Annotated in this window: 180 protein-coding genes and 2 pseudogenes (1 of these 182 cut by a window edge); 85 read left to right on the top strand and 97 right to left on the bottom strand. The window is 70.4% G+C overall.

All coding sequences use genetic code 11. From position 1 onward, the window contains the following. On the bottom strand, positions 1–656 hold the 5' portion of the coding sequence (gene tsaD / locus VMR06_RS02925; protein WP_325372809.1) for a tRNA (adenosine(37)-N6)-threonylcarbamoyltransferase complex transferase subunit TsaD. 412 nt of this gene lie to the left of the window's left edge; only the first 656 of its 1,068 coding nucleotides appear in the window; it begins with the start codon at positions 654–656; its stop codon lies off the left edge, out of view. A 58-nt stretch (positions 657–714) separates the two neighbouring features. Between tsaD and rpsU the strand changes: the two genes are divergently transcribed. From rpsU to VMR06_RS02910, 3 genes are all read left to right on the top strand, one after another. Next, entirely contained in the window at positions 715–930 is a 216-nt protein-coding gene (gene rpsU / locus VMR06_RS02920) for a 30S ribosomal protein S21 (protein ID WP_325372807.1), read from the top strand. A 174-nt stretch (positions 931–1,104) separates the two neighbouring features. Then, positions 1,105–1,551: a GatB/YqeY domain-containing protein gene (locus VMR06_RS02915; RefSeq protein WP_325372804.1), complete on the top strand. Its 447-nt coding sequence runs from the start codon at positions 1,105–1,107 to the stop codon at positions 1,549–1,551. A 74-nt stretch (positions 1,552–1,625) separates the two neighbouring features. Next, a complete protein-coding gene (locus tag VMR06_RS02910) occupies positions 1,626–2,990 on the top strand; it encodes a glutamate--cysteine ligase (protein WP_325372802.1) in 1,365 nt (454 codons plus the stop codon). Between the two features lie 67 nt (positions 2,991–3,057). On the opposite strand, the gene VMR06_RS02905 is transcribed toward VMR06_RS02910, so the two are convergent. Together VMR06_RS02905 and dcp are read right to left on the bottom strand one after the other, a co-directional pair. Continuing rightward, positions 3,058–3,465: a hypothetical protein gene (locus VMR06_RS02905; protein WP_325372800.1), complete on the bottom strand. Its 408-nt coding sequence runs from the start codon at positions 3,463–3,465 to the stop codon at positions 3,058–3,060. A 71-nt stretch (positions 3,466–3,536) separates the two neighbouring features. Next, a complete protein-coding gene (gene dcp / locus VMR06_RS02900) occupies positions 3,537–5,696 on the bottom strand; it encodes a peptidyl-dipeptidase Dcp (protein ID WP_325372798.1) in 2,160 nt (719 codons plus the stop codon). A gap of 276 nt (positions 5,697–5,972) precedes the next feature. On the opposite strand from dcp, the gene ppc reads away from it, so the two are divergent. The 3 genes from ppc (at position 5,973) to VMR06_RS02885 (ending at position 10,149) form a co-directional block, all read left to right on the top strand. Beyond that, on the top strand, positions 5,973–8,711 hold the full coding sequence (gene ppc, locus VMR06_RS02895) for a phosphoenolpyruvate carboxylase (RefSeq protein ID WP_325372796.1): 2,739 nt from the start codon (positions 5,973–5,975) through the stop codon (positions 8,709–8,711). A 171-nt stretch (positions 8,712–8,882) separates the two neighbouring features. After that, on the top strand, positions 8,883–9,245 hold the full coding sequence (locus VMR06_RS02890) for a low molecular weight protein tyrosine phosphatase family protein (RefSeq protein ID WP_325372794.1): 363 nt from the start codon (positions 8,883–8,885) through the stop codon (positions 9,243–9,245). A gap of 514 nt (positions 9,246–9,759) precedes the next feature. After that, positions 9,760–10,149 (top strand): DoxX family protein, encoded by a 390-nt coding sequence (locus VMR06_RS02885; RefSeq protein WP_325372792.1) that lies wholly within the window; start codon positions 9,760–9,762, stop codon positions 10,147–10,149. Between the two features lie 148 nt (positions 10,150–10,297). Here the strand turns inward: VMR06_RS02885 and VMR06_RS02880 are convergent, their stop codons facing one another. Then, entirely contained in the window at positions 10,298–13,591 is a 3,294-nt protein-coding gene (locus VMR06_RS02880; protein WP_325372790.1) for an amidohydrolase family protein, read from the bottom strand. A gap of 118 nt (positions 13,592–13,709) precedes the next feature. Between VMR06_RS02880 and VMR06_RS02875 the strand changes: the two genes are divergently transcribed. Then, positions 13,710–16,136, top strand: coding sequence for a winged helix-turn-helix domain-containing protein (locus VMR06_RS02875; RefSeq protein WP_325372788.1), 2,427 nt, complete (start codon positions 13,710–13,712; stop codon positions 16,134–16,136). 252 nt (positions 16,137–16,388) lie between these two features. Continuing rightward, positions 16,389–17,540: a hypothetical protein gene (locus VMR06_RS02870; RefSeq protein ID WP_325372786.1), complete on the top strand. Its 1,152-nt coding sequence runs from the start codon at positions 16,389–16,391 to the stop codon at positions 17,538–17,540. A gap of 100 nt (positions 17,541–17,640) precedes the next feature. On the opposite strand, the gene VMR06_RS02865 is transcribed toward VMR06_RS02870, so the two are convergent. From VMR06_RS02865 to VMR06_RS02850, 4 genes are all read right to left on the bottom strand, one after another. After that, positions 17,641–19,023, bottom strand: coding sequence for a leucyl aminopeptidase family protein (locus tag VMR06_RS02865; RefSeq protein WP_325372784.1), 1,383 nt, complete (start codon positions 19,021–19,023; stop codon positions 17,641–17,643). Between the two features lie 283 nt (positions 19,024–19,306). After that, a complete protein-coding gene (locus tag VMR06_RS02860) occupies positions 19,307–20,056 on the bottom strand; it encodes an HAD-IA family hydrolase (RefSeq protein WP_325372782.1) in 750 nt (249 codons plus the stop codon). A 46-nt stretch (positions 20,057–20,102) separates the two neighbouring features. After that, positions 20,103–21,272 carry a substrate-binding domain-containing protein gene (locus tag VMR06_RS02855; protein ID WP_325372780.1) on the bottom strand — a complete coding sequence of 390 codons (1,170 nt, stop codon included), beginning with the start codon at positions 21,270–21,272 and terminating at the stop codon, positions 20,103–20,105. Positions 21,273–21,405: 133 nt separating this feature from the next. Continuing rightward, positions 21,406–22,824 (bottom strand): DegQ family serine endoprotease, encoded by a 1,419-nt coding sequence (locus VMR06_RS02850; RefSeq protein ID WP_325372778.1) that lies wholly within the window; start codon positions 22,822–22,824, stop codon positions 21,406–21,408. Between the two features lie 546 nt (positions 22,825–23,370). Between VMR06_RS02850 and VMR06_RS02845 the strand changes: the two genes are divergently transcribed. The 5 genes from VMR06_RS02845 (at position 23,371) to VMR06_RS02825 (ending at position 29,966) form a co-directional block, all read left to right on the top strand. Beyond that, a complete protein-coding gene (locus tag VMR06_RS02845; RefSeq protein ID WP_325372776.1) occupies positions 23,371–26,640 on the top strand; it encodes an LAGLIDADG family homing endonuclease in 3,270 nt (1,089 codons plus the stop codon). Positions 26,641–26,683: 43 nt separating this feature from the next. Then, positions 26,684–27,409, top strand: a complete 726-nt coding sequence (locus VMR06_RS02840) for a hypothetical protein (RefSeq protein ID WP_325372774.1) — start codon at positions 26,684–26,686, stop codon at positions 27,407–27,409. 142 nt (positions 27,410–27,551) lie between these two features. After that, on the top strand, positions 27,552–28,343 hold the full coding sequence (locus VMR06_RS02835) for an NrdJb (RefSeq protein ID WP_325372772.1): 792 nt from the start codon (positions 27,552–27,554) through the stop codon (positions 28,341–28,343). Between the two features lie 3 nt (positions 28,344–28,346). Next, a complete protein-coding gene (locus VMR06_RS02830) occupies positions 28,347–29,399 on the top strand; it encodes a hypothetical protein (protein ID WP_325372770.1) in 1,053 nt (350 codons plus the stop codon). Positions 29,400–29,426: 27 nt separating this feature from the next. Then, positions 29,427–29,966: a hypothetical protein gene (locus tag VMR06_RS02825; protein ID WP_325372768.1), complete on the top strand. Its 540-nt coding sequence runs from the start codon at positions 29,427–29,429 to the stop codon at positions 29,964–29,966. A 153-nt stretch (positions 29,967–30,119) separates the two neighbouring features. Here the strand turns inward: VMR06_RS02825 and VMR06_RS02820 are convergent. Beyond that, positions 30,120–30,254: pseudogene (locus VMR06_RS02820) on the bottom strand (IS4 family transposase); the annotation flags it as partial. A 396-nt stretch (positions 30,255–30,650) separates the two neighbouring features. Here VMR06_RS02820 and VMR06_RS02815 point away from each other — a divergent pair. Both VMR06_RS02815 and VMR06_RS02810 read left to right on the top strand, forming a co-directional pair. Beyond that, the gene (locus tag VMR06_RS02815) at positions 30,651–32,171 is read left to right on the top strand and encodes a zinc-dependent metalloprotease family protein (protein WP_325372766.1); all 1,521 of its coding nucleotides are present in this window, start codon (positions 30,651–30,653) and stop codon (positions 32,169–32,171) included. Further along, positions 32,168–32,839, top strand: coding sequence for a hypothetical protein (locus VMR06_RS02810; protein ID WP_325372764.1), 672 nt, complete (start codon positions 32,168–32,170; stop codon positions 32,837–32,839). The genes VMR06_RS02815 and VMR06_RS02810 overlap by 4 nt, the downstream gene beginning before the upstream one ends. 1,064 nt (positions 32,840–33,903) lie before the next feature. Here the strand turns inward: VMR06_RS02810 and VMR06_RS02805 are convergent. The 4 genes from VMR06_RS02805 to VMR06_RS02790 form a co-directional block, all read right to left on the bottom strand. After that, entirely contained in the window at positions 33,904–34,296 is a 393-nt protein-coding gene (locus VMR06_RS02805) for a hypothetical protein (RefSeq protein WP_325372762.1), read from the bottom strand. A gap of 105 nt (positions 34,297–34,401) precedes the next feature. Then, positions 34,402–35,772 (bottom strand): hypothetical protein, encoded by a 1,371-nt coding sequence (locus VMR06_RS02800; protein ID WP_325372760.1) that lies wholly within the window; start codon positions 35,770–35,772, stop codon positions 34,402–34,404. A gap of 277 nt (positions 35,773–36,049) precedes the next feature. Continuing rightward, positions 36,050–36,529: a DUF805 domain-containing protein gene (locus VMR06_RS02795; RefSeq protein ID WP_325372759.1), complete on the bottom strand. Its 480-nt coding sequence runs from the start codon at positions 36,527–36,529 to the stop codon at positions 36,050–36,052. 252 nt (positions 36,530–36,781) lie between these two features. Next, positions 36,782–37,255, bottom strand: coding sequence for a hypothetical protein (locus tag VMR06_RS02790; RefSeq protein ID WP_325372757.1), 474 nt, complete (start codon positions 37,253–37,255; stop codon positions 36,782–36,784). A 573-nt stretch (positions 37,256–37,828) separates the two neighbouring features. Between VMR06_RS02790 and VMR06_RS02785 the strand changes: the two genes are divergently transcribed. From VMR06_RS02785 to VMR06_RS02735, 11 genes are all read left to right on the top strand, one after another. Next, positions 37,829–43,426 carry a DUF3320 domain-containing protein gene (locus tag VMR06_RS02785; protein ID WP_325372755.1) on the top strand — a complete coding sequence of 1,866 codons (5,598 nt, stop codon included), beginning with the start codon at positions 37,829–37,831 and terminating at the stop codon, positions 43,424–43,426. A 125-nt stretch (positions 43,427–43,551) separates the two neighbouring features. Continuing rightward, positions 43,552–44,067, top strand: a complete 516-nt coding sequence (locus VMR06_RS02780) for a hypothetical protein (protein WP_325372753.1) — start codon at positions 43,552–43,554, stop codon at positions 44,065–44,067. Between the two features lie 342 nt (positions 44,068–44,409). Continuing rightward, entirely contained in the window at positions 44,410–45,225 is an 816-nt protein-coding gene (locus tag VMR06_RS02775) for a MipA/OmpV family protein (RefSeq protein ID WP_325372751.1), read from the top strand. 13 nt (positions 45,226–45,238) lie between these two features. Further along, positions 45,239–45,964: a response regulator transcription factor gene (locus VMR06_RS02770; protein WP_325372749.1), complete on the top strand. Its 726-nt coding sequence runs from the start codon at positions 45,239–45,241 to the stop codon at positions 45,962–45,964. Further along, positions 45,951–47,312, top strand: a complete 1,362-nt coding sequence (locus VMR06_RS02765; RefSeq protein WP_325372747.1) for a sensor histidine kinase — start codon at positions 45,951–45,953, stop codon at positions 47,310–47,312. Before VMR06_RS02770 ends, VMR06_RS02765 begins: the two co-directional genes overlap by 14 nt. Before the next feature lie 217 nt (positions 47,313–47,529). Continuing rightward, entirely contained in the window at positions 47,530–48,780 is a 1,251-nt protein-coding gene (locus VMR06_RS02760; protein ID WP_325372745.1) for an efflux RND transporter periplasmic adaptor subunit, read from the top strand. Then, the gene (locus VMR06_RS02755; RefSeq protein WP_325372743.1) at positions 48,777–51,884 is read left to right on the top strand and encodes an efflux RND transporter permease subunit; all 3,108 of its coding nucleotides are present in this window, start codon (positions 48,777–48,779) and stop codon (positions 51,882–51,884) included. Before VMR06_RS02760 ends, VMR06_RS02755 begins: the two co-directional genes overlap by 4 nt. Further along, complete coding sequence (locus tag VMR06_RS02750; protein WP_325372741.1) at positions 51,885–52,193, top strand: hypothetical protein; 309 nt, start codon at positions 51,885–51,887, stop codon at positions 52,191–52,193. Between the two features lie 8 nt (positions 52,194–52,201). Further along, positions 52,202–52,882, top strand: coding sequence for a response regulator transcription factor (locus VMR06_RS02745; RefSeq protein WP_325372885.1), 681 nt, complete (start codon positions 52,202–52,204; stop codon positions 52,880–52,882). Continuing rightward, positions 52,875–54,212, top strand: coding sequence for a HAMP domain-containing sensor histidine kinase (locus VMR06_RS02740; protein WP_325372738.1), 1,338 nt, complete (start codon positions 52,875–52,877; stop codon positions 54,210–54,212). The genes VMR06_RS02745 and VMR06_RS02740 overlap by 8 nt, the downstream gene beginning before the upstream one ends. Before the next feature lie 395 nt (positions 54,213–54,607). After that, positions 54,608–55,408: a MipA/OmpV family protein gene (locus VMR06_RS02735; RefSeq protein ID WP_325372736.1), complete on the top strand. Its 801-nt coding sequence runs from the start codon at positions 54,608–54,610 to the stop codon at positions 55,406–55,408. Between the two features lie 226 nt (positions 55,409–55,634). Here VMR06_RS02735 and VMR06_RS02730 read toward each other — a convergent pair whose 3' ends face one another. The 7 genes from VMR06_RS02730 to VMR06_RS02700 form a co-directional block, all read right to left on the bottom strand. Next, on the bottom strand, positions 55,635–56,960 hold the full coding sequence (locus tag VMR06_RS02730; protein ID WP_325372734.1) for a hypothetical protein: 1,326 nt from the start codon (positions 56,958–56,960) through the stop codon (positions 55,635–55,637). A 298-nt stretch (positions 56,961–57,258) separates the two neighbouring features. Next, a complete protein-coding gene (locus tag VMR06_RS02725) occupies positions 57,259–58,437 on the bottom strand; it encodes an acyltransferase family protein (RefSeq protein WP_325372732.1) in 1,179 nt (392 codons plus the stop codon). Positions 58,438–58,444: 7 nt separating this feature from the next. After that, positions 58,445–59,134, bottom strand: a complete 690-nt coding sequence (locus VMR06_RS02720; protein WP_325372730.1) for a hypothetical protein — start codon at positions 59,132–59,134, stop codon at positions 58,445–58,447. Beyond that, positions 59,131–60,018 carry an ABC transporter ATP-binding protein gene (locus VMR06_RS02715; protein WP_325372728.1) on the bottom strand — a complete coding sequence of 296 codons (888 nt, stop codon included), beginning with the start codon at positions 60,016–60,018 and terminating at the stop codon, positions 59,131–59,133. The genes VMR06_RS02720 and VMR06_RS02715 overlap by 4 nt, the downstream gene beginning before the upstream one ends. Before the next feature lie 30 nt (positions 60,019–60,048). Continuing rightward, positions 60,049–60,438: a GntR family transcriptional regulator gene (locus VMR06_RS02710; RefSeq protein ID WP_325372726.1), complete on the bottom strand. Its 390-nt coding sequence runs from the start codon at positions 60,436–60,438 to the stop codon at positions 60,049–60,051. 361 nt (positions 60,439–60,799) lie between these two features. Continuing rightward, on the bottom strand, positions 60,800–61,267 hold the full coding sequence (locus tag VMR06_RS02705) for a hypothetical protein (protein ID WP_325372724.1): 468 nt from the start codon (positions 61,265–61,267) through the stop codon (positions 60,800–60,802). Positions 61,268–61,449: 182 nt separating this feature from the next. Next, entirely contained in the window at positions 61,450–62,346 is an 897-nt protein-coding gene (locus VMR06_RS02700) for a LysR family transcriptional regulator (RefSeq protein ID WP_325372722.1), read from the bottom strand. A 106-nt stretch (positions 62,347–62,452) separates the two neighbouring features. On the opposite strand from VMR06_RS02700, the gene VMR06_RS02695 reads away from it, so the two are divergent. Next, positions 62,453–63,196, top strand: a complete 744-nt coding sequence (locus VMR06_RS02695; protein ID WP_325372720.1) for an SDR family oxidoreductase — start codon at positions 62,453–62,455, stop codon at positions 63,194–63,196. Positions 63,197–63,365: 169 nt separating this feature from the next. Here the strand turns inward: VMR06_RS02695 and VMR06_RS02690 are convergent, their stop codons facing one another. The 6 genes from VMR06_RS02690 to VMR06_RS02665 form a co-directional block, all read right to left on the bottom strand. After that, positions 63,366–65,717, bottom strand: a complete 2,352-nt coding sequence (locus tag VMR06_RS02690; protein ID WP_325372718.1) for a DUF3141 domain-containing protein — start codon at positions 65,715–65,717, stop codon at positions 63,366–63,368. A gap of 215 nt (positions 65,718–65,932) precedes the next feature. Further along, entirely contained in the window at positions 65,933–66,406 is a 474-nt protein-coding gene (locus VMR06_RS02685; protein WP_325372716.1) for a hypothetical protein, read from the bottom strand. Positions 66,407–66,442: 36 nt separating this feature from the next. After that, positions 66,443–67,576, bottom strand: a complete 1,134-nt coding sequence (locus tag VMR06_RS02680; protein WP_325372714.1) for an ABC transporter permease — start codon at positions 67,574–67,576, stop codon at positions 66,443–66,445. A 1-nt stretch (position 67,577) separates the two neighbouring features. Continuing rightward, positions 67,578–70,313, bottom strand: coding sequence for a ribosome-associated ATPase/putative transporter RbbA (gene rbbA, locus VMR06_RS02675; RefSeq protein ID WP_325372712.1), 2,736 nt, complete (start codon positions 70,311–70,313; stop codon positions 67,578–67,580). Positions 70,314–70,319: 6 nt separating this feature from the next. Next, complete coding sequence (locus VMR06_RS02670; RefSeq protein WP_325372710.1) at positions 70,320–71,417, bottom strand: HlyD family secretion protein; 1,098 nt, start codon at positions 71,415–71,417, stop codon at positions 70,320–70,322. A 16-nt stretch (positions 71,418–71,433) separates the two neighbouring features. After that, on the bottom strand, positions 71,434–72,915 hold the full coding sequence (locus tag VMR06_RS02665) for an efflux transporter outer membrane subunit (RefSeq protein WP_325372708.1): 1,482 nt from the start codon (positions 72,913–72,915) through the stop codon (positions 71,434–71,436). 268 nt (positions 72,916–73,183) lie between these two features. Between VMR06_RS02665 and VMR06_RS02660 the strand changes: the two genes are divergently transcribed. The 5 genes from VMR06_RS02660 to VMR06_RS02640 all read left to right on the top strand — a co-directional run bounded on the left by VMR06_RS02660 (position 73,184) and on the right by VMR06_RS02640 (position 83,596). Further along, positions 73,184–74,797, top strand: coding sequence for an ABC-F family ATP-binding cassette domain-containing protein (locus VMR06_RS02660; RefSeq protein ID WP_325372706.1), 1,614 nt, complete (start codon positions 73,184–73,186; stop codon positions 74,795–74,797). A gap of 199 nt (positions 74,798–74,996) precedes the next feature. Then, entirely contained in the window at positions 74,997–75,557 is a 561-nt protein-coding gene (locus VMR06_RS02655) for an ECF-type sigma factor (protein ID WP_325372704.1), read from the top strand. A 28-nt stretch (positions 75,558–75,585) separates the two neighbouring features. Then, the gene (locus VMR06_RS02650; protein ID WP_325372702.1) at positions 75,586–78,351 is read left to right on the top strand and encodes a serine/threonine-protein kinase; all 2,766 of its coding nucleotides are present in this window, start codon (positions 75,586–75,588) and stop codon (positions 78,349–78,351) included. A gap of 238 nt (positions 78,352–78,589) precedes the next feature. Then, entirely contained in the window at positions 78,590–80,929 is a 2,340-nt protein-coding gene (locus tag VMR06_RS02645; RefSeq protein WP_325372700.1) for a hypothetical protein, read from the top strand. A 273-nt stretch (positions 80,930–81,202) separates the two neighbouring features. Further along, positions 81,203–83,596: a hypothetical protein gene (locus VMR06_RS02640; protein WP_325372698.1), complete on the top strand. Its 2,394-nt coding sequence runs from the start codon at positions 81,203–81,205 to the stop codon at positions 83,594–83,596. Between the two features lie 249 nt (positions 83,597–83,845). Here the strand turns inward: VMR06_RS02640 and VMR06_RS02635 are convergent, their stop codons facing one another. Then, positions 83,846–85,180, bottom strand: coding sequence for a sorbosone dehydrogenase family protein (locus VMR06_RS02635; protein ID WP_325372696.1), 1,335 nt, complete (start codon positions 85,178–85,180; stop codon positions 83,846–83,848). A gap of 285 nt (positions 85,181–85,465) precedes the next feature. Between VMR06_RS02635 and VMR06_RS02630 the strand changes: the two genes are divergently transcribed. The 11 genes from VMR06_RS02630 to VMR06_RS02580 all read left to right on the top strand — a co-directional run bounded on the left by VMR06_RS02630 (position 85,466) and on the right by VMR06_RS02580 (position 102,887). Then, positions 85,466–87,490: a hypothetical protein gene (locus VMR06_RS02630; protein ID WP_325372694.1), complete on the top strand. Its 2,025-nt coding sequence runs from the start codon at positions 85,466–85,468 to the stop codon at positions 87,488–87,490. 118 nt (positions 87,491–87,608) lie between these two features. Next, the gene (locus VMR06_RS02625) at positions 87,609–90,101 is read left to right on the top strand and encodes a winged helix-turn-helix domain-containing protein (RefSeq protein ID WP_325372692.1); all 2,493 of its coding nucleotides are present in this window, start codon (positions 87,609–87,611) and stop codon (positions 90,099–90,101) included. Between the two features lie 190 nt (positions 90,102–90,291). After that, entirely contained in the window at positions 90,292–92,607 is a 2,316-nt protein-coding gene (locus VMR06_RS02620) for a hypothetical protein (protein WP_325372690.1), read from the top strand. 122 nt (positions 92,608–92,729) lie between these two features. Then, positions 92,730–96,389 (top strand): S8 family serine peptidase, encoded by a 3,660-nt coding sequence (locus tag VMR06_RS02615; protein ID WP_325372688.1) that lies wholly within the window; start codon positions 92,730–92,732, stop codon positions 96,387–96,389. Positions 96,390–96,519: 130 nt separating this feature from the next. Further along, on the top strand, positions 96,520–97,161 hold the full coding sequence (locus tag VMR06_RS02610; protein WP_325372686.1) for a thermostable hemolysin: 642 nt from the start codon (positions 96,520–96,522) through the stop codon (positions 97,159–97,161). Beyond that, positions 97,158–98,633 (top strand): AMP-binding protein, encoded by a 1,476-nt coding sequence (locus tag VMR06_RS02605; protein WP_414648046.1) that lies wholly within the window; start codon positions 97,158–97,160, stop codon positions 98,631–98,633. Before VMR06_RS02610 ends, VMR06_RS02605 begins: the two co-directional genes overlap by 4 nt. Further along, positions 98,630–99,301 (top strand): iron-containing redox enzyme family protein, encoded by a 672-nt coding sequence (locus VMR06_RS02600; protein ID WP_325372684.1) that lies wholly within the window; start codon positions 98,630–98,632, stop codon positions 99,299–99,301. Before VMR06_RS02605 ends, VMR06_RS02600 begins: the two co-directional genes overlap by 4 nt. Beyond that, positions 99,298–100,080 (top strand): SDR family oxidoreductase, encoded by a 783-nt coding sequence (locus VMR06_RS02595; protein WP_325372683.1) that lies wholly within the window; start codon positions 99,298–99,300, stop codon positions 100,078–100,080. The genes VMR06_RS02600 and VMR06_RS02595 overlap by 4 nt, the downstream gene beginning before the upstream one ends. 21 nt (positions 100,081–100,101) lie before the next feature. Beyond that, positions 100,102–100,794, top strand: a complete 693-nt coding sequence (locus tag VMR06_RS02590; RefSeq protein ID WP_325372681.1) for a hypothetical protein — start codon at positions 100,102–100,104, stop codon at positions 100,792–100,794. Positions 100,795–100,815: 21 nt separating this feature from the next. Next, entirely contained in the window at positions 100,816–101,505 is a 690-nt protein-coding gene (locus VMR06_RS02585; protein ID WP_325372679.1) for a response regulator transcription factor, read from the top strand. Positions 101,506–101,522: 17 nt separating this feature from the next. Then, the gene (locus VMR06_RS02580) at positions 101,523–102,887 is read left to right on the top strand and encodes a sensor histidine kinase (RefSeq protein ID WP_325372881.1); all 1,365 of its coding nucleotides are present in this window, start codon (positions 101,523–101,525) and stop codon (positions 102,885–102,887) included. A gap of 34 nt (positions 102,888–102,921) precedes the next feature. Here the strand turns inward: VMR06_RS02580 and VMR06_RS02575 are convergent, their stop codons facing one another. From VMR06_RS02575 to VMR06_RS02505, 15 genes are all read right to left on the bottom strand, one after another. After that, positions 102,922–103,443 (bottom strand): lipocalin family protein, encoded by a 522-nt coding sequence (locus VMR06_RS02575; protein WP_414648053.1) that lies wholly within the window; start codon positions 103,441–103,443, stop codon positions 102,922–102,924. A gap of 22 nt (positions 103,444–103,465) precedes the next feature. Further along, the gene (locus VMR06_RS02570; RefSeq protein WP_325372677.1) at positions 103,466–104,548 is read right to left on the bottom strand and encodes a cyclopropane-fatty-acyl-phospholipid synthase family protein; all 1,083 of its coding nucleotides are present in this window, start codon (positions 104,546–104,548) and stop codon (positions 103,466–103,468) included. Beyond that, positions 104,545–105,342, bottom strand: coding sequence for a DUF1295 domain-containing protein (locus VMR06_RS02565; protein WP_325372675.1), 798 nt, complete (start codon positions 105,340–105,342; stop codon positions 104,545–104,547). Before VMR06_RS02565 ends, VMR06_RS02570 begins: the two co-directional genes overlap by 4 nt. Next, on the bottom strand, positions 105,339–105,878 hold the full coding sequence (locus VMR06_RS02560) for a DUF2878 family protein (RefSeq protein ID WP_325372673.1): 540 nt from the start codon (positions 105,876–105,878) through the stop codon (positions 105,339–105,341). Before VMR06_RS02560 ends, VMR06_RS02565 begins: the two co-directional genes overlap by 4 nt. Further along, a complete protein-coding gene (locus VMR06_RS02555; protein WP_325372671.1) occupies positions 105,875–107,137 on the bottom strand; it encodes a cyclopropane-fatty-acyl-phospholipid synthase family protein in 1,263 nt (420 codons plus the stop codon). Before VMR06_RS02555 ends, VMR06_RS02560 begins: the two co-directional genes overlap by 4 nt. Then, positions 107,134–107,994 (bottom strand): DUF1365 domain-containing protein, encoded by an 861-nt coding sequence (locus VMR06_RS02550; RefSeq protein ID WP_414648052.1) that lies wholly within the window; start codon positions 107,992–107,994, stop codon positions 107,134–107,136. Before VMR06_RS02550 ends, VMR06_RS02555 begins: the two co-directional genes overlap by 4 nt. Next, complete coding sequence (locus VMR06_RS02545) at positions 107,910–109,166, bottom strand: NAD(P)/FAD-dependent oxidoreductase (RefSeq protein ID WP_325372667.1); 1,257 nt, start codon at positions 109,164–109,166, stop codon at positions 107,910–107,912. Before VMR06_RS02545 ends, VMR06_RS02550 begins: the two co-directional genes overlap by 85 nt. After that, positions 109,163–110,110, bottom strand: a complete 948-nt coding sequence (locus VMR06_RS02540; RefSeq protein WP_325372665.1) for an acyl-CoA desaturase — start codon at positions 110,108–110,110, stop codon at positions 109,163–109,165. Before VMR06_RS02540 ends, VMR06_RS02545 begins: the two co-directional genes overlap by 4 nt. Positions 110,111–110,367: 257 nt before the next feature. Beyond that, positions 110,368–111,135 (bottom strand): hypothetical protein, encoded by a 768-nt coding sequence (locus VMR06_RS02535; RefSeq protein WP_325372663.1) that lies wholly within the window; start codon positions 111,133–111,135, stop codon positions 110,368–110,370. 292 nt (positions 111,136–111,427) lie between these two features. Next, positions 111,428–111,868 (bottom strand): GNAT family N-acetyltransferase, encoded by a 441-nt coding sequence (locus tag VMR06_RS02530; RefSeq protein WP_325372661.1) that lies wholly within the window; start codon positions 111,866–111,868, stop codon positions 111,428–111,430. Between the two features lie 324 nt (positions 111,869–112,192). Beyond that, positions 112,193–113,452, bottom strand: a complete 1,260-nt coding sequence (locus VMR06_RS02525) for a hypothetical protein (RefSeq protein WP_325372659.1) — start codon at positions 113,450–113,452, stop codon at positions 112,193–112,195. Between the two features lie 374 nt (positions 113,453–113,826). Further along, positions 113,827–114,402 carry a hypothetical protein gene (locus VMR06_RS02520; protein WP_325372657.1) on the bottom strand — a complete coding sequence of 192 codons (576 nt, stop codon included), beginning with the start codon at positions 114,400–114,402 and terminating at the stop codon, positions 113,827–113,829. Between the two features lie 397 nt (positions 114,403–114,799). Next, on the bottom strand, positions 114,800–118,441 hold the full coding sequence (locus VMR06_RS02515; protein ID WP_325372655.1) for a hypothetical protein: 3,642 nt from the start codon (positions 118,439–118,441) through the stop codon (positions 114,800–114,802). Between the two features lie 59 nt (positions 118,442–118,500). Beyond that, positions 118,501–118,968 (bottom strand): hypothetical protein, encoded by a 468-nt coding sequence (locus VMR06_RS02510; protein ID WP_325372653.1) that lies wholly within the window; start codon positions 118,966–118,968, stop codon positions 118,501–118,503. 166 nt (positions 118,969–119,134) lie between these two features. Then, positions 119,135–120,952 (bottom strand): hypothetical protein, encoded by a 1,818-nt coding sequence (locus VMR06_RS02505; protein WP_325372651.1) that lies wholly within the window; start codon positions 120,950–120,952, stop codon positions 119,135–119,137. 341 nt (positions 120,953–121,293) lie between these two features. Between VMR06_RS02505 and VMR06_RS02500 the strand changes: the two genes are divergently transcribed. Together VMR06_RS02500 and VMR06_RS02495 are read left to right on the top strand one after the other, a co-directional pair. Beyond that, the gene (locus VMR06_RS02500; RefSeq protein ID WP_325372649.1) at positions 121,294–121,890 is read left to right on the top strand and encodes a hypothetical protein; all 597 of its coding nucleotides are present in this window, start codon (positions 121,294–121,296) and stop codon (positions 121,888–121,890) included. A 28-nt stretch (positions 121,891–121,918) separates the two neighbouring features. After that, positions 121,919–122,209, top strand: coding sequence for a DUF6916 family protein (locus VMR06_RS02495; protein WP_325372647.1), 291 nt, complete (start codon positions 121,919–121,921; stop codon positions 122,207–122,209). Here VMR06_RS02495 and VMR06_RS02490 read toward each other — a convergent pair. From VMR06_RS02490 to VMR06_RS02475, 4 genes are read right to left on the bottom strand one after another with little or no spacing between them, the layout of a single operon-like run. Further along, the gene (locus VMR06_RS02490; protein ID WP_325372645.1) at positions 122,202–122,747 is read right to left on the bottom strand and encodes a GNAT family N-acetyltransferase; all 546 of its coding nucleotides are present in this window, start codon (positions 122,745–122,747) and stop codon (positions 122,202–122,204) included. The two genes, VMR06_RS02495 and VMR06_RS02490, sit on opposite strands and share 8 nt — an antisense overlap. A gap of 13 nt (positions 122,748–122,760) precedes the next feature. Further along, a complete protein-coding gene (locus VMR06_RS02485) occupies positions 122,761–123,297 on the bottom strand; it encodes a phage tail protein (protein WP_325372643.1) in 537 nt (178 codons plus the stop codon). Between the two features lie 49 nt (positions 123,298–123,346). Beyond that, on the bottom strand, positions 123,347–123,877 hold the full coding sequence (locus VMR06_RS02480) for a phage tail protein (protein WP_325372641.1): 531 nt from the start codon (positions 123,875–123,877) through the stop codon (positions 123,347–123,349). A gap of 49 nt (positions 123,878–123,926) precedes the next feature. After that, complete coding sequence (locus VMR06_RS02475; RefSeq protein WP_325372639.1) at positions 123,927–124,475, bottom strand: phage tail protein; 549 nt, start codon at positions 124,473–124,475, stop codon at positions 123,927–123,929. A 290-nt stretch (positions 124,476–124,765) separates the two neighbouring features. Here VMR06_RS02475 and VMR06_RS02470 point away from each other — a divergent pair, with 290 nt between their 5' ends. Further along, entirely contained in the window at positions 124,766–130,102 is a 5,337-nt protein-coding gene (locus VMR06_RS02470) for an IPTL-CTERM sorting domain-containing protein (RefSeq protein WP_325372637.1), read from the top strand. Between the two features lie 46 nt (positions 130,103–130,148). Here the strand turns inward: VMR06_RS02470 and VMR06_RS02465 are convergent, their stop codons facing one another. Together VMR06_RS02465 and VMR06_RS02460 are read right to left on the bottom strand one after the other, a co-directional pair. Further along, positions 130,149–131,360, bottom strand: a complete 1,212-nt coding sequence (locus tag VMR06_RS02465; protein ID WP_325372635.1) for an ankyrin repeat domain-containing protein — start codon at positions 131,358–131,360, stop codon at positions 130,149–130,151. A gap of 47 nt (positions 131,361–131,407) precedes the next feature. Further along, on the bottom strand, positions 131,408–131,650 hold the full coding sequence (locus VMR06_RS02460; protein ID WP_325372633.1) for a hypothetical protein: 243 nt from the start codon (positions 131,648–131,650) through the stop codon (positions 131,408–131,410). Between the two features lie 367 nt (positions 131,651–132,017). On the opposite strand from VMR06_RS02460, the gene VMR06_RS02455 reads away from it, so the two are divergent. Continuing rightward, complete coding sequence (locus VMR06_RS02455) at positions 132,018–132,470, top strand: hypothetical protein (protein ID WP_325372631.1); 453 nt, start codon at positions 132,018–132,020, stop codon at positions 132,468–132,470. A 361-nt stretch (positions 132,471–132,831) separates the two neighbouring features. Here VMR06_RS02455 and VMR06_RS02450 read toward each other — a convergent pair whose 3' ends face one another. The 13 genes from VMR06_RS02450 to ompR all read right to left on the bottom strand — a co-directional run bounded on the left by VMR06_RS02450 (position 132,832) and on the right by ompR (position 148,559). Continuing rightward, positions 132,832–133,617: a LytTR family DNA-binding domain-containing protein gene (locus VMR06_RS02450; protein WP_325372629.1), complete on the bottom strand. Its 786-nt coding sequence runs from the start codon at positions 133,615–133,617 to the stop codon at positions 132,832–132,834. After that, positions 133,614–134,696 (bottom strand): sensor histidine kinase, encoded by a 1,083-nt coding sequence (locus VMR06_RS02445; RefSeq protein ID WP_325372627.1) that lies wholly within the window; start codon positions 134,694–134,696, stop codon positions 133,614–133,616. The genes VMR06_RS02450 and VMR06_RS02445 overlap by 4 nt, the downstream gene beginning before the upstream one ends. Positions 134,697–134,899: 203 nt before the next feature. Further along, positions 134,900–135,328 carry a VOC family protein gene (locus tag VMR06_RS02440; RefSeq protein WP_325372625.1) on the bottom strand — a complete coding sequence of 143 codons (429 nt, stop codon included), beginning with the start codon at positions 135,326–135,328 and terminating at the stop codon, positions 134,900–134,902. 239 nt (positions 135,329–135,567) lie between these two features. Then, positions 135,568–137,229: a hypothetical protein gene (locus tag VMR06_RS02435; protein ID WP_325372623.1), complete on the bottom strand. Its 1,662-nt coding sequence runs from the start codon at positions 137,227–137,229 to the stop codon at positions 135,568–135,570. 109 nt (positions 137,230–137,338) lie between these two features. Next, positions 137,339–139,642, bottom strand: coding sequence for a winged helix-turn-helix domain-containing protein (locus VMR06_RS02430; protein WP_325372621.1), 2,304 nt, complete (start codon positions 139,640–139,642; stop codon positions 137,339–137,341). A gap of 103 nt (positions 139,643–139,745) precedes the next feature. Then, positions 139,746–140,216, bottom strand: a complete 471-nt coding sequence (locus tag VMR06_RS02425; protein WP_325372619.1) for a hypothetical protein — start codon at positions 140,214–140,216, stop codon at positions 139,746–139,748. Positions 140,217–140,385: 169 nt separating this feature from the next. After that, positions 140,386–141,654, bottom strand: a complete 1,269-nt coding sequence (locus VMR06_RS02420; RefSeq protein WP_325372617.1) for a HAMP domain-containing sensor histidine kinase — start codon at positions 141,652–141,654, stop codon at positions 140,386–140,388. Then, the gene (locus VMR06_RS02415; RefSeq protein ID WP_325372615.1) at positions 141,651–142,337 is read right to left on the bottom strand and encodes a response regulator transcription factor; all 687 of its coding nucleotides are present in this window, start codon (positions 142,335–142,337) and stop codon (positions 141,651–141,653) included. The genes VMR06_RS02420 and VMR06_RS02415 overlap by 4 nt, the downstream gene beginning before the upstream one ends. Positions 142,338–142,340: 3 nt before the next feature. Next, positions 142,341–143,450: a type 1 glutamine amidotransferase domain-containing protein gene (locus tag VMR06_RS02410; RefSeq protein WP_325372613.1), complete on the bottom strand. Its 1,110-nt coding sequence runs from the start codon at positions 143,448–143,450 to the stop codon at positions 142,341–142,343. A gap of 86 nt (positions 143,451–143,536) precedes the next feature. Then, entirely contained in the window at positions 143,537–145,615 is a 2,079-nt protein-coding gene (locus VMR06_RS02405; RefSeq protein ID WP_325372611.1) for a TonB-dependent copper receptor, read from the bottom strand. A 123-nt stretch (positions 145,616–145,738) separates the two neighbouring features. After that, positions 145,739–146,581 (bottom strand): alpha/beta hydrolase, encoded by an 843-nt coding sequence (locus VMR06_RS02400; RefSeq protein ID WP_325372609.1) that lies wholly within the window; start codon positions 146,579–146,581, stop codon positions 145,739–145,741. Next, positions 146,578–147,843 carry an ATP-binding protein gene (locus VMR06_RS02395; RefSeq protein ID WP_325372607.1) on the bottom strand — a complete coding sequence of 422 codons (1,266 nt, stop codon included), beginning with the start codon at positions 147,841–147,843 and terminating at the stop codon, positions 146,578–146,580. Before VMR06_RS02395 ends, VMR06_RS02400 begins: the two co-directional genes overlap by 4 nt. Beyond that, positions 147,840–148,559, bottom strand: coding sequence for a two-component system response regulator OmpR (gene ompR, locus VMR06_RS02390; RefSeq protein ID WP_325372605.1), 720 nt, complete (start codon positions 148,557–148,559; stop codon positions 147,840–147,842). Before ompR ends, VMR06_RS02395 begins: the two co-directional genes overlap by 4 nt. 195 nt (positions 148,560–148,754) lie before the next feature. On the opposite strand from ompR, the gene VMR06_RS02385 reads away from it, so the two are divergent. After that, positions 148,755–149,270, top strand: a complete 516-nt coding sequence (locus VMR06_RS02385) for a hypothetical protein (protein ID WP_325372603.1) — start codon at positions 148,755–148,757, stop codon at positions 149,268–149,270. Between the two features lie 50 nt (positions 149,271–149,320). Then, on the top strand, positions 149,321–149,617 hold the full coding sequence (locus VMR06_RS02380; protein WP_325372601.1) for a hypothetical protein: 297 nt from the start codon (positions 149,321–149,323) through the stop codon (positions 149,615–149,617). Positions 149,618–149,677: 60 nt separating this feature from the next. On the opposite strand, the gene VMR06_RS02375 is transcribed toward VMR06_RS02380, so the two are convergent. Further along, positions 149,678–149,827 (bottom strand): hypothetical protein, encoded by a 150-nt coding sequence (locus VMR06_RS02375; RefSeq protein ID WP_325372599.1) that lies wholly within the window; start codon positions 149,825–149,827, stop codon positions 149,678–149,680. Between VMR06_RS02375 and VMR06_RS02370 the strand changes: the two genes are divergently transcribed. Beyond that, positions 149,811–150,053, top strand: a complete 243-nt coding sequence (locus tag VMR06_RS02370) for a LysR substrate-binding domain-containing protein (protein WP_325372597.1) — start codon at positions 149,811–149,813, stop codon at positions 150,051–150,053. The two genes, VMR06_RS02375 and VMR06_RS02370, sit on opposite strands and share 17 nt — an antisense overlap. 28 nt (positions 150,054–150,081) lie before the next feature. On the opposite strand, the gene VMR06_RS02365 is transcribed toward VMR06_RS02370, so the two are convergent. After that, on the bottom strand, positions 150,082–151,401 hold the full coding sequence (locus VMR06_RS02365) for a M20/M25/M40 family metallo-hydrolase (protein ID WP_325372595.1): 1,320 nt from the start codon (positions 151,399–151,401) through the stop codon (positions 150,082–150,084). Positions 151,402–151,669: 268 nt separating this feature from the next. Here VMR06_RS02365 and VMR06_RS02360 point away from each other — a divergent pair, with 268 nt between their 5' ends. Continuing rightward, positions 151,670–152,032 (top strand): hypothetical protein, encoded by a 363-nt coding sequence (locus tag VMR06_RS02360; RefSeq protein WP_325372593.1) that lies wholly within the window; start codon positions 151,670–151,672, stop codon positions 152,030–152,032. A gap of 115 nt (positions 152,033–152,147) precedes the next feature. Here the strand turns inward: VMR06_RS02360 and VMR06_RS02355 are convergent, their stop codons facing one another. From VMR06_RS02355 to VMR06_RS02345, 3 genes are all read right to left on the bottom strand, one after another. Then, positions 152,148–152,753, bottom strand: a complete 606-nt coding sequence (locus VMR06_RS02355; protein WP_325372591.1) for a hypothetical protein — start codon at positions 152,751–152,753, stop codon at positions 152,148–152,150. Between the two features lie 302 nt (positions 152,754–153,055). Then, entirely contained in the window at positions 153,056–153,616 is a 561-nt protein-coding gene (locus VMR06_RS02350; protein ID WP_325372589.1) for an isochorismatase family cysteine hydrolase, read from the bottom strand. Positions 153,617–153,657: 41 nt separating this feature from the next. Then, complete coding sequence (locus tag VMR06_RS02345; protein WP_325372587.1) at positions 153,658–154,317, bottom strand: DUF6766 family protein; 660 nt, start codon at positions 154,315–154,317, stop codon at positions 153,658–153,660. Between the two features lie 387 nt (positions 154,318–154,704). On the opposite strand from VMR06_RS02345, the gene VMR06_RS02340 reads away from it, so the two are divergent. The 3 genes from VMR06_RS02340 (at position 154,705) to VMR06_RS02330 (ending at position 155,864) form a co-directional block, all read left to right on the top strand. After that, positions 154,705–154,896 (top strand): hypothetical protein, encoded by a 192-nt coding sequence (locus VMR06_RS02340; RefSeq protein WP_325372585.1) that lies wholly within the window; start codon positions 154,705–154,707, stop codon positions 154,894–154,896. Continuing rightward, the gene (locus VMR06_RS02335) at positions 154,893–155,372 is read left to right on the top strand and encodes a hypothetical protein (RefSeq protein ID WP_325372583.1); all 480 of its coding nucleotides are present in this window, start codon (positions 154,893–154,895) and stop codon (positions 155,370–155,372) included. Before VMR06_RS02340 ends, VMR06_RS02335 begins: the two co-directional genes overlap by 4 nt. Before the next feature lie 84 nt (positions 155,373–155,456). Further along, positions 155,457–155,864 carry a CBS domain-containing protein gene (locus VMR06_RS02330; protein ID WP_325372581.1) on the top strand — a complete coding sequence of 136 codons (408 nt, stop codon included), beginning with the start codon at positions 155,457–155,459 and terminating at the stop codon, positions 155,862–155,864. 202 nt (positions 155,865–156,066) lie between these two features. Here VMR06_RS02330 and VMR06_RS02325 read toward each other — a convergent pair whose 3' ends face one another. From VMR06_RS02325 to VMR06_RS02300, 6 genes are all read right to left on the bottom strand, one after another. Beyond that, a complete protein-coding gene (locus VMR06_RS02325; protein ID WP_325372579.1) occupies positions 156,067–157,725 on the bottom strand; it encodes an ABC1 kinase family protein in 1,659 nt (552 codons plus the stop codon). Between the two features lie 147 nt (positions 157,726–157,872). Further along, positions 157,873–158,520: a UdgX family uracil-DNA binding protein gene (locus VMR06_RS02320; RefSeq protein ID WP_325372577.1), complete on the bottom strand. Its 648-nt coding sequence runs from the start codon at positions 158,518–158,520 to the stop codon at positions 157,873–157,875. An 87-nt stretch (positions 158,521–158,607) separates the two neighbouring features. Continuing rightward, positions 158,608–159,363 carry an arsenical resistance protein ArsH gene (arsH, locus tag VMR06_RS02315; RefSeq protein WP_325372575.1) on the bottom strand — a complete coding sequence of 252 codons (756 nt, stop codon included), beginning with the start codon at positions 159,361–159,363 and terminating at the stop codon, positions 158,608–158,610. Beyond that, positions 159,360–160,436: an ACR3 family arsenite efflux transporter gene (arsB, locus tag VMR06_RS02310; RefSeq protein ID WP_325372573.1), complete on the bottom strand. Its 1,077-nt coding sequence runs from the start codon at positions 160,434–160,436 to the stop codon at positions 159,360–159,362. The genes arsH and arsB overlap by 4 nt, the downstream gene beginning before the upstream one ends. Before the next feature lie 7 nt (positions 160,437–160,443). Then, positions 160,444–160,929: an arsenate reductase ArsC gene (locus tag VMR06_RS02305; RefSeq protein WP_325372571.1), complete on the bottom strand. Its 486-nt coding sequence runs from the start codon at positions 160,927–160,929 to the stop codon at positions 160,444–160,446. 4 nt (positions 160,930–160,933) lie between these two features. Then, positions 160,934–161,257 carry a metalloregulator ArsR/SmtB family transcription factor gene (locus VMR06_RS02300; protein ID WP_325372569.1) on the bottom strand — a complete coding sequence of 108 codons (324 nt, stop codon included), beginning with the start codon at positions 161,255–161,257 and terminating at the stop codon, positions 160,934–160,936. A 109-nt stretch (positions 161,258–161,366) separates the two neighbouring features. On the opposite strand from VMR06_RS02300, the gene lexA reads away from it, so the two are divergent. From lexA to VMR06_RS02275, 5 genes are read left to right on the top strand one after another with little or no spacing between them, the layout of a single operon-like run. After that, on the top strand, positions 161,367–161,975 hold the full coding sequence (gene lexA, locus VMR06_RS02295; RefSeq protein WP_325372567.1) for a transcriptional repressor LexA: 609 nt from the start codon (positions 161,367–161,369) through the stop codon (positions 161,973–161,975). A gap of 1 nt (position 161,976) precedes the next feature. Then, positions 161,977–162,603, top strand: a complete 627-nt coding sequence (gene imuA, locus VMR06_RS02290) for a translesion DNA synthesis-associated protein ImuA (protein WP_325372565.1) — start codon at positions 161,977–161,979, stop codon at positions 162,601–162,603. A gap of 9 nt (positions 162,604–162,612) precedes the next feature. Further along, entirely contained in the window at positions 162,613–164,031 is a 1,419-nt protein-coding gene (locus VMR06_RS02285; RefSeq protein ID WP_325372563.1) for a DNA polymerase Y family protein, read from the top strand. Further along, positions 164,028–167,279, top strand: a complete 3,252-nt coding sequence (locus tag VMR06_RS02280) for an error-prone DNA polymerase (protein ID WP_325372561.1) — start codon at positions 164,028–164,030, stop codon at positions 167,277–167,279. Before VMR06_RS02285 ends, VMR06_RS02280 begins: the two co-directional genes overlap by 4 nt. A 46-nt stretch (positions 167,280–167,325) precedes the next feature. Continuing rightward, positions 167,326–167,937, top strand: coding sequence for an alpha-ketoglutarate-dependent dioxygenase AlkB (locus tag VMR06_RS02275; protein ID WP_325372877.1), 612 nt, complete (start codon positions 167,326–167,328; stop codon positions 167,935–167,937). A 204-nt stretch (positions 167,938–168,141) separates the two neighbouring features. Here VMR06_RS02275 and VMR06_RS02270 read toward each other — a convergent pair whose 3' ends face one another. From VMR06_RS02270 to VMR06_RS02245, 6 genes are all read right to left on the bottom strand, one after another. Continuing rightward, positions 168,142–168,666, bottom strand: a complete 525-nt coding sequence (locus VMR06_RS02270; protein WP_325372559.1) for a hypothetical protein — start codon at positions 168,664–168,666, stop codon at positions 168,142–168,144. 32 nt (positions 168,667–168,698) lie between these two features. Next, entirely contained in the window at positions 168,699–169,076 is a 378-nt protein-coding gene (locus VMR06_RS02265) for a BON domain-containing protein (protein WP_325372557.1), read from the bottom strand. Positions 169,077–169,385: 309 nt separating this feature from the next. Next, positions 169,386–171,911 carry a DNA ligase D gene (ligD, locus tag VMR06_RS02260; protein ID WP_325372555.1) on the bottom strand — a complete coding sequence of 842 codons (2,526 nt, stop codon included), beginning with the start codon at positions 171,909–171,911 and terminating at the stop codon, positions 169,386–169,388. A gap of 5 nt (positions 171,912–171,916) precedes the next feature. Next, positions 171,917–172,159, bottom strand: coding sequence for a DUF2188 domain-containing protein (locus tag VMR06_RS02255; RefSeq protein ID WP_325372553.1), 243 nt, complete (start codon positions 172,157–172,159; stop codon positions 171,917–171,919). A gap of 284 nt (positions 172,160–172,443) precedes the next feature. Further along, the gene (locus VMR06_RS02250; RefSeq protein ID WP_325372551.1) at positions 172,444–173,016 is read right to left on the bottom strand and encodes a hypothetical protein; all 573 of its coding nucleotides are present in this window, start codon (positions 173,014–173,016) and stop codon (positions 172,444–172,446) included. Continuing rightward, positions 173,003–173,512 carry a sigma-70 family RNA polymerase sigma factor gene (locus tag VMR06_RS02245; protein ID WP_325372549.1) on the bottom strand — a complete coding sequence of 170 codons (510 nt, stop codon included), beginning with the start codon at positions 173,510–173,512 and terminating at the stop codon, positions 173,003–173,005. Before VMR06_RS02245 ends, VMR06_RS02250 begins: the two co-directional genes overlap by 14 nt. Positions 173,513–173,600: 88 nt before the next feature. On the opposite strand from VMR06_RS02245, the gene VMR06_RS02240 reads away from it, so the two are divergent. From VMR06_RS02240 to VMR06_RS02230, 3 genes are all read left to right on the top strand, one after another. Beyond that, on the top strand, positions 173,601–175,652 hold the full coding sequence (locus tag VMR06_RS02240) for an amidohydrolase family protein (RefSeq protein ID WP_325372547.1): 2,052 nt from the start codon (positions 173,601–173,603) through the stop codon (positions 175,650–175,652). A 64-nt stretch (positions 175,653–175,716) separates the two neighbouring features. Continuing rightward, the gene (locus VMR06_RS02235; RefSeq protein WP_325372545.1) at positions 175,717–176,892 is read left to right on the top strand and encodes a dipeptidase; all 1,176 of its coding nucleotides are present in this window, start codon (positions 175,717–175,719) and stop codon (positions 176,890–176,892) included. Next, positions 176,889–177,140 carry a hypothetical protein gene (locus VMR06_RS02230; protein WP_325372543.1) on the top strand — a complete coding sequence of 84 codons (252 nt, stop codon included), beginning with the start codon at positions 176,889–176,891 and terminating at the stop codon, positions 177,138–177,140. Before VMR06_RS02235 ends, VMR06_RS02230 begins: the two co-directional genes overlap by 4 nt. 152 nt (positions 177,141–177,292) lie before the next feature. On the opposite strand, the gene VMR06_RS02225 is transcribed toward VMR06_RS02230, so the two are convergent. From VMR06_RS02225 to VMR06_RS02215, 3 genes are all read right to left on the bottom strand, one after another. Beyond that, positions 177,293–177,676, bottom strand: a complete 384-nt coding sequence (locus VMR06_RS02225) for a VOC family protein (protein WP_325372541.1) — start codon at positions 177,674–177,676, stop codon at positions 177,293–177,295. A gap of 58 nt (positions 177,677–177,734) precedes the next feature. Beyond that, positions 177,735–178,085, bottom strand: coding sequence for a DUF2200 domain-containing protein (locus VMR06_RS02220; protein WP_325372539.1), 351 nt, complete (start codon positions 178,083–178,085; stop codon positions 177,735–177,737). A gap of 227 nt (positions 178,086–178,312) precedes the next feature. After that, complete coding sequence (locus VMR06_RS02215) at positions 178,313–179,056, bottom strand: SDR family oxidoreductase (RefSeq protein WP_325372537.1); 744 nt, start codon at positions 179,054–179,056, stop codon at positions 178,313–178,315. 96 nt (positions 179,057–179,152) lie between these two features. On the opposite strand from VMR06_RS02215, the gene VMR06_RS02210 reads away from it, so the two are divergent. Next, positions 179,153–180,058, top strand: a complete 906-nt coding sequence (locus VMR06_RS02210) for an AraC family transcriptional regulator (RefSeq protein ID WP_325372535.1) — start codon at positions 179,153–179,155, stop codon at positions 180,056–180,058. Positions 180,059–180,252: 194 nt separating this feature from the next. Beyond that, on the top strand, positions 180,253–180,657 hold the full coding sequence (locus VMR06_RS02205; protein WP_325372533.1) for a hypothetical protein: 405 nt from the start codon (positions 180,253–180,255) through the stop codon (positions 180,655–180,657). Positions 180,658–180,815: 158 nt separating this feature from the next. On the opposite strand, the gene VMR06_RS02200 is transcribed toward VMR06_RS02205, so the two are convergent. From VMR06_RS02200 to VMR06_RS02190, 3 genes are all read right to left on the bottom strand, one after another. Continuing rightward, positions 180,816–182,378 (bottom strand): choice-of-anchor Q domain-containing protein, encoded by a 1,563-nt coding sequence (locus tag VMR06_RS02200; RefSeq protein ID WP_325372531.1) that lies wholly within the window; start codon positions 182,376–182,378, stop codon positions 180,816–180,818. Between the two features lie 143 nt (positions 182,379–182,521). Then, positions 182,522–185,317, bottom strand: a complete 2,796-nt coding sequence (locus VMR06_RS02195) for a choice-of-anchor J domain-containing protein (RefSeq protein WP_325372529.1) — start codon at positions 185,315–185,317, stop codon at positions 182,522–182,524. 158 nt (positions 185,318–185,475) lie between these two features. Beyond that, positions 185,476–187,866, bottom strand: coding sequence for a winged helix-turn-helix domain-containing protein (locus tag VMR06_RS02190; RefSeq protein ID WP_325372527.1), 2,391 nt, complete (start codon positions 187,864–187,866; stop codon positions 185,476–185,478). Between the two features lie 290 nt (positions 187,867–188,156). Here VMR06_RS02190 and VMR06_RS02185 point away from each other — a divergent pair, with 290 nt between their 5' ends. The 3 genes from VMR06_RS02185 (at position 188,157) to VMR06_RS02175 (ending at position 193,148) form a co-directional block, all read left to right on the top strand. Next, on the top strand, positions 188,157–190,877 hold the full coding sequence (locus VMR06_RS02185) for a bifunctional diguanylate cyclase/phosphodiesterase (RefSeq protein ID WP_325372525.1): 2,721 nt from the start codon (positions 188,157–188,159) through the stop codon (positions 190,875–190,877). 70 nt (positions 190,878–190,947) lie between these two features. Further along, positions 190,948–191,160, top strand: coding sequence for a hypothetical protein (locus VMR06_RS02180; protein ID WP_325372523.1), 213 nt, complete (start codon positions 190,948–190,950; stop codon positions 191,158–191,160). A 731-nt stretch (positions 191,161–191,891) separates the two neighbouring features. Next, complete coding sequence (locus VMR06_RS02175) at positions 191,892–193,148, top strand: hypothetical protein (RefSeq protein WP_325372521.1); 1,257 nt, start codon at positions 191,892–191,894, stop codon at positions 193,146–193,148. A 162-nt stretch (positions 193,149–193,310) separates the two neighbouring features. On the opposite strand, the gene VMR06_RS02170 is transcribed toward VMR06_RS02175, so the two are convergent. Continuing rightward, positions 193,311–196,157: a serine/threonine-protein kinase gene (locus VMR06_RS02170; protein WP_325372519.1), complete on the bottom strand. Its 2,847-nt coding sequence runs from the start codon at positions 196,155–196,157 to the stop codon at positions 193,311–193,313. Between the two features lie 23 nt (positions 196,158–196,180). Beyond that, on the bottom strand, positions 196,181–196,744 hold the full coding sequence (locus VMR06_RS02165; protein WP_325372517.1) for an ECF-type sigma factor: 564 nt from the start codon (positions 196,742–196,744) through the stop codon (positions 196,181–196,183). A 639-nt stretch (positions 196,745–197,383) separates the two neighbouring features. Here VMR06_RS02165 and VMR06_RS02160 point away from each other — a divergent pair. The 6 genes and pseudogenes from VMR06_RS02160 to VMR06_RS02135 all read left to right on the top strand — a co-directional run. Next, positions 197,384–198,727, top strand: a complete 1,344-nt coding sequence (locus VMR06_RS02160; protein WP_325372516.1) for a HAMP domain-containing sensor histidine kinase — start codon at positions 197,384–197,386, stop codon at positions 198,725–198,727. Continuing rightward, positions 198,724–199,404, top strand: a complete 681-nt coding sequence (locus VMR06_RS02155) for a response regulator transcription factor (protein ID WP_325372515.1) — start codon at positions 198,724–198,726, stop codon at positions 199,402–199,404. Before VMR06_RS02160 ends, VMR06_RS02155 begins: the two co-directional genes overlap by 4 nt. Before the next feature lie 479 nt (positions 199,405–199,883). Beyond that, positions 199,884–200,810 carry a hypothetical protein gene (locus VMR06_RS02150; RefSeq protein ID WP_325372513.1) on the top strand — a complete coding sequence of 309 codons (927 nt, stop codon included), beginning with the start codon at positions 199,884–199,886 and terminating at the stop codon, positions 200,808–200,810. A 154-nt stretch (positions 200,811–200,964) separates the two neighbouring features. Then, the gene (locus VMR06_RS02145) at positions 200,965–201,087 is read left to right on the top strand and encodes a hypothetical protein (protein ID WP_325372511.1); all 123 of its coding nucleotides are present in this window, start codon (positions 200,965–200,967) and stop codon (positions 201,085–201,087) included. Next, positions 201,084–202,043: an alpha/beta hydrolase gene (locus VMR06_RS02140; protein WP_325372509.1), complete on the top strand. Its 960-nt coding sequence runs from the start codon at positions 201,084–201,086 to the stop codon at positions 202,041–202,043. Before VMR06_RS02145 ends, VMR06_RS02140 begins: the two co-directional genes overlap by 4 nt. 180 nt (positions 202,044–202,223) lie before the next feature. After that, a pseudogene (locus VMR06_RS02135) lies at positions 202,224–202,463 on the top strand (FAD-dependent oxidoreductase); the annotation flags it as partial. Between the two features lie 79 nt (positions 202,464–202,542). Here the strand turns inward: VMR06_RS02135 and VMR06_RS02130 are convergent. From VMR06_RS02130 to VMR06_RS02120, 3 genes are all read right to left on the bottom strand, one after another. Next, complete coding sequence (locus tag VMR06_RS02130; RefSeq protein WP_325372507.1) at positions 202,543–202,944, bottom strand: EF-hand domain-containing protein; 402 nt, start codon at positions 202,942–202,944, stop codon at positions 202,543–202,545. 19 nt (positions 202,945–202,963) lie between these two features. After that, complete coding sequence (locus tag VMR06_RS02125) at positions 202,964–203,308, bottom strand: glycine zipper 2TM domain-containing protein (protein ID WP_325372505.1); 345 nt, start codon at positions 203,306–203,308, stop codon at positions 202,964–202,966. Between the two features lie 406 nt (positions 203,309–203,714). Continuing rightward, positions 203,715–204,104, bottom strand: a complete 390-nt coding sequence (locus VMR06_RS02120) for a hypothetical protein (protein WP_325372503.1) — start codon at positions 204,102–204,104, stop codon at positions 203,715–203,717. 125 nt (positions 204,105–204,229) lie between these two features. Between VMR06_RS02120 and dusA the strand changes: the two genes are divergently transcribed. Further along, positions 204,230–205,216 (top strand): tRNA dihydrouridine(20/20a) synthase DusA, encoded by a 987-nt coding sequence (gene dusA / locus VMR06_RS02115; protein WP_325372501.1) that lies wholly within the window; start codon positions 204,230–204,232, stop codon positions 205,214–205,216. Between the two features lie 46 nt (positions 205,217–205,262). Here dusA and VMR06_RS02110 read toward each other — a convergent pair whose 3' ends face one another. Next, on the bottom strand, positions 205,263–205,895 hold the full coding sequence (locus VMR06_RS02110; RefSeq protein ID WP_325372499.1) for a phospholipid methyltransferase: 633 nt from the start codon (positions 205,893–205,895) through the stop codon (positions 205,263–205,265). Positions 205,896–206,326: 431 nt separating this feature from the next. Here VMR06_RS02110 and VMR06_RS02105 point away from each other — a divergent pair, with 431 nt between their 5' ends. The 3 genes from VMR06_RS02105 (at position 206,327) to VMR06_RS02095 (ending at position 208,517) form a co-directional block, all read left to right on the top strand. Next, positions 206,327–207,004, top strand: coding sequence for a hypothetical protein (locus VMR06_RS02105; protein WP_325372497.1), 678 nt, complete (start codon positions 206,327–206,329; stop codon positions 207,002–207,004). 92 nt (positions 207,005–207,096) lie between these two features. After that, the gene (locus tag VMR06_RS02100) at positions 207,097–208,164 is read left to right on the top strand and encodes a hypothetical protein (protein WP_325372495.1); all 1,068 of its coding nucleotides are present in this window, start codon (positions 207,097–207,099) and stop codon (positions 208,162–208,164) included. Further along, positions 208,161–208,517 carry a hypothetical protein gene (locus VMR06_RS02095; protein ID WP_325372493.1) on the top strand — a complete coding sequence of 119 codons (357 nt, stop codon included), beginning with the start codon at positions 208,161–208,163 and terminating at the stop codon, positions 208,515–208,517. The genes VMR06_RS02100 and VMR06_RS02095 overlap by 4 nt, the downstream gene beginning before the upstream one ends. A 24-nt stretch (positions 208,518–208,541) precedes the next feature. Here VMR06_RS02095 and VMR06_RS02090 read toward each other — a convergent pair whose 3' ends face one another. Together VMR06_RS02090 and VMR06_RS02085 are read right to left on the bottom strand one after the other, a co-directional pair. Then, positions 208,542–209,789, bottom strand: coding sequence for a hypothetical protein (locus tag VMR06_RS02090; protein ID WP_325372491.1), 1,248 nt, complete (start codon positions 209,787–209,789; stop codon positions 208,542–208,544). 125 nt (positions 209,790–209,914) lie between these two features. Next, the gene (locus VMR06_RS02085; RefSeq protein WP_325372489.1) at positions 209,915–210,394 is read right to left on the bottom strand and encodes an SET domain-containing protein; all 480 of its coding nucleotides are present in this window, start codon (positions 210,392–210,394) and stop codon (positions 209,915–209,917) included. A gap of 262 nt (positions 210,395–210,656) precedes the next feature. On the opposite strand from VMR06_RS02085, the gene VMR06_RS02080 reads away from it, so the two are divergent. The 4 genes from VMR06_RS02080 (at position 210,657) to VMR06_RS02065 (ending at position 220,197) form a co-directional block, all read left to right on the top strand. Then, positions 210,657–213,464, top strand: coding sequence for a hypothetical protein (locus VMR06_RS02080; RefSeq protein ID WP_325372487.1), 2,808 nt, complete (start codon positions 210,657–210,659; stop codon positions 213,462–213,464). A gap of 60 nt (positions 213,465–213,524) precedes the next feature. After that, positions 213,525–216,503, top strand: coding sequence for a PQQ-binding-like beta-propeller repeat protein (locus VMR06_RS02075; RefSeq protein ID WP_325372485.1), 2,979 nt, complete (start codon positions 213,525–213,527; stop codon positions 216,501–216,503). Between the two features lie 392 nt (positions 216,504–216,895). Continuing rightward, entirely contained in the window at positions 216,896–217,159 is a 264-nt protein-coding gene (locus tag VMR06_RS02070) for a hypothetical protein (protein ID WP_325372483.1), read from the top strand. Between the two features lie 122 nt (positions 217,160–217,281). Next, positions 217,282–220,197 carry a PQQ-binding-like beta-propeller repeat protein gene (locus tag VMR06_RS02065; RefSeq protein WP_325372481.1) on the top strand — a complete coding sequence of 972 codons (2,916 nt, stop codon included), beginning with the start codon at positions 217,282–217,284 and terminating at the stop codon, positions 220,195–220,197. A 63-nt stretch (positions 220,198–220,260) separates the two neighbouring features. On the opposite strand, the gene rodA is transcribed toward VMR06_RS02065, so the two are convergent. The 5 genes from rodA to VMR06_RS02040 form a co-directional block, all read right to left on the bottom strand. Further along, a complete protein-coding gene (gene rodA, locus VMR06_RS02060) occupies positions 220,261–221,370 on the bottom strand; it encodes a rod shape-determining protein RodA (RefSeq protein WP_325372479.1) in 1,110 nt (369 codons plus the stop codon). Beyond that, positions 221,367–223,250 carry a penicillin-binding protein 2 gene (mrdA, locus tag VMR06_RS02055; RefSeq protein WP_325372477.1) on the bottom strand — a complete coding sequence of 628 codons (1,884 nt, stop codon included), beginning with the start codon at positions 223,248–223,250 and terminating at the stop codon, positions 221,367–221,369. Before mrdA ends, rodA begins: the two co-directional genes overlap by 4 nt. Beyond that, a complete protein-coding gene (gene mreD, locus VMR06_RS02050) occupies positions 223,247–223,738 on the bottom strand; it encodes a rod shape-determining protein MreD (protein ID WP_325372475.1) in 492 nt (163 codons plus the stop codon). The genes mrdA and mreD overlap by 4 nt, the downstream gene beginning before the upstream one ends. Then, the gene (gene mreC, locus VMR06_RS02045; protein WP_325372473.1) at positions 223,735–224,676 is read right to left on the bottom strand and encodes a rod shape-determining protein MreC; all 942 of its coding nucleotides are present in this window, start codon (positions 224,674–224,676) and stop codon (positions 223,735–223,737) included. The genes mreD and mreC overlap by 4 nt, the downstream gene beginning before the upstream one ends. A 104-nt stretch (positions 224,677–224,780) precedes the next feature. Beyond that, complete coding sequence (locus VMR06_RS02040; protein WP_325372471.1) at positions 224,781–225,827, bottom strand: rod shape-determining protein; 1,047 nt, start codon at positions 225,825–225,827, stop codon at positions 224,781–224,783. 191 nt (positions 225,828–226,018) lie between these two features. Here VMR06_RS02040 and gatC point away from each other — a divergent pair, with 191 nt between their 5' ends. From gatC to VMR06_RS02020, 4 genes are all read left to right on the top strand, one after another. Further along, positions 226,019–226,306, top strand: coding sequence for an Asp-tRNA(Asn)/Glu-tRNA(Gln) amidotransferase subunit GatC (gene gatC / locus VMR06_RS02035; protein WP_325372468.1), 288 nt, complete (start codon positions 226,019–226,021; stop codon positions 226,304–226,306). Beyond that, positions 226,303–227,733: an Asp-tRNA(Asn)/Glu-tRNA(Gln) amidotransferase subunit GatA gene (gene gatA / locus VMR06_RS02030; RefSeq protein ID WP_325372466.1), complete on the top strand. Its 1,431-nt coding sequence runs from the start codon at positions 226,303–226,305 to the stop codon at positions 227,731–227,733. The genes gatC and gatA overlap by 4 nt, the downstream gene beginning before the upstream one ends. After that, entirely contained in the window at positions 227,730–229,193 is a 1,464-nt protein-coding gene (gene gatB / locus VMR06_RS02025) for an Asp-tRNA(Asn)/Glu-tRNA(Gln) amidotransferase subunit GatB (RefSeq protein WP_325372464.1), read from the top strand. The genes gatA and gatB overlap by 4 nt, the downstream gene beginning before the upstream one ends. A gap of 152 nt (positions 229,194–229,345) precedes the next feature. After that, positions 229,346–230,281 carry a carbohydrate kinase family protein gene (locus tag VMR06_RS02020; RefSeq protein ID WP_325372462.1) on the top strand — a complete coding sequence of 312 codons (936 nt, stop codon included), beginning with the start codon at positions 229,346–229,348 and terminating at the stop codon, positions 230,279–230,281. The last annotated feature ends 405 nt before the right edge of the window (positions 230,282–230,686 follow it).

Below are 230,686 nucleotides of genomic sequence, written 5' to 3'. Positions count from 1 at the left end.
TCGGTCATCGGCCGCGCGAAGCGGAACCGCCCGGGCATGCCGGTCTCGGCGAGCCGCGCGAGTGCCGGGCCGCCCGGATACGGCAGGCCGATCAGCTTGGCGGTCTTGTCGAAGGCCTCGCCGGCCGCGTCGTCGAGCGTGTCGCCGAGCAGCCGGTAGCGGCCGATCCCGGTCACCTCGACCAGCATCGAATGGCCGCCCGACACCAGCAGCGCAACGTACGGCGGCTCGGGCGGGTCGGCCTCGAGCATCGGTGCCAGCAGATGGCCTTCCATGTGGTGCACGCCGATCGCCGGCCGCTCCAGCGCCCAGGCCAGCGCGCGCGCGGCGGCGGCGCCGACCAGCAGCGCGCCGGCCAGGCCGGGACCGGCGGTATAGGCGACGCCGGCCAGGTCGTCCAGGCGCAGGCCCGCGTCGGCCAGGGTCTGGCGGACCAGCGGCAGCAGCTTGCGGACATGGTCGCGCGAGGCCAGCTCCGGCACCACGCCGCCGTAGTCGGCGTGCAGGCGGATCTGGCTGTACAGCCGGTGCGCGAGCAGGCCGCGCGCGCGGTCGTAGACGGCCACGCCGGTCTCGTCGCAGGAGGTCTCGATGCCGAGGACCGGGCCGGTCACGACGGCCGGCTCGCCGGGCTTTGCAATGGTCTGGTCGGTCACGGTAGAATGCGCGGCTCGCCCGCAGCCCGGGCAGATCAGTTTACAGCGGAGTTCGTCGATGCCCAGCGTCAAAGTTCGTGAGAACGAGCCATTTGAGTTCGCCCTGCGCCGATTCAAGCGCACCTGTGAGAAGGCCGGCATCCTGGCCGAAGTGCGCAAGCGCGAGTTCTACGAAAAGCCGACCCAGGAGCGCAAGCGCAAGCGCGCTGCCGCGGTCAAGCGTCACCTGCGTCGTGTCTCGCGCGACGTGACCAAGCGCCGGCGCCTGTACTGATCGCCTGCGGCGGCCGCCCAGCGCCCGCCGCGCGAATCCGGGCTGTCGATCGGCCGACGTTGCCAGGCAACGTCGGCCGTTTGCGTTTGTGACGATACGGCCGCGCCGTTCGCGGCCGCCATGATCCATCGCGGCGCGGACCGTGCCCGTGCCGCTTCGAGGAGTACCGGACCGATGTCCCTCAAAGACCAGATCACCACCGACATGAAGACGGCGATGAAGGCCGGCGACAAGGATCGCCTCGCCGTCATCCGCCTGATCCAGGCCGCGATCAAGCAGCGCGAGGTCGACGAGCGCATCGTCCTCGACGACGCGCAGGTGCTGTCGGTCCTCGAGAAGATGCTCAAGCAGCGCCGCGACTCGATCACGCAGTTCGAGGCGGCCGCCCGCACCGATCTGGCCGACAAGGAGAAGGCCGAGGTCGCGGTGATCCAGGGCTATCTGCCGGCCGCGCTCGACGCCGCCGAGCTCGACGCGATCGTCGCCGCGGCGATCGCCGAATCGGGCGCCACCGGTGCGCGCGACATGGGCAAGGTGGTCGCCCTGGTCAAGCCGCGCGTGGCCGGCCGCGCCGACATGGGCCAGGTCTCGGGCCTGATCAAGGCGCGGCTCGGCGGCTGAGTGCCGGTGCCGCCGGTCCCACTTGCGGGTCGGCGCCGCATCCCCATGTGGACGGCTGTCTTCGAGGAAATCCCATGTCCGGACCCAGCACCGTCAAGGACGAACCGATCCGCAGCCGCGACCAGCTGGTCGAGTACATCGCGTCCGGCGGCAAGCCCGAGACGGACTGGCGCATCGGCACCGAGCACGAGAAGTTCGGTTTCCGGCTCGACGATCTGCGTCCGCCGGCCTGGGACGGCGAGCGCGGCATCGGCGCCCTGCTCGAAGGGCTGACCCGCTTCGGCTGGGATCGCGTCGAGGAAGACGGCAAGCTGATCGCGCTGCTGCGCGACGGCGCGTCGGTCACGCTCGAGCCGGCCGGCCAGCTGGAACTGTCCGGCGCACCGCTGGCCTCGATCCACGAGACCTGCAGCGAGGTCACCGGCCATTTGCGCGAGGTCAAGACGGTCGCCGACGGCTTGGACCTCGGCTTTCTCGGCATGGGCTTCCAGCCGAAATGGTCGCGCGCGGACATGCCGTGGATGCCCAAGGGCCGCTACGCGATCATGCGTCGCTACATGCCGAAGGTCGGCTCGCTCGGCCTGGACATGATGACGCGGACCTGCACCGTGCAGGTCAATCTCGACTTCGCCGACGAGGCGGACATGGTCAAGAAGTTCCGCGTCTCGCTGGCGCTGCAGCCGGTGGCCACGGCGCTGTTCGCCGACTCGCCGTTCACCGAAGGCAAGCCGAATGGCTACCTCAGCTATCGCTCGCACATCTGGACCGATACCGATCCGGACCGCACCGGCATGCTCGACTTCGTGTTCGAGGACGGCTTCGGCTACGAGCGCTACGTGGACTACCTGCTCGACGTGCCGATGTATTTCAGCTATCGCGACGGCCGCTACATTGACCTCGCCGGCCGTTCGTTCCGGCGCTTCATGGACGGCCGGCTCGACGAGCTGCCGGGCGCGACGCCGACGCTCAAGGATTTCGCCGACCATCTGACCACGGCGTTCCCGGAAGTGCGGCTCAAGAAATACCTGGAGATGCGCGGCGCCGACGGCGGCCCCTGGGGCCGGCTCTGCGCGTTGCCGGCGTTCTGGGTCGGCCTGCTCTACGACGGCGAGGCGCTCGATGCGGCCTGGGATCTGGTCAAGGATTTCAGCATCGCCGAGCGGCACGCGCTGCGCGACGGCGTGCCGAAGCAGGCACTGAAGCTGTCGTTCCGCGGCGGCAGCGTGCGCGATCTGGCCGCCGAGGCACTCAGGATCGCCGCCGGCGGCCTGGCCCGGCGTGCGCGCCGCAACGGCCAAGGCGCCGACGAGTCGATCTTCCTCGAGCCGCTGATCGAGATCGTCGAGGCCAACCAGACCTCGGCCGAGCGCAAGCTCGAGCTGTTCCACGGCCGCTGGAACGGCAGCGTCGATCCGGTGTTCACCGAGTTCGCGTACTGAGGCGCGCCACCCCGGCGCGTGCCGGCTCGCGCAGCAGCCGGCGGCGGAAGGCCGCCCGGCCCGCCGCTCAGGGCGTGCGCGGCGGCGTCAGCCGGAATGCACCGATGCGTCCGTCGGCGCCGCAGACCACGTCGGCGGTCACGGTCGACTTCTCGAACATCAGCGGGATGAACACTTCGCTGCGTCCGTTGACGCGACCGCCGTGCGGGCGGCCGGCGGTGCGCAAGGCGCCCTGCCGCGCGGCCGTGTCCTCCCACATCGCCTGCAGACGTGCCGCCGGCAGCTCGACCGCGAGGGCCGGCGCGAACAGGGCCTGCGCAGCGGCGTAGTCGCCGCGGCCGAGCGCGTCGAGCAGATCGTGGCTGGCCTGCTCGCAGCGTGCGATCGCCGACGGCGCGGCCTCTGCCGCCGAAGCGAGACAGCCGGCAGCCAACGTGAAGGCGAGCGCGGCGTATCGGATCGGATGCAAGCTCATCGGTGCGCCCTCGGGATGGTGACGCCGCGCGAAGACGGACGGCGCGTGCGGCGCCGTCCGTCGCCGCCGCCTTACTTCAGGCCGCGATGCTCGAGCAGCGGCTCGACGCTCGGATCCTTGCCGCGGAACTCGCGGTACAGCGTTGCCAGCTCGACCGTATTGCCGCGCGAGAGGATCTTGTCGCGGAAGGTCTGGCCGTTCTGGCGCGTCAGGCCGCCGTTCTCGCGGAACCACTGGAACGCGTCGTGATCGAGCACCTCGGCCCAGAAGTAGGCGTAGTAGCCGGCCGAGTAGCCGCCGCCCCAGATGTGCGCGAAGTACGGGCTGCGGTAGCGCGGCGGCACCTCCGGCAGGTTGACCTTGTAGCGCGCCAGCGCCTCGGCCTCGAAGCTTTTGGCGTCCTGCTTGCCGGCGTCGGCCGGCAGGCTGTGCCAGGCCTGGTCGAGCAGGGCCGCGGCCAGATACTCGGTCGTCGCGTAGCCCTGGTTGAACGTGCGCGCCTTGCGGATCTTCTGCACCAGGTCTTCCGGCATCGGCTCGCCGGTCTGGTAGTGCTTGGCGTAGTTCGCGAACACGGCCGGATCGCTGGCCCAGTGCTCGTTGAACTGCGACGGGAACTCGACGAAGTCGCGCGAGACGCTGGTGCCGGCCAGCGACGGGTACTTGGTCTTCGAGAAGATGCCGTGCAGCGCATGGCCGAACTCGTGGAACGTCGTGGTGACCTCGTCGAACGACAGCAGGGCCGGCTGGCCCGGCGCCGGCTTGGTGTAGTTGCAGACGTTGTAGATGACCGGAATGGCGCCGGTCAGCCCGTTCTGCTCGACGAAGTTGCCCATCCAGGCGCCGCCGCGCTTGGCGTCGCGCTTGAAGTAGTCCGCATAGAACAGCGCCAGCTGCGTGCCGTCGGCGTCGAACACGTCGAACACGCGCACGTCCGGGTGGTAGACCGGGATGTCCTTGCGCTCCTTGAACGTGATGCCGTAGAGCTGGTTGGCCGCGAAGAACACGCCGTCGCGCAGCACGCGGTCGAGCTCGAAGTACGGCTTGATCGCCGTCTCGTCGAGGTCGAACTCGGCCTTGCGCACCTGCTCGGCATAGAAGTCCCAGTCCCAGGCGGCCAGCTTGAAGCCGCCCTTCTGCGCGTCGATCAGCTGCTGCATCTTGGCCGCCTCGCCGCGCGCCTTGGCGGTCGCCGCCGGCACCGTGTCGGTCAGCAGCTTGATCGCGGCTTCGGGGGTCTTGGCCATCTGGTCGGCCAGGCTGTAGGCGGCGTAGTTCGGGAAGCCGAGCAGCTTGGCGCGCTGCGCACGCAGCTCGGCCTGGCGCTCGATCGTCGACAGCGTGTCGTTGGCGTCGCCGTGCTCGGCGCGCTCCATCGAGGCGCGCAAGAGCTGCTCGCGCAGGCCGCGGTCCTTCAGCGAGACCAGGGCCGGCTGCTGCGTCGTGTTCTGCAGCGGGATCACCCACTTGCCTTCCTGGCCGCGCGCCTTGGCCGCTTCGGCGGCGGCGGCCAGATCGGTGTCGGCGTAGCCGTCCAGGCGCGCGCGGTCGTCCACGACCACCGCCGCGGCATTGGTCGCCGCCAGCAGCTTGTTCGTGAACGCGGTCGACAGCGTCGACTCTTCCTTGTTGATCTCGCGCAGCGTCGCCTTGTCGGCGTCGCTGAGCAGGGCGCCGGCGCGGATGAAGCGGTTGTGGTACTCCTCGACCAGGCGCTTCTGCTCGGCATCCAGGCCGGCGCTCTCGCGCGCGTCGTAGACCGCCTTGAAGCGCGCGAACAGCTTGGGATTGAGATAGATCTCGTCGGCGTGCGCGGCCAGCTTCGGCGACAGCGCCTCGTCGGCCTTCTGCAGCGTCTCGTTGGTATTGGCCGAGGTCAGCGACGAGAAGATCGTCCCCGCGCGCGTCAGCAGCGCGCCGCTGCGCTCGAACGCCTCGACCGTGTTGGCGAAGGTCGGCGGCTCGGCGCTGTCGGCGATCGCCTGCACCTCGGCCAGGTGCTGCTTCATGCCTTCCTCGATCGCCGGCTGGTAGTCGGTGTCCTTGATCTTGTCGAACGGCGGCGCCTGGAACGGCAGCGTGCTGGCGGTCAGCAGCGGATTGGCGGTCTCGGTAGCGGTCACGGGCGCGGCGGCCTCCGGAGCGGGCGTGGGCGGAGCTTCGGCCTTCTGGCCGGAGCATCCGGCGAGTACGAGGGCGATGGCGGCGGCAAGCACGGTCGATCGATGCATCGGCGGGGTTCCTCGGCGAAAAACGGGTGGGGCCGCGACGGCGGCGCACAACCTTGCGAGGATACCAGCGCATAGCGGGCCGCCATGTGCCATTGGCACCAGAGCGGCCATCAGCCGCAGCAGCCGGATGCGCCGTGCCCGGCTGCCGGGGTGCCGCGCCGGCCGCGCGAGGCGTTCGTCACAAGACCGGATCGGATCGGGCGTCGGCGCTGCCCGGCTCCGAGGCACAGCGCTCGCGGCCTAGGATGTCGCAATGCAACACGGTAGGCTTGGGCGATGAATGCCGATACCCGCCCCGCCGCAGACAGCCTGCGCTCGATCGACCTGCCCGAAACCGACCAGCCGCTGCGCGAGGACGTCAACCGCGTCGGCTCGCTGGTCGGCGAGATCATCGCCGAGCAGGAGGGCGAGGCGTTCTTCGAGGAGGTCGAGCGCATCCGCATCGCCGCGATCGCGCGCCGCGAGGCCGGCGACGCCGCGGCCGCGCTCGAGCGCGAGCTGGCCGGTGCCGACGTCGCGCACGCGACCGCGCTGGTCCGCGCGTTCTCGACCTATTTCCAAGCCGTCAACGTCGCCGAGCGCGTGCACCGCATCCGCCGCCGCCGCGCCTACGAGATGGCCGATGCCGAGCCGCAGCCGGGCGGCCTGCGCCATGCGCTGCGCGGCCTGGCCGGCGCCGGCGTGACGCCGGGCGAACTGGCGGCCTGCCTGTCGCGGCTGCGCATCGAGCCGGTGCTGACCGCGCACCCGACCGAAGCGGTGCGCCGCGCGCTGCTCGAGAAGGAGCGCGAGCTGGTCCGCGCGCTGATCGCCGACATCGACGGCAACCGCACGCCGGTCGAGCGCCGTGCCGATCTGGAACGCATGCGCCTGTCGCTGACGGCCGCCTGGCAGACCGCCGAGCTCGCACTCGAGAAGCCGACCGTCGCCGACGAACTCGAGCACGTCGGCTTCTACCTGACCGACGTGCTGTATCGCGTCGTGCCGGTGTTCTACGAGGTATTCGCCGATGCCCTGGCCGAGTTCGGGCCCGATGCGGCCGATACGGTGCTGCCGGCCGTGCTCGGCTTCGGCACCTGGGTCGGCGGCGACATGGACGGCAATCCGAACGTCGGCGCCGAGACGATCGCGGCGACGCTGTCGAGTCAGCGCGCGCAGGTGCTGGCGCTGTACCGGCGCGACGTGCTCGCGCTGTCGAGCCTGCTCAGCCAGTCGCTGTCGCGCGTGCCGTGTTCGGCCGACGTGCTCGCGCGCATCGACGTCTACCGCGCATTGCTGCCGGAGGCGGCCGCGCGCCTGAAATCGCGCCAGCAGGACATGCCGTACCGGCAGCTGCTGCAGCTGGTCGCCGAGCGCCTCGCCGAGACCGAACGCGGCCGCGAGGGCGGCTATCCGGACGCGGCGACGTTCGCCGCCGACATCGGCCTGGTCGCCGACAGCCTGCGCCTGCATCGCGGCGAGCACGCCGGCGGTTTCGCGGTGCGGCGCCTGCTGCGCCGCGCGCAGACCTTCGGCTTCCATCTGGCCACGCTGGACCTGCGTCAGGATTCGGCAGTGCACGAGGCCGCGCTGGCGGCCCTGCTCGGCGATGCCGACTGGGCCGCGCGCCCGGTCGGCGAGCGCGTCGAGCGGCTCGGCGCCGTGCTCGACGATCCGGCCGCGATCGCCGCCAGCAGCGACGACACCGCGCGGCGCACGCTGGCGGTGTTGCGCACCGTTGCCGAGCTGCGCCCGCGCTACGGCGCGCGCGCGTTCGGTCCGTACATCGTCAGCATGAGCCGCAGCGCCGCCGACGCGCTGGCCGTGCTCGCGCTGGCGCGGATCGCCGGCTGCGTCGACGAGGCCGGCGAGGTGCCGCTCGACGTCGCGCCGCTGTTCGAGACCGTGGCCGACCTCGACGCGGCCGAAGCGGTCGTGCGCGCGCTGTTCGCCGATCCGCGCTATCGCCGCCATCTGGCCGCGCGCGGCGACCGCCAGATCGTCATGCTCGGCTATTCGGACAGCGCCAAGGACGCCGGCCTGGTCGCCTCGCGCTGGGCGCTGCAGCAGACCCAGATCGCGCTGACGCGCCTGGCGCGCGAGGCCGGCATCGGCATCGTGTTCTTCCACGGCCGCGGCGGCTCGGCCAGCCGCGGCGGCGGCAAGACCGAGCGCGCGGTGATCGCCTCGCCGCGCGGTTCGGTCGGCGGCCACCTGCGCCTGACCGAACAGGGCGAGGTGATCCACCGCAAGTACGGCATCCGCGCGCTGGCGCTGCGCAATCTCGAGCAGATGACCGGCGCCGTGCTGCGCGCGACGCTGCGGCCGCGTCCGCCCGAGTCGCGCGAGCCGGCCTGGCGCACGATGGCCACGCTGATCGCCGCCGAGGCGCGCCGCGCCTATCGCGAGCTGGTCCACGACGATGCGCAGTTCGCGGACTATTTCCGCGCGGCCACGCCGATCGACGTGATCGAGCGCCTGCGCATCGGTTCGCGTCCGTCGCGGCGCGGCGGTGCCGGCGGCATCGACCGCCTGCGCGCGATTCCGTGGGTGTTCGCCTGGTCGCAGAACCGCGCCGGCCTGACCGGCTGGTATGGCGTCGGCAGCGGTCTCGCGCACGGCATCGCCACGTTCGGCCGCGAGCCGCTGGCCGAGATGATGCGCGACTGGCCGTTCTTCGCGCAGCTCGTCGACGACGTCGAGATGGTGCTGGCCAAGTCCGATCTGGCGATCTTCGAGCGCTACTCGCGGCTGGCCGGCGATCTGCACGCGCCGTTCTTCGCGCGGATCGGCGCCGAATTCGAGCGCACGCGCACGGCGATCCTCGACCTCAAGGGCGAGGCCGAACTGCTCGCCGGCGATCTGCGCCTGCGCCAGTCGATCCGGCTGCGCAATCCCTACGTCGATCCGATCAGCCTGCTGCAGGTGGACCTGCTCGCGCGCTGGCGCGCGGCCGGCCGCGAGGACGAGGATCTGCTGCACGGCCTGATCGCGACCGTCAACGGCATCTCGGCGGGCATCCAGAATACCGGTTGAGGGGTGCTTCGCGTCCGGTACGCCGATCGATGCCCGTGGGCAGCGTCGCGCGGGGGCGCTTGCCGTCGCACGAGGCGTTCGGCGTCCGGCGATCGCCGGCTCGAGGTCGACGTGCCGCACCAAAGGTTGACTCCTCGCCGAGTCTTCGCACGTGCCTGGGGAGGAAGTGTCATGACGCAACACGTCCTGTTCATCTGCACGCAGAACCGGCTGCGCAGCCCGACCGCCGAGCAGGTATTCGCGGACTGGCCCGGCATCGAGACCGCATCGGCCGGTCTCGGCAACGACGCGGACGTGCCGGTCTCGGCCGAGCTGCTGGCCTGGTCGGACCTCGTCTTCGTGATGGAGCGGGTCCACCGCGACCGGCTGTCGAAGCGATTCGGCGCACATCTGAAAGGCAAGCGCGTGCTGTGCCTGGGCATTCCCGACGACTATGGCTTCATGGATCCCGCCCTGATCGCCTTGCTGCGCCGGAAGGTTTCACCGTTTCTCCCGCGCACGGGCATCCGCAGCCGTGCAGACGAGAACCGCTGAAGCTCCGCGCGCGGCGTCCTTTGCGGACGCCAGCGTCGTCCGGGCCATGCGGCCGCTCGACCTGCCGGCGCGTCGGGGCGTCATCGTGTCGGCGTATTGCCGCGACGAGCCCGCTCGCCCCGATCTGAAGCATCGTCGCTGGCGTCCGGATGCTCGAGGATAGCCCCGATGCGATCGAGGCCAACGCCGCCGATTCGATCGCGCGGACTTCGCGCAGGGTCATTCCGTCGGCCAGTGGCTTCTTCACCCGGTCGGACCGGCTATGAAACCACGGCAGGGCCGGTCGCGCAGGCACCTCGCCCGTTGCCGCTGCGGACCGTCGTGCAGTTTGCGCGGCGCGCGCGAAGGTGCATGATCGCGGCGCGTCGAGCGCGCGGGGGAGATCGGGGGCGTCGTGACGGTGGGGACGTCGCGACGGCTGGCGGGTCCGCCGTGTGCGCTGCGGCGGCGCGGCCGGCGATGCGTCGCGCGCCGCCGCGATCGATCCTGTTCTCTCACCCGTCCGGAGCGTCTCATGAACCAGGCTGATTCGTTGGGCAAGCTGGTACTGCGTGTGGTGTTGGGTGTGCTCGTGCTGCTGCACGGCATCAGCAAGCTGAGCGGCGGCATCGGCTTCGTCGCGCAGATGGTGCAGGCGGCCGGCCTGCCGGCGTTCTTCGCGTACGGCGTCTACGTCGGCGAGATCGTCGCGCCGCTGCTGCTGATCTTCGGCTTCTACGCGCGCGTCGGCGCGGTGATCGTCGCGATCAACATGCTGGTCGCGATCGCGCTGGTGCATACCGCGGAGTTGTTCAAGCTCGGCTCGACCGGCGGCTGGGCGCTGGAGCTGCAGGGCATGTTCCTGTTCGCCGCGGTCGCGGTCGCGCTGATCGGCCCGGGGCGCTTCGCGATCAACGCGAAGTAGGAGACGGCCGGCCGGGTCATCGTCGCCGCGCCGGCGGCACGGCGCCGATGACCGTTGATCGGCGATCGAGGCGGCTCCTGGCTCGCCTCGATCGATCCCGCCGGCCGCCGCGCGGCCCGGCGCGGCGGCCTCGTGAGGCGTCGCTGCCTCAGTGCGAGTGCGGCACGCCGGACTTCGGGCAGTGGCACGGCGCGGTCGGGCCGTACTCGATGCCGAAGGTGCGGCCTTCGCGGTGGCGCTGCCAGTAGAACGTCGGCGCCGGCCGGTTCTTGCCGCCGACCTCGGCCATGTCGGCCTCGACGTCGAAGATGCGGCCGTTGACGGCGACGTAGCGCGTGTCGATCGTCGCGCGGATGTCCTCCAGCGGATTGGTGTTGAGCACGACGAAATCGGCGCGCTTGCCGGTCTCGATCGAGCCGATCTGCCCGGACAGGCCGATCAGGTCGGCGCCGTCGATCGTCGCCGCGCGCAGCGCCTGGAAGTTGCTGAAGCCGCCCTGCGTCAGCGACCAGGTTTCCCAGTTCGCCGACAGGCCCTGCAACTGGCCGTGGCCGCCGACCGTGATCTTGATGCCGGCGTCGCGCAGCGACTTGGCGGCCTTGGCGACCTCGACGTGGTAGTAGTCCCAGTCCGGCGCGGTCTCGCGGCGGATCGAGCGCGCGTCGAGCGTCTCGCGCGGGAAGAAGCGGTTGAGCTTCTTGTCCTCCCAGACGTTGTCGCGCGCGTACCACCAGTACTCGCCGCTGAGGCCGCCGTAGCTGACGACCAGGGTCGGCGTGTTGCGCACGTCGGTCTCCTTCCACAGATTGATCACGTCGGCGTACAGCGGCGCGACCGGCAGGTTGTGCTCGATGCTGGTCACGCCGTCGAGGACCATCGTCATGTTGTGGTTGAACGTCGAGCCGCCTTCCTCGACGACCAGCATGCCGAGCTCGCGCGCGGCCTGGTTGATCTGCTGGCGCTGGTCGCGGCGCGGCTGGTTGTAGCTCTTGACGCTGAAGGCGCCGTTGGCCTTCATGCGGCGCAGATGCGCACGTGCGTCGTCGAGCGAGTTGACGACCGCCTTGAAGTCGCCGTCGGCGCCGTAGAGGATCGTGCCGGTCGAGTAGATGCGCGGGCCGACCAGCAGGCCGGCCTTGACCAGCTCGGCCTGCGAGAACACGGTCTCGGTCGTCGCCGACGGATCGTGCGTGGTCGTGATGCCGAACGCCAGGTTGGTGTAGTACGCCCAGTTCTGCTGCGGCACCACGCCGCTGGTGAAGTGGTTCACGTGCGCATGCACGTCGACGTAGCCCGGCACGATCGTCTTGCCGGCTGCGTCGATCACGCGCGCATCGGCCGGCACCGACACGCGATCAGCCGGGCCGACCGCGCGGATCGTGTCGCCGTCGACCAGCAGCGTGCCGTTCTCGATGACCTCCTCGGTCTTCTCGGCATCGCGCATCGTCACGATGCGCGCGCCGGTGAACGCGACCAGGCCGCTCGGCGTATCGACCGGCGCGCTGATGCCGAGGTCGACGCCGGCGTCGCTGCCGGGCTTGGGCAGCTCCTTCGGCGCGCCGGGCACGAACGCGAACGCGTCCTTGAGCGCGCGCGAGTGGTAGCTGCGGCCGACCATCCAGTGCAGCGAGCTCGAATCGGCCGACCAGTGCAGGTACGAGCCGACGTCCTTGCTGACCGCGGTGACCGGAATCGCCTTGGTGTCCTTGGACAGCTCGATGCTGGTGCCGGTCTGCGGCAGCGGCGCGACGTAGGCGTTGAACAGCTCGGTGAACGCGACCCAGCGCCCGTCCGGACTGACGCTGACGAAGTCGACGTACTTGAGGTCGAACAGGTCGCGCGGCTCGCTGCCGTCGATGCCGATGCTCGAGAGCTTCTTCTTGAGGCCGCCGCCGGTCAGGTACAGCACGCGCGTGCCGTCGGCCGAGAACTGCGGGTCGCCGCCGCTCTTGGCGATGCGGCGCGCCTCGCCGCCGGCCGCCGGCATCACGTAGATGCCGCCTTCGCCGGAGTTGAGATTGCCGGTCAGCGAAGAGCCGGCGGTCTTGGCATAGACCACGCGCGTACCGTTCGGCGAATACTTCGGCGCGTAGTAGAAGCCCGGCGCCGCGGTCAGCCGGCGGGTCTGGCCGCTGGCGAGGTCGCGTTCGAGGATCGCGCCCTGGTCGGCGTCGTTCCAGGTCGTGTACAGCAGCTTGCGGCCGTCGGCGCTGAAGCTCGGCTGGTACTCGAACACGTTCGCGTCGGCGCCCAGGCGCTGCGGACGGCCGTTCGGCACTGCGCGCGTCCACAGATGGCCGAGCGCATGGAACACCACGCTGCGTCCGTCCGGACTGGTGGCGACGTCGCGGATCATCTTCGGCTCGAACGTGCCGGTCTCCAGCGTCTGCTCGAAGCGCAGCGGCGCGGCCAGGCGCTGCTCGACCTCGGCGCGGAACGCGATCGGCGCCGGCGTGCCGCTGGCCGCGTCGACGCGCCAGAGCTTGCCCTTGGCCCAGATCACCAATTGCTTGGAATCGGGCGTCCAGGCGTAGTTGGCGTACGGTCCGAAGATCGCCCAGGCTTCCTGCAGATCGTGCGAGAGGCCGTCCCAGAGCGGGCGCGCCTCGCCGCTGGCCAGATCCTGCACGTAGAGCACGCTCTTCTCGCGCACGCGCTTGACGAAGGCCAGCGTCTTGCCGTCCGGCGAGGGCTGCGGACGCACCGCGCCGCCGGCGCTGTCGACGATCGTTTCGATCTCGCCGGTCCGGCGGTCCAGCCGCTTGATCGCGTAGATCGTGTCGTGCGGATTCTTGTTGTACTGGAAGAACGGGCCCTGGCTGACGTCCTCGGAGAAGTACACGTAGCGGCCGTCGCGGCTGACCGCCGGCTCGCCGAGATCCTGCTGGTCGTTCTTCTGCTTGGTCAGCTGCAGGCCGGCGCCGCCGGTCTTGTGGTACATCCACAGCTCGCCGGCACCGAGCGAGCGCTGGCCGGTGAAGTGCTTGCGGCCGATCAGATAGTCGCCGTCGGGCGTCCAGGCCGGATTGTTGAGCAGGCGGAAGTCCTCCTTGGTGACCTGCACCGGCGTGCCGCCGCCGACCGGGATGCGCCACAGATTGTTGCCGCCGCCGCGGTCGGAGGTATAGGCCAGCTCGCGGCCGTCCGGCGAGAAGCGCGGCTGCACGTCCCAGGCCTGGCCCTGGGTCAGGCGGCGCGCGCTGCCGCCTTCGATCGGCAGCAGGTACAGATCGCCGAGCAGGCTGAAGGCGATCGTCTTGCCGTCCGGGCTGACGTCCAGATCCAGCCAGGTGCCTTCCTCGACCGCGAAGCGCACGGTCTTGACCGGGCCGTGCGCTGCGTCGACGTCCCATTTGGCGTCGTCCTTCTTCTTGTCCGCGGCGAAGGCGAGGGTCGAGATGGCGAGGGACAGGGCGATCGTCAGCGGTCGGCGCAGCGGCATGGCGAGGTCTCGGGCGTCGGAGGAAACCGGCGATGCTACGGCATCGGCGCGGTGCGGACCCAGGACGAAAGTCCCGGCCGACCTCGCATGCGGCCGGGCCACGCGTTAAGTTAAGACGATGCGATCGATCGAATACCGCTTCGGCGACTTCCGTCTGCTGCCGGCCTCGCGCGAACTGTGGCGCGGCGCGCAACCGCTCGTCGCGCCGCGCCGCGTGTTCGACTGCCTGGCCTATCTGATCGAGCACCGCGATCGCGCGGTCGGTCGCGACGAGCTGGTCGCGGCGGTATGGGGGCGCGTCGACGTCTCCGACGTGCAGCTCGGCCAGATCGTCGTGCGCGCGCGCCGCGCGGTCGACGACGACGGCGTCGCGCAGCAGCGGATCCGCACGATCCAGGGTTTCGGCTACCGCTGGGTCGCCGAGACCGAGGTCGGCGAGGTCAGCCGCCTCGAGCCGCCCGCGCCGGCACCGGCGCCTTCACCGGCGCCTTCACCCGCGCCGGCCGCCGACGCGGCCGATCCGGCCGTCGCCGCCGATCCGCCGGCGTCCGCGGCAGCCGATGCGGCCGCGCTGCCCGCCACCGTGCCGACGCGCCGGCTGCTCGCCGCGCTCGCGGTCGCGCTGCTGCTGGTGGCCGTCGCCGTCGGGTGGCTGCGCCGCGATACGGCGCCGGCTGCGCTCGATCCGGCCGATGCGGCGACCGCGCTGGTGCTGCCGCTCGAGGCCAGCGCCCGTTCCAGCGAGGGCTGGGTCCGCCTCGGCGGCATGGATCTGATCGCCGACCGGCTGCGCAGCGGCGGCCTCTCGGTACCGACCAGCGAGAGCGTGCTGGCCGTGCTGCAGACCGTCGGCGAAGACCGCGAGGCGCAGACGCAGGCGCTGCAGCGCGCGTTCGGCGTGCGCTGGATCGTGCGCGGCACGGCCAGCCACGGCGACGGCGGCTGGCGTTTCGTGCTGAGTGCCGAAGCCGCCGACGGCGCGGTCGTCTCGGCCGAGGTCCAGCGCGAGGATGCCGTCGCCGCCGCGCGCGCGGCCGCCGACACGCTGCTCGCCGCGCTCGGTCGCGCCGCCCCCGGCGATGCCGCCGGCGACGGCAGCGCGCAGCAAGCCTGGCGCCGCGCGCGCGCCGCCCTGCTCGCGAACCAGAACGCGGCCGCCCGCGAGATCCTCAGCCAGTCGCCGGCACTGGCGCGCACGCCGCTCGAACGCGCCTACCGGCTGGCCCAGGTCGATCATCGCGATGGCCGCTACGACCGCGCCGAGGCCGGTCTCGACGCCGTGCTCGCCGAACTCGGCCCCGGCGGCGATGCGCTGCTGCGTACGCGCGTGCTGATCGCGCGCGGCGCGGCGCGGGCGCGGCGCGGCGATTTCGCCGCGGCCCTGACCGACTACGACGCGGCCCTGGCTGCGGCCCCGGCCGAAGGCGCCGCGCTCGAGCGCGGCCAGGCGCTGTCCGGCCGCGGCAGTTCGCTGGTGCCGGCGCACCGCTATGCCGAGGCGCTGGCCGCGATGGGCGAGGCGCGTGCGCACCTGGCCGCCGCCGGCGACCGCTTCGGCACCGCGCGTGTCGATGCCAACCTCGGCATGCTCGAGCTCTACCGCGGCCGCCCCGGCGCCGCGCTCGAATACCTCGACACCGCCGCCGGGCAGCTGCACGCGCTCGGCGCGCTGCACGAATGGCAGATCACCGTGACCGGCCTGGTCCAGGCGCGCCTGGCATTGCTGCAGCATGCCGAGGCGCAGGCCGCCGCCGATCGCGGCTGGGCCGTGCGCGAGCGCATGACCGAGCCCGATCAGATCGTCGACATCACGCTCAACCGCGCCCAGGTGCTGCTCGCGGCCGGCGACCTGCGCGGCGCCGAGCGGCTGCTCGCCGATCCGCTGATCGACCGCGCGGTCAATCCGGTGCTGGCCACGCGCGCGCTGGCGCTGCAGGCCGATCTCGCGCTGCAGGCCGGCCGCTGGGAATCGGCCGCGCGCCTGTCCGAGCGCGCGCTGGCGACCTGGCCGTCGAGCGGCGCCGACGGCGAGCGCGACTTCGTCGCGCTGATCGCGCAGCGCGCCCTGCTGGCCGCCGGCGAGCGCGAGCGCGCCGCGGCCGTGTTCGACCGCACGGCGGCGCCATCGGCCGCCGTCGAGCCACTGCCGGGCCGGGTGCCCGAACGACTGGCGCGCGCCGAGTGGCGCCAGGCGCTCGGCGACACCGCCGCCGGCGAGGACTTCCATGCCGCGCTGCAGCTGGCCGAGCGCGGCGGCGTGCCGGCCGATCTGGCCCTGGTCGCGTCCAGCTACGTGCCGTACCTGCTCGAGCACGGCGATCTGGCCGGCGCGCGCGCGGTCGCCGGCCGCGTCGCGCCGTGGGCCGCACGCGATTTCGACTGCGCCCTGGTCCAGCTGCGGCTGTTCCACGCGCTCGGCCAGGGCGAGGCCTGGGCCGCCGCGCTGCGCCAGACGCTCGATCTGGCCGGCCAGCGTGCGGTCCCCGACGACCTGCGCGCGGCACCGCCGCCGGTCGCCGGCAGCGGCGCCGCGCCGATCGGCTGAGGGCGCGGACCGACGCCGCTGCCGCCTCATGAGGTTTCCGGGGAAACCTCATGAGGCGCCCGACGCTCGATAAGGTGTCGGCGGGCGATTGACGCCCCGACCCGACGCAGCGGTGCGCACCGGGTGCCTGGAGCATGTCTGTTTCGCGATTGGAGCATCGATGGAATGCAGCCGCGGCAGCGCGGCCGCGAGACTGATTGCGTGCCGGCCGACGCGGCCCGCGCCTTCCTCATCCATCAGGAGCCCTCGCCGATGAAGCCGTCCGTCCACCCGCATGCCCGTCGTTTCCTGCTCGCTCTGGTGCTGGCCGGCCTGCCGGTGCCGGCATTGGCGGCGCGGCTCGAGGAGCTGCCGCTGCCGGCCGGCGGCGGCACCGCCGGCGTGTCGAACATCGCCGCCGACGCCACCGTGGTCGGCACGCTGTGGCCGGTCGGCGAGGTGCTGCGCTGGCGGCCCGGCCAGGCGCCGGAGAATCTCGGCGGCGACACCTACACGCTCGAGAACGTGATCCCGCTGATCTCGGCCGACGGCGCGACGATCGTCGCCTCGCACTACTTCTGGACGCCGGGTTCGGACGTGCCCGAGGCCGCGCCGGCGGTCTGGGACGGCAGCCAGTGGCAGCGCGTGCCCGGCATCGTGCTCGGCGACACCACGCCGTTCGGCATCGCCGACGACGGCAGCGCGCTGGCCGGCGCGGCCTATCCGGCCGAGCCGCCGCCGCCCGGCGGCTTCGTCTCGCTGCTGCCGTGGACCTGGACCGCCGGGACCGGCCAGGTCGTGCTGGATCTGCCGACCGGGCAGGAGGCCGGCCAGGCCTGGGCGGTCTCGTCCGGCGCGACGCGCGCGGCCGGCTTCACGACCAGCGCGAGCGGCGCCACGCGCCACGGCGTGCGCTGGGAAGGCAGCGCCGCGCATCCGATCCTCGACGGCCAGGGCAGCGCGGTCGGCCAGGCGATCGCCTGCAACAGCGACTGTTCGGTGATCGTCGGTGCCGGCGTCGAGGGCTCGGGCGGTTCGCCGCAGGCCTGGCGCTGGACCGCGGCGGCCGGCGTGAGCTATCTCGGCACGGTTGCCGGCGCGCTGCCCGAGGCGACCTACTACGCGTTCGACACCAATGAAGCCGGCACGATGATCGTCGGCTCGTACTACACGATCGATCCGCTGCTCGGCCCGTCCAACCGCGGCTTCGTCTGGACTGCGGCCGGCGGCATCGTCGACCTCGTCGATTTCCTGGCCGCGCGCGGCATCGACTACGGCGAAGGCTTCGGCGACCTCGTCGTCAACGCGATGACGCGCGATGGCGGCAAGCTGCTGATCAACGGCATGGACGGCGATTTCCAGCGCCGCCGCGCGGTCGTGCATCTGGACGGCGAGGCGATCTTCGCCGACGGCTTCGAGCACTGAGCGCGCCGATCGGCTCGATGAAAGACGCGGCGGCGGTTGCGAGCCGATCGCAACCGTCCGGGTGCGGCCGGACGCGAAGGCGACCGGTGCCGCCGAGCGCTCAGCCCGCGTAGCGCCGGCGCAGGAACTCGAAGTACGCGCGCAGGCCCTGCGCCTCGCCGCCGCGCGGCCGGCCGGGCTTGTCGCCGTCGTTCCACGAATAGACGTCCAGATGACACCACGGCAGCGATTCGGGCACGAAGCGCTCCAGATACAGCGCCGCGGTGATCGCGCCGGCATGGCGCGACGGTCCGGCATTGGCGAGGTCGGCGACGTGCGAGTCGAGCATCGTCAGGTACGGCCGCCACAGTGGCAGCCGCCACAGCGGATCGTGCGTGGCCTGCGCGGCCTCGAGCAGAGCGGTGGCCAGCTCGTCGCGGTTCGCGAACAGCACCGGCAGGTCCGGTCCGAGCGCGATGCGCGCCGCGCCGGTCAGCGTCGCGAAGTCGAGCACCAGGTCCGGCTTGGACTCGGCGGCGAGCGCGAGCGCGTCGCAGAGCACCAGGCGGCCCTCGGCGTCGGTATTGTCGATCTCGACGCTGAGGCCTGCGCGCGTCGTGATGACCTCGCCGGGACGGAACGCATCGCCCGAGACCGCGTTCTCGACCGCCGGCACCAGCAGCGTCAGCCGCACCGGCAGCGCGTGCTCGAGCACCAGGCCGGCCAGCGCGATCGCATGCGCGGCGCCGCCCATGTCCTTCTTCATCCAGCGCATGCCGTCGGCGGGCTTCAGATCCAGACCGCCGGTGTCGAAGCACACGCCCTTGCCGACCAGCACCAGATGCGGCGCGTCGACCGGGCCGTGCTCGAGCATCGCCAGGCGCGGTTCGCGCCCCGGTGCGGCGGCGCGGCCGACCGCGTGGATCGTCGGGAAGCGGCCGCTCAGCAGATCCTCGCCGACCCATTCGCGATAGGTGGCGCCGTGGCGCTCGGCCAGCGCGCGCACCGCGCCGGCCAGATCGGCCGGGCCCATGTCCTGCGTCGGCGTGTTGATCAGGTCGCGCGCCTGCGTGATCGCCGCGACGAACGGCGCGACGCGCGTCTGCACGGCCGCATCGACGACCAGCCGCGCCGGTGCGCGCGAGGCCTTGCGATAGCGCGTGTAGCGGTACGCGCCGAGCGCCCAGCCGAGCGCGATCTGATCGGCGTCGAGCGCGAGGCCGCGCGGATCGAGCGCGTAGTCGCCGGCCGGCAGCCGCTGCGGCAGCGAGGCCAGCGCGTACGGACCTTCGCTCGGCCGGCAGCCGGCGAGCACGGCGCGCACGCTGCCGTCGCCGTCGGGCAGCGCGAGCAGCTGGCCGCTCTGGCCGGTGAAGCCCTGGGTCTGGCACCAGCGCGACGCGGCGTCGCCGAGTCCGGTCAGCACGGCCGGCAAGGTCGCGGCCTCGACGGCGATCAGCGCGATCGGCTGCGGAGCATCGGCGGGAGAGATCCAGGCGGTCATCGGTACGGCCTCGTCGAACGGTGGTCGGGCAGGGAATGGACAGGATGTCGGAACCGGGCGCCGCTGTCTGCTGCGGCGAGGGCGCGAGCGCCGGCCGGCGCCGCGCCGCAGTCGCGCGCGATGGCGCCGCGCGCACCGCGGATCGCAGGTCGATCCACCGATGCGATCGCCGCGGTGTTCCGATCGCGCCGCGCGAAGATGGCCGGCCCGGCTGCGCGGCGGATCGGCCGCGCCGGCGATCGATACGGCTGCGCGATACGCGATCGCAGTGGCGTGCGGCCTGTCACCCGCCTGCAGGTGGGGGCGTATGCGCCTCGATCCAGGCGGCCAGCGCGGCCAGATCGGGGAAGTGCAGCACCGGCGCATCGGCGTCGTGCCAGGCCAGGCCGGCGCGGTTGATCCATACCGCCGGCATGCCGACCGCGCGCGCGCCGGCGACGTCGAGCGCCGGGTCGTCGCCGACGTGCAGCACCTGGTGCGGCGCCAGGCCCAGACGCTCGCAGGCGTGCAGGAAGATCTGCGGATCGGGCTTGGCGACGCCGACCTCGCGCGCGCTGATCGAGAACCGGAAATGCCGGTCCAGGCCGATCCGCGCCAGGTCCGCGTTGCCGTTGGACAGGCTGACCAGCGGCAGCCGGCCGGCCAGGCGCGCCAGCGCCGGCTCGGCGTCGGCGTAGCAGTCCACGCAGTTGCGCTCGTGCTGATAGATCGCGTAGGCGGCCTCGACCCAGCCCTCGTCGAGGCCGAACGGCGCGAATGCGCGGCGCAGCGTCAGCTTGCGCTGCATCGTGTAGTCGTGCGCGTACTCGGGGTGCTCGCGGTTGATCGTCTCGCGCAGGGCGCGCATCGCCTCGACCGGCCAGGCGGCTGCGACCTCGGGACAGTGTGCGTGCAGCCAGGCGTCGACGCGCTGCTCGACGCGCGCCATCACCGGCGCGATCGGCCACAGCGTGTCGTCCAGATCGAGCGTGATCGCGCGGATCGCCGCCGCGTCGATCCGCTCGGTGGGCGGCGTGGAGGCGCGGCCCGGCACGGTGCCGGACCTCGTGTCGCGGAACGTCGGCCCGGCGCGCGTCACGTCACTTGCCGCCGGCTTTCTCCTTGGCCTTCTTCGCGGCGGCCTCTTCGGCGCGCACGCGCGCTTCCTGCGTCGATTCGGCGCCCGGCGCGCTGGCCAGCTTCGAGGCCAGCGTCGCCTGCGGCGCGCCGGCCGGCGTCGTCGACACCGCCGTCGTCGCGGCGGTCGCGGTCGCGGCTGCCGGCGCCTCGAGCGCGGCCTCGCGCTTGAGCTCGTCGTCGATCGCGGCCAGCCGCTCGGGTTCGCGCTCGGCGAGGCCGGCCGCGTCCGCGTACGGCAGCAGCTGGTGGCGGCGCATCGCGGCCTTGGCCTCGGGCGTGGCGAGGAAGGCGACGAACGGATCGACCAGCTCGCGCTTGGGATCGTCGAAGCGGGTGACGAGGTAGAGCGTCATGTACAGCGGATAGGTGCCGTTGGCGATCGAGTCGGTCGATGCCGGGATGCCGGCCACCGACAGCATCTTGAGGTCCTTGCGCGCATAGACGCCCGACAGCGAGGTCAGGCCCAGGCCGTTCGGGTCCAGCGTGACGCCCTCTTCGAGCACGGTCACGTTGAGGTACTGGCGCGGCGCGTAGATGCGCTGCTCGCCCTTGCGGTACAGCAGGTAGCGCAGGCTGTACTCGACGCCGTCCATCGGCGCGGCGACCGAGTAGACGTTGATCGGCGCATCGCGGCCGCCGACGTCCTTCCAGTTCTGGATGCGGCCCAGATAAATCTGGCGCAGCTGGCGCAGCGTCAGGTTGTTGACCGGGTTGCTCGGATGCGTGATCGGGACGATCGCGTCGAAGGCTTGCGGGATGAAGTTGAGATTGGCTTCCTGCTCGCGGCCGTCGTGCTTGACGCGTGCGCTGCCGGCCAGGTCCGCCGCGCCGGAGGACACCGCGTCCAGCCCCGAGATCGTGCTGAACGGCTGCATGTTGATGCGGACTTGGTGCTGCTTCTCGTACAGCGCCGCGATGTCGGCGACCAGGCCGCGGCCGGTCGCATGGTCGCCGCGCCAGATCAGCGTCGCCTTCGGCGGCGGCCCCTTCTTGGTCGATGCCTTGGCGGCCGGCTTCGGCGCCGCCGGCTTCGCAGCGGCGGGCTTGGCGGTGGCGGGCGCAGGATCGGCTGCGTTGACGGCGCCGGCCAGACACAGCAGCGCGGCGATCAGAACGTGGCGTACAGGCATCGGAGGTGAAAAGTCCATTAAAAACGCGCGCACCTTACCACGCACGCCGTCGCGTCGCCCGGACCGCCGACCTGAACGCCCCCAGCGCCGCGCAAGGGGCTGCGGCGCCGCGGACGGCGGCGCCGCAGCGGGCTCATTCGACCAGCAGGAAGAACGCGTTCTGGCCGCGCACCACGGTCAGCAGCAGCTGGCGCGTGCGCCGCTGCAGCACCTGCTCGAGGTCGTCGACGCCGCCGATGTCGCGCTGGTTGACCGCGGCGATCAGGTCGCCGCTGCGCAGGCCGTTCGCATAGGCGCGGCTGCCCTCGGCCACGCGCGTCACCGCGACGCCGCCGAGCGCCTGGCGCTGGCTGTCGGCCTGGTCGGCGATCTGCGCGCCGGCCAGGCGCGGATCGAGGCTGTCGCCGCTGACGCTGCGCACGGTCGGCGCCTCCAGCGTGGTGGTCAGCGTCTGCGGCTTGCCGTCGCGCAGGATGCCGAGCGTGATCTTCGAGCCGGTCGGCGTCAGGCCCTCGAGGTTGTGCAGTTCCTGCGCACCACGCACCGGCTTGCCGTCGAGCGAGAGGATCGTATCGCCGGCGGCCAAGCCGGCGCGGCTGGCCGGCGAGCCCGAGCGCACGCGCGCGACCACCGCGCCGCGCGCATCGCCGAGGTTCAGCAGACGGGCCAGCTCCGGCGTGATGTCCTGCGCCTCCACGCCGAGCGCGCCGCGCTTGACGGTGCCGAACTCGACCAGCTGGCGCATCACCTGCGCGACCAGATCCGAAGGAATCGCGAAGCCGATGCCGACGTTGCCGCCCGACGGCGAGAAGATCATCGAGTTGATGCCGACCAGGTTGCCGCGCAGATCGACCAGCGGACCGCCGGAGTTGCCGGGATTGATCGAGGCATCGGTCTGGATGAAGTTCTGGTAGCCGCGGCCGCCGAGGCCGGTGCGGCCGAGCGCCGAGACGATGCCCGAGGTCACGGTCTGGCCGAGGCCGAACGGATTGCCGACCGCGACCACGAAATCGCCGACGCGCAATTCGGCGCTGTTGGCGAGCGGCAGCGCGGACAGGCGCTCGGCCGGGATCTTCAGCACCGCCAGGTCGGTGTCCGGATCGGTGCCGATCAGCGTGCCGGTCAGCGTGCGGCCGTCGGCCAGCGTCACCGAGACGTCGTCGGCGCCTTCGACGACGTGGTTGTTGGTCAGCACGTAGCCTTTGGCGGCGTCGACGATGACGCCCGAGCCCAGCGACTGCTGCACGCGCTCGCGCGGCATGTCCGGCAGGCCGAAGAAGTGCTCGAAGAACGGATCGCGGCGCACGCGCACGCGGGTCTTGGTGTTGATGTTGACGACCGCCGGCGTCACCCGCTCGAGCATCGGCGCCAGCGATGGCAGCGGCTGGCCGTCCAGCGAGGCCGGCAGCGCCGCGCCGGCCGGCGCGATCAGATGATCCGACAGCTGGCGCGCGACCGGCGCGGCGTTCTCGTGCAGGGCGCTGCCGGCGACGAAGCCGGCCAGCGCGATCGCCGTCGCGGCGACGGCCAGGGTCAGTCTCTTGGGTTGCATCGGGCCTCCGGGTGCCTCGGTGTATGGGGCGGACGGAACATGGGGCTGAGGACAGTAGCGGCCGCCGGCGCGGGCAGTCCATAACGATCCGGTCCGCGGCCGGCGGGCGCGCATGGGACCGTCGCGCTTGCAGAGGGTTCCGGCCGGCCCCGCGCGGTTCAGCCGCCGTATCGCGGCGGCGCGCGCGCAGCGACGCCGCGCGCCTGCTTTTGCAGGGTTCCGCGCGTTTCGCGCAGGCCGCGCGGACGTCACCACACGTCACCGAAAACCGCTTTACTTCGGACCTCGGTGGGCGTACGGTGAGCCGACGTGTCGGGCACAAGATGTTGTGGTCTTGTGTGGGGCGACTACCAGGATTTGGGTGAACAAGCCGGGGCGCCGCGCGCGTGCCGGTGACCCGGACCGGTTGTCCCGTCCCGTTACCGCACAGCTCGGCGAGGCCCCGCGGCGCAGCTGCGTCGCGCCATTCCGGTCCCGTCACGGAAGCGCGTCATGAAGAACAAAAATCGGCCGCCAGAGGCCCGCAATCGGGAGACCGAAAACACGATGAACACGGTACGTCTGGAACAGCTCGCGCGCGGCGCGATCGAGATCCCGCTGCAGCCGGCCTCCTGGGACATCTGGGACAAGAAGTACCGATTGAAGTCCAAGCAGGGCGAGCCGGTCGACGAGACGATCGACCACACCTGGCAGCGCATCGCGCGCGCCCTGTCCGAGGTCGAGGAGCCGGCGCTGCGCGGCCACTGGTACGAGCGTTTCCTGTGGGCGTTGCGCCGCGGCGCGATTCCGGCCGGACGCATCACGTCCAACGCCGGCGCGCTCGAGCACAAGCCCAAGACCTCGACGATCAACTGCACGGTCTCCGGCACGATCCAGGACTCGATGGACGACATCCTCGAGAAGGTCCACGAGGCCGGCCTGACGCTGAAGGCCGGCTGCGGCATCGGCTACGAGTTCTCGACGCTGCGCCCGCGCGGCGCATACGTCTCCGGCGCCGGCGCCTACACCTCCGGGCCGCTGTCGTTCATGGACATCTACGACAAGATGTGTTTCACGGTGTCCTCCGCCGGCGGCCGCCGCGGCGCGCAGATGGGCACGTTCGACGTCAGCCATCCGGACGTCAGGGAATTCATCCGCGCCAAGCGCGAGGACGGCCGCCTGCGCCAGTTCAACCTGTCGCTGCTGATCACCGATGGCTTCATGGAGGCGGTCGAGTCCGACGCCGACTGGCCGCTGGTATTCCCGGTGCACGTCAAGGAGCAGGGCGAGGTCGACCTGACCGACGCGGAGAAGATGGTCTGGCGCGACTGGCCCACGCACAAGCACTACGTCGTCCGCGAGGACGGCCTGGTCGCGTGCAAGATCTACGGCCACATCCGCGCGCGGCACCTGTGGGACATGATCATGGTGTCCACCTACGACTTCGCCGAGCCCGGGTTCATCCTGATCGACCGCGTCAACGAGATGAACAACAACTGGTGGTGCGAGCAGATCCGCGCGACCAACCCGTGCGTGACCGCCGATACGCGGCTGGCCACGCAGTACGGCATGGTGCCGATCGGCGAGCTTCATGCCAGCGGCGCCACGCTCCAAGCCAGCGTCGACACCCGCACGCTGCCGGTCGGCGGCAAGGGTGTGGTGACACGGCCGGCCAAGCCGGCATTCATGACCGCGCAGCGCGCGCCGGTCTACCGCGTGCGTACCGAGGACGGCTATGAGATCAAGGCCACCGAGTGGCACGATTTCTACACCGAGCGCGGCAAGATCAAGCTGCGCGAGCTCGCAGTCGGCGACGCCCTGCTGGTGCAATCCGGCAAGGGACAGTTCGGCAGCGAGGGCAGCGAGGATCTGGGTCTGCTGCTCGGCCTCATTACCGGCGACGGTCATTTCACGAACCGCGGAGACGGCAAGGAAGCCGCCATCGTCACGCTGTGGGGCGAGGACCGCGCGCTGGCCGATCGCGTCGCCGACTACGTCAACACGCTGATCGCCGGGGCGTCGTTGCACGGCCACCGCGACTATCGCGTGGCGCCGGTTGCGGTGCCCGAGCGCAATCAGGTCTTCATCCGCTCGGTGATGTTGGCGCGCCTGCTCGAACATTATGGATTCACGCGGCACACCAAGCTCAAAGTGCCCGAAGTGATCTGGCGTGGCAGCGAGGCCTGCGTGCGCGGCTATCTGCGTGCGTTGTTCCAGACCGACGGTACCGTCAACGTGTCCTCGCGCAGTCAGAGCTGTTCGGTGCGTCTGGCCTCGAGTCAGCGCGGTCTGTTGCAGGACGTACAGACCCTGCTCGCGAACTTCGGCGTGTTCTGCCGCATCCGCCTGCGCCGCGCCGCTCGCGACAAGACCTTGCCGGACGGCAAGGGCGGTGCGCGCGACTATCGCTGCGGAGCCGACTACGAACTGATTGTCGATGGCGAATCGCGTGAGCGCTTCATGCGCGAGATCGGCTTTCTACTGCCGGCCAAGAACGACAAGTACTGCGCCTGGGCCGATGGCAAGCTGCTGCGCAAGACGCAGCGCTTCAGCTCGCGCATCGAGTCGATCGAGTACATCGGCGAAGAGGCCGTCTTCGATACCACGCAGCCGGACCATAATTCGGTTATTTTCAATGGGTTGGTCACTGGGCAGTGCGGCGAGCAGCCATTGCCGCCGTACGGCTCCTGCCTGCTCGGCTCGGTCAACCTGACCACGTTCGTGCGCGACCCGTTCGGGCCCAAGGCGCGGTTCGACTGGGACGAGTACCGCGAGGTCGTGCGCGTGTTCACGCGCATGCTCGACAACGTGGTCGAGATCAACGGGCTGCCGCTGCAGCAGCAGCGCGACGAGATCATCGGCAAGCGCCGTCACGGCATGGGCTTCCTCGGCCTGGGCTCCACGCTGACGATGCTCAAGCACCGCTATGGGTCCAAGGAGGCCTGCGCGTTCACCGAGGACGTCTCGCGCGAGATGGCGCTGGCCGGCTGGGAGATCGCGCTGGAGCTGGCCAAGGAGAAGGGCCCGGCGCCGATCCTGGCGCAGACCTTCACGGTCACCGCCGAGATGCTGCGCAAGCGCCCGGAGATGGCCGCCGACGGCTGGAAGGCCGGCGATGCGATCACCGGCGCCGTACTGCATGCGCGCTACAGCCGCTACATGCAGCGCGTGGCCGAGGTGGCGCCGGACCTGGTCGCCGAGCTGGCCGAGGTCGGCGCGCGCTTCACGCACCACTCCTCGATCGCGCCGACCGGCACGATCTCGCTGTCGCTGGCCAACAACGCCTCCAACGGCATCGAGCCGAGCTTCGCGCACCACTACAGCCGCAACGTGATCCGCGAGGGCCGCAAGACCAAGGAGAAGGTCTCGGTCTACAGCTATGAACTCCTGGCCTATCGCGAGCTGATCAACGGCCAGGCGATGCCGTTCTCCGATAAACCTGAAGAGAAGCTCCCCGACTACTTCGTCGCCGCCGACGACATCACCCCGAAGGAACACGTCGACATCCAGGCCGCCGCGCAGAAATGGGTCGATTCGTCGATCTCCAAGACCGCCAACGTGCCGACCGACTACCCCTACGAGGACTTCAAGGACATCTACCGCTACGCCCACCGGCAGGGCTTGAAGGGCTGCACGACCTTCAGGTTCAATCCGGCGGCCTTCCAAGGCGTGCTGGTGAAGGAGCATGATCTAGCCGCCACCACCTACCGTTTCGAACTCGAGGACGGCTCCGTGGTGGAGGTGAGGGGCAATGAGGAGATCGAATACGACGGCGAGAAGCACACTGCCGCCAACCTGTTCGATGCCCTGAAAGAAGGCTACTACGGCAAGTTCTGATCGACGTTCGTCAACCACACACCAAAGGTCGGAGGGGTTTCAGATGCACAGCGAAGGCAACGAGTCCGGCAGTCCGCTGGAGAATTTCAAGGAGGGCCTGGCCGAGGCCGGCGGTGCCGTCGTCGACGGCGCCAGCGCACTGGCCAGTTCCGTCGCCACCGCGGCGACCGACGTGAAGGACGCCGCCAAGAGCGTCGCGCAGAAGGCCGTCGGCACCGTCGTCAAGGCGCGCAAGCAGGCCGCCCGCAAGGTCCGCGCCGTGGTCGCCAAGACCAAGAAGGCCGTGACCGGCGAGAAGAAGGCTGCCAGCGCCGCCGCCGGCAAGGCCAAGGCCAGCGTCAAGAAGGCCGCCAAGTCCGTCGCCAAGAAGGCCGCGGCGGAGAAGACCGCCGTCAAGAAGGCGGTCAAGAAGGTCGCGAAGAAGGCTGCAGCGAAGAAGGCCGCCGTCAAGAAGGCCACGGCCAAGAAGGCTGCCGTCAAGAAGGCAGTCAAGAAGGTCACGGCCAAGAAGGCGGCCGTCAAGAAGGCACCCGTGAAGAAGGGCGCCGCCAAGAAGGCGGTCAAGAAGGTCGCCCGCAGCGCCGCCAAGAAGGCGCCGGTCAAGAAGGCCGCCAAGAAGGCGGTGAAGAAGGCCGCGCCGCGCAGGGCCGCGGTCAAGAAGGCACCCGCCAAGAAAGCCCCGGCCAAGAAGGCGCCGATGAAGAAGGCGCCGGCCAAGAAAGCCCCGACGAAGAAAGCCGCCAAGAAGGCGGCCGCCCGCCGGCGTTGACGGACCCGTTCCGCGCCGGCGGCCTGAAGGCCCGCCGGCCGCGGACCGGCCGTGACAAAGACCCGCCCGCGCATGCCGCGCGCGGCGGCGTATTGCCCGCATACCGCATCAGACACACCGCGTCAGTAGAAGGAGCGCAGCGATGACCATCAAGATCGACAAGAAGATCAAGGGCTATGCCGTGGTCAAGCCCGACGAGGCACCCGCCGCCGCTCCCGCTGCCGCACCGGTCGCCGCCGAGGCCGAGCCCGCCGGCGCCGAAGTCATCCAGATGCACGAGAAGGTCGAGCGCCCCGACACGCTGATCGGCGCCACCTACAAGATCAAGTCGCCGCTGTTCGAGCACGCCCTGTACGTGACGATCAACGACATCGTGCTCAACCAGGGCACGCCGCACGAGCTGCGCCGTCCGTTCGAGATCTTCATCAACTCCAAGAACATGGACCACTTCCAGTGGATCGTCGCGCTGACGCGCATCATGTCGGCCGTGTTCCGCAAGGGCGGCGACGTGACGTTCCTGGTGGAGGAATTGAAGGCCGTGTTCGACCCGCGCGGCGGCTACTTCAAGACCGGCGGCATCTACATGCCGAGCATCGTCGCCGAGCTCGGCGCCGTCATCGAGCAGCACATGAAGATGATCGGCCTGCTGCACGATCCCGAACTCGACGCCGGCCAGCGTGCGCTGATCGCCGAAAAGCGCGCCGAGTACGAAGCCCGCTCAAAAAAAAAGCCTGACGTAGAAGCCGCGGCCGCTGCGCCCGCTTCCGGCTCCAAGTCCAAGAGCGAATCCCCCTCTGCCGCCACGGGCGGCGAAGCCGAGTCCGGCGCGTTTCCGCCCGGTGCTACCCTTTGCCACAAGTGCAATGTGAACGCGACCATCGTGATGGATGGGTGTGCGACGTGTTTGAATTGTGGGTATTCAAAGTGTGGGTGAGATATGGGAAGGCAGTTCGAGCTTCGCAATCAACATACTGTATTCATTCTGGGGGCGGGCTTCTCGCGATTGCGTGGATTGCCACTTATAAGCGATTTTGCTCTCCGGATGAGAGATGCCGCCATATGGTGCGAAAGAAATGGTCGTGAGATTGAGGCTCGTTCCATATTTGAAGTTCTAAGGTTTCGTTTGGAGGCTGCCTCTGCGGCTTACAGAATATCGTTAGATCTGGAGAATATAGAAGAGTTATTCAGTCTGGCGTCGGCGGGAAGTCCCGATATAACAAGTGACGTTCGTATCGCTATAGCTGCGACATTGAATTATTGTGAGTCTGCTGAGGCGCATCCTCAGGTTCGATTTGACTACAAATCAAATCGCGAGCTGCAAGTACTTTGTCCTCAAGGCGGAGATTCGGTTGATACGGATATATATCCTGTTCTCCTCCGAAAGCTTCTGGGGTCAAGAGGAGAGGAGCAGGCTTCTTTTGTGAGTTTTAACTATGACCTTGTTTTAGAGGGCGCATTTAAAGCTCTGGGTCTACAATGGAACTATTTTATAAATGATGAAGGAAAAGTTGGCGGCTATCCTTTGCTGAAGCTTCACGGAAGTATGAATTGGGGGGCGGGCGATGGCCTGGTTGAGCAATATGAGTCATATGAAGATCTTAGGAATAGTGGGCAAGAGTTGAGTATCGTTCCTCCTACTTGGAATAAGGTTCTTTCTCCGACACTTGTTAATGTCTGGAGGAAGGCGAATCAGATTATTTCAACCGCCACAAACATCGTGGTGATTGGATTTTCAATGCCCTCGACAGATTTGCATTTTAAGTATCTGCTTGCTTCGGGGACGAGAAATAATGTTTCTTTAAGGAAGATTGTATTTGTGGATCCTAGTGATGCCCTTTCTGCTCGGGCTGGCTTAATATTTAATACTCGCGAAATCGCTAACAATAAAGTTTTGTTCTTAAAGAAAAGAATTGAAGATGCCTTCTTCTTGGGGCCGCATGAGGGTTCTCAGAAATATACTCTCCGGAGAGACGTCGACATCCTTTATTGATTTTGACGTGGCGATTAGGGCGGTAATATGAAAATTAGTGAGGCATCGGAGGTCGGGTTATCATCTCTTGCGTTCGGCCTGGCTAAATTCCTGGCTCAGGAATCGTCTGATGGACGAGAGGCTCACGCACCCGCGGAGGTCATATTTAGTTCTTTCGAGGATTTAACGCGTGACGAGATAAAGGGCGCTCTCTATGAACTTAAAATTTTGCATTTGGTGGATATTGTAGAGCTCACTGGAAAAAAATTTCCGAGTATTCGAGTAAAAGAGAGACTATTTTTCTTCTTCGATTATCTCATTTATGGAAATGATCCTGAGGAAGATGCAATCGCCTTGGCTCGTCTTTGTCTCGAAAAGAGTGGAACAGTGCCGGTGGCGGCCTTGCATAAAGATATTCAATGGGATTTGCGTAGATTTAATCCGGCTCTCTCTGCCCTGATTGCCCGCCTTCCGGTAAAGAGGGTGAGTAGAGAGCATAGTCAAGATTATTCGGCAAGATATTTTCTTATTCTCGATGAGGATCGGGCAATGTTAAGGCGCCTCGTGGCCGTGGGAGGTGGCTCATAACATCGGACATGTTTAAGATTGCGGCAGAACGAGGTCAGAAGTAACGGGGTCAGGTTCTCAGGTTTCCCCACGTTTTCATACCGTCAGCGCCATCTGATCGGTGACTTCTGGCGGGAAAGTAACGGGGTCAGGTTCTTAGGTTTCCCCACGTTTTCATACCGTCAGCGCCATCTGATCGGTGACTTCTGGTGGCAGTGACCGTATGCGGTCCAGCCATCTGGATACGGGCTCAAGGGGCCATCGTCGGACGAGCGCTTCGCGTCCGACGCGTATGGTCGAATAGAGCTTGGATTCAATAATGGGGTCAGATTGACCTCCAGTAGCATCCTGCACCCAGGTGACAGAACTCTCGTGTGGCCGCGTTGGTTGCGAAGAGAAAAGAGCTGGGTCTACCGGCCCTATTGTCTTCATCGAATCCAGCGCTTCTTCGCTCCAAGTTGAACTGCCGCGGCATCGCCTCGATGCCGACGAGCTCGCCGTTGATAAAGAAGAAGGTCGTGCTCCGGTTCGGGCTCGGCCTTGGCGCCTGCGCGCGAGCAGGTGACGTTCTGCAGCATGATCTTCGTACACGGCTGGCCTTTGCCCACGATCTGTGGTGCACGCGAAGTGTGGGTGTAGACGAAGTACTCATGTGATAACTTCCCGACGGGGCTCCAGGGGAGCCGACAGCAAGGGAAGCTCACCATGAAAATGCGTCTCAGCACGATGCTGTGGATAGCTGCTGCCTGTATCGCGGCGCCCGCTTTCGCCGGAAGCCAGCCAGTTCCGCTCTTCAGCGACATCAAGTGGAACTCAGCACCACTCTCGCCCCCCATACCGGATGCACTGGAGATCTATTACTCCACTATAGACATCCCGGCCCTGGCCGCGATGCCCGAGCAAGTCAGAGTTCAGATCCCTCGGCCTCATGGTGGCGCGGTTGATGTTGTCGTCAACCTGGAGGCTATCGATCGGCGTGATGGATTCGTGCAACGCGATGGTTGGGGTTGTCATCAGGGCGATCCCATCGGATGTGAGCTGATACCTATCCCGAATCTGCCTGCGGACCAGTTCTCTTACAGGTGGTCTGGTCGAGGAGACGGGTACGAACTACGAATCAACGTCCATCGCGGCCATGTCGTCGGCATCGTTGCTGGCGCGGCCGGACGCTTCGCTCTTTCTCGGGAAGTCGTCAAGGAGCTGCGGATGGAGTACTTCCGACTCGATGATCCCGTTGGAACATCGGCAGCGGCTGAGTCCAGCACGAGAGTCGGCGATGTGGCGGACAGGTCAGCCCCTGTCATGAGTGCGACCGAGGCGAACGCAGCCACGCTGATGAGGATTTCTCCTCGGCCGCTCTCTCCTATGGGGCCCTCATCTACGCCGCGAATGATCGACATGGTGGTGTTGTTCACCGAGCAGGGGCGTATAGCCGCGGGTGGAAATCCAGTCGCCTGCAGCGATACGGGGGGCATCATCGGCTTAATTCAGAATGGCATCGGCGATATCAATGATGCCTTCAGGAACAGCGCTATCGATGCGCGAGTAGGCGTGGTGACCGTCTCAAAGCTCGCTGGCTGGGAGCCGGTTCCCTATGCTGGAAGTTGGGATTATCGCGAAGCCATCCAGAGCCGAGACCAGATACAAGGGAGTCCGTCCATTAAGGCCTACCGAAATGCGGTGGGCGCTGATGTCGTTGCAATCATTCCTGCTTCGCAGGCTACTTTCGGCCCCTGTGGTGTCGCGTACGTTCAGCGAACGGAGTGCGCCAGTCAAGGGATATCGACCTCACCCTGTACAGGGTCTAATTTCTCCGAGTATGCCTATTACATAAGTACCGCGGAATGTTCATCGAGCGCGGATGTGTTCACTCATGAGCTTGGTCATGTTCTCGGTGCGGAACACAATCGAGGTGCCGGTGCGGCAGCAGATCACGAGGCATCCTTCCCGTACGCGTTCGGCTACAACGATCCGCCTTGGTTCCAGACTGTTATGGCTCAGAATTTCAACCCCGGCTCGCCGCGGCGGCTTCTTCAGTTCTCAAATCCAAGTGTCTTCGAGGGTGGTCGGCCTACAGGAGCCTCCACGATGAATAATGCGCTTGCGATCAGTAACCTCGCTCCTGGAATTGAAGGACTCCGTGTTCGCCCAGGAGTGATTTTCTCTAGCGGCTTCGATAGCTTCAGCGCGTGTCCGTCAGTCACTTACGTTGCGGGTGCCCCGTGAGTTGGATGCGCCATGCGACTGCGGAAATCCTCGCGGCCTGTCTTGTTCTATTGCCCGCGACGGCTTTGTCGGGAGAAACGGGGTCTTCTCAGATCGATGTGTCGATTTCGGTTTCCGTAACGCCCTCATCTTTCCAGCCGGGAGAGCGCGGGACGGTTACGCTGACCTTAGAAAATGCCGGTCCCGATGCCGCAGGTGTAGCTCAGGCTGGTGATCCCCTTGCCAATTTCGTGATTGGCCCCGGATTCAGGCTACCTACCACATGGGATTGGGGGCCGTTTGACATCCTGTGGAGCACGGTCAGCGGTTGTGTTGCTACCTATGACGTCATCGGTCCCGGCCCGCCGCCGGACTTTTTCTTTGCGTTGGTCTTCCAGTTCTACTTTGAAGTGATTCCTCCGGGAGAGTCACGAGTCTGTACGTTCGACATCCAGTTTTTGCCCGAGCCGTTCGAGACTTTCGAGACGCGGTGGACCTATGTGGTCCGCGGGACGCAACAGGACACCAATCCAGCGAACAACGAGATCTTCTACACGATCGTGGCTGGTTCGCCTTCCGTTCCACCAGAGCCGGTTCCCGTGCTTTCGCTGTGGACATTAATGGGCCTGGTGCTCGGCATGTTCGCGCTGGCATGTGCGTATCGGCGGCGGCACGCGACTGAACGCTGATCGAGCCTGCGGCGTTCGCGATCTGCAAGGTTCCCTTGCGGCGTGCTTGGCCTGGAGTTCACGCCACGCGCCGCGGCATTTCCCGGGCATCGTCGCTGCAACTGCCAGCAAATAACGGGGGTCATAACCGGTTCAGGTTAACTTCCCAGGGCGACTCGCCCCTTTCTTGGTCGAAATCGGGGTTTCCAGTAACGGGGTCAGATTGACTTACCGTCTCTCTCTGCCTTCGCGCTTCCTTGGAAGCCTCGGGGACCGTAGACACTTCCGGCTTATGTTGGCGATCCGATAACGGCAAAGCGCGGCTTCACATCCTTGGCCAAAACGAGGTCAGGCTCGCTTTCTGCTCGCCCGTAACTGCCTCCTCACTCAACCCGGATGAGCTTTGGCGTGCCGCGTGGTTTCGATAACGAGCGCCGCTCGACTTGTATGGTGTGTCTGGTCCACCGGTGGCATGGATATTGTCGCCGCCGCTTTTTCGCCTGGCCCCCGTCACACGCCGTTTCCCGTGGCCGTTGACGTCGCGCTCGCGCGCAATCGCAGTTTTCCGCATCGCCTCGCTTGAGGTGACAGGCCGATCGCGCTGAACGCGTCAAGGACCTGCTCGTCTCGATCTTCCGGCAGAACGATCCCTCGATGTCGAAGGGCGAGAGTCTCAGCGCCGCTGACATCCTGAGCCGTGGCCGCAGTGAGCTCGACGCGACGACCACGAGGCCCGGACCGATCGCGTGTTGCAGCATCAGCAGCCATTCGGCAAGGCGGCCGAACGGCGCGGTGCTCGGGGTGAGCCTCGGCAACGTCGTCGTCTGGACGCTGCTGCTCGGCGCGTTTCCGTGGCGCCGACGCGCCGATCTGCACAAGCGGTTGAGTGCCCGGACACCGTTCGCTGTCCGCGGCGACCTCGGCGCGCAGCGTCCCCATCGTGGCTGTTCCAGCCGGGGATCGCGCAACGGCGTCGATGTCGAAACGTCCTCCGGCAACGCGCGGCCGCTTCGTCACGCGGCGAGGACACTCATGGCGTCGCTTCCCGAAAGCGATCCGTCACCGCAGGACGCGCGCATCCCCGCTCACAGATCGTTCTCCATTCCCTGCAAGGCCGGCGCGAGGATCGCCACCAGCGGCGGCTGCGCCATCAGTCGCTGTCGCGCGTCGGCGATGGCAGGCATGACTTCGCGCTGGACCGCGAGCATGGCCTCGTCGATCCGCTTCTCGGTGGCGGCATCGGGCCGGCGCACGGCGCGCGCGCGCCTGGCACAGTCGCGCATCTTCGCGCGCACCGCCTCGATCCGCGGCACGGCGGCCTTCGCGCTGGCTTCGTCGGTGACGCTGGTCAGGATCTCCGACATCTCCCGCAGGTTGGCGGTCATGTCCGCGAACACGCTCTCGGCGCTGTCGCCGCCTCTGCCGTAACCGCCGGCAAGGGGAACGGTCAGCGCCAGCACCAGCATCAGCATCAGCATCATTGTTTTCATGGCAGGCACCTCGAAGGGAGGGAGCGGAAAGCGTCCGGCGCGAACGGCACAGGTCGCGGAACCCGGATCGTTCCGCGATGGCGCACCCTTCCGTCAGTCGAAGCCGTCGGCGAACAATGCGTCCGATTGCAGGCGCAGCACGCCGACGTGGTAGCGCGACGTGCCGTTGTTGTAGAGCGTGCCGGCGACGACCGGCCGTTCGCCCGACAGCACCATCGCGCTCGGCGTGTCGTAGGTGTCGCCGTCCGCATTCATCGGGTAGCGCGCGACGCCGTTGCCGTCGAAGGCCGGATCGAGCGCACCGTCGAACGTGAGGCGTGCGAGGTAGAAATCGGCGACGCCGGAGCCGTTCGGATCGACCCATCCCGCCGCGACGAGGCGGCGGTCGCCACGCATCGCCAGTGTCGTGATGCGCGCGCCCTCCTCGCGCGACAGATCGCGAAATCCCGCATCGGCGAAGCTCGTCGCGATCGAGCCGTCGCCGGCGAGCGCGAGGATGCCGGTGCTGCGCGGCGACGTGCGGTTGATCGCCACGAAGATGCGGCGCTGGAGGAACACTCCCGCGACCGGGCGCACGGCCGTCACGACCGCGTCCGCACTCCAGTCGCCGGCCATCCCGGTATCGGCGCGGACGACGCCGGCATCGCCGAAGCCGGCGTCCGCCACGCCGTCCGTGCCGAGTCGCGCGATCATCGGCCGATCCGGCGCGCCGCTGCCGAGCGCGCGGCCGGCCAGTACGATGTGGCCGATATCGTCGATGGCGACCGCCGTCGCGATGAGCGGCTCGTCGCCGTGCAGACGGGTCCATCCTGCGTCGCCGAACGCGGCGTCGACGTCGCCGTTCGGCAGGATGCGCGTGACGAGCGCATCGGCGCCCGTGTCGGTGACGATCGCACCCGCCAATACGATGCGGCCGTCGCGCTGCAGGGCGGCTGCGGAGACCCGCACGTCGGCGCCGGCCCAGCGGTCGATGTCGATGCGCCGCACACCGCCATCGCCGAACGCCGTATCCGGCGAGCCGTCGGCGCGCACGGCCAGCAGCAGCGGCTGCACGCCCATCGTGCCGGGGACCCGCAGCGCCGCGACGACCCGCGTGCGGCCATCGGGCAGGGCGAACACGCCGGCGGCGCTCTCGCCGATCTGCGAGGCCGGGTCGAGGTCGAACAGCGCGACGCCGCCGTCGCCGAAGGCGGCATCGGGCGTGCCGTCGGCGCGGAAGCGCACGAGGCTGACGGCATCTCGCTGCGGCGACGGATAGCTGACCCAGCCGGCGACGACGACGCTGCCGTCCGTGCCGGCCGCGACGGCGTTCGTTTCGGCCTGCAGGTAGGAAAGCGGCCAGGAATGGATGGCCCTGCCGTTGCCGCCGAAGCTCGAGTCCGGATCGCCGTCGCCGGCGAGTGCCGGCGCGGACAACAGGACGGTGCACAGCAGCGTGCAGCGAAGCGTATGGACGGCTGACATTGCGTATCTCCGAAGCATCTGCCGTCATCCACGGCAGGACGCGGCGTCGGGGGCCAGCGCTTCGGTGCGCGGCGTCGGGTCCCGACGACGATGAACTCCGCAGGAGGCGCAGGTCGATGTCGCGTGTACGCGGAAGTCAGCTCGGTCCCGCGCGTCCGTGGCGAGGCGCAGGTTCCGTCGGGCGATGCGTTTCCCGGGCGCGCGGGCCGACGCCGGCGTGCTCGCGCAGGCCCCGCTGCGGGTGCGGAACGCCCGCAGCGGGGGCCGCGAACGACCCTCAGGCGGTGCCGACCCGGCGCACTGCAGGCACGGCCGGGGCTGCGCCGAAGCGGTTCGTGCCCGGCGTTCCGGCGATGAAGCCGTTGAATACCAGCGCGACCACGCCGCCGATCACGGGTACCAGGCCGATCAGGATCCACCACGCCGACTTGTCGACGTCGTGCCAGCGCTTGGCCTGGATCGCGAGGGCCGGCCACAGGAACAACAGACAGACGATCGCCATCGCGATGCTCATGCCGCCGTCAGCGGCCGCCGGATCCTGCGCGTTCAGCACGCTCATGACACTGGCGCCTCCGACGAGTGCGAGCAACAGCAGCGAGGCAACCACCATGCCCCAGTACGGGCCGCGTCCGACGCGCCCCTTGAACGAGAACAAAAGAGTCTTCCAGTCCATGTCGATTCCCCTCATGCAGGTGTCAAGGCGCAGCGACGATGCCGCGCCGCAGATACCACGGCCGCGGGCAGCCTCCGGGGCCACCGGGAAAACACCGATGCGGTTCGATCCGAACGGACGCCCTCGCCGGGCGTCGCGCGGGTGGGCCGTTGAAGCCGTAGGCGAACCGCCGTGTCGGCCGGGTCGGTCTCGACGTCGAGGCCGACGCGGCCGGCTGTTGCGGATCTCGCACGAAAGCCATCTGCCGCATTCGCCGTAACGGGGTCAGGTTGACTTACTGTCTCACTCAGCTTTCGCGCTTGCTTGGAAGCCTCGGGGACCGTAGACACTTCCGGCTTATGTTGGCGCTCCGATAACGGCAAACCGCGGCTTCACATCCTTGAGGCACTCGATCACTTCGGCTTCCTTCGAGCCCTCGTTCTCGAGGATGCACGTGCGAACCTTCTGTGCGGCTGGATCGAGGCGGCCGGCCAGTTCCGGGTTCTCGTGGAAGTCACTGTTGACGAATTTGCTCAACGAGGCACGCAGCATCGCCTTCAAGCGGTCCGAACTGATCTCGCTGTAGGACTGGCCGACTATGATCGTGAGCGTGTCCGCCTGCTGTACCTGCGTCCCGAAGACCTCCTGCGCCGGGCGCTGCTTCCCTCCCGCGCCCACGAACGATGAGGTGACGCGTGCCAGTTCCTCGACGGCGTTGTCCGCGTATGTAGGCAGGATCGCCGTGGCACCGACGACACCGACGACGATGGATGCCGCCACGCCGGCGAGAAAGCCAACGATGAGGGCGCCATAGTGGCTACGAGAGATCATGTGTTCTCCTTATCGGACGTAGCTGCTCGGCGAAAATCATTGGTCGTTCCGGTCCAGCCGGATGTATGTCAGGCCGGAATCCACTCGACATAGCATTCCCACAATACCCGCTTCGGGGAAGAGCGCGTTCAGGTAGACCTTCAAGGGCGTCCGTCCCCCTTTAATCGGCATCACCTCGCCGTGGCTCGGATGCTTACGCCAAGCACCTCGCGCTTCTCCTTCTGGTCAGACGCCACTGCGAAGGTGCGCGTCGAACGACACGAGCACTTAACGCAGCAGTGAGCGACGGTGGAAGGCGCGATGCTTGGTGCCGCCAAAGGGGGGAAGCCACGCCGAACTGGCTTGTATGGTGCGCCGCATCGGATGGACCTGCAGGGTAGCGGCCCGATTGCGAAGTCTCAGGGGCCGCTCCCAGCCCTCAAGCTGAGCGAGTCATCGGCGCCAACTCGGCGCGTATGCGGCAATGGAAGGCGGCATCCAATGGGTGCACTATAGAGCCCGCCAAGGGGGCGAGATTCAGGGAAGTGTCGGCAGAGGCCACACTCAGCCTCCTTTGTTCAAGGGGATTGGATGATGGCTCATGATGTGGCGGAAGCGTCGACCTCTGAACCGGAGGTTTCCGCACTGCGTGGTGCGGGTAGTCTGATAGAGCGGATCAACCGCGCGCGACTCGAGCTGCTGGATCTGTCGACCCGCAATCGTCTTTTGAGCACGCCCCGAGGTGGTCGGGCTCGCACGGTCGAGGTCGTCAACGAGCTCGCCGCGGCGATGTATCGGATCCTTGTGGTCGAAGGAAAGCGCTTCACGTTCGAGCCTGGACGGCATGGTCCGACGGACCCCCAGGCGGATCTCGAGATGCCCCTGGGAGAAGAGGGCGACGATGTTCCGGCAGAGCCAGTCGAAGATGAAGCGCTGATCGAACAGCCCGACCTCGAGCTCGATGAGGACGGCCGCGTCGTCCGCCACTGGGACCAGCAGCTCTCGACACGTCTGACTTCTGCAGGCCTGCAGAAGCGATTGCTTGATCTCCACATCGACGTCCGAACACTGCAGGAAGAGCAGGGCGTCAATGTCCTCTATCTAGCAGTCGGTTACCTGAAGTGGCAGGCGACCCTGACGCCGAAGGTGGATCGCTACGCGCCCTTGATCCTGATCCCGGTCACGCTGGATCGCAGCAATGCCGGTGAAAAGTTCCACCTGAAATGGTCAGGCGACGATATCGAGGCGAATCTGTCGTTGCAGCTTTTTCTGCATCGCGAGCACCACCTCAAGCTGCCCGATATCGCCGATTTCGAGAGCCTGGATGTCGATGCCTATCTCGCATCCATCGGCACGATGGTGGAAGGCAAGCGTGGCTGGGAGGTTCTGCCGAACGATGCCGTGCTTGGGCTGTTCTCGTTCGCCAAGTTCATGATGTATCGGGATCTCGATCCCTCGCTCTGGGGTGAAATGGGCGGGATGGAGAGTATCCCGACCTTGCGAGGCGTGGTCTCGGACGGGTTCCCGGGGGCGTCGCTCTCGGACGAGAACGCGAACATCGACGTGCTCATTCCGCCCGAGCAGATGATCCATGTCGTCGATTGCGACAGCTCGCAATCCCTCGTGGTCCACGATGTGCGTAAGGGCAACAGCCTCGTGGTGCAAGGACCGCCCGGGACTGGCAAGTCCCAGACCATCGCCAACATCATTTCGGCGGCGGTTGCCGATGGCAAGAAGGTCCTCTTCGTCGCCGAGAAGATGGCGGCGCTGGAGGTCGTCAAGCGGCGTCTTGACCATGTGGACATCGGTGTCGCTTGCCTCGAGCTGCACAGCAGCAAGGCCAACAAGAGAGCCGTTCTGGAAGAGCTCAAACGGACTTGGCAGTTGGGCGCGCCGAGTGGTGGCGACGGCACGTCCATAAACGAGCAGCTCAGGGAGCGACGGGACGCGCTGAACCAGCATGCGAGCCGGCTTCATCAGAATTTACGCCCGGCTGACCTGACGCCCTATCAGGTCTTGGGGCATCTCGTGCGTCTTCGTCGGCTTGGGTTCAGTACGCAACGCGTGCCTTTGGAAGGCGCGATAGCGTGGGCGCCATACGACAAGAGCGCACGAGACGAACTCATCCATGATCTGGTCGTTCGCATCGATACGATGGGCATTCCGGATCGGCACAGTTGGGCTGGCGTCGGCATCGACGGCTTGCTTCCCAATGACCGGGACCGCCTGGTCGGCGAGGTGTCCACCCTGAGGGGTGAACTCGAAGCGTGGCTCAGTGCAGTGCGCGCGCATCAGGAAGCATTGCGGCTGTCCATGCCGACGGTGTTCTCCGATGTGCGGGCGGCGGAACAGAGAGCTCAGATCCTGCTGGATGCACCGGCGATCGGTCGGGAGGCGCTTCTCGCAATCCAGTGGCAGCAGCCGTCAGAGATGCAACACCTCGCGACGGTCCTCGCGACTGCGCAACGAAAATTGGCAAAGGCGGCAGTCAGTGCCGATCCGCGTGCGCTGCACGTCGACTGGCATGCCGCAGCTGACGCCTTTCGAAGTCTGCCGCCCGAGTTCGTATTGGGGCGAGAGGTTCAATCGCTGGTCGCGGCGTCGGTGGCGCTCAAACAATCATGGCAGGATCTCGCGCGCCTGACGCATCTGATGTCCGAGACGTCGCCTCTGACGTTGGACTCGGCACTCAAGCTGGTCCTCATCGCGGAGCGGGCCACCACCATACCGGAGATCGACCGGGATGCCTTGGTGGCGCACGTGTGGGACCGAGGAGTAGATGCAATCCAGGAGATCGTGGCGACCGTCGAGCGGTTCCAGAAGGCTCGAGCGAGCCTCAGCCACACGTTCCGCGAGACAGCATGGGCCAAGGACCTCGAGGAGGCCCGGCTTCATCTGGCGACTCGAGGAGGGAGTTGGCTGCGAGTGCTCAGCGCGGATTGGCGGCGCTCGAATCGCGAGGTGCGTGCCCAGCTCGTCTCACCGAAGCTGCCGGCTGATCAAATGCTGGCGGCACTGGATTCTTTGCTGGACGCGCAACTGGACAAGAAACAGATCGATGCGCAAAGCACTCAGGCATTGGACGCTTTCGGGAGCAGTTGGCAGGGCGAGCGTTCCGACGCGTTGTTCTTGCGGCGCGTGGTCGCCTGGATGCGCACGCTGAGACCACTGGGCAGCGGTGTCCGGGAACGTCTGGCCAACATCAATGACCGTGTGCTGGCGGCAGCGGTCGCAAAGCGACTGAAGCCGGTGCTGATGGACCTTCAGCAGACGCTCAAGCCAACTTACGAGGCCATGATCGCTCACGGCTCAGACCGGTGGGGCGAGGAGACGATTCTCGGACGCATGTCACTGCAGCTGCTCGGAGAGCGGCTCGCGCCGTGGCAGAGCGCGTTTGACTTCAGTCGCTTGCTGACAGGGGGGGCCAACCTCCCGGTCGGCGACGCACTCGAGGCAATCGGGCGTCTGCGAACAGCACAGGAAGCCGTCGCCGCTCTCGACGAGACGCCGGGAGCCGAAGCTTTCGGACTGCTCTGGAAAGGGCTGGATACCGATCCAAGCGCGCTTCAAGCGGCAATTGCCTGGATGGCCAGCCACGCAGATCTTCGGGAACTTGCCGCGCATACCGAGGACCCGGGCGCGTTGCTGGTTCGGAGTCGGCAGCTCATTGCCGCCTCCGAGGACCTCTCTTCAAGAATCCAGGGACTATTCGACTTTCTTCAGTTCCAAGGAGCTTCCGCCATCGGCGGCGTCACGGAAGGCTCGGTTGTCGGAGATGTCGCGACTCATCTTTCGAGGTGGGAGGCCGATCCTGAGGCTCTGCCGCAATGGGTCGCCTACGTTGCCGTCGCAAAGAAGGCGCGGCAAAGGGGACTTTCTGCGTTCGTCGACGCGATGGCTTCGGGCGAGCTCGGTGTGCAAGCGGCGAAAGGTACCTTCGAGCTGGCCTATTACGAAACGGTTTTTGAGGAGATGGTCCGGCGTGAGCCTGCCCTGGCCGCCTTCGACGGTCAGCAGCAATCGCAGCTCATTGAAAGTTTCGTGCGACTGGATCGCGAGCGCCAGATGCTGGCACGGATCGAGGCCATCAGGACGCATCACGGGCGGATTCCGAGGCGCGGCGGCGCCGCCGGACCTACCGCCGTCCTGATGGGCGAGATGGAAAAGAAGCGCGCGCACATGCCGATCCGGCAACTCATGCAGCGCTGCGCGCCGGCGATTCAGGCGCTCAAGCCGGTCTTCATGATGAGTCCGTTGTCGGTCGCCCAGTTCTTGCCGCCGAGTTCCCTAAGCTTCGACATGTTGGTGGTCGACGAGGCCAGCCAGGTCCAGCCGGTCGATGCGCTGGGGGCAATCGCGCGCGCGAAGCAACTCGTGGTCGTCGGAGACGAGCGCCAGCTGCCGCCCACGCGATTCTTCGCCAAGATGCTCGGCGACGCAGCTGAGAGCGATGAGGATGGCGCTCAGGCGGCCGACGTGGAGAGCATTCTGGGTTTGTGTCGCGCCAGAGGCTTGCCCGAACGCATGTTGAGGTGGCATTACCGCAGTCGCCACCAATCCTTGATAGCGGTTTCCAACAGCCAGTTTTACGAGAACAAGTTGTTCATCGTTCCAAGCCCGTATACGAGCGAAGCGGGCGTTGGGCTTCGTTTCAATCATCTGCCGGCTGCCGTCTATGACCGCGGCAACACGCGGACCAATCCGCTGGAGGCCAAGGCAGTCGCTCGGGCGGTGATTGCACACGCACGCGCTACACCGCATATGTCGCTGGGCGTGGCGACCTTCTCCACTCAGCAACGACGGGCGATCTGGGACGAGCTCGAGCTGCTCAGGCGCCAGCATCCCGAGACGGAGGGCTTTTTCGGAGAACACTCGACTGAACCCTTCTTCGTCAAAAGCCTGGAGAACATCCAAGGTGACGAACGCGATGTGATCTACATTTCCGTGGGCTACGGAAGGGACAGCCAGAGCAACATCACGATGAATTTCGGTCCGGTGAGCCGGGAAGGGGGAGAGCGTCGGTTGAACGTGCTCATCAGCCGCGCGAAATCTCGATGCGAGGTGTTCTCATCCATCACCGATGAGGACATCGATCTGGAACGCGCAAGAGGAAAGGGCACTGCGGCGTTGAAGCTCTTCCTGAGATATGCCCGCACGGGTCAGTTGAATGCGGGGCCCGATCAGTACGGAGTGCGCACGAGCATCTTCGAAGAAGAAGTTGCAGTTGCCCTTCGAGAGCGGGGATACGACCTGCACACGCACGTTGGCATTGCGGGCTTCTTCGTCGATATCGCGGTCGCAGATATCGCACGTCCGGGCCGCTACGTACTCGGCATCGAGTGCGACGGCGAGAGTTATCGCGACGCCAAGAGTGCGAGAGACCGCGACCGATTGAGGGACAGTGCGCTACGCGACAAAGGATGGAACGTCTATCGGCTCTGGAGCTCGGATTGGTTCCAGAGACCCCAAGCCGAACTGGCGAAGCTGATATCCGCCATCGAGGCCGCGAAGGCCGAGCCGGATCCCTTCGCGAGCGAGGCTGTCGCGCAGGGTCGTGCGGTGCCGATCGAGTTCTCGGCTGTAGATAGGGGCGAGTTCGTCGAAGTGGGGCTGGTTCGGACCGAGTCGGCGAGGCCCGGAGTGTCTTACACGGAAGCCAGCTTTGCCGTGCCCTCGCGCCAGACCGAGCTGCATCTGGTGCCTGCTGAGAAGCTCGCAACGATCGTGCAGCAGGTCGTCGAGACGGAAGGGCCGATCCATCGCGCCGAGATCGTCACGCGGATCCGCACGCTTTGGGGTCTTCAGAGAGCGGGCGCTCGAATTCAAGCGGCCGTCGAGGATGGCATTGATCGGGCGATCCTCCGGGGGTGGGTACAGGCGGTCGACGTCGACTTCGTGTCGGTGTCGAATCGAAGGCCGCAAGTGCGGGATAGGAGCAATGTCGCTTCGGCCACGCTCCGGCGGCCCGACTATTTGCCTCCGTCCGAGATCGATGCGGGACTTCTGGCGATCGTCGAAGAGAATCTGGGCGCTTCCACCGATGAATTGGTGGGATATGTGTCCCGGCAGCTAGGTTACAGAACCACGAGCGCCCAACTTCGTCGCGCCATCGCAGATCGATGCGAGTTGCTGTTAACGCGAGGACAGCTCGTCGAGAGGGATGGAGTCCTCGGGCTGCCGATAGCTACCTAAGCACGTCCTTGGGATGAGACGCATGTGTTCCAACGATGAAGGCAATGGATTTGGTCAGCGGACGACAAGCGAGCTTTGACGATTGGTAGGGTGCTTTTTTACAACTCAAGACAAGGCGGCGTCTGATGGAAAGATTGGAAGAGAGTCTTGTGGAGTTCAGAAGGATGGTGAGAGGAAACAGCGCCTGGGCGGCTCATTGGCGCTCTGCGCATTTCGACTGCTCTCGTGACTACTTGCGCCTTGAGCGCCTGCTCGCCATTCCGTCGATCGTGCTGGCGACATGCATTCTCGGCTTCGCGTTCTACGCGGTCGATCGGCAGGGTGCGCCGCTCTGGACGCAGTACGCGCTCGCTGGGCTCACCGTCATGCAGGGCGTGCTCGCCGCCGTTTTGGCCTACCTGCGTCCGAGTGCGATGGCCGAGCACTACCGCTCATCGGCAGTCAACTTCGCATCCGTCTCGCGACGTTGGGGAGAGATCGAGTTGCGGCTGATGTTGCAAGAGCGCCCTTCCAGCGACGAACTCGCCGACATACTCCGGTCGTCGGATCAGGCGGCTCGGGAGGCCTTGCCGGTGACACGCCGAGTGCTGAAATCGAAAGGAGAGGCTCCTCCCTATGCGTCGTTCGGTCATTGGACCTGACGCGCAGAGAAGAACCAGGCTAAATATCAGCGCGGCATGGAGGAATGCCGCTCGTCAGTGGCGCTCCGATAGCGGAACGGAGTCAGCTTAACTTCCTTCGAATGAGACAGCGCCGATCCTTAGGTTGTGGTCCCGGACGGTCGCCACGGATCGCCGATCCGGCGCAGGTGTCTGCTTTCCAGCTCTCTCGCGGCCTCCGAGCATGACCGAGTCCCGAAGTACCGATACGAGTCGGCGCGGCGCGCAGCACACACGCGGAAGCCGCATCGGCGCCGGCTTTCCGTAAGGACCCGGTAAGAAGGTCTCGCCGACACTGCGCGTCCTTTCCCGCGAGTGCCTCCCATGCTGAAGTCCTGTTTCTCCGCAGCCGTCCTGCTGGCCTCGCCGTTCGCGTCGGCGCAGAGCGGCGGCGTGACCGAAGAGCCGATCGTCGAGCGCGTTGCCGACGAAGCGCCGCACCGCTGGACCGTCGGACTGGCGCTGTCGATCAGCGACAGCGCCTACGCCGGCGAGGACACCCGCCTGCGTCCGTTCCCGCTGATCACCTTCGAGGGCGAGCGCTTCTTCTGGCGCGGCCTCGGCGGCGGCTTCCATCTGTTCGAGCGCGGCGGCTTCACGCTCGACGCCGTGGCGTCCGGACGTTTCGACGGCTTCGACATCGACGACCTCGGCCGCCGCGAGCTGGCCGCCAACGGCGTGGACGCGCGCCTGCTCGAGGACCGCGACGACGGTCTGGACGTCGGCATCGCGGCAACCTGGTCGGGCCGTGCCGGCGAGTTCAAGCTGCGCGCGCTGGCCGATGCGACCGATACCAGCGGCGGCTACGAGATCGCCGCGGACTACGGCTATCCGGTGCATCTGGGCCGCGCGACCGTGGTGCCCGCCGTCGGCCTGCGCTGGATGTCGAAGGATCTGGCGAACTACTACTATGGCACCCTGGACGAGGAAGTCGCGCGCGGCGTGGCGCGCTACCGGCCCGGGTCCGTGCTGGTGCCGCAGGTCGGCGTCGGCTTCCTGCGTCCGCTCGGAGCGAAATGGAGCCTGTTCGGTTCGATCGACTACAAGTTCCTGCCCGACGAGCTGACCGACAGTCCACTGCTGGATCCGGACGCGAGCGGCAGCGCCGGTTTCAGGATCGGCTTCAGCCGTAGTTTCTGACCCGATGCATCGAGTGGGCCTCGTCCTCATGCCGGAAGACATCCGCAAGCTGACGCACCGGATCGCCCTGGTCGAAGACCATGCGCGTCTGTCGGCGCTGGTCAAGCGCGGCCTGGCCGGTGCCGGCATCGCGGTGGACGTGTTCGCGTCGCTCGAATCGGCCTGGGCCGGCGTCGCGCAGCCGGTCTACGCGGTCGCGGTGATCGATCGCGGCCTGCCGGACGGCGACGGTCTGGAACTGGTCCGGCGCATGCGCGCGGCGCGCATGCGCACGCCCTGTCTGATGCTGACGGCGCGCGACGCGCTGCGCGACCGTGTCGACGGTCTCGACGCGGGTGCGGACGACTACCTGTCCAAGCCGTTCGCGCTCGAGGAGCTGGCCGCACGCGTGCGCGCCCTGATGCGCCGTCCGCTGGACCTGCGCGACGCCGCGCTGATCCATCGCGGCCTGCAGGTGCTGCCGGAAGCCGGCTGCATGCGCTGCGGCGAGCGCGAGGCGGCGCTGGCGCCGGCCGAGCTGCAGATCATGATCTGCCTGGTGCGCGCGGCCGGCCAGCCGGTCCGCAGGCGCACGCTCGAATCGGCGGCCTGGGGCGTGGACGAGATCGTCACGCCGAATGCGCTGGACGTCGCCGTGCACCGACTGCGCCGCAAGCTCGCCACGCTGCGCGCGGAGGTGTCGCTGGTCAACATCCGCAACCACGGCTTCGCGCTGCGCGACACCGATGCTGCCGCGTAGCCTGACCAGCCGGCTGATGCTGGCCTCGCTGGCGGCCGTGCTGGCGGCGGCCCTGGGCGCCGTGGCGATCCTGCTGCTGCTGTGGCCCGGCTCGCCCGAAGCGGTGCTGCGTGCCGAGCTGCTCGAGGAGGTCGAGCAGATCGAGGACGGCCTGCGGACCGGGCCGGACGGCGGTCTCCTGGTCGGGCTCGACTACGAGAACCTCAGCATCTACGACGCGATGCCCAAGGACGCGGCGTATCAGGTGCGCGACGCGGCCGGCACGGTGGTCGCGCACAGCATCGACGGGCCGGCGCAGGATCTGCTCGACCGGATGGACGCCGCCGAGGGCGAGGCATCGCTGCCCAACGGCGCCGAGACGCTGCGCCTGCGGCTGATCGAGCGCGGAATCGTGCACGAGGGACGGCGCTACGCGGTGCGCGTCGCGCGCAGCGAGCGGCTGGTCGTGACGCTGCGGCACTACGCCGGCAAGCTCTACCTGCGTGCCGGCCTGGTGACGGTCGCGCTCGCGCTGGTGATGTTCACGCTGGTGGTCTATCTGACGATCTGCCGCATGTTGCGGCCGTTGCGCGAGGCGTCCGAGGTCGCCCGGCGGCTGGAGCCGCGCAAGCTGTCGATGCGATTGTCCACGGCCGGGCTGCCGGCCGAGATCGTGCCGCTGATCGACGCGCTCAATGCGGCGCTGGCGCGCCTGGAAGCCGGCTTTCGCGTGCAGCAGCAGTTTCTCGCGTCGGCCGCGCACGAGCTGAAGACGCCGCTGGCACTGCTGCAGGCCGAGATCGAGCTCGGCGGTGCGGCCGATACGCCGACGCTGCTGCGCGACACCGCCCAGATGGGCCGCATCGTGCATCAGCTGCTGCACCTGGCCGAGGCCAGCGAGGGACACAACTATCGCTTCGAGACGCTCGACCTGCGCGTCGAGATGGAGGAGGCGATCGACTACCTGCAGCGGCTGGCGGAGCCGAACGACGTCGGCCTGCAGCTGGAGGTCGACGCCGATCGGGCCGTCTGCGTGGAGGCCGACCGCGGCGCGCTGTTCGTGCTGGCCAAGAACCTGCTCGAGAACGCGATCCATCATTCCCCGCGCGGCGCCGCGATCCGCGTGCGCGTCGGCGCGGAAGGCTTCAGCGTCGAGGACGCGGGCCGCGGCGTCGCCGCGCCGGACGTGCCGTTCCTGTTCGAGCGCTTCTGGCGCGCGCGGACCGAGGACAGCGGCGGAGCGGGCCTGGGCCTGGCGATCTGCCGGGAGATCTGCCAGGCGCATCGCTGGCGGATCGACTATGCGGGCACGTCGGCCGCAGGCGGCGCGCGTTTCGCGGTGCTTACGCGGCCGGAGCCGGCGGCGTGAGTCACCCGGCTTTCCAGCACGCCCCGGCGCCGGCTTCGATCCGATATCGGGTTCGTCGGCGCTCGCTGTCGGCTGCGCGTGTCGCGTATCGGCGTCCGCCCGACATTTCCGCGACGTCGGCGCCTCACGATCGGCGCTGCCCGGAGGCCGTCGGGCCGGTCTGCCCCCGGCGGGCGGCGGGTCTTCCCATCTGCGATCTGCGAGGACTCGTCGCGACATGAAGCATGGTCTGTTCGCCCTGGCCGCTGCCGGGCTCGTGGTCCTGGCGCTCGCGCCGTTCGGGCCGGGACCGGCGGGCGATGCCGCCGCCGATGCGGATGCCGCACCGGCCGCCGTGCTGTCGGTCGCACTGATCCGGGCGCAGCAATCGGCGCTGCCGCTGCGCGTGCCGGCGACCGGTCATGTCGCGGCCTGGCAGGAGGCCAGCATCGGTGCGCAGGCGGACGGTCTGCGCCTGACCGAGGTACGCGTCAACGTGGGCGACACGGTCCGGCGCGGCCAGGTGCTGGCCCTGCTCGACGCCGCGACGGTGCAGGCCGAGCTCGCGGAGGCGCGCGCCGCGGTCGCGCAGGCGGTGGCCGAGGCCGATGAGGCGCAGGCCAATCACGAACGCGCCAAGAAGCTCGGCGCGCTCGGCGCGATGTCCGCGCAGCAGGTGGGCCAGTATGCGGTCGGCGCGACCACGGCGCGGGCACGCCGGGACGCGGTGCGGGCGGCCGAGCAGCGCCAGCGCCTGCGGCTGGCGCATACGCGCGTGCTCGCGCCTGACGATGGCATCATCACCGCGCGCATGGCGACGGTGGGCGCGGTGGCCGCCGCCGGCCAGGAGCTGTTCCGGCTGATCCAGGACGGCCGCCTCGAATGGCGCGCGGTGGTGTCGGCGGCGGATCTGGACACGCTCGAGCCGGGTCAGGTGGCGACGATCGAGCGCCCCGGTCACGAGCCGGTCCGCGGCCAGCTGCGCATGCTGGCGCCGCAGATCGACATGCGCACGCATACCGGCCTGGTCTACGTCGACCTGCCATCCGCCAGCACGCTGCGCGCAGGCCTGTTCGTCGGCGGCAGCATCGAGATCGGCAGCCGGGCGGCGCTGACGCTGCCGCAGAGCGCGGTGCTGCTGCGCGACGGCTTTCATTACGTGCTGCGCGTCGATGCGGCCTCGCGCGTGGCCGCGCAGCGTGTCGAGGTCGGCCGCATCGCCGGCGATCGCATCGAGATCAGCGCGGGGCTGAGCGCGTCCGAGGCGGTCGTCGCCGCGGGCGTGGGCTTTCTCGGCGAGGGCGATCGCGTGCGCGTGGTCGACGCCGGCGCGGACAGCGTGGGCGCGGGTACGGCGGCCGCAGGCGCCCCGGCTGCGGACGCGGTCGGTGGGCACGGGTCCTCCGGGCCGCGCGTGACCGGATCGCACGCCGCCGCGCCGCGCCTGCGCGCTCCGCCGATGCCGGCACCGAGCCGGGGTGGCGCGTGAACCTCAACGTCTCGGCCTGGTCGATCCGCAATCCGGTCGCGATCACGCTGCTGTTCGCGCTGCTGACGCTGGCCGGCGCGGCCGGCTTCCGCGCGATGAGCGTGCAGGACTTTCCGGACATCGATTTCCCGGTCGTCACGGTCACCGCGGTGCTGCCGGGTGCCTCGCCGGCGCAGCTCGAGCACGATGTCGCGCGCAGGATCGAGGACGCGCTGGCGAACCTGCAGGGCCTCAAGCGCCTGACCGGCGTGCTCGGCGACGGCGGTGCGCGCATCACCGCCGAGTTCCGCGTCGGCAAGCCGGTGGCCGAGGCGATGGACGAGGTGCGCGACGCGCTCGCGCGCATCCGCGCGCAGCTGCCGACGGATCTGCGGGATCCGGTGATCGAGCGCATGACGCTGGCCGATACGCCGGTGGCCACGCTGACCGTGTCCTCGGCGCGGCGCGACGAGCAGGCGCTGTCGTGGTTCGTCGACGGCGTGCTGGCGCGGCGTCTGCTGGCGGTGCCGGGCGTGGGCGCGGTGTCGCGCGTCGGCGGCGTCGACCGGCAGATCCGCGTCGAGCTCGATCCGCAGCGTCTGCTGGCGCTCGGCAGCACCGCAGCGGACGTCTCGCGCCAGCTGCGTGCGCTCCAGCAGGAGGCCGCCGGCGGCCGCGTCGAGATCGGCGGTGCCGAACAGGCGGTGCGCACGATCGCGACGGTGGGCGATGCGCGCGCGATCGCGCAGCTGCAGCTGTCGCTGAGCGACGGCCGCCGCGTGCGTCTGGACGAGGTGGCGAGCGTCACCGACACCACCGCCGAGCCGCGCACGGCGGCACGGATCGACGGCCGGCCGGTCGTCGCGTTCGACGTGCTGCGCGCGCGCGGCGCCGGCGAGCTGGCCGTGGCCGACGCCGTGCGTGCCGCCGTCGCCGAGCTGGCCGCGGCGCATCCGGACCTGCGCTTCGCCGAGGCGGTCGACCACGTCGCGCCGATCGCCGAGAACTACCAGGGCTCGATGTGGCTGCTGGTCGAGGGCGCCGTGCTGACGGTGCTGGTGGTGCTGTGCTTCCTGCGCGACTGGCGCGCGACGTCGATCGCCGCGGTGGCACTGCCGCTGTCGGCGATTCCCACGTTCGCGGTGATGCACCTGCTCGGCTTCACGCTCAACACGGTCTCGCTGCTGTCGCTGTCGCTGGTGGTCGGCGTGCTGGTCGACGATGCGATCGTCGAGATCGAGAACATCGAGCGGCATCTGCTGGCCGGCAAGCCGCCGCTGCGCGCCGCGGCCGAGGCGGCCGACGAGATCGGCCTGGCGGTGATCGCGACCACGTTCACGCTGATCGCGGTCTTCGTGCCGACCTCGCTGATGGGCGGCGTGGTCGGCCAGTACTTCGTGCAGTTCGGCTGGACCGCGGCGATCGCGGTGTTCTTCTCGCTGATCGTCGCGCGCCTGCTGACGCCGATGCTGGCGGCGTACCTGCTGAAGGCGCCCGGCGCGGATGCAGCGCGCCGGCGCGCAGCCGAGCCGCGCTGGCTGCGCCACTACCTGACCGCCGTGCGCGTGGGCCTGCGCCACCGTGCGGCCACGCTCGCGGCGGCCGCGCTGCTGGTCGCGCTGGGCCTGGCGATCGCCGCGCGGCTGCCGGGCGAGTTCATGCCGCCCGACGACGGTCCCCATACCCAGGTCACGGTGACGCTGCCGCCGGGCAGCCGGCTGCCCGACACGCTGGACGCGGCGGAACGGGCGCGCGTGCTGGTCGCGCGGCATCCGCAGGTGCGCTCGGTCTACACCGCGGTCGGCGCCGCCGGTGGTGGCGGCGATGCGGACGAGACCGCGTCCGCGGCCGGCGTGACCACGGCCGTGCTGACCGTGAACCTGGTGCCGCGCCGGTCGCGGGCCGGCATCACGCGGCAGGCGATCGAGAACGACCTGCGCGCGGCCCTGCAGGCGCTGCCGGGCGTCCGGATCGGCGTCGGCAGCGATGCGGATGGCTACCAGCTGGTACTGGCGGCCGAGGACGGCGCCTTGCTGGCGCGCCATGCGAGCCGCGTCGAGCGCGAGCTGCGCGGCATGCCCGGCATCGGCGCGGTCACGTCCTCGGCGAGCCTGGTGCGGCCGGAGCTGATCGTGCGGCCGGATTTCGCGCGGGCAGCCGAGCTCGGCGTCACGTCCGAGGTGATCGCCGAGACGCTGCGCATCGCGACTGCGGGCGACTACGACGAGGATCTGGCGCGGCTGAACCTCGACGAGCGGCAGGTGCCGGTGCTGGTGCGGCTGGCCGATCGCGGCCGCGACGATCTGGACACGCTGCGCCGGCTGCCGGTGCCGGGCGCCTACGGACCGGTGCCGCTGGAGAGCGTCGCGGACGTGAGCATCGGCAGCGGGCCGGCCGAGCTCACGCGCCACGACCGCAGACGCAGCGTCACGCTGAGGGTGGAGCTCGGCAGCCGGCCGCTCGGCGACGTCGAGCGCGCCGCGGCCGCGCTGCCGAGCCTGCGCCAGCTGCCGGGCGGTATCGTGCAGACCACGGCCGGCGACGCCGAGACGATGGGCGAGCTGGTCGCCGGCTTCGTGCTGGCGATGCTGGCCGGCGTGTGCTGCGTCTATGCGGTGCTGGTGCTGCTGCTGAAGGACTTCGCACAGCCGCTGACCGTGCTGGCAGCGCTGGTGCTGGCGATTCCGGGCGCGTGCCTGGCCCTGTGGCTGAGCGGCGCCAGCCTGTCGCTGCCGTCGATGATCGGCCTGATCATGCTGATGGGCATCACCACCAAGAACGCGATCCTGCTGGTCGACTACGTCGTCATCGCGCGCCGCGAACTCCGCCTCGACCGCCGCCGCGCGATTCTCGACGCCTGCCGCAAGCGCGCGCGGCCGATCGTCATGACGACGATCGCGATGGGCGCCGGCATGCTGCCGGTCGCGCTCGGCTTCGGTGCCGATCCGAGCTTCCGCGCGCCGATGGCGATCGCCGTGATCGGCGGACTGGTCGGGTCCACGCTGCTGTGTCTGCTGGTGATCCCGGTCGTCTACAGCCTGCTCGACGATGCGGTGCGCGGTCTGCGCGCGCTGCTGCGGCCGCGTGGCGACGCGCGGCCTGCGCGCCGCATGGCCGAGGCGTAGATGCGCATGCGCGAGCCACGCTCCGGAGTCGAGGCGCAGCTGTCGCCTGACGATGCGGCCGACTGCCACGGCATCGCGATCGGCCGCGCCGCGGACGGCCGCCGCGGCGCGGCCGCCGCCTGGCGGCAGCCGGCGTGTCCGCCGCCGGCACACGACCTCGGCGTCGCCTTCGCATGCGCGAGGACCATGCTAGAGTGGCTCGCGCGCGAAGCGGGCGTGGTGTCCGCGGTCGCCGCGCGCAATGCGTCCGGCAGGCCGGCGGCGCCCGCCGCCGATCCGGTCCAGCCCCCAGCGGCGGACCCGTCATGAGCAGCCAGCTGTCGATCCTGATCATCGAGGACAACGCGCAGCTCGCGGCCAATCTCTACGACTATCTGGAAGCCTGCGGCCATAGCCTGGACGCGGCGCCGGACGGCGTCTCCGGCCTGCACCTGGCCTCGACCCGCGACTACGACGCGATCGTGCTCGACTGGAACCTGCCGCGTCTGGACGGCCTCGGCGTGCTGCGCCGGCTGCGCGGCGACGCGAAGAAGAAGGTGCCGGTGATCATGCTGACCGCACGCGACCAGCTCGCCGACAAGATCGAGGGCTTCGAATCGGGCCTGGACGACTACCTGGTCAAGCCGGTCGCGCTGCCGGAGATCGAAGTACGGCTGCGCGCGCTGGTCGCGCGCCTCAGACGGGCCGCGGTGCCGGAAGACGTATTGCGCGTGGGCGATCTGCGCTTCCATCTCGGCACGCTGGAAGTGCATCGCGGCAGCCGGCGCATCGCGCTCAGCCGCACCGGCCGCCGCCTGCTGGAACTGCTGATGCGCGAGAGTCCGCAGGTCGTCACGCGGGCACGTCTGGAGCGCGCGGCCTGGGGCGATGCCGTGCCGGAGACCGACCTGCTGCGCTCGCATATGCACGTGCTGCGCCGAGCGATCCAGCTCGATGCCGAGGCGCCGCTGCTGCATACGGTAACGGGCTCGGGCTACCGGCTCTGCGACCATGGCTAGGCGCCGCGCCGCACCGCGCAGGCCGCGCGGTGTCCACAGCTGGATCAGCGCCGCGATGGTCGTGTTCGGGCTGACGATGCTGGCCGCACTGGCGATGCAGAGCTTCAGCAGCCAGCGCCTGATCGAACATCGCTTCTGGGCCGATCTGCTGGCCGCGGTGTCGGCCGATCATGCCGCACGCGTCGCGGCGGGGCACGGGGCGTCGCTGCCGCACGGCGGTATCGTCCGGTCCTGGTACTGGACCGACCGCGGCACGCTGCCGGAGCCGGCCTATCTGGCCGACCTGCCGGCCGGCTACTACTCGACCGAGAGCGGCTTCTTCGGCGCGTTCCAGTCGATCGAAGACGACAGGCCGGTCAGCTTCCATGCGCGGGTACTCGACCTGCCGCACGGCCGGCTGATCACGACGGTCGACATCGAGGCGCTCGAGGACCAGCAGAACCGCGACAGCCTGCTCAGCGTCGGCTGGGCGGTGATCTTCGCGGTACTGATCGCCGCGGTGATCGCGTGGCTGCACGCGAACCTGGTACAGCCGGTGCGGGATCTGGCCGAACGCATGCAGGCGATCGACCCGAGCGATACCGCGGCGCGATTGCCGATGACCTACGCGCGCGAAGAGATCCAGATGATCGCGCAGGCCAGCAATACGCACCTGGAACGTGTCGCGCAGTTCGTCGCGCGCGAGCGCAGCCTGCTCGACCAGGCCAGCCACGAGTTCCGCACGCCGATCGCGGTGATCGCCGGAGCGGCCGACGTGCTCGGGAAGATGCCGCTGCCCGAGGCTGCGCGGCCGGTGCTCGGCCGCATCGAGCATGCGGTGGCGGACCTGTCCGAAACGATGGTCGCCCTGCTGTACCTGGCGCGCGAGCCCGATCCGGAGTCCGAGCCGGCCGACGTCACGGCCCTGCACGAGCTGCTGCCGCGTCTGGCGCGCGACCACGAGCATCTGCTGCGCGACACGTCCGCGCAGCTGAGAGTCGGCGCGCTGGCGCCGACCTTCATCGCCGTACCCGAGGCGATCGTGCGCATCGCGGTCAGCAACCTGCTGCGCAACGCGATCGAGAGCACCGATGCCGGCTATGTCGAGATCGCGCTCGGCGAGGGCACGATCACCGTCACCGATTCGGGCAGCGGCTTCGATCCGGTCGAGGCGGCACGGCGCTATCGCGACAGCCTGCGCCACGCGGCGCCGGTCCGCGGGCAGGGCCTCGGGCTGTTCCTGATCGGCCGCATCTGCGACCGCTTCGGCTGGCGGCTGGCGATCGAATCCGCCGGGCCGGCCGGCACGCGGGCGCGGCTGGACGTCGGTTCCAGCGTGATCGTGCCGTAGCGACGTCGCGCGATACGCGAGCGGCCGTGCCGCCGCCGCGTGATCGACCGGGCGCGCGACATGACGGCGAAGAGGCGCGTCGCATCGCGCACGCGGCGGACGACGCGCGTGTCCGGCGTGTGCGATCGGCCGTGCCCGCCGGTGCGCCGCGCGCCACCTGCGGCCCGCGTCCGGCCGCGCCGGTGCGCGCATCCGACGCGGGGCGGACGCATCCGGCGATCGGCTTCTTGCGTATGTCGGGCGATGCGGGCCGATGCGAAACATCGCGGCGCCGGCGCAGGTACGACATTTCGGCGACGTCGCCGCGCCATCCTGACCGCGACGTGCCACGCCGTGGCGCTGCGGCGCGCAGGCGGGCACGCGATCGCTCCCCACTCGATGAGGTCAGGCATTCCATGAAGAACAGACTGTGGCCCGTACTGCTGTCCGGCTTGTCGCTGCAAGCCGCTGCCCAGCCGGGCGCCGCCGACGACGGGCCGCCGGAGGGCTATCCGCCGCGCTGGAGCATCGGCCTGGCCGCGATGGTGTCCGACAGCCCCTATGCAGGCGAAGGCACGCGCGTGGTACCGATTCCGCTGATCGCCTACGAAGGCGAGCGCTTTTACTTCCGCGGCATCACCGGCGGCTGGCGGCTGTTCTCGGGCGAGTCGTTCGAGCTGGCCGCGATCGGCAAGTTCCGCTTCGACGGTTTCAGCGCCGACGATCTGGGCCGGCGCGAACTGGCCGACAACGGCGTCGACCATCGGTCGCTGGAGGACCGCGACTTCGGGTTCGATCTCGGCTTCGGCATGAAGTGGAGCGGCCGCGCCGGCGAGCTCGAAGTGGAGCTGCTGGCCGACGCGACCGATACCAGCGGCGGCCAGGAAGTCTCGGTCCAGTACGGCTATCCGTTCGCGATCGGCCAGGGCATGCTGACGCCGACGGTCGGCGCCAGCTGGCAGTCCAAGGATATGGCCAATTACTACTTCGGCACGCTCGACAAGGAGATCGCGCGCGGCGTCGTCGACTACCAGCCCGGCTCGGTGACGATCGGCCACGCCGGCCTCAACTACTTCCGGCCGATCGGATCGAAGTGGTCGCTGCTCGCGTCGGCCAAGTACAGCAGCCTGCCCGACGAGATCAGGGACAGTCCGCTGGTCGATCGCGATGCCAGCGGCAGCGCATCGGTGTTCTTCGGCTTGTCGCGCGGGTTCTGATTGAGCCTTCGCGCTGCGATTGGATCGGGTGGCATCGATCGAGGTGGGCCGATCCGCCGTGGCGCGCAGTGCGATCGGCCGCTCGAGTGCCGCGGGAGAGCGCTGATATCACATCGATGTCGCGGACCGATTCCGGCGGGCGTTCGTCACGCGTTCCGCCGACGGACGTCGCTTCGCGCCGCCGGTCGGTCGGGAAGACGGCATTGCGCCGTCTTCCCGTTTCGCGTCAGGGCCGCACCGCATCCTCGAACCCGTCGTCGAAGATCGCATCGATTACCGGCACGAACACGATCGAGGTCGGGTAGCAGTTGCCGCAGCCCGGGTCGTACGGGCCGCCGAAACGCGTCACGAACGGGCCGAGGTCGAGCTGCACGGTATTGCTGCCGACGTCGAGCCGTACGTTGTGGAACGCGTTCGAGCGCACCGGTACGCCCGGATTGGCATCGGTCGGATTGGTCGTGCCGGGGTTGGCGACGGTGGTCCGCACCGGACCGCCCGGGCACCAGTTGCGCGGGTTGCTCGGATTGGCGCCGTTGGTGCCGCTGCTGATGTTGCCGTTGAGCGGATTGATCGCGGTGCCGATGAACGAATTGCAGTTGGTCTGCGTGCTGAAGGCATCGCCGACCGGGGCACCGTTGGCCGACAGCACATTGCCGGTGCTGAATCCGTACTCGGAATTGCCGCCGTGCGTGGTCACGATCAGATGCAGCGTGCCGTCGACCGCCGTGCGGCCGTCGCCCGGATCGGGTACGTCGATCGTGCCGGCGATCGTCAGGCTGGCGCCGCCGGCCGGGCCGGTCGGTGCCGCGAGCGCGGCGTTGAGCGCGGGTCCCGGCGCCGGCGGTCCCGGTGGCTCGGTCGAGAGGAAATCGAGCGAAAAGCTGAAACCGGTCCGCGCGAAGATCGCCTGTGCCTGCTCGGTGGTCAGGCCCGGCGGATACGGCGCGCTCGGCAGGTTCGGCGTCTGCACGCCGCCGCTGCTCCAGCACGGGTTGTAGGTGCCCGATCCGTTCGGGTAAGTGGGATACGAGCCGCCGGCGAAACCGACCCAGATGTCGCGCGTCGGATCGGCCAGGTGCGGCGCGAACGCGCTGACGTCCATCAGCGGCGACACGTACGGCGCCGGATTGCTTTCGCGGTTGTACGTGCTGAAGGTGGTCATGAAGCGCGCGATCTCGATCGCGTTCGGGAAGTCGGCCTGGGTCGGCACGGCGCCCGGCTCCTTGGCGATGTAGACGATCTTCTCGATGCGGTCGAACGCATCGCAACCGGCGAACTTGGTCACCTTGGCCGACAGGTCGGCGCCGAACTGCGCCTGCTGCGCCGGGCTCAGCTTGGTCAGCGTGTACCAGGACTCGTTTCCGCGCAGCAGCACGATACCCGGCGGCGGCGTGTACAGCGGCGGCAGATCGTCGGAGTAGATGCTGAACTGCGGCGCCTGGGTCAGGACGTTGGTCGTCGTGACGGTCTGGGCGGTGGCCACAGCCGAAAACGCCACCCCGACCAGGACAATAAGACCGGTGCAGCCACGCAGCAGGATCTTCGGTTTCACGGGTTCGTTCCTCGTAGCCGTCCCGGGGGTGGGATGTCGCTTCGCATCATCGACAATGGAGGCACGTTGTCCAGTCCCGCATGCGTTGCGACCCCACCAAACGGTCCGGACAGGTGCCGACCTGAGAGGGCGAACCGGCCGGGCGCATGCCGTCTCGCTACGGCTCCGTTGTCGGCTGGCGAGTCGAATCGTCAGCCTTTATCGAGACAGCTTCGCGGCCGCAATGAGCCGATGCGCCCTGGACGAGAACCGTTCGACGTGCAGGTCGCTCGGCCGCAACATCCGGCCCCCAGTGGGTTCAATTGCCAGGCAGGGCGTCGGAACGCGTCCGTCCAGCGGCCTGTCGCGGCCGCGCGCCGTTCAACCACCGCCCGATCCACGTATGCCGCACCAGCCACTGATAGCTGGCCAGCGAGATCGCCAGCGTCAGGCCGGTCGACAGCACGAACTTCACGCCCCACGGCAGCGCGACGTCGAGCAGCGGGTACTGCACTGCGAACAGCACCGGCAGATGCACCAGATAGACCCAGTACGCCGCATCGGCGAGCCAGCGCATCAGCGGGTTGGCGGTGTCGAGCCAGCGACGGCCGGCGATCAGGCAGCCCAGCGTCAGCCAGAAGCCGGCGAAGGCCTGCAGCGCCGCGTCGAGCCAGCGCGTCGCCGGTTCCGGCGGCACCGCGCGCGGCGCGCCGAGCACCCACGGCAGCGCCGCGTACAGCGCCAGCGCCGCGACGACCAGCAGCGGCGCCGCGCGGCGCAGGCGGTCGAGCAGGGCCGGCTGCAGCCACAACGCGTAGCCGAGCGCGAAGTACGCGCCGAAGAACGCGATCGCCCATAGCTGCGGCAGCAGCGATTCGGGCGCCGGCCACGGGGAGCTCGTCGCCGCGAGCGCCGGCACCAGCACGATCGGCGCGACTGCGGCGACCGGCCAGGACGGGCGCCACGCGCGCAGCGCGGCCTGCAGGCGCGGCGACGGTTCCAGCGTCGACACCGCCCAGACCAGCAGCGTGAACAGCATCAGATAGGCCAGAAACCACAGATGCGCCAGCGTCGGCATCAGCGGCAGGCCGTCGTGCGTGCGCGCGTAGTCGGCCAGCAGGCCCAGCAGCGGGGAAGGTTGGCGCACATGCGCGGCCGCGGCGACCGTCAGCGCATGCAGGCTCAGCAGCACCGGCGGCAGCAGCACGATCAGCGGCAGCAGCACGCGCAGGGCGCGCGTGCGGAACAGGCCGGCCAGTCCGCGGCGCTCGACCAGCAGCGCCGTGAAGAAGCCGGCGACGACGAAGAACAGCGGCATGCGGAACAGGTGCAGCGCCCAGGCGGCGACGTCGATCGCGGCCGAGCCGCCGGCATCGGCGGTCGGCCAGAGGCCGTGCAGCAGCGGGCTGTAGGCGAGTGCGGCGTGGAAGACCACGCCGGCCAGCATCGCCAGCGCGCGCAGGTGGTCCATGTAGTGGACGCGCGGTGCGGCGCTCACGGCCGTGTCAAAGGAACGAGCGCTTGCGCGCGTGCAGCACGCTGGTCACGACGATCGCGACCGCAATCGTCGCCAGTTCAGCGGCCAGTATCGCGAGCGCCGTCGGCGTCCAGACCACCTGCTCGCCGCGCACGTGCTCGACGATGCCTTCGAGCCGGCCGACCACGAACATGAAGGGACCGATCAGCGTCATCAGGCCGAGCATCACGAACGCGTTCCAGCCTTCCGACTCGCAGGCGATCGCGAAGCACAGCGACAAGCAGAACGTGGTCAGCACGAACACCACGCTCAGCACGATCCAGACGACCAGCCCGTCCGCGATCGGCGTGGTCAGGATCAGCGTGATCATGCCGCCGCCGACCAGCAGCAGCGGCACCAGGAAGATCGCCAGATTGGCCAGCAGCTTGCCCCAGTACACGTCCATCGGCGAGACCGGCAGGCTCATGATGAACGGCACGGTCTGCTGCTTGCGTTCGATGAACAGCGAGGTCTGGATCGTGACGGACCCGACCACGACCAGCAGCACGATCAGCAGCATCGCGCCGGCTCCGGCCACCCACCACGGTCCGCCGCTGCCGATCAGGCCGAGTGCCAGCACGATGCCGGCCAGGAAGCCGGCCAGCGCCTTCTGGTAGACCTGCCAGTCCTTGACGATCAGGCGGCCGACCATGCGGACATCGCTTGCGAAGAGATTCATCGGGTCGCTCCTTGCCGTACCGCGGTGACGAAGATGTCCTCGAGCGTCATCGGCTCGATCGACTGGATCTGCAGCCCGGCGGCGCGCAGGCGCTCCGGAAACGCCTCGTCGTAGGCATCGGTCTTGAGCTCGATCAGCGGCGCGCTCTCGCGCACCGAGGCGATGCCGGGCAGTGCCGCGAGTGCCGTGCCGGCCATGCCGCGACACAGGATGCGCCGCCAGCGATCGAGGAAGGTGTCCTTGTCGGACGAGGCGACGATCGCGCCGCGGTGCAGGAACGTGATGGCGTCGGCCAGCTGCTCGACGTCGGCGGTGTTGTGCGAGGAGAACAGCACCGAGCGTTCCTCGTCGCGCAGTACCTCGGCCAGCGCGTCGAGCACTTCGCCGCGCGCGACCGGATCCAGGCCGGTGGTCGGCTCGTCGAGCAGCAGCAGGCGCGGATGCCGCGCGAAGATCAGCAGCAGCAGCGCCTTGACGCGCTGGCCGTGCGAATAGCCGCCGAGCTTCTGCTGCGCGCGCAGGTCGAAGCGCGTCAGCAGATGCTGCGCGTAGGCCTCGTCCCAGTCCGGATAGATCCGCGCGACGAAGTCCATGTGCCAGCGCAGCGTCTGGCCGCGGTACAGGCGCATGTCGTCCGAGGCGTAGCCGATGTGCCGCTTGACCGACACCTGCGCCTCCGGCAGCCGCTGGCCGAGCACCTCGACGGTGCCGCCGTCGGCGCGGATCAGGCCGATCAGCATCCGCAGCAGCGTCGACTTGCCGGCACCGTTGACGCCGATCAGGCCCATGATCTGGCCGGTCGGTACGACCAGGTCGACGTCGCGCAGCGCGAAATCGCGGTAGTGCTTGTGCACGCCTTGAAGCGCGATCGCGGGAGAGAGCATGTCCATGGGCTTGTCGGATCCGCTGGGGGGTCAGGTGTCTTCGGTGGATTCGGAGAGCGCGGCGGTAACGAAGCGCAGCACCTCGTCCGGTTCCAGTCGCAAGGTCTGTGCGGTGGCGGCCAGCGCGGTCAGCTGCGCATGGAACTCGTTCATCAGCACCGCGCGCGAGGCGTCGGCCCGGTCGGCGACGAACGAGCCCTTGCCCTGCTGCGTGACGATCACGCCGGCGCGCTCGAGCTCCAGGTACGCGCGCTTGATCGTGATCACGCTGACGCGGCTGCGCGCAGCCAGCTCGCGGATCGACGGCAGCGGATGGCCGGGCGGCCACTCGCCGGCCATGACCTTGGCGAGGACCTGCTCGACGATCTGCGCATACATCGGCGTCGGCGACTGGTTCGAAAGGACGAGTGCGTCAGTCATGCATCGGCGGTGGCCTCACTGTGTATAGTGAGTATACACAGATAGAAACACCTCGCAAGCGATCTCGCACGGCGTCATTGGTGGCCGATGCGAGCGCTGTCGCCGAAGTCCGCGCGCAAGGACTGACGCTCGTGCGTACTCGCGCGGGCGCTGCCGGTGTTTCGATGCGGGATGCGGATCGACGGTCGCGATGCCGGCCGTCGCGGCGGCCGATCGACGTGTCCGCCGCGGCGCAGGCGCGGCACGCGATGATCGCCGTCGGCGTTGCGCGATCACGGCGAAGCCGTGCCGGGGTCGATCGGTCGCGCGATGCGCGATTACCAGCGTGCAGCCGCGCGACGCGGCCGCGGCGAGTTGCCGCTTAGTGCGCGTCGGGCGGTGCGGGTGTGGCGGGTGCGGCCGGGCCGTGCTTGTCGAGCCGGTGGTTCTCGTACATCTCGATCGCCGCCTTGAGCAGGCCGACGTAGCCGATGCCGAGCATCAGCAGGCCGAACGCGACCTCCTGCACGATGCCGGCCGGCGCGGCGAGAAAGCCGTACAGGCCGGCGACCAGCATCACCGCGGCGCTCGCGGCCAGCACGATCAGCGCGCGCCGGCCCTTGCGCGGGTCCTGCCAGATTCGTTTCGAGAATTCGTTCTGCGTGCGCGTGGTGTCCTGCAGCGTCGAGAAGCTGATCGCGACGCCGGCGAAGATCAGCGCCTTGTTGAAGCTCTGCCAGAACCCCTGGAACCCGTCGAAGTACGGCTGCACGACGTAGAACAGCGACACCAGCAGCAGCGGGTACTGCAGATAGCTCACGGCGTGGAACGCGCGGGTGATCGGGCTCATGGCGGGCGACTCGTGTGGCGGACTTGCGTGCGCGCTGGCGCGGACCGGCGGAACGACTGCGCCGTTGCGGCGCATCCGGCGGGCGCGCACCATCGCACGCCGTGCGCGAGCGCGGCAAGCCGGCGCGCGTGGCGCGTCGCGGATGTCGACGATCGTGGGCGACGCCGCTCGCCGCTTCGGAATCAGTCGGTGGCCGTCCGGAACGCCTCGGCGGCCCAGTCGATGAATGCGCGCAGCCTCGGCGAGACCAGGCGCGCGTGCGGGTGGACGATCGAGACCGGGCTCGGCAGCGGCGGCCAGGCTTCGAGCAGCGGCACCAGCCGGCCGGACGCAAAGTAGCCGTCGAGCCGGTAGCGCGGTGCCTGGATGATGCCGAGACCGGCGCAGGCGGCGCCGATGTAGGCATCGGCACCGGCGACGCGCACGCGCGTGGGCAGCGTCAGATGGCGCACGCGGCCCGCGCACTGGAACTCCAGCGGCAGCAGGCCGCCGGTCGCCGAGGAATGGAAGCCGACCATGCGGTGCGCGTCACTCAGCGCATCGACGTCGGCGGGCACGCCGTGACGCGCGCAGTAGTCCGGCGCGGCGGCGGTGGCCTCGGCCAGCACGGTCAGGCGTCGGGCGACCAGGTCGCTGGCGCGTAGTTCGCCGACACGTATCGCGCAGTCGATGCCTTCGCGCACCAGGTCGACGTAGCGGTCGCCCTCGGCGACGTCGAGTTCGATCTCCGGATAGCGCTCGAGGAACGCCGGCAGGCGCGGAAACAGCAGGCGGCGCGCCAGCGTGCCGTGCACGGCGATACGCAGCGTGCCGCGCGGCTGCGTCGTGCGGAACGCGTTCTCGGCATCGTCGATGTCGACGATCAGGCGCAGGCAACGGCCGTAGTAGACCTCGCCATCCAGCGTCGGCACGACCTGCCGTGTGGTCCGTTGCAGGAGACGGACGCCGAGGCGCGCTTCGAGTGCCTTGATCGCATCGGTGACGGTCGCGCGCGGCAGGCCGAGATCCTCGGCGGCACGCGTGAAACTGCGCCGCTCGACGATCCGCACGAACAGGCGCATCGCGTCGTACCGGTCCATTGTCCGGGTATCCGAATGATGATCGCGGATTCTGCCAGATTATTCGGCCGAGCCCAGGTCGTACCTTACCCGTCACCGCCGATCCGGCCGTTACAGGAACATCCCGATGAACACTTCCGTCCCCACCTCTGTCGCCCTCGTCACCGGTGCCTCGCGCGGCATCGGCGCCGCGATCGCCGAGCGGCTCGCCGGCGGCGGCCACGCCGTCGTCGTCAACTACGCCGGCGCGCGCGCCGAGGCCGAGACGCTGGTCGCGCGCATCGTCGCCGCCGGCGGCCAGGCGCTCGCGCTGCAGGCCGATGTCGCCGATCCGCTCGCGATGCAGCGCCTGTTCGACGCGGCCGAAGCGCGTTTCGGCGGCGTCGACGTGCTCGTCAACAATGCCGGCGTGCTCGACCTCGCGCCGCTGGCCGCGGTCGAGGACGCCGCGTTCGACCGTCTCGTCGCGGTCAACCTCAAGGGCAGCTTCAACGGCATGCGCGAGGCCGCGCGCCGGCTGCGCAGCGGCGGCCGCATCGTCAACTTCTCCTCGAGCGTGATCGGTCTGCGTCTGGAGACCTACGGCGTCTACGCGGCGACCAAGGCCGCGGTCGAGGCACTGACCGCCGTGCTGTCGAAGGAACTGCGCGGCCGGGCGATCACCGTCAACGCGGTCGCGCCGGGGCCGACCGCGACCGATCTGTTCCTCGACGGCAAGTCGCCGGAACGGATCGAACAAATGGCGCGGCTCAATCCGCTCGAGCGCCTCGGCACGCCGGCCGACATCGCCGCGGTCGTCGCGTTCCTGGCCGGTCCGGACGGCGCCTGGATCAACGGTCAGGTGATCCGCGCCAACGGCGGCATGGTCTGAGCGCGATCCGCGACGCCGCCGGGCGCCGGCGTTGCGTCGAGCCGCTGCCGCCTCCGGCGGCCGACGGCGCATGCGCCTGCCGCGGCCCCGGCGCGGTCGCACGCGCAGCGGTTTCGATGCGGGCTGCCGCAGCGCCGCCGAACGGCCACCTGCACCTGCGTCGAGGCGTTCAGCCCGCTCCGGGCCGGCGCGGCGTGCGACGGCGCACCGGCTTCGGCGCGGCCGGCGGCGTCCGCGGGCCCGCCGCGGCGGGCGAGCCCGTCCGCCGTTTCTTCCGCGGCACTTTCGTTTTTGCGCGGTCTGTCGTTGCTGCCGCAGGGGCCGGCGTCCTGGCGCGGGCCGGACGCGTCGCGGTGAACAGCGGCAGCACCCGCCCGAGCCGGCGCCGTTCCTCGGCCGAAAGCGGGCCGGCGCTTTCGGCCAGTTCGCCGATGCGCTGCGCGGCTGCTTCGCGCGAGGTGGGCGGCGAGGCGGCGAGCAGGGCCGGGATCGCCGCGACGGCGGCGTCGGCGTCGAGCCGCATCAGCAGGGCCTGGGTGCGCACGGTCTGCCGCAGGCTGGCGCGATCGGTGGCGTCCAGGTGCTCGCTGACCAGGCGCGCGGCATGGTGGTACAGGCATTCGTCGACACGGCCGCGCGGCCCGAGGACGTACAGCATCGCGCGCACACCCGCCTCGACCGGGCCGCCGCTGGCGATCCGGACGCGCGCCTGGCCGAGCGCGTCGGCCAGCCAGCGGCGATGCTCGGGGCTGTCGCCCGGATGCGGCCGCACCGGTTCGGAGCGGCCGGTCGCGAAACCGGCCAGCGCCTGCATCAGCGGCGACCCGTAGATCGTGTCGAACGCGATCGCCTGCCACTGGTCGCGGCCGTCGCGGTAGCGGTCCAGTGCGGTTTCGATCGAGTGCGACAGCGCTTCCTGCAGCTGCAGCAGCGGATGGTCGGCCGCGATCGGCAGACGATGCGTGCGGACCCCTTCAGCCAGCGCCGCGATCAGGCTCGCCGCCGGATGCGTGTCGGACCACGCCTCGTAGCCGATGCGCAGCGGATGCAGCGACTGCAGCCAGCGCGCGCCGGTCGGCGTGACCATCGCACGCACCCAGGGCTGGAACAGGTTGCGATACAGCGCAAGACCGATCCGCGAGACGTTCGCGGCGGCCGCGAAACGGCGTTCGTCGGCCGGATCGGGACGCACGATGCCGCGTACCTCGTCCACGCCGCTGCGCCGGACCGTCATCCGATAGGCGTCGCCGGCCGGATCGCCGGGCGGCGCGTCTTCGGGCCGATCCTCGATCTCGGCGCGATAGACGCCGGCCGGCAGCATGTCGATCAGCTCGATGTTGCTGGCGAACTCGCGGTGCTCCTTCCGGCCGACGCTGGCCGACACGAAGATGCCCAGATGGCCGATGCTGTCGTGGGTCGAGAACACGATCGTCTGGTCGTGCCCGGCGACGTCCTCGTCGTTGCGGTACAGGTCGGTGATCCAGCCCAGCGCCTGGGCCGGCGGCGTGATGTTGTCGCCGTATGAGCAGAACACCACGATCGGCGAACGCACGTTGCGCAGGTCGATGCGCACGCCCTCGCGCGTGACCAGCTCGGCGGTGGCCAGCCTGTTGCCGATGAACAGGTCGTCGACGATGGTCTGCATCTCCACGTCCTCGAGGAAGACGTAGCCGCCCCAGTACTTCTCGAACGCCAGATAGCGCGGGCCTTCGCTGTCGACGTTCGCGTAGAGGTGGTACTGCTTGGACCACAGCGTATTGGCCGGGTCCAGGTTTTCGAAGTTCTGCACCAGCCAGGCGCCGTCGAATCGGCCCGCGCCGAGGTCGCCGGTCAGCGCGGTCAGCCAGCTGCCGCCGACCAGGCCGCCGCCGTAGCGCATCGGGTTGTCACCGGCCCAGTACGACAGCGGCGCGCCGGCCAGGATGATCGGGCCGAACAATTCCGGCCACACGGCCGCGGTCATCAGCACCTGCCAGCCGGCCTGGCAGTTGCCGATCACCGCCGGCTTGCCGCAGCTGCGCGGATGGCGTTCGGCGACGCGGCGCACGAAGGCGGCCTCGGCGTGCATGACGTCCTCGACGGTCTGCCCCGGTACCGGATCGGGCAGGAAGCCGACGAAGTAGCACGGATGCCCGGCCGCGAGCGCCGCGCCGATCTCGCTGTCCGGCTTGAAGCCGCCGATGCCCGGGCCGTGGCCGGCGCGCGGATCGACCACGACGAACGGCCGCTTGTCCGGATCCTCGGCCGCGTGCACCGGCGGCACGATGCGCAGCAGCGCGTAGTTGACCGGACGCGGCAGGTCGAGGCCGGACATCACCGGCTCAGCCGGAAAGTTCAGCACGTTCGGTGCCTTCTCGCGCAGGTGGGCGCGATACTGGTTGCCGCGCCGGCGGCGCACGTCGGCGTACAGCACGCAGCGCTGCCAGGCGTCGAGCGCGTAGGCGGCGGCTGCGCCGGCGGCCTGCAGCGGATCGGCCGGCCAGGCCGGAGCCGCCAGCGGGGCGGGATCGGGTACGCTCATGGCGATCGTTCCTGTGTGCTCTCGTTGCGCTCGTGCGTCAGTGCAGGTGCCGGCCGCCGTTGATCGCAACCTTGGCGCCGGTCACGGCCGCCGCGTCCGGTTCGCGCACGTGCGTCCCCGGGAGCCTGCGGCCGGCGTCGTGGAATGCCCGCGCGATCGCCCGGCCGGGTCCGCCCCTGCCGCCGCTGACAGGGCGGTACGCAGCGGCTGCGCGCTCATCGTCTGCGCTCCGGCGCCGCCGCGGCCTCGGCTGGGTCGGCGCTGCCGGGCCAGGCCCGCCACGCGGCGAACAGATCGCGCCAGGCCTGGTGGTCGAACGGATCGGGCGTCAGGCCGTCGCCGAGTGCCGCGGCGGTGTCCTGCCGCCAGGTCGTGAAGGCTTCGTGCAGGCCGCGCGCGAACGCGGTCTGCGCGCGCAGGGCCGTTTCGGCGATCGCCTGGCCGTCGCCGGCATGGCGGGCGATCTCGCGTCGGACCGTGCCGAGCGGCAGCGCCATCAGCGCCGGCCAGTCCGGCGCGGCGGCCAGCGCGCGGCGCGCGGCTTCGTTCGCGGCGGCGCCTTGCCCGGCCAGCTGCTTGCGAAGATCCAGCCAGAGCCGGCCGTTCTCCTCGATCAGCGCGAGGCATCGCGCCTGCAGATGGGTGGTGGCCCGGTACAGGGCCTGCATGTGTTCGGTCGGATCGCTCATGGGCATCACCTTCGGGGTTCGTGCTGCGGGGGCGGATCAGGCCATCTGCGCGATGGTCCTGCGGAAGCGGGCCAGCGACAGCGCGAACAGCACGCTGCCGATCACGGCCAGCCAGAGGAACGGCTTCCAGACCACCTCGATGCCGGCGCCGCGGTAGAGGATCGCCTGGCCGATCTCGACGAAGTGCGTGGTCGGCGCCGCCAGCATCACGGTCTGCACCAGCTCGGGCATGCTCTCGCGCGGCGTGGTGCCGCCGGAGAGCATCTGCAGCGGCATGATCGTCAGCATCATCAGCATGCCGAACTGCGGCATGTTGCGCGCCAGCGTCGCGATGAAGATGCCCATCGAGGTGGTCGCGAACAGGCTGAGCGCCGCGCCGGTGAAGAACAGCGCGAGCGAACCCTCGACCGGCACTCCGAGCAGGCCGCGCACGACCAGGTTCAGCGACAGCGCGGCGGCGACCAGCACGACCAGTCCCATCGACCAGACCTTCGACAGCATGATCTGGGTCGGCGTGACCGGCATGACCAGCAGGTGCTCGATCGTGCCGTGCTCGCGCTCGCGGATCAGCGCGGCGCCGGTCAGCACGATCGACAGCATCGTGATGTGGTTGATGATCTGCATCAGGCTGCCGAACCAGGCCTCCTGCAGCGCCGGGTTGAAGCGCGCGCGCAGCACCAGCTCGACCGGCAGCGCGGCGCTGCCGCGGTGGCGCTGGACGAATTCCTCGACCTCGGCGGCGACGATCTGCTGCACCGCGCCGCTGCCGACGAAGGCCTGGCTCATGCGGGTGGCGTCGACGTTGAGCTGGATCTGCGGCGCGCGGCCGGCCAGCACGTCGCGCTGCAGACCCTGCGGCAGATGCAGCGCGAACGTGAAGCGCCCCTGATCCATGCCGGCGTCGAGCGCGTCGGGCCGGACCTGCTGCGGCGTCGTGAACTGCGGCGGGTAGAACGCCGAGACGATGCGCTGCGAGAGCGGGGAATCGTCCTCGTCGACGATCGCGATCGGCGCGTGGTGCAGCGTCTCGGGCAGGGCGGTGGCGGCCGTGTAGACCGCGCCGGTGAACACGTAGAGGATCAGCACCAGCATCATCGGGTCGCGCCACAGGCTCCACAGCTCCTTGACGCCGAGGCGATAGATGTTGGCGAGGTGGCGCGATCGGTTCACCTCAGCGCTCCTGTTTCTTCAGCAGCGCGATCGCGGCGCCGAGGATCAGCGGCACCGCCAGCGCCAGCGGCGCGAACACGGCGGCCAGATCGCCCAAGCCCAGCGCCTTGCTGAAGACGCCGCGGCTGATCGTGATCATGTGCGTGGCCGGATAGGCCTCGCCGATCAGGCGGCCGGCGCCTTCGAGCGAGGACACCGGATCGATCAGGCCGGAGAACTGCGTGGCCGGGATCAGCGTGCCGATCATCGCGAAGAACATCGCGGCGATCTGGCTGTGCGTGATCGAGGACGCCAGCAGGCCCATGCCGGTCGAGCAGAACGCGAAGATCAGCGCGGCCAGCGCCAGCGTCGGATAGCTGCCGCTGACCGGCACGCCGAACACGGTCACCGCGAGCAGGCTCATCAGCGCGAAGTTGACCATCGCCAGGCCGACGTAGGGCAGCTGCTTGCCGAGCATGAACTCGGTGCGCGTGACCGGCGTGACGTAGAAGTTGGTGATCGAGCCGGTCTCCTTCTCGCGCACCACCGCCAGCGCGGTCAGCATCGCCGGCAGCAGCAACAGCAGCAGCGGGATCACCGCCGGCACCATCGCCGGCAGGCTGCGCACGTCGGGGTTGTAGCGGAAGCGCGTCTGCACGTCGGCGCCGGTGCCGACGCGCAGGCCGCGTTCGGCGGCCTGCGTCGCCAGCCAGGCCAGATGCATGCCCTGCACGTAGCCCTGCACGGTCTCGGCACGCTGCGGCATCGCGCCGTCCACCCAGGCGCCGATCTGGGCGCCGTGACCGCGCAGCGCGTCGCGTGCGAAGCCCGGCGGAATCTCGATCGCCAATGCCAGCTCGCCGCTGCGCATGCGCCGGTCCAGCGCCTCGTAGCCGTCCAGCGGCGGCCGCTCCAGGAAGTAGCGCGAGCCGGAGAGCTGCAGCGCGTAGTCGCGGCTCAGCGTGGTCTGGTCGCGGTCGAGCACGGCGTAGCGCAGATCCTCCACGTCCATGCTGATGCCGAAGCCGATCACGAACATCAGCAGGATCGAGCCGCCGAGCGCCAGCGTCGCGCGGATCGGATCGCGCTGCAGCTCGAGCGTCTCGCGCCACAGGTAGCTCAGCATGCGGCGCGGGCTGAACAGCGGGCTTCGCAAGGATGCGCCGGACGTCGCCGCGGCCGGCGGCGACTCGATTCCGGCCGGCGCGTCCGGCACGCCGCCGCCGGCATCGAGCAGGTAGCCGATGAAGGCCTCCTCCAGCGTTGCCGCGCCGCGCCGGGCGACCAGGGCCGCCGGCGTATCGCTGTCGAGCACGCGGCCGGCATGCATCATCGACATGCGGTCGCAGCGCTCGGCCTCGTTCATGAAATGGGTCGAGATGAAGATCGTCACGCGGTCGCGCCGCGACAGCTCGATCAGCAGCCGCCAGAACGCATCGCGCGCGACCGGATCGACGCCGGAGGTCGGCTCGTCGAGGATCAGCAGGTCCGGCGCGTGCACCATCGCCACCGCCAGCGACAGGCGCTGGCGCAGACCCAGCGGCATGCTCGCCGGCAGGCGCTGCATCGCCTCGCTCAGGCCGAAACGATCGGCCATCGCCTGCACGCGCGCGGGAATGTCCGCTTCGGGCACGTCGAACAGGCGCGCATGCAGCACCAGGTTCTGGCGCACGGTCAGCTCGCCGTAGAGCGAGAAGCCCTGCGACATGTAGCCGACGCGGCGGCGCGTGTCGATGTCGGCGGCGGTCACCGCATGGCCGAACAGCCAGGCCTCGCCGCTGCTGGCCGGCAGCAGGCCGGTCAGCATCTTCATCGTGGTGGTCTTGCCGCAGCCGTTGGAGCCGAGGAAGCCGAAGATCTCGCCGCGGCGGATGCGGAACGTCACCCGGTCCACCGCGACGAAGTCGCCGAAGCGCATCGTCAGGTCCTTCGCCTCGATCGCCACGTCGTCGGCCGCGGCATCCAGCGGCGGGATCGTCACCGGTGCGTGGCCGCGCCTGCGCGCCTCGGGCAGCAGCGCGATGAACGCGCTTTCCAGCGAGCCGGTGCCGGTGCGCGCCAGCAGCGCCGCGGGCGTGCCGGTCGCCAGTATCGCGCCGGCGTCCATCGCGACCAGCCAGTCGAAGCGCTGCGCCTCGTCCATGTAGGCAGTCGCGACGAGCACGCTCATCTGCGGGTGGTCGGCGCGGATCCGCGCGATCAGATCCCAGAACTGCGCGCGTGCCAGCGGGTCGACGCCGGTGGTCGGCTCGTCGAGGATCAGCAGGTCCGGGTCGTGGATCAGCGCGCAGCACAGGCCGAGCTTCTGCTTCATGCCGCCGGAGAGCTTGCCGGCCGGCCGCGACAGGAACGCGTGCAGGCCGGTCGCTCGGGTCAGGCTGTCGATGCGCCGGCGGCGCTCGCCGGCGTCGTGGCCGAACAGGCGCGCGAAGAACTGCAGGTTTTCCTCGACCGACAGCGTCGGGTAGAGATTGCGGCCCAGGCCCTGCGGCATGTAGGCGATGCGCGGGCAGACCACGCGGCGGTGACTGCGGCGCGCGATGTCGCCGCCGAGCACCTCGACCGAGCCTTCCTGGATCCGCCGCGCACCCGAAGCGAGCGCGAGCAGGCTCGACTTGCCGACTCCGTCCGGTCCGATCAGGCCGACCATGCGGCCGGCCGGCAGGTCCAGGTCGATGCCGGCCAGCGCCTCGGTGCGGCCGTAGCGCAGGCGCACGCCGCGCAGCCGGACCACCGCCGGTTCGGGCGTGGGAGACATCGCCGCTCAGTCCGCCGCCGGCGCCAGCAGGCGCGGATCCACGGCCAGGGCCGCCGGCCAGGGGACCTGCGGGTCGATCCTCAGCCAGGCCACGCCCGGCACGCCGGTCTTGACCTGGTCGATGTAGCGTTCGAGCAGGGCCGGCGCGATCTGCGCGCGCACGCGGAACATCAGCTTCTGCCGCTCGCTGGCCGTCTCGACGGTCTTCGGCGTGAACTGGGCCTGGCTGGCGACGAACGAGACCGTCGCCGGGATCACCACGTCGGGTGCGGTGTCGAGCACGATGCGCGCCTCGCTGCCGAGCGCGATGCGTCCGGCCGCGGCTTCCGGCACGAAGAAGGTCATGTAGACGTCGGTGAGGTCGAGCAGGCCGAGCACGCGCCCGCCGCTGCCGAGCACCTCGCCGGGCTGAGCGACGCGCACCTGCACGCGCCCCGCGCGCGGCGCCTTGAGCACGCTGTCGTCGAGGTCGGCCTCGATGCGCGCGACGGTGGCGCCGGCCGCGTCGACGCTGGCGTGCGCGCCGACGACCTGCGCCTTCGCCGCGGCGACCGCGGCCTCGGCGGCGGCGACCTGGGCGCGGGTGGCGGCCAGCACCGCCTCGGCGCCGTGCACGCGGGCGCGGTCGTCATCCAGTTCCTGCGTCGAGGCCGCGCCTTCGGCCGCCAGCGTCTGCGAGCGCGCCAGGCGCCGCCGCGCGGCGTCGAGCTCGGCCCCGCGTTGCGCGACCTGCGCCTTGGCGGCGGCCACTTCGGCCTCGCGCAGCGTCACCTGCGCCTCGGCGGCGACCGCGGCGTGCATCGCCTGGCGGCGGCCGGCCTCGGCTTCGGCGCGCTGCGCGTCGAGCGTGTCGATCTGCATCGTCGCGACCGGCTGGCCGGCGGCGACGAAGTCGCCTTCGCGGACCTCGATCGTCTCGATGCGGCCGGGCAGCTTGGTCGCCACGTCGATCTCGGTGGCCTCCACGCGCCCGTTGCCGCTGACGAAGCCGGCGCCGGGGCCGTCGTCGCCGATCCGCTGCCAGGCCCAGATCGCCAGCACGGCGACCGCGGCGAGGAAGGCCACCGGCAGCAGCCGGTTCTTGAGGGAGGAGAGCATCGCCATCGCAGGGGGTGTCCGGTTACCGGGTGGATGCCGAAGCGGCTGCCTGGGAGCCGCCGCCGAGGGCCGAGTACAGCGCGATCTGGCTCGACTGCAGCGCGCCGAGCGCCTGCACCAGCTGCTGCTCGGCGGTGAGCAGGTCGCGCTCGGCGTCGAGCACTTCCAGATAGGCCGCCGAGCCGTTCTCGTAGCGCAGCCGCGCCAGCCGCGCGCGTTCGCGCGCGGCGGCCAGCGCCTCGCGCAGCGCGTCGCGCTGTTCGGCCAGCCAGTGCCGCGCGGCGAGCGCGTCGGCGACTTCGCGGAATGCGGCCTGGATGCTCTGCTCGTACTCGGCCACCGCGCCGTCGCGGCGCAGCCGGGCCAGGTCGAGATGGGCACGGCGGCGACCGCCGTCGAAGATCGGCAGCGACAGCGTCGGCACGAACGTCCAGGCGCGGCTGCCCGACTCGAACAGACCGTCGAGCTCGGCGCTGGCGCTGCCCCAGCTTCCGGTCAGCGCGATGCGCGGGAAGAACGCCGCGCGCGCCGCGCCGATGTCCGCTTCGGCGGCGCGCAGGCGATGTTCGGCCGCGACGATGTCCGGGCGCGCGGTCAGCAGCGCGGACGGCAGGCCGGGTGCGAGCTCGGCCAGCGCCGGGGTCTGGTCGAACGGTGCCGCGGCCGGCAGCACGCCGGATGGCGCGCCGACCAGCTGCTCGAGCGCATGCCGGCGGCCGGCGCGTGTCTGCTCCAGTTGCGCCAGCAGCACCTGGGCCTGGCTCAGCAGGGCCTGGACCTGGGTCAGTTCGAGCCGCGAGGCCGATCCGACCGCCTCGCGGCGGCTGAAGATGCGAAGGGCCTCCTGGCGTGTCGCCAGCGTGCGCCGGGCCAGGGCGACGCGCTCGTCGGACTCGCGCAGGCCGACGTAGCCCGCGGCCACTTGCGTGATCAGCGCGAGCTCGGCCGCGCGGCGGCCGGCCTCGCCGGACAGCCACTGTTGCAGCGCCGCCTCGTTGAGGCTGCGCACGCGGCCCCATAGGTCCAGCTCCCAGCTGCTGAGGCCGACTTCGGCGCGATATTCGCCGCCGACCGCCGAGACGCCGCTCAGGTTGAGGTCGCCCGGGACGCGCGCCCGCGCGGCCTGGGCGCCGAGCCCGAGCCCTGGCAACGCGTCGGCGCGCTGGATGCGGAACGCCGCACGGGCCTGGTCGGCCCGCAGCACGGCCAGCCGCAGGTCGCGGTTGTGCGCCAGCGCGGTGTCGATCAGCTGGCGCAGGACCGGATCGGTGAAGTAGTCGCGCCAGGCGAGCGCCGCCGCCGGCTGGCCGTCATCGGCCGGCGCCGTCTGCGTCCACGACGCGGGCACCGGCGCGGCCGGCAGGGGCTCGTGCGGGGCCAGCGAGGCACATCCGCCGAGCACGACGCCGAGCCCGGCGACCAGCGCGGCGAGCCGGCGGCCGTGGCGCGCAGCGGTGCCGCGCGGCGCGGCGGCAGCCGGATCGGCGGTAGCCTGGACGGACATCGGCATGATGGAGGCCTGGGGGCGAGACACCCAGCTTCGCGGCGATGCGGCAATGCGACCTTGATCCAGGTCACTCTACGGCCGATCGGCGCGGCGGCCGTGCCTGGATGGCGGGTACGGATGTCGCGCGGCGGGCGGCTATACTGGCCGCCCTTCCTCCGCACCCACAGGTCGTGCCATGCGCCAGTGATGCCGCCGTCGATCCGACGGCCCGTCCGTTTCCGTCCTGCCGGACGGATCGTGTCCAGGCATCGCGTGGAGTGTGTGCATGACGACTGCGTCCCTGACGCTGCAAGGCGTCTCGTTTTCGCTGCCCGACGGCAGGCCCCTGTTCCCGGCGCTCGACGTCCGCTTCGACCGGCGCCCGACCGGCCTGTTCGGACGCAACGGCGTCGGCAAGAGCGTGCTGGCGCGCATACTGGCCGGCCGGCTGAAGCCGACGGCCGGGCGCTGCCTGCGTCACGGCCGCGTGCACTACGTGCCGCAGCAGGTGCTGCCGGCGCCGGACGCGACGATCGCCGAGGTCGCCGGTATCGCGCCGGTGCTGGCGGCGCTGGCGCGGATCGAGGCCGGCGGCGTCGATCCGGCGGATTTCGCCGCCGTCGGCGACCGCTGGGACGTCCGCGAGCGCCTGGCCGCGGCGCTCGATGCGCATGACCTCGGCCATCTGCAGGCCGGGCAGCCTGCCGCCGCTGCCAGCGGCGGCGAACTGACGCGCGTGGCGCTGATCGGCGCCTGGCTCGCCGAGGCCGACATGCTGATCCTCGACGAGCCGAGCAACCACCTCGATCGCGTGCAGCGCGGCGCGTTGCGCGATGCCCTGCAGGCCTGGAGCGGCGGCCTGATCGTGGTCAGTCACGATCGCGAGCTGCTCGAGTCGATGCAGCGCATCGTCGAGCTGTCGCCGGCGGGCCTGCGCGATTACGGCGGCGGCTACGCGTTCTATGCGCAGGCGCGCGGCGAGGAGCGCACGCAGGCGCGCGAGGCACTGGCGCGCAGCAGGCATGCGCGGCGCCGCGGCGAGGCCGAGGTGCGTGCGCAGCGCGAGGCGCTGGCGCGGCGCCAAGCGCGCGGTGCGCGCGAGGGCCGCACGGCCAACCAGGCGCCGATCCTGCTCGGCCGGCGCCGGCAGCAGAGCGAGGCCAGTGCCGGCCAGGCATTGCGCCGGCAGGCCGAGCGCGTCGATACGCTGCGCGAGGCGGTCGCCGTGGCGGCGAGCCGGGTCGACGACGACGCGCCGCTCGCGCTGTTCGCGCCGCTGCCGGCGTCGGCCGCGCAGCGGCGCGTCGCCGTGCTCGACGGCGTCGTGGCGCCTTACGGCGCGGCCGGCCGGCATCGGCTCGATCTGGCCGTGAGCGGGCGTCAGCGCATCGCCGTGACCGGTCCCAACGGCAGCGGCAAGTCGACTCTGCTCAAGCTGGTCGCAGGACTTGCCGAACCGCGCGAAGGCCGCTGCACCGTGCACGTGCCGGCAGCCTACCTCGGCCAGCGCCTCGACGGGCTCGATCCGGAGGCGACGCCGCTGATGCATCTGCAGCGCGGGCATCCGGCCGCGGCGCAGACCCAGGCGCGGACCTGGCTGGCGCTGCTCGGCCTCGATGCGGCGGCCGTCGACGTGCCGAGCCGGCTGCTCAGCGGCGGCGAACGCCTGAAGACCGCCCTGGCCGGCGCGCTCTATCGCAGCGAGCCGGCCGAGCTGCTGCTGCTCGACGAGCCGACCAACCATCTGGACCTGGCTGCGCTGGAAGCGCTCGAGCGGATGCTGGCGCAGTATCCGGGCGCGCTGATGGTCGTCTCGCACGATGAGACCTTTCTCGACCGGCTCGCGCTCGATACGCGCATCGAACCGCGCGCCGACGGATGGCGGGTGACGCCGTGGTGAGGCGCGAGCTCGCGCCGCGTCCTCGCCTGCGCCATTCGTGCAGGACGGCCGATGCGCACGCGCGACGCTCGCGCCCGGCCATCCGCGCCGGCCGGCCGGCGCGGCGGCTGCGGTGTCCGGCGCCGGGCCGAAAGCACGGTGTGATCGCGTGCTCGCCGGCTCCGAAGCCGGCAGGAGTAGAATCGAACGGGATTCGACTATGAACGACGCCAACGCACCGCTCGATCAGCCGCTCGCGGACCCGGCGGCTTCGGCCCTGGGGGCCGACGTGCTGTTCGTGCGCGTCTACGATCGCCTCAAGGCGATGGCCGGACGCGCGCTCGGCCGCGAGCCGGCCACGCTCGACGCGACCGCGCTGGTGCACGAGCTCTATCTGCGCCTGAGCGCGAGCGACCGGCTGCTGTTCGAACACCCGGCGCAGTTCCTGACCTATGCCGCGCGCGCGATGCGCCACCTGCTGCAGAACCGGGCGCGCGACCGCCTGCGGCAGCGCGCCGGCGGCGACTGGGTGCGCGTGACGCTGACCGCGTCGGACCACCGATTCGCGCTCGAGAGCGCCGAGCAGGCCCTGTCGATGGACGCCGCGCTCGACCGCCTCGCCGCGGCCGATCCGCGTGCGGCGCAGGTGGTGGAGCTGCTCTACTTCGCCGGGGTGACGCTGGAGCAGGCGTCCGAGGCGCTCGGCTGCAGCCGCAGCACGATCGACCGCGACTGGCGTTTCGCGCGCGCGTTCCTGAAGGCCGAGCTGGACTCGCGATGACGCCGCTTGCCGCCGGCGCGGCAGCGCCATGACGTCCGGGCCGGCGCCGTCGCTGCGCATGCTGTTCGACGCGGCGGCCGCGCTCGATCCGGCGGCGCGTGCGCGCTATCTGCGCGAGCGCTGTCCGGACGAGGCCACGCGTGCCCGGCTCGAGCGGCTGTTCGCGGCCGATGCCAGCCCGGGCGATCCCTGGTCCGATCGGCCGGCCGCCACGCTGGCCGAGGCGATCGGCGTGGTCGATCGCGAAGAGACGCCCTGGGCGGCCGGCCGTCCGATCGGACCGTACCAGCTGCTCGAGACGCTCGGCGAGGGCGGCTCGTCCACGGTGTTCCGTGCGGTGCGCGATCTGGACGGTGCGCGCCAGCAGGTCGCGCTGAAGCTGCTGCGCAGCGGCGTCTATTCGGCCGATGCGCGGCGCCTGTTCAGGCGCGAGCGGCAGGCGCTGGCCGCGCTGTCGCATCCGAACGTCGCGCATCTGATCGACGGCGGCGTCACCGATGAGGGCATACCGTACCTGGTGATGGAGTACGTGGACGGCGTGCCGATCACGCGCCACGCCGACGCGCACCAGCTCGATCTGCGCGCGCGGCTGCGTCTGATGATCGTCGTCTGCCGTGCCGTGGCGGCGGCCCATCGCGCCCTGATCGTGCATCGCGACCTGAAGCCTTCGAACATCCTGGTGACGGCCGACGGCACCGTGAAGCTGGTCGACTTCGGCATCGCCAAGCTGCTCGACGACTCGCCGGCGCACGAGCACGCGACGCGCACCGGCCATTCGCCGCTGACACCCGGCTACGCGGCTCCGGAGCAGTTCAGCGGCGGCGCGATCTCGACCGCCACCGACGTCTACGCGCTCGGCGTGCTGCTGTACGAGCTGATGCTCGGCGAACGCCCGGCACGGCCGCCGCGGCGCCCGTCGGCGCGCGCGGCCGAACACACCGGCCCGGGACGGTTGCCGCCGCATGCGTTCGCCGGCGACCTCGACAACATCGTCATGAAGTCGCTCGAGGAAGAGCCGGCCCGGCGCTACGCGTCGGCCGCCGACCTGGCCGACGACATCGAACGCCATCTGGACGCACGGCCGGTGCTCGCGCATCCGCCGTCGCGCCGTTACCGCATGCGCAAGTTCGTCATGCGCCATCGCGCATCGGTGGCCGCCGTGCTGGCGCTGTCGATCACCGTGCTGGCGGCGCTCGCGGCCGCGCTGTGGCAGGGTCACGCGGCGCGCCAGCAGGCGCAGCGCGCCAATACCGTGCGCGACTTCCTGATCGACGTGTTCGACAGCGCGCGCGCGAGCCTGCCGCGCGACCAGCGGCCGACGCCCGAAGCGCTGGTCGCGCGTGCGCAGCGCCAGCTGACCGCGCTGCCGGACGTCGCGCCCGAGACGCGCGTCGATCTGCTGACGTCGATGGCCGAGGTCTGGCTGTCGCTGTCGGCATTCGCGCAGGCCGATACGGCGCTGTCCGAGGCCGAGGCCACGGCGCGTGCGATCGGACGCGACGCGCTGGTCGGCGAGGTCACGATCGTGCGTGCCGACGGCTGGCAGCGGGCCGGCGAGAACGCGCAGGCCATCGGTGCGATCGAACCGGTGCTGCCGGCGCTCAGGCAAGCCGATGCGCCGGCGCTGCTGCGCGCGCTGAACGTGCTGGCGGCCGCGCAGCTGGCGGTGGGCACCACCGACGCCGCGCTGAGCCTGCAGCGCGAGGCGCTGGCGGTGGCGACGCGGCGTCACGGCCGCGACAGCCCGCCGGCGCTGGCTGCCGCGCTGAACCTCGGCGGCACGCTCGCTTTGAGCCAGCGCTATCCGGAAGCGGTCGCACAGCTGACCCCGGCACTGGCGGCCTGGCGCAGGACGCAGGGGCCGGAGGACGATCGCTACGTGCGCGGCCTGAGCAGCCTGACGGTCGCCGCCGACGCGCTCGGCGACCTCGACGATGCCGAGCAGCGCTATCGTGAGCTGCTCGCGCTCAAGCGCCGCATCTACCCGCCCGAGCACGACGCGATCGCCGGCGCGCTGCGCGATCTGGCCTCGGTGCTGGCGCGCGGCTCCGACCCGGCGGAGGCCGAAGCGCTGCTGCGGGAGGCGTTGCGGATGCAGCAGGCCGTATTCGGCGGCCCTCACCGCGAGCTGGCGATCACGCACGACACGTTGGGCGCGCTGCTGACCGGCCGGCAGCGCTACGAGGAAGGCGAACGCGAATACCGTGCCGCGCTGGAGATCTGCGCGCAGATGGCGCTGCGCGACGAAGTGTGCTCGCGCGCGCGCAACAACCTCGGCCAGGCCTACTACCGGCAGGAGCGCCTGGCCGAAGCCGAACAGGCGATGACGCAGGCACTGGCCGAACGGCGCGAACTGCTCGGCGAGGATCATCCGACGGTCGCCTATTCGCTGGCGACGCTGGCCAATGTCGCGTCCAAGGCCAAGGACTATGGCCGCGCGGTGGCGCTCGCCGAGCAGGCCCTGGCACAGCTGGAAAGGACCGGCTACGGGCGTTCGCGCGAGGCGGTCATGGTGCGCGGGACGCTGGTCCAGGCGCTGCGGCTCGTCGGCCGCTTCGACGAGGCGCTCGCACTGTCCGAGCGCGCGCTGGCCGAGTGGCGTGAACTGGCGCCGGATGCCAAGACCTGGCAGGTCGTGATACTGGTCGAGAAGGCGCAGATCGAGCGTGCGCTCGCGCGCGAGGACGCGGTGCGCAGCACGCTGGCGACGATCGGCGCGCTGGCGGTGCCGGACGGCTCGCTGTCGCCGCGTACCCGCGCACTGATCGCGCAGCTCGGCCAGCCGCCGCGCTGACGCGGCGGCGCGCGGCGCTGCGGCGCAGCCTGCCGCTCCGCGCAGGGCTGCGAGGCGGTTCCACCACCGGGACCGCCATGCCGCTCGGATCGACTCGCTCGGCAGCATGGGCCGCAGCCGGTGCGGCGGGCATGACGGCGCTCGGCCCAAAGCCGATGCCGCGCGCCTGGCGGCGCATGACGCAACCGGTCCGGTTTCGGTGTTACCCGGTGCATCCCTCCCTGCAGCAGGTGTACCGATGTCCGTCCAGGCTTCCTCTGCGCGTGCCCGCGCGTCTCTGTCCGCCAGCGCCGGCCGGCGCGCCGCAGTTCTGTATCTGTCTTTGGCCGGCCTGGGTGCGTGCGCCCTGGCGGCCGGCCATGCCGAGGCCGCGGTGCTGACGGTCGGCTCGGGGGGCAGCTGCAGCCATGCCAACGTGCAGGCAGCGGTCAATGCCGCGCAGGCCAGTCCCGGGCCCGACACGATCCAGATCTCGCGCAGCCAGGCCTGGACGGCGCAGCAGATCAGCATCAACACCGACCAGGACCTCGAGCTGCTCGGCGGCTTCTCCAGCTGCGGCGCACCGTCCGATGCCGTCAAGACCGTGCTCAGCGGCGCCGGCGGCGATGCGCGGCCGGTGCTGACGGTGCGCGGCAACGGTATCGTGCGCCTGCGCAACCTCACCCTCACCGAAGGCGACCAAGGCGGCGACGACAACGGTGGCGGCCTGTTCTACGAAGGCGGTGGCATCCTCGACATCGCCAGCACCAGCATCAGCAACAATGTCGCCCATGACGGCGGTGGCCTCTATGCCGTGGGCACCAGCATCCTCGCCGAAGTGGTCCTCGGCGCCGACGTCGTCATCAGTGGCAATACCGCGCGCAACAGCGGCGGCGGCATGGTCTCCAAGAGCCTGGAGACGAGCATCGTCGGCCCCCGAACGGCGCTGACGTTCAACAAGGCCCTCGGACAGGCCGGCGGCGGCTATGGCGGCGGACTCGTCGTCGTCAGCGACCAGTTCAAATCGAACACCTATCTGAGTTCGAATGGCATCGGCGGCATCGGCGTGATCTACGGCAACGAGGCGGTCCACGGAGGTGGTCTCGCCGTGCTGGCCGGCCAGGACTCCGAGCAGGAAGCGCGCGCACTGGTCTACAGCACGGACACCGCGCAGCCGGTCCGCATCAACAACAACCAGGCCAGCGCCCGCGGCGGCGGCATCTATGTCCAGTCCGACGCCGACGCGGGCCCCGATAGTGCCGACGCGTACGCGATCCTCTGGCGCGCCGCGTTGAACGACAACCGCGCGCCGGATGGCGCCGCCGCGTACGTCGATCAGGACAGCTCCCTCGGCAGCTTCAGGCGCGGCATTTTCCAGATCAGCGGGCTGGAGCAGGCGGCGGCATGCCCGGTCGGCGCGCCCTGCAACGAGATGATCGGCAACTCGACGGGCAATGCCACCGGCGCGATCCTGCGCAATCGCGGCATCGTTGTGATGCACCGCGTGGACATCCGGGAGAACGAAGGCGGGCGGCTGCTCTATAGCACCGACTATCCCTTTGCCACGATCAGGAACAGCCTGATGGCGGACAACGCCGCCGCGGAGGAACTGCTGCGCTCCGCCGACGAGGGCGAGCAATCGAGCTACCTGACGATGAGCCACGTCACCATCGCCGGCAATGCGATCGGCGCGCCGCACGCGGTGTTCGTCAACCACATCTTCAATTTCGACCGCAGCCTCGTCGCGCAGCCCGGCAAGATCACGCTGGCGGACAGCCCGGGTCCGCGCAACATCGAGTACGTGCTGACCAATGACATCGACAACATGAGTGGTGCGTTCGTCCTCGGCGATCCGCGCTTCATCAATCCGCCGGCCGGCGACTACCATCTGCGAGCAGGTTCCTACGCGGTCGATTTCGCGCCGTCCGCCGGCGGCGTCGATCTCGACGGCATCGCCCACACCACCGACATGCCGATCGGCGGCATTCTCGATCGCACCGCCGACGTCGGCGCCTACGAGCGGCCGCAGCTGCAGCCGCTGGTGCTCAACGCCGATTTCAACGTCGATCTGACATTCTGGGAGCCGAGCGGCGCGTCCAACTGGGACGGTACGCAGAATGCCGCCGGTCCGGCGGGCTCGGGTTCGGTGCAGTCGACCATCGGCATCGATGACTTCGTCGTCGCCGCGCGTGCGCAATGCGTGCACCTGCCGGGTCCGGGCACCTATTTCCTCAACGGCTGGGGCCGCGTCACCGCGGGATCGCCGTTCAGCAACACGGTGCGGCTGCGCTGGGAGCTGCGCAGCAACGGCGGTGCGCTGACCTGCCGCGATGGTGCGCCGATCCTGCAGGGCGTGCACATGCTGGCGCAGGGGCCGACCTGGCGGCAACCGCCGGGCCCGGCCGTGATCGAGTTGTCCGAGGTGGACTGGACCCGCAACGCCTCGCTGACGGTCTTTCTCGAAGTCGTCAACGGCAACCCGATCAAAGGTCTCGGCGAAGGCGAGGTGCCCAATGGCGGACCGACCGGATGGTTCGACGGGGTTACGCTCGGTCTGGACGGCGATGACCGCATCTTCGCCGACGACTTCGAGAACTGATGAATCGATCGTGCGCGGAAGTCAGTGCGTGTGCGCGGGGAATCGACGCTCGCGTGGCGCGGGCGCCGGCCGCTGGCGTGCCTCACCTCGCACATGCCGCGCGGGCCTCACGCGGTGCGCAGCCACGCCCGATGGCCGGACGGCCGACATCGACGCGGCTGCGCCGGATCAGGGTCCGTCCCGTCGCGTCGCCGCCGAGGCGTCCCGCCGCATGACGCAACCGGTCCGGTTTCGGTGTTACCCGGTGCACCTCTTACCGTCGAAGGTGCGTCCATGTCCGTTTCCCTGTTCTCTGCGCGCACCCGCGCCTCCGCTGCCGGCCGCCACCGGCATGCCGCCGCCAGCCGCTGGCCGCTGCTGTCCGGCGCGTGCGGCCTGCTGGCGGTGTGGCTGGCCGGGCCCGCCGCGGCGGCCGTGCTGACCGTCGGCGCGGCGGGCAGCGGTTGCACGCATACCAGCGTGCAGGCGGCGGTCGACGCCGCCGAGGCGACGCCGGGATCGGACACGATCCGCATCTCGCGCAGCCAGCCCTGGACCGCGCAGCAGATCGGCATCGACTCGCCGCAGGACATCGAGCTGATCGGCGGCTTCGCGACCTGCGGCGCGACCGCGCCCGACGGCGTCAAGACGATCCTCGATGGTACCGGCGGCGACCGGCGGCCGGTGCTGACGATCCGCGGCAACGGTGTTTTCCGGCTGCGCAATCTGACGATCACCGGCGGCGACCAGGACGGCGACGACAATGGCGGCGGCATCTACTACGAAGGCGGCGGCATCCTCGACATCGCCGACAGCGCGATCAGCAACAACGTCGCCTACGACGGCGGCGGCATCTATGCGGTCGGCACCAGCATCCTGGCCGAGCTGGTGCTCGGCGCGAACGTCACGGTCGGCTACAACACCGCGCGCAAGAGCGGCGGCGGCGTCGTCGCCAAGAGCATCGAGATGTCGCTGCTCGGGCCCGCCAGCAGCCTGATGTTCAACGTCGCCCAGGGCAATGATGGCGGCGGCAACGGCGGCGGGCTCGTCGTGGTCAGCGAGCAATTCCCGTCGTACGCCTACATCAGCTCCAACGGCATCGGCGGCATCGGCGCGATCTACGGCAACACCGCGGTCAACGGCGGCGGCATCGCCGTGCTCGGCGGCATCGAATCGGCCAGCCTGGCCGAGGTGCGGATCTTCAGCACCGAGAGCGCCAATCCGGTCCGCATCAACGCCAACACGGCCACCGCGCGCGGCGGCGGAATCTACCTCAAGCCCGACGCGGACATCACCAGCGGCGACGCGCTCGTCTATGCCCGGCTGTGGCACACGGCGATCGCCGACAATACCGCGCCCGACGGCGCGGCGGTCTTCCTCGACTACGATTCGCAGCCGGCTCCCGGCAACCCCGATGAGGGGACCAACTTCTACTTCAACACGCGCGGGGAGTCCTGGAATCCGGTCGATCCGCCGCCTTCCGCCGCCGCCTGCGCACTCGGCACGCCGTGCGGCTCCATCACCGGCAACCATACCGGCAATCCCACCGGTGCGGTGATCCGCATGCGCGGTGGCGTCCTCACCGCATCGCGTGTGGCGATCCACGACAACGAGGGCGGCCGCCTGTTCCATGTGACCGACGAGCGGGCCTTCGTACGCCTGGCGAACAGCCTGCTGGCGGACAACGTGGTCGCCGAGGAACTGGTACGGCTCAATGCCGAGGACAGCCAATCCCATCTGGCGATGAGTCACGTCACGATCGCCGGCAATGCCATCGGCGCGGCGAGCGTGCTGGTGGTCGAGGACGAGTTCTATTTCGACCGCAGTCTCGTCGCTCAGCCGGGCAAGCGGACGCTGGCCGCCGGCGGCGGCGCGCGCAGCATCGAATACGTGCTGACCAACGACAACGTCAACATGCCCGGTGCCTTTGCGCTGAGCGCGCCGCGTTTCGTCGACCCGGACCACGGGGATTACCACCTGCGTGCCGGCTCGATGGCGGTGGACTTCGCTCCGACGGCCGGCGGCGTCGATCTGGAAGGACGCTCGCACGACATCGACATGCCGATCGGCGGCACGCTGAATCGCACCGCCGACGCCGGGGCCTACGAGCGGCCGGCCGTGCAGCCGCTGGTGCTCAACGGCGACTTCGACGCGAACCTCGAGCTCTGGGACGCGACCGGCGTGTCGAGCTGGGACGGCACGCAGAACGCGTCCGGACCGGCGGGCTCGGGTTCGGTGCAGTCGGCCGTCGGCGGCGACGACTTCGTCGTCGCCGCGCGTGCGCAGTGCATCCATCTGCCCGGACCGGGCAACTACTACCTCAACGGCTGGGGTCGCGTGACCGCGGGCTCGCCGTTCGCAAACACGGTGCGCCTGCGCTGGGAACTGCGCCACAACGACGCGCCGGCGTCCTGCCGCCAGGGTGCGCCGAACGCGCAGGGCCTGCATACGCTGGCGCAGGGCGCGACCTGGCGGCGGCCGACCGCACCGGCGGCGATCGTGGTGCCCGCCGCCAACTGGTCGCGCGACACCTCGCTGACGGTCTACCTCGAGGTCGTCAACGGCAACCCGATCAAGGGCCTGAGCGAAGGCGAGGTGCCCAGTGGCGGACCGACCGGCTGGTTCGACGGGATCACGCTCGGTCTCGACGGTGAGGACCGGATCTTCGCCGACGACTTCGAGAACTGAGGGAGGGGCGTCGAGTCCGCAAAGCCCCTGCGGATTCGACGCCGGCAAGGGGCGCCGGGCAACGTCGCGGCAGAGCACCGGAGCACTCGACAGGTGCGGTGCCGTGCCGGGGCATCCGGTCCGGTGTCCGGGCCGGCGGCGACGTACGGGAGAGACGTACGGAGAAGAGCGCCGCCGGCCCTGCGACGACGGGCGAACCTCCGATCGTCTCGCGGTGCACGCTCGCCTGCCGCGCGCAGGCGATGCGGCTCAGCGCGCGGCGGCGACGCGCCAGATCGCGTTGCCGACGTCGTCGGCGATCAGCAGCGCGCCGCGTGCGTCGATCGCGACCCCGACCGGCCGGCCGCGCGCCTGCTCGTCGGCATCGAGAAAGCCGGTCAGCAGATCGCGCGGCGCGCCGGCCGGCCGGCCGGATTCGAACGGCACGTAGATCACCTTGTAGCCGCTCTTCGGACGGCGGTTCCAGGAGCCGTGCTGGGCGACGACCAGGCCGTGGCGCCAGGCCTCCGGCAAAGCGGCCGCGCGCTGCATGAAGGCGATGCCGAGCGAGGCGGTGTGCGGACCGAGCGCGTAGTCCGGCGCGATCGCGCGCGCGACCAGGTCCGGCCGCGGCGGCTGCACGCGCACGTCGACGTGATCGCCGTAGTAGCTGTACGGCCAGCCGTAGAAGGCGCCGTCGCGCACCGAGGTCACGTAGTCGGGCACCAGGTCCGAGCCGATCTCGTCGCGCTCGTTGACCGCGGTCCACAGCGCGCCGGTGACCGGTTCCCAGTCCAGTCCGTTCGGGTTGCGCAGGCCGGTCGCGAACGGACGCATGCGGCCGCTGGCGCGGTCGAGCTCCCAGATCATCGCGCGGCCTTCCTCCAGCGCCATGCCGTTCTCGCCGACGTTGCTGTTGGAGCCGACCGTCACGTACAGCCTCGTGCCGTCGGCGCTGGCGATCAGGTTCTTGGTCCAGTGGTGGTTGAGGCCGGCCGGCAGGTCGGCGACCTTCTGCGCCGGCGCATCCAGGCGCGTCTGCCCGTCGCGATAGGGGAAGCGCACGACCGCGTCGGCATTGGCGACGTAGAAATCCGCGCCGACCAGGGCCATGCCGAACGGCGAGTGCAGATCTTCGGCGAAGGCCGTGCGCAGCTCGGCGACGCCGTCGCCGTCGGCGTCGCGCAGCAGCGTGATGCGGTCGGCGCTCGGTACGCCGGCGCCGGCGCGCCGCATGACCTTGCCGGCGATCCAGCCCTTGAGGCCGCCCGAGGGCGCATCGGCCGGGCGCGGCGGTGCGTTCGATTCGGCGACCAGCACGTCGCCGTTCGGCAGCACGTACAGCCAGCGCGGGTGATCGAGTCCGCGCGCGTACGCGCCGACGGACAGCCCCTGCGCCGGCAGCGGTGCGGCATCGGCCGGCCAGCCGACCGCCGGGGCGATCTCGAGCGTCGGCAGCCAGGTGCGGCGCGGCTCGGGCAGGGCCGGCGCCGGGCCGGTGCCGTCGGCGACGCTCAGCGTCGCGCGTTCGGCGTAGCGCAGCCGGCAGCCGAGCACAGCGAAGGCGACCAGTACGAACAGGGTGATCCAGGCGGCGCGGCGCATGTCGATCTCCTTCGCGGTGGCGCCGCCGGCGACGGCGCCGCCCGATTGCAGCCGAGCGCGGCGATGCGTTCAATCCCCGTGCCGATCGCCGTTCGGCTCGCGTTCGGATGCGACGAAGCGCGACCGCCGCGCTCGCGCAGCGCTGCCGGCGCGGCGCGGTATCGCAGGTCCAGGGCGTTTGCTATAACGCGACACGATCCCGCCCGCTCGGCCGCGCCGCCGCCGCGGCGCGCCGACCGATGCGAACCGCCGCCGCCGTCCACCGGTCTCGACAAGGAGTCTTCGATGAGTCGCACCGCGGATCCCGATCGTTCCGACACGCCGCCGGCGGGTGCCGCTGCGACCGCCGCGGATGCACCGTTCGCGCGCGAATGCGATCTGGTCATGAAGGGCGGCATCACCAGCGGCGTGGTCTATCCATTGGCGATCGCCGAGATCGCGCGTGCGTTCCGGCTGCGTTCGATCGGCGGCACCAGCGCCGGCGCGATCGCGGCGGCGGCCGCGGCCGCGGCGGAACTGGGCCGGCAGCGCCATCGCGCCGGCGAGCTCGCCGAGGATCCGGACGGCTTCGGTCTGCTGCGCGAGCTGCCGGGCTTTCTCGGCGCTTCGGCCCCGAGCGGTGCCGGCACGCGCCTGCTCGCGTTCTTCAAGCCGGCGCGCCGGCTGCGCGCGGCGTTCGAGGTATTCGTCGACACGCTCGCGGTCAAGGGCGGCGGCGCGCGCCTGCGCCGCGCGCTGTTCGCGCTGGTCCGGCGCAACCCGGGCACCGCGCTGGCCGGCGCGCTGATCGGCCTGCTGCCGCTGCTCGCGCTGGCGTTCGTGCCGCTGCGCTGGAGCCTGTTGCCGCTGGTCGCGTGGGTGGTCGCGATCGCCTGCGTGCTGGCGCTGCTCGGCGTCGTCGCGCGCATGACGCTGCGCCTGTTCCGCGAGCTGCCGGCACGCGGCTACGGCGTGTGCTCAGGCATGCCCGAGCCCGGCGATGCGCATGCCGAGGAGGCGCTGACGGTCTGGATGAGCGACTACTTCGACCGGCTCGCCGGCCAGGCCGCGCTTGCCGGCCCGGCCCGGCCGCTGACGTTCGGCGACCTGCGCGCGCACGGCATCGAGCTGCGCGTGATGACGACCTGCCTGACGCTGGGCCGGCCGTTCCAGCTGCCGTTCGGCGACGACATCCACGTGCGCGAGAACGGCCGCTTCCTGTTCCGGCGCGAGGATTTCGCGCAGTTGTTTCCGCCGCGCATCGTCGACTGGATGGTCGCGCACGCCCCGGCCGAGGTCGGCGGCGTGTTTCGCGAGGCCACGCTGGACGGCCATCTCGGCCTGCCGGCGCCGGACGATCTGCCGGTGGTCGTCGCGGTGCGCATGAGCCTGAGCTTTCCGCTGCTGCTCTCGGCGGTGCCGCTGTACTCGGTCGACTTCACGCGGCCCGGCGCCGCGGCCGGCGTGCTGCGCCGGCCCGAGCGCTGCTGGTTCACCGACGGCGGCGTCGGCTCGAACTTCCCGATCCACTTCTTCGACGCGCCGTTGTCGACGCGGCCGACCTTCGGCCTGGATCTCGGCCAGGCCGAGCCCGGCGGCGGCGACCGCCCCGACCAGCGCGTGCGCTTTCCGGCCGACAACGCCGCCGCGCACGTCTCGCCGTGGCGGCGCTGGGACGAGTCGCGCGGTGTCGGTTCGGTGCTCGGCTTTCTCGGCACGCTGTTCGGCGTCGCCAAGGACTGGAACCACGAGACGCTGTCGAACCTGCCGGGCTTCCGCGACCGCATCGGCCTGATCCGCCTGTCCGAGCGCGAGGGCGGACTCAATCTGACGATGGACGCGCCGCTGATCGCCGCGCTGACCGCCTACGGCCGCTACGCCGGCCAGCAGTTCGTGGTGCGCTTCGGCGATCCGGCGTGCTGGCCCGCGGACGCGGCCGCCTCGCCGATGAACTGGGAGAACCACCAGCTGATCCGGCTGCGCCTGCTGCTGGCCTCGATGTCCGAGATGCTCGGCCGGCTCGAGACCTCGGCCGCCGCGGTCGACGGCACGGCGTCGGACTATGCGCGCTTCTTCACCGAGGCGGCCGGCCCGGACAGCTATCGGCTGCGCGGACTGGGACGGCTCGACGACGATCCGGTCGACGGGCTGCCGGCGACGCAGGCCGGTCTCGCGCACTGGATGCTCGGCCAGCTGCGCGCGATCGCGCGGCGTATCGCCGCGACGATCGCGGCGCGCCCGGCCGCACGCGCGGGCGCACCGTCGCCGGTCGATCCGCAGACGCGCGCACCGCGCCCGCCGCCCGAGCTCAAGCCGCGCCCGCGCATCTGATACGCCCGGACGTCGGCATCGGCGAACGCCGTTCGGCACGCACCGGCCGCGACCGTGCGCCGCTGCGAGCGCTGGTCGCGCCGGCGCGCGCCGACAGTCGGCTTGCTACTCTGTCGGCATGAGTCGAGTCTGCTACCGCTTCGGCGCGTTCCATCTGAATCCGCACGCGCGCGAACTGTTGCGGTCCGGCGAACGCGTCGCGCTGCCGACCAGCCACATCGACTGCCTGAGCTATCTGATCCAGCACCGCGACCGGCCGGTCGGCCGCGATGAGCTGACCGCGGCGGTCTGGGGCCGCGTCGACGTCAGCGACGTCTCGCTGAATCACGCGATCATGCGCCTGCGCCGCCAGCTCGGCCTGTCCGGCGGCGAGCAGGAAGGCATCCGCACGGTCTGGGGCGTCGGCTATCGCTGGGTCATGGAGACCGTCGTCGAGGCCGAGGAACCGGTACCGGCGACGACCGCGCCCGCGGCCGCACCGGCACTGGCGCCGGTACCGCCCGCCGCGGCCGCGGACACCGGCGACGACGTCGCGCCGCAGGCGGCCGGGACCGCGGACCCGGTCGCGCCCGTCGTCGAGCGCGCGGCTGCGCCGGCCGAGGCCGGCGAGGCGCCGCAGCCCCCGTCGCGCCATCGCGCGGCCTGGGCGCTGGTGGCCCTGGCCGGGCTGCTGCTGGCCGGCTGGGCTCTCAGCCTGTATCGCGCCACACCGCCGGCGGCCGCCGATGCGCAGGCGACCGCGCAGACACCGGCCACCGCTGTAGCGGCGCCGACCGCGGCGCTGGTGCTGCCGGTGCAGGTCGAGGCACCGGACGGCTGGGCCTGGCTGCGCCTGGGTGCGATGGATCTGGTCGCCACGCAGCTGCGCCGCAGCGGTCTGGCGGTGACGCCGAGCGAAACCGTCGTCAATCTGCTGAACGCCCAGCACGACGTGCCGGACGGGGATGGCTGGGTGCGCGAGCGCATGGCCGCGCCGCAGGCCTGGATCGTGCGGCCGCGCATCGCGCTGGCCGGCGCGCGCTGGCACGTGAGCTTGCAGGCCGGCGACGGCCGCCGCGCGCTCTACGCCGACGCAGCCGGCGAGGACCCGCTGCAGGCGGTGCGCAGCGCCGCCGACCGCCTGCTGGTCAAGCTCGGCCGGGTGCCGCCGTCGACGACCGAGACCAGTCTGCCGCGGGTCGCCGACGAGCTCGTGCAGCGCGTCGGCGCGGCGGTGCTGGCCGGCCAGCTCGACGTGGCGCGCGAGCTGATCGAGGCGGCGCCGCCGCAGGTGCGCGAGACGCCGCAGATCGCCTTCGCACAGGTCAGCATCGATTTCTTCTCCGGCAGCTACGAGGCAGGCATCCACGCCGCGCAGGCGCTGCTCGAGCGGCTGCCGGCGGACCGGGCGCCGCTGCTGCGCGCACGCACGCTGCATGCGCTGGGCTCGAGCTATTTCCGCCAGGACCGCCTCGACGAGGCCGATGCCGCCTTCGCCGAGGCGATCCGGCTGGCCGAGCCGCTCGACGATCGCAACGTCCTGGCCGGCGCCTACACCGGGCGCGGCGCGGTGGCCGGGCGGGCGCGCCGGCTCGGGGATGCGGTGCGGCTGTTCGGCATCGCGCGCACGCTGCACGAGCAGGGCAACGACGCATTCGGCGTCGCGCGCGTGGACCTCAACCTCGGCGTCGTCGCGATGGACCGTGCCCAGCCGGCGATCGCGCTGCCGATCCTGCAGGGCGCCGCGGCGCAGCTGGAGATGCTGGCGGTGCCCGAGGCGTGGATGTTCGCGCTGCGTTCGATCGTCGACGCCCAGCTGATGCTGCTGCAGCACCCCGATGCGTTGGCGACCTCGGAACGCTTCTGGCCGGCCGAATCGCATGCGCGCAATGCCCGCGAGCGCTGGTGGCTGGCACTGTCGCGCGCGGTCGCGCTGGCCGCCAACGGACGCCTGACCGACGCCGAAGCCGTGGCCGCGCAGATTCGCGATCTGAGCAGCCCCGAACAGGACGCGATGGTGCGGACCGAGGCCGATTCGCTGCTGGCCTCGATCGCCCTGCTGCGCGGCAATGCCGAAGCGGCCGTGCAGCAGGCCGAGGTGGCGCTCGAGGCCGAGCCGGAGAACGCGAACCGCCTGACGATGGTGACCACGCGGCTGACCCGGATCCGCGCTTTGCACCGGCTCGGCCAGGTCGCCCGCGCCGCCGAGGACGTGCGCCATCTGCAGGCGCAGGCGCTGGACGCGCCGGACGACTGGCGCGTGCTGTTCATCCGTCTGGCCGAGGCCGAGCAGGCCGCCGTCGAAGGCCGCCGCGACGAGGCGCTGGACGCCTACGCGACCGCGATGTCGCTGGCCGAGGCCACCGGCGTGCCGGAGAACCTGGTCGTGGTCGGCGAGTCCTACGTGCCGGCCCTGCTCGCGGCCGGGCTGCGCGACCAGGCGGGAGCGATCGCCGGGCGTCTCGCGCCGTGGGCCGGGCAGGACCTGCGCGCGGCCCTGATCCAGGTCGGGGTGCATCGCGCGCTCGGCGATCGCGTCAGCGCCGACCGCGCGCTGCGGCAGGCGCGCGCGCTGGCCGGCGAGCGCGCGCTGCCCCCCGAACAGGCGTCGCTGCCGGACCTAAAGCCCTGATTATCCGGACGACACATCAAGGATTCACATCTGACACAGGATTGACACAGACATCGCCGCAGCGCTTTGGCGATCTTCGGACCGTGGCGACGTCGACGTTGCCCGGGGCCGGCGCCGGACTGCGCCGGATCGACTCGATCCAAGCGGCAGACGTACCGAGCTGCGGACGCCGTGCTGATCCGGAGACGCAATGAACCGATCCACCCTCCTGCCGGCGCTCTCGACGCTGGCGCTGGCCCTGGCCGCCGCCTCGTCGGCCCAGCCACTTCCCTACGGCAGCTACAACCAGGCCGGCCGGGTTCTGGACTTCGGCGAGTCCGCCCAGGTCGCCCAGGACGCGGGCCGCGGCAGCTGCAGCGGCGATCTGTGCCTGACCGTCACGCTGGCGCTGGCCGATGCCGGCAATCCGGCGCTGTGCGGCACCGCGACCAGCCTCGACGTCACTGTCGGCGACGAGGTCAACATCTGCTATACGCTGACCAACCACTCCTCGGCCACGCTCAACTACCACACGCTGGTCGACGGCGACGTCGGCACGCTGCTGACCAACTACCAGCACGCAGTGGCGCCCCACGCCAGCTTCCAGTACAACCGCGTGATCGTCGCCAGCACCAGCGAGACCGCCACCACCGGCGATTTCCGCTCGACCTGGACCGCGGCCGAGCAGGTGCCGACGTACGCGCCGAACACCACCAACCCCGAGCCGTTCGTCGACATCAGCGCCACCGGTACCGCGCTGGACATCGGCGACGGCGAGTCGCTGGCGGCGACGGCCCCGTTCCCGCTCGAGTTCTACGGCGATACCTATACCGACCTGTGCGTCGGCAACAACGGCGGCCTGATGCTCGGCGTCGGCAGCTGCCTGATTCCCTATGTGAACTACGAGCTGCCGACCGCGCAGCTGACCGGCCCGAGCCTGCTGCCGCACTGGGACGCGTTCTGGCCGTCGGGAATGGTCTATTACGGCAGCGTGGGTGCGGCGCCCAACCGGCGTTTCGTCGTGTCCTGGCACGACAAGACCAACCGGGCCGGCCTGCCGACCGGCCAGCACGGCGCGACGTTCCAGGTGATCTTCAACGAATCCAGTCCGACCCTCACCTACGTGTATCGAACCGCCACGTTCGGCGGTAGCGGCGCGGCCAACGACAACGGCAGCTCGGCGACCGTCGGCATGCAGCGGGATCCGGTCACCGCTTCGCAGTTTTCGTTCGATACCCCGAGCCTGAGCGACGGGCTGGCGATCACCTGGACGTTCGTCGCCGGCGCCACGTTCCAGGCCGTCGCCGACGCGACCGTGGCCGTGGGCGCACCGGTGATCGGCGTGTCGCCTGCGGCCGGTCTGACGCCCACGATCCTCAGCGGCACCAGCGGGACCGATACGCTGCAGATCGCCAACACGGGCAATCGAACGCTGCTGTGGAGCTGGTCGCCGCCTGCTGCGCGCAGCCATTTCCCGGCCCAGCCGCGCCACGCGGTCGAGGCCTTCGTTCGCTCCCCGGCGGGCCAGGCGCAGACCGCACCGGATCGGCGCGGGCGCCGGGCCGCGCTGCCCGACGGCGTCGACAGCGTGCCGGCCCGGGGGCTGCTCAGCGGCAGCGTCATCGACTACGTCAGCTTCGACGTGCTGCAGCCCTACACCTACGATCTGATCCGGTCGAACCAGGTCTGGGCGTGGGCGGCCGACTTCGCCTACGGCCACTTCGACACGCAGTTCGGCGTCACCGGCTTCGACGGCAGTCCGCGGCTGTTCGCGATCGACACGGCGAGCGGCGAGGCCCGCCTGATCGCGCCGGTGGACATTCCGCCGACGCGTTTCGCCTACGGCGGCGCCTGGGATCCGGTCACCGGGACGTTCTTCGTCGCGGCCAACAACTACGGCGACATCTCCACGACGCTCTACACCGTGGACCTGACCAACGGCAACACCGTGGAGATCGGCACGATCGCGGGACGTCTGCTCGGCGACATCGCGGTCGACGTCAACGGCCTGATGTACGGCATGGACGTGCAGAACGACATGCTGGTCGCGGTCGACAAGACCACGGCGGAAGCCCAGGTGATCGGTCCGACCGGACTGAACCTGTGGTACACCCAGGGCCTGGACTTCGACGACCGCACGGGCACCTTGTACCTGACCGCGGCCGGTGACAACGGCTACTTCGTCTACGCCATCGATCCGCAGACCGGCCAGCCCGCGCTGGTCAGTCCGTCGTTCGGCGAGATCGGCGGCTTCTCGATCGCGGCGGAAGCCCCGATCTGCACCGCGCCGGAAGAGGCGCCCTGGCTGAGCTATGCCGAGCCGGACGGAACGGTCGATCCCGCGATGGCGGTCACGACCGGTATCGGCATCGACGCCACCTCGCTCGCACCCGGCGTGTACAGCGCGACGCTATGCCTGTACAGCAACGATCCGGAGCCGAGCCGCAGTCGCGTGACGCTGCCGCTGACGCTCACCGTCAGCGCGGACGACGTCGTGTTCCGCGACGGCTTTGACGGCGCGCCCTGAGCGAGCCCGACCGACCGGTGCCGGCGGTCCGCCTCGCGCGGCCGCCGGCGCCGGATACCGACGATTCGACCGCCCGCCGTCGTGCCGATCCGACGGCTCCGCTTCCTGAGAGGACGATCCTCATGCTCAAGCCATTCCGACGTGCGCTTCCGCTGGCGCTGCTGGCCGCTTTCGGTACGCCCGTCACGGCATCCTCGTTCAAGTTCCTGCTGTCCGACCAGGATGCGGCCGGCGTGTCCGGCCTCGTGAAGCTGTACGACTATGGCAGCTTCGCCCTGTATGCCTCGTCCGCGCCGGTGCTCGAGCTGGCCGGCGGCCGCCGGCAGGCCGACCCGGGTTTCGACCGGCTCGGCTTCAGCGCGCAGCCGTTCGACACCCAGCGCGAGGCCCTGGCGCCGCCGGCGCCGTTCGCGCTCGACGCGCCCGCCGGCGCCGGTCTGCAGGTGGTGCAGTTCGTCGGGCCGGTGCGCGAGGAATGGCTGGACGACTTGCGGGCGCAGGGCATCGTGCCGGTGCATTACGTGGCCAGCCATGGCTACGTGGTCTGGGTCGACGCGGCCGCCCGCACGCGTCTGGACGCCCTGCGCGGCGCGCAGCCGTGGCTGCAGTACGCCGCACCGCTGTACGGCTTTCTGAAGGTGGACCCGCTGCTGCAGCGGCGTCTCGATCGCGGCGAGGCCGCGGCCGACGGCGAAGTCGACGTGATCGTGCAGATCTACCGCCACGGCGGCGATGCGGCCACGCGCGACTTCGTCGAGCGGCTCGCCCGCCTCGCGCCGGCGCAGCAGGGTCCGCTCGGTCCCGGGACGTTCGCGCCGCTCTGGGAGCCGGTGCTGGCGTTCGACAACCTCGCGCTGCGCGTGCGCGTGGCCGACCTGCCGGCGATCGCCGAGCGCCCCGACGTGGTCTTCGTCGGCGAGCAGCTGACGATGCAGCCGATGGACGAGAAGCAGAACCTGATCCTGACCGGCGACCTGTTCCCCGGTCCCGCCTCGACGCGCTACCTGGACCGCCTGCGCGCCTGGGGCTTCAGCGAGAACCCGCTGGACTATCCGGTCGTCGACGTCACCGACAGCCCACTGCACGAAGGCGGCAGCGGCGCCACGGCGGTCGCCACCGCCGACCGCAAGCTCTACGCCGGCGGCGACACCGCCAATGCGTCGCGCGTGGTCTATTTCACCAACTGCTCGTCGGCCTCCGCGCCCGGCGACGTCGGCGGCCACGGGTCGCTCAACGCCGGCATCGTCGCCGGCTTCGACGCGCGCAGCGGCGCGCCGTTCCAGGATGCCGACGGATGGCTGCGCGGCCAGGGCGTCAACCCGTTCGGACGCGTCGGCTCCACGGCGATCTTCGTGCCGGGCTTCGACACCAGCGCCTGCGGCAACGGGCCGGCCGGCCTGATCCGCGCCAACTGGCGTGCCGGTGCGCGCATCAGCAACAACTCCTGGGGCAGCAATCCGCCGCCGGCCACCTACGAGGCCGTCCAGCAGGCCTACGACGCCGGCGTGCGTGATGCCGACGCCACCCAGGCCGGCAACCAGGACATGATCTACGTGATGGCCGCCGGCAATCTCGGCGCCGGCGGCGCGTACACGGTCAGTTCGCCGGCCGCGGCCAAGAACGTCATCGCGGTCGGCGCATCGGAGAACGTGCGGCCGTCCTGGACCGACGGCTGTCAGATCGCGGCGGGCGCTGCCGACGACCCGAACGACGTCGCGCCGTTCTCGAGCCGCGGCCCGACCCGCGACGGCCGTGCCAAGCCGGAGGCGATCGCGCCGGGCACGCACGTGCAGGCCGGCGCTTCGGTGTATTCGGGCTACGCCGGCAACGGCATCTGCGATGCCTACTATCCGGCCGGGCAGACCGAGTTCGCGGCGTCTTCCGGTACCAGCCACTCGGCACCCGCGGTCGCCGGCATCGCCTCGCTGGCCTACTGGTGGATGCAGCACGGCGGCGCCGGCAGCGCGGCCGGCAGCGTCGACCGCGTCGACGATCCGGACCATGCGCCGAGCGCAGCCGCGATGAAGGCCTGGCTGATCGCGCATCCGGCCTACCTGACCGGTCTGGATGCCAACGACACCTTGCCGAGCCCGACCCAGGGCTACGGCATGCCGGACATGGGGCAGATGTTCGACACGGTGACCAAGGTGGTCGTCGACCAGACCGAGGTGCTGACCGCGAGCGGGCAGAGCGCGACCTACCGCTGGGCCGTGCTCGATCCGGCCCGGCCGTTGCGCATCGCCCTGGCCTACACCGACGCGCCGGGTCTGCTCGGCACCAGTCCGCAGGTCAACGATCTCGACCTCGTGGTCAGCTCCGGCGCGCGCAGCTGGCTCGGCAACGTCTTCGACGGCGGCTGGAGTCAGCACGGCGGAACGGCCGATGCGGTCAACAACTACGAAGCGGTGTTCCTGCCGCCGGGCAGCGCCGAGGACGTGCAGATCACGGTGACCGCGCGCAACATCGCGGGCGACGCGCTGAATACCGGCGGCCTCGGGCAGGATTTCGCGCTGGTCTGCTACAACTGCGTGCGCGCGCCCGGCTTCACGCTGGAGCCGGCCGCGCCGGTTGCCCATGCCTGTGCCGGGCGCACCGTGCCGACGCCGATCCGCATCGGCCAGATCGCCGGCTTCGCCGATCCGGTGACGCTGGCCGCGACCAGCTCGCTATCCGGTGCGGCGTTCGCGTTCGATCCGAACCCGGCCGTGCCCGGCACCGAGAGCATGCTGCAGATCACCGCACCGGCCGGCGCGCCCGCCGGCATGCAGGCGCTGACGGTGACCGGTCAGACCGGTGCCACGACGAAGACGCTCGAGCTCCCGCTCGGCGTGTACGCCGGCCTGCCGGCCGCCGCGGCGATGCCGCTGCCGGCCGACGGCAGCAGCAGCGTGGACATCATGCCGACCTTCAGCTGGACCGGCTCCGCCGATGCCTACGGCTACCGCGTGCAGATCGCGACCGACGCCGCCTTCACGCACCTCGTCGCGCAGATCGAGACGGCCGACACGCAGTGGACGCTCGGCCCGGCCGAGGCGCTCGATTCGAACCGCCGGTACTGGTGGCGCGTCGCGGCCGTCAACGCCTGCGGCACCAGCACGCCGCTGGCGCCGGCCGACACGCTGTTCCGCGACGGGTTCGAGGCCGCGGCGGCACTCCCCGATGCGCAGGCCTTCGTCACGGCCGCCGTGCCGTCGGATTGCCCGCTCGAGCAGACGCCGGTGCGCGTATACGCTGACGACCTGGAGACCGGTGCGCCCGGCTGGACGCATGGCGCGATCGCCGGCAGCGACGGCTGGCAGCTCGGTTCCGCCGCGCTGAACGGCCTGCGCGCCTGGCAGGCCTCCGCGCCGGCTGCCGGTGCCGCCAACGACCAGTGGCTGGCGACCGGACCGATCGCGTTGCCGTCCGATCTGACGCGACCGAGCCTGCGGTTCTGGCACCGCCAGTCGCTGAAGGCATCGGTCAGCGGCGCCAACTGCCAGGACGCCGGCATCGTCGAGATCACGGCCGACGGCGGTCAGACCTGGACCCAGCTGACGGCCGGACTGGAAGCCACGCCCTACGACGGACCGGTCAGCGGCGCTTTCCAGAACCCGCTGGCCGGCCGCCAGGCCTGGTGCGGCGATCCGCGCGGCTACGTGCGCACGGTCGCCGCGCTGGACGGCTACGCCGGGCGCACGGTGCAGCTGCGCTTCCGCCTCGGCCACGACCGCTTCGATCATCGCCCCGGCATCAACTGGGCGATCGACGATCTGACCGTGCAGGCCTGCCCGGCACCTTGAGCCGCAGGCAGCGGCGTATCCGCCCGAGCGGGTGCGCCGCTGCATCGCAACACCGCGCTAACCCCGCGCTCACGATCGACTAACGAGCGTCTCATCGTGTCTTAATCGGCCGCGCCGAGCATGCGCGGCCATGACGACACCGACGACCTGCCTGACCACCGGCGCCGCGCGCCTGGTCGGGCCCGATTCGCCCGAGCGCGCCGAGACCGAAGCCTTCATCGCCGCGGTCTACCGCGCGCGCTACGGCGCCGAGCTCACGCATTTCCTGCCGCAACTGCTCGCCTATCGCGACGTGGCTGGGCGTCTGACCGCGGCGGTCGGCTGGCGCGGCGGCGCGCACGGCCGGCTGTTCGTCGAGAACTATCTCGACGGCCATGTCGAGGACGCGCTGGCCGATGCGCTCGGCCGGCCGGTCCTGCGCGGCAGCCTGGTCGAGGTCGGCAATTTCGCGGCGGTCGGTGCCGGCGACGCGCGAGCGGTCATCGTCGACGTCACGCATCTGCTGCATGCGGCCGGTCTGCGCTGGGTGCTGTTCACGGCGACGCGCCAGCTGCGCAACGCGTTCGAGCGGCTCGGTCTGGTGCCGACGCCGCTGGCGCCGGCGCGGCCCGATCGTCTCACCGACGGCGGCGCGCACTGGGGCAGCTACTACCAGACGCAGCCGCAGCTGATGTTCGGCGACATCGCGGCCGGTCATGCGTGCCTGACGAGGCGCACGCGCGCGGTGCAGGCATGCTGTGCCGCGCAGATCGCGTCGGCGGGATCACCGTGAGCCGGCGCCTGCCCGAGTTCGCCGATCTGATCGGCCGTCTCGACGAGCCGCGTCCGCGCGTGTTCGCGACCGATGCCGTGTTCCGCGGCGACGTATTCGCCGCGCGCGTGGCGACACTGGCCGACGCGCTGGCGGCCAGCGGCGCCGCGCGCATCGCCAGCCGCCTCGACAACGGAGCGGACTGGCTCGCGCTCGATCTGGCCATCCGCCGGCTCGGCGCGGTGCACGTGCCGCTGCCGACGTTCTTCAGCGACGGCCAGATCGCGCATGCGCTGGCCGGCAGCGGGGCCGACCTGCTGGTGCTGGCGGCCGCGGCCGCGCCGCAGGCGTCGATCGCGCTCGGCGCGAATCTGGCCGGCGTCGTGCTGGCCCCGCCGCAGCCGGTCCAATTGCCGGCCGGCACCGCGTGCATCACCTACACCTCCGGCACGACCGGCACGCCCAAGGGCGTGTGCCTCGACGCGGCCGCCCTGTTGACCGTGGCGGCCTCGCTGGCCGAGGCGGCGCGGCCGCTGGCGCCGCGCCGCCACCTGTGTCTGCTGCCGTTGTCGACGCTGCTCGAGAACGTGGCCGGCCTCTACGCCGCGCTGATCGCCGGCGCCGAGATCGCGGTGCCGTCGCTGGCCGAGATCGGCTATTCCGGCGCGGCCGGTCTGGACGTGTCGAAGCTGCTGGCCTGCCTGCTGCGCTACCAGCCGCACAGTGCGATCGTGCTGCCGCAGCTGCTCGCGGCGCTGGTCGGCGCGCTCGAACGCGGTGCGCCGCTGCCGGAGTCGCTGCGCTTCCTCGCGGTCGGCGGCGCGCGTGTCGCACCGGCGCTGCTGGCGCGTGCGGCCGCGCTCGGCCTGCCGGTCTACGAGGGCTACGGCCTCAGCGAATGCGGCTCGGTGGTCTGTCTGAACCGGCCCGGCGCGATACGGCCGGGCAGCGTCGGCCGGCCGCTGCCGCATGCGCGCGTCGAGGTCGTCGACGGCGAGCTGATCGTCGAGGGCGTGCGCTGCCTGGGCTATCTCGGCGCCGACGGACCGCCGCCCGGACCGATCGCGACCGGCGATCTGGGCCACGTCGACGCCGACGGCTACGTGTTCGTCACCGGCCGCCGTTCGCAGGTGTTCATCACCGCGTTCGGCCGCAACGTCTCGCCCGAATGGGTCGAGAGCGAACTGCTCGCGCATCCGGCGTTCGTGCAGGCCGCGGTGTTCGGGGAGGCGCGGCCGTTCAACGTGGCGGTGGTGGTCTCGCAGGCCGACGATGCCGCATTGGAGCGCGCCCGCGTCGCGGTCAATCGCGGCCTGCCCGACTACGCGCGAATCGGCGCGCTGGTGCGAGCCGAGCGTCCGTTCGGTCTCGTCGACGGCCTGCTGACCGCGAACGGCCGGCCGCGCCGCGCCGCGATCGCCGCGCGCTACGCCGAGGCGATCGCTGCCTGCTACGCGAACGCACCCGAGTTTTCCGAAGGAGCTTACGAATGAGCTTTCATGACGATCTGCTGGCAGCGACCGCGCGCGAGCGCGCGGCGCTGATCGCCACGCCGCTGATCCAGGCCGCGCTGGCGGGCCGCATCGAGCGGTCCGACTATCTCGCATTCCTGACCCAGGCCTACCACCACGTACGTCACACGGTGCCGTTGCTGATGGCCTGCGGCGCGCGGCTGCCGGCGCGTCTGGAGTGGCTGCGCGAGGCGATCGGCGAGTACATCCGCGAAGAGACCGGCCACCAGGAATGGGTGCTCGACGACATCGCCGCGGCCGGCGGCGATCGCGCCGCCGCGGCCCATTCGGCGCCGTCGGCGGCGACCGAGCTGATGGTCGCCTACGCCTACGACACGATCGCGCGCGGCAATCCGGTCGGCTTCTTCGGCATGGTGCTGGTACTCGAAGGCACCAGCGTCGCGCTGGCCACGCGCGCGGCGCAGTCGATCGAGCAGGCACTGCAGCTGCCGCGCAATGCGTTCAGCTATCTGCTCTCGCACGGCGATCTGGACGTGGAGCACACCGGCTTCTTCGAGGGCCTGATGAACCGTCTCGACGATCCATCCGATCGCGCCGCGGTGGTGCACGCGGCGCGGCGTTTCTATCACCTGTACGGCGAGATCTTCCGCACGCTGCGCGATGCACCCGAATGGGCGGAGGCGGCATGAATCTCGACGGCGCCGGCGTCGTGCTGACCGGCGCGACGGGCGGCATCGGCCAGGCGTTGACCGATGCGCTGGTCGCGGCCGGCGCGCGCGTCCATGCCGTCGGCCGCGATGCGACGCGGCTCGGCGTGCTGGTCGCGCGGCACGGCGCGGCGGTGCTGCCGATCGCCGCCGACCTGTCCGACGAGGGCGGCCGCGCGCGCGTGGTTGAGGCCGCTGCACGGCTGCGCCCGTCGGTGCTCGTGCTCGCGCATGCGCAGGGCGCGTTCGGCCTGTTCGAGGAGCAGAGCGCCGAGCGCGTGCGTGCGCTGCTGGAGACCAATCTGGTCGCCTCGGCGCTGCTGGTGCATGCGCTGCTGCCGCTGCTGCGCGCGCAGCCGCAGGCGGCGGTGGCCGCGATCGGCTCGACGTTCGGCAGCCTGGCCTATCCGGGATTCGCGGCCTACAGCGCCAGCAAGTTCGGCCTGCGCGGCCTGATCGAAGGACTTGCGCGCGAGCACGCCGACACCGCGCTGCGCTTTCAGTACCTGTCGCCGCGCGCGACGCGCACCGCGTTCAACCCGCCCGCGGTCGAGGCACTCAACCGCGCGCTCAAGGTCGCCGAGGACGAGCCGGCCGCGGTCGCCGCGCAGATCGTCGCGGCGATCCGCAGCGGCCGTCCGCGACTGCAGCTGGGCTGGCCCGAGAAGCTGTTCGCGCGGCTCAACGGCGCCTGGCCCGGTCTGATCGACCGCAATCTCAAATCGCGTCTGCCGCTGGTGCGGCAGCACGCGCGTTCCTGACGTCTTCCCGAGGAGCTGGACATGACTGCCATCGTTCGTCATTCGCATACCCGGATCGCCGGCCGCCTGCTCGCTTCGCTGTGGCTGCTGCCGCTGCTGGGCGGCGGATTCGCCGCGGCGTCCGACACCGCCCTGGCGCCGGACGTCTCGGCGGTGCGCGATCGCTGGGCCGAGGTCGCCTACGAGGTGCCCAAGGCTGACCGGCAGGCTGCCTACGAAGCGCTGGTCAAGCAGGCCGCCGCCGCGCGCGAGGCGCATCCGGGCGACGTGCCGGCGCTGATCTGGGAAGGCATCGTGCTGTCGAGCTACGCCGGCGAGCGTGGCGGCATCGGCGCGCTCGGCCTGGTCAAGCAGGCGCGCAAGGACTTCGAGGAGGCGCTGGCCGCGCAGCCGGACGCGCTGAACGGCGCGGCCTATACGAGCCTGGGCGCGCTGTACTACCAGGTGCCGGGCTGGCCGATCGGCTTCGGCAACGACGAGACCGCGCGCAAGCTGCTGAACCAGGGACTGGCGGTCAATCCGGACGGCATCGATTCGAACTACTTCTACGGCGATTTCCTGCGCGATCAGCATGATTACGTCGGCGCCGCCGCAGCGCTCGAGAAGGCACTGGCCGCGCCGCCGCGGCCGGGCCGCGAGTTGGCCGACCGCGGCCGCCGCGAGCAGGCGACGGCGGCACTGGCCGAGGTGCGCTCGCATCTTGCCAGCCGTTGAGCGGCGGCCGACACTGGGCGCATGCGCATCCTGCTTGTCGAGGACGACGAATCACTGGGGGAGGGCATCCGTACCGCGCTGCGGCGCGCGGCCTATTCGGTCGACTGGCTGCGTGACGGCGCATCCGCGCTGGCCGCGATCGGCGCCGGCGATCTGGATCTGGTCGTGCTCGATCTGGGCCTGCCGCGCCTGGACGGCGTGGAGCTGATCCGCCAGGCCCGGCGTAGCGGCGCGAGCGTGCCGATCCTGGTGCTGAGCGCGCGCGAGCGGCCGAGCGAGCGCACGCTCGGCCTCGACGCCGGCGCCGACGACTACCTCGGCAAGCCATTCGACACGCACGAGCTGCTCGCGCGGATCCGCGCGCTGTTGCGCCGCGCCGGCGGCCGCGCCGCGCCGCTGCTCGCGCTCGGCGCGCTCGAGCTCGATCCGGCCACGCTCGAGGTGCGCTGGCGCGGCCGGCCGGTGGATCTGTCGCGGCGCGAGTTCGCGCTGCTGCGCGTTCTGCTCGAGCAGCGCGGCCGCCCGATCGGCCGCGAGTCGTTGCAGCAGCGCCTGTACGGCTGGGACGAGGACGTCGCCAGCAATGCGGTGGACGTGCACGTGCACGCGCTGCGCAAGAAGCTCGATCCGGCGCTGATCCGCACCCTGCGCGGGATCGGCTACGCGCTCGACGAGCCGACCGCGCGCGGCGAGGCGCAGGGGCAGCCGTGAGGTCGATCCGCCGCGTACTGCTGGTCGCGCTGATCGGCGTGACCACGCTGGTGATGCTGGTCGCTGCAGCGTTCAGCTATCGCGCCGGGCTGCAGGAGGCCGGCGAGCTGTTCGACGCCAAGCTCGCGCATTCGGCGCGCGTGCTGGCGAGCCTGGTCGACGAGCCGCTGGCCGATCTGGCCGAGCATCCGGGCGCGCCGCTGGTCATCGACGTCTGGCACGGCGAGGCGCACGGTGTCGGCACGGCGCTGGCGTTCCCGACCGGGCACGCCTACGAGACCAAGCTCGCGTTCCAGGTCCGCGACGGCGCCGGCCGCCTGTTGCTGCGCTCGGAGAGCGGCCCGGCCGATCCGCTCGGCCCCCTGGTGCCCGGCTATGCCGACGTCGATCTCGGCGGCGAGCGCTGGCGCGTGTTCACGCTGCACAGGCCGGCCGGGCGCTGGTACCAGGCCGGCGAACAGGCCGGCATCCGCGCCGAGCTGGCCGAGGACGTCGCGTTCGGCACGCTGCTGCCGCTGCTGATCGCGCTGCCGCTGCTGGCGCTGACGGTGTGGCTGGCGGTCGGCTGGGCCGGGCGCAGTCTGGAGCGCGTCTCGGCGGCGGTCGCCGAACGTGCGCCGGAGCATCTGGCGCCGATCCGGCTCGAGCGCGTGCCGCGCGAGATCGAAGGCATCGTGCGTGCGGTCAACGGTCTGCTCGCGCGGCTCGAGGCTGCGCTGGCGCGCGAGCGGCGCTTCACCGCCGATGCCGCGCACGAGCTGCGCACGCCGCTGGCGGCGCTGAAGGTGCATGCCTACAACCTGCGCCAGGCGCCGGTCGCGGCCGAACGCGAGGACGCGCAGGCGCATCTGGACGCGAGTATCCGCCGCATGGAGCGGCTGGTCGCGCAGTTGCTGGCGCTGTCGCGGCTCGAGAGCGGCGCGTCGCCGGCGCGCGTCGCGGTCGATCTGGCGTCACTGGTGGAACGCCATCGCGCCGACGCGGTCGCACTCGGCGCCGCGCGCGCGCTGCGCATCGCATTCGAGGTGAAAGGACCGGCCGTCGTCGCCGGCGACGAGCGCAGCCTCGACGCCCTGGTCGGCAATCTGATCGACAACGCCTTGCGCTACGCACCGGCCGGCGGCGCGGTGGCGGTCGCGCTCGCCGCGGCCGACGGCGAGGCGCGGCTGGTCGTCGAGGATGCCGGTCCCGGCATTCCGGAGGTGGCGCGCCAGCGCGTGTTCGAGCGCTTCCACCGCGAGCTCGGCAGCGGCGTGGAAGGCAGCGGGCTGGGCCTGGCGATCGTCGCGCAGGCGCTCGCCCTGCACGGCGGACGCATCACGCTCGACGATTCACCGGCGCTCGGCGGCCTGCGCGCGACGGTCAGGCTGCCGCTCGGCTGAGGCGGCGCCGCTCCGGTCGGCGCCGCCGCATCGCCTAGCGCGGTGCCGACTGCGGCACGCGGCGCAGCTGCGAGGTGTCGTAGCCGAGCGCGGCGATCCGCGCGACCTGCTCGGCGTAGTCGGCCTCGGAGATCGACGGCGTGCGCGCCATCAGCCAGACGTAGTCGCGCTTGCTGCGGCCGACGATGGTCTGCCGGTAGTCCGGGTCGAGATAGGCGATCACGTACTCGGCCTTGATCGGCCAGACGAACTGCATGCCCCAGACCGCATTGCCGGTATCGGGCCGCACCGTGCCGACCGGATGCATCGTCTTGAGCGGCGCGTCGAAGCTGCCCTTGCGATACGTGAAGGTCGTGCGGATGCGCCCGTCGGGCGCCAGCGCGTAGGACTCGATCGCGTCGTAGGCCTCGCGTTCGGGGTAGGAGGGAATATGCGCGATCACGTACCAGTCGCCCATGAAGCGCGGCAGGTCGACCGCGGGCACCGCCGGCAGCGGCGGGTGATGCGCACAGCCGGTCGCCAGGGCGACCAGGCCGGCCAGCAGCGACATGCGCAGAGTCATCGGATTCTCCTTGGGGTCAGCGCGCGTGGCGCACGAAACGGTAGTGGGCGACCATCCACTCGCGGCCGCCGGCGTAGCCGAACAGCTCCGCGCAGGCCATCCAGAACATGCGCCAGCGCTGGTGCCACAGCGGCGCGGCGGCTGCGCCGTAGGCCTCGGTCAGCACCGCGAGCACCTCGTCGCGGCGGCGGTCCTGGTTGGCCAGCCAGTGCTCGGCGGTGCGCCGGTAGTGGTCGCCGTCGATCAGCCAGCGCGTCTCCAGCGTCAGGTCGCGCTGGAAGCAGGCCAGCGTGTCGGCGGCCGGCATCAGGCCGCCGGTGAAGAAGTGCCGGCCCATCCAGTCGTCCTCGCCGTCGGTCTCGAACGGGTAGAGCAGGGTGCGGTGCACGAACACGTGCACGAACAGGCGCCCGTCGGGCACCAGCCAGTGCGAGATCCGCTGCAGCAGCTGGTCGTAGTTGCGCAGGTGCTCGAACATCTCGACCGAGACGCAGCGGTCGAACGTCGCCTGCGCCAGCTCCAGCGCGTCGATGTCGCAGGTGATCACGCGCACGTGGTCGAAGCCGCGTTCGCGGCAGGCGGCCTCGATGTGGCGGCGCTGCGCGTGCGAGTTCGACACCGCCGTGATGCGCGCGTTCGGGTAGCGCTCGGCCATCCACAGCGTCAGCGAGCCCCAGCCGCAGCCGAGCTCGAGGATGCGCTGGCCGTCGCCCAGCTGCGCGCGCTCGGCGGTCAGCGCCAGCATCGCCTCCTCGGCCTGGTCCAGCGTCTCGCCGCCGGCCGGGTAGTAGCACGCGCTGTACTTGAGGCGGCGGCCCAGGCACAGCCGGAAGAACGCCGGCGGCAGCTCGTAATGCTGGCGGTTGGCTGCATCGGTATGCACGGCCAGCGGCCCCTGCGCGAGCGCATCGAGGCGCGCGGCGGCGCGCGCCGATTCGGCCTCGGGTCCGCCGGCGCGCTCGGCCGCCAGACGTGCCGCGCAGAGGCGGCGGATGCCCAGGCGCAGCACGGCATCGGGGATCAGGCCGCGTTCGGCCAGGCCGATCAGGCCCGCCTCGACCTGCGGCACGCGTAGGTGGCTTTCGGCGATCGCATTCATCGGCGCACGTCCTCGTCGTCGGGATGGGGAAACCAGGGAAAGAACATCGGCGTCGTGCGCTGGTAGCGGCGGTAGTCCTCGCCGCGTGTGCGCAGCGCCTGCTGCTCGGTATACGGAACGCCGCTCAGGTAGCGCAGGAAGCCGTACATCAGCAGCGGGCCGCTCCATGCCAGCCAGGCCAGCGGCGAGCCGACCGCGAGCGCGACGTACGCGAACCAGTGCAGCCACTCGAAGAAATAGTTCGGATGGCGCGAGTAGCGCCACAGCCCGCTGCGGCAGGTGCGGCCGCGATGGGCCGGGTCGGCGCGCCAGCGCGCGAGCTGGCGGTCGGCGACGGTCTCCCCGGCGATTGCGATCAGCGCGATCGCGACCGCGGCGGCCAGCCATGGCCAGGCCGTTGCCTGCGGGCTGCGCGCCGCCGCCGCGAACGGCAGCGCGAACAGCACGACCAGCAGCGCCTGGGCCTGGAAGAACGCGAAGAACTTGCCCTGATGGCCGTTCCAGTGCGTGCGAAGATGGCGATAGCGGCCGTCCTCGGACTCGTGGCGCACGCGCCGCCACAGGTGCAGCGCCAGCCGCAGGCCCCACAGGCCGCCGATCAGCGCGAGCAGGCCGCGCGCGGCGGGCGCGCCGTCGCCGAGCGCAGCGGCGATGACCGCGGCGAGGCCGACGCCGGCGGCCCAGATCACGTCGACGATGCCGGCATTGGCGCGACGGCGCTGCCACAGCCAGCCGAACGTCATCGCGACCGCGGCCGGCAGCCAGACCGCGACCAGGGTGATCCAGAGGCTCATCGCGCGGTCTCCGTTTCGACGGCGTGCGGCGCCGATCGCACCAGCATCGCCAGCAGCGCCAGGGCGGCGGCCCAGCCGAGCGCCAGCGCCGCCAGCGCCGGCCCCGGCGCGACGAACGCGACCGCGTCGAAGCCGCGCGCGGCGCCCAGATACGCCAGCGGTCCGCCGATCGCGCCGAACAAGGCGGCCGGCAGCGGCTTGCTCAGCCAGGCCGGCAGCAGGACCGGCAGCGTCGTCGCGAACGCGGCCCACAGCGCGAGGATCCAGGCCGGCGCGAACGCCGCTGTCGGCCAGGCCGCCGCGTAGCGCAGCCAGCCGCTCGCGGCCAGACCGCCGTCGAGCAGCACGCCGGCAAGGACCGCCACGGCCGCGAGCAGCGCCTCGTGCATCGGGCGGGCCGCCGCGATCAGCATCGCCGCGACGAACGCCGCAGCGGCCGCGATGCCGGGCCAGGCCAGGCCGCGGCCGGCGCCGGCGACCGCGCACAGCCACACCGCCTGGTAGCCGATCGCGACGGCGAGGACCGGCCGCTTCACGGCGCGACCCGCGCTGCGTCGCCGCCGTCGGCGCCGGGGCGCCCCAGCAGCAGATGTGCCACGCCGATCGAGCGCTCGCGGAAGCCGCCCTCGCAGTAGGCCAGGTAGAACTCCCAGAGCCGGATGAAGCGCTCGTCGTAGCCGAGCGCGCGCACCCCGGTCAGCCGCGTCATGAAGCGCGTGCGCCAGGCCTGCAGCGTGCGCGCATAGGACAGGCCGAAGTCCTGCAGCGCGAGCACCTGCAGATCGCTGGCGCGCGTCTTGGCCGACAGCATCGCGCTGATCGACGGAATGAAGCTGCCCGGAAAGACGAAGCGCTTGATGAAGTCCACGCTGCGCAGCGCCTGCTCGTAGCGGTGGTCCTCGATCGTGATCGCCTGCAGCAGTGCGCGCCCGCCGGGCACCAGCAGGCGCTGCAGCGTCGCGAAGTAGGTATCGAGATGGCGCGCGCCGATCGCCTCGATCATCTCGATCGAGACCAGCTTGTCGTACTGGCCGGTCAGGTCGCGGTAGTCCTCGGCGAGCACGGTCACGCGGTCCTCGAGCCCGGCCGCGGCGACGCGGCGGCGCACCTCGTCGAACTGCGCGCGCGAGATCGTCGTCGTCGTGACGTGGCAGCCGTAGCGGCGCGCCGCGTGCAGCGCGAAGCCGCCCCAGCCGCTGCCGATCTCGATCACGCGGTCGCCGGGCCCGAGCGCGAGCGTCTGGCCGATCAGGTCCAGCTTGCGCCACGAGGCCAGCTCGAGATCCTCGGCCTCGTGCGTGAACAGCGCCGAGGAGTACATCAGGTCCTGCGACAGGAACAGCGCGAAGAAGTCGTTGCCGAGGTCGTAGTGGGCGGCGATGTTGCGGCGGCTGCCGGCGCGCGTATTGGGCCGCAGCGCGTGCCAGGCGCGCAGCGCCCAGCCGCCGACGCGGGCCGCGCCGCCTTCGAGGCCGTCGAGCAGTGCGCGGTTGCGCACCAGCAGCCGCACCAGGCCGACCAGGTCGTCGCACTGCCAGAGCCCGTCGATGTAGGCCTCGCCGGCGCCGACGCTGCCGTTCGCGGCCAGGGCGCGATAGAAGCGCAGATCCTTCACGCGCACCGTGACGTCGAGCCCGCCGGGCGTGCCGAATACCTGCCGCCCGCACGGGTCGTGCACGCTCAGGCGGCCGCCGGTCAGCGGGGCCAGATGCTCGAACAGGCGCCGGCGCAGCCAGCGGTCGAAGCCGAGCGGCGCGGCGGAGGCCGGTGGCAGGGCGGAGGCGGGTGCGTTCATGGCGAGGCTCCGGCGGATCGGTTGGGGTGGTCGTGGACGGGTACGCGCTTGAGCCACAGACGCAGCGCCTGCCAGTGGATCGCGCCGATCACGCGCGCGGTCATCGCCGGATGGCGCCACAGCACGCGCGCCAGCGCGGCGCCGTCGAGCGGACGGCGCGCCAGCGTCAAAGTCGCGTCGAACGTGCGGGCCGTGCCGTCGAGCACGTCCATCTGCACGCGCAGGTCCTCGCCCGGCGGCGTCAGGCGCCAGCGGTAGCGCAGATCGAGCGGCAGGAACGGCGAGACGTGGAAGGTCTTGTCGAACGCCCATTCGAGCGCGCGGCCGCGCCGCGTCGCCGCGTCGACCGGCAGCACGTAGGCGTGGCGCTCGCGCCACGGCGTATTGGTGATCTCGGCCAGCACCGCCTGCAGCGTCGTGCCGTCGGCGGCGTAGCAGTAGTAGAAGCTGACCGGATTGAACACGTAGCCGAAGGTGCGCAGATGTGCGAGCAGGCGCACCGGTCCGTCCGGCCGCGTGCCGGTCGCCGCGGCGACGCGCTCGCGCGCGACCTCGGCCAGCGGACGCTCGGGCGGCGCCAGATAGTCGCTGCGGCGGAACTCGGCCGGCGCGCGGCCGCGCGCCGACCACAGCCAGCGCCCGGCGAACACGCGGTCGATCTCGTCCAGATCCAGGCACAGCTGCGCCAGCCGGTAGCGGAACGCATGCGGCCGCGGCGCGTGACGGCGATGGCGCACCCAGCCTTCGTAGACGGCACTGTTCAACGGCGCGTTCATGCCGGCACCGCCTGCGGATCGAGCGCCTGCACGACCGCGCGCGCGCTGCGGATGCCGTCTTCGTGGAAGCCGTAGCCCCAGTACGCGCCGGCGAACCAGCTGCGGCGCCGGCCCTGGATCTCGTGGCGGCGCGCCTGCGCGGCCAGCGTCGCGTGATCGTGCAGCGGATGGGCATAGCGCATGCGCGCGATCACCCGGCCGGGATCGATCGCGGCAGTGCGGTTGAGCGTGACGATCAGCGGCTCGGGCGCGTCCAGGCCCTGCAGCAGGTTCATGCAGTAGCTGACCGTGCACGGCGCATCCGGATCGCGCGGGACATGCGCGTTCCAGGCGGCCCAGGCCGCGCGCCGCCGCGGCAGCAGGCGCGCGTCGGTGTGCAGCACGGCATCGTTGTCCTGGTAGCGCAGCGCGCCGAGGATCGCGCGCTCGGTGTCGTCGGCGTCGTCGAGCACGGCCAGCGCCTGGTCGGCGTGACAGGCCAGCACGACCTGGTCGTAGCGCAGCGTATCGGCACGCGAGCGCAGCGTGACGCCGTCGTGCTCGCGCGTGACCGACTCGACCGGGCAGGCGATCCGCTCGCGCACGCGCCAGCGCCGGCGCAGCGCCTCGACGTAGCGCGCCGAGCCGCCGTCGACGACGCGCCACGGCGCGCGCGCGCCGAGGTCGAGCATCTGGTGGTTGGCCAGAAACGCGACCAGATGGCGCGCCGGGAAATCGAGCACGGCGCGCGGCGGCGAGGACCACAGCGCCGAGGCCATCGGAATCAGGTGCTCGTCGCGGAACGCCTCGCCGTAGCGGCCCTCGGCCAGGTACTCGCCGAGCGTCGGTCCGGGACCGGCCGTGTCGAGCAGCGCCGGCGCCTGCCGGTAGAAGCGCACCAAGTCCGCGACCATGCCGAGAAACCGCGGCGAGACCAGGTTGCGGCGCTGGCAGAACAGGCGGTTCAGCGAGGTGGCGTTGTATTCGACGCCGCTGCGCTCGCTGTGCACCGAGAAGCTCATCGTGGTCGGCCGCGTCGCGACGCCGAGCTCGTCGAACAGCGCGCTCAGCAGCGGATAGTGCAGCGGGTTGAACACGATGAAACCGCTGTCGACCGCGTACAGCCGGTCGCCCAGCGTCACCGCATGGGTATGGGTGTGGCCGCCGAAGCGGCGCTCGGCCTCGTACAGCGTGACCTCGTGGCGGCGCGACAGCCACCACGCGGCGGCAAGGCCGGCGATGCCCGATCCGACGACCGCGATGCGCTGGCTCATCGTCTGCTCCGCGCCAGCACCCAGTCCGGCACCGGCTTGAGGTCGCGGATCAGGCCGAGCAATGCGAGCAGGCGCAGCCCGTACCAGGTCGCGTCGATCTCCCACCAGCGAAAGCCCTGGCGCGCGCTGCCCGGGAAGAAGTGATGGTTGTTGTGCCAGCCCTCGCCGAACGTCAGCAGCGCCAGCCACAGGTTGTTGCGGCTGTCGTCGGCGGTGTCGTAGCGGCGCCGCCCGTAGCGATGCGCGAGCGAGTTGATCGTGACCGTGACGTGGAACAGCGCGACGGTCGAGACGAAGAAGCCCCAGACCAGCAGTTGGCCGCCGCTGACGCCGAGCGACGGCGCGTAGCGCTCGAGCAGCGCGCCGGCGACCCACAGCGCGACCGCCAGCGCGATCGGCACCGCGGTGTCGTAGCGGTCGAGCCAGCGCAGCTCCGGATAGCCGGCCAGATCGGGCACCCGGGCCAGATCGGTGCGGAAGCGCTGGCGCGTCAGGAACCAGCCGACATGGCTCCACCAGAAGCCCTCGCGCGGCGAATGCGGATCGGCCGCCGTGTCGGCATGGCGATGGTGGTTGCGATGGTGCGCGGCCCACCACAGCGGGCCGCGCTGCACGCTCGAGGCGCCGATCAGCGCGAACGCGAATTGCACCGCGCGCGAGGTGCGGAACGTGCGGTGCGAGAAGTAGCGGTGATAGAAGCCGGTGATCGCGAACAGCCGGATCGCATACAGCGCCGCCGCGACGATCAGCGCGGTCGGCGACACGCCGACCCAGAACACGCCGAGGCAGGCCAGATGCAGGCCGACGAACGGCAGCGCGCGCAGCCAGTCGATGCGGCGGCCGTCGCCGGGTTCGTCCGGCGCCTCGGCGGCGGTATCGAACCAGCGCCGCAGCGCGGTGGCGGCGCGCGCAGGCACGGGCGGTGCGTCGGACGGGGGCGGCATCGGGGTCTCCGGTGGGCAGTGCATCGAGCTCTACGGAGGCCGGCACGCCGCGGATGCAGACGCGCCGAGAATGCGGTCGACGGCTGCCGCTGCCGCGCGGCCGGGGATCGGCCGGCGTTCGCGACGCCGCGGTCCGGAACCGTCGCGACGCGGCACGGTGTCGAAGCGGCATCGGGCGCGCGGGATCCGGATGAGCCGCAGCCGCGATCGGTCGGCGGCGCGGTCGGCCGGCGATCAGCCGGCGGCCGCCGTGATGTTCACAGCGCGCAGCGCCCGTCCAGGCGCACTTGCTGCGCGGCGGCCAGTGCGGCGGGGGAGACCGGCGCCGGCGGCGCCGCGTCGAAGACGATCCGCACCGGCCGGTGACGGCCGCGGCCGTCGCGGATCGTGCCGGTGCCGCTGAACGTCAGCAGCCGCCGGCTGGCCGCGTCGTAGACGAGGTCGACCGCCGGCACCGCGAAGCCGAACCAGGTGTCGAGCGTCATGCGCAGCCGCCGCGTCCGCGCGTCGTCCGCGGCGCGGTCGTGGTCGACGATGCGCACCGGCACGAACGCCAGCCGGCTCGGCAGCAGGAACGACAGGCGCGTGCCGGCCGCCAGCGCATCCCAGCGCGTGCGCACCGCCGCGTCGAAGCCGGCGTCGACGACCGCGTCGTCCGGGATGCGCAGCCGCGCCTGCCGTTCCGCCGCGTCGGCCCGGTCGCGCACGTAGACCTCGCGGCCGGCCGCGCCGCTGCGTACGCCTTCGCGGTAGCCGTCGCGTCCGTCCTCGAACGCGAAGTCCGGCGCCTCGGCCGAGGGGCCGGCCGCGACGGTCTTGCGCGCGAACGGTGTGCCGTCGGGGCAGCGGTACAGCACCAGTCGGCCGCCGCCGGGCAGGTGCCAGTGCTCCTCGCGATAGAGCAGCCGGCCGTCCTCGCGCGCCAGGGCCCGGGCGATCTCCCGCGACGGACCGGCCGCGGCCGCCGCGGCCGTGCCCCAGGCGATCGCGGCGGCAACGACGAGCAGCGGACGCAGCATCGACATCGGATCTCTCCCGGGCGCGGCCATGCCGGCCTTGGCGCCGATACGCAGACCGGCGCGATCGGGATGCAGGCGCGATGCACGGTGCGCGACCGGCGGACACGCGTCGCGCGCGATCGGTGGCCTGCGGCCGTGGCGGCGCGCTCGGAAAGCGCAGGGGCTTGGATCCGCGGCGAGACATGCGGACCCGCGCCGGCAGCGCAGGGAACGGCCGCCGGTCGATCCGGTACGCAGGCCGGACGCGGCCGGGTCCGGCTGCCGCTGCCGTCGCGGCCGGCGTCGAGCCGGCGGAGGCTCAGACCGCCACGGTGAAGTGATAGCCGACCACGATCAGGCCCTGGCGCTGGTAGAAGCGGTGCGCCGCCTCGCGCTGCAGCGCCGAGTCCAGATGCAGCTCGGCACAGCCTTGCCGGTGCGCGTGCTCGCGCAGCCAGGCCATCAGCCGCGCGCCATGGCCTTCCGCGCGGCGCGCCGGCTGCGTGACCAGGTCGTCCACGTAGAGCTGGCGCCCGCTGTAGAGCATCGTGACCAGCCGGAAGCCGGCCACCGCGACCACCGCATCGTCATCGCGCAGCGCCGCCAGCCGGTAACCCTCGGCCATCTGCCGGCGGATCCGTGCGACGAAGTGCTGCCGGCTCAGATGCGGCCGCAGATGCACCATCGTGTCGTAGCAGGCGGCGATCGCCGCGTCGTCGTCGGCGAGGCGGATGGCCGAGCCGGTCGTGCGTGTCAGCATGGGACTCGCCTGCGCAGGGAAGGGCGACTTCTCTTACGCAAGCCGCCGGCGCTCCCTATCACCTGCGAGCAGCCGGCGGGGCCATGGCGACCGCGCCGGCGCTCGCGTCCGCTGCCGATTCGGTGCCACGCCTCGAAGATGGGGGCTGAAGCTGCGAGACCCGCGCCGCCGGTGTTGCGTCGAGCCAGCGGGCGTGACGAAGGCTGCGGCGGCGGGGGCATGCGGCCGGAGCGCCGCCACGGCAGGCCCGGCTGCCGGCTCGACGCGCGTGCGGACCGCCGCCCGGGCGGACGGCGGTCGCGCAGGCCGCAGTGCGATCGAGGCTCAGTCCGCCTCGAAACCGTCGGCGAACAGCGTATCGGGCGTGACCGTGAACGTGACCGGCACTTCGGCGCGCAGACCCTGGCTCGCATCGTTGCTGTAGACGCAGATCTGCGTCGTGTAGGTGCCCGGTTCGAGCGCGCTCGCGTCCAGCGTCACCGCGACGCTCGACTCGGCGCCCGGCGCCGTGCTGCCGCTGATCTCGGCGGTCGCCAGCCACGGCACCGTCGAGGGCGCCGCGCACGGGCCGACCGTCGCGATCGCCGCGGCGAACTGCTCGGCCGGCCCCGGAATCAGCGTCTGCTGCGTCGCCGCGCCGGTCGACGGATCGATCGTGTAGATGCGGCCCTGCACGTTCGGACCGCCGGTGCTGACGAACGCGTACCAGTACAGCGTGTCGTTGCGCTTGTCGAAGTCGATGCTCTGGATGTACATCGGCGTCTCGGCCACGCCGAGCGCGCCGATCGTCTGCGAGACGCCGGAGGTCTTGTCGATCGCGTAGAGGCTGCGCGTGAAGAAGTTGACGCCGTAGAGGCGGCCGGCCGAGTCGACGGTGAGATCGAGCAGGCTGGTCTGGCCCTTGGCGTCCTCCGCGCCGACGATCTGGCCGATGCGCGTCTGCGCGCCGGTCGACGGGTCCAGCGAGTAGAGCGTGCAGATGCCCTCGGCGCAGGCCACGCCGAACAGCGTGCTGGTGGTCGCGTCCCAGGTGATGCCGGCCCACTGGCCTTCGGTCAGCGGGAACGTCGTGACCGTCGTGTTCTGGCCGGTCGCGGTGTCCATCGCGATCAGCGCATAGGTCGGCACCTGCCAGTGCGACTCGAGCATGTAGTGATGCGCGAAATCGTCGCCGATGAACGTGCCGCTGACCCAGGTGCCGCTCGGCGCCGGGCCGATCGTGGTCAGGTTCTCCGGATGCAGCGCGTCCTCGAAGATGTAGGTCGTCGCCGCGCCGGTGTTGTGCAGCGCATAGGTCGGGACCGTCGTGCCGGCCGGCAGCGCCGGGTTCGGCAGCGGCAGGTGCGGGCTGCTGCCGGACGGGAAGTGCGACTGTGCCGGCGCCTGGCGCAGATCCCAGCTCAGCGTGCCGCTGCCGCCGTTGCCGAGCACCAGCGCGGCGCTCGCCTGCGTGCCGGCCTGCGCGGTGACGGTCAGGCCGGCCGGCGTCACCAGGGTGGCGGCGGCCCCCGTCGGCGCTTCGGCGACCACGTTCGTTGCGCCCGCCATGGCGACCAGTGAAACACCGACGATGACTGCTCTCATTGCCCCTTGCTCCGGAATCGTAAGGTGATCGTGGCCGGGCGCGTGGTCGAAGCATCGACGGCGGCGGCGCGGCGGACGGCCAGCCCGCGGCTGGCGATCGACTATTGTCGAGCGTCTACCACAACGCCTGTCCGGTGCATGGCCCTTTCGTGGCCGATGCCGACAAGTGACTGATCGGACGGGGTTTGACGGTCGAAATCGCGCGTTCGATCACACCCGGGGCGGGGGCGGACGGTCGTCGTGGAGGCCGGCGCGGCATCGCGCGGCGCCGCAGGTAGGTCCGCAAGCCGGCCTGCGCGGCACGCCGTGGCCGGCTCGATGCGTGCCGGAAAGCCGAGGACCTCAGCGGCGGGACGGTCGCCGATCCGTACCGTTCAGCGCGAGGCACCGGTCGGCGCGGGCTGGGCCGCCGCCCGGCGGAACAGAGCCGCCGAGACCAGCCACAGCACCGCGAACACGGCGGTCAGCACGAAGACGCTGGCGCCGTCGGCGACCAGCCCGACGATGCTGCCGGCCGCCTGCGCGACCGCGGCCGCCAGCATCGCGCGTGCCATGCCGGCCGGCCGCAGCCGCGCCAGCGCCGCGCCGATCACCGCCACGGCGACCACGCCGAAGTAGATCCGGTTGATCGGCTCGGCCGGCTCGCCGACGATGCCGACCGCCAGGTTGGCCCAGACGGTCAGGAACGCCGTCCCCACCGCGACGCCGAACGCGATCACGTAGACGTGCGAGCGCGCGGTCCGCACCGCCAGCTCGTAGGCGCCACCGACCAGGGCCAGCAGCACGCCCATGACCAGGAAATCGAACGGCGACCAGTCGACCTCGCGCGTGAACCGCATCGCGATCAGCGGCGCCAGCAACAGCAGCGCCGCGCCGCCCCAGACCACCCAGCGCAGCGTGCGCCAGACCGGATCGTTCGCGATCGTCGTGTTCGGAGTACGAATGCCCATGAGTCATCTCCCTCGTTAGGTGGGCGCACGATGGAAGCCCGGAGCAACCGGAGCCGGGCGCCATTCTCGCGCTGATCGGGCGTGGTGTGGCGGCGAGAAGGCCGTGGCTACGCCGGTCGGCTGGATGGAGATGGCTGATTGTTCGGGGCCGATGTGCAAGGATTTAGGGGCTGGTGGCAACGGCCTGGCAAAGGAATAAGCGCTCGTTCCCTTCGCCCCCTCATCCATACTGGGCACGGGTTCAGCGAACCGGCACGGCGTGCGAGGTGGTAGGCAAGCAATTCTTATCTCTATCGGCGAAGCGTGCCAGCGCGCCTTCCTATGCGCTGCTATGCGCTTGGCCGGCCTACGCTGGCTGCACAGGGTCCGGCCTGCTGAAGTTGATGCTGGCGCCCCGCTATTGGGCACTACCTGGGTAGAGCTCGGCCAGTTGCTGCCGAATGGTCAGCGCAGCCTCGTAGCGCATCTGCGCGCCCGGCAGGTCCCCCTGCGCCGACTCTACATCGCCGAGCTTGTCGAAGCTGATGCTGAGGTCTCGCTGCCACCGAGTATTGGCCGGGTCGAGCTCGGTCAGTCGCTGCGCGATGACCAGCCCCGCTTCGTAGCGCACCTGCGCCCCCGGCAAGTCACCCCGCGCCGACTGCACATCGCCGAGCTTGTTGAAGCTGATGCTGAGGTCTCGCTGCCACTGGGTATTGCCTGGGTCGAGCTCGGCCAATCGCTGCCGAATAGTAAGCGCAGCCTCGTAGCGCACCTGCGCGCCCGGCAGGTCACCCTGCGCCGACTGTACATCGCCGAGCTTGTTGAAGCTGATGCTGAGGTCTCGTTGCCACCGAGTATTGGCCGGGTCGAGCTCGGCCAGTCGCTGCGCGATGACCAGCCCCGCTTCGGAGCGCACCTGCGCGGCCGGCAGGTCGCCCTGAGCCGACTGCGCGTCGCCGAGTTTGTTGAAGCTGATGCCGAGGTCTCTCTGCCACTGGGTATTGGCCGGGTCGAGCTCGGCGAGTCGCTGCGCGATGACCAGCCCCGCTTCGTAGCGCACCTGCGCCCCCGGCAGGTCGCCCCGCGCCGCCTGCACATCGCCGAGCTTGTCGAAGCTGATGCTGAGGTCTCGTTGCCACTGAGTATTGGCCGGGTCGAGCTCGGCCAGTCGCTGCGCGATGACCAGCCCCGCTTCGTAGCGCACCTGCGCGCCCGGCAGGTCACCCTGCGCCGACTGCACATCGCCGAGCTTGATGAAGCTGATGTTGAGGTCTCGCTGCCACTGGGTATTGCCTGGGTCGAGCTCGGCGAGTCGCTGCGCGATGACCAGCCCCGCTTCGTAGCGCACCTGCGCCCCCGTCAGGTCACCCAGCGCCGACTGCACATCACCGAGCTTGTCGAAGCTGATGCTGAGGTCTCGTTGCCACAGAGTATTGGCCGGGTCGAGCTCGGCCAGTCGCTGCGCGATGACCAGCCCCGCTTCGTAGCGCACCTGCGCCCCCGGCAAGTCACCCCGCGCCGACTGCACATCGCCGAGCTTGTTGAAGCTGATACTGAGATCTCGCTGCCACTCGGTATGGCCTGGGCCGAGCTCGGCGAGTCGCTGTGCGATGCCCAGCCCCGCTTCGTAGCGCGCCTGCGCCCCCGGCAGGTCACCCTGCGCCGACTGCACATCGCCGAGCTTGATGAAGCTGATGCTGAGGTCTCGCTGCCACTCGGTATGGCCTGGGTCGAGCTCGGCCAGTCGTTGCGAGATAGCCAATCCTAGGTCGTAGCGTGTCTGCGCGCCCGGCAGATCACCCTGCAGAACCAACAGATCACCCCACCTGTTGTGCAGCACCCCGTTTTCGCGCAGGAGAGGGAGATGTTCTGCCTGGGCGGCAAATGGATGCTCCACCCAGGCTTCGACCGCATGGAGAGATTGGCGCACGAGGTCGGAGCGTCCACGTGCCATGAATTCAGCTTGCCAGTCATAGAGCAGCGTGTTGGCTATGGAGTGCCAGCCTGCCTCCTGTGTCAGCGGCCCCGCACGCAGTAAAGCTGCGACATGGTCGAGACTGCGGAGAAGCCGCGCGCGGGCTTCCGACTCGTTTGCGCGGACACAGTCGGTCGCAATGGATGCGTGCAAGCCCTCAGCGAGGGCCAGCGCCAGCGCATCCGCATCAGTGGCGTGATCCCGTGCATAGCGATAGGCAAGGACGTGAGCAAACTGCCAGTGGTCAGGCAGCGCAATTTCAAAACGCATCAGCCCGCCTGCGGTCAGCGCGCGAAGACTCCTACGGGCGCGGCTGTGGCGTTCGCCACCGTTGATTGCGATTTCGAGCAGGCCAATGGGTATCGGCGCATGAGCGAGAAGTCCCGCACCGATCAGGATGTTCTTGGCGTCGGCATCAAAGCCTCGGATGGAGCGGTCATAGAGCCAGCGCAAGGTGCGCGTGCTGTTGACGGGGTCGGTCAGTGGCGGCAGGACCGCCGCGCTCCAGTCCCTCAGCAGAGTATCTGGATGCTCGTCGTCTCGTGCCAGAAGGTTGCCGGCCCAGGTCAGCGCCAGCGGATGACCTGCCAGAAGAACCAGCAAGTCTCGTTTGGCTCCGACTGTCAGCCGGTCGCCACTCAGCGCGCCCAGCAGTGCAGCCGCATCTGCCGGCTCCAGCGCGTCTCGCAGATGAATCGACTCGGCGGGAGCCGCCCGGCCGGGTGGGCGGGTCAGCAAGAGCCGGACGCTTTCAATGGGAATTACCGATAGAAGGTCCGTAAGATCCGCACGTCCGTCATTGCCGTCGGCCTCTTCGCATCCCTCAAAAATCAGCAGGAGTCGCTTTCCGCTGCAGGCGCGCTCCGCGCGGATTCGAGGCGGCTCATGTTCGAGGAAGTCCGCACCGGTGAGCCGATTCGCGAGCATCGACCAGATCGCGTCGGCGTTGGCGCGACTCGCGTAGAGATCGAGATAGACGGTACCGTCGGGATAGAGGCTTTCGAGCTCTGCGCTTCCGATCGCGTACAGCACCTCGGCGGCGAGTGCTGTCTTGCCGAGGCCGCCGGGCCCGACGATCGTCGTGTTGCGCCTGCCGCGCACTCGGCTGATCAGCTTTTCACGCTCCGCTTGCCGTCCGAAGTAGTGTTCGGCGCGTGGGGGCAACTCGCGTGGGACGCGCGGCGTCAGGGACGGGGTGTCGGACGGGGTTTTGACTTGAACCACGATTGTGTGGGATGGCGATGACTGTGAAGCGACTGGCGTAGGCTTCGGTCGCGATGACGATTGGGTGTTGGAGATCAATCTTCGCAACGCTGCGCAAACCTGCGCGTCGCGCTCGCGCGGCTTGGCGAGCGTCAGATGATCTTCGTCGAGACCGACCGGATTGCGTCCCACACTCGGATGCGCAGAGCTGGGATCGACGATCGTGATCGTTCCTCCTGCGACGCCACGCAACTCGTAGTACGTCGCCGTCTCGATCCTCAGGCGCGGCGCATTGTTGCGGTACCAGTCGAAAAGGTCTCTCAGATAGGGATCGTGCTTGCGCAGGGCTTCTATCGTCACGGTGGCGCCGAACACCGTTCGAAACCGGTCTGCGATCGAGGCCAGCGCTGCGCCGGTATGCGGTGTGCCGAGAAACAGCACGGCGCTGGTGGCCTGGGCGATCATTTGATGGCCGCTCTCTTGGTCGGCACCGACCGAGTATCGCAGGAGCTGCTTGGTCAGCAGACCGCCGAGGCTGTGACCTACCAGAATCAGCGGACGTTGCCCCAGGCCCTTCTGGATCATCAGATCGACGACCTGGCGTGCGCGATCAGGCAGCGACATCGCATAGCCCGCATCGCGCGACGTGAGTCCGAACCAGCCGAAGATTCGCGGCCACTTCGAGGGGGCTGCAGCATAACCTAAGGACCAGACGCCGACGTTTGGAGTGTCTGCGCCTAGCCAATGCGGCCAGGACGTCGATTCGTCGCCGCCGTGTCGCCAGGTTCCGAATGCATCACCGCCGAGCCCGTGGATGAACACGACGTCCATCTCGCGATTCGGATTGTCGCAGCCCCTGATCCTGTGCAGCTGGCTCATGCCACCCTCCCCCTGGGTGTCCGATTATTGGGCAGGTGCGGACGACTGCCTAGACTCCGCTACGGGACGCCGCAAGCCACCTCCACGGTTCCCAGGTGCAGCTGGAACACGCCGTTGACTTGTTCCAGTTCGTCCAGGTCGACATCGGCCGAATAGGTCCTGCAGCCTTCGCAAGTCAGCTCGACTCGAGCCAGGCCTGCGGGCGGAGGGGCTGTCCAGAGCGTGCCTTGCACCTCTCGCTCCGAGCAGAAGAAGCGTTCCGATCTGAAGCGGAAGGTGCCTCCTCCGGGCAGTTGCCATGCCTCGATCGGGGACGACAGCCCTGTCGTGGGATCGACCGTGTAGAGCCGAATCCGAAAGCCGTCGGGCGGCGATGGGTGTCGTGTGCAGGCGACGAAGCCATCGACGTCGATAGGGCGGAATTCAAGTGACTGGATGGACTCCCGGACGTCATCGAGAGCCGCGCTGGCCGAGGTCATGCAGGAAAGCGAGAGGGCTGCCCAGAATGCGAGGTGACGCCGCTTCATTCGTTGCTCCAGATCCTCTGACAGGGCTGCCGTATCGAGTCCACGGGGTGCTCAGGTCGAGCATCGACGGTTTGGCTAGCGCCGGCTTCTCGGCTCCAATTGGCGCTAGTCCGCGCAGTGACATCGTGCCTTGCCGGTGGGCCTCGGCGGGTAAGAGGGAGCGTGCTTAGGCCGAGTAGAGAAGCATCACGACGAGCGCGAGGAAGATCAGGAGTCCGGCCCATCCCGTATAAACGAAAGCAGCTATGCCGAGCGCCATCAGAACCAGGATGATGGCCACCCAAATGAACGGCGTGACGTTGGAAAGAAAGCTGAGCGCGCGATGCTGGGATTTCTCGGAACGGAAAGCCGCGAAGCCGGCTTCCTCTCCGGTCGCCAGGTACGCGGAGATCGCGTCGAGCTTGGCTTGCGTGCTGATGTCCACACCGGTGGAATGGGCGCCCGACGCGAACTTGAGATCGTCCACGCGCGACGGTCCGATGGCGTCCAGAAAACCGCGGAATCCCGCGGCGCCCAGATCCAGCCAGCCGGAAGTAGGGCGAACGCCCAGGTAATCGGCAATCTGCTCGAACAGCTTGGGAAACAGGGCCACGACCCAGTCTCGGGTCGCGACCACGTTGATCACGCGGTCGACGCGCCCTGCGTCCAGAAGCGCAAGCCAGGGGTAATGCTTGGGCACCACGCTGCCGGCGAAGAATACGCGGCGAACGCGCAGCGTCGCATACTTCTGCAAGGCGCTGGCCAGGATGTAAGTTCCGTTGCTGTGACCGGCAAAGTCGACGGTGATCACATTGGGGCGGCAAGCAAGGTCTTCGGTGTATTGGTCCATGAAGCGGCGCACGTTGCGCTGGCGGTCCGCGTAGATCAGGAACGGCGCCATCGCAAAGTAGCCGTACTTTGGATTCACGACGACGGTCGCGCCGTCCGCCGTCGCACAGCGATGTTCGATGTCTGCCCGAAGTACGTCGGTCCAGTTGGCGTAGTCGCGGATGCCGTGCATCACGTAGACGATGCGCGTGGTCTGCCGGTCCTCCTGGCGCATCAGGATCTTGTCCGGCTCCAGCGCTTCCACGTCGCCCAGCAGCGCCTGGGTGATGCGCGCGATGCGGTGGGCGGCACCGGGCGAGTCGTCTCCGCTCAACACCCTGCAGATGTCCTTGTGGGTGGTTTGGGGCAGTGTCTTGAACAGCGTGCCGCGTGCGGCCAGCAGATCTTGCCCGTCTTCTCTGGAAACGACGTCGTCCAGGCTGCCGATCAATTGGATGACCCTGGGAAACGGCTGGGGTCCGTCGATCACCGCACTCGATCGCGCCAGCCGGATCCATTGCACGCGAGTATCGGCAATGAAAGGCTCTCCGCGACGCGAGGCCAGCGCGAACCGACCGATGCCGAATAGCCGTGCCGCGTACTCACCGAGGCGCATGCTCAGGAACGTCCCCAAGGGCATCTCCCTCGGGCGCGGCGAGGTGGACCATCCACGGTTCATGCCTGCGAGCAGGATGATCCGATCGACGTGATCGACCCATTCGCGCTTGCCGCGACGGCCGAATCGTTCACGATCCTCCTCATGGCCGTGACCCCAGACGAATACTTTGCGCAGCAGTGCCGCACCGGCACTGTGGCCCAACAATACGATCTGGCCGTAGCGCTTGTGCCTGAATGCATCGGCGACCGCCTGCTCGATCACGTCGGCGGTCGCGTAGGCATCCAGATTGGTGATGAAGCCGGCGTGATAGTCGATCACCAGGCGGTCGGCGTCGGGCAGGACACGCGCGACGAGATCATCTGCGCCGACGAGCGTCTCGCGGCCCAGCAAGCCGTGCACCAGTACCACTAGGGTGGTGGACGTCCCATCAGTTGCGGGCAGCAGCTCCCATTTCGTATCGCGAGGGGCTGCTGTAACCCGCAGCATGATTCGAGCGACCAGATAGGTGAGGACGATCAGCACGACACCCTTCAAGACCAGTTGCACATCCATGAGCATGAAATCTCTCCCTGTCGGACGTGTACCGTCCACTCGGTGAAAAAGTGCTCCTGCTATCCCCAAACTGCCGGTCCTGCTTGGCCGCTGATCGGGCGGACCGGACGGGCAAGTCAGGCGTTTGATCGTACTCGGCCGAACAGCTTCCCGAAAGAGTTACCTCCGGGTCGAACTGAGGCGCTCGTCGTGCCCCTCTGAGTGACTTTTGTATTTCGGGTAGTAGTTGCATGGCGGGCACGACAAGTTCACCGCTACAATCCCCGACGCAGCCGACCCGCGACGCGGGCCGGCCCGCCGTGCCGGCCAGGGGTGACCGGCGAGCTGCATCGAGGGGAGAGCCTGCTGTGCAACGACGTCATTTCCTGCGTTCGGCCGCCGTCATCGGCGCGGCCGCCTGTCTGCCGCCGGCGTTGAGCCGGGCGGCGCCGTCTTCGCGTTTCAGCCTGCTCTACGCCGCCTCCGCCGCGCCGGGCACGCCGTTCGTGCCGTTCGCGACGGCCGACTGCGCAGCCTGCGGCGCCGAGGCGCTGCGCGTCTGCGTCGACGGCCTGCATGCGGCCGGCGAATCACCGGTACTGGCCGATTTCACGCTGACCGCGCTGTTCGACACGCTCGAAGGCGGGCGGGTGCCGTTCCTGGCCTGGCAGGCGGCCGGCGACAACCGGCATCGCACGCGCTTCGTCGCGCCGCGCGCCGGCATGCGCGGCTTCGAGCTGACCTACCGGCCGGCCGGTGCGGCCGCCGACGTGCGCGAGACGCTGGCGCTGACGCGTGCCGAGGCGCGCGTGCTGATGCCGGGCCACTACCTGATCGCCAGTCCGCGCCGCGACGGCAGCGCGGTCGACACGCATGGCCTCGTGCACAGCGGCGATCCGCTGCGCCCCCTGGCCGGACCCGGAGATTTCGACTATCTCGCGCTGCGCATGGAAGCGGTCGCCTGAGGCCGCGGCCCGGCGTGCCGTCCCGACCATGGAGCTGCTGACGCTCGAACACTTCGCCGGCTGCGTCAACGAGACGTTCTCGGCGACGCTGGAGGACATGCGCATCGAGTTCGTGCTGGTCGAGGCGCGGCCGCTGCCGACGCGCGTGCCGGATGCGCGGCGCGCGCCGTTCTCGCTGCTGTTCCGCAATACCGCCGCGTTCCTGTTCCCGCAGCAGATCTATCCGATGCACCATCCGCGCATCGGCGAGGTCGGCATCTTCATCGTGCCGATCGCGCGCGAGCGCGAAGGCTTCCTCTACGAGGCGGTCTTCAACTGAGCGCTGCCGGTGCGTCCCAGCGCATCGGCCGGTACAGCCCGTCGCCGCCGGGCACCTCGACGAAGCCGAGCCGCTCGTAGAGGCGCCGTGCGCCGCTGTTCGTACTCGTCACGTGCAGCGCGACGCCGCGGCCGAGCGCAGCGGCGTCGGCCTGGATCTGCCGCAGCACGGCGCTGCCCAGGCCCTGGCCGCGTGCCTGCGCGAACAGGCCGATGTCGACGATCAGGTGGTCCGGCGCCGCGCGCAGCAGGTAGAGCCGGCCGAGCCGGCGATCGCGGCGCTCGATCGCGAGGAAATCCGCCTCGGCATAGTGCTGCACGTAGTGGGCGTGCTGGGCCTGGAACTGCTGGTCGAGGAAGGCCTGCAGCATCTGCGGCGGCCACGGTACGCCGGCCAGCTCGTCGGCGCGGCTCTCGGCGTAGAGCGCGCGCAGCCACGGCAGATCGCTCGCGCCGAGCGGGCGCACGGCGTGCCCGGTATCGACCAGTGCCGCCGGCAGCGCGAACCGGTCCGCCCGCGCAGCCGGGAACGGCAGCATCGTCGGGGCGTGCCTAGTCGAACGGCGGAAAGACGCCCTGCAGCGCGATCGCGAAATTGACCGCCAGGTACGGCTGCCGCTCCTCGTGCGGCTGGCCGCCGCCGGCCGGCTGCAGCATCGTCGGCGCGAAGCTGGCATTGGCCGGCGGTCCGTTGTAGGCACGCGCCGTGGCCGAGCCGGGCAGGCCGAGCGCGGCATTGGCGCTCGGGATGTTGGTGCGCTTGCTCAGATCCGGCTGCGAGTAGGCGACCATGCCGTGCACGTGCGCCGGCATCTGCTGCTGCGTCAGCGTGACCTGGGCGTTGCCGAACGCTTCTCCGATCGAGCGCGTCGCCAGTCCCGGTCCCTGGCCCTGACTGCAGGTTGCGCGCGCCATGAGATTGGGCAGCTGGAACGTGGACAGACCGTTGCCGCCGTAATAGGTGCCGATCAGCGAGAACAGCGCCGTGTTCTGCTGGATCGCCAGCGTGGCGCCGTTGCAGTAGCTCCAGCCGCGCGGCGGGAAGTTGAAGCCGAACAGCTGGATCTCGCCGATGAAGGGTTCGGTCATGGTAGGTCTCCGGAGTGCTGCGGCGCGCGCGGGCTGCCGTCGCGCAGGGTCACGACTGAGAGGGGAAGATGCCGTAGAGCGAGATGCAGTACTGCACCGTCAGCGTCGGCATCGTGTTGTCGTGCGGCTGCGTACCGCCGGTGCTGCTGGTCGAGGCCGGCGCCATGCCGATCGGCGTGGCGCCGCCCACGTCCGACACGTACAGCGTGTCGCCGCTGATCGCGCCCGGCAGCAGGCTGGTGCCGGGCGTTCGCGCCGTCGCCGCCGCCGGCGTCGCGATCATCGTATGGGTGTGCGCGGGCATCTGCGTGCCGAGCACCGTGACGTTCTCGCTGCCGGACTTCTGACCGATCACGTACGGGCTCAGGCCCGGGCCCTGGCCCTGATGGATCGGCACGCGGCCGCGCAGATCCGGCACGGCGAAGGTATTGATGCCGTCGCCGCCGTATGTGGTGCCGAGCAGGACGAACAGCGCGTCGTTCTGGGCGATGCTGAGCAGGCTGCCATCGCAGCTCTGCCAGCCGACCGGCGTGCGCGAGAAGCCGAACAGGCGAATCTCGCCGATGTAGGGTTGGCTCATGACAGTGTCCTTCGACCGTTCGTCCTGAAATGCGCCGCGACGCAGGCCGTCAGTTGCGCGACGGGTAGATGCCCGTCAGCGCGATGCAGAAATTGATCGTCGTGTATGGCTGAAGGTTGTTGTGCGGCTGGCTGCCGCCGGCCAGCGCGACCGAGGTCGGATTCATCGGCACGACGGAACCGCCGGCCGGTGCGTACAGCATCGCCGGCTCGATCGCGGTATCGGTACTGGTCGCCAGCAGCCGGCCGCTGGGGTTGCGGCTGGTGGCGTCGCTGCTGGTCGCCATCGCCTGATGGGTATGGGCGGGCATCTGGGCCGAGAGCAGGGTGACGTTCTCGCTCCCGCCGATCTCGCCGATCGTGTACGGGCTGGGATTCCAGCTCGGATCGACCGAATTGCCGAAGGCGACCGGCGTGCGGCTGCGCAGATCGGGCAGCGCGAAGTTGGTCGTCCCGTTGCCGCCGAACTGCGTGCCGAGCAGCGAGAACAGCGCCTGGTTCTGCGCGATCGCCATCAGCTGGCCGTTGCATAGCGCGAAATTGCGCGGCGCGAAATTGAACCCGGCGGGCATGATCCGCCCCATGAAATTTTCGGCCACCGTCGTGTCCCCCGATCGATTTGCCCCGTCCCCGGAGCGGCGCAGTACGCACTGTGAACCACGCCACGGCCGCAGGCAAGAGGCCGCGCTAGCGTCGTGCCCAATTGAGCGCTTGTTCACAGGTATACGGCGGCCGGGACTTCCGTCGCAGGCGCGATCCTGTTCCAATTCGCGCGGGGGCGTCGCGGCGTGGGGTCAGATCGCAGCGGCATCCGTTCGGTCCGAGGGGCGCCTCGCCGGCTATCGGCGCGTGCGTGACGGATACATCGGGTTCGTCGGGGAGCAAAGCCATGAAGGACGTCATTCGTGCCGCGGCACCACGCGCAAACCAGCGGTTCGCGCACTGGATCTGGTCGGTCTTGCTGCTGTGCGCGGGCATCGTGCTGGCGGCCCCGGCCTCGGCGCAGGACTCGGTCTACTGTCCCACGCTGAACGCCACGGTCGCCAACGGCGACTCGGTGCCGATCGACGTCAGCAACTGCGACGGCCCGCTCAACATCGGCGTCGGCGATCCGGGCATTCCACCGACGCACGGCACCTATACCGTGGGTCCGCAGACCGGGCCGCTCGGTACGCAGTTCGTCACCTATTCGCACAACGGCAATTCGGCGACATCCGACAGCTTCTATCTGGAGGACGAGGACGGCGGTCGCATCAACATCAACATCACGATCGGGCCGCCGACGGCCACGATCGTCGTCGCGCCGGCGACGCTGCCGGCGATGCGCGCCGGCACGCCGTTCTCGCAGACGCTGACCTCCAGCGGCGGCGTCGCCCCGTACACCTACGCGCTGTCGGCCGGATCGCTGCCGCCCGGCATCACGCTGACGCCGGCCGGCGTGCTGTCCGGCACGCCGACCCAGCGCGGACCGTATGCGTTCTCGGTGCGCTCGCAGGACTCGATCGGCGACTTCGTGATCAAGGGCTACACCGGCGTGGTCGAAAACCCCATGCTGACGCTGGTGCCGCCCACGGCCACCGCGATCCAGGGCGTGTCGTTCTCGCTGACGCTGGCCGCCAGCGGCGGTCTGGCGCCGCATGTGTTCCAGATCGAATCGGGCGTGCTGCCGACCGGCATCACGCTGTCGTCGGCCGGCCTGCTCAGCGGCCTCACCAACGCGGCGCCCGGCAACTATCCGGTCACGCTGCGCGTCACCGACGCGAGCAGCGGACCGGGCACCTACTTCGAGCTCGAGCCGTTCACGCTGACGGTCAGCCCGCCGCCGGCGGTCAGCATCGCGGTCGCGCCGGCCAGCGTGCCGGAGGACAGCGGCACGGCCCTGGTCTACACGGTCACGCGCACGCTCAACCTGTCCTCGCCGACGGCCGTCAACATCACCGTCGGCGGCACCGCGACCCCCGGCATCGACTACACCGGCGCGACTGCGGTCGCGACGATTCCGGCCGGTCAGACCACAACGACGATCAGCATCGTGCCGGTCGCCGACACCACGGTCGAGGCCGACGAGACCGTGGTCCTGAGCGTGGCGGCCGGCGCCGGCTACAGCGTCGGCGGTCCGGCCAGCGCGACCGGCACGATCGCCAACGACGACCGGCCGACCGCGACGATCGCGGTGGCACCGTCCTCGCTGCCGGAGGACGGCGGCGGAGCCTTCGTCTACACGGTCACGCTCGACCAGGCCGCACCGAGCGCGGTGTCGGTCAGCTACACGCTCGGCGGCACCGCGACGGCCGGCACGGACTTCACGAGTCCGGCCTCGCCGCTGGTGATTCCGGCCAATACGACCAGCGCGACGATCACCGTCACGCCGACCGCCGACGCGGCGATCGAGCCCGACGAGACCGTCATCGTGACGCTGACCGCCAGCGCGGCCTACACGGTCGGATCGCCGGGCGCCGCCACCGCGACCATCGTCAACGACGACTCGCCGTCGCTGTCGATCAACGACGTCTCGCAGGCCGAAGGCAATGCCGGCACGACCAGCTTCACGTTCACGGTCAGCCTGAGCCAGCCGGCCGGACCAGGCGGCGTCACGTTCGACGTCGCGACCGCCGACGGCACCGCGACCGCCGGCAGCGACTACGTGGCCCGCTCGCTGACCGCGCAGACGATTCCGGCCGGATCGAGCACCTACTCGTTCACGGTGCAGGTCAACGGCGATACCCTGAACGAGGCCGACGAGACGTTCTTCGTCAACGTCACCAACATCAGCGGTGCCGTCGCGGGCGACACCCAGGGTCAGGGCACGATCGTCAACGACGATCCGCTGCCGACCCTCGGCATCGGCAACGTGAACGTCTCCGAAGGCGACAGCGGCACCACGCCGGCTCTGTTCACCGTGTCGCTGAGCGCCGTCAGCGGCCAGACGGTCACCGTCAGCTACGCGACCGCCAACGGCACCGCCGCCGCGCCGGCCGACTACCAGCCGGCCAGCGGCACGCTGACGTTCCCGCCCGGCGTGACGACGCAGGCGGTCACCGTGCAGGTGGTCGGCGACATCGTGCCGGAGGCCGACGAGACGTTCTCGGTCGCGCTGTCGGCGCCGACCAATGCGACGCTCGGCAGCGCGACCGGTACCGGCACGATCCTCGACGACGACGAGCCGGTCACGATCGCGCCGGCGACGCTGCCGAACGCCGCGGTCGCCGCCGCCTACAGCCAGACGCTGACCGCCAGCGGCGGCAACGGCGGGCCGTATACGTTCGCGGTGACGGCCGGCGCACTGCCGGCCGGGCTCACGCTGGCGAGCGGCGGCACGCTGTCCGGCACGCCGACCGCCTCGGGCACGTTCGCGTTCACGGTCACCGCCACCGACGGCAGTCCGTCGCCGGGACCGTTCACCGGCGTGCAGGCCTATACGCTGATCGTCGCGGCGCCGACCGTCGTGCTGCCGGCGACGACGCTGGCGCAGGCCGTGCTCGACTCGCCGTACACGGCCGCGCTCAATCCGGCCTCCGGCGGCACCGCCCCGTACACCTATGCGCTGACCGCCGGCACGCTGCCGGGCGGCATCACGCTGACGGCCGACGGCACGCTGAGCGGCACGCCGACCGCGATCGGCACGTTCGACTTCAGCGTCACCGCGACCGACAGCACGACCGGCGACGGTCCCTACAGCTCGGCCCCGCGCGGCTACAGCCTGGTCGTCGTCGACGCGGTACCGGTTGCCAACCCGGTCAGCGCCAGCGTGGCCTACGACGCGCCGGCCACGCCGATCACGCTGGACATCAGCGGCGGCACGCCCGACGCCGTCGCGATCGGCACCGCGCCGACGCACGGCACGGCGATCGCCAGCGGCCTGGCGATCACCTACCAGCCCGTCTCGGGCTATGCCGGCCCCGACACGTTCACGTACACCGCGAGCAACGGCACCGGCACGTCCGCGCCGGCCACGGTGACGATCACGGTCGGCGAGCCGACGATCACGATCACGCCGGATGGCGCGCTGACCGCGCCGGTCGGTGCGCCGTACACGCTGAGCTTCACGTTCGCCGGCGGTGCGGCGCCGTACGGCAGCTATGCGGTCACCGGACTGCCGGCCGGCCTGTCGGTCGATGCCAGTACCGCGACCACGGTGACGGTCTCGGGTACGCCGACTGCCGCCGGCACGTTCTCGGTCGAGGTCACCGGTACCGACAGCAGCACCGGCACCGGTCCGTTCACGCACAGCGAGACCTTCGCGGTGACGATCGGTGCCGCCACGCTGACGATGACGCCGCCGGCCGGCGACCTGACCCTGGTCTACAACGCGCCGTACAGCCAGAGCTTCGAGGCCAGCGGCGGCACCGCGCCGTATACCTATGCGGTGACCGCCGGCACGCTGCCGGCCGGCATCTCGCTGTCGAGCGCCGGTCTGATGAGCGGCACGCCGACCGTGCCCGGCGATTACCCGGTCACGATCACCGCGACCGATGCCAGCACCGGCAGCGGCGCGCCGTTCTCGGTCGCGCAGGCCTACACGCTGCGCGTCGGCGCCGCGACGATCACGATCGCGCCGGCGACGCTGCCAGACCCGGCCGTCGGCGCCGCGTATGCCCAGCAGCTGACCGCCAGCGGCGGTGCCGCGCCGTATACGTTCGCGGTATCGGCCGGCACGCTGCCGACCGGACTGTCGATGAGCCCGGCCGGCGAGATCAGCGGCTCGCCGACCGCATCGGGCAGCTTCGCGTTCACGGTCACCGCCAGCGACGACAACGGCCAGAGCGGCAGTCAGGCCTACACGCTCACCGTGGCGCCGCCGCCGCTGACCCTGCTGCCGGCGACGCTGCCGAACGGCCTGGCCGGCACGGCCTATTCGCAGCAGTTCACGGCCAGCGGCGGCATCGCGCCGTACACGTATGCGCTGAGCAGCGGCACGCTGCCGGCCGGCCTGTCGCTGAGCGCCGCCGGCCTGCTGTCCGGCACGCCGACCGCCGACGGCAGCTACGACTTCAGCGTGGAGGCGACCGACAGCACCAGCGGCACGGCCGGTACCGTCACGGTGGCCTATACGCTGACGATCGGCGCGCCGACGATCACGATCGCGCCGGCGACGCTCCCCGACGGCGTCGTCGGCGAGGCCTATACGGCGACGCTGACCGCGAGCGGCGGCACCGCGCCGTACACCTATGCCGTCAGCGCCGGCGCGCTGCCGGCCGGCGTCACGCTCGGCAGCGGCGGCACGCTCGCCGGTACGCCGACGGAAGGCGGCAGCTTCACGTTCACGGTCACCGCGACCGATGCCAACGACTTCACCGGCACGCAGGCCTATACGCTGCAGATCGGCTCGCCGACGATCGAGATCGCGCCGGCGGTACTGCCGGCCGGCACCGTCGGCACGGCCTACAGCCAGGCCTTGACCGCGAGCGGCGGCACCGCGCCGTACGCCTATGCGGTCAGCGCCGGCGCGCTGCCGGGCGGACTCGCGCTGGCCGGCGACGGCACGCTGTCCGGCACGCCGACGGCCTCGGGCAGCTTCGCCTTCACGGTCACCGCGACCGATGCGAACGCGCAGACCGGCGAACGCGCCTACACGCTCGAGATCGTCGACGCACTGAGCCTGCCGGCCACCGATCTGCCCGATGCGAGCGCCGGCGTCGCCTATGCGGCGGCGCTGGAGCCGGCGGTCGGCGGCACGCCGCCGTACACCTACGCGCTGACCGGCGGTGCGCTGCCGGCCGGCCTCACGCTCGGCAGCGACGGCACGATCGCCGGCACGCCGAGCGAAGTCGGTGAGTTCGCTTTCACGGTGACCGTCACCGACAGCGTCAGCGGCACCGCGACGCGCGACTACACGCTGAGCGTCGGCCTGCAGGCGCAGACGATCGTATTCCCGCCGCAGGCGGTGACGCAGCGTCCGTTCGTGCAGGGCGGCACGTTCACGGTCGATCCGCTCGCGACCGGCGGTGCCTCCGGCAATCCGGTCACCTACACGGCCGGTCCGCCGAGCGTGTGCACGATCTCCGGCATCACGGTGACGATGGTCGGACCCGGCGTCTGCGTGATCACCGCCAGCCAGGCCGGCGGCGGCCTCTACGCGCCGGCCGCGCCGGTGTCGCAGCCGGTCACCCTGGTCGGCGAGCCGGTCGCGGTGCCGACGCTGTCGCAGGCCGCACTGGCGCTGCTGGTGCTGCTGCTGGCCGGCTTCGGCGTCGGGTGCCAGCGGCCGATCGGCCGCCGCCGCTGACGATCCACGGCCGGCGCAGCGATGCGCCGGCCGTCGTCACCGGACCTCAGCCGTCCGGATCGAGCAGATACGCCGTCACGTCCTCTGCAAACTCCATCGTGCGGCCTTCGAGCAGCACACGCTGAGGACCCTCGTCCGGGTCTGAGCCGGGCAGGGGAGTTGCGCGCGGCAGGCCATGCGCGACCAGTGCATGCGCGCAGCCGAGCCAGTCGCCTTCGCCGTGCGGCCGGTTGCACGAGGCCCACGACAGCGTGCCGAGCACGTCACTGCCGTAGCCGTGCGTCTCGTGCCAGTGCGCGCCGTGGTCGAGCAGGAAGCCGGCGAGCTCGGCGTTGCCGCGGAACACCGTCCAGTTCAGCGCCGAGCCCGAGAACGGCGCGCCGCCGCCGCGCGTGGCGACCGGCCAGCCGAGCGTCACCATCAGCTGTACCGCGACCGCGCAGCCGGTCATCGCGAGCTCGGGCAGGCGCGTCAGCCGCTCCGGGCCGAGCCGTGCGATCAGGTCCGGAGCGCGCGCCAGGCGCGCCCGCGCGTCGCTCTCATCGCCACGCGCGCAGGCGGCGACGAACGCGTCCTCCTCGCCGAGCGGTTCGGCTGCGCCGGCGGCGGCGATGCGCCCGGCCGCGTCGGTCAGGCCGAGCGACTGCGCGTAGACGTAGGCGCCGTGGCCGTCGGGCGCGCGCACGTGCGCGTCGGCACCGGCGTCGATGAGTGCCTGCACGATGTCGGCCGATGCCCGTGCGCGCAGCGCGTCGATCAGCGGCGCATGGCCCTGACCGGTGATCTCGTTCGGATCGGCGCCGTGCGCGAGCAGGACCTGCACCGAGGCGAGGTTGTCCTGATCGATCGCGTGGCCCAGGGCATTGGTGCCGGCCGGACGCGCGCCGCGTTCGAGCAGCAGCCGGACGCAGGCGGGACTGGCGACCGCGTGGTACAGCGATTCGCCGTCGTTCGGATCGGCACCGGCATCGAGCAGCAGCGTCACCAGTTCGAGGTCGTGCTGCGCGGCGGCGCCGTAGAGCGCGCTGAGGCGGTCCTTGCCGGGCGCATCGAGCGAATGCGGCGGCCAGCGGTTGCCGATCGACGCGTTCGGGTCGGCGCCGGCCTCCAGCAGCAGGCCGGCACAGCGGCGCAGCCGCGCGGAGAAAGCCGGCACGCGCAGCAGCGAGGCATGCGTGACCGCGACCAGCGGCGGCAGCGCGAGCGGGCCGCCGGGCCGGTCGACCCAGGCCGGATCGGCCTCGATCGCCGCGCGCACGGCGGCCTCGTCGCCGATCGCGCAGGCCAGGTAGGGATCGTCGGCCGTCAGATCCGGTCGCGCCGCCAGGCGACCTCGTCGAGCAGCGCGCGCCAGCTGCTGCAGCCGTATTCGCGTGCGATGCACGACTGCGCATCGTGCAGACGCGGCGGTGCGATCGCCGCATGTGCGGGCAGGTTCGCACGCAGCCGCGACAGCGCGGCCGCATCGCCGGCGCGGCAGGCGCGCAGCAGATCCTTGGCCTGCTTGCGCAGGTGGTCCAGGTCCGGGCGTTCGGGGAGCGTGTTCACGGGACAACCTCCATGCATCGAGCGCCGAAGGTCCGCATCGCCGGCTGCATAAAGGTCTGGGGATCGAGGCGTATCGGCAAGTGGGTTCGACCCTGCCCGCGGACCCGGGTGCGGCTTGCTCCGCGCCGGCATTGTAGGCCAGCGCCGCGCGGGCGTGGCGCGCGCGATCCGCGGACCGCCGCGTCGGACGTGGCGCGGCCCGATCGACGCCAGGCCGCACTGCGTCGTCGAGGCGCGGCCGCCTTGCGCGCCGCATCCGGCGCCGGCCGGCGTCTGTCCGATCGGGGTAGGGGGCGCGGTCCGCCGCGCGTTCTGTTCGGTCGGGCGCGCACGGTGCGCGATCCGGCCATCGCAGAGGAGGAGGCCCGTGATCACCCGACATCTGGCACGCAGAGTGGCCGACGGCGTACTCGGCGTTCTGGCCGCATCCGGCCATCCGCCGGCGGTGCGCGATGCCCGCGGCGGCGTGCCTCCGGTGTCGAGCGCGGTCAAGATCGTCGAGACGATGACCCTGGCCGACGGCAGCGCCAGGAATCGCACCTTCTTCGTCGCCGCTTCGGCGCTGTCGTTCACGCCGCTGGCGCAGGCCGCCTTCCTGACCGGCGGCAGCGGCATCCAGGTACCTGCGATGCCCGATCCGCCGCTCGACGACGTCGATCCGGCCGTCGACTCGATCACCTACCACCAGCGCGACGCCGGTTTCGAGCGGACCACGGTCTATCGCCGCAATCGGCTCGATTCGGCGAACCGCTGGTCGGCGTGGCAACTGCTGTCCGATCGGCTGGAGTGGCGACCGCCGGCCGGTGGTCCGGTGGCGTAGCGCGAGCTGATCGCGGCAGGCCGCGGGCGATCGGCATCAGGCCAACGAGGCGCGCACCGGCAGCGCCGCGGCGGCCGATGCCCTCGGGCACGCTGCCGGGCGCGACGCGCCGGCGCTGCGTGGCGCCAGAACGCGTGCGCGGCCGAGAAGGCGGACCGTTTCCCGGCACCGGGAAATCAGAGAATGCTGCGTGCCGCGCTGCGGATCGCGCGCTTCGCGCGCCGGACCGCATCTCGATCGACGCCGGCCCGATCGCCACCGCGGCGACCCTCCGCAAGGGTGCTCCGCCCGCTGCCGACGCTTCCACGCAGGCTTCCGGCCGGTACGGCGCAACGATGCCCGCCGGCGCGGCGCCGCGGCCTCACATCTGCCGGAACCGATGCAGATGGCTGCGGCTGACCGGCAGCACGTCGGGACGGCCCTTCAGATGCAGACGCGCGGTATCGTTGTCGCCGCGCGTGACGTGGCTGACCGCGCGCAGGTTGACGACCACGGCCCGGTGCACCTGCGCGAACTGCTGCGGATCGAGCTGTGCGAGCAGCTCCTTCAGCGGCACGCTGATCAGCGCTTCGTCGGGCCGGCCCGACTCGCCGCGCCAGGCCACGCGCGTGTACTTGGTGTCGGCGCGCAGATAGTCGACGTCGTCGACGGCGATCAGGCGCACGGTCGCGCCGCTCTGCGCACGGATCCAGCGCAGCGGCGCGGCGGCCGGCGCGGCCGCGCGCTGCAGCTCGGCGGCCAGCCGCTGCAACAGCGCCTCGGTGTCGCGCACCGGCTCGGCGGCGCCGAGGCGTTCGCGCAGCCGCGCGACGGTATCGGCCAGCCGCTCCGGCTCGACCGGCTTGACCAGGTAGTCGAGCACGCCGTGGCGGAATGCCTCCACGGCATAGTGGTCGTACGCGGTCACGAAGACCACATGGGCGCGCCGGCCGATCCGCTGCGCGGCCTCGATGCCGGACAGGCCCGGCATGTGCACGTCGAGAAAGCAGACCGCCGGGCGCAGCGCCTCGAACCGCGCGATCGCCTCGCGGCCGTTGCGCGCTTCGGCGACGATCCGCAGCGCCGGCCAGGCGGCGGCGAGCTGGCGTGCCAGCGCCTCGCGCAGCAGCGGCTCGTCGTCGGCGATCAGGGCGGTCGGCCCGGTCACGGCGATACCTCGCGGGCGGGAAAGTCGAGCATCGCCGCCACGCCGCGCGGCGTCTGCGCGCGCAGCGTCAGTTGGACGTCGCCGTCGAACGCGAGTGCCAGCCGCTCGCGCAGCGTCGACAGGCCGGTGCCGAGGCTGCCGCCGGTCTCGCCCAGGCCCGCGCCGGTGTCGGCGACGCGGATCCGGCAGCGCGCACCGTCGCGATGCACGGTCACCTCGATGCGGCCGCCGTCCTCGCTCGGATCGATGCCGTGGCGCACCGCGTTCTCGACCAGGGTCAGCACGGTCAGCGGCGGGCAGTGCAGGCCGCGTGCCGCAGGATCGGCGTGCAGCGCGAACGCCAGCCGGTCCGGAAAGCGCATCTGCATGAGATCCAGATACGCGCGCACCAGGTCGAGCTCGTGCCGCACCGTCGCCGCCGGTTCGTCGAGGCGCGGCACCGCCGCGCGCAGATAGGCGATGAGGCTGCGCAGCAGCGCCGCCGCGCGCGGCGAGCCCGCATCGACCAGGGCCTGTACGTTGGCGAGCGTGTTGAACAGGAAATGCGGCGTGGTCTGCGCCTGCAGCAGGTGCAGGCGCGCGCCGATCGCCTGGCGTTCGAGCTCGCTGCGCTCGAGCGCGAACGCCAGCGCCTGATGACGCGCCAGGGCATCCTTCTGGCGCACCAGCGCGCCGAGCGCGGTCCACGGCGCGACCAGCAACCCGGTGACCGTCAGCGAGGCGAAGCCCGACAGTCGCGAACCTTCCTCCCAGAACGGCGGCGCGCCTTCGGCGGTGCTCGCGATGTAGACGGTGATCGTCGCGACCGGTACCGCCACCGCGACCGCCAGCACCTGCAGCACCCAGCGCGCCAGCCAGCGCGGCAGCCGCCGCGGCCACTGCTCGAACAGGCCGAACACCAGCATCAGCCACAGGCCGATGCCGGCCGTGCGCATCAGCAGGCCGAGCCGTCCCGACTCCCAGGTCAGCGTGAACAGCAGGCCGATCGCGATCGCCAGGATCAGCGTGAAGCGCACGCGCCGCGGCGCGAACAGCGCAGCCGGACCTTGGGGCTTTCGCGGAGGCGGGACGGCGGACATGGGGCAAGGATAGTCAAGTCCGCCGCGTGCGGCAGATGCGTCGACCGCCGGCGGCGCTCGTCTCGGCCCAGCCTGACGGCGGCACGCACCGGCGTCCGCCGTCGGCCGACGGACGCCGGTCCGGCCGGTACGAAGCGCCGGCAGGGACGACCGGCGACATTCGGTGCCCGCGGCGCCGACTCGCGGGGCCTCGTCGCGGTCGGTCAGAACCTGATCCTGACCGACGCTGCGCTGCGCTCGGCTTCGCCGTGGTAGACCACCTCGATGTTGTTGCCGTCCGGGTCCAGCGCGAACGCGGCGTAATAGCCCGGATGGTACGGACGCTCGCCGGGCGCGCCGTTGTCGGTGCCGCCGTGGGCCAGCGCGGCGCGGTGGAACGCCTCGACGGTGGCCCGGTCGGCGGCCTGGAACGCCAGATGATGGCGACCGGTCAGCGCTCCTTGCGCGGCTGCGCTGTCGGCGCTGGAGACGAACAGTTCGTCGGCCCAGAAGTAGTCCTCGCTCTCGCCGCCGAGCGGTACGCCGAGCACGTCGAACATCGCCGCGTAGAAGCGGCGCGATGCGGCGAGGTCGCGTACGACCAGCTGGATGTGGTCGATCAGGCGGCCGCGGTGCAGTTCCTGGGTTTGCATCGGTCGGGTCTCGGCAAGCGTGTGGAACACGATGCTACCGCGCGGCGGGGGCGGCGATGAGCGGCAGGCGCGGGCGCCGGGCCCGGACGGCGCACGGCCGCGGCAGGCGCCAGCGCTGCGGCGATCTCGCGCCGACGGGCGAACCTGCCGCACGCCGCGTGCCGCAGCGACGCGCGTGCGCAGACGCTGCACGCGCATCGCGCCACGGCCGCTGGCCGGCCGGCGACGCCGAGCCGTCCTCAGGGCTCGAAGCCGTTCCCGAAGATCGTGTCGGCCGCGGCGGCGTCGTGGATGCCGACTTCCTCGAGCTGGACCCACAGGCTGGTGTTGCCGGCGGTGATCTGCCAGGACGCCTTCTCGAACGACGCCGGTCCGAAGCGCCGGTCGATGCGGTTGAGGTCGTCCGAATCGAACAGGTCGCCGCCCGGATTGAACAGCTCGAACTCGAAGCTCTGCCCGGAGGCCGTCGGCGTGGCGAACAGGTGGATGCCGTCGGAGCGCGGGTAGTCGTTGGTGAGCATCACCGAGGGGCCTTCGGCCGACGCGACCAGGGTCTCGACGGCGCTGCCGGCGCGGAGCTCGAATGTGTCGAGGCGGATCGGGTAGACGGTCGCCCGGCCGGGCGCGATCTCGGTGCCCTGGTGCGACAGCACGAACGACAGCGTCACCGGCGTACCGGCCGCGATGCCCGCGAAGGGGCCGCTCGCCAGGTCGTTGTGGCCGATGGTGCCGCGTGCCTCGACGATCGCGTCGCCGGGCGGGTCGTCGCGCAGGTCGATCAGGAACGCGGCCATGATGCCGTCGGCGTCGAGGCCCCATCCGCCGATCGTGCGGCCGTCCGCCGAGACGGCGGTGGCGGCGGCGAGCGTCCAGTTCTCCGGCAGGACGACGCCGCGGGCCGTGACGTAGTCGGCCAGCGGCTGAAGCCCGGTGTCCGGCGTCCAGATGCTGGCCGTGCGGACCGGCCAGACGCCGCTGGCGCCGACGATCACGTTGCCGTCGTCGCTGACCGCGAACGCGAACGACTCCGGCGGCAGGAAGCCCTCGAGGACCGGCCCCGCAAACGGACTGGCGAGGTCGGTCCGCGGCGATCTGGCGACCGGGGCGGACGCTGCGGCGGCATGGGCCATCGCATTGGGCAGGACGCCGATCGGCTGCGCGCCCGCTGCCGCGGTCCAGCGCCAGGCCTCGCTGCCGTTCTCGGTGTAGTAGCCGCCGCCGACGACGACGGCGCCGTCGCGGGTGGCCGCCAGCGCCTCGCCGATCGGGCCGCCGAGCACATCGGTGAGGTCGGTCGGTACGCCGTCCCGCCAGATCACGCCCGAGCGGAAACCGTCCGTCAGGTCGTTCCAGCCGTACACCAGGCGGCCGTCGCGGCTGATGCCGTTGGCGCGCGAGGCCGTGCCCGGACGATTGACCGGCAGGCGCGACATGCCGTCCGCGGCGGTCCACGAGAACGCCAGGGCCCTGCCGTCCGCATCGTAGGCCAGCCCCACGGCGGTGCCGTCATCGGAGACGCCGAAAGCCGAGCTCAGATAGCCGTCCACGTTCGAGCCGCCCGGGTAGGGCCCGATGACGACCGGGCCGACGACGGATGCGTTGCTGTAGGCGATCGCGGCGACCTGGTAGCCGTCCGCATCCAGGGACGCCCCGGCCATCGGCTGCGCCCAGGCGCTCATGCCCATCGCGTCGAGGAAGCCCGGGACCGGCTGCACGCCGGTCTCCGGCGTCCAGCGCCAGGCTTGCGCGCCGTTCAGGCCGGTGGCGTACACGCCGGTGGCGATACGGCCGTTGTGGGACAGGCCGGCGACGCCGCTGTTCTCGAGCAGGACGCGGAAGGTGCCGGCCTGGACCGGCACCGCGATGAGGGCGGCGAGCGCCGCGACGAGGGGGACGCGCATGCGGATATTCCATAGCGGAAACAAGGAAGTGCACACGCTGCACGGAATCGCGGCGGAACGCCATTCGCGCGTCTTTCGCGCCGGTTTCGCGTTCGTTGAATGCCCGGGCTCAGATGCCGCCGGCCGGAAAGACCGCCAGCTCGGCGGAGATGTCGCGATCGCCGGCGATCGCGCGCGCGGCCGTCATCGCGTGCTCCCAGGCCGCACGCTGCCCGAGCGCGGCGTGCAGCCGGACCTGCAGCAGGGCGCAGCCGAGATCGCGGTCCGCCCAGCGTGCGACCCGGCCGACCACGGCCGTCGCCTGCTCGAGCCGGCCCTCGCCGATCAGCGCCGTGCCGTACGACACGACGACCTCGGCGACGTCGGCCGGTACGTCGCCGGCCGCGGCGAGCGCCAGCGCGCGCTCGTATTCGGCCGAGCCGTCTCGCCGTTCCGCAGCCAGCTGTTCGGCCCTCGCCAGGCTCGCGTAGAGCGCCGCGGCCGGCTGCGGGCGCGGCCGCGCCCAGGCCTCCAGCGCGGCGGTCTCCCGGGCCGCGTCCGCGCTGCGCCCGAGCGCACGCAGGGCGCGTGCGGCGGCGAGCGAAGCGGCCGACCGGCCGCGCGGATCTTCCAGCGCATCGAGCGCGGGAATCGCCGCCAGCGCCAGTGCGGCGGCGTCCTCGGCGCGGCCGGCAGCGAGCGCGATCCGCGCCAGCTCGCTGCGGGCGGCTGCCTGCACGACGGTCCCGTCGGAGGGCGCATCGCCGTCCGCGATGCCCTGCAACAGGGCCACCGCTTCGCGCCGGCGGCCGTTCGCGTCGAGCGCGTTGGCGCGATGGAAGGCCAGCGCATGCCGCATCTGCGGATTGCTCGGGCGCTCGCGGAACGACCAGGCACGCTCGCTGGCGGCCAGCGCGGCAGCCGGCTCGAGCAGGGCCAGGTGGGCGGCGATCTCGATGCCGGACGTCATCGCCAGCTCGTTCGTCGTCCCGAACGCCTCGAAGCGCCGGGCTGCGCGTTCGAGCGAGGTCACGGCTCTGGCAGGGCGGTCGCGCGCTGCGTCGAGCATGCCCTCGTTGGCCTCGAGGCGCGCGAGCGCCAGCCCGTCGCCGGCCAGGTCGAAGGCGACGTGGGCGCGTGAGAAGTCGGCCTGCGCCGCGTCGTAGCGCCTCTGCAGCTGCGCCACGCTGCCCCGTCCCATGTAGGCCTGCCCGAGATCGGCAGGCTCGGTTTCCCGTTCGAGCAGCCCGGCCGCCTCCGCATACGCATCGGCGGCCTCGTCGAGCCGGCCCTGCCGCAGCGTGACGTGGCCGATGCCGTTGAGGATGCGTGCGCGCAGCAGCGGGCTGCCTTCGGCGCTGGCCTGCGGCAGCAGCGCGTGCAGGCGTTCGCCGGCAGCGTCGAATCGTCCGGCGCGAAAGTCGATCCGGGCCAGGCGCAGCCCGTATTCGCCCGATTGCCGCAGCGCCTCGGGCGCCGTCTGCAGCAGGCGCCGCGCACCGTCCAGGTCGCCGGTCAGCAGCGCCGCCTCGGCGCGCTGCAGCAGTCGCGCGTCCGACCACGCCTGCGCATCGCCGCTGTCGGCCGGCGGCGTCTTGCCGAGCCGCACCAGCATGCGATCCGCCGCCGCGCGTCCGGCCAGGAGGACGTCCGCGTTCCGCTCGTCGACTTCGACCGGCGGCCCCGCGCCCTGCCAGCGCAGGCGGACGATCCAGCCGCTGTCGCTCCAGGTCGCGCTCGGCGTGACCAGCAGCGTCGCGCCGGAGGCGGCGCGCAGGTCCGGCGGCCGGCGGCCGTCGGGCGCCGCGCGCATCAGCGCCACGATGTTGTCGCTGGGCACGACCGGCTGGCCGCTGGCGCGCAGGCGCGAGGCGATCGCGTCCATCAGGCCCAGGCGCACCCAGGACCATTCGGCCGGTGCGCTGACATCGACCGGCAGCACCGCCGCGCTGCCGGCGGGGACCGGGTCGACGCGCGGCATGCCGCGCAGCGCCAGCCAGAGACCGCCGGCCGCGGCGGCGATCGCCAGCGCCGCCAGCCAGGCCAGGCGGCGCGGCCGGGCGGTGTCGCGCTTCGGCCGCTCGCGGGCAGTGGCCGGTGGCGGCTCGGTGCCGGCATCGACGGTCAATTCGGCGACCCAGGCGTAGCCGAAGCGCGGGATCGTGCGAATCGCCTGCTGCGCGCCGGCGCTGTCGCCGACCGCGCGGCGTGCCTTGAGCAGGGTCTGGCCGAGCAGGGTGTCGCTGATCTCGGTCTTGCCCCAGACCGCGGCGACCAGCTCGTCGCGGCCGACCGCGCGCTCGCGCCGCTCGATCAGATAGGCCAGGCAGTCGAAGACCTTCGGCGGCAGCACCACCAGCTCGCCGGCACGACGCAGCTCGCGCGCGGCAAGGTCGATCCGGCAATCGCCAAAGCGGTAGGCAGTGCGTGACACCGGCGGCGGATCCTGCGGGAAGAGCGCATTGTCGGCGGCTTCGGCGCCGAAATCGACCCTGCCTCGGCAGCGATCACCCGCCCGCCTGCCGACCTTCGCGGCACTAGCGCTGGCCGGCGCCGTGGCGCCGATCCAGGCGCGCACGACGCTTCCGCCGGACCGGCAGCCGGCATGGCCGGCCGAAGCGGCCGTGGTGGCGCAGCCGACGCCGGCGGCGATCCGGCACCTGCTCGGTTCGGTGCCGGTCTATGCGCTGGAGATCAATCTCGGCTTTGCCCGCCGGCACTCGTCGTTCGACGTCTCCTCGCCGTCGAACGCGGCCGCGATCGGACCGCAGCCCGCCGACGCGCTGCTGTGGACCGCGACCTTCGTCGGCGACGATTTCAGCAGGCGGTACCTGCTTGGCGACGCGAACGTGCTGCGGACCATCGGCACCGTCGATGCGACGGTCGCCGACGTCGGCCCGGCCGCAGCGCAGGTCGAGGGCGAATACCGGGTCGGCATGAAGCGGGATCCGACCACCGAAACCGTGTTCGCGGTCGCCTGCAACCACGTCGTCGGCATCGGCTGCCACACGATCGACCCGGCCACGGCAGCCGTCGCCATGGTCGCGCCGCCGGCATCGTCGCCGGCTTTCCGGCCACCGTGCTCGACTACGCCTACGACCGCAGCGGCAACGCGATCACGATTCCCTAGGCGGCGCATCCGGCGACGAACCTGGGCCGGCAGGTCTCCGCCGTCCGTCAGGCGCCGAGTCCGATGCGCGCTTGCGTGCCGTCGGCATCGTGGACGATCGCGAGCGCGATGCCGTGGCGGTCGCACAGGCGCTGCACGATCGCCAGGCCGAGACCGAAGCCGGCGCTGCCTTCGCGCTTCGTGAACGGCTGGTGCAGCGCGGCGCGCAGCGCGTCATCGATCGCGTGGCCGCGGTTGGCGATGCGCAGCGTGCCGTCGGCAAGATCGATGCGCACGCTGCCGCGCTCGGTGTGGGCGAAGGCATTGCCGATCAGGTTGGACAGCACGATGTGCAGCACGGCTGCCGGCTGCGGCGTGGCCGCGGCCGGCGCGACGTCCAGATCCACCCGGATCGGCCGGTCGCCGATCAGCGGCGCCTGCTCGACGATCACGCGCTCGATCAGCGGCAGCAGGCGCGTGGGACCGGCGGCGGCCAGCGGCTGCTCGCGCGCGAGCGCCAGCAGCGTCGTCACGGTCTGCTCGAGCTGGGCGGCCGACAGGCGGATGTGGTCCAGGTGCCGGCGCTGCGCGGCGTCCAGATCGGCCTCGGCGGCCAGGCGCTCGCCGGCGCTGCGGATCACCGCCAGCGGCGTGCGCAGCTCGTGGCTGGCGTCGCGCGTGAACTCCTGCTCGCGCGCGACGAAGGTGCGCACGCGTCCGATCAGCGCCTCGAGTCCGCGCGTCAGCGTGCCGATCTCGTCGTCGCCGCGCGTGGCCGGCAGGCGCTCGGGCAGCTCGCCCGGCTGCAGTCCGGCGACGACGTCGGCGAGTTCGGCCAGCGGCCGGCTGCTGCGGTGCGCGATCCAGGCGCCGAGCAGCAACGCCAGCGCGAGCACGATTGCGCCGGACCACGCCAGCAGCGCGAAGATGTGCCGCCGCATCGGCCGTACCACCAGCCGGTCGCCGACCTCGGCGACCAGCCAGGCCGGCCGGCCGTCGTTGCCGTTCAGTGCCAGCAGGTGGTAGTGGCGGCCGTCGCGTCCCGGAAACTCGCTGCGCCCGGGTTCGGCCAGGAATGGCACGCGCAGATCGGACGGAAGGCCAGCGCTGTCGGTATGGAGCGTCAGATGCGCGGCGCGCGGGGCCGGCCAGCGGCCGCTCGCGGCCTGCGCCTGGCGCAGATACGCCGCCTCGTCGTGCAGCTGCGCGACGAAGAACCGGTCCTCGACCATGTAGACGAATGCGATCGCGTAGAACGCGAACAGGCCGGCGACGCCGAGCGTCAGCGCCGCGAACGCGGCCAGCAGCCGGCGCTGCAGGCGGCGGCGCGGCTTCATGCCGCCGCATCCAGGCGGAAGCCGACGCCCTGCACGGTGACCAGCATCGGCCGTTCGAACGGACGGTCGAGCGCGCGGCGCAGCAGATACAGATGCGAGCGCAGCGGATCGGACGGCGGCGTCTCATCGCCCCAGAGGCGCTCGACGAGCTCCGAGCGCGTCAGCGTGCGCGGCCAGGCCTCGGCCAGCGCGAGCAGGATGCGGTACGGCATCGCGGTCAGCGCGAGGCGCCGGCCGGCGCGCGTGACCTCGCCGCTGCGCCGGTCGATCACCAGCGAGCCGATCACCAGCCGGTGCGCCTGGCCGAGCCGATGGCGCTGCGACAGCGCCAGGCAGCGCGCGAGCAGTTCCTCGCCGGCGAACGGCTTGACGAGGTAGTCGTCGGCACCGGCCTGGAAGCCGCGCAGCTTGTCCTCGATCGCGTGGCGCGCGGTCAGCATCAGCACCGGCACATGACGGTCGGCACGCGCTCGCAGCGCCTCGCAGACGCGCACGCCGTCGAGGCCCGGCAGGCCGAGGTCGAGCACCAGCACGTCCGGCGGATCGGCCAGCGCCAGCGCGAGGCCGCTGCGGCCGTCCGCCGCGAAGTCGGCGCGATGGCCGTGGAACGCCAGCAGCGAGGCGAGGCTGTCGCGCAGCGCCGGATTGTCCTCGACGACCAGGATGCGCAGCGGTTCGGACACGGTTCAACCGTCGATGCGGGCCAGCAGCTGCCTAGCTTCGTTCATCTGCGGATGCGCCGCCAGCACGCGGCCCAGGCGCTCGCGTGCCGATGCGGTGTGGCCGAGCCGTGCTTCGCCATCGGCGATCGCCACCTGCAGGCGCGGCTCGGCGAAGTGCGGCTCGGCCAGCCGCATCACGGCGACCGCATCGGCGACGGCCGCGTCGTCGGAAGCCGCCTGCAGGTGGTAGTAGCCGAGCATGCCGATCAGTGCGGCGTGATGGCCGTCGATGTCGGCGGCGAGCGCGTCCGCGGCGGCAATGGCCTCGCCGCGCAGCACCTGCTGCACGCGCTCGAGGCTGCGCTCGTCGCGCGAGGGCGTGCGCGCGACCGGCACGCGTCCGGTCGCGCGGACCAGGGCCTCGGCGGCGCCGAGCGTGGAGTAGGGGTTCTGGCCGGTGATGAGGCGGCCGTCGACGACCACGTGCGGCAGCATCGGCCGCGCCTCGCTCCAGCGCGCCTCCTGGCCGCGCAGCGCGTCCTCGAGCAGGAACGGATACTGGCGGCTCCAGCGCTTGCCGAACAGCGCTTCTTCCTCGTTGGTGAAGCCGGTCATCGCGCGCCCGGCGGCGAGCGCCCGGCCGGCCGCGTCGCGCACCGCGGTCAGCGCGGCCGGACCGTGACAGACCGCCGCGACGATGCCGCCCTGCGCGGCGATCCGGCCGATCAGCCGGGCCAGCGCCGGATCGCGCGGCAGATCGAACATCGCGCCCTTGCCGCCGACCACGAAGACGCCGGCGTAGTCCTCGGCCTGCAAGGCATCGATCGGCCGCGTGTCGGCGAGCTGGGCGGTCTTCGCCGCGTCGGCGAGCAGGCGCGCGTTGAACGGATCGGCCGGATCGTAGCGGTCGGCCTCGACGGCACCGCCGCGTGGGCTGGCGACTTCGACGGTCAGACCGTTGTCGGCGAACACCGACCAAGCCTGGGCCAGCTCGTCCATCTCGTAGCCGGGGCGCGCCTTGCCGGCGTCGCGGCCTTCGCCGCTGAGCACGATCAGGACGGTGTCGCCGGCCTGCGCGGCAGAGGACGGCAGGATACAGGCGAAGGCTAGGGCGGCGGTCAGCAGCGTTTTCATCGCGGTCTCGGCGGGGGAGGGGCCGCCAGCATCGCCGCCGGCCGTGAAGCCGGAATCAAACGCGCCGGCCGCGCCCGGCGCAGCCCTCAGTAGTCGACCGCGAGCTTGACCCAGACCATGCGGCCCGGCTCGCGGATCCGCACCGGATCGGCCGGATAGCCGAAGCCGGCGTCGCCGGCCAGGTTCAGATGCTCGGCGTAGCTGCGGTCGAACAGATTGTCGATGCCGCCGCTCAGCCTCAGCGACGGCGCGAACCGGTAGCCGGCATTGAGCGCGAGCGTGCCGAAGCCGGCGCTGGGCCCGAGATCGCGGCCGACGACGTTGCCCTCGTCGACGGCGACGCGGTTCTGCCGCGCGACCACGCGCCACAGCGCGCCGACCGACCAGGCCTCGCGGACGTAGCCGATGTCGAGGCGGCCTTCGAGCGGCGGCATCTGCGCCAGCGGGCGGTGCTCGTCGCGATTCTCGCCCCAGGCGTAGGCGGCGCTGGCCTCGATGCGCCAGCCCGGCGCGACGCGCCAGCGCAGACCGGCCTCGCCGCCGCGCGTGCGCGCATCGACGTTCAGCGCCTGCGAGCGCTGGCCCATCATGCCGCCGTCGCCGTAGCGGAGCAGGATGTAGTCCTCGATCCGCGCCGCGTACAGCGAGACCCAGGCATCGACGCTGCGGCCGCGCAGCTCGCCACCGACGTCGAGCTGGGTGGTCGTCTCCGGTTTCACGCCGGCGAACGCGTTGACCGCCGCGGCCGGACCGGCGTCGGGCGAGATCAGCTCCCAGTAGTCGCCGAGGCGCTCGCTGCGGCCGATGCCGGCGTACAGCGTGGCCGGCGCGGCGGCCAGATCGCGCTCGTAGCGGACGAAGCCGGCGCCGAGCGTCTCGCGGCGGGTCTGGTCCGCGGTCGGATTGGGCATCGGCATCATGCCGCCGGTGCTCGCGCGCAGATCCTTGGCACGGGCACGGTCGGCGCGCGCGCCGGTGATCAGGCGGCTGTCGGCGGCGATGCGCCAGGTGCCTTCGGCGAATGCGCCGAGGTTCTCGAAGCGCGCGTCGGGCACCCAGCGCGCCGGGCCGCCCATGCCCATCATGTCGATCGCCTCGCGGTTGCGATGGCGGCTGGTCTGCTGGTCGAGGCCGGTCACCCACTCCCAGGCGCCGAGCTGCCAGGTCGCGGCGGCGCGGCCGCCGCCGGTGCGGCGGTCCAGGCGCGCCTCCATCGGCATCGGCATCGGTCCCATCGGGTCGGGATCGCGCAGGCGGAAGTTGTCCATGACGTGATCGGCGCGGTTGTAGTAGACGCTGGCCTCGACGCGCGCGAGCGGACCGGAGAAGCCGCCGCGCTCGAAGCGCAGGTCGGCGCTGTCGCGCTTGAACTGCGTGCCGTCCATGCCGCGGCCGCCGTAGCGCGCCTCGCCGTCGCCGCGGCCGAAGGTCGCGGCCAGGCGCGTATCGGCATCGGGCGTCCAGCCGGCCTCGACGTCGGCGTTCCACTTCTTCCAGCGCGACGGCACCGTGCGGCCGTCGCCGTCCTCGTAGTCGTCCTGCTCGGAGCGGTTGGCGACCGCGCGCACGTAGCCGGCCGGCGCGCCGAGCGTGGCGTCGGCGACCTGGTCGTTGCGGTGCCAGCTGCCGCCGAGCGCGCTGGCGGACAGGCGCGCGCCCGGCGTCTCGAACGCCGGCGTGCGGCGCTCGAAGCGGACCGTGCCGGCCGAGGCGCCCGGTCCCCAGCGCACGCTCTGCGGTCCCTTGATCACGTGGAGCAGGTCGTAGGTCTCCGGCGCCACGTACGAGAGCGGATTGTCCATGCGCGCCGGGCAGGCGCCGGCCATCGCGCCGTCGCCGGTCAGGATGTTGATGCGCGAGCCGAACATGCCGCGCAGCACCGGATCGCCGTTGGTGCCGCCGTTGCGCACCGCGCCGAAGCCGGGCACGGTCTTGAGGTAGTCGGCGCCGTCGCTGGCCGGCACCGGCTGGCGCGGCAGTTTCGGATCGGTCGTGAAGCTCAGCGCCGAGGCCGGCGCGAGCGCGGTCACGATCACCGGCGCGAGCATGTCGTCTTCGGTCGGGGCATCCGGCGAGGCGGACCGGCCGGCATCGGCCGCGTGGGCGGGCGACAGGCAGGCCAGCAGGGCGGCGGCGAGCGCCGTGGAGAGAGGGCGGTGCGGCATGGCGAAGAATCGGAGGACAGCGGCGAAAGCCGGCGGAACCTCCGATTGCAGCAGACCGCCTCGCAGCGGGGATGTGACCGGCGGTCGCACCGGAGCAGCCGGGCGGCGCTGCGCTGCGCGGCCTCAGTCGCGCCGGTATGCCTCGAATCGGGCGCGCAGGAACGCATCGACCGCATCGGTATAGGCGGAGCGCGAGCCGAGCTCGCGGCTGATCGCCGCGTGCGTGAGCGGCTCGGGCCGCACCGTCACATGCGTGCCGAGCGCGGCGGCCCGTGCCGCCAGGGCGCGCGCCTGCGGACAGGCGTCGGGCCGGCGTGTCGAGCAGACCGCGAGCAGCGGAAGCGCCTCGGCGGTCCACTGGTGATACGGGGAGGCCGCAGTCCAGAACGCCCGGTCGCGGCCGAAGGCCCGGTCGTACAGGGCCGGACGGCGCGGCAGCTCCATCATCTCGACGACGTCCATCGCCGCGCTGTCGAGTGCGACCACGCCGAGCGGCCGGCGTGCGCCGGCGGCGGCCAGCCGGGCCGGTGCGGCGCCGAGCAGCGCGACCAGATGAGCGCCGGCCGAATGGCCGACCAGCACGACGCGGTCCGGATCGCCGCCGGCCTCGCGCGCGGCGCGCTGCACGGCGGCGACCGCGCGCGCGACGTCGCCGGCCTGGATCAGCGGATCGGCCTGCGGCAGCAGCCGGTAGTTGACCGACGCGACCAGCCAGCCGGCCTCGCGCCAGTGCGCGAGCTTGGCGCCGACGATGCCGGGACTGCGCTTGTCGCCGAATGCCCAGGCGCCGCCGTGGACGAGCACGACGATCGGCGCGCGCGCCGCGCCGGCGGGCGCGTAGAGATCCACGCGCTGCCGCGGATCGGGCCCGTAGGCCAGTTCGCGCGCCGCCGGCGGTGCCGCCGCGACGGTGCCGGCGGCCGCCAGCGCCGACGCGAGCAGCCAGTGCACCAGCCGATGCTTCATCGCCGCGCCCCGCGCAGCGTCAGCAGCGCGCTCAGGCCGTGCGGCGCGACCGTCTGCAGCGTCAGCGTGCCGCCGTGCTGGCGGGCGACGCGCTCGACGATCGCCAGACCCAGGCCGGCGCCGCCGCCCGAGCCGCCGTGCACGAACGGCTGCGCGGCGCGCCCGGCCATCGTCGCCGAGAGTCCGGGACCGTGATCGGCCACCGTGATGCGCCAGCCTTCGCCGTCGGCGCCGAGCGACAGCGAGAACGGCGGCGCACCGTGACGCTGCGCATTGACGATCAGGTTCTCGATCGCGCGCAGCAGGGCGATCGGCTTGCCGCGCATCGGTGCGCTGTCGGGCAGATCGACCGTCCAGTCCGCCGTGGCGGCCGCCAGCGCCTGGCGGCCGATCGCGCTCAGGTCGAGCAGCTGGGTCGGTTCGTCGCGGCCGTCGCGCGCATAGGCGATGAACTGCGTGAGGATCGCGTCGATCTCCTCGATGTCGCGCTGGATGCCGCTGCGCAGGGCCGGATCGGTATCGGGCAGCAGCTCCACCGCGTATTGCACGCGCGTCAGCGGCGTGCGCAGATCGTGCGAGATGCCGGCGAGCAGGAACGCGCGCTCCGCGGCCGCGCCGCGCACGTCCTCGCCGGCGCGCGTCAGCGCATCGGCCAGATCGGCGACTTCGCGCGGCGCCTTCGTCAATGGCTCGGCCGGCGCTTCGCCGCGGATCAGGGCCGGTGCCGCCTCGGCGAGCTGGCGCAGCGGCCATGCCAGCCGCCGCGCGAGATAGGCGGCCGCAAGCCAGACCAGGATCACGCAGCCGGACAGCAGCAGCAGCGGAAAACGGCGCGCGGCGCGATGCGGATAGGCGAAGGACACCCACAGCGGCGGTTCGGTCGCCAGCTGCAGCCAGACCACCGGCGTGCGGCCGTCGCCCGCGAGTGCCAGCGTGCGGCCGGGTCCGAGTCCGTCGCCGGCCTGGGCCTGCAGCTCGCGCAGGAACGGCGCCAGCCGCGGCGGTGGCGCCGGTGGCGGCGTGGTGCGCGTCGCCAGGCCCGCGGCCTGCAGCTGCGCGGCGAGCTGGTCCGGCGTGCGGTGGCGCGCGAGTGCCTCGACGACCGCGGCGAAGCCGTCGAGCGCGCGCAGCAGCTGCTCGGCCGCCGGCCGCGTCGCCAGCTCGCGTCCGAGCAGCGCGGCCAAGCCGATCGCGCCGGCCAGCGTCAGCGCGACGACCAGCACCAGCTGCGCGACCACGCCGGCGCCGGCCCGGCGCGTCACGGCGCGTTCTCCTGCGGCACGTAGACGTAGCCGACGCCCCATACCGTCTGGATCAGCTGCGGCTGGCGCGGATCGTCCTCGAGCAGACGGCGCAGCCGCGCGATCGTCACGTCCATGCTGCGTTCGAAAGCCTCGTGTCCGCGTCCGCGCGCCAGGCTCATCAGGCGGTCGCGGCTGAGCGGCTGCTGCGGATGACGCAGCAGCACCGACAGCACCGCGAACTCGCCGCCGGTCAGCTTCAGCAGGGTGTCGCCGCGATACAGCGCGCGGCGGCCGAGGTCGAGCCGGAATGCGCCGAAGCGGATCTCGCCGCCGTCGGGCTGCGGCGCTCCCGGCACGGTCCGCGTGCGCCGCAGCACCGAGCGGATCCGCGCCAGCAGTTCGCGCGGGTTGACCGGCTTGGGCAGGTAGTCGTCGGCACCAATCTCCAGGCCGACGATGCGGTCGATCTCGTCGCCCTTGGCGGTCAGCATCACGATCGGCACGGTATCGCCCTGGCCGCGCAGGCGCCGGCAGATCTCCAGGCCGTCCTCGCCGGGCAGCATCAGGTCGAGCACGATGAGATCGTAGTGGCCGCGATCGAGCGCCTGGCGCAGCTGCGTGCCGTCGGCGACGCCGCGCGCCTGGAAACCCTGACCGGCGAGATAGCGCACCAGCAGCTCGCGCAGGCGCGCATCGTCGTCGACCAGCAGGATGCTCGCGGGCGTTTCGTTCATGTCGCCACTATCGCCGCCGCGAAGGCGGCCGGCAAACCCGGCCGGCGCTCGATATGTAAGTGGATGTGTCCGGCGCGCGCAGGCGCAACATTCACTGACAGTCCACTCACATCTGCCCGAGCCGCGGCCGCTACGGTGCGGTTCGTGCCGCCGTTCCGGCTGGCGCATGTCCCGCCCATTCTCAAGGAGTACGCGATGAAGACTCTTCCCCTGATCGGTGCCGTGCTGTTCGCACTGGCCGGCGTGTCGGCCGCCAGCGACAGCCAGGCGCGCGAGCGCAGCCGCAGTGTCGAGCGCGACGCGCACGGCGGCCAGGTTTCGGCCTCCCGCAGCAACGCCCGTTTCGATGCGCAGCGCCAGCGCCGCTGGCAGACCGATGGCCACGGCCAGGCTTCGATCGAGCGCGATGCCCGCATCGAGGGCGCTGGCGGCGGCAGCGCGGCGCGCACGGCCGGCGCCTGGCGCAATGCCGACGGCAGCGCCGGCCGCTACCGCAGCGCCAGCATGGCCGGCCCGCGCGGCGGCAGCGCGACGACCGCCGGTGCGATCACGCGAGGCGCCGACGGCAGCGTCGCTGGCGGCCGCAGCACGTCGGCGACCGGTCCGAACGGCGGGACCTATACCGGCTCGACCACGCTCGTTGACGGCAGCGTCCAGCACAGCCACAGCTGCAGCGATGCGGCCGGCCAGCCGGTCGCCTGCCGGCGCTGAGCCCGCACCGCGTCCCACCCCGCCCTTTCCGAATCCGAGGCAACCATCCGATGAAAACACCGATCCATGCCGGCCTGCTGCCGGCGCTCGCCCCCGTCGCCCTCGCGGCTTGTCTCTTCGCCGCGTCCGCCCACGCCGAGCCGGGCGCCGACCGCGCCGAAGCCGTGCGCGAGCATCTCAAGGCCGCCGACCGCAACGGCGACGGCTACATCGACCGCACCGAAGCCGACGCGGCGCTGCCGCGCATCGCCAAGCATTTCGACCGCCTCGATGCCGACGGCGACGCCAGGCTGTCGCCGTCGGAACTGAAGGCCGCTGCTGAGGCACTTGCGGCGCGGCGCCGCTGAGGCGCGCCCTCCGGCGCGGGTGCCGGCCGTTGCCGGCCCCCGCGCCGTCCCGATCGGGTCTCAGCCGTTCGGCGCGACCGCGAACGTCTCGCGCATCAGCGCGAGGCAGGCGTCCTCGGAGGTTTCGCGGCGCGCACGCGGCACGATCGACCGCTGGGAGTTCGAGCAGCGCGGCCGCGTCCAGACCGTGGACGTGACCGGCCCGCTCACGCCGGACAACCACGCGCTGATGATCGAGGCCGCGCTGCAGGGCGTCGGGCTGGCCTGGAGCCGCGAGTTCGCGGTCGCGCAGCATCTGGCGGCCGGCCGCCTGATCCGCGTGCTCGAAGACTGGACGCCGGCCTGTCCGGGGCTGTGCGTGTTCTATCCGGCCAACCGCCACGTACCGGCGTCGTTGCGCGCGTTCGTCGAGCTGATCCGCGAGTGGACCGGCTGAGGGCGCGCGCCGTGTCCCGGCCGTGCCGCTACCGGGCCGACACCGGCTCGAAGCCGTCGCCGAAGATGCGGTCGCCCGACTCGGCCGAGGTCTTGGCCAGCTCGCCGACGAAGGCCAGGCCGAAGCGCGCGAACTTGGCGCTGTTGACGGCCGAGTCGCCCATGTTCGCGAGCGTGTCGCCGGTGGTGTGCAGGCGCGGGAAGAACGATGCCTGCGGGCTGCCCGGTTCGGCCACCATGACCGCCGGAAAACCCGAGCTGGTCCAGGATGCATGATCCGAGCAGCCGTAGTTGCAGGCGTAGCTGCTGCGGGTCAGGCCGAGCGGCAGCAGGTAGGCGTCGAACAGCTCGCCGACGAAGGTACGCAGATCCGCATTGGAGTAGTCGGAGATGATCTTGAAATCGGTGACGTCGCCGGAGCGGTAGTTGGTCATGTCCAGCTGCAGCACGCCGACCACGTCGACGCCGTCGGTCGCGAAGCGGCGCGCGATCGCGTTGGAGCCGCGCAGGCCGACTTCCTCGGCCGCATAGCCCATGAACTTGACCGTGCGCTGCGGACGCCAGCCGCTGCCGAGCGCGACGCGCACGATCTCGGTGATCGTCGCGATGCCGGAGGCATCGTCGTCGGCGCCGGGCGCGATCTGCTCGAGATTGCCGGACGCCGAGCCGTTGATCGAATCGAGGTGGGCTCCGACGACGACTACTTCGTCCGGCCGCTCGCTGCCGGTCACGGTCAGGATCACCGACGGCTGCGTGCTGCAGTTCGTGCAGCCGGTGAACAGCTCGGCGCTGACGTCGGCACGGCCGGCGCCGAGCGCGGCCCAGGTGTCGCGGATCCATTCGGCCGACTCGCGGCCGTAGCTGCTCGCGTAGTAGCGGTTGCGATACGAGGACAGGTGCTCGATCGTGCGGTAGATCGCCAGGTCGTCGACCTGCGGCAGCCAGGGATCGACCGTGGCCGCGTTGTCGATCGTGTAGCGCCCGCCGGTCGGCGCCGTCACCGCCGACAGGCTCTTGTCGCCGGCGAGGAACGCCTCGGCGTCCTCGAGCGAGTCGAATGCGAAGTAGCCGCCGCAGCGGCGCTCGACCTCGTGCACGTACGCGGTGATGCGCGCGCGCTGCGCCTCGTCGACCGGCAGCAGCATCAGCGGCGTGCCGAGGCTGTCGTATCGCACCTGGCCGAGCGGCGCGACCGGCTGGATGCCGGCGTAGGTCTGCATCGACGTCAGGACGTAGACGGTACCGCGGTCATCGGCCGCTGCGGCACCGCCGTGCGCATGGCAGGCCGGGGCGGCCGCGAACAGCGCCAGCGCGAGGAGACGGGGCAGGTTTCGGTCGTGCGCGCGCATGGCATTGATGTCCGGGCGGTGGTCAGAGAGGCGGCGATCGCGGCCCCTGCCGTCGCCGTATCGCGCAGGCGCCGCGGGCGCGCTGCGCGCGCAGGCTGCCATGAAATCGGGCCGCGGCGCCAGGGCCGCAGGCCGCGCCGTCTCCGTTCAGGCCGGTGCCGCAGCGGCCCGCGCCGGCATCGCATGGCGATTGGTTGCGGGTCGGCGAGTCAGCGTGCAGTGCATCGGCGGGTGCCACACTGGCACAAGTACACAACGGGGATCGCTCATGACGTGGCTCAAAGCGCAGTTCGGTGACGAGGCGGCGTGGTCGGCGTTGCTCGAGCAGGTCGTGGCCGACAGCAGAAGGCTGCCGTCCGGCAGCGGGTCGCTGCCTCATGTCTACGCCGATCCGGAACGCCGGGAGCTCTACTGCGACGCCGTCGCCCTGGCGACGCTCAATGCGCTGATCGCGCTCGACCATCTCGACGAGGTACCGAGCATGCCGCCGAGCGGCGTGATCGCGGTGGTGCCCGAGGCCCCGCCGGGCGATGCGACAACTCCTGCCGCGGCTTCCCGCCGGCCCGACCGTGGCGACGGCAAGGCCGCGGCGCGGCGGCTGCTGCCGGTCTTCGGCGCGCAGCCGGCCTGAATCGGCCATTCCCGGCGGGCCGTACCCGCCGCTCAAGAAAAAGGGCCGGTCGACCGGCCCTTCTTCGTACCGCGAAGGCGGGGCGCGCGGATTCGAAACCCTGCGCGCCCGCGATTCACAGCATCGAATCACGCGCATTCTCGGCGCGCGCGGCGCCGATCGCGGTCTCGACGTTCTTGACCTCCTCCGGCGGCGGCAGCACGGCCGGGAAGCCGAGCGACTCGATCCACAGCTCCCGGCACCAGCCCTTGGTGTGATAGAGGTGATGGTCCTCGTCCTTCTCGACCGCCTCGTGCGCCTGCTTGAGCACCTTCGCGGTCGGGCCGCTGGCGCGCTCGGCGACATGGCCGATCAATTCCCAGTTCTGATGGTCCTTGGTCTCGGCCAGCACCACGCACTCGGCCGCGACCAGCTGCGCGGCGTCGGGATCGCCGGCCTCCTGCGCCAGCCGGATCGCCTCGACCAGCGAGCGGCCGTGATGCGCGACGATCTGGCGGCCGGGCGAGGACGCTTCGGTGTCGAGCTCGAGCTGTTCGAAGACGCGCGTGAGCACCTGTTCGTGCGTCCGCGTCTCGTCGAGATATTCCTCCCATTCCTTGCGCAGGTCCTCGTTGACCGCCGCCTCGATCGCGGCGGTGTAGACCTGGATGCCGCCACGCTCGGTCTCGAGCGCTTGCAACAGGAGTTCATTGACCTGGTTCGTATCGAATTTGCGCTGCATGGGGATGACTCCGGCTGAGGAACCTCGATTGAAAACAGTCGCGCGCCAACAGAAGATGACTCCGGTGCATCGTGCGCATGGCCGTTCAACGGCCGTATCGACGCGCGGCGCCGCGCGGCGCCCGCGCGCGGCTCGGGCAGGCGCGCGAGCCGAACGGTGATCGTTCGCGGCAGGCGTGAAGGGGCGTTCGCATCGGCGGCGCCGTACCCCCGTGCGCCTGGGCACGCGACGTGCTCTCGCCGATGGCATCGCTGCGCGCAGACGCAATGCGCAGCGCGAGCCATACCGTGTCCGCGCCGATCTCAGCCCAGGCTACGGATCGCTGCGGCCGCGTCGAGCACGCGCGCCGCGCCGCGATCCTCGAGCTGGGTCAAGGCGCGCCGGTTGCGGGCGGCCGTCTCCGAAGCGGTCGCATCGGAGACGACCGTGACCTCGAAATCATGCGTATGCGCATCGACGGCGGTCGCGTGCACGCAGTTGTCGCCGGCCAGTCCGGCGACGTAGACGCGCCGGACGTGCGCCCATTCGAGCAGCAGCTGCAGCGGCGTCGCGAGGAAGGCCGAGTGCTTGGGCTTGAGGATGAAATAGTCCTCGCGGCGCGGCTGCAGCGCGCGCACGAACCGGGCGCCGTTGGCATGCGCCGAGCAGCAGGCCTCGACGATCGCGCGGGCGTCCGAGCGCCATTTGCCGAAATTGTCGTTGCAGTACACGACCGGCCAGCCGGCCGCGTCGAACGCCTCGCGCAGGCGCTGGATCGGCTCGATCGTCTTCAGCGCCTGCTTGAGCAGCCGCTCGGCGCCTTCGAACGCGAACGGGTGGATCACGTCGACGAGCAGCAGGGCGGCCTGATTGCGCTTTCGCATGATGTCCTCGGGCGGGCGATGTGTGCTGGGTCCGGCGTGCTTCAGCCGCCGGTCTGGGCGTGCGGCGCCTCCAGCGGCTTGGATTCGGGCGACTTGTCCTGGCGCAGCACGATCGACAGCAGGACCAGGGCCAGGACCGCGAGGAATTCGCTCTGCCAGTTCTGCAGCGACTCGAACCAGAACTGCGCGCTGCCCACGTGTTCCCAGAAGCCCGGCGGCGGCAGCGCCTTCAGACGCTGCTCGTCGATCGCGTGGTGCCAGCTGCCCCAGGCGTGGCCGCCCCACGACAGCGCGAACAGCGTCAGCAGCGCGGTCGACAGCGACACGCCGTAGAGCGCGCGCCACCAGCCGCCGACGCGGACCGGCCAGGGCTTGGGGCCCGCGTCGATGCGCTCCTCCTCGGGCTCGCCGGGCAGCGGTCGCGATTCGGCCGAGCCGCGCTGGCGCAGCCAGACCGTCAGCAGCACGTACATGCCCATCTGCAGGAATTCGCTCTCCCAGTTCTCGAACATGGCGCCGAGGAAATGGCCGCTGGACGCATAGACGCCGAGCGTCACCGGTGCCCGACCGTGTTCGCGCAGTTGCTCGTTCCAGGTCCGGTGGCCGGCCAGAAACTGCCCGGCGAGGCAGGCCAGGAAGATGCCGGACAGGACCAGCGACAGCCCGTTCGCCTGCCAGAACGAAAAAACGCGCTTGGACATTCGCGATGCTCCCTCTTCGCCGCAGCGCGGCGGAACGTACCGGCGGTATCGGCGAGGCCCGCGGGTCGCGGACGTGCCGCCGCGCCGGCAGACGAGCGGGACGCTGGCGGTCTCGCCTCGGCCAGTACCGCGTCTGCGGGCCTGCCGCAGTAAAGCGGCCGACGACTGAACCCAGAGCGTCGTGCCGGGCGCGCGTGCGCGCGCGTTCAACGCCGGTTCGGCCGCGGCCGTATGATCGTTCCGTTCCCGCCGCGCAGGCGCGATCGGCCCAGGCGGTGGCACCCGTCTCCGGCGTGAACGCGGCACGCGCGATGCGGGCCGATTCATCGCCGGGCACGACCCCAGCGCGCACCATCGGCCTCCCGACAGCAGCAGGAGTGTCCGATCATGCGCAGCCAGCATCAGCCCTCGTCCGATCCGCGTTCGACGGTGCCGCGCGACGGCAAGCCCGCGGCCGCCAAGTCGCCGCGCGGTACCGGCGTCAAGAAGGGCCAGAACGCCCAGACCAATGCGACCGTCGGTGCGCATCAGCCCGACTACGAGTCGCGCCGGCGGCAGGCCGGGAGGGGCCAGTCGTGAGCACGCGCGACCGCAAGGATCCGCCACCGGCCGGCGGCGACGTGAAGCCGCGCGAGACGGCGGCCGAGCGCGCGGCGCGCAAGCGCCACGAGTCCGACAACCTCGATCACGCGCTCGAGGAGACCAGCGACTGTTCCGATCCGATCAGTCCGTTCGTCCCGGCGAAGGTGCCCGAGGCAGCGCAGCCGAAGGGCAGCACGGCGTTCACGCTGCGCATCGACACCGCCACCTCCGATCCGGCCCGCTACGACGCGCGCACCATCGAGGCGCTGCGCCGGCTCGGTTTCGAGGTCGACGACGCGCGGGTCACCGGCGCGTGGCAGGAAAAGCCGTTCGGCGCGCCGGCGATCGAACTGCTCGACCTCGACATGCTGGTGCGCTTCACCGAGGAGTGGGGCGCGGTGCGTATCGCCGGCCGCGAGATCACGCTACTGGATCCCACGCACCGAGCGCGGCACGCCCATACCTCGCACTGACGCCGTTTTCGACGCGCGCCATCCCGCCGGCCCGGCATCGTCTTGCGCGGTCCGAGCCGGCCAGCCACAGAGGAGCATTCATCCATGAAGATCCGAGACATCATGACCCCCGACACCCACGTGATCGGCACCTCCGACGATCTGCGCAAGGCGGCGCAGATGATGCGTACCTGCGACGTCGGCAGTCTCCCGGTCCATGACGGGGAGAAGCTCGTCGGCATGCTGACCGATCGCGACATCGTCTTGCGTGCGGTCGCCGAGGGCGTCACCGAAGGGCGCGTCGAACAGTTCATGTCGACGCAGATCAAGTATTGCTACGACGACGAGGACGCCGACGCCGTCGCGCGCAACATGGCCGAACTCGCCGTGCGCCGTCTGCCGGTCGTCGACCGCGACAAGCGTCTGGTCGGCATGGTGTCGCTGAGCAATCTGACGCAGACCGACGGGAAGGCGACCGACGAATTTCTGCAGGCGGTCGCGCAGCCGCACTGATCCGCGCACATCGAGCCCGGCGCGTTGGCAGGCGCGGTCGCCGGACGATGGGCCGACCGGGCGCGCGGCTCGACGCGCTCCGACGAACCGCCCCGGCGTAGCCGCGCCGGGACGTCTCCGCGGTGCGCGCAGGGTGCGCTGTTCATGCGAAAAGGCAGGCCGTCCGCCGGCGTTGCCGCAGCGGTTGCGTGCGGCAGGCCCGTCAGCGTGTGCGCCGACGTGCACGGTCCGAGGCGCGGTCCGATCCCAGGGCGCTGACGAGCACGGCGCCGGCCAGCAGCGAGGCCAGGATCAACATCGTCAGTGCGAGCCCCGGATAGCCCCACAGGCGGGGTCCGGCGTCGACGCGCAGCGCGAGTGCGGCGCCGATCACCAGGGCCGCGGCGATCAGGCCCGTGGTGATCCGGTTGGCGATCTTCTGCAGGTTCTCGAGCAGTCTGGATTCCTCCAGGCCGCCGATGCGCACCTGCAGCTGGTTGGCGGCCAGCAGGTCCAGGACCGAGCGCGCCTGCCGCGGCAGGTCGCGCCCCAGCTCGGCCAGTTCGGCCAGGCGGCGCCGCGTCTCGCGCAGCGAGCAGGCGTGCTCGACCTGGCGCGCCAGCACCTGATGGACGTGCTCGCGCACGAGGTGCCGATACGGCAGATCCGGGTCGAGCAGCCGGATCACGCCTTCGAGCGCGAACAGCGTGCGGCCGAGCAGGGCGATCTCGGCGGCGGGCCGCAGACCGCAGGCGACGCCGACCCGCGTCAGCTCGATCAGCAAGGCGCCGCCGCCGGGTCCCTCGCCGTCGGCGCGCGTCGCGAAGCGGCCGATCAGACGCGCGCAGCGGCGCCGCCAGGCCGCCTCGTCGAACACGTCCAGGCATTCCCCCATGCGCATCGCCTGCTGCGCGACCTCGTCGCCGTCGCCGTCGATCGCCGCCGAGAACAGCTGGAACAGCGCCAGCCGCGAACGCGGTCCGATCCGCGCGACCATGCCCAGATCGATCAAGGCGAGCCGGTCCTGCGCGAACATCACATTGCCCGGATGCGGATCGGCGTGGACCAGGCCGTGGATGAAGATCTGGTCCAGATACGCACGCACCAGGTCGGCCGCGAGCCGGTCCAGCGGCGCCTCGAGCCGGCGCAGGCCGATCGCCTGGCTGATCTTGGTGCCGTGGATGCGTTCCATCGTCAGCACGCGCTCGGTGCTGAGGTCGGTCAGCGGTGCCGGTACGATCAGCGAGGGCTGGTCGCGCAGGCGCTCGCCGAACGTGCGCAGATTGTCGGCCTCGAGCCGGTAGTCGAGCTCCTCGGCCAGCGTCTCGGCCATCTCCTCGATCCAGTCCGACAGGCGCAGGCGGCGGCCCTCGTCGGTCCAGCGGTCGGCGGCGCCGGCCAGCCGGCGCAGCGCGGCCAGATCCTCGGCGATCGCCTCGACGATGCCGGGCCGCTGCACCTTGACGACGACCTCGCGGCCGTCGCGCAGCGTGGCCGCATGCACCTGCGCCAGCGAGGCGCTGGCCAGCGGTTCCGGATCGAAGTCCGGAAACACTGCACCGAGACGCGCGTCGAGCTCGGCCTCGATAACCTCGCGCACCGCCTCGAACGGCACCGGATCGGTCGCGTCCTGCAGCCGTTCCAGCGCACGTACGTACGGCGCCGGCAGCAGATCGGGCCGCACCGACAGCGCCTGACCGATCTTGACGAACGCCGGCCCGAGCGCCTGGATGTCGCGCACGAAGGCTTCCGGGTCCGGCATCGCGTGCCGGTCGATCGGGGCCGCCGGATCGGCGGTCAGCAGTTGGCGGTAGGCCAGCAGGAAGCGCGCGACCTGTGCCGCGCGCCCCATGCCGCCGGCGGACTTCGATGCCAGGCTCATCATGCGTCCTCGTGTCTGCGGTGCGGGCGCCACCGCCTGCATGGCGGCGACGCCCGCACGAGTGGAAACGCCTGTGCCCGAACGCTCCCTGAGCCGCGGAACGGCGTTCAGTCGACGTCGTCGCGAGCGCCGCGCCGAGACGCTTCGTCAGCGCCGCAGGCGATCGGCCGCCAGCGCCAGATCGGCCACCAGTTGTGCGCGCGCTTCATCGCGTTGCGGCGGCCGCATGCGCAGGATCGCCGACGGATGCCAGGTCGCCAGCGCCTGCGTTCGCGCGTCGAGGGCGTGCCAGCGGCCGCGCTCGGCGGTCAGCCGGAACGCGTTGCCGAACAGCGTCTGCGCGGCCATCGCGCCGAGCGCGACGACGAGCGCCGGCCGCACGCGCAGCAGTTCGGCGGCCAGCCATGGCCGGCAGGCGGTCTGCTCGGCGGCGTTGGCGCGCTTGTGCAGCCGCGCCTTGCCGCGCGGCTCGAACTTGAAATGCTTGACGGTGTTGGTCAGGTACAGCCGGTCCGCGTCGAGGCCGGCCTCGGCCAGGACCTCGCGCAGCAGCCGGCCGGCCGGTCCGACGAACGGCCGGCCCGCGAGGTCTTCCTGCGAGCCGGGCTGCTCGCCGATCAGCATGATCGGCGCATCGCCGGGCCCGGCGCCGAACACGGTCTGCGTCGCAGCGCGCCACAGCGGACAGCGCCGGCAGCCGCGGGCCTGCCGGCGTAGCGCAGCCAGGCTGCCGTCCGGGATCTCGTCCACCGGTTTGGCGAGCGGAGGCGGAGCATCGGCGACGCGGCGGGCCATGACGCCACCGTAGCCGCGCACGAATGGACGTTGGATGAAGTCGTCGGGCCGGCCTGCGTTCGCGCCGTCCGGCGCCGGCAGCCGCCGCTACAGCGATGCCGGATCGACGATCCGATTCGCGCGTGCGGCCTTGTCCTTGCGCTCGCTGTAGCGGTCGACCAGATGAGGCGCGACCTCGCGCGTCAGCAGCGTGAACTTGACCAGTTCCTCGACGACGTCGACGACGCGGTCGTAGTAGGCCGAGGGCTTCATGCGGCCGGCCTCGTCGAATTCCTGATAGGCCTTGGCGACCGAGGACTGGTTCGGAATCGTCAGCAGGCGCATCCAGCGCCCCAGCAGACGCATCTGGTTGACGGCGTTGAACGACTGGGAGCCGCCCGAGACCTGCATGACGGCCAGCGTCTTGCCCTGCGTCGGCCGCAGCGAGCCGATCGACAGCGGAATCCAGTCGATCTGCGTCTTCATCAGGCCGGTCATCGCGCCGTGCCGTTCCGGCGAGCTCCACACCATGCCCTCGCACCACTGCACGCATTCGCGCAGCTCGCGCACCTTCGGATGATCCTCGCTCGTATCGTCCACCAGCGGCAGTCCGGCCGGATCGAACACGCGGGTCTGGCCGCCCATCGCGCGCAGCAGGCGCTGGGCCTCCTCGGCCAGCAGCCGGCTGTAGGACCGCGCGCGCAGCGAGCCGTAGAGCAGCAGGAAGCGTGGCGCGTGCGCGGCGCGTTCGGCCGCCAGTGCGTCATGCGAGGGCTTGCGGAAGTGCGCGATGTCCAGATGCGGCAGATCGGCTGGCGCGTCGGCCGCCGGCATCGCGCGCGGGTGCGCGCTGATGCCGCTCATGCCGATGCCGCCCGGCGCCGCCCGGCGCCGCGCTCGTACCAGGGGCGCGAGCGGTTGACGGCATGGACGACCAGCAGCATCAGCGGGACTTCGACCAGCACGCCGACCACCGTCGCCAGCGCGGCGCCGGACTCGAAGCCGAACAAGCCGATCGCGGTGGCGACCGCCAGCTCGAAGAAGTTGCTCGCGCCGATCAGTGCGGACGGCCCGGCGACCGCATGCGGTTCGCCGAGGCGGCGGTTGAGCACGTAGGCCGCACCGGCGTTGACGATGACCTGGATCAGGATCGGCACCGCCAGCAGGACGATCACCAGCGGCTGACGCAGGATCGCCTCGCCCTGGAACGCGAACAGCAGCACCAGGGTCAGCAGCAGCGCGGCGGTCGACCACGGCCCCAGGCGCGACAGCGTCCGGTCCAGCGCGGCCGGCCCGCGGCGCAGCAGCGTGCGGCGCCACAGCTGCGCGACCACGACCGGGACGAGGATGTACAGCGCCACCGAGAGCGTCAGCGTGCCCCAGGGCACGGCGATCGACGACACGCCGAGCAGCAGGCCGACGATCGGGGCGAACGCGAACACCATGATGGTGTCGTTGAGCGCCACCTGCGACAGCGTGAAGCCCGGATCGCCACCGCTCAGGCGGCTCCAGACGAAGACCATCGCCGTACACGGTGCGGCGGCGAGCAGGATCAGGCCGGCGACGTAGCCGTCGAGCTGTTCCGGCGGCAGCCAGGGCGCGAACAGGTGGCGTATGAAGAGCCATGCCAGCAGCGCCATCGAGAACGGCTTGATCGCCCAGTTGACGAACACCGTCACGCCGATGCCGCGCCAGTGGCGATGGGTCCGGCCGAGCGCGGCGAAGTCGACCTTCAGCAGCATCGGCACGATCATCACCCAGACCAGCACGGCGACCGGCAGATTGACCTGGGCGATCTCCCAGCGGCCGATCGCGCGGAACGGGGCCGGGATCAGCTGGCCGAGTGCGATGCCGGCGACGATGCACAGCGCGACCCAGGCGCTCAGATAGCGCTCGAAGACGCTCATGCCCGACGCGGCCGGGGTGTCGGTGGCCATGCCGGCCTCAGCGCTCGCCGATGGCGCGCAGTTCGCGCTGCAGCGACAGGGCGTCCAGACGCTCCAGCGGCAGCGACAGGAACAGCTCGAGGCGCCGGCGCAGCGTCATCGCGGCATCGGTGAAGGCCTTGCGCTGCTGCTCGTCGCTGCCTTCGACCGCGGCCGGGTCGGGTATGCCCCAGTGCGCGGTCACCGGCTGCCCGGGCCAGAACGGACAGACCTCGCCGGCAGCGTTGTCGCAGACGGTGAAGATGAAATCCAGCGGCGGCGCGCCGGGCGCCGCGAACTCGTCCCAGGATTTGCTGCGGTAGTCGGCAGCGGGCAGCTGCAGCCGCTCGATCGTGGCCAGGGCCAGCGGGTGCACGAAGCCCTTGGGATGACTGCCGGCCGAGTAGGCCTTGAAGCGCCCCTTGCCGAGATCGTTGAGCAAGGCTTCGGCGAGGATCGAGCGCGCCGAGTTGCCGGTGCAGATGAACAGGACGTGGTAGGTCATGGTGTCAGCTCGCGCAGGGAGGGAAAGCGGAAACCTCGCAGCTGCCGCCTTCGCAGCAGTGCTCGGTCAGATAGCCGATCAGGTCGTTCATGTGGCCGTACTCGGCGCGATAGATCAGGTTGCGGCCCTGCTGCTCGATCGTGACGAGTCCGGCATGGGCCAGGGTCTTGAGGTGGAACGAGAGCGTGTTGCGCGCGACGCCGAGCCGGTCGGCGAGCACGCTCGGCAGCAGTCCGGCCGGACCGGCGACGACGAGGGCGCGGAACACGCGCAGGCGTTGCGGATGGGCAAGGGCGGCGAGTGCCGACAGGGCCTGGGTTTCGTTCATTGTTCGATAGTACAACGATCATTGAATTAATGTCGAGGAGACGGAGGCGTACCAGGCGATCGATCGCGGCACTCGTCTTTCGGTGCCGGCCGGTGTACAAATGACCACCATGACAGCCGACCCCTCCGCCAGGCGCAGCCGGATCCTCGAGTTCATCCGGCACCGGATCGCGGCCGGCCAGCCGCCGAGCCTGGCCGAGATCGCCGCCGCGTTCGGTTTTGCCTCGCGCAATGCCGCCTACAAGCACGTGCAGGCGCTGGCCGAGGCCGGGCTGATCGAGCTGGCGCCGAACCAGAAACGCGGCATCCGGCTGCCGGCCGGCGCTCGCGCCGACGACCTGATCGCGCTGCCGGTGCTCGGCCGCGTCGCCGCCGGTGCGCCGATCGGCGCCGACGTCGCGCTCGACCAGGCGCTGTGGCTGGACGCCCGGCTGTTCGCGCTGCGGCCGGACTATCTGCTGCGCGTCCAGGGCGACTCGATGATCGAGGACGGCATCCTCGACGGCGACCTGGTCGGCGTGCACCGCAGCGCCGACGCGCGCGACGGCCGCATCGTCGTCGCCCGCGTGGACGGGGAGATGACGATCAAGCGTCTGCAGCGCGCGCACGGGGGGATCGTGTTGCTGCCGCGCAATCGGGCCTATGCGCCGATCCGCATCGAGCCCGGCCAGGACTTCGCGATCGAGGGCCTCTACTGCGGCCTGGTGCGGCGCGGCTGACATGGGCGGCGCGATCGCGATCGAGACCCTGCTGGCCACGCAGACGCTGTGGCATGCCGGACGCAGCGCTGCGATCGCCGCGGACGGCGAGCCGACCGGGCATGCCGCGCTCGACGCGCTGCTGCCGCAGCGCGGCTGGCCGCGCCGGGCGCTGACCGAGCTGCTGCTGCCGGCTGACGGCGTCGGCGAACTGGCCCTGCTGATGCCGACGCTGGCGCGCTTCACGCAGGCCGGCGCCACGGTGGCGCTGATCGCGCCGCCGTACCTGCCGTATGCGCCGGCCTGGCAGGCCGGCGGCGTGGATCTGAACCATCTGCAGCTGGTCGACGCGGCCGCGCGCGATGCGCTGTGGGCGTTCGAGCAGTGCCTGCGCAGCGGCGCCTGCGCGGCCGTGCTCGGCTGGCCGGCGCAGGCCGATGCCGCCGCACTGCGGCGCCTGCAGGTGGCGGCCGACAGCGGCGCCTGCCTCGGCTTCGCGCTGCGCGACCGCCGCCATGCCGACAACCCGTCGCCGGCCGCGCTGCGCCTGGTCCATGCCGGCGCCGGTGCGGGGGCCGGCGCCTGGCAGGTCCGCAAGTGCCGCGGCGGCCCGGCGCCGCTGCAGGCGTTCGCGCCGGACCCGTGCTGAGGCGCGCGCATGCTGTGGGCCTGCATCCTGCTGCCGCAGCTGGCGCTCGACGCCGTGCTGCGCCGCCTGCCCGATCCGGCGCGACCGCTGGCCCTGGTCGGCGGTCCGGCCCAGCTGCGCACGCTGCATGCGGTCAACGCCGCGGCCGCCGCGGCCGGCCTGCGTGCCGGCATGCGCCTGACCGCCGCGCATGCGCTGCTGCCGGAAGCGGCCCTGGTCGATCACGACGCGCAGGCCGAGTCGCGCTGGCAGCAGTTCCTCGCGGCCTGGGCCTATCGGCACAGTTCGCAGGTCGGCGCGCAGTGGCCGGGCTGCCTGCTGCTGGAGGTCCGCGCCAGCTTCGGCCTGCTCGGACCGTGGCCGCGGATCGAGGCGCGGCTGCGCGAGGAGCTGACCGCGCTGGGGTTCTCGCACCGCATCGCGATGGCGCCGACGCCGCGCGCCGCGCATGTGCTGGCCGGCCTGCGCGACGGGCTGTCGGTATCGAATCCGGCGGCGATACGGGAGCTGCTCGACCGCGTGCCGGTGCGGCGCGCGCGCCTGCCCGACGACACCGGCGAGCGCCTGCACCGGATGGGCCTGCGCGATCTGCGCAGCGTGCGCGCGCTGCCGGCCGGCGGCCTGCGCCGCCGCTTCGGCGCGGCCCTGCTCGACCATCTCGCGCGGCTCTACGGCGAGGCCGATGACGCGCTGACGCTGTACCGGCCGCCCGATCGCTTCGACCTGCGCATCGAGCTCGGCTACGACGTCGAGAGCCATACGCCGCTGCTGTTTCCGTTGCGGCGCATGATCGGTGACCTGTGCACGTACCTGTCGATCCGCGACGGCGGCGTGCAGCGCTTCACGCTGCGCCTGGAGCAGGAGACCGCACACACCGATGTGGACGTGGGCCTGCTCGCGGCCGAACGCGCGCCGGGGCTGCTGTTCGAGCTGACGCGCAGCCGGCTCGAGCGCGTGCAGCTGGAGCGGCCGGTGCTCGCGCTGCGGCTGATCGCGCACGAGCTGCCGCCGTTCGTGCCGGCCACGCGCGACCTGTTCGACGTGCGCACGCAGCAGAACTTGCCGTGGCCGCAGCTGCGCGAGCGCCTGCGCGCGCGGCTCGGCGACGCCGCCGTGCACCGCGTCGCGCCGACCTGCGATCCGCGGCCCGAGCGGGCCTGGCGGCGCGTCGATGCCGACGGTGGCGCGATCGCGCCGGCACCGCCGCGGCCGCCGCGGCCGGCCTGGCTGCTGCCGCGGCCGGTGCCGCTGCGCGACGTGCGTCTGCGCCTGGTCGCCGGTCCCGAGCGCCTCGAGAGCGGCTGGTGGGACGGCGAGGACGCGCGCCGCGACTACTACGTGCTGGAGACCTCGCAGGGGCAGCGTGCCTGGGCGTTCGCGCCGCCGGGCGAGCAGGGCGGCTGGATGCTGCACGGCTGGTTCGCATGAGCCGGGACGACGCCGTCGTCGGCGTGGACCGCGACACGCCCGGCGGTCGACCGCCGCGTGCCTGGGAGGTCGCGCAGCGGCTCGGCCTGCGCGCGGCCAACGACGATGTCGCGGACGATCTGCCGGCCTATGCCGAGCTGCACTGCCTGTCCGACTTCTCGTTCCTGCGCGGTGCGGCCAGCGCCGAGGCGCTGTTCGCGCGCGCCGCGCAGTGCGGCTACGAGGCGCTGGCGATCACCGACGAGTGCTCGCTGGCCGGCATCGTGCGCGGTCTGGAAGCGGCCCGTGCGACCGGCCTGCGCCTGATCGTCGGCAGCGAGTTCGCATTGAGCTGCGGGCTGCGCTGCGTGCTGCTGATCGAGAACCAGGCCGGCTACGTGCGGCTGTGCGAGCTGATCACGCGCGCACGCCGCGCCGCGCGCAAGGGCGAGTACCGGCTGGGCCGCGACGATCTCGCCGATGTGCTGGCGGCGCGCGCCGGCGAGACCGGGAGCTGCGGCCTGTTCGTGCTGTGGCTGCCGGCCGAGTTGCCCGACGCAGCCGAGGCACGCTGGCTGCAGGGACTGTTCGGCGATCGCATGCATCTGGCGGTGGAGCTGCACCGCGACCGCGACGACGCCGCGCGGCTCGCCCGGCTGCTGGCGCTGGCGGCGGAGCTGGACATCGAGGCGGTCGCGGCCGGCGACGTGCACATGGACGTGCGGCGCCGCCGCGCGCTGCAGGACACGATGACCGCGATCCGCCACAACACGCCGCTGGCCGACTGCGGCGCGCATCTGTTCCGCAACGGCGAGCGCCATCTGCGCACGCGGCGCGCGCTCGGCCACATCTATCCGCACGCGCTGCTCGAGGCGGCCGTGCGGCTGGCGCGGCGCTGCACGTTCGATCTCGACCAGATCCGCTACGCCTATCCGGCCGAGCTGGTGCCCGACGGCCACACGCCGGCCAGCTGGCTGCGCGCGCTGACCGAACAGGGCATGCGCGAGCGCTGGCCCGGCGGCGTGCCGGCGAACGTGGCCGCGCAGATCGACGGCGAGCTCGCGCTGATCGCCGAGCTCAAGTACGAGGCGTTCTTCCTGACCGTCGAGGACATCGTGCGCTACGCGCGTTCGCGCGGCATTCTCTGTCAGGGACGCGGTTCGTCGGCCAATTCGGCGGTGTGCTTCGCGCTCGGCATCACCGTGGTGAATCCGGCCGAGAGCCGGCTGCTGATGGCGCGCTTCCTCTCGCGCGAGCGCAACGAGCCGCCCGACATCGACGTCGATTTCGAGCACGAGCGGCGCGAGGAGGTGCTGCAGTACGTCTACGCCAAATACGGCCGCGAGCGCGCCGCGCTGGCCGCGACGGTGATCCGCTACCGCGGCAAGAGCGCGGTGCGCGACGTCGCCAAGGCGTTCGGCCTGCCGGCCGACCAGGTCGCCCTGCTCGCCGAATGCTACGGCTGGGGCAACGGCGAGGCGCCGATGGAGCAGCGTCTGCGCGAGGCCGGCTTCGATCCGGACAATGCGCTGATCGCGCGCGTGCTCGCCGTCACCGAGCAGCTGCGCGAGCATCCGCGCCATCTGTCGCAGCACGTCGGCGGCTTCGTGATCAGCGACGCGGCGCTGTCGACCGTGGTGCCGGTCGAGAACGCCGCGATGCCGGACCGCACGATCATCCAGTGGGACAAGGACGATCTGGAGACGATGCGCCTGCTCAAGGTCGACTGCCTCGCGCTCGGCATGCTGACCTGCATCCGCAAGGCCGTCGATCTGGTCGAGCGCCATCGCGGCTACCGGATCGACCTCGCGCAGCTGCCGCCCGGCGACGCGCCGACCTACGCGATGATCCAGGCCGCCGACACGGTCGGCGTGTTCCAGATCGAGTCGCGCGCGCAGATGAGCATGCTGCCGCGGCTCAAGCCGAAGGATTTCTACGACCTCGTCGTCGAGGTCGCGATCGTGCGCCCGGGGCCGATCCAGGGCGACATGGTGCATCCGTATCTGCGGCGGCGGCAGGGCAAGGAGAAGGTCACGTATCCGTCGGTGGACATCCGGGCGATCCTCGAACCGACGCTCGGCATTCCGCTGTTCCAGGAACAGGTCATGGAGCTGGTGATCCATGCCGGTTACACCGCCGAGCAGGCCGACGGCCTGCGCCGTTCGATGGCGGCCTGGCGGCACGGCGGCGACATGGAACCGCACCGCGTGCGGATCCGCGAGCTGATGGAGGCCAAGGGCTATTCGTCGGCGTTCATCGACCAGATCTTCGAGCAGATCAAGGGCTTCGGCTCGTACGGCTTTCCGCAGTCGCATGCGGCCTCGTTCGCGAAGCTGGTCTACATCAGCTGCTGGCTGAAGCGCCACGAGCCGGCCGCGTTCGCGTGCGCGCTGCTCAACGCGCAGCCGATGGGCTTCTACTCGCCGAGCCAGATCGTCCAGGACGCGCGGCGCGGCCGCGGCGGCCGCATCGGCATCGAGGTACGGCCGGTCGACGTGACCTGCAGCGACTGGGACAACACGCTCGAAGGCGGATACGTCAAGCGCGGCGTCGACGACGGCGGCCAGGCCGCGCTGCGGCTCGGGCTGCGCCAGGTCGGCGGCCTGTCCGAGGCGATGGCGCAGGCGGTGCTCGCCGCGCGTGTGCAGCGGCCGTTCCGCGACGTGCGCGACCTGTGCCTGCGTGCGGGACTCGACGAGAGGGCGCGCCGCGCCCTGGCCGAGGCCGGCGCCTTGCAGACGCTGGCCGGGCATCGCCACGCCGCGCGCTGGGCGGTCGCCGGCATCGAGCGGCAGCGCCCGCTGTTTCCGGGCAGTCCCGACGAGGATGCGGTCGCCTTGCCGGCGCCGACCGCCGCCGAGGACGTGCTGTCGGACTACCGCGCGACCGGCCTGACGCTGCGCACGCATCCGCTGGCGCTGCTGCGCGGCCAGCTGCGGCAGCGGCGGCTGCTCGATTCGCGCCAGCTCGAGCGCCTGCCGCACGGCCGCCAGGTCCGCACGGCCGGTCTGGTCACGCAGCGGCAACGCCCGGCCACTGCCAAGGGCACGATCTTCGTCACGATCGAGGACGAGCACGGCATGGTCAACCTCGTGGTCTGGTCCGATCTGGCGGTGCGCCGGCGCAAGGCCCTGCTCGGTGCGCGTCTGCTCGCCGCGCGCGGACGCTGGGAACGGGTCGACGGGGTGCGGCACCTGATCGCGAGCGACCTGGCCGACCTCAGCCATCTGCTCGGCGAGCTGCAGACCGTCTCGCGCGATTTCCATTGACGTGCACGCCCTGTCCGCCCTGACCGACGACCTGTTCGCACCGGCGATGCTGCGGCTGGTCGACGACGCCGAAGGCGGCATCCGCTACTGGCCGCAGGTGCTCGACGCGGCGCGTGCACGCGCCTGCTTCGACCGGCTGTGCGCGGAGGCGGAGTGGTCCTGCGTGCAGCGGCCGATGTACGAGCGCATCGTCGACGTGCCGCGCCTGCTGGCCGGCTACGCGCTCGACGCGCTGCCGGATCGCCTGCCGCTGGCCGATCTGCTCGCCTGCGTGCAGGCCTGCGCGCCGGCGCCGTACACGCACGCGGGACTCAACCTGTATCGCGACGGCCGCGACAGCGTCGCGATGCATCACGACAAGCTGCACACGCTGGCGCCCGGCTGGCCGATCACGCTGGTCTCGCTCGGTGCGCCGCGGCGCATGCTGATCCGCGCGATCCGCGGTGCGCGCGACACGCTCGCGGTCGATCTCGTGCCCGGCAGCGTGCTGTCGATGAGCCATGCCTCGCAGCTCACGCACGAGCATGGCATCCCGAAGACGCGGCGCGATCAGCCGGCGCGGATCAGCGTGGTGTTCCGCGTGCGTGCCGGCACCGATGCCGCGCGGCCGGCTCGCGATCGCGGCTGGCAGCGCCGGCCGGCCGGGCAGCTGCGCTGAGCGAGGCGTCTTCGGTGCCGGAACGACGGAAGGGCGAGGCCGTGCAGCTGCCCGATGGTAGGGCCACCTGATCGAGGTTCGATCCACGTGACGTATCGGATGACGCATGGCGGGCAACCGGCCCGGACACGATCCGGCACGATACCCGGATACGACAAGGCCGGACGCGAGGTCCGGCCCTGAAGTCCGCCCGCACGAGAGCGGTCAGGCGCGCGGCGCGCTCGCCTCCGATCCGGTCGAGATGTCGTCGGCGTCGTGGCGCTTGAAGATCTCCTTCGCGGCATCGCGCTGCTTGCCGTCCTCGGTATGCACCGACAGCAGGATGTTGCCGTCGCGGACCTTCTCCTCGTAGCGCTTGGCCTCGAACTCGGGAATGCCCATGCCGACCAGCGCACCGATGATGCCGCCGGTCGCGCCGCCGACGGCGCCGCCGGCCAGCGCGCCCATGATCGGGCCGGCCGCGATCAGCGGGCCGACACCGGGAATCGCCAGCGCGCCGATGCCGGCCAGCCAGCCGACCACCGCGCCGACGCCGAGACCGGCGGCACCCCCGGTGACCGCACCCTCGGGCGCCTTCGTGTTGTGCTCGTGCGCGAAATCCTTGGTCGTGCGCTTGTCCGGCAGCAGCGCCGAGATGTCGTTGTTGCCGAAGCCCGCCAGCTTCAGGTCGCCGATGATGCGCTCGGCCTGTTCGACGGTGCGGGCGGTGCAGTACACGGATGCCTTCATGTGATCTTCTCCTGACGTGATCTGGATGGGGCTCAGCGAGCCTTGACGGTGATGTCGTTGCGGACCTCGGTGACGCCGGCGACGCCGGCGGCCAGGCGCTCGATCCGGGCCTTCTCCTCGGCGCTGTCGACCGTGCCGCGCAACGTGACCTGCCCGGATGCGGCGACCAGGGTCACGTTCTTGGCGGCGGTGGAGAGCGTCTCGTCGTCGACGATCGCGGCGCGTACGGCGGCGGCGAGGTCGAGGTCACGCGGGTTGTTCGGCTGGTCGGTCGCGGTGATGCCGCGATCCTCGGTCGTCGTCTTGCGCGCCTCGTCCGCACCGGCCGGCGACCAGGCCGGATCGGCGGCGACGCTGAGGCTGATCAATCCGGCACTCGCCAATACGAGTCCCCTTGCAATCAAAGTCATGGATCTGTCCTCGCGTGAGCATTGACGGTCTCATTCCGTCGGTGCAGCGAGTAGACACGGCGCGATATGAACCTCGTTTGCACTGGCGCCGATTCGCCGCGCGCCGTTCAGCGCATCGCCACCTGAGCCCGATGTTTCGCGCCGCATCGCGGCCGGCAGCGCGACCGCGCGCGCGACGCATCGCGCGGCGTGCACGCGTCATTGGATCGTGGCGATCGCGCACGGCGCCGCGCGGCGCGATGGTTCGCTGGGTCTCGCCACGCGGCCCCGGTACGACTCGGCGCGCTGCGAGGCCGATCGCGGCGCGGTTCAGTCCAGATCGGGCAGCGACTGATGCGTATCGGCCATCGCCGCCCACGGGTCGGTGCGGCGCCGCTTGAGCCGCGCGAGCGCATTGGCGATCGTGAACGCATCGCCGCTCTTCACGCGGCCGAGCTCGTTCCAGCCGAGCGGCATCGCGACGCCGACGCTCGGCCGCGCCCGCAGCGAATAGGACGCCACGCTGGTCGCGCCGCGCCCGTTGCGCAGCCAGTCGACGAAGATCTTGCCGTTGCGATTCTTCTCGCCGGCGGTCGCGACGAAGTCGTCCGGGTGCAGCGCACTGAGCGCCTGGGCCACGCCCTGCGCGAACCGCCGCACCGCATCCCAAGGCGCGGGCGGATCGAGCGGCACGACGACATGCAGCCCCTTGCCGCCCGACGTGCGCACGAATGCGGTCAGGCCGACCGTCTCGAGCTGCTTGCGCACCTCTCGCGCGGCGGCGACCACGCGCTTCCAGGTCACGCCCTTGCCGGGATCCATGTCGAAGACGACGCGGCTGGCGTGATCCGGATCGCCCGACGGCGATCCCCACGGATGGAACTCGAGCACGTTCATCTGCACCAGTTCGAGCAGGCCTTCGACGTCGTCGATGCACAGATACTCGTCGCTGCCGTTCTTCTCCTGCACGGTGATCGCGTGGACGTGTTCGCCCCAGCCGCGGCCGGCGTGCTTCTGGAAGAAGCAGGCCTTGGCGATGCCGTCCGGGCAGCGCACCACCGATACCGGCCGTCCGGACAGCTCGGGCAGCAGCCACGGCGCGACCTGCCGGTAGTACTCGGCGACCTCGCCCTTGGTGATGCCGGCCTCCGGGAACACCACGCGGTCCGGATGCGTGATCGTGACCGAGGCGGCGCCGGCCTGTTTCGCCGCGCTCGCCTTCGCGTCCGCCGCCGCGCGGCGGCGGGGTGTACTCCCGGCGCCGCGCGCCGGCCGCTTGCGGTCCGGGGAAGCGGTGGTCTTCATCAGATCCTCCACGGTCTTGTCGGCGCGAATCGTCTTGAATGCGACCTGGCGCAGCAGACCCTGGCCGCCGTAGCCCTGATAGTAGACCTCGGCGACCAGGCGCGGCCGGACCCAGATCGCGAGGCGGCGGTCGGATGCCGCCATCAGTTCCACGTCGGCCGGCGGCTCGTCGACCGTGCTGCGTGCCAGCTGCCGCCGCAGCTGCCGCAGTTCGTCGTCGCTGAAGCCGGTGCCGACGCGGCCGACGTAGCGCAGCGCGCCGTTGCCGCCGGGCGCCGCCAGCAGCAGCGCACCGATGCCGGCACGCCTGCCCTTGGGCTCGGTATAGCCGACGATCGCGAACTCGTCGGAGCGGCGCGCCTTCACCTTGACCCAGGCGCCGCTGCGCGTGCCGGTATAGGCGCTGTCGATGCGCTTGCTGACGATGCCCTCGAGGCCGTGTTCGATCGCCTGCGCGAAGACCGCGGCGCCGCCGCCGACCTGGTGCTCGGAATAGCGCAGCAGCGGATGCGGATGCGCGGCCAGACGCTGGTCGAGCAGACGCTTGCGCTCGATCAGCGGCACCTCCCACAAGCTGCGGCCGTCGGCATGCAGCAGATCGAACAGCATGTAGATCGCCGGCTCGCGCGTCTCGGCCGCGAGGCGGCTCTGCAGCGCATTGAAGCTCTCGCGCTCGCCGTGCAATACCACCATCTCGCCGTCGAGCTGCGCGTTCCTGAAGCCGAACGACTCGATCGCGCGCGCCAGTTCGGGCACCTTGGCGGTCCATTCGATCGCATTGCGCGACCACAGCCGCGCCTTGCCGCGCTCGACGGTCGCGAGGATGCGGTAGCCGTCCCACTTGACCTCGTGCAGCCAGGCCGCGCCGGTCGGCGCGGTAGCGACCGGCCGGCACAGCTCCGGCGCAAACGGCACGCGCATCGCCGCGCGGCGGCCGCGCGCCGGCTCGCCGGCCGAGGCCGCTGCGGCCGGCGTATCGGGGTTTGCCGCCGCATGACCGGCCCAGACCTTGCGGCGCCGCGTCAGCGCGATCGGCCGATCGGTCTTCGGATCGACGAAGGCGTTGACATCGCGATCGCCGGCATAGGCGTCGTCGTGCTTGATCAGCAGCCACTGCTGCTGGCTGCCCTGCTTGCGCGTGCGCACCAGCACCCAGGAGCCGCGCAGCACGTCGCCGTGCAGCATGAACTTGAGCTCGCCGGCGGCCAGCCCCTTGCGCGCGTCGCCGATCGCTTCCCAGGTGCCGGAGTCGAAGACGTCGACGTGACCGGCGCCGTAGTGGCCTTTCGGGATGTCGCCCTCGAACGTGGCGTAGGCGATCGGGTGATCCTCCACCTCCATCGCCAGACGCTTGACCGCCGGATCGAAGCTCGGCCCCTTCGGCACCGCCCAGCTCTTGAGCACGCCGTCGAGCTCGAGCCGGAAGTCGAAATGGCGGCGCGAGGCATGATGCAGCTGGACGACGAAGATGCGTCCGCCGCGCCTGCCGCCGCGTGCCGGCTCCGGCGTCGACGTGAAATCGCGTTTGCGCGCGTAGGTGGCCAGACCCACGGCGATCAGCCCGGCGTGCGGCGTGGATCGTCGCCGTAGGTGTACTCGGTCTCGAACGATCCGTCTTCGCGGTGCACGACCAGCTGCGCGAGGCCGCCGCGCGTGTGCACGTCCTTGGCGCGGCTGCGGCCGGCCTCGATCGCGGCCTGCTTGGTGTCGAAACTGCCTTCGTTCGAGCCGCCTTCGTGATTGAGATGCCAGCGTCCGTCGGCGCTGGCGTGTACGACGTGCAGGACTTGACGCTTCATGACGATCTCCGGATCGGGAACGAATACGGGCACCGGCGCGCCGTCGCCCGCCGGGCAGATATGCCTCGGCGCGGCTTAATCGCGGCTGGCGTGAGCGCACACCCCGGCGCGGCGAGCCGGTCCGGCCGCGTCCCGGCGCGGCGGCACGGTGGGACCGGATCCGGGAAGCGAGGACGCCGGCATCGCCGACCGGCAGCACGGCGGCGAGGGCGATGCCGGCAGACTCGTCGCGGTCGTGCGCGATGCGCCGGACCGCGGACGCTGGGCGTGCGGCGCGGATGGCCTCAGCGGTCCGCTTCGCCGGCCTCGTAGAGATCGGCCTGCAGTGCGCGCAGGTTCGACAGCCGCCGGCGCTGCCGGCGCTGCGCGGCCGCCAGCGCGATCAGGGTCGCCAGCACGAACGCCGCGGCGGCCGCTGCGATCGGCGGCGCGGGAGGCGCGGCATCGCCGAGCATCACGGCCAGATGGAGCAGCGCGCCCGCGCAGATCGCGTAGCCGGCCACGATCCAGCGCAGCCAGGTCCGCGTCTGTGCGATCGCGATCCGCAGCGCGTCGCGCACGCTGTCGGCGCTGCCGGCATCGCGCGTGCGCCAGGCCCAGATCGCCGCGAGCAGCGCGAACGCCGTGAACGCGGCGCCGGTCAGCGTCGGCAGCCAGGCGGCGCCATGGACGGCGCGCCACGCCAGCACGGCCGCCGCCGCGGCGCACACGGTCAGCTCGGCTCCGAAGACCGCCGTCTGCAGCCGGGCGCGCCGCCGGACCTCGGCGAGCGAAGGCGCCTCGGCGTCGTCGTCGTCGCGCGGCGCGGTCCAGTCCTGTGCCAGATCGCGCCATTGCGGATCGTCATTCACGCTCATCGAGGCCTCCTCCGGTCAGTGCCGAGCGCAACGCGGCCTTGGCCCGCGTCAGGCGTATCGACACCGTGTTCGCATTGAGTCCGAGGATGTCGGCGATGTCTTTCGGGCCGAATCCTTCCAGCGTCAGGACGACCGGCTGGCGCAGGCCGAGCGGCAGCCGGCGTACCGCCGCCAGCAGCCGTTCCTGGCGCTGCTGGCGATCGGCCGACTCGATCCCGTCGGCGGCCTGCGCGAGCTGATCGTGCAGCTCGGCGGCCGCCGGCTCGGCCACCGCGCGCGCGACGTGGCTGACGCAGCGGTTGTGCGCGACGCGCGCGAGGAACGCGCGCAGCTCGCCGTCGCCGCGGTAGCCCGGCAATGCACGCCATATCGCCAGCAGGATGTCCTGCAGCAGATCGCGGCGACGCTCCGGGTCGGCCTCGTGGCTGGCGACGATGCGCATCAGCATCGGCCGGTGCTCGGCGACGACGCGCTCGAAATCGGGATCACGCCCCATGCCGGCACCGGCCTGTGCACGCGGCCTGAAAGATTCGCCGGCGCTCGGAGACTGATACGGCGAACCGGTCACCGAACAGGACATTCCCGTGCGATCTCACGTTCTGGCTCCGCTGCTGCGCATCCAATTCCTCTTCGCCTTCATCTTCGCCTGTCCGCTCGGCGCGGCGCCAGCCCTCGGCGCGACGGCTGCCGGCACGGCCGACTACGTGGTGTCGATCGCCGGCCAGACGCGCGGCGAGATGCGCGTGGAGGTCGCCCCGGCCGAGCGCCGCATCGGCTTGCGCTTCGCCGATCGCGGCCGCGGTCCGGATACGCGCACGCGGCTGCGCGTCGATGCGCAGGGCCGGCCGACCCTGCTCGAGGTCGACGGCGAGAACTATTTCAAGACGCGCGTCGCCGAGCGCTTCGGTCGCGACGCGAGCCAAGCGCACTGGACCAGCGCGGCCGATCGCGGCCGCGGCGATGCGGATCACTTCTACGTCGCGCACGAGTCCTCGCCCGAGCTCAATGCGGCTCTGGTGCGCGCGCTGCTGAAAGCGCCCGAGCGCAGCCTGCCGCTGCTGCCGGCCGGACGTGCCCGCGTCGAGCGCAGCCTGAGCCGCACGTTGCGCAGCGATGCCGGCGAGGTCGCCGCGACGCTGTATCTGATCGAAGGCGTCGGCTTCGCGCCGGCGCCGATCTGGCTGGACGATCGTCTGGAGCTGGTGTTCGAAGGCAGCGTCTGGCTGGCGGTCGCGCGCAAGGATCTGGCCGCCGCCGCGGCGAGCGAGCTGGTCGCGGCCCAGGACCAGGTGTTGCGCGAACGTCAGGAAGCCCGCGCACGCTCGCTGGCACGGCGCCCGGACGCCCCGGTCGCGTTTCGCGGCGTACGCCTCTACGACGCGGCCGCGAGGACCTTCGCCGATGCGATGACCGTGGTCGTGCGCGACCGCCACATCGCCGCGGTCGGACCGGTCGCGACGGTCGCGATCCCGGACGGTGCGCAGATCGTCGACGGGCGGGGCGGCACGCTGCTGCCGGGCCTGATCGACATGCACGTGCACATCGCCGCCGACAGCGACGGCCTGATCGACATCGCCGCCGGCGTCACCAGCGTGCGCGACCTAGGCAACGACCTCGACACGCTGCGCGCGCGACGCGAGGCGTACGCGAGCGGCCGCCTGATCGGACCGCGCATCTTCATGGCCGGCCTCGTCGACGGCCCCGGCCCGCAGGCCGGACCGACCCGGCTGCTGATCTCGACGCCGGAGGAGGCGCGCCAGGCCGTCGCCACGCTGGCCGATGCCGGCATTCCGCAGGTCAAGCTCTACAGTTCGCTCAAGCCCGAGCTGGTGCCGGTGATCGCCGCGGCCGCGCATGCGCGCGGTCTGCGGGTCAGCGGACACGTGCCGGCCGGCATGACGCTCGAGGACGTCGTGCGTGCCGGCTACGACGAGGTGCAGCACGCCAACTTCTGGCTGCTCAACTTCATGGGACCGGCGGTCGCCGCCGAGATCCAGGGCCTGGGCCGCTTCACGCATACCGGCCAGCGCGGCGCCGACCTCGATCTCGACTCGGCCGAGGTGCGCGCGTTCATCGCGCTGCTGCGCGAGCACCGCACCGTGCTCGATCCGACGCTGGCCGCGATGGAGGACGTGCTGACCGGCACGGCCGGCCAGCCGCCGGCGAGCCTCGCCGCGGTCGCGGATCGGCTGCCGCCGCAGATCCTGCGCGCGGTGTCGGCGACCGGCTTCGCGAAGGATCCGGCGCAGCGCGAGCGCTACGCGCAGTCCGCGCAGCGCATGCGCCAGATGCTGCAGCGGCTGCACGCCGCGGGCGTGCCGATCGTCGCCGGCACCGACGGCTACGCGGCAAGCCTGAGCCTCGAACACGAGCTGGAGCGCTACGTGGCGTCCGGCCTGTCGCCGGCCGACGCGCTGTACACGGCCACGCTCGGCGCGGCGCGCGTGCTCGGCGAGGACGCGCGGATCGGCTCGATCCAGGCCGGCAAGCTCGCCGATCTCGTCCTCGTCGACGGCGATCCGGCGCGCGATCTCGGCACGCTGCGCCGCACCCGGCTGGTCATGAAGGACGGCGTGAGCTACGCGCCCGATGCGTTGTTCGCGGCCGCCGGCGTCGCGCCCGCACCGCGTCCGTGACCGACGCGCAGACCGCGCATCCGCGCATATCCGATCCCAGCCTTCCGATGGAGCACGTACTGCCATGAACCCGTCCGCCCCCGTCGATACCGCACGCCGCCGCCTGCTGCTGGCCGGCGCCGCCGCGCCGCTGCTGGCGTGCCTGCCGGCACCCGCGCAGAGCAGCGCAGCGCCCGATCGCATCGTCGTCAACGCGCTCGGTACGCTGTTCAGTCCGCACTACCGGCCCGCGCCCGGCGAGAAACCGCCGACGATCATCGTCGAGACGCGGCCGGGCATGGTCGACGAGGCGGTCATCGCCGATGCGATCCGCGCCGGCCTCTCGGCCGTCGCCGTGACGATCGGCCACGTCGCCGGCGAGGTCGATCCGTTCGAGCACACGATCGCCGAGATCGGGCGCTGGGACGCGATCATGCGCCGTCACGCCGGCAAGCTGACCCAGGTGCTGAGCGCCGAGGACATCCGGCGCGCCAGGCCGGCCGGCAAGGTCGGCGTGATCTACGGCACGCAGAACAGCACGATGCTCGGCGATCGTGTCGAGCGCGTCGACATCCTCGCCGACCTCGGCATGCGCGTGCTGCAGCTGACCTACAACACCGCCAATGCGGTCGGTGGCGGCTCGATGGCCGATCCCGCACAAGGCCTGACCGCATTCGGCCGCGCGGTGGTCGCGCGTGCCAACGCCTGCCGGCTGATGGTGGACCTCTCGCACAGCAACGAACGCACCTGCCTGGACGCGATCGCGCAGTCGACGCGTCCGGTGACGATCAGCCACAGCGGCTGCCGCGCGCTCGGCGACTCGCCGCGCAACAAGACCGACGCCGAACTGCGGCATCTGGCCGACCGCGGCGGCTTCTTCGGCGTCTACTTCATGCCGCTGCTGACGCCGGGCCGCCAGGCGATGGCCGACGACGTGATCGCTCACATCGAGCACGCCGTGAAGATCTGCGGCGAGGATCATGTCGGCATCGGCACCGACGGCGGCACCACGCCGGTCGATCTGGACCTGATGCGCAAGGCGCAGCGCGAATACGTCGAGCTGCGCCGCCGCCAGGGCATCGCCGCCAGCGGCGAATCGGGCGAGATCCTGTTTCTGGTGCCGGATCTGTACGGCGTCGACCAGTTCCGCACGCTGGCCGACCGGCTGCAGCGGCGCGGCCATTCGGCGTCGCGGATCGACAAGATCCTCGGCGGCAACTACGTGCGCGTCGCCGGCGAGATCTGGGGGGATGCGGCATGAAGCAGCGCCTGAAAGGCCGCTACGGCATCCTCGCCGCGGTCGCGGCATGCTGCATCGCCTCGTGGATCGCGCTCGGCATCGGCCTGGGCCTCGGCGTCGACACGTCGTGGCGGCTGGCCTTCGCGATCGCGGCCGCACTCAGCAGCGAGGCGCTGATGTGGACCAGCGCGGCCGTGCTCGGCATCGGCCTGTTCGAGATGCTCGGCCGCATGCGGCGGCGCGCCCGCGATGCGGACCAGTCGCGCTGAAGCGCCGCCGTGCCGGGGCGGCCCGGCACGGCCCGTGAGCGCGCTGCGTGCTTCGGTACCGAGTCGCGCGCGCGGCGGCCGCGCACGGGACGTGCGGGTCCGCGCCGCGCGGCGCCGATCGCGTCCGGCCGGGTCTGCGCCGGCGCTGTCTCTCAGCGCAGCGGCGCGGTGAAGTTCAGCCAGTCGCCGTCGGGCATGCGCACCTGGAACTCGCGCTGCCCGTACGGCATGTCCTTGAGCGGTTCGCGGCGGTCCTCCGGCAGACGCTGCAGCGCCGGCGCGAGCTGCGCATACAGCGCGTCGACGTCGGCCACGTCGATGCAGACGCTGACGCGCGCCTTGCCGTCGGGCGTCAGCCGGCGCCCCGGTTCCTCGAGCAGGCGCAGACCGCAGCCGCCGAGTTCCACGTAGGCGTAGTTGCCGTGCCGATATCGGAGGTCGAAGCGCAGCACGTCGCAGAACAACGCGAGTGCCGCCGGCAGGTCCGGGACGTGCAGGAACGGCGTGATCTGATGGATGCCTTCGATCGGCTTCATCGGCGGCCCTCCGGCCGGTACGGGATGCGGCGATACGGCGCTTGGCGGGCGCGCGGCCCTAGTCTCTGAGGATCTTCCCGATCGCCTTGCCCTTGGCGAGCTCGTCGACGAGCTTGTCGAGATAGCGCACGTTGCGCATCAGCGGATCGTCGATGTCCTCGATGCGCACGCCGCAGATCAGCCCCTTGATCTGCGAGCGGTTCGGATGCCGGGCCGGCGCCTGTGCGAAGAAGGTCTCGAAGTCGGCCTCCCGGTCGAGCTGGCGCTGCAGTCCGGCCTGGTCGTAGCCGGTCAGCCAGCGGATCACCCGGTCGACCTCGTCGCGGCTGCGGTTCTTGCGCTCGGCCTTCTGGACGTACATCGGATAGACCTTCGAGAACTTCATCCTCGAGATGTCGAGTCGGGCCATCGTGGCGCTCCGTTGGGTGAGGGCCGGACGCGAATACCGAGGACGCGCAGCCGGCGCGAGGGCAGACGATCCCAGGTCGGCGGTGCGGACGCAACGGTCATGACTGCGGCTGGCGGCGGCCGGCCTCGGCGGCGGCGTACGGTGGCCGGCACCCGCACGCCGCGCCGATCGCGGCGGCGGACGTCCCGGCCCCATTCGGCGCGGCGCGCCGGACGCGCGCTGCCCGTTCAGTGCGCGCCCGACAGCGCGACCGCATCGGCGCCCGCCGCGAAATGCAGGCGCTGCGACGCATCGTGGGCGGCCTGCCAGACCGCCTGCGCCACGTCGATCGGCCGCGTCACCGCGGCGAGCTGCGACAGCCCCGCGAAGATGCGCTCGGCGAATGCGCGGTACGGCGCGCCGACCAGGCCCTGCATGCGCTCCGCGCCGTTCTCGGCGAAGCGCGTATCGGGGCAGTAGCCGGGTTCGACCAGCTTCGCGCGGAGGCCGAACGGCTCGAGCTCCAGCGCGAGCGATGCGGTGAATCCCGCGATCGCCGTCTTGCTGGCCGTGTAGGCCGCGACCAGCGGGAACGGCGCCAGCGTGGCGCTGGAGGTCACGTTGACGATCGTGCCGGCGCCGCGTTCGCGGAACGGGGCGAGCACGGCCTGGCACATCGCCATTGTGCCGAAGGTGTTGGTCTCGAAGATCTCGCGCACGGTCGCCATCGGCGTCGTCTCGAACGCGCCGAACAGGCCCAGTCCCGCGTTGTTGACGAGCACGTCGACCGGACCGGCCGCGTCGAGCGCCTGGGCGATGCTGTCGCGGTCGGTGACGTCCAGCGCGAGAAGGCGGACGCCGGCCTGATCGGTGAACAGGTCCGGCCTCGGCCGGCGCATCGTCGCGACGACCTGCCATCCCTGGGCGTGGAAGTGGCGCGCGGTCTCGAGCCCGTAGCCGGACGAGCAGCCGGTGATCAGCACGGTTTTCATGAGCGCTCCTGTGCGCTGCGACGGAGCCCCAGATTAGGCCGCGAGAGCCGGATGATGAATAATCATTCGTCTCCATTCCTTCATCAGGAGTCCGGCATGGCCGATCCCCTGTCCGAGGTCGTCGGCCTGCTGCATCCACGCGCGATCTTCGCGAACCTGATCAGCGGCAAGGGCGAATGGGCGGTGCGCTACACGGCGTACGGCAAGCCCGGCTTCTGCATCGTGCTGGACGGACGCTGCCGTCTGGCGGTCGACGGGCACGATCCGCTCGAGATCGCGGCCGGCGATTTCATCCTGCTGCCGGCGACGCCGGCCTTCACGATCTCCAGCTTCGATCCGCCCGCGCCGGTGCTGCGCGATCCGGATGCCCTGCCGAACGACGGCCGCGAAGTCCGCTACGGCGAGCCGCACGGCACGCCGGACATGCGTTCGCTCGGCGGTGCGTTCGTGTTCGACGGCGCCGATCCGGCCTTGCTGGTCTCGCTGCTGCCTGCGGTCGTGCACGTGCGCGGATCCAAGCGCCTGGCGCGGCTGGTCGGCATGATCGCCGAGGAAACGACCGAGCCGCGGCCCGGCGTCGAGTTCGCGCGCACGCGGCTGGCCGACCTGCTGCTGGTCGAGGCGCTGCGTTCGGCGACCGCGCCGAGCGCGCCGCCCGGCCTGCTCAGGGGGCTCGGCGACGCGCGGCTGGCGGCCGCGCTCGGCCGCATGCACGCGCAGATCGAGCGGCCCTGGACCGTCGCGCAGCTGGCCAGGATCGCGGCGCTGTCGCGCTCGACGTTCTTCGAGCGCTTCACGCGCCTGGTCGGCGCCGCGCCGATGAGCTATCTGCTGAGCTGGCGCATGGAGATCGCCAAGGATCTGCTGCGCCGCGGCGGACTCTCGGCGGCACAGGTCGCCGATCGCATCGGCTACGGATCGGGCAGCGCCTTCAGCGTCGCCTTCCATCGCCACGTCGGGTTGCCGCCGGGCCGCTATGCGCGCGCGGCGCGCCGCGACTGACGCGGCCACGCGCATCCGCGCCTGGCGCCCGCCCGGCCATTGCGCGGCCGTGGGAGAATGCGCGCCCGCCGCGCATCGCGTCGTGTCCGGAGCCGCCGAGGCGAAGGGCGAGGCGCCATGCTGCATTCGCGCCCGCGATCGCGCCGGTCCGGCAACCGGATCGTCCCCTGGCATCACCCGCATTCGGAGTACTCATGGATCCAGCACCGCCCGAACAGAGGCCGCAGGTCAGCCTCGACACGGCCGTCACCTTGTCGTTCGACTATCTCAAGCAGCTCGGCACGATCGCGATGACGGCCGCCGCCGGCCTGATCGCGCTGGTCCAGTTCGTCGACGGCGACAAGAAGTTCTTCTACAAGATCATGGTCGCGACCGGCCTGCTGTTCCTGTCGGCGCTGGCGGCGTTCTTCGTGCAGTTCTCGCTGATGGACCGGATCCGTCAGAGCCACGAGCTGCTCAGGAAGAGCGAGCGTGCGAACTATCCGCATCGCGAGAACAAGCGGTTCGAACGCATGCTCGAAGGGGCTGCGCTGTGGCTGCTGTCGATCGCCATGGGCATCGCGCTGCAGGCGCTGATGGGCGTCGGCGCGCCGCGCTGAGGCCGGGCCGAGGGGCCCGGCATCCCGCGCACGGTTCGATCGCCGGTCGAGGCCGGATGCCTGCGTCGCCCGGCCGCGCCGGCGGCGCGCATGCGGCGACGGCGGCCGAATAGCCGCACCGAGCCCGACCTGCGCGCTGTCCGGCGCGAAGCCGGGGATCAGCGTGGCTCGAAGCCGTCGATGAAGATCGCGTCGTCGATCGCGGCCTGCACCTCGAACGCGCCGATGTCGGGTGCCGCCCCGGCCTCGCGCACGAACGGTGAGCCGCGCTGATCGAACATCAGCGTCGCCTCGGCCGTGCCGGCGTCGATCGCGCACGAGCCTTCGCTCAGGGCGTGAGTCGGCGTCGCACCGCCGTTGGCGGCGAGCGGCTGCAGCAGCGGATCGCAGTCGAGCGTGTCGCCGGGGAGCTGCACGTTCGAACCGACCGCACCGATCAGATTGTGCGTGCCGGCGACGATCAGGTCGGAGTCGGTATCGAGGAAGGCCACTTCCGGCGCCGCGCTGGCGGTGTTGCCGAACACGATCGTGCTGGACAGGTCGATCGAGGTCTGCCCGAACGTGAACGCGAAGAGACCGCCGCCTTCGGACAGCGCGGCCGCGTTTCCGGTCATCGTGGTATTGCGGGCCTCGAGCGTCACGCCGAACAGGATGCCGCCGCCTGGCGCGCTCTCGCCGTCGGTCGCATTGTCCGAGACCGTGCTGTTGGTCAGGCTGACGTTCGCCGCGAAGATGCCGCCGCCCGCCGAGCCGCTCGCCGCCGTGCGATTGCCGGCGATCGTCGAGTCGGTCGCGGTCAGCATATAGGCATAGAGACCGCCGCCGCCCGAATCGCTGCCGAGCGTCGCATTGTCCGAGACGTGGCTGCTGCGCAGCTCGAGCGCTCCGCCGGCATAGAGGCCGCCGCCGTAGGACGCATCGCCGAGGGTCAGGTTGTCGACCACGGAGGATCCGGACACCTGCAGCGTGGTGCCGGGATAGGTGGCGAGGCCGCCGCCGAACGCGACCACGCCGGCGGTGGCGTTGTTCGACACGACCGAGGTGGTCAGCGTCGCATCTGCGTAGGCGTAGAAGCCGCCTCCGCTGGCATCCTGGTTGGTCGTGGCGTTGCCGGTAATCACGCTGTCGGTCAGCTCCAGCGTGTCGTGCGCGTTGATGCCGCCGCCGCGGCCGTACTGCGCATCGGTCAGATTGCCCGATACCTCGCTGTCGTGCAGCGCCAGCGGGCCCCAGGCCAGGATGCCCGCTCCGCCGCGGTCCGGAACCTGCGCATTGGCCAGGCCGCCGCTGAGCTTGATCCAGCGCAGCGTCAGCGGCGTACCCTTGGTCGTCATCAGGATGCGGAACGCGGCATCCTCGGCGCTGCGGCGCAGCGTCCGCAGCGTCCCTGCGCCGTCGATGCTCAGCGCATCGGAGACCGTGAGCATGCCACCCGACGCGCTGGTCAGCTCGATGGTGTCCACGCCGGCGGCGAATTCGATCACGTCGGCGCCCGAACCGGCGGTGCAGCCGGCGACCGCGACGTCGCCGTTGGCAGCGGCGATCGCATCGCGCAGCGTGCAGTGTCCGGGTTGCGAGCCGTCTGCGGCGGTGTCGACCGTGATGACGGCAGCCTGGGTCGGCAACGCCAGCGCGAGCGCGAGTGCCGAGGCGATCGGGCGCAGGCGCGGACGGTGCGGCGGACGGGACGTCGAGGGTGGGGCGGGTCGGTAGGAGCTCACGGAAGAACCTCGTCGGGTGAGGGCACGGCGTGCCGTGGACGGTGGGTATCGGCGCGTCCGCAACCGGTTTCGGCGGCGGCGCGCATGGACCGGCGGTCGCGGCCCTCGGGCGTCGAGGGCGGCGGCGCCGGCTGCCGCATCGGTCAGGGTTCGAAGCCGGTCTTGAAGAGGACGTCGGTGCCCAGCAGGAAATGCAGCGGCACCGCCATGCGCGGCCGCAGCGGATCGTTGCTGCGCAGGCACAGGTTGGCGCGGTAGATGCCGTCCGGCAGCGCGGCGCCGTCGAACGTGAGCGTGACGTCCTGGCCGGCGGCAGCCGGCTCGATCGAGCCCTGCGCGGGCGTGACCGTCAGCCACGGAACGCTCGATGGCGCCGTGCAGGCGCTGGTCCGGTGCGCAACCGCGAGGGTTTCCCACAGCGCGATCGGCAGTGCCGGCTCGATGCCGATGATCTCGGAGCGGGCAGCGGCTCGGCCGGTGCTGCGATCGACCGTGAACAGCTGATTGCCGAGCGCGGTGCCGAGCCGGTCGAACGTGATCAGATACAGCGTGTCCGTGCCGGGATCGAACGCGAGCGCCGAGCTGTTGGCCGCGTCGATGCCGAGCGCGCCGATCACGCGCGATTGCGCGCTGGCCGTGTCGATCTCCAGCAGGGCGTCGAGTGCCTCGTCGATGCCATACAGGCGCCCGTCGCCGTCGAACGCGATGTCGTCCACGGCGGCCGCACCGGCGATGACGCCGACCGGGTCGACGGTCGCGGTCTCCGGATCGATCCGCCACAGCGCACTCGACGATCCGTCTGACGTGGTCAGGTACACCGCGCCGGTGGCCGGATCCTCGCGCAGCCCGGTGATCGGATCGAGCAGCAGCGGAACGACGCCGACGACCTCGTAGTCGGCGGCCGGGTAGGGCTGGTCGACGTGGCGCCAGCGCAGCAGCTCGCGCGTATCGGCGTCGATGCCGTAGAGCGTCGAGAAGTCGTCGTCGATGAAGGCCGTCGCGAGAATCAGCCGTCCGTCGAGATTGGCGACGACCGTGGCGCCGCCGGGTTGCTGGTAGTTGGTCTGTCCGGGCGAGAAGCGGATCAGCTGGCCGTAGCCCGTGCCGACGAACGAGTTCCACAGGTCGAAGGTGTAGAACGCCATGTCGCCAGTGCCGGCGCCGGCCGGCGCCGCCGAGGTGGCGCTGGACCAGTCGAGCCGCCCCGGCCCGGCGTTGGCGATGCGCAGGGTCCGCGTGGCGGCGCCCTGCGACGGCGCCGCGACCCAGAGCGCCGAGGTGTCGGCGTCGATCGCCGGATTGCGCACCTCGATCGTCGCGATGCGGCTGTCGACGTGGAAGTCGGGCCGGACCGGCGTCCAGACGATGCGCCGGACCGAGGTCAGCGCCGGCTCGCGATAGGCATAGCGGACGCCGGTCAGATCCTTCTGGATGCCGATGCTGGCGTTGCCGCCGTCGTTCTGGCTCTGCGCTGCGCCGAACTGCGTGTTGCGGTACAGGAACTCGATCCGGTTGGAGCCCTCGTGCAGGACGATCGCGGCATCCAGGCCGCGGCTCGGATCGATCGCCGCAGGCGGCACGGTGATCGGTACCTTCTGATACCACTGGATCACCAGCCGCCGGTTCGGCGCGGTGCCGAGTACCTCACGGTAGGTCCGCCCGACATTCGGCCAGAACCGCTCCGCGTAGACCGCCGCGAACGGACTGTTGACGACGTATTCGCCCGATTCGGTCGGAATCTCGCCGACGGTCTGCTGCGGACATGCGCTCTCGTTGACCACGACGAAGGTCGCATCGTCGCGCACGCAGAAGCGCTCGACGGGCTTGCCGTAGAACTCGAACGGGAACGGCATCGTATCGACAGTGCCGGCGGCGATCGGCGTGCCGGTCTGGTGGATGTCGACATAGGCCGCCGGCTGGCCGTCGTCGAGGCGATAGTCCGGCGCATCCGGGGTGGAGGTCGAGGTGGCCGCGATCGGCCCGCTCTGTACGGCCTTGAACACGCGATTGAACCGGCGCGTCTCGCCCGGCGCGAGATCGCCGGTTTCGCGCGCGAGCAGCGGGCCCCGGTCGTCGTCGCGCAGCCAGTGGTAGCGCAGCGTCCCGGTCGAAGTGTTGGTGACCGCATAGCACAGATTGACGCGATCCCCGCGCGCGACCGACAGCGCGTCGGTGCCCGAGCAGGCCTGCGGCGCGGCGGGGTCGTACGGCGAGGCGTACAGGCCGAGCGCGATGCCCTGGCCTTCCGCCGGTGCGGTCGCGACGGTCACCCGGTCCAGGCCCATCTTGCCGGCGGCGCGCCTGAGGGCATCCTGGTGCACGTAGTAGCGGAACGCGATGCGGCCAACGCCTTCGGTCGGGACCAGGCCGTCCCCGCCGACCAGGTACTGCGTCCATTCGGTCGGGAAGCCGGTCTCCGACTCGGCCGCATTGATGTCCAGCAGAAGCTGCTGGAAGTCGCCGACCTCCTCGGCGGTGCTGCCGACGTCGGCGCAATCACGGGCCGCGCACAAACGCACCTGCAGCCGGTCGACGCCGCCGTCGCCGGGTACGTCGGCGCCGAAGCTGCGTGTCCGGAACCTCAGCGCGAAAGCGGGCCCGAACGCGATCGGGGGACTGATCAGCCAGGTGCTGACGACGCCGGCCACGGGCACTTCGGACGGGCTCATCGGCTGGATCATCGAGCCGGCAGGCGCGTCGTAGGCGGTGAAGCCGCCGAATTGCGGCGGGTGCCAGCCGTGACCGCGGGCGGGATCGCGCAGCGGCATCTCGCTGGTGTCGATCCGGGTCCAGCCCTCGTGGTACAGGCCGGCATTGGGAATGTCGACCCGTTCGAAGCCCTCGTCGATCGTGGCCGCCGCCGGCACCGCCTGGCCCAGGGCGGGAAGCGTCGCGATCGCGAGCAGGCACACGGCGAGTCGGAGCAGGATACTGAACAAAGCGCAATCTCCTCGGGTCTGGCCGCCGGTCGAGGGTGCAGGGGGCGGCGACGCACCCAGAGCCTAGTCCGGCCGCGGCGGCAGGCCGTTCGCGCGGCCTCTCGGAACGATCTCGTTTCGGTCTCCGCCCCCGTTCTGGCGGCGCGAGCGGTGTTTTTTTAGCGCTCGCCGTGCGGATTCCGCTCGTGGGCGAGGCGCGACGCCCGTGCGCGTGCCTGGTCCGCCAGGCGCGTCTCGCCGAGCGCCGCATAGAGCGCGGCGGCGGCCCGCGCGGCCCGGAAATCGACCTCGACGTAGGGCTGCAGACGGCCGGCCACGGTCGTCAGGGTCTCGCGATCGTCGGCGGGTCCGAGCTGTGCGGCCCAGGCCGATGCTACCGTGACGATCGCGTCCGGATAGGCCATGCGATCCGCCTCGGCGAGCGCCGCCCGGAAACTCGCCGCCGCGCGCGGATCCCCGGCGAGCGCGAAGACCTGTCCCTGAACCAGCGGCAGCGCCAGGGGCCGCAACCGGTCCGTGGCATCCACGCGCTGCAGGCGCTCGAGCAGCCGGCGCGCGAGATCGAGATCGCCGATGCGCAGGGCGGCATCGGTCAGCCGCAGCATCGCGCCGGCGATGCTGGTGCCATAGGCCGGCTCGGGCGGCTGCTCGATGCGCTGCCGGATCGATTCGATCTCGGCCGCCGACAACGCAGGCGAGGTCTCCAGGCGCAGCCCGACCCGCAGCAGGAGCAGATCCGGTATCGCCGCCGGACTGGCCGGATCGGCAGCCGGTCCGAGGCGTTCGAGCAGGCTGGCCAGGGCGCGCAGTCTGCCGTCGGCCAGCAGGCTCTCGCCGCGCACGAGCAGCAGATAGGTCTTCAGGATCGGACTCTGGACCTCCCGTGACAGGGTATCGGCGCGGTCGCTGAGCGCCAGCGCGCGCGCGATCTGCAGCAGCGCGAGGCGTTCGCCGACGGCGCCGATCAGGGCCGTGGCGGCGCGATCGCGCATGCCGAAGCGGTCGTAGACCTCCAGTGCGCGATCGAACGCGTCGGCGGCGTCCTGATGGCGGCCGCGGGCGCGTTCGGCCAGTCCGGTATTGGCATCGAGTCCGGCCAGTCCGACCTCGTCGCCGCTGCGCGCGAACGCGACGCGCCCCCGCGCGAAGTCGGCGAAACCCTGGTCGGCACGGCCGAGATAGGTGTTGACCAGGCCGCGCATCGACAGCGCCTGCGCCAGCAGGGCCGGGTCGCCGCGGTCGCCGAGCAGCGCGATCGCGGCGCTGTAGCCGCGCTCGGCATCCGCATAACGCTGCTGCCGCTCGGCGATATGGGCCAGACCGATCGTCGCGCCGATCCGGATCTCGGCCGGTACGTCGGCGGCCGGCTCGGCCAGCGCCGAGAAAACGCGGCCGGCATCGTCGAGGTCGCCGCTGCGGAAATGGAGCTGGGCGAGCTTGAGCTGGAACCGGGGGTCGGAGCGGTCCTCGGCGCTCGCGGTGCGGGCCAGCTCGATGCCGTGCGCGTAATCGCCGGCCAGGCTGGCCGCATCGAGGCGCTGGATCAGCTCGGAGCCGCGCGGCGAGGCCGCCGTCCAGTCGGCGCCGGGGTCGTGGAGCTGCAGCAGACGCAGAGCCGCCTGGTCGGCCGCGGCCAGCGGATTCGGAGCGGTGCTCTCGATCCGGCGCATGCGCTCCCCATCGTGCACGGTCACCACCAGGCGCCATCCCTGTTCGGTATGCGTCATCGCCGGAACGACGATGTCGGTGGCGCCCGAGGCCCGCCGCAGCCGCTCGATCCCGGCCGGATCGGACGGGTCGAAAGCGCCGGTCTTGTCGAGCAGCGCCAGCACGCGGTCGCTGCCGACGATCTGCAGCCGATCGTCGCGGCTCAGGCCGGTCGCCAGGTAGTCCATGATGCCCAGACGCACCCAGGCATCCTGAGCCTCGCCGCCCTCGATTCCGACCGGCAGCACGAGCAGGCGCCGAGCATGCCCCACGATCGCAGCCGTGGCGCCGGCTCCGGCTTCGGACTGCGGCGGCGGCTCGCGGTCGGAACGCTTCCAGACCGCCGCCACGATCAGCAGGGCGAGCATGAGCAACGATCCGAGACCCCACGCGAACGGCCGGCGTCCGCGGCGCCCGGGCGGCGGTTGGTCTTCGCGCGCTGCTGCCGGCGGTGGCGAAGACGGGTCGGGCGTCGCGACGGGGGCAGCCGGCGCCGCCGATGCCGCCGGCACCGCACTCAGCGGCGCGATCCACTGGTAACCGAACCGCGGCACGGTGCGGATGAAGCGCGAATCGGCATCGGTGCTCTCGTTCAGCGCGCGGCGCAGCTTCCACAGCGTCTGGGTCAGAACGGTGTAGTTGAGGTCGGTGCGCGCCCAGACCGCCGAGATCAGCTCGTCGCGACCGACCGCGCGATCGGCGTGCTGGATCAGATAGATCAGGCACTCCAGCGCCCTCGGCGCGACGGCGACCGGCTCACCCCGATGAGTCAGCAACCGCGACGCGGCGTCCAGTTCGTAATCGGCGAATACGAACCTGGCGGGGACACCCACTTTCTGCATTGACACTCACCTGGACGAGGCGCGGACGCACACCGTCGAGCCGGTGATCGCTGATCGTGACGATGAAGAAGCTCGATGGAGCCGCGGCGTGTCGCACTGTACCGGAGCGGGTGGGTATCTGCGCAGCGCAGCGGCGGCTGCGCCTGGTCGCTCGATGCCAGCGGACGAACGAGCGGCGCCACGACGGCGCGGGTCGAGCGCGCAGCCGGTCTCGGATGCCGGGATGGTTTTGAGATAGCCTCCAGCGGTCTCGGCCGGCCTGCCCGGGCCCGGGGAGCAGGGAGGAACCCATGACGCCAGAAGCGGCCCATGCCCGTCCATCCGGCCGGACGTTGCGCTTTTACCTGGTCGCCTTGGTGCTATCGGCCCTGGTGCCGGTCCTGGCCGTGGGCATGGCCACCGTCTGGAGGGCCGGGGACCAGTACCGTCAGACCTCGGAAGACCGCTTGCAGGACACGGCGAGGGTGCTGGCGCGTGCGGCTGCCGACGAGATCGGACACGCGGTGGCGATTCTGCGGTTGCTGGCCGAGGCCGGCCCTCGGGATGAAAGCAGTCCCGGCTTCGGCGGCGCCGATCTCGGCACGATCCTGGTGATTCCGGCCTCCGGCGCGATGCGGGAGGCCGGGCTGGCCGCAACCGTGCCGCAGCAGCTGGTACGCGACGTGCTGGGCGGCACGGGGCCGCCGGTGTCCAATCTGTTCTTCGCACCGGGATCGGGGCAGCCTCGCGTGGCGGTGGCGATTGCGCATCCGTCGGCGCCGGCAGGCGCCGCGGCGCTGGTCAGGGTCCTGCCGCCGCAAGACCTGGTCCGCATGCCGCACGCCAATACGACGACGGATTCGTCGATTCTGGTCGCGGTCGTCGACGGCAACGGCCGGATCGTCGCGCGCTCGCGCAGTCCGGAACGCTACGTCGGCCGGAGCGTGCCGGACTGGGACAAGCTGACGCAGCTGGGCAGCGATTCGGGGCTGTTCGAGGCGGAGACCACCGAGGGCGGGGATGTGGTGTTCGCGTTCCACAAGCTGCAAGACACCCCTGGCTGGGTGGTGGTCGTCGGCGAGCCGCTGCAGGTCTTCCAGGCGCGCTGGCTGCAGCCATTGCTGGGCATCATCGCCGCCGTGCTGCTGGCCGCGGGCGTGGCGCTGGTTTTCGCCAACGTGATCGCGCGGCGCGTGCTGCGGCCGGTCCGCGCGCTGGTCAGGCACGGAGAAGAGACCGCGTCGGGCCGGGCGGGCGACGCCGGCGGCGCGCACGAGCCGTTCCCTATCCGGGAATTCGAGGCGATGCGCCGCAGCCTGCACGCCTCCGAAACGGCTCTGCGCCGCCGGGTGGACGACGCGCAGCGGCTGGCCGCGATGCTGCAGGCGAGCGAGCGCCGCTATCGGGTCGTGGCCGAAGCGGGCGCGCTGGTGTTCTGGCGCCGTGGCGCCGATGGACGCGTGACGGCGGCTACCGGCTGGGAGGAGCTGACCGGGCAGCCGGAAGCCGATGCGGTCGACGACGGCTGGACGCGCAGCGTGCATCCGGCCGACCTCCCGCAGGTCGCGATCTCCTGGGAGGAAGCGGTGCGGCAGTCGGCACCGGTCGATGTGGAGTTTCGCATCCGTGACGCGGCGGGCGGCTGGCGCTGGGTCCGTGCCCGCGGGGCGGCGGTGACGTCCGAAGACGGTCTGGAATGGGCCGGCGTGCTCGAGGACGTCGATGCGCGCCGGCAGGCGCAGGCCAGAATCGTCTACATGGCGCATCACGACGCCTTGACCGGCCTGGCCAACCGGATCCTGTTCCAGGAGAAGCTCGAGGAAGCGCTGGGCCTGGCGCGGCGGGGGCATGTCGCGGCTCTGCTCTTTCTGGATCTCGACCGCTTCAAGGAGGTGAACGACACGCTGGGGCACCCCACCGGCGATGCGCTGCTGCGAGCGGTCACGGCCCGGTTGCAGACCGTGCTGCGCGAGTGCGACATCGTCGCGCGGCTGGGCGGTGACGAGTTCGCGATCCTGCAGGCCGACGTCCACCAGCCGGCTGCGGCATCGACGCTGGCCGGGCGCCTGGTCGAGGTGCTGCGCGCGCCCTACGACATCGACGGTCAGCAGGTGGTGATCGGTGCGAGCGTGGGCATTGCCGTCATCGATGCGCAGGCGGGCAGTGTCGAGCGCCTGCTCCAGAATGCCGACCTTGCGCTGTATCGGGCAAAGGAAGACGGGCGCGGATGCTTCCGCTTCTTCGAGCCGGAGATGGACGCGCGCATGCAGGAACGGCGGCGGCTGGAGATCGACTTGCGGCGCGGCCTCGCCGAAGGGCAGTTCCAGGTGCACTACCAGCCGCTGGTGGATCTGCGCTCGAACGCGCTGAACGGACTGGAGGCGCTCCTGCGCTGGAACCGTCCCGGGCATGGCCTGCTGCTGCCCGCCGATTTCCTGCCGCTTGCCGAAGAGATCGGCCTGATCGTGCCGTTGGGGGCCTGGGTGCTGGAACAGGCCTGCGCCGAGGCTGCGCGCTGGCCCGAACACGTCAAGGTGGCGGTCAACCTGACGCCGATGCAACTGGCCCGTCCGGACCTCCTCGAGACCGTCAACCGTGCGCTCAGGCTCGCGCACTTGGCGCCGCACCGGCTGGAACTGGAGATTACCGAGAACGCGTTGATCGCCAACATCGAGGCGGCGTCGGCCACGCTGCTGCAACTGAAGGTTGCCGGCGTATCAATCGTGATGGACGATTTCGGGACGGGTTACTCGTCGCTGGGCTATCTGCGCGCGTTTCCGTTCGACAAGGTCAAGATCGACAAGTCCTTCGTCCACGAACTCGGGCGCGAGGCCGAAAGCCATGCCATCATCGGCGCGGTCTCGCATCTGTGCACGGCGCTGGGCATCACCGCCACGGTGGAGGGCGTGGAGACGGTCGAGCAGCTGCGGATGCTCGACCGCGAGGTTTGCCACGAGGCGCAGGGATTCCTGTTCGGCGAGCCGTGTCCCCCGGAAGGGCTGACCGAGCTGCTGCGGCGCTACGGCAGCTAGTTGGTCGGCGTCCGGCACGGCTCGGCGCAGCCGATATCGGAGCTCCTTTTCATGTGGCCGACGATGCCCGATGGCGCAGGCCACCTACGGCTATCAGGAACGCCACAGCGCCAGTCGCCGCCCGCGTCTGTTGATGCCGGCCACGGCTCTGTACCAGCACGTCCACGATCGGCTGGTCTTCTCGCGCTGGTCGCCGCAGCAGATTGCCGCCAGACTGCGGCAGTTGCCCGACTCCGAACGCCCCAGTCTGATTTCCCACGAGACGATCTGCGCGGCGGTCTAAGTGCAGCCGCGTGGCGCGCTCAAGCAGGACATGATTGCCACGCTGCGCCAGAGGAAGCCGGCGCGCGGGCGCAGGCGATCGACATAGCTGCGGCTCGCAGCTTCGTACCGGAAGCGCTGTGGATCCATAACCGTCCAGCGGACATCGAGCATCGCCTCACTGGCTACAAGATCCGTACGCAGGTCAGGGCTGCCTCAGAGCGTCCGACCGACTCAGCCAAGGCAACGGCCTGAGTCTTGAAGTCGTCCGTGTAACGACGACGTGTGATGTGCTGCATATGTATCTCCAGGTTGCGATCAATGTATCGCTTCCTGGCGTCCGTTCCGACGGGGCAGGATCAATCGGAGAAAAGACCCATGCTCGAACCTCCCGTCACGGACCCGTGCGCTCCGTGCGTGGCGGGCCGCAGCGAGCGATGGAAGCTCATCGACGAGCCCGGACGCACCGGGCCGCGATCAAAACCGGGCAATTGGAGGTGGGCCAGTGCTGCGTCATCACGCGCCGGTCATGGCCACTCGTCCGCTCTAGCCATGGGTTCGAGTCGAAACACAGCCGCGGTCACTGAACTGGCCGGACCGCGGGCGCTCGATCGACCGCAACGACAGCGCCGTCGCAAGGCGGCCTCGACCGGCGCGCCCTGCTGCCGCCCGCTCATGAAGGCTCTGGCTTCCCTTTTCCGATACCTCCCGTGTGGCCGCCCCGGGGCGGCCGTTTCCGCACAGGAGAACCGCATGTCCACGCCGTCCCGCCGTTGCCGCACCGCGCCGCTCGCCGTGGCGGTCGTCCTTGCCACTGCGGTGGCCCCGTCAGCCGACGGCGCGCCGTCGCAGGTGCCGCCCACTCAGGTCTGGATCGACGTCGCCACCCACGACATGGCGGGAATGCCGGACATGGGGGCGATGGGCGGAACGGGCCGCCTTGCCATGAAGATGATGGGCGGCGACAAGGCACGGCCCAGCTTCCCCACCACCGAGCGCCCCGGCGCCAGCGGCCGTTACCTGGACGTGGCCGTGTACAACCGGCTCCAGCCGGGCGTGCAGGTGCAGGATGCCGCGCCGTCGGGCCTGGGGCTGGGCGACCTCGTCCTGTTGCCGCCTCCGCCCAACGGCCCGCGCCATGCCGGCGAAACGCCGCAAGACCCGCCCGACGTAGAAATCACCGTGCGCGAATACTGGGGCTGCGGCGCGCAGGTCGGCCCCGGTCAGCCCAAGGTCAGCACCTACACGGTCAAGGGCGGCGCAGCTTCGATGCAGGGCGGCATGACCCCGGGCCTGTTCGCGCCGGAGCGCGACGTGCAGACCACGCCCGCCTTTGCACTGTGGCCGAACACGACCCATGGCGAGCGCGTGCCGGAAGCGGCATCACTGGTCGGCATGCACCGCTTTGCCGGCGAGGGCATTCCCGCGTCGCTGACGTTCGAGCTGGACCGGCGCGCCGACTTCATGCCGAAGATCGAACTGACCAATAGCGGCGGAGACGACAGGCCCATCGAACTGAGCTGGCAGCCGGTGGAACGCGCCGAGGCCTATTTCCTGGCGGCCACCCAGATGGACGCGGCGGTCAGTCCGGGCATGAACCAGATCAGCGCGGTCGTGTGGAGCAGTTCCGACGTCCCCGGCGCGGGCGAAACCCTGGTCGACTACCTCGATGCCGCGCACATCGATCGCTGGACCAAGCAGAAGGTTCTGCTGCCGGCCAATGCCACCGATTGCAGCGTGCCGCAAGGCATCTTCACCCGCGGGAACGGTGCGCCCAACATGACCATGCTCAACATGGCCGCCTACGGACCGGAAACCCATCGCGTGTACCCGGCCCGGCCCACCGATCCGAAGCAGCTGGCGACGTGGAAGCCGGAATGGAGCGTGCGCGTGCGCACCAAGTCCACGGCCAGCGTGGTGCTGGGCGTGGACGCCAACACGTCACCGGAGCGGCAGAACGAAGGGATCGGCAAGAAGGTGTTCAAGAACCTGTTCAAGCGCGGGCAGTAAGCCGCCTTCATTTCATGATCGAGCGCCAGGCACGGCTGCGCCGGAACGTCGAATCCGAGGGCAGCGGACGCCACGCGTGTTCGACGTTGGCAGCCGTGTGCCAGGCAGGATCGCCGTCGCCACGGGCGGGCGACCTGACGTGTTGACGTGCCGGGCGGGCCGTTACACGCCCAGCCGTCTGGCCAGTTTCTCGGCGGCGGCGCGGTTGATTTCCTGCGGCAGTACCGATTCGCGCAGCACGGGCAGGGCCTGCCGCAGCATTGCGCGCGCTGCGTCGTCTTCGTGCTTGGCAGCGAGGATGTCGGCCATCTCGGCCTGGGCAGCGGCGAGGTCCGCAGGCGCGGACTGCGTCACTTGAAATCGGGCCAGCGCAGCACGTTGCTCGCGCTCGGCCAGCGCCAGGTTGCCCTGCATCCGTGCGAAATGCGCGCGGACACGATGGACCTGCGTGAACACCGTGTGCTCCGGCGGAGCCAGCTTCTCCCAGCGCCGCGCCGCTTCTTCGAGTATCGGCGGGCCGTCGATTGCATCGCCCATGTTCTTTTCCAGGACGGCCATCTGCCATGTCGCGTAGGCATATTGCATGGAGTCTTCGCCGTCCTGTTTGCGTGCGGCTTCACGTGCCCGGGTCATCCGCTGCAGCGCCTCGTCGAAGTGGCCGGCGAAACCCGACGCACGGGCGAGCATCACTTCGATCTTCCTGCGTGTCGGGTCGTCGGCGTCGGCTCCCGCCTTGTCCAGCATGGCCAGCGCCTGCTCCTTGCGTTGCACGGCTTGCGGATAGTCGCCGGCATTCTCCAGCGCGTCGCCGAGGTTCGATAGCTGGATGGCGGCTTCGGCAGGCCCCATGCCGGCCTCTTCGCCCAATCGCTGGGCTTGATGCGCTGCGTCGGCGGCTTCGCGGTAGCGACCCAGAGCATTGAGTATCAAGGTCATGTCGTTGTGGAGGATGGCCGTGATCGAGCCCCTTTCGCCTACGCTGGCGCGTTGCAGGGCAATGCCCTGCTGCATGAAGGAGAGGGCGTCGTTCGGCTTGCCCAGCCGGTACAGCGACGTCGCCTTGCTGCGCAACAGCCCGACGCGCAGCGGCGTGTCCGCCTTCTGCCCCGACCGGTCGACGAAGGCCAGGCCCTTGTCGGCCAGTGCCAGGGCTCGATCGTGCTGGCCCTGCATGTCCAGCATCAGCCATAGCGCGTTGTAGATGCCGACGGTTTCCGCGATCGGTGGCGTCTGCAGTGAGTCGGAAATGTCCAGTGCTTGGTTCCAGTCGCGCTCTGCGCGCTTGTAGTCGCGCATGCAGCCATGGGCCGAGCCCAGGGACTTCAGCGAGCGCATGCGCTGCGTCTCGTCGCCGGGCGAAAAGCGTTGCCGCATCGCCTGCACGCGTTCGGCAAGCGCAAGGCTTTCCTTGCAGCGCTCCATCTCGGCGAGGATGCCGGCGTGACTGTCGATGTCGGCGGCGAGCGCCAGCGCCTCGCTCCGGTTCTTGGGTTCCGTGTGCTTCAAGCCGGCGTCGAACAAGGCGTCTGCGATCTTCAGTTCCCCGAGAGACTGGTACAGATGCCCGAGCATGCGTTGCACCGGCTGCTTCACTGCCACGTCGACGTTGCGCTTGTCCAGTTCCGCTCGGGCGGCGTCGAGCAACTGGCGAATGCTCACTTCCTTGCTCATCGCGCGCTCGGGTGAGGTGGCGGCAAGGGTATCGGACAGGAACTGCAACGACTCGCGCGCACGCGCACTTTCCCGCCGCGCCTCGCTCGCCTGCCATAAGGCCACGCCGCTGCCGGCCAGCACCGCCAGCAGCGCCACCGATCCGGCGGTGGCCAGGCCCCGGTTGCGGCGCAGCCACAGGCGCAAGCTCGTCGCACGCGACGGCGGCGCGATCCGCAGCGGACGGTGCTCCAGCCAGAGGCGCAGATCGTCGGCCAGCGCGTCGGCGCTGGCGTAGCGGTGCTCCGGTTCGCGGCGCAGGCAGGCCTGCACGACCTTGGACAGCGCGCCACGCAGCTCTCTGGCCAGTGCCGCCGGGCTCAGGCCGCCGCGCAGCGCCGCGGTATCCGCATCGGCCTGCGCCGCGGCACGGGTCAGCGGTTCCGGTTCGCGTTCGAGCAATTGCAGCTGCTTGGGCAGCGGCGTGTCGCGGCCCAGGCCGAACGGATGCGCGCCGGACAGCAGCCGATGCAGCACGATGCCCAGCTGCCAGATATCCGTGGCGGTGGTGATCGGCGCGGCATGCAGCTGTTCCGGACTGGCGTATTCGAACGTCAGCGCACCATCGCCGGTGGCGGTGGCATCGGTGCCTTCCAGTTGCTTGGCGATGCCGAAGTCCAGCAGCTTCACCTGGCCGTTGGCATCGACCAGCAGGTTGGACGGCTTCAGGTCGCGATGCACGACCAGGTTGCGGTGCGCGTAGCTCACCGCTTCCAGCACCTGGCCGAACAGTCCGATGCGTTCGCGCAGTCCCAGCCTGCGCGTGTCGCACCACTGGTCGATCGGCTGGCCATCCACGTACTCCATGACGAAATACGGATCGCCGTCGATCGAAAAGCCGCCGTCCAGCAGGGTGGCGATATGCCGGTGCTGCAGTTGCGCCAAAGTTTGCCGTTCACGCAGGAAACGCTCGCGCGCGGCCGGCGAATCGGCAGCGCTGCGGATCAGCTTCAACGCGGCCTTCTGCGTGTATGCGCCGTCGCTGCGCTGTACTTCGTACACCGCGCCCATGCCGCCGCGACCCAGCTCGCCGACGATGCGCCAGGGGCCGACGGTCCTGCCGGGCCGTGCGCCGGGTTCCGGTGCCACGGTGGCGCTCAATGCCTCGCTCCAGCGCGCCCCGTTGCCGGAGAACGGTTCGTCCGTTCCGCCGTCGGCGGCCAGCATGGCGTCCACCAGCGCGCGCAGATCGGCGTCGGCGGCGCAGAGTGCGTCCAGTTCCGTTTCGCGCTGCGCCGGCGGCAGGTCCGCGACCTGCTCGAAGATGCGCATGGCCTTCGGGCCGCGATCGGTGCTCATGCGGCATCCCCTGAAGTCGAACCTCAGTTGCCCAGCTTGGCCGCCAGCCAGGCGCGGGTGCGGCGCCAGTCGCGCTGCACGGTGCTCAGGCTGGTGTCCAGCATGGCGGCGATCTCCGCTTCCTCATAGCCGCCGAAATAGCGCAACTCGACGATCTGCGCGGCGCGCGGATCGAAGCCCTGCAATTCCTCGAGCAGGTCGTGCAGGGCCAGCACCTCCATCTCGGCCTGCGGCTGGGCAATGTTGCTGGCGGCAAGCGTCAGCGGCTCGATGGCGCCGTCGCGCTTGCTGGCCTGCAGATGCCGGGCGTGATCGACCAGCACTTGACGCATGGCCCGAGTGGACAGGGCCATCAGGTGGTTGCGGTCGGCGGGCGCCAGCACGGCGTTGCCGGCCAGCTTCAGCCAGGCTTCGTGCACCAGTGCGGTCGTTTCCAGCGCCTGGCGCTGCCCGCGCAGTTGTCTGCGCGCGGCAAGCTTGAGCTGTTCGTACATGGCGGCATAGGCCTTGTCGCGTGCTTGCACGTCGCCGGCGCGGCTGCGCGCCAGCAAGTCGGTTACCGGCGCGTACCCCACTTCCGCTGCCATGCCTGTTCTCTGTCGCTGGCCCCGACCAGCGTTAGCGGTCAAGTCTGGCACAGCCGGGCGTCGAATGAAGGGCGCCGACGCCCTTTTTGTGGACTGTCCCCGGGACAGTCCAAGGTGGCAGTGGGGTGCTACCTCAATGCGGGGCAGACAGCATCGTGGATCTCTCGCGACTCAGACGCGACCAGACCAAGTCGAACAGAGCCACCCTGTCTGCCAAAGGGGTGGAACACGCATCGGAGAGGAAGCGGCGAAGCGCTTGTTCGCGCTGGAGCCCCGGGGGCCGCGTTCTGATGGCGTACACCCGAAGGCACTGGTCCCAGACCTGGTCTAGGCCACCGCCCGGCAGTGGCCCTCTGAAGCGCTCCACGTCTCGCCAGTAGGCCAGTTCATTCGCCATGTGATCGAACAATTCCGCGAAGGGCGCGGGAGGCCCCCCATCGATCTGACCCGCCATACACCCTGCTTGTCGCGCGCGACGATGATTGTCCATTTGACCAGCATGCCCCGAAACCCTTGCGTGAACCTTGCGCCCGGCCCAAGCGTGCTGACCCACCTTTCCGCCTGCGTATCATGGGATTGACCACTCCTTGGCGCCAAGCGTCGATGCCCATGCCCTTCTCTGACCCGGCCTTCTGATCCATGCAAACCTATTCTTTGGGCCGCCATATCTCCTGGCGCGTCGGCTTGGCGGTGGCGGCGCTGATTCTCGTTCTGATAACGGCCCTCTGCGCACTCATCTGGGAGCCCGATGACCATCTGGTCTATCGCGGAACGGCCGTCGACGCCGCCAGGGCGGTCGACCGGACGGGCAACCGGCTTACGCTGGATACCGCAAGGCTGCCGGAACGGGTACGCGACCCGGATGGCGAAGCCTGGCTCTATGCGGTCGACGAACGAGGACAGGTATTGCGCTATGGCGATGTACCACAGGAGTACGTCGAATTCTTGAAGCTTTCGCCGGCGTTGCGTGATTCGGACATCCGCAGCATCGACCCGCGCTATGCCGCGTGCCTGGTGGTCGAGCGCCGAGACTGGGGTCGCCTGCACGTGCTGGTCGGCGGGCTGACGACGCGAGGCTTCTTCGCGGAGATCGGTCCCTTCCTCACGCTCATTTTGCTTGTCCTGGCCATCCCGGTCGCCGGCGGACTGATGCTGGTCGTGCCCTGGATCGTTCGAGGCTCTCTGGGCGGTATCCGCCAACTCGCGGAGGATGCCGCTCGCATCGATATGACGCGCAAGGGCCCATTGCTGAAAGCCAAGCGGGTACCCTTGGAGATCAAGTCCCTGGTGGACGCCTTCAACCAGTCCGTAAGCAAGCTATGGGACACCATTGCGGCACGCGACAGGTTCCTGCGCGACGCGGCCCACGAGTTGAGAGTGCCCATCGCCATCGTGCGTACACGGGCGAGTGCGTTGCCGCGCGGTCCCGCCCGCACACATCTGCTCGGCGATGTCGTTCGCCTGGAGAACATCGCCGAGCAACTGCTGGATCTGCAACGCATCGATCATGGTGCCATGCACTGGGCACCGGTCGATCTGGTGGCGCTGTGCCGCGAAGCGGGCGAAGACTTCGCCCCGTTGCTGCTCGACGCGGGGTACGAATTCTCGTTCGATGCGCCCGAACATGTCGTCGAGGTGCAAGCCGATCGCGGCGCGCTCCAGCGGGTGGTCATCAACCTGTTGCAGAATGCAATGAACCATGGCGGCGGCCAGGGAGAGATCCAACTGATCGTCAACGACCACACGGAGATTCTGGTCTGCGATGCGGGCCCGGGCGTGCCGGCGGATCAGCGTGAACAGATCTTCTCGCCGTTCGTGCGGTTCAGTTCAACCGTGCAAGGCAGCGGCCTGGGGCTTCACCTGGCCGCGGAGATCGTCCATCGGCACCAAGGCAGCATTCGCGTCAGCGATTCGGCGTCCGGCGGCGCCTGCTTCACCGTATCGCTGCCAGCGGATGCCGGCACAGAGAAGCCACGCCGATGAGGATACTCCTGGTCGAGGATGATGCCGCCCTCGCGGCGGCGCTCAAGAGTACGCTGCAGCTGCACGGCATGGTGGTGGACGTCGCCCCGAACGTGGCACAGGCCCGGCAGGCGATCCATCAGATCGACTATCGGGCCCTGATCCTGGACTGGCAGTTGCCGGATGGCGACGGCCTTGAGCTGATAGACCTCGCCCGACGGGTACGACCGCTCTCGCCGATCCTGATGCTCACGGCCAGGCACGACAAGGCCGACATGGTCTACGGACTCGATGCTGGCGCCGACGACTACGTGACAAAACCGTTCGACACGGAAGAACTGCTCGCACGAATCCGTGCACTTTGCCGCAGGCCCATGCAGCCCCAGATTCCCTCGATATCGATCGGCGGGTTGACGTACGACTTCGGCCATCGTCAAGCGCTCATAAAGGGCCAGGCGCTGCAACTTCCCAGACGGCAGCTGCTGGTACTCGAGGCCCTGTGCCTGAGGGCGGGTCGCACGGTCAGCCGGCGCGGCCTGCAGGACGCGGTCTATGCGTTCGACGACCTGATCGAGTCGAACACGCTGGAATCGCACATCTCCCGGCTGCGTCGGGCACTGGTGCCCGCCGGCGTCGAAATCCGTTCCATGCGGGGGCTCGGCTACGTGATTCGGGAAACGGACACGAGACAATCGTGATTCGCCAGGGCGGGGCATCTGCCGCCCGCCCCAGCCCGCTTGCTTGTTCAGTGACGTCGAGGGATCACCGGCCGCTGCGGTCGGCGCGGCGCTGGCCTCGGCGCGCTCGCCAGCTCCTTGCGCGAGACAGCCTTGGTATAGCGCGTATCGAAGTCACACCGACGTCGCGCCAGTGGAAACTGGGGGCGGCGTCGCTGCGCGTGTGTGCCCTTCAAGGAGACGGGCAGCTTGGAGCCAGCAGAGGAACGAGTCGCGGGGAGCACCCACTGTCTGACACTCGACCTGCATCGCCCTGTTCAGCAATTTCCACGAGTACGCAAGGTTGGCGCAATCCTTTGTCACTCGACCGGACCCAGAATAGGTACGAGGCCCAAAATGACGCAGAAAATCGCTACCTGCAATTCTCATGTGGCCTGCTTGCTGGCTCAGCCTGTGGGGCGCCGGGACCCCAAGCAGCAAATAGCGCCTGAGGAAGAGCCATGAAGAAGAGAACATTTTTAGCCATCGTAATGCTTTCAACTGTTGCCCTCCCACTAACGGGATGTTCCGGCCTGGGGGATGCGATAGAGAATGCACTGCGCATGAAGCCCGATTACTACAAGAGCGTGGCGACCGGTGGCCCGCTGGAGCAACGATACACGGCGTATGGAGACCATCAGGTCGATTCGCACGAATTCACTGAGTCCGGGCATCGTTACAAGGTTTGGTACCCAGACACGCTGAAGAGCGCAAACACCGTGTTCCCCGCCGTAGTCATGGCCAATGGCTCCGGCATCCGGTACCGCGCCTACGAGGCCACCTTTCAACACTTGGCCTCCTGGGGATTCGTAGTCATCGGCGATGACGTGGACAGTACCGCCACCGGTCAATCCGTCTCCCTGATGGTGGACAAACTGAGGGCGTTGAACACGCAGCCAGGGGTTTTCCGTAACAAGATCAACATGGAGCAGATAGGCGTCTCGGGCCATTCGCAAGGCGCCGTGGGCGCCGTCAATGGCATCACGCGCGGCGGCAACGGCCGGCATTTCTCGTCTGCTTATCTCGCAAGCATGACCTCGCCGACGGTGATCGAGAACATGAAATGGGACTCGTGGCGGTATGACACCGGCGGGATCAAGATTCCCGTCTTCATCGTTGCCGGAACCGGGCGCGCGGACAGTGAGTCCATTTCTCCGCTGTCATCCATGTTGGAGGTTTTCGACAGCCTCAAGGACAACGGAACCACCGCCCTGGCGCGCCGAAAGGATACGGACCATGGCGAAATGCTTGCCAACGCCGATGGGTACATGACGGCATGGTTCCGCTACACGCTACTCAAGGATCCGCAGGCCGCCGGTGTATTCGTGGGGGCTCACCCGGAACTCCGGGCTAACACGCGCAACTGGCAGGACGTGCGCCTGAAGTGATGCTCGGCCCTGCAGAAGCGGTTGGCCATGCTCCGAGGCCGGTGTTCCTGTGCTGCGTCTTGTGCAGTGCGCGCGCCATGGCACATCGCCCCACCCCAGGTGGCCAACGCCGCCCCTGATCGAACCCATGTTCGTTGCACTCAGAGGAAACCGCATGAGCCCTGGCAAGAAGCGCGCCGCAATCATCTGCGTTCTGATCGTCGCCGGCATGACCGCAGGCTGGCTGACTTTCAATCTCGGCCTCGATTTCCTGCTGGGCGGGAGGACGTTCGGATGAAGAAGGCCGCGTGGGGCGCGCTTTATACGCTGGTGTTTCTGCTGTCGTTCGGCATCGGTGTCGCGCTGACGCCCATGTTTGCCGAGGGATTCGGGGGGCTTGGCAAGGTTGACTGGAATGAGGCCATGGGCACGGTCGAGACGGATATCGCCTATGGCAGCGGACCCCTTCACAAGTTCGACCTGTATCTTCCCGCCGATCGTGTCCGCGCCACAAAGCTGGTCGTCTATATCCATGCCGGGGGCTTCACCGGCGGAGACAAGGCCGACGACGAGGATATCGCGAAATACTTCGCGTCCAAGGGCTACGTGGCCGCCACCCTCAACTACTCATTGCGCAGAGATGCCAACGACGTCAACGTGAAAACGATGTCGGACGAGGTCAGGCGAGGTGTGGCGGCCATCGTGGAGGCGGCCAGGAGTCGGGGCTATCTCGTGGACGCCATGGCCATCGGCGGGGGCTCGGCTGGCGGTACGCTCGCGATGATCTACGCGTATCGCGATGCGGAGCGGGCGCCCGTGCCGGTTAAGGCAGTGATTTCGTTGGTAGGACCGGCGTCGTTCGATCCCCGAGGGTGGTTCGGGATCGAGGATGATTTCGCTTCCGACGAATCGGCCGCATCAGGTGCTGCATTCGTGTCGATCATGACCGGCGAGCAGGTGACCGTGGAGATGATGCGCTCGGGTCAGTACCAGGACGTTCTGAAGCCGATCACCCCTACGGGGCTTCTCACGCCAGGCGCGCCGCCCACGCTGGTGGCTTTCGGCGCGTTGGACAAGGTGGCCCCCTTCGCTGCCAGCACCGGGCTGCTGCAGGCACTCGATCGGCAAGACATCCCTCACGATGCGCTCGTGTTTCCCAATTCCGGGCATGCGCTCAATCGGGATCCGAAGATGTCGCATGCACTGGAGGTGAAGATCGATGCGTATCTTGGCCGTTACCTTCCGCTCGATTAAGAAGCCCGCGGTCCTGCCTGCAGATGGGTTCTTTGCCTGGACCGTTAGCAGGCCTGAGGTCGCAGCGGCGACTGGAGCAGGCCAGGCCCAGGACATTTTGCGAAGGACATTGGACGTTTGCCGACGAGAACCCGCCCGTGGGCCTGATCCTCTGCGCCGACAGAGGCCGTTTGGGCGGCGGGTGTCAAGGCAGCAGAATTCCTGTCCGGTTTCGGCGGCCTCGAAACCAACCGGGCCAACCAATTGCTTGTCGGTCCGTCGCTACAGTCCACGCTTGATCCGGACATCTACGCGATAGGCGACTGTGCAAGCCTGCAGCTGCCTGGCATGGAGCGTGCCTTGCCGCCCACGGCACAGATTGCCCATCAGCAGGCCCAGCATCTGGTCCGCCATCTGTCGGAGGGAGACTGTGTTCACTGATGCCTCACAGATTCGGGAAACGGACACTGCCAAACCTTGATTCTCGGGACGGCGGCAAGTGCCGACCGCCCCGGCCCGCTTACTTGTTCAGTGATGTCGAGGGATCACCGGCCGCTGCGGCCGCCGCAGCGATGGATGCCAGCGCGCTCGCCAGCTCTTCGCGCGAGACGGTCCCGTCCTTGTTGGTATCGACCTTGTCGAAGTTCTCGAAGAGGGCCATATTGACCGCTGCTTCCTCGCGGCTCAGGCGACCATCGCCGTCTTCGTCCGCCGCATCGAAGGCCATGTCGAGGTCGCTGCGCTGCTTGGCGATGCGGGCCATCATGAACGTGTCGAATTCCTGGCGGGTGATCTGTCCGTCCTTGTCCACGTCGACGGCGGCGAACGCCGAGTCGATGTACTGACGTTCTTGCGGGGTTTGCGCCCACGCCGAGCCCACGGCCGTCAGACCCAGTGCAGCCACGATCAAAAGATGCTTCACGTATTCGTTCTCCGGTTAATTAGCGGTGACGCCATTTTTTTTCGCGTTCGCGGCGCTCGCGCTCGCGCCGTTCCCACTCCAGGCGCTCGCGATGGCGGCGATCCCAGCTGTGGCGGTCCCGGTCGCGGCGATCATGATCGGTGGTGACATTGCCGATCACCCCGCCGGCCAACGCGCCGCCCGCAGTCGCCCACGGATCGCCGTTCGACGCGAGCGAGCCTGCCAAGCCGCCGATCACGGCGCCTACCAAGGCTCTCTTTTCCTCTTTGGACAACGCGTGCGCGGACGGGGTAACCGACGCACAGGTCATCAGCGCCAGGACAAGCGCGGTTCCCTTCAATGAGGGCTGGAACAGCTTGAGCATGTTTCATTCTCCGGATCTGGACGTGTTGACAGGTGCCGCCGAAGCGGAGGCCGCACCGAGCGACCGATCGTTCGGTGAGGTGAGTCTAGGGATACCGGCTTGCCGCAACCTTGCGTACGGCGCTGGCCTCGCTGGCCGTGCGGCCTCGGTTAATGATCCGGATCAGCGCCCTCGCCACGCTGACTGCGTTGCGCATTTGCCGGCATGCGAACCGTGGCCTATTGATGCTCCCGGAACTCGCTGCCGCGCACTTCGATCCGGTCGGGGGGGCGCCCCGCCACGCCGGTTCAATCTCCCGCGCGGTCTTGTCCGGCGGCGGCGGTAGAAGGAGATCGAGCACGGCCCGAACGGGGCTTCGAAGCGCCGCGTGGTGAAGGCAAAGATGGGCGCGCCGTAGCCGAGCAGGTCACCTGAGATGGCCAATGTCCGCGCTCAACGTGACCGGCCCCGCGCCTTCCTTGTCGCGGTCCTTGCCAAATTGGATCAGGCGCTCGCGGGAGAGATCCTTGATCTTGACGTTGCCGAGCCTGGTCTTGAGCGCATCGAGCGTGAACCGTTTGGAGCGGCGCAGGACCTTGCCGACCTCACGCATGTCTTCGACATGCAGATCGATGATGTGTGCGAAGGTGGTCGGGTCCACTTTGGCCCGCTTCAGCGGCGCCTCCACAAGATCAATCCGGCGCTCGGTGGCCGTCGCCCACTTCCGGGCGCCTTCATGGCGCAAGAAGGTCTCGCTCGCATAGGATTGCGTGCGCCTGACCTGGACGCGCCATCGACCCGATGGAAGCTGGAGCATCGTCGCCATTTCGTGTGCGCTACGTGTGCACTGGACCATCGCAGAGGGGCGAAATCGGGCGAGCTCCAATACACACGCGCGTGCTTCCGGGGTCGTCCATGTTGCAGATTTTTTGAGATAAGTAATTGACTTACAACGATAAAATTTTGTCTGTGGCGCCGATGATGGACTGGACCGATCGGCACTGCCGGTACTTCCATCGGCTGCTGTCGCCGCATGCGCGCCTCTATACCGAGATGGTCACCGCGCCGGCCGTGCTGCACGGCGATCGCGCGCGGCTGCTCGGCTTCGACGCGAGCGAGCATCCGGTGGCGCTGCAGCTCGGCGGTTCGGTGCCGGCCGAGCTCGCCGAGGCGGCACGGATCGGCGAGGACTGCGGCTACGACGAGATCAATCTCAACGTCGGCTGCCCGTCCGATCGCGTGCAGTCGGGCCGTTTCGGCGCATGTCTGATGCGCGAGCCGGCGCTGGTCGCCGAGTGCTATGCCGCGATGCAGGCGGCGGTGCGCGTGCCGGTCACGATCAAGTGCCGGATCGGCGTGGACGAGCAGGATGCCGAGGAGGATCTGCGCCGCTTCGTGCGCATCGTGCAGGCGGCCGGTTGCACGGTCTTCATCGTGCATGCGCGCAAGGCCTGGCTGCAGGGCCTGTCACCGAAGGAAAACCGCGACATCCCGCCGCTCGACTACGATCGCGTGTACCGCCTCAAGCGCGAGTGTCCGCAGCTGCAGATCCACATCAACGGCGGCATCTCGGCCGTGGCCGATGTCACCGCGCATCTGGCCGAAGTCGACGGCGTGATGCTCGGCCGTACCGCCTATCACGAGCCGTATCGCCTCGCCGAGATCGAGGCCGCGCTGTGGGGCACGCCGCTGCCGGAACGCGATGCCGTCGTCGCGGCGATGCAGCCGTACGTGATGCGGTATCTCGCCGCCGGCGGGCGACTGCAGCACGTCAGCCGCCACCTGCTCGGTCTGTACCAGGGACTGCCGGGCGGACGCGCCTGGCGCCGCAGCCTCAGCGAGAACGCGCACCGTGCCGATGCCGGCTTCGAGGTGATCGAGGCGGCGCTGGCGGCGCGTCGCCGCGGCGAGCTGGCGCACGCGGCCTGAGCGGCGATCGGACGCGATCGTCCCGGCTCGATCGCCGGCGGCCGGCTCAAGACGCCACGCTCCGGTTCGGTCCGATCCGATATACCGTCGCCGGCGGCAGGTTGCCCCAGACGCGTCCGATCGCCCGCGCCGACAGGCCGTGGCGACGCAGGATCGTCTTCGGCACCGGGCAGCGCAGGCCATAGGTGAACTGGTAAAGACTGGCCTGTGCCGTCATGCACCCGAACGTGGCGGCGACGATCGACTCGACCGCGGCCGTTTGCATCGCGCGCAGCGGCAGTCCGCTGACGGCCGCACCGGCGCGGACGCCGGCGAGCGCCGGGTGTCCGGCCAGCCGGGCGGCGTCGATCTGCAGCACGCGCATCTGCGGATGGCACCGGCGCAGCCGGCCAGCGAATCGTTCGCAGGACTCGACCAGGATCAGCTGGCTCGGCGCGAGGCCGCGGGCGAGCAGCGCTTCGGTGAATACGCCGGTACCGGGACCGAGTTCGAGTACCGGTGTCTGTGCAGGATCGATCTCGCTGCAGATCAGACGTGCCAGCGCGCGCGAGGACGGCGCCAGCGCGCCGACGCGGCGCGGCTCGCGCAGCCAGCTGCGGAGAAAGGCCAGGCCGGCGGACGATGCGGAGCTCCGGCGCGACTCGTATGGGGCGGAAGACTCGGGAAGAGGATCGGACATCGCGTTCGCGCTCAGGGGTAGGGGCGACCAGGGTCGGCGATCGGCGTGAATTTCCGTTCAAACGGGGCAGCCGGTGCCATGCGGCACGGGAGAGCGCGTCAGCTGCGTCTGATCGGCCTGTGCGTCCGGACGGATGCGCCTGGCGCCGCAGCCTCGGCGAGAACGCGCACCGCACCGATGCCGCTTCGATGTCGTCAACCAGGCACCGGCCGCGCTCGCGGCGAGCCGATGCGCGCGGCCTGAAGCCGGCGGTCGCCTCGGTCCGGCGCGCCCGCGATGCTCGAATGCGCACTCGCGTGCCGGAAAACTGCAAGTTTCGAGCGGGACGTCCAGTTTCGTGATTCGCTTTCTCCCCCCGTGCAGTAGGCCCTGTACGGAGGCGTTATCGATACTGCGTGTGCCGGTGTTCCGGTACCACCCACTGCCGGTCGGTGACGGTTCTCCAACAGGACCGTGCTCGCCCGATTCGGCAATCGCGCTTCGATCGGTTCGCTTCCATTCGACGGGGAGATTCCATGAAGACCAGTGTGCTCGCGGCTTCGGTCGCCTTGATTTCGCTGTGTGGTTCCGCTGCGGCGCGGGAGAAGCCGCTCCCGGCGGGTTACGTTCGCGTGCCTTCGTCGGGGACGCCGGCCGGCGGTACCTGCGCCGCGCCCGAAGGCACGATCGGTTACGAGGGCAGCGCCGGCCAGAGCGTGACCGGAGACACGACGGGCGGCACCAACAATGTCGAGAACGTGCCGGACTCCGAGAGCGCGGTCCCGTGCAACGAATATGAGAATCCGGACAATGCGGAGGGGCCGGACGACGTCTGGGTCGTGACCCCCGGCACCGGCAATGCGTTGACGTTCGCGATTTCCAACGCTTCTTTCGATCCGCACCTGTACATCCTCGGTACCTGCGGCGTTGCGTCCAGTTGCGTGGCCGGCAGCGACGACGAGCCGGACGTCGACGCACCGTCGGTCACCCCGACTCTGACCGCCGGTACCACGTACTACGTCTACGTCGATTCGTTCTGGCCGATCGGCGACGCCGATTGCTGCGGCAGCTACACGCTCAACGTCAGCGGCACGTTCCCGGTGTCGCTGCAGGAGTTCCGGATCGACTGAGCCTCGGCTCGGTGTCGAAGCGCTCGTCGGCCTCGCCGCTCCGGATGCGTACGCTCGGCCGTGTCGTCTGGCTACTGGCGGCGGCTGACGGGATGCTGCCGGCCGCCGCTCGCGCCCAGCAGGAAGCGAGTCCCGCGCGCCCTGCCAAGGCTGCGTCGGCGGTCGCCACGCAGCTGACCGCGCGCTGCGCCGGGACATGCGCGCCGCTGGAGCTCTACCAGGGCGGCATCGCGGAACGGACGTTCCTGGTCGGCAACGGCGGGGACAGCCCGATACGCATCGCCGAGGTCGTGCCGTCGGGCGGCACCGGCTCGGCGCGCTTCGAGCCGTCGGCGCTGGCGCCCGGAATGGAAGCGCGGGTGACGCTGCGCCAGCCGGTCGGGGAGGCGCTGGGCCTGCAGCAGATCTCGTTCGACGTGATCAGTCCCGACACCGGGCCGCAGCGGCTGCGGTTTCCGGTCTTCGTCCAATCCGCATACCGGCCCGAGCGGCCCGAACTCGACTTCGGCTACGTCAGGCGCGGCGACGCCGCACCCAGGCAGCTGACGCTGACCAGCTTCGGCGCCGACACACTCGACGTCGCCGGTATCGCGCACAAGCCGCACTGGCTGTCGGTGATCGTCGTGCCGCGTGCGTCCTCGGACGATCCTCAATCAGTGCAACTGCGTGCAGTCGTGCTGCCGACGGCCGCGCTCGGCGAGCTCGCCGGCCGCGTGGTGATCAGGACCAACGTGCCCGAGCAACCGACGGTGGCGATCGGCGTGCGCGCACAGGTCTACGGCGAGGTATCGGCCATGCCGCCGGTGGTCAGCTTCGGTGCGGTGGCGCGTGGGGCGCCGGCCGTGCAGGAGGTGACCCTGCGCGCGCTGGACGCCCGGCCGCTGACGATCGCGCGCGTGACGCAGCAGGGCGAGGATCTGACGTTCGCGTCGATCTCGTGCGGCGCGGCCTGCGTGCGTCTGCGCATGGCGCTCGATACCGCTCGCGGGCGCTTGCTGCCCAGGCGCGATGCCGTGGTCTGGCTGGAGGGGCGCGAGGATCCGGTGGCCATCCCGTACTCGGGCCTCGTGGTGGGGCCCGATACGCAGGTCCGCTCGCTCGGCGTGATCACCGGCGAGGAGGACATCCAGGTGCGAGGCGATACCGGGGGCCGGCGATGAAGGGCATGTCGAGCCTGCTCGGCCTGGCCGGCATGCTGCTGGGCCTGTGCGGAACGGCGCTGGCCGGTCCTCCGGTCAATACGCTGGTATGGACCGTGCGCGACGTCGAACGCAGCTACGGCTTCATCGTCTATCGGAGCCAGGCCGAGCACGGTCCGTTCCGGCGCCTCAATGCGGCTCTGATTCGCGTCGGTACCGGGACGAACGAGTATCGCTACGTCGATCGCGACGTGCGGCCCGGCGCGGTCTACTACTACCGGATCGACGCGGTGAGCCTGACCGGTATCAACAAGCCGCTGGGCAAGCCGCTGTCGAAGAAGACCGGCAGCGCCGCGGCCGAAACGCCAGACTGACGCGGTGGCGAGGCTGCGACGGCCTCAACCGCGTCCGATCGGCTTGCGCAGCCGGCGCATCAGCGAGGCGAACGTGCCGGTGTTCTCGGCCGCGTGGCGCGGCGGCCGCGGCGTCCACTGCAGATAGCCGATCGCGTCGAACGCATTGATCGTGTCGAAGACCTCGCTCATCGGCGCATCGGCGGCGCGCGCGATCTCGTGGATGCGCTGCGGCTGGACCATGACAGATGCGATCCGGAACTGGCGCGCGTAGCCGCGATCGATCTCGAACCAGCGCTTGAGCAGGTAGGTGCCGCCGGGGTCGAGATGCGGCGCGAGGTGCCCGTCCGACGCCAGCAGCGCGTACAGCCACAGCAGGCGCGCGTATGGCTGGCCGGTCGCGGCGGCCTGCAGCTTGGCCAGTCCGCCGGTCGTCAGCGGGTGCCAGTCGCCGCGGCGCAGCGGCTGCCGGCAGTACGGTTCCAGATCGGTGAGGCCGCCGGCGGCGTGATAGGTGCGATTGCGCGGATCGACGACCAGCTCCGGGGCGTCCGGCAGGGCGATGCTCGACGGCCCGGCCAGCCAGTCGCCGGTCAGGTACTCGCGCAGGCTCTGGCTGCGCGCATCCTCGGCCGCCCGCGCAGGCGGCGCAGCGCGCGGTGCGCTGGTGGTCGTCCGGTCGCGCAGGCGCGAGCTCAGCGGATCGGCGGGCGTCAGCGGCTCACCGAGCATCGCCGGCGGAGGCGGCGGACGGCCCGGTTCGATCGTCGTGTTCTCGTCGAGCCGGCCGGACGGCCGGCGCGGCTGGTGATCGGCGTCCGGATGCGCGCGCAGCAGTTCGTCGAGGCCGCTCGACGTCGACGGCACGCGCCGATCGCCGGGCGCCTCGCCGAGCGGGGCCGGCAATACCGAATCGCCGGGCGATTCGCCCAGATCGCCGAAGTAGAAGTCCTGATGCTGCGGGGTCACGACCGGCGCGGGCTTGAGCTCGCCGGCGACCTGGCGCAGCAGGTCGGAGACGGCCTCGAGCTTGAGCGGCTTGTGCAGGATCGGGTCGTCGCCGGCCGGCGTACCGCCGTCGCCGCCGAGCAGCGCGCAGCGGATGCCCTGCACGCGCGCGCGCGATCGCGCCATCAGGCCGGCGAAGCTCGCCGGGTCGACGACGATCAGGTCCGCTTCGGTCTCGACGCCCCAGCGCCAATGCGCGTTCAGCGAGGCGTCGGCCTTCCGGACCAGCAGACGCAGGTGGGCGGCGTCTTCGTCGCTCAGGCCCACGGCGGCGATTGTCTTCATGCGTTCACCGTTCACGCATCCGGAAGTCCCTGGCGGACCGCCGCTTCCGGCCGAACGAGCGGCGACGGCGGCGGACGGACCGGTCGGAGAATACCGCGTCCGCGCCTTCCGGTTCGTATCGGCGTTCAGCCGGCGCGTTTACGTTTGGGTTTCAGCATGGTCCCGCTGCAGCCGCGCTGGCCGCAGTGGCAGGCCCAGATGCGCTTGAGGCGCTCGGTGATGCGGCCATCGATCGTGATGCCGTAGTCGTAGCTGAGCTCCTCGCCGGCCTTGATCGGCCGCAGCGTGCGGATCATCACGCGGTCCTCGCGGCGGTCGCGGCCCGGCGATTCCTCGACCACGGCCTGGCAGTTGGGCTTGCAGCTGGTGTTGATCCAGCGCGCGACGTTGCCGTCGACGTTGGCGTCGATCACGTAGCGGTCGTTGAGGATGAACAGGAACGTGTGGCCGTCCTCGGCGGTGTCGCCGTAGAGACGGTCGGCCTGCCGATGGGTCAGGCGGCGGCCGCGGTATTCGATCAGATCGATGTCGGCAGGCAGATCGACGGCGGCGAAGACGCCGTTGCCGTGGATCGGAGAGCGGCGGCGGACGATTTTCTTGGACATTGATCCGGATTCGATGGGGGCGAGCGTGTGGATGCGGCCTGCATCATAGCGGCAGGCGGCGGATGCGGCGATGCGCCGATTCGTCGAAAGAGTTTGTGTCAAAAGCGCGCCGTGCGGCCCGTGCGCCGCACGGCCCGCTACAATTCACGCGAATGCCGACCCGTGCAAGGGGTAAGTACAACAGAGCGTATCCGCGCTGCGGTCGGTCGAGGTCTGTCTTTCGAAAGCGGAAGGCTTTCATCTATGGGGAATGGAACGACACATGAGAAAGGCAGTACCGTGGCAATGGGCGGCCGTTGTTTCGCTGTTCGGTGCTGCAGCATTCGCGCAGGCTCAGGCGATCGAGTGGCAGTCGCGCTTCGATCCGATCGTTGCACCGGGAGTCGAGTATCCGGGTCTTTACGGCGCGGCGTTGCCCTCATCGGCGCTAAGGGCCGCGCCGGACGGAGACGTCTTCTTCTATGCACTCGACCGGCTGGGGCGGCCGACGGTATCGCGCCTGCGATCGGACCTGACGGCGGTCTGGCAGCGCTCGCTTCAGACGACCGGGGCCCAGCGCGACGTGCTCGATACCTTCGCTCTGCACGACGGCGGTACGCTCGTCGTGTCCGGTGGGCTGGCCCGCTTCTCCGCTGAAGGTCAGCTCCTGTGGTCCCGCTCGTTGTGGACCCAACATCGAAGCACGGTGCTGGAGTATGCCGACGGTGATCTGGCGATCGCCGACTATCGTCCCGGGAGCGGGAGCAGCGCCAGCGTTTTGCGTGTGGACGGAACGACGGGGGCCGTGATCGCCGGTAGCCGATTCGATACGTCATGCGCGGCCCGACTGCTCGGCGTGGCCGGAGAGACGCTTTACGTCAGCGCCTGCGATGGCAGTGTTCAACGACTCGGCGGCGATCTTTCGACCGTGTGGCGCGTTTACGGCTCAGCCGTATCCGGCGTCGCCGACGCATCGGGTGTGTATGTCAGGCAAAGTCGCAGCGATGGCAACTGGGAGCTGGTCAAGCTCTCATCGTCGAGCGGAGCCGTCCTGTGGCGCAGAAGCGGCTCGTATGAGCCCGTCGGCTTCGACGCCGAGGGCCATTTGCTGGCGCGGCAGCAAGAGGACTCTTCTGCGCGACTGGAGTCGATCGACGTCGCCACTGGAGTGCAGCGCTGGTCGTCGGCATGGGATGCGGTCGATTTGATCGTGACGCCCGCCAGCGATGGCCTTTACGTGGCCGGAACCGAAGCGAGCGGAACGTCCGGTTTCATCGCTCGTATCGATCGGCTCGATGGCACCCAGATCTGGCGTACGCAGTTGCAGGCGGAGGTTCCGGGGCAGCCGTTCCTGCCGCGCGGTCTGCTGCCGACCGCTCAGGGCGTTCTCGTCTCGGGATCGCAATGTGCGGTGGCGGCGTGGTGTCTTACAGGCTTGGCTCGGGTGAATTCCGCCAACGGTACGCAGTCTGCCGTCCCCTATCCGGATGTGCCCCACTCGGTCGGGGTGTCGGCGACGCTGGACGGCAGCAACGCGCTGGTATTGGCGTCGGCTGAAGGCATCGGTGCGCAGCAGCGTGTCCGTGCCGGCCAGTTCGACGAGCACGGTGCGACACCCTGGCAGGTGACTTTTCCAGTCGCCAACGCGCTGCGGGGACTGGATTGGGCAGTCGCGCTGCGTCGAGCCGATGGTGGAGCGTTCGTCACCGCCAATACGGGTGCTTTCGCTCTTCCTTATCTGGCGCGTCATGAATCCAACGGCTCGACCGTGTGGTCCAGGAGCCTTGCACAGCAGGGCTACGGCCGGGGAAAGGTGTCCTTCAGACTCGACGGCGCCGGCGATCTGGTTGCAGGTGTTGGGCGCATTACCGATGTGAGTGGTCATTTCGCCACGTTCATCGAAAAGTTCGCGGCTGCTGACGGGCAGACTCGATGGTCGATTCCGATTCGAGGGAGCCTGGGTGGTGTGCCGCCTGACGTGCATCTCCTCGATGACGATCTGTTTGCACCCGTCTCATCGCAAACGTGGGGGATTGCCCGCTACTCGGGTGCAAGCGCCGTCATGCAGTGGAACAACACGACTCTCATAGGCGCTTCGGACGTTTTCGCCCGCAACGGAAACCTCGGTTATACGGGTCTCAACAAGCGCGTGGTCGCCTTTTCGTTGTCGGACGGTTCGTTGCTGTGGAGCCATGACGTGGCCCTGGCCGGCGATGTAAATGTCTGGCTGACGTCCGCACTGATTGGAGACGACGGCGATCTGTACGCAACCGGTACTCGCTCGGTCGACTCCGAGCAGCCGGCTTTCGTCGTACGGCTCGACGGTCACACGGGATCCGCAGTCTGGACGCAACGCTTCGATGCGCAGGTCGGTATGCCCGCTTTGCAAGCGACCCTGCACTATGCGGGTGAAGGCGAGGTCTGGCTGACGCAGGCGGACGATGATCGGACGTTCCTGACCCGACTGGATGCGTCGACCGGCTTGGTCATCGATGCCAGTCTGGTCGATATGGCGGCTACGCGGGATGAGACCGTCGCGGCGCTGGGCATTCGGTACGGTCGGCGACTGAGCGACGGCACGATCCTGGCTTACGGGTCCGAGCGCCAGCCGGGACAACCCGGTGTGCCCTGGGCCGGCAAGCTGTCGGCACCGAATGCCGGCAGGCATGGCAACTTCTCGACACGGTTCGATGTGCCACACGCAGGGCCTGGATCGGAACGTCTTTCGGTCAGGTTTCGATATGACGGCCAAGCACCGATCGAGAGCGCCGTCGGCTACGTGCAGTTCGGCGAATCGGCGCCTGGCGAGTTGCTGCCGTACCTGACCGGTGCTCGGGACGTCGCCTGCGTCGTTTCGGGCGGTGGCACCTGCCTGGCCGTCGCCACGCCCTATGGCATTCGCGCATCGTTGAGGCTCGAGCCCGGTGCCGAGGCACATCTGACGGCGGACGCGCGGACGATGGGGGAGCAAGTGACAGCCATTGCGGAGGTCTACGCGCCCTACGGATTCTTCGAGACCGATCTGCTCGACAATCGCAGCTCTCAGCCGCTCGGCGACCGCTTGTTCGTCGATGGATTTCAGTTGCTTTGAAGACGCGGTCTCGTGCTACTCGCCCATCAGCACGATGCCGAAGGAGTTGGTCCAATGCGTATGAAAAGAACGCTCGTCATGCGGATGGTGCTGGCCTTCGGTACGGGCACCATTTCAGCTACCGGCTTCGGTGATGCGACAGCGGTCGGTTTGATCTGGGAGACCAACCTTTCCGCGCCGCCGGCGCCGGGGACCGAGCGACTGCCTGCGATCGCCGACACGCCGGTCGAGCGCGCGATCGCCTTGCGTGCCTCCCAGCTCGCGCCCGGACCGTGGGGCGACTACTACTACTTTGCGCTCGACGCCACCGGCAGGACGTCCGTATCGCGGCTGTCGGGGACCGACGATACGATGGTCTGGCACGGCTCGGTCAGCGGCTTCGTCCCCTGGGCAGGGGGCCAGGTGCTGGACGGTCAGGCCTTGCCGGACGGTGGCGTGCAGGCGGTGCTCGGCGGCATCGCGCGGTTCTCGGCCAGCGGCCAGCTGCTGTGGTCGCGGGCGGTCGGTGTCGGCAGCTATGCGCCCGAGCCGGCGCGTGTCCTGTATCGAAGCGGCGGCGACGCGCTGATCGCCAAGCAGGCACGGGAGTATCCGCCCACGTCGCTGCCGACGGTGGCGCGCGTCGATGCGTCGACCGGAGCGGCTGTCTCCGCCCGGGCGATCGCCGGTACGCCGGGTTCGTCGTGCGACATTGCATGGGTGGCCGTCGGCACGGATGACGCGGCGTACCTGACGCAGGCGTGTCGAAGAGCCGGCAGCGACACCCGCGACTACTCATTGGCGAGGCTGGCCGAGGACTTCTCGAGCGTCTGGACCGTGACATTGCCTGCCGGCGTCACGCTCGATGCGCCCTACGAGGCGCGCGGCGTTGCCGACGGCGCAGGCGTCTACGTGGTGGAACGCTCGGCCGGCACGGGTGCGTCGCTGGTCAAGCGCAGCGCTGCGGACGGTGCCGTGCTGTGGCGCCTGGCCGGTGAAGTCGATCGGCTGAGCATCGACACAGCAGGACGCCTGCTGGCGATCGACGCGATGGACGATGCCTATCGCCTCACCGTGGTCGATGCCGCAACTGGCCAGGCGCTGTGGACGCAGATTCAGGCGGGCCGCGATCCGATCGTCGACGGAGCGGTGGATGCGCTCTACGTGGCCGCTACCGAGGTCTCGAAGAACGCAGGATTTCTCGAGCGGCGCGACCCGGCGACCGGCGTTGTGCAATGGCGCACGCCGATCGCCGCTGCGATCGCCGGCCGCACGTTTCGGCCACGCGATGTGCTCGCGAGCGGCTCGTCGGTGCGCATATCCGGCTCGGACTGCCTGCCATGGGTAGCGTGTGCGAGCGCCCTGGTGCGTCTCGACTCGGTCGACGGCCAGATTCGAGCCTATCGATGGCCCGAGGTCGCCCAGTCGCTCCTCGCGCGCCTGGAACCCGGCGCAGACGGCAGCTTGCTGATCTCCTCGCTCGAGCGCGGCGAGGGTGTGCAGCGGGTGCACGTGCGCCAGGTCGACCAGGACGGGGTGGCGATATGGGAGCGTCTGTTTCCGATCGACACGCCGTTGACGTTGCAGGAAGGGCACGCGCAGTGGACCGGTGACGGTGACATCCTGATCAGTGCCAACACCGGACGCATCGATGCGTCCGTTCCGGGCTCCCCGTATCTGGCCAAGTACTCGACGTCGGGCGTGCTGCGCTGGCAACGCCTGCTGACGCAAGGCGAACAGCAGCGAGGAGCGAGCTTCCATGCCGATTCCGATGCGGACGGCAACGTCTACGTGTCCGCGTCGATCGCGCTGGCGCAACCGGGTGGACAGGGTTACCTCTCGGCCCGGTCGTTGATGCGCCTGGATGCGGCGACCGGAGAGCCCATCTGGACCGTGCCTTTCCAGACGCTGGAAGGTCAGGCGGCTCCGCCGGCTTTCGATCGCGTCGAGCAAGGCCTGTTGGTGCTCGAGCCTCCGCAGTCGGTGATCGGCGAGGGTGTCACGATGCTGTCCACCACCGACGGCTCGGTGCGCTGGCGCCATACCGAGCCGACTGCACGAGGTGCGTCGCTACTGGCCGCCAGCGGCGGCGTAGGCTACCTGCAGACCGCCGTCGACATCCGCGCGTTATCGTTGGACAGCGGCGAGCAGCGGTGGACCTATCGATATACGCCTGTCGCCGGCGAGACGCCGCAGTTCACCGTCGCCGATTTCGCCGGTGGCGATCTGTTCGTCGGCGGCTCGCTGGCCGGAGCGCAGAGTTCCGGTGTGGTCTTGCGTCTGTCCGGCAGTGACGGGGTGCCACGCTGGATCAATCGCTTCGCCGAGTCGGCGGGCATGTCGAGCGACCGGGTTCTGTTCGTCCGCCTCGAGGAGCTGTCGCTGGGTCTGGTCCAGGTCTCGAACGGCAAGCAGCTCTGGACGCGTCTCGATCGCGACGACGGCCGTTTCCTCGACAGCAGCGTGCTGACGCTGCGCTCTACGTTCGACGAAGCACTCGCCTTTCGCGGAGGGGCCGTCGGCCCCCGCACGCCGGACGGCGGCATGTTGGTCTACGGCGAGGCCTACTGGCCCGGCCGGCCGCGTACGGCCTGGATCGGTGGTCTGGCGGCGCCCGAGGCCGGCACTCGCGGCAACCTCGCCGTATCGCTGTCGGTGCCGCCTGCGGCGGACGCGTCGGATCGTTTCGCTCTCTCGGCAGAGGTCAGCTATACCGGTGACGATACGGTCGACAAGGCACTGGCCTACGTGCGCTGGACGGCAGCCGAGCCGAACACGCGGATCGGCGATGCGCTGATCGCGTCCGCTCCGGCCTGTCACGTCACCGGAGGCGGTCAGTGCCGGCTGACGCAGACGCCGGCCGGACTCCGTATAGAGTTGGAGTCGCTGTCGCCCGGTTCGACGGCTCGCATCACGGCCGCTCTGACGAGAATCACCGACGCGGACGGCATATCGATCGAGGCCTTCGGTCCTTACGGCCTGTTCGAGACTGACATGCGCGACAACCGCGCGGTCGACACGCAAGTATGGGATGTGCTCCTGTGCGATGGTTTCGAATGACGGCGCGACGCGCCGGCAGTTTCAATCGTCGCGGCGAACCGTATCGTTTCGGAGAGCCTCCGTGCGTTCCGGATGGCCTACGCGCGGAGTGCGAAGCGCGCAGTGTCGGGGCGCGTCGCGCGGCTCGCGAAGCTCGCGCGATCTCGAGGCATCGCCCCGGATCACGCGCGCCGCATGTCCGCGTACGCCGCCTAGGTCGTCGGCGATACACTGGTGGTGGGGGTCGTTCGATCGAACTTTTCATATCGGCGAATGGCATGGCATCAGGAAGCGTGTGGTCGCGTGCCGTGCCGCATCACGATAGTGGGGAGACCCGTGGTTCCGGCGCAGTACGGCCGTCTGGGCGCATCCGATCCCGTTGCGAAGTCATCGGCGGCGGCACTTGCGATGCGATGAGCACACCCGCCGGTATTAGAGTGACGCTTGCGCTTTTCCCGGGGGCTTCGGTGCGGCTGACCGCCACGGTTCGTGTGCTCGTCGAGGGGATCGTCTCCGTGATCACCGAGGCTTATGCGCCGTACGGATGGTTCGAGACGCAGGTGCGCGACAATCGCCGAGCGCACGCTGGTCACGGACCTGATCTTCTCGGCGGATTTGGACTGATGCGAGTGGGGCGTGGCCGGTCGTCCGGGCTCGCATCGGCCGGCGGGCGATGACCATCGTGCCGGCTTTTCGTCCATGATGGCCCGAGCGGGCAGTGCCTGGAGCGACGTTGCAACGGAACGCGGGCTGCCTCGATGCCAATAGGTTCACTGACGCTTTGCCAGGGGGAAATCTCATGAAGATGCACCGACAAGCGGCACGTATGGCCGCCGTATGGCTGCTGACCGGCGCGGTGAGCGCATCGGCGTCACAGGTCGTGTGGGAAACGCTGTTCGATCCGGTGTTCGCCCCCGGTATCGATATTCCCGATCCGCTTTTCCTGTCACTGATGGGATATCCATCGCGATCGATGCGGTTGAGTCCGGCCAGCGGCGGTGATTTCTATTCGTTCGCCATCGACACGGCCGGACACGCCACGCTCGCGCGACATGCCGCATCGGATGATGCGGTGGTGTGGAGCCGCAGCGTCGGCCTTCAGCACAGCATCCGCCCGGACGCGGAACTTCTGGCGGGCGGTTCGTCCGGCGGCGGCGCCTGGCTGACGCACGGCGGTGCGACGCGGTTCTCCGCCGATGGCCATCTGCTGTGGTCGCGTGCGATTCCCGCTGGGCTTGCCTGGCCGACCTACGTTCGCGCCTTCGACAATGGCGATCTCGCGCTGGCTCAGGTTCGCTACGACGTCCCGGCTTCCGTGACGAAGGGCGTGATCATGCGGGCGGACGGCCAGACCGGCGCGATACGCGCGCAGCGCGAGCTGGAGCAGGCCGAGGCGGACTGCCGTGCGGTGCCGATCGGGACTGATGCCTCCGACCATCTCTACGTGTCGATGCTGTGCGGCATCGGCTCGGCGAACGGGTTCCAGCGTCTCGTCAGATTGGCGCCGGATCTATCGGTGCTCTGGAACATCGGGCTGCCGGCGAATGCCCTGGACGCGCCGGGATACGAGCAGGGCGTGGTCACCGGGGATGGCGTCTACTTCGCGAATAGTTCGGCCGCATCGCCCGGCCTGAGCAAGTTCGACGCCGCCGACGGCCATCCGCTGTGGTCCGTACCGGGGAACTGGTCGTCGCTGCGGATCGCCGGCGACTGTGTGCTGGGCGTGCGCGATGCCGACGAGGGGCCTGCGATGCGATGCCTCGATCCGGCGACCGGACAGATGCGCTGGTCGCGCACGCTCGATGCCCGATACGCGTTGATCGAGACCACAGCCGACGTCGCCATCCTGGCCGGCGTGGACGCGTCCGGCGCGTCCGGTTTCGCCGACCGCATCGACCTTGCGAGCGGCGCGTCGATCTGGCATGCCGTCTTGGCGGCATCGACCGCCGGCCGGGTCTTCCATCCTCGCGATCTGCTCGTGTCGGGCGATGTCGTGCGCGTGGCCGGCGCCGATTGTCTGCCGCTGATCGCGTGCGTCAACGGCATCGCACGCATTCAGGCCGCCAGCGGTCAGACGCTGGGCGTCAGCTATCCGCCGGTGCCGCAGACGGCAACCGTGGACGCAGCGGTGGACGCGCAATCGCTGCTGGTCGCCTCGATTGAGAACGTCCAGGACATGCAGCAGATTCGCGTCAAGCGGATCGATCCGGCCGGATCGATGCTGCTCGAGCGCGTGCTGCCGGTCCCGGCAGGGTCCGCACCGTTCGATTCCGCCAAGGTCCTGCGCCTTGCTGGCGGTGATTTCGCCGCGATGCTGCACAGCGCCGCTTCGCGCCAGATGCAGGTGGTGCAGTACGACGCAAGTGGGCAGCCGCGCTGGCAGCAGTCGTTCTGGGGCGCACTGGCAGCCGCGAACACGCTCGAGCTGGCCGAGGACGGCGCAGGCAACGTCGTCGTTTCCAACGTGGAGGACACCGGCTGGCCGGGGCTCTATCGGCGCTGGGTCAGGAAGCTCGACGCGGGCTCCGGGCAGGTCTGGCAGCTTCCGCTGGAGATGTCGGCGCGTTACGCCAGTCCGGTCGGCTTCTGGCCGGTCGGCGACGATCTCCTCGTCACGGGAGAACCGCAGGGCGCGACGCAGCGTCAGGGCCCGCGCCGCCATGCGGGGGCGGACGGCTCGGTGCTCTGGTCCAATCCGTCGCTGGCCCGCAGCGACAGCTGGTTGCTGGCGCAGCACGAAGACGAAGGGTATCTGGCCACGCTCGATCGCGAAGTCGTCGCCTTCTCGCTGACCGACGGCAGCTTGCGCTGGCGCTACGTGTCGAGCGATCCGAACGTGGATTTCCGCTCGGCGCGGGTCGGAAGCGACGGCGACCTGTACGTCGGCGGTGCGGGAATCGCCGATGAGGACGGCAGGGGAGCGCTGGTGCGGCTGGACCGGCACTCCGGCGCCGAGCGCTGGATCGTGCGCCTGGACGAGTCCTCGACGCGTGCGCTCGCGCTGCCCGTGGAGGTGGTCGCCGCCGACGCCGGCGTCGTCGACGTCGTGCAGGCCTCGGCATCGCGACGGTTCGTGTCGCGCTTCGATGCCGCAGACGGCCGCTTCATCGAAGGCACGATGCTGTCCACGCAGCCGGAGGTCGACGAAGCGGTCGCGGACGACGATGCGCGGATCGCCCGGCGGCTGCCCGACGGAAGCCTGCTCGCCTACGGCCTGGTCCATCGCCCCGGCGAGAGCCGGCGCCCCTGGGTCGGCCGGCTCGTCGCACCGGCGCAGGGCCTGCGCGGCGACCTGTCGATGGCGTTGTCGCTTGCACCGTCCGTGACGTCCGGAGCCTCGACGCTCGATCTGAGCGCCGAGCTTCGCCATGCCGGCGAGCAGAGCGTCCAGGCCACGGCGTTCGTCCGGTTCAGTCACGCGACCAGCGTGCCCGGTTTCACCGAGGTCTCGATCGAGACGGCGCCGAGCTGCGTCGTGACCGGTATCGGTTCGTGCCAGGCGATTCCGACGCCCACCGGCATCCGTCTGCAGCTGGATCTGGCGCCGGGCGCCGTGGCGAGCCTGACCGCGTCGCTGCGTGCACCGCTGCTGCCGGCGACGCGCTTCGTCGCTGAGGCCTATGCGCCGTACGGTTTCTTCGAGGCTGACCTGCGCAACAACGCCGCCGTGGCGTGGTGGGTCACCGACCGCTACTTCGCCGACGATTTCGAATGAGCCGGCCCGGCTGACGTGAGCGATGCGGTCTTCCGTCATGCGACGGAGGACCGCTCGACGGTCTCAGCGCGCGACCATCTTGCGATGCGCGTGGATCGACATCAGCACGCCGAAGCCGGCCAGCAGCGAGACCGCCGAGGTGCCGCCGTAGCTCATCAGCGGCAGCGGCACGCCGACCACCGGCAGCATGCCGCTGATCATGCCGCCGTTGACGATCACGTAGACGCAGAACGACAGGCTGATCGCGCCGGCCAGCAGGCGCGAGTAGGTGTCCTTGGCATTGGCCGCGATCCACAGGCTGCGGCCGATGATGAACAGGTACAGCGCCAGCAGCAGCGCGACGCCGACCAGGCCGAACTCCTCGGAGTACAGCGAGAACACGAAATCGGTGGTGTGCTCGGGCAGGAAGTCGAGCTGGGACTGCGTGCCGCGGTGCCAGCCCTTGCCCCAGACGCCGCCGGAGCCGACCGCGATCTTGGACTGGATGATGTGCCAGCCCAGGCCGAGCGGATCGGAATCGGGGTCGAGCAGCATGCGCACGCGGTTGCGCTGGTACTCGTGCATGAACATCCAGGCGACCGGCGCGGCCGCGGCCACGCTGCCGCCGATCAGGCCGATCCGCCACCACGACAGGCCGGCGAGGAAGATGCCGAACAGGCCACTGGCGACGATCAGCAGCGCGGTGCCGAGGTCGGGCTGCTCGGCGATCAGGCCGGCCGGAACGGCGATCAGCGCGGCCGCGACCGCCAGCGTGGTCCAGTCCGGCGGCAGCGGCCGGCGGTTCAGATACCAGGCCATCATCATCGGCATCGTCAGCTTGAGCAGCTCGGACGGCTGGAAGCGTACGAACTTCAGATCGAGCCAGCGGTGCGCGCCGCGACCCTCGCCGAGCAGGGCGACCAGCACCAGCAGCGCGATGCTGCCGGCGTACATCCACGGCGTCCAGTTGCGCAGCGTGCTCGGCGGGATGCGCGAGATCAGCAGCATCAACGCGCCGCCGAGCGCGAAGCGCACGGTCTGGTTGACGACCAGGTGCGGGTCGGCGCTGTACAGCGTCGCCAGTCCGATCGCGCCGAGCAGCGCGATCGCGCCGAGCAGCGGATAGTCCAGTCGCGGCCGGTGCATCAGCCGCCACAGCCAGCGGTGGGCGGCCTGGCGCAGGGCGGCGATCATGGGGCGGCCGCTCCGCTCGGCTGGACCGGCGTGGCCGCGGTGGCGAACCAGGCGTCGAGCACGCGCCGCGCCAGCGGCGCCGCGTCGCCCGAGCCGCTGGCCGCGAACTCGAGCACCAGGCCGAGCGCGATGCGCGGTTCCTCGACCGGCGCGTAGGCGACGAACAGGGCCTTGTACTTCTGCCGCGCATCGAGCGCCGAGAGCGCCTGTTCGTTGGACTCGGTGCGCGAGAAGCGCTGTGCGGTACCGGTCTTGCCGGCGATGCGGTAGGGCGCGTCCTCGCCGATCCGGCGTGCGGTGCCGGACGGTCCGTTGACGACCGCGACCATGCCCTGCTCGACGAGCGCCCAGTTGGCCGGATCGCGGATCAGCGAAGCGGCGGCCGGCGGCTGCTCGACCTCGACGACCGGCGCGTTGAAGCCGTCCTGCACGGCCTTGAGCAGATGCGGCCGGCGCGCGACGCCGCGCGCGGCGAGCGTCGCGGTCGCGTGGGCGAGCTGGATCGGCGTCGTCGTCCAGTAGCCCTGGCCGATGCCGGCGATCACGGTCTCGCCGGGGAACCACGGCTGGCTCTGCGCGCCGCGCTTCCACTCGCGCGAGGGCAGGATGCCGCGGCCTTCGCCGGCGAGGTCGATGCCGGTCGGCGCACCGAAGCCGAACTGGCCGAGGTACTGCGACATGCGGTCGATGCCGAGGTCGAGCGCGAGCGAGTAGAAATACGTGTTGACCGACTGCGCGAGCGCCTCGACGACGTCGACGCGGCCGTGGCCGCCGGAGCGCCAGTCGCGGTACGCGCGCGGCTGGCCGGGAATGTGGAACTCGCCGCTCGAGAACACCGTGTCGCCGCGCTTGCGCACGCCGAGCTCGAGCCCGGCCAGCGCCATGAACGGCTTGATCGTCGAGCCCGGCTCGAACGTGCCGATCAGCGCGCGGTTGAACAGCGGACGGTCCGGCGCGTTCAGCAGCAGCTGGTAGTCGGTGCGGCTGATGCCGTTGACGAAGAGGTTCGGGTCGAAACCGGGCACGCTGACCAGGGCCAGCACTTCGCCGTTGCGCGGATCGATCGCGACCAGGGCGCCGGTCGCGCCGGCGAAGGCCTCCTCGGCGGCGCGCTGCAGGCGCGCGTCGATGCTGAGATAGAGGTTCTTGCCGGGGGTCGGCGGCGTGCGCTCCAGCGTGCGCAGCGGCCGCCGGTTGGCGTTGACCTCGACCAGGTCGTAGCCGGGCTCGCCGTGCAGCAGATCCTCGTAGTAGCGCTCGATGCCGGTCTTGCCGATGTGCGTGGTGCCGTCGTAGCGTGCGGCGTCGACGCGTGCGAGGTCATCGGCGTCGAGCCGGCCGACGTAGCCGATGACGTGGCCGAAGTCCTTGCCGAGCGGGTAGGAGCGCGTCAGGTACGGCACCACGTCCACGCCCGGGAAGCGCCAGCGCTCGACCGAGAAGCGCGCGATCTCCTCCTCGGCCAGCTTCATGCGCAGCGGCACGCTCATGTACGAGCGGCGCGACTTGCGCAGCGTGTTGAAGCGCTGGATGTCCTCCTGGTCGAGCGCGACCACCTGGCCGAGCTCTTCGAGCATGGCCGGCATGTCGGCGACGCGCTCGGGGACCACCTCGAGCCGGAACGCGGCGACGTTCTCGGCCAGCAGCACGCCGTTGCGGTCGTAGATCAGGCCGCGCGACGGCGCGATGTGGCGCATCGAGATGCGGTTGGAATCGGCGCGCGCGCTGTAGTCGTCGTGGCGCAGCACCTGCAGCCAGTAGAAGCGCGCGCCGAGGCCGAGGATGCCGAACAGCGCCAGCGCGAACGCAACGACCGCGCGCCGGCGGAACAACTCGCCTTCGTGGCGATTGTCCTTCATCGGTTTGTGCGCGCGCTTCATGCCTCGCGTCCGCGCAGCCGCGCTCTCAGGTCGTCGAGCAGTATGAACACGAACGGCCACAGCGCCGCACCGACCGGCGGCGACAGCCAGAACGCGGCCGGCGGCATCGCGTCGCCGGAGAAGCCGCGCACCATCATCACGACGATGCGATCGTTGAGCAGCAGCGCGAACACCGCCAGCGTCTGCTGCCAGACCGGGAAGAAGCGCAGCCGCGCGCGGAAGCGCAGCACGATGAACGCCAGCACCGTCAGCCGCAGCGCATGCTCGCCGAGCAGCTGGCCGGCCAGCACGTCGCCGGCGAGGCCGAGCAGGAACGCGAAGCCGAGACCGACCCGGTCCGGCGTCTCGATCGCCCAGTAGATCAGCACCAGCGCCAGCCAGTACGGCTTGACCTGCAGCAGCGGCGCCGGCAGCGGCATCAGCTGCAGCAGCATCGCCAGCAGCACGGTGCCGGCGAACAGCCACGATTGCGCGCGCAGCCGGTTCACGGCGTCGGCTCCGGCTGCGCCGGCTCGGACGACGCGGCGTCCGCGCCGGGCGGGGCCGAAGCGTCGACCTGCGGCTGCACCGGGCCATAGGGTTGCGGCAAGTCGTGCAGCAGCAGGACCTCGCTGCTGCGGCTGATCGCGGCAGCCGGCGTCGCCAGCGCGGTCGCGAACATGCCGGTGTCGTCGTTGCGCACGTCGCGGATCTCGCCGACCGGGAAGCCGGCCGGGAAGCGTCCGCCGAGGCCGGAGCTGATCAGCTTGTCGCCGATCTTGACGTCGGCGCTGGTCGGGATGTTCGACAGTTCCAGCAGATCGCGCGCGTCCTTGTCGCCGTAGGCGATCGTGCGCAGGCCGGTGCGTTCGATCGTGACCGGGATCGCGTGGTTCGGATCGGTCAGCAGCATCACGACCGCGGTATTGGGCAGCACCTCGACGACCTGGCCCATGATGCCGGAGGCGTCGATCACCGGCTGGCCGACGCTGACGCCCTGCTGCGCGCCGCGGTTGATGACGATGCGGCGCCGCGCCGGATCGATGTCGATGTCGAGCAGGCTCGCCATCTGCACCGACAGACCCAGGCTCTTCTGCGCCTCGAGCAGATCCTGCAGGCGCTCGTTCTGCGCGGCCAGCGCGCCGGCGCGGTTGAGGCGCGCCTGCGCCAGCAGCAGCGCCTCGCGCAGCTCGCGGTTCTCGGCGGCCAGCGCGCTCTGCGAGGCCACGGCGGTGCGCGTCGCGCGCGCCGCGTCAGCGGGCAGGGCGGCCAGGCGGTACAGCGGCTCGATCAGCAGGCTGGCATGGCCGCGCACGGCCTCGAGGTAGTGGCCGCGATGGTCGAGAATCATCAGCACGGCCGCGGCGGCCAGATAGACGATCAGCCGCAACGTGCTCGCCGCGCCCGCGGAGAACAAGGTCGCGTTGTCGCCGGGTGCAAGAGCCATCGAATGTCCGGGTCGCCGATTCCAGGCCGGAGCCATGCTGTGTCGATGCGGCCGCCGCCGGGCCGCTGCCGCCGCGCCCGGTCACGGGCGCGGCGGATGCCGGATCACTCCGACGCGAAGAAGTCGCCGCCGTGCTGGTCGACCATTTCCAGCGCGCGGCCGCCGCCGCGCGCCACGCAGGTCAGCGGATCGTCGGCGACGAACACGTGCAGGCCGGTCTCCTCGGAGATCAGGCGGTCCAGGTCGCGCAGCAGCGCGCCGCCGCCGGTCAGCACGATGCCGCGTTCGGCGACGTCCGAGCACAATTCCGGCGGCGTCTGCTCGAGCGCGCTCTTGACCGCGCTGACGATGCCGGCCAGCGGCTCGTGCAGCGCTTCGAGGATCTCGTTGGAGTTGATCGTGAACATGCGCGGCACGCCCTCGGCGAGGTTGCGACCGGACACCTCGATCTCGCGCACTTCGGACTGCGGGTAGGCGCAGCCCACTTCCATCTTGATGCGCTCGGCGGTCGCCTCGCCGATCAGCGTGCCGTGGTTGCGGCGCACGTAGTTGATGATCGCCTCGTCGAAGCGGTCGCCGCCGATGCGCACCGACTGCGCGTAGACGATGCCGTTGAGCGAGATCACCGCCACCTCCGAGGTGCCGCCGCCGATGTCCAGCACCATCGAGCCGCGCGCCTCGCCGACCGGAATGCCGGCACCGATCGCCGCGGCCATCGGTTCCTCGACCAGGAACACGTCGCGCGCGCCGGCGCTCTCGGCCGATTCCTTGATCGCGCGGCGCTCGACCTGGGTCGAGCCGCACGGCACGCAGACCAGCACGCGCGGGCTCGGCCGGAACATCCGCGACTTGTGCGCGCGCTTGATGAACTGCTTGAGCATCTCCTCGGTCATCGAGAAGTCGGCGATGACGCCATCCTTGAGCGGACGCACCGTGACGATGTTGCCGGGCGTGCGGCCGAGCATGCGCTTGGCCTCGGCACCGACGGCCGCGACGCTGCGCGGTCCGCCCGGTCCGCGATCCTGACGGATCGCCACCACCGAAGGCTCGTCGAGGACGATGCCCTGGCCGCGTACGTAGATCAGCGTGTTGGCGGTGCCGAGGTCGATCGACAGATCGTTGGAAAACATGCCACGAACGCGTTTGAACATTGAAAGCTGCCGGCAGGAAGAGGGGCGGAAAAGCGGAGCAGTCTAGACAGTCCCCCCGGTGCAGGCAAGGAGCGGCCGCGTTAATAAAGCCTTGTGGGGCCAAGGTTTACGTGAGCGGACCGGGAGACGAGGCGCGCTTCGCTGCTCTGCAATATGTTAAGGTTTCGCCAATCCCGCGAGTCGCCCCGGCCATGTCCTTCGACGCCGATCACCTGCGGCGTTGCGCCCGGCTGGCCCGCCTGGCGCTCGCCGACGACGAAATCGCTCCGCTCCAGCGCGAGATCGCGCGCATGCTCGACCTCGTCGGCGAGCTGCGGCACGCCGTGCTCGACGCGGCCGAGCCGATGGCGCATCCGCTCGGTCTGACGCTGGCGCCGCGTGCCGATGCGGTGACCGAGCGCGACGCGCACGAGGCCCTGCTCGCGCTCGCCGCCGAGACGCGACTCGGCCTGTACCTGGTGCCGAAGGTCATCGAATGAGCGATCCGCTCGACGAGGGCCTGCGCGCCTGCGCCGAGGCGCTGCGCGAGAACCGCACGGATGCCGACGCGCTGGCCGGCGAGGCGCGTCGGCGCGCCGCGGCGCGCGACGACCTCAATGCGTTCGTCAGCCTCGATACGCGCGTGCCGGCGCGCAGCGCGCACGCCTCGCCGCTGGCCGGCGTCCCGTTCGCGCAGAAGGACAATTTCTGCACTGCGGGACTGCGCACCACCTGCGCTTCGCGCATGCTCGACGGCTTCGTGCCGCCGTACGAATCGGCGGTCGGCGAACGGCTGCAGGCGGCCGGCGCGGTGTCGATCGGCAAGACCAATCTCGACGAGTTCGCGATGGGCTCGTCGAACGAGACCAGCCACTACGGCCCGGTCCGCAATCCCTGGGATCCCACGCGCGTGCCGGGCGGCTCTTCGGGCGGTTCGGCCGCAGCGGTCGCCGCCGGCATCGTGCCGTTCGCGACCGGCAGCGATACCGGCGGCTCGGTGCGCCAGCCGGCCGCGTTCTGCGGCGTGACCGGCCTCAAGCCGACCTACGGGCGCGTCTCGCGCTGGGGTCTGATCGCCTATGCGTCGAGCCTGGACTGCCCCGGCGTGCTCGCGCGCAGCGCCGAGGACTGCGCCTGCGTGCTCGGCGCGATCGCCGGCCACGATCCGCGCGACGCCACGAGCGCCGCACGGCCGGCCGAGGACTACCTCGCCGCGCTCGACGCGCCGCTGGCCGGCCTGCGCATCGGCGTCGCGCGGCCGTACTTCGGCGCCGGCGTCGAGGCCGGCGTCGGTGCCGCGGTGCAGGCCGCGCTGGCCGAATACGAGCGGCTCGGTGCGCGTCTGGTCGAGATCGACCTGCCGCATGCGCATCTGGCGATTCCGGCCTACTACGTGATCGCACCGGCCGAGGCCTCGAGCAATCTGGCGCGCTACGACGGCGTGCGCTTCGGCCATCGCTGCGCGCATCCGCGCAGCCTCGAAGACCTCTACACGCGCAGCCGCGCCGAAGGTTTCGGCGCCGAGGTGCGGCGGCGCATCCTGATCGGCACGTTCGCATTGTCGGCGGGCTACTACGACGCGTACTACCTCAGCGCGCAGAAGGCACGCCGCCTGATCGCCGGCGATTTCGACGCGGCATTCGCGCAGGTCGACCTGATCGCCGGTCCCACCGCGCCGACGACCGCGTTCGCGCTCGGCGAGAAGAGCGCCGATCCGCTGGCGATGGCGGCGGCCGACGTCAACACGGTCGCGGTCAACCTGGCCGGCCTGCCGGCGCTGTCGATACCGGCCGGCCTGCACGCGGGGCTGCCGGTCGGTCTGCAGCTGATCGCGCCGGCGTTCGCCGAGGCGCGCCTGCTGGCCGCCGCGCATCGCTTCCAGCAGGCCACCGACTGGCACCGGCGCCGTCCCGGAGGCCGGCCGTGAGCTGGCAGGCGGTCATCGGCCTGGAAATCCATGCGCAGCTGGCCACGCGCAGCAAGCTGTTCTCGGGGGCGTCGGCGGCCTACGGCGCCGAGCCGAACACGCAGGCCGCGGCGATCGACGTCGGCCTGCCCGGCACGCTGCCGAGCGTCAACGCCGAGGCGGTCCGGCTGGCGGTCACGCTGGGCCTGGCGATCGGCGCCCGGATTGCGCCGGTCTCGGTGTTCGCGCGCAAGAACTACTTCTATCCGGACCTGCCCAAGGGCTACCAGATCAGCCAGTACGAGCGGCCGGTGGTCGCCGACGGCAGCCTGGCGGTGCGGCTGGACGACGATCGCGTGATCGAGGTGCGCATCGAGCGCGCGCACCTGGAGGAGGACGCCGGCAAGTCGCTGCACGATGCGTTCTCGGCGCAGACCGGCATCGACCTCAACCGCGCCGGCGTGCCGCTGCTGGAGATCGTCTCGGCACCGGTCATGCACTCGCCGGCCGAGGCGGTCGCCTATCTGCGCGCGATGCACCGGCTGGTGCGCTGGCTCGGCATCTGCGACGGCAACATGCAGGAAGGCTCGTTCCGCTGCGACGCCAACGTGTCGGTGCGGCGTTCGCCGCAGGCGCCGCTCGGCACGCGCACCGAGATCAAGAACGTCAACTCGTTCCGTTTCGTCGAGAAGGCGATCGCCTACGAGATCGAGCGGCAGATCCGCGTGCTCGAAAGCGGCGGGGCCGTCGTCCAGGAGACCCGTCTGTACGACGCGGCCCAGGATCGCACGCGCTCGATGCGCAGCAAGGAATCGGCCGACGACTACCGCTACTTTCCGGATCCGGACCTGCCGCCGCTGGCGATTGCGTCCGGTCTCGTCGAGTCGGTGCGCATGAGCCTGCCCGAACTGCCCGAGGCGCGGCGCCGCCGCTACGTCGAGACGCTCGGCCTGCCGGCGCAGGACGCCGACCAGCTCTGCGCCGACCGCGACACGTCCGACTACTTCGAGGCCGTGCTGGCCGTGCTGCCGGGCGAGGCCAAGCTCGGCGCGAACTGGGTGCTCGGCGAACTGGCCGCCGCGCTGAACACGCTCGGCCTGCCGATTGAACGCTCGCCGCTGGCGCCGGCCGCGCTGGCACTGCTGCTGCGCCGTCTGCGAGAAGGCGCGATCTCCGGCAAGCAGGCCAAGGACGTGTTCGGGGCGATGCTGGCCGGCGAGGGCGATGCCGATGCGGTGATCGCCGCGCGCGGCCTGGTCCAGATCAGCGACGAGGGCGCCCTGCTGGCGGCGATCGACCAGGTGATCGCCGCGCATCCGGCCCAGGCCGCGCAGGTCCGCGCCGGCCAGGACAAGGTGCTCGGCTTCCTGGTCGGCCAGGTCATGAAGGCGACCGGCGGCAAGGCCAACCCGCAGCGCCTCAACGCCTTGCTGCGCACGCGGCTCGACGGCAGCGGCGCCGACCTGCCGTCCGCGTCGTGAGCGCGACCGCATCGGCGCGCGGGCCGCGGAGCGGCACCGCGCGATCCAAGGCCCGCCGATCTGCGATCTTCAATCTGCGATAATCGCCGCTTTGCCCGCGGCTGCCGGCCGCCGGCTCCACTCTCGTCATCCGGGGAAGGACAACACCGTTCATGTCAGCTCTGATCTGCGGTTCGCTCGCGTACGACACCATCATGGTGTTCCAGGACCAGTTCAAGAACCACATCCTTCCTGACCAGGTGCACATCCTCAACGTGTCGTTCCTGGTTCCGAGGATGCGCCGCGAGTTCGGCGGCTGCGCCGGCAACATCGCCTACAACCTCAAGCTGCTCGGCGCCGATCCGCTGCCGATGGCGACCGTCGGTCAGGACTTCGCGCCGTATCGCACGCACTTCACGCAGTGCGGCATCGACCTGCGCTATGTCAAGACGCTCGACGACCTCTACACCGCGCAGGCGTTCATCACGACCGACCTGGACGACAACCAGATCACCGCGTTTCATCCGGGCGCGATGATGCGCTCGTACGAAAACCACGTGCGCGACGTGCCCGAGGCCACGTTCGGCATCGTCGCGCCGGACGGCCGCGAGGCGATGCTGCAGCATGCGCGCGAGTTCGCCGAGCGCGGCCTGCCCTTCATCTTCGATCCGGGCCAGGCGATGCCGCTGTTCAACGGCGAGGAGTTCCGCGCATTCATCGAGCAGGCGCAGTACGTCACCGTCAACGACTACGAATCGCAGCTGCTCGAGGTCAACACCGGCTGGACGCCGGCGCAGATCGCCGAGCGCGTCGAGGCCTACATCGTCACGCGCGGCCCGCGCGGCTCGCTGATCCACGCCGGCGGCAAGACCCACGAGATTCCGCCGGCGCACGAGCGCCGCGTATCCGATCCGACCGGCTGCGGCGACGCGTACCGGGCCGGCCTGATCCACGGCATCATGAACGGTATGGACTGGCCGACCGTCGGCCGCATGGCCTCGCTGATGGGCGCGCTCAAGGTCGAGCATCCCGGCACGCAGAACCAGCGCTTCACCTACGGCGAGTTCGCCGACCAGTTCCGCCAGCAGTTCGGCTACGCGCTGGATTGATCGGTCAACGGTTTCGGATTCTTTGCCGATCTGCCGGATCGTTTTCGATTTCTGCTCTGCTTCGGTTGTTGCGCTTGAGCGAATGAAGTCGCTTGATCTTGGGTTCTGGAACGGGCTTCTCGGCAACGTCTGAGCGGAAACAATTCAGATCAAAGGCTTCCGCTCGCTGCGCGAGCGGGTGACTTTGGCGGCCCACCATCCCTGGCGGCCGCCCTTCGGGCCGTCGCTGGTGCGACGTCAAGAATGTCTCCCGGACATTCTTTAGTCTTGTCAAAAGTCACCAAAACCGTCTGCGCTGACGCGAGCCGGCGCGGCTGCGCCGCGCCGGTTCCCTGCGCTTCTCGGTCGCCCAGGCACGCTGCCCCAACTCGCTGGCGCTCAGACACGGGGCAGCTCTTCGGCCTG

Source organism: Dokdonella sp. (genome assembly GCF_035511235.1).
GTDB lineage: Bacteria > Pseudomonadota > Gammaproteobacteria > Xanthomonadales > Rhodanobacteraceae > Dokdonella.
Note: the sequence above shows the minus strand (reverse complement) of the source record. Positions and strands in the feature narration are given on the sequence as shown.

Coding starts and splice junctions, on each gene's coding strand:
- rpsU (WP_325372807.1), top strand. CDS start 715: ATGCCCAGCGTCAAAGTTCGTGAGAACGAGCCATTTGAGTTCGCCCTG.
- VMR06_RS02915 (WP_325372804.1), top strand. CDS start 1,105: ATGTCCCTCAAAGACCAGATCACCACCGACATGAAGACGGCGATGAAG.
- VMR06_RS02910 (WP_325372802.1), top strand. CDS start 1,626: ATGTCCGGACCCAGCACCGTCAAGGACGAACCGATCCGCAGCCGCGAC.
- VMR06_RS02905 (WP_325372800.1), bottom strand. CDS start 3,465: ATGAGCTTGCATCCGATCCGATACGCCGCGCTCGCCTTCACGTTGGCT.
- dcp (WP_325372798.1), bottom strand. CDS start 5,696: ATGCATCGATCGACCGTGCTTGCCGCCGCCATCGCCCTCGTACTCGCC.
- ppc (WP_325372796.1), top strand. CDS start 5,973: ATGAATGCCGATACCCGCCCCGCCGCAGACAGCCTGCGCTCGATCGAC.
- VMR06_RS02890 (WP_325372794.1), top strand. CDS start 8,883: ATGACGCAACACGTCCTGTTCATCTGCACGCAGAACCGGCTGCGCAGC.
- VMR06_RS02885 (WP_325372792.1), top strand. CDS start 9,760: ATGAACCAGGCTGATTCGTTGGGCAAGCTGGTACTGCGTGTGGTGTTG.
- VMR06_RS02880 (WP_325372790.1), bottom strand. CDS start 13,591: ATGCCGCTGCGCCGACCGCTGACGATCGCCCTGTCCCTCGCCATCTCG.
- VMR06_RS02875 (WP_325372788.1), top strand. CDS start 13,710: ATGCGATCGATCGAATACCGCTTCGGCGACTTCCGTCTGCTGCCGGCC.
- VMR06_RS02870 (WP_325372786.1), top strand. CDS start 16,389: ATGAAGCCGTCCGTCCACCCGCATGCCCGTCGTTTCCTGCTCGCTCTG.
- VMR06_RS02865 (WP_325372784.1), bottom strand. CDS start 19,023: ATGACCGCCTGGATCTCTCCCGCCGATGCTCCGCAGCCGATCGCGCTG.
- VMR06_RS02855 (WP_325372780.1), bottom strand. CDS start 21,272: ATGCCTGTACGCCACGTTCTGATCGCCGCGCTGCTGTGTCTGGCCGGC.
- VMR06_RS02850 (WP_325372778.1), bottom strand. CDS start 22,824: ATGCAACCCAAGAGACTGACCCTGGCCGTCGCCGCGACGGCGATCGCG.
- VMR06_RS02845 (WP_325372776.1), top strand. CDS start 23,371: ATGAACACGGTACGTCTGGAACAGCTCGCGCGCGGCGCGATCGAGATC.
- VMR06_RS02840 (WP_325372774.1), top strand. CDS start 26,684: ATGCACAGCGAAGGCAACGAGTCCGGCAGTCCGCTGGAGAATTTCAAG.
- VMR06_RS02835 (WP_325372772.1), top strand. CDS start 27,552: ATGACCATCAAGATCGACAAGAAGATCAAGGGCTATGCCGTGGTCAAG.
- VMR06_RS02830 (WP_325372770.1), top strand. CDS start 28,347: ATGGGAAGGCAGTTCGAGCTTCGCAATCAACATACTGTATTCATTCTG.
- VMR06_RS02825 (WP_325372768.1), top strand. CDS start 29,427: ATGAAAATTAGTGAGGCATCGGAGGTCGGGTTATCATCTCTTGCGTTC.
- VMR06_RS02815 (WP_325372766.1), top strand. CDS start 30,651: ATGAAAATGCGTCTCAGCACGATGCTGTGGATAGCTGCTGCCTGTATC.
- VMR06_RS02805 (WP_325372762.1), bottom strand. CDS start 34,296: ATGCTGATGCTGATGCTGGTGCTGGCGCTGACCGTTCCCCTTGCCGGC.
- VMR06_RS02800 (WP_325372760.1), bottom strand. CDS start 35,772: ATGTCAGCCGTCCATACGCTTCGCTGCACGCTGCTGTGCACCGTCCTG.
- VMR06_RS02790 (WP_325372757.1), bottom strand. CDS start 37,255: ATGATCTCTCGTAGCCACTATGGCGCCCTCATCGTTGGCTTTCTCGCC.
- VMR06_RS02785 (WP_325372755.1), top strand. CDS start 37,829: ATGGCTCATGATGTGGCGGAAGCGTCGACCTCTGAACCGGAGGTTTCC.
- VMR06_RS02780 (WP_325372753.1), top strand. CDS start 43,552: ATGGAAAGATTGGAAGAGAGTCTTGTGGAGTTCAGAAGGATGGTGAGA.
- VMR06_RS02775 (WP_325372751.1), top strand. CDS start 44,410: ATGCTGAAGTCCTGTTTCTCCGCAGCCGTCCTGCTGGCCTCGCCGTTC.
- VMR06_RS02765 (WP_325372747.1), top strand. CDS start 45,951: ATGCTGCCGCGTAGCCTGACCAGCCGGCTGATGCTGGCCTCGCTGGCG.
- VMR06_RS02760 (WP_325372745.1), top strand. CDS start 47,530: ATGAAGCATGGTCTGTTCGCCCTGGCCGCTGCCGGGCTCGTGGTCCTG.
- VMR06_RS02750 (WP_325372741.1), top strand. CDS start 51,885: ATGCGCATGCGCGAGCCACGCTCCGGAGTCGAGGCGCAGCTGTCGCCT.
- VMR06_RS02740 (WP_325372738.1), top strand. CDS start 52,875: ATGGCTAGGCGCCGCGCCGCACCGCGCAGGCCGCGCGGTGTCCACAGC.
- VMR06_RS02735 (WP_325372736.1), top strand. CDS start 54,608: ATGAAGAACAGACTGTGGCCCGTACTGCTGTCCGGCTTGTCGCTGCAA.
- VMR06_RS02720 (WP_325372730.1), bottom strand. CDS start 59,134: ATGAATCTCTTCGCAAGCGATGTCCGCATGGTCGGCCGCCTGATCGTC.
- VMR06_RS02715 (WP_325372728.1), bottom strand. CDS start 60,018: ATGCTCTCTCCCGCGATCGCGCTTCAAGGCGTGCACAAGCACTACCGC.
- VMR06_RS02710 (WP_325372726.1), bottom strand. CDS start 60,438: ATGACTGACGCACTCGTCCTTTCGAACCAGTCGCCGACGCCGATGTAT.
- VMR06_RS02705 (WP_325372724.1), bottom strand. CDS start 61,267: ATGAGCCCGATCACCCGCGCGTTCCACGCCGTGAGCTATCTGCAGTAC.
- VMR06_RS02700 (WP_325372722.1), bottom strand. CDS start 62,346: ATGGACCGGTACGACGCGATGCGCCTGTTCGTGCGGATCGTCGAGCGG.
- VMR06_RS02695 (WP_325372720.1), top strand. CDS start 62,453: ATGAACACTTCCGTCCCCACCTCTGTCGCCCTCGTCACCGGTGCCTCG.
- VMR06_RS02690 (WP_325372718.1), bottom strand. CDS start 65,717: ATGAGCGTACCCGATCCCGCCCCGCTGGCGGCTCCGGCCTGGCCGGCC.
- VMR06_RS02685 (WP_325372716.1), bottom strand. CDS start 66,406: ATGAGCGATCCGACCGAACACATGCAGGCCCTGTACCGGGCCACCACC.
- rbbA (WP_325372712.1), bottom strand. CDS start 70,313: ATGTCTCCCACGCCCGAACCGGCGGTGGTCCGGCTGCGCGGCGTGCGC.
- VMR06_RS02670 (WP_325372710.1), bottom strand. CDS start 71,417: ATGGCGATGCTCTCCTCCCTCAAGAACCGGCTGCTGCCGGTGGCCTTC.
- VMR06_RS02665 (WP_325372708.1), bottom strand. CDS start 72,915: ATGTCCGTCCAGGCTACCGCCGATCCGGCTGCCGCCGCGCCGCGCGGC.
- VMR06_RS02660 (WP_325372706.1), top strand. CDS start 73,184: ATGACGACTGCGTCCCTGACGCTGCAAGGCGTCTCGTTTTCGCTGCCC.
- VMR06_RS02655 (WP_325372704.1), top strand. CDS start 74,997: ATGAACGACGCCAACGCACCGCTCGATCAGCCGCTCGCGGACCCGGCG.
- VMR06_RS02650 (WP_325372702.1), top strand. CDS start 75,586: ATGACGTCCGGGCCGGCGCCGTCGCTGCGCATGCTGTTCGACGCGGCG.
- VMR06_RS02645 (WP_325372700.1), top strand. CDS start 78,590: ATGTCCGTCCAGGCTTCCTCTGCGCGTGCCCGCGCGTCTCTGTCCGCC.
- VMR06_RS02640 (WP_325372698.1), top strand. CDS start 81,203: ATGTCCGTTTCCCTGTTCTCTGCGCGCACCCGCGCCTCCGCTGCCGGC.
- VMR06_RS02635 (WP_325372696.1), bottom strand. CDS start 85,180: ATGCGCCGCGCCGCCTGGATCACCCTGTTCGTACTGGTCGCCTTCGCT.
- VMR06_RS02630 (WP_325372694.1), top strand. CDS start 85,466: ATGAGTCGCACCGCGGATCCCGATCGTTCCGACACGCCGCCGGCGGGT.
- VMR06_RS02625 (WP_325372692.1), top strand. CDS start 87,609: ATGAGTCGAGTCTGCTACCGCTTCGGCGCGTTCCATCTGAATCCGCAC.
- VMR06_RS02620 (WP_325372690.1), top strand. CDS start 90,292: ATGAACCGATCCACCCTCCTGCCGGCGCTCTCGACGCTGGCGCTGGCC.
- VMR06_RS02615 (WP_325372688.1), top strand. CDS start 92,730: ATGCTCAAGCCATTCCGACGTGCGCTTCCGCTGGCGCTGCTGGCCGCT.
- VMR06_RS02610 (WP_325372686.1), top strand. CDS start 96,520: ATGACGACACCGACGACCTGCCTGACCACCGGCGCCGCGCGCCTGGTC.
- VMR06_RS02600 (WP_325372684.1), top strand. CDS start 98,630: ATGAGCTTTCATGACGATCTGCTGGCAGCGACCGCGCGCGAGCGCGCG.
- VMR06_RS02595 (WP_325372683.1), top strand. CDS start 99,298: ATGAATCTCGACGGCGCCGGCGTCGTGCTGACCGGCGCGACGGGCGGC.
- VMR06_RS02590 (WP_325372681.1), top strand. CDS start 100,102: ATGACTGCCATCGTTCGTCATTCGCATACCCGGATCGCCGGCCGCCTG.
- VMR06_RS02585 (WP_325372679.1), top strand. CDS start 100,816: ATGCGCATCCTGCTTGTCGAGGACGACGAATCACTGGGGGAGGGCATC.
- VMR06_RS02570 (WP_325372677.1), bottom strand. CDS start 104,548: ATGAATGCGATCGCCGAAAGCCACCTACGCGTGCCGCAGGTCGAGGCG.
- VMR06_RS02565 (WP_325372675.1), bottom strand. CDS start 105,342: ATGAGCCTCTGGATCACCCTGGTCGCGGTCTGGCTGCCGGCCGCGGTC.
- VMR06_RS02555 (WP_325372671.1), bottom strand. CDS start 107,137: ATGAACGCACCCGCCTCCGCCCTGCCACCGGCCTCCGCCGCGCCGCTC.
- VMR06_RS02545 (WP_325372667.1), bottom strand. CDS start 109,166: ATGAGCCAGCGCATCGCGGTCGTCGGATCGGGCATCGCCGGCCTTGCC.
- VMR06_RS02540 (WP_325372665.1), bottom strand. CDS start 110,110: ATGCCGCCCCCGTCCGACGCACCGCCCGTGCCTGCGCGCGCCGCCACC.
- VMR06_RS02535 (WP_325372663.1), bottom strand. CDS start 111,135: ATGTCGATGCTGCGTCCGCTGCTCGTCGTTGCCGCCGCGATCGCCTGG.
- VMR06_RS02530 (WP_325372661.1), bottom strand. CDS start 111,868: ATGCTGACACGCACGACCGGCTCGGCCATCCGCCTCGCCGACGACGAC.
- VMR06_RS02525 (WP_325372659.1), bottom strand. CDS start 113,452: ATGAGAGCAGTCATCGTCGGTGTTTCACTGGTCGCCATGGCGGGCGCA.
- VMR06_RS02520 (WP_325372657.1), bottom strand. CDS start 114,402: ATGGGCATTCGTACTCCGAACACGACGATCGCGAACGATCCGGTCTGG.
- VMR06_RS02515 (WP_325372655.1), bottom strand. CDS start 118,441: ATGAGCCAGCTGCACAGGATCAGGGGCTGCGACAATCCGAATCGCGAG.
- VMR06_RS02510 (WP_325372653.1), bottom strand. CDS start 118,968: ATGAAGCGGCGTCACCTCGCATTCTGGGCAGCCCTCTCGCTTTCCTGC.
- VMR06_RS02505 (WP_325372651.1), bottom strand. CDS start 120,952: ATGCTCATGGATGTGCAACTGGTCTTGAAGGGTGTCGTGCTGATCGTC.
- VMR06_RS02495 (WP_325372647.1), top strand. CDS start 121,919: ATGGAGCTGCTGACGCTCGAACACTTCGCCGGCTGCGTCAACGAGACG.
- VMR06_RS02490 (WP_325372645.1), bottom strand. CDS start 122,747: ATGCTGCCGTTCCCGGCTGCGCGGGCGGACCGGTTCGCGCTGCCGGCG.
- VMR06_RS02485 (WP_325372643.1), bottom strand. CDS start 123,297: ATGACCGAACCCTTCATCGGCGAGATCCAGCTGTTCGGCTTCAACTTC.
- VMR06_RS02480 (WP_325372641.1), bottom strand. CDS start 123,877: ATGAGCCAACCCTACATCGGCGAGATTCGCCTGTTCGGCTTCTCGCGC.
- VMR06_RS02470 (WP_325372637.1), top strand. CDS start 124,766: ATGAAGGACGTCATTCGTGCCGCGGCACCACGCGCAAACCAGCGGTTC.
- VMR06_RS02445 (WP_325372627.1), bottom strand. CDS start 134,696: ATGTCCGCCGTCCCGCCTCCGCGAAAGCCCCAAGGTCCGGCTGCGCTG.
- VMR06_RS02440 (WP_325372625.1), bottom strand. CDS start 135,328: ATGCAAACCCAGGAACTGCACCGCGGCCGCCTGATCGACCACATCCAG.
- VMR06_RS02435 (WP_325372623.1), bottom strand. CDS start 137,229: ATGCGCGTCCCCCTCGTCGCGGCGCTCGCCGCCCTCATCGCGGTGCCG.
- VMR06_RS02420 (WP_325372617.1), bottom strand. CDS start 141,654: ATGAAGCCGCGCCGCCGCCTGCAGCGCCGGCTGCTGGCCGCGTTCGCG.
- VMR06_RS02410 (WP_325372613.1), bottom strand. CDS start 143,450: ATGAAAACGCTGCTGACCGCCGCCCTAGCCTTCGCCTGTATCCTGCCG.
- VMR06_RS02405 (WP_325372611.1), bottom strand. CDS start 145,615: ATGCCGCACCGCCCTCTCTCCACGGCGCTCGCCGCCGCCCTGCTGGCC.
- VMR06_RS02400 (WP_325372609.1), bottom strand. CDS start 146,581: ATGAAGCATCGGCTGGTGCACTGGCTGCTCGCGTCGGCGCTGGCGGCC.
- ompR (WP_325372605.1), bottom strand. CDS start 148,559: ATGAACGAAACGCCCGCGAGCATCCTGCTGGTCGACGACGATGCGCGC.
- VMR06_RS02385 (WP_325372603.1), top strand. CDS start 148,755: ATGAAGACTCTTCCCCTGATCGGTGCCGTGCTGTTCGCACTGGCCGGC.
- VMR06_RS02380 (WP_325372601.1), top strand. CDS start 149,321: ATGAAAACACCGATCCATGCCGGCCTGCTGCCGGCGCTCGCCCCCGTC.
- VMR06_RS02365 (WP_325372595.1), bottom strand. CDS start 151,401: ATGCGCGCGCACGACCGAAACCTGCCCCGTCTCCTCGCGCTGGCGCTG.
- VMR06_RS02360 (WP_325372593.1), top strand. CDS start 151,670: ATGACGTGGCTCAAAGCGCAGTTCGGTGACGAGGCGGCGTGGTCGGCG.
- VMR06_RS02355 (WP_325372591.1), bottom strand. CDS start 152,753: ATGCAGCGCAAATTCGATACGAACCAGGTCAATGAACTCCTGTTGCAA.
- VMR06_RS02350 (WP_325372589.1), bottom strand. CDS start 153,616: ATGCGAAAGCGCAATCAGGCCGCCCTGCTGCTCGTCGACGTGATCCAC.
- VMR06_RS02345 (WP_325372587.1), bottom strand. CDS start 154,317: ATGTCCAAGCGCGTTTTTTCGTTCTGGCAGGCGAACGGGCTGTCGCTG.
- VMR06_RS02340 (WP_325372585.1), top strand. CDS start 154,705: ATGCGCAGCCAGCATCAGCCCTCGTCCGATCCGCGTTCGACGGTGCCG.
- VMR06_RS02330 (WP_325372581.1), top strand. CDS start 155,457: ATGAAGATCCGAGACATCATGACCCCCGACACCCACGTGATCGGCACC.
- VMR06_RS02325 (WP_325372579.1), bottom strand. CDS start 157,725: ATGAGCCTGGCATCGAAGTCCGCCGGCGGCATGGGGCGCGCGGCACAG.
- VMR06_RS02320 (WP_325372577.1), bottom strand. CDS start 158,520: ATGGCCCGCCGCGTCGCCGATGCTCCGCCTCCGCTCGCCAAACCGGTG.
- arsH (WP_325372575.1), bottom strand. CDS start 159,363: ATGAGCGGCATCAGCGCGCACCCGCGCGCGATGCCGGCGGCCGACGCG.
- arsB (WP_325372573.1), bottom strand. CDS start 160,436: ATGGCCACCGACACCCCGGCCGCGTCGGGCATGAGCGTCTTCGAGCGC.
- VMR06_RS02305 (WP_325372571.1), bottom strand. CDS start 160,929: ATGACCTACCACGTCCTGTTCATCTGCACCGGCAACTCGGCGCGCTCG.
- VMR06_RS02300 (WP_325372569.1), bottom strand. CDS start 161,257: ATGAACGAAACCCAGGCCCTGTCGGCACTCGCCGCCCTTGCCCATCCG.
- lexA (WP_325372567.1), top strand. CDS start 161,367: ATGACAGCCGACCCCTCCGCCAGGCGCAGCCGGATCCTCGAGTTCATC.
- imuA (WP_325372565.1), top strand. CDS start 161,977: ATGGGCGGCGCGATCGCGATCGAGACCCTGCTGGCCACGCAGACGCTG.
- VMR06_RS02285 (WP_325372563.1), top strand. CDS start 162,613: ATGCTGTGGGCCTGCATCCTGCTGCCGCAGCTGGCGCTCGACGCCGTG.
- VMR06_RS02280 (WP_325372561.1), top strand. CDS start 164,028: ATGAGCCGGGACGACGCCGTCGTCGGCGTGGACCGCGACACGCCCGGC.
- VMR06_RS02275 (WP_325372877.1), top strand. CDS start 167,326: ATGCTGCGGCTGGTCGACGACGCCGAAGGCGGCATCCGCTACTGGCCG.
- VMR06_RS02270 (WP_325372559.1), bottom strand. CDS start 168,666: ATGAAGGCATCCGTGTACTGCACCGCCCGCACCGTCGAACAGGCCGAG.
- VMR06_RS02265 (WP_325372557.1), bottom strand. CDS start 169,076: ATGACTTTGATTGCAAGGGGACTCGTATTGGCGAGTGCCGGATTGATC.
- VMR06_RS02255 (WP_325372553.1), bottom strand. CDS start 172,159: ATGAAGCGTCAAGTCCTGCACGTCGTACACGCCAGCGCCGACGGACGC.
- VMR06_RS02250 (WP_325372551.1), bottom strand. CDS start 173,016: ATGAGCGTGAATGACGATCCGCAATGGCGCGATCTGGCACAGGACTGG.
- VMR06_RS02245 (WP_325372549.1), bottom strand. CDS start 173,512: ATGGGGCGTGATCCCGATTTCGAGCGCGTCGTCGCCGAGCACCGGCCG.
- VMR06_RS02235 (WP_325372545.1), top strand. CDS start 175,717: ATGAACCCGTCCGCCCCCGTCGATACCGCACGCCGCCGCCTGCTGCTG.
- VMR06_RS02230 (WP_325372543.1), top strand. CDS start 176,889: ATGAAGCAGCGCCTGAAAGGCCGCTACGGCATCCTCGCCGCGGTCGCG.
- VMR06_RS02225 (WP_325372541.1), bottom strand. CDS start 177,676: ATGAAGCCGATCGAAGGCATCCATCAGATCACGCCGTTCCTGCACGTC.
- VMR06_RS02220 (WP_325372539.1), bottom strand. CDS start 178,085: ATGGCCCGACTCGACATCTCGAGGATGAAGTTCTCGAAGGTCTATCCG.
- VMR06_RS02215 (WP_325372537.1), bottom strand. CDS start 179,056: ATGAAAACCGTGCTGATCACCGGCTGCTCGTCCGGCTACGGGCTCGAG.
- VMR06_RS02210 (WP_325372535.1), top strand. CDS start 179,153: ATGGCCGATCCCCTGTCCGAGGTCGTCGGCCTGCTGCATCCACGCGCG.
- VMR06_RS02205 (WP_325372533.1), top strand. CDS start 180,253: ATGGATCCAGCACCGCCCGAACAGAGGCCGCAGGTCAGCCTCGACACG.
- VMR06_RS02190 (WP_325372527.1), bottom strand. CDS start 187,866: ATGCAGAAAGTGGGTGTCCCCGCCAGGTTCGTATTCGCCGATTACGAA.
- VMR06_RS02185 (WP_325372525.1), top strand. CDS start 188,157: ATGACGCCAGAAGCGGCCCATGCCCGTCCATCCGGCCGGACGTTGCGC.
- VMR06_RS02180 (WP_325372523.1), top strand. CDS start 190,948: ATGGCGCAGGCCACCTACGGCTATCAGGAACGCCACAGCGCCAGTCGC.
- VMR06_RS02175 (WP_325372521.1), top strand. CDS start 191,892: ATGTCCACGCCGTCCCGCCGTTGCCGCACCGCGCCGCTCGCCGTGGCG.
- VMR06_RS02170 (WP_325372519.1), bottom strand. CDS start 196,157: ATGAGCACCGATCGCGGCCCGAAGGCCATGCGCATCTTCGAGCAGGTC.
- VMR06_RS02165 (WP_325372517.1), bottom strand. CDS start 196,744: ATGGCAGCGGAAGTGGGGTACGCGCCGGTAACCGACTTGCTGGCGCGC.
- VMR06_RS02160 (WP_325372516.1), top strand. CDS start 197,384: ATGCAAACCTATTCTTTGGGCCGCCATATCTCCTGGCGCGTCGGCTTG.
- VMR06_RS02155 (WP_325372515.1), top strand. CDS start 198,724: ATGAGGATACTCCTGGTCGAGGATGATGCCGCCCTCGCGGCGGCGCTC.
- VMR06_RS02150 (WP_325372513.1), top strand. CDS start 199,884: ATGAAGAAGAGAACATTTTTAGCCATCGTAATGCTTTCAACTGTTGCC.
- VMR06_RS02145 (WP_325372511.1), top strand. CDS start 200,965: ATGAGCCCTGGCAAGAAGCGCGCCGCAATCATCTGCGTTCTGATCGTC.
- VMR06_RS02140 (WP_325372509.1), top strand. CDS start 201,084: ATGAAGAAGGCCGCGTGGGGCGCGCTTTATACGCTGGTGTTTCTGCTG.
- VMR06_RS02125 (WP_325372505.1), bottom strand. CDS start 203,308: ATGCTCAAGCTGTTCCAGCCCTCATTGAAGGGAACCGCGCTTGTCCTG.
- VMR06_RS02120 (WP_325372503.1), bottom strand. CDS start 204,104: ATGCTCCAGCTTCCATCGGGTCGATGGCGCGTCCAGGTCAGGCGCACG.
- VMR06_RS02110 (WP_325372499.1), bottom strand. CDS start 205,895: ATGTCCGATCCTCTTCCCGAGTCTTCCGCCCCATACGAGTCGCGCCGG.
- VMR06_RS02100 (WP_325372495.1), top strand. CDS start 207,097: ATGCTGCCGGCCGCCGCTCGCGCCCAGCAGGAAGCGAGTCCCGCGCGC.
- VMR06_RS02095 (WP_325372493.1), top strand. CDS start 208,161: ATGAAGGGCATGTCGAGCCTGCTCGGCCTGGCCGGCATGCTGCTGGGC.
- VMR06_RS02090 (WP_325372491.1), bottom strand. CDS start 209,789: ATGAAGACAATCGCCGCCGTGGGCCTGAGCGACGAAGACGCCGCCCAC.
- VMR06_RS02085 (WP_325372489.1), bottom strand. CDS start 210,394: ATGTCCAAGAAAATCGTCCGCCGCCGCTCTCCGATCCACGGCAACGGC.
- VMR06_RS02080 (WP_325372487.1), top strand. CDS start 210,657: ATGAGAAAGGCAGTACCGTGGCAATGGGCGGCCGTTGTTTCGCTGTTC.
- VMR06_RS02075 (WP_325372485.1), top strand. CDS start 213,525: ATGAAAAGAACGCTCGTCATGCGGATGGTGCTGGCCTTCGGTACGGGC.
- VMR06_RS02070 (WP_325372483.1), top strand. CDS start 216,896: ATGAGCACACCCGCCGGTATTAGAGTGACGCTTGCGCTTTTCCCGGGG.
- VMR06_RS02065 (WP_325372481.1), top strand. CDS start 217,282: ATGAAGATGCACCGACAAGCGGCACGTATGGCCGCCGTATGGCTGCTG.
- rodA (WP_325372479.1), bottom strand. CDS start 221,370: ATGATCGCCGCCCTGCGCCAGGCCGCCCACCGCTGGCTGTGGCGGCTG.
- mrdA (WP_325372477.1), bottom strand. CDS start 223,250: ATGAAGCGCGCGCACAAACCGATGAAGGACAATCGCCACGAAGGCGAG.
- mreC (WP_325372473.1), bottom strand. CDS start 224,676: ATGGCTCTTGCACCCGGCGACAACGCGACCTTGTTCTCCGCGGGCGCG.
- VMR06_RS02040 (WP_325372471.1), bottom strand. CDS start 225,827: ATGTTCAAACGCGTTCGTGGCATGTTTTCCAACGATCTGTCGATCGAC.
- gatC (WP_325372468.1), top strand. CDS start 226,019: ATGTCCTTCGACGCCGATCACCTGCGGCGTTGCGCCCGGCTGGCCCGC.
- gatA (WP_325372466.1), top strand. CDS start 226,303: ATGAGCGATCCGCTCGACGAGGGCCTGCGCGCCTGCGCCGAGGCGCTG.
- VMR06_RS02020 (WP_325372462.1), top strand. CDS start 229,346: ATGTCAGCTCTGATCTGCGGTTCGCTCGCGTACGACACCATCATGGTG.